Consider the following 205,521-nt stretch of genomic DNA (forward strand, 5'->3'; position numbering starts at 1 on the left):
CTTCAGCTGGCCCTCTAATGAAATCGGATCTGTAAAATAGAAGCCAATTGGGTCAATCTTATAGACATGGTCATTTTTAACGGCGCTTAGGTTCTTCCAGATGGAGCTGTCAAAAACGCCGCCATCATCACCGCCTGATTGCCATGGTCCTGCGAAAATATAATCTCCGGCGAAGTCAGGGAGCTTCTCTAATGAAATACTTGTATATCCAGGACCCTGGTCAATGGCTTTTTCTTTTGTCAGCTTTGTAGCCTGCAGGCCGAGATCTTTGTAAATGATGCTTCCGCCTCTTCCGAAATCTTTACCGAATACGTAAATGTCTTTTCCGTTCGTTTGCATAATGGAAATGGTTTTGTCACCGACGGCTTTTTTGATTTTTGTTTTAGCTGCCGCAACTTTTTTATCCCACTTAGCCAGCCATTTTTCCGCTTTATCTTCAGTTCCCGTCATTTTTGCGAATTCTTTCAGCTGTTCGATATTGTCGAGCTTATCGTATTTTACCGCGACAGTCGGCGCGATTTTCTCAAGCTTTTTAATATCAGAGCCTTGCGTTGTCCAGACAATAATCAGGTCAGGATTCAAATCAATGACTTTTTCAACGGACGTGCCGTCTCCGATGTTTGTGACACCGTCGGTTTTTCCTTTGTAGTAAGGGTTTTTAAATACATTCTCAGGCGCACCGACGACGTTGATGCCCAGTGTTTTGAAGTAGCCGTAGTAGCCGTCAGCCATGACAACCACCCGTTTAGGATGTTTAGGAATTTTCACATTTCCGTTTTCAGCCTTGTATGTAATGGTTTCTTCGTCTTTTGAATCAGAGGAAGAGCCTTTGCTTTCTGAGTTATTTCCACAGGCTGCCAGCGCTGCAATCAATAGCAGGGCAAAAAATACAGCTCCGAGTTTCTTATATATATGGGTCATATCTCATACCTTCTTTCTGGAAAATGGGTGATAAAGAGAATCATTATCGATGTGATTATACCATCGCAAGAGCCAGTTGACACGATATTTTTGCAATTATATTCTCATTATTGTTTAAAACGCTCTATTAAATCAGCGGAAAAAAGTGATATACTGGAACAGCAATTGATAATCATTATCAGTATCGGAAAGGAAGTACGGCTGTTGAGTCAAAAGAAAAATAGACAGACCACATCAGAAGAAATCCAATGGACGTCAAGGTCATATAGCGCGATCATTGTCCTTATTGCAGGGATAAGCTTACTATGCCTTGGCGCGCTTTTATCCATATCCCTCGGTGCAGCGGATATTCATTTGCGCACTGTGTGGGACGCCATCTTTCATTTTCAGCCGACAGAGACGTCCCACCAAATTATACACGATCTTCGGCTGCCAAGAACGGCTGCTGCCGCACTTGTCGGCGCATTGCTAGCAGTGTCGGGAGCGATCATGCAGGGGATGACGAGAAACCCTTTGGCAGAGCCTTCGATTATGGGTGTTACATCGGGCTCCGCGTTTGCCGTTTCGCTTGCATTTGCCTTTTTTCCCGGACTTTCTGCTATGGGGCTTGTGCTATGGTCCTTTGCAGGAGCGGGGCTGGGGGCATCGACGGTAATGGGTATCGGCATGTTTTCAAGAGGCGGACTTACGCCTGTAAAACTTGCTCTCGCAGGGACGGCTGTTACTTATTTCTTTACGGGCATTTCAACCGCCATTGCAATCCGCTTTGATGTCGCTCAGGATATCAGTTTTTGGTACGCAGGCGGAGTAGCGGGCGTGAAATGGTCAGGTGTCCAGCTTTTGCTTCTCGCAGGGGCTGTCGGTTTAACGCTGGCGTTTATCATCGCCCGTTCTGTGACAGTGTTAAGTCTCGGTGATGAGCTGGCGAAAGGGCTTGGACAATATACATCAGCGGTAAAACTGGTTGGCATGCTTGTCGTTGTGATTTTGACGGGAGCTGCGGTTTCCATTGCCGGCACCATCGCATTTATCGGGCTGATCATTCCGCATATTACCCGGTTTTTGGTCGGTGTGGATTATCGGTGGATTATTCCTTGTTCGGCCGTGCTCGGAGCTGTTTTGCTTGTGTTTGCTGACATTGCGGCAAGACTCGTAAATGCGCCCTTTGAAACGCCTGTCGGCGCGCTGACTTCTCTTATCGGCGTTCCCTTTTTCTTTTATTTGGCACGCCGTGAAAGGAGAGGGCTGTAATGAAAACAAAAATGAAAAAACCGCTCTTTGTGATGGCTGTGACCTTTCTGCTCATCGTACTGGTCTTTTTTATCAGTCTAAATTTGGGCGTCATCAAAATTGCACCGCTTAAAACGCTTCAAGTCTTTTTCGGCCAAGGAACGGCGCGTGACGAGCTTGTCTTATTTGAGTTCAGGCTCCCCCGGATCATCCTTTCCTTGCTCGTTGGGGCAGGAATCGCTGTTGCTGGAGCCATTTTGCAAAGCGTATCTCAAAATGATCTGGCTGAGCCTGGTATTCTCGGAATTAACGCCGGCGGCTCTCTTGCTGTTGTGCTTTTTATTTACTTTTTTCAAGGATCAGCTTCAGACCTCAGCTTTTTCGGTACATTTATGCTGCCGTTCAGTGCTTTGGCGGGTGCAATCCTAGCCGCGTTTCTCATTTATCTTCTGGCTTGGAAAAAAGGCGTGACCCCGATTCGGCTGATTTTAGTCGGCATTGGCGTGAATGCCGGATTTAACGCCCTGTTGTTGATTTTTCAGCTCAAGATGGACCCTCATGATTTTATGCAAGCCGCGGTTTGGATATCCGGCTCGATATGGGGGGCGAACTGGAATATGATTTGGGCGATTCTTCCTTGGATTGTGATCTTGCTTCCGTTTACTTTATATAAGGCACGCTATTTGAACATTTTGCAGCTTGGAGACCAATTAGCGACCGGGCTGGGCACTGCTGTTGAAAGGGAAAGACGGATTCTTCTTCTGGCAGCGGTCATACTTGCCGCTTCATGCGTAGCAGCTGCAGGGGGCATCGCGTTTCTCGGATTGATCGCGCCTCACGTGGCAAGAAGGCTTACCGGTCCCCGACACCAGACGCTGATACCGGTCTCCGCCTTCATTGGCGCATTTCTGTTTTTGCTCGCAGATACGCTGGCGAGAAATGTATTGGCACCGTCAGAAATTCCGGTTGGACTTGTCATTTCCGTGTTAGGTGCGCCTTACTTTATTTATTTATTGATGAAAGCGAATTAGAGGAGGGGGCCGAATATGAATTCATTATCAACAGATCAGCTTGGAATCGGTTATGGCGACAGGGTGATTGTAGAAGATTTAAATATATCGATTCCTAAAGGGAAAATTACCACCTTAATTGGCCCGAACGGCTGCGGGAAATCAACGATATTAAAAACAATGTCCAGAATTATGCGTTCACATGCAGGTACCGTCTATTTAAACGGTAAAGCGATTCATAAAATGTCTACAAAGGACATTGCGAAAGATATGGCGATTCTGCCGCAGACACCTGAAGCGCCGAGCGGTTTAACGGTGTATGAATTGGTATCGTACGGCAGGTTTCCGCATCAATCAGGATTTGGCAGATTAAATGATGAAGACCGCCGGATTATCAAATGGGCGCTTGAAGAAACAGGCATGGCTGAATTCGCTGAACGGCCGATTGAGGCACTGTCGGGCGGACAGCGTCAGCGCGTGTGGATTGCCATGGCGCTTGCACAAGGGACGGAACTGCTGCTGCTGGATGAACCTACAACGTATCTTGATCTCGCACACCAGCTTGAAATTCTTCAGCTGCTTGACAGACTCAACAAAGAGCAGGGGCGGACGATTTTAATGGTCATTCATGATCTTAACCACGCAGCCCGTTTTTCTCATTATATGATCGCGCTCAAAAAAGGCACGGTCATCAAGGAAGGCACCGCACTGGAGGTCATGACACCGGACATTTTGAAGCAGGTATTTCAGATTGATGCCGAAATCGTGACTGACCCCCGTACAAATAAACCTGTATGCTTGACCTATGACCTGATTAAAAATGAAAAAGCGCTCGTTTCTGTGTAAGAAAAATCCCGGTTCAGAGCCGGGATTTTTTATTTTCGGCCGTGAAAATATAATTTTTCTATTTGATTCCTTTATTTCAATAAAAAGATTGCAAGTCTTTTTGAATTAATAGATAATATTGGTTAGAATGTTTCGAAAATATTACATAGTTTACAGAAAGAGGAGATCGTTGTGTCCAAGAAGAAAAAATGGCTTATTGGCGGCGCGATATGTGCCGGTGTGCTTGTATTGGCTGGGATCGGTGCCGGGGGTTTTTACTTTTTTACCCACATGAACCAACTTGCCGTATCATCTGAGCCCTATGCTGAATCGGTAGCTGTATACATGGGAGGAGAATCAGAATCAGGCCAAACGTTTTCTGGAAAGGTTGAACCTGAGAAACAGCAGAAAGTATACATAGATTCAGAAAAAGGAAGCATTAAAAAAACATACGTCAAAGAAGGCGATCAGGTCAAAAAGGGCGATAAGCTTTTTGAGTATGAGGGCGAGGATCATTCTGACGAAGTTGAGCAAGCCAATTTGCAAATTGAAATGACCAACCTGCAAATCAGCCGTTTGCAAAAATCAATAACGGAAACGGAAAAGCAGCTGAAATCGGCAGGAAAAGAAGAGAAATCCCAGCTTCAAGATGAGGTTGATCAGGCCAATTTCGATTTAAAAACAAGCCAGCTTGAGCTGAAGCAGCATCAAAAAGAGCTGGCTGCCCTGACGAAAAACAAAGGTTCCAATGTCATTACAAGCAAGCATGACGGGATCGTTCAAAGCGTCAATCAGGATATCGCTGACGGAGCAACAGGTGACCAGGCAACAGGTCCGTATATCCAGATTGTTTCGACGGGCAAATATCTAGTCAAAAGCCAAATCAATGAGCTGTTAATGGACACAATCAAAAAAGGCAGTAAAGTCAGAGTCACGCTGAAAACAGGCGGTGAAGGCGAGTGGAAGGGAAAGGTCACCTCGATCGGCAAGCTTCCAGCAGGGGCAGGCGAGGGTGAGGAATCAGAAAGTTTTGCTGAAGAAGAAATGAATCCTCAATCCTCTAACTATCCTTTCACAATTTTATTAGATAGCCATAAAGGTCTCGAGGTCGGCTATCATGTCAACATCGAAGTGATGAGTGATGAGGCTGATGCGGACAAGATCAAGCTGCCGTCTGACATGGTCATTCAGGATGACGGCGAACCGTACGTGTGGAAAGCGGATGAGAAGCAGAAAGCGGTCAAGCAGCCTGTTGAAATCGGAGACACTGATGAAAGTGATATGGTGGAAATCAAGAGCGGCTTGACGCCGGAAGATTATGTAATCTATCCTGACCCAGCGGTCAAGGAAGGAAAGCAGGTTACAGTCAATGCTGACACTGAATAATATTTCGAAATCGTACAAGCTGGGAAAAGAAGAAGTTCCAATCTTGAAACATATCAATCTGACTGTCCAGGCTGGTGAGTTTCTGGCGATTATGGGGCCTTCAGGTTCTGGAAAGTCGACGTTAATGAATATCATAGGCTGTTTGGACAGGCCATCCTCCGGAACCTATACGCTTGACCAGATAGATATATTGAAAGGGAAAGACGGTGCCTTAGCTGAAATCCGCAACGAATCAATCGGTTTTGTGTTTCAAACCTTTCATTTGCTGCCGCGCCTTACCGCGCTGCAAAATGTCGAGCTGCCGATGATCTATAATAAAGTGAAGAAAAAAGAAAGAAGGCAAAGAGCCTATGAAGCGCTGGAAAAGGTCGGTTTAAAAGACAGAGTCTCCTACAAGCCTCCGAAGCTGTCCGGCGGGCAAAAGCAGCGGGTGGCGATAGCGAGGGCACTTGTTAATCAGCCGAGGTTTATTTTAGCTGATGAACCGACCGGGGCGCTTGATACCAAATCAAGCGAACAAATTTTGTCATTGTTTTCTGAACTGCATCGGGAAGGCAAGACAATTATTATGATTACCCATGACCCGGACGTCGCCAAAAAAGCTGACAGAACGGTTTTTATTAGGGATGGAGAATTGGTATTAGATGAGAGAGGGGATATCAGCCATGCTTGAACATATTCGAATCTCCTTTCAATCTATTTTCTCTCATAAATTAAGATCCATACTGACAATGCTCGGAGTCATTATCGGCATAGCGGCAATCATCGCGATTGTTTCGATGCTAAAAGGCCAAAGCGAACAATTAAAGCAGAGCATGATCGGCATGGGAAATAACGCGATCAATGTTGTCTATCAGCCGTCGGGCGGAGAAGAGGAGGGCGGCGGCTACCAGGTTTCCTATACGTCCGCGCCGCCTGTAGCCGAGGAAACAGTAAAGGCGATCAAATCTGATCCTACCGTCAAAGGATTATCCTTATATTACTTGTCTGAAGGCGCGAGCGTTTTTCATTTAACAAACGTCTCGTACCCCCAAGTGTACGGGGTCGACGGTGATTACTTTGATATGTTCCCAATCCGTATTACCGAAGGGAGAAAGCTGGCGGAAAACGAACTAAACAGCACACACCAAGTGGTAATGATCAATGAAGCTGCCAGAGATGAACTGTTTCCAGACGGAGACGCTCTGCATAAAAACATTGAGATGAATGGTGTGCCGTTTAAGGTTGCCGGTGTTTTTAAAGAAAAAGATCAGCAGGAAAGCATGTTTGAAGGCGACTACGCGAACCCGGTTTTGTACGTGCCGAAAAAAGTGTGGCCGCTCATTGAAGGCTTTGACGCGCCAACGCAGATTGCCGTGCAGGCTGATTCTTCTGAGCATATCCAAGAAGCCGGCGTAATGGCTGCGGATCTTTTAAATCAGGGGCTGTCAGAAGCTGAGTTGGAAAAAGCAGAGTACAGTGTGATGGATCTTCAGGAGATCGCGCAGGAAGTGGAGTCCTTTAATCAATCATTTGCATTGCTGCTTGGCGGGATCGCCAGTATTTCACTTTTGGTAGGCGGTATTGGCGTCATGAACATTATGCTCGTTTCCGTCACGGAGCGCACGAGGGAAATCGGGATTAAGAAAGCGCTCGGTGCTAAGCGGCGTGTGATTTTATTTCAATTTCTAACCGAGGCTGTCGTGCTGACAAGCATTGGCGGAATACTCGGTGTGCTGGCGGGCTTTGGCATCGCTAAGCTGCTGACGGTCGTTTTTCCGATGCCTTTTATCGTCTCCGTTCCGGCTGTTGTCGGAGCACTCATCTTTTCAATGGCAGTCGGCATTATTTTCGGCTTGCTTCCGTCCATCAAGGCATCTAAGCTTCAGCCTGTAGACGCGCTCCGCTATGAATAAAAAGAACGCATCCATTTGGAATGCGTTCTTTTTTTAGCTGGGAAGGGCCGAATTGCATTTGTCTAAAATAAGAAAAACGGCTGCGATGATCATTTCTTCTGTGGTGGACAGCCAGATGTCGCTGATCATTTCGTCTGTTGTATGAGCAGTCATCCACAAAAACAGCAGCTGTACGATGCCAGCAAGGAGAATGAATAAGGGTTTGTCTGTCTTGAAAAAAGTAAAACTATGTATCATTAGGCGTTCAAATGGTTCTAAGAATAACCCAAGGACAAGAAATAACACAGCAAAAAGCAGGACATGAGCTACTGAACGGTAGCTTGTTCCTGCTAAAGAAAACAATATAAACATGACGGCAAAATAGGTCAACACCACTGCTGTCGCGGCCAGCGAGTACTTTATAAAGAGCCGCAATAAGCGTTTTGAAGAAATTTGATGTTTCACTGGTACATCTCCTTATAAAGGCTTGCAGAGAACGATTGCTCTCTGCAAGCTGGTCGTTTTTTATTTACTGCATTTCTTTTTTACAACCGGATGCTTTTCTTTCGAAAGAATATCAGTAAAGTCTTTTCCTAAATCAAGATGCTGTTGAACTAATGTTTCAGGAAGCATTGCAAGCCATTGGTTTAAAGATACATCGGCATAATGATCGTCTTTAAAGATTTCTAAAAAGACAAGCGGTTCGTCCCCGATGTTTTCAACGTAATGACCCATTGCAAATGGAACATATCCGACATCACCGGCTTGGTAGTTAAATGTTCTGGCATGGCCGTCAGAAGCAAAAACGGTCATTCTTGCTTTGCCGGAGATGTAGTATTGCCATTCGTGAGTATTCGGATGCCAATGCAGCTCTCTCATGGCGCCGGGTTCCACTGTTACGAGCGCAGATGCAATCGTTTTAGACACTTTGAAGTTTGTAGAATCTGCAATGTATACTTTTCCTCCCTCTGATTCAATTGGCTTCTGTTCAAGAAGGCGGTAAGTAAACGGATAAGGCGCTTCGCCGTTCGGCCCTTCTACAATGTCATCTTTCAAACATCCTGGGACTGGTTCTTCAAAAATATATTTCTCTTCCCCTGGCAAATTAGCAATATCTTCTTGTGTCACGCCAAAGTTCGCAGCAATGACTTCCTTAGGCGTGTGAGCAAGCCAATCTGTCAGCTGGAAGGTGCTGTTTTCAGAGAATGAGCCATCGTCAAACACGAGCAGGAACTCGGCTCCCTCATCCAGCGCTTGAATGGAGTGCGGCAGGCCTGACGGGAAGTACCAAAGATCTCCTTCGCCTACATCATCAATAAAGCTGCGCCCTTGTTCATCCACAATAGTAACTCTAGCACTTCCGTAAATCATATAAGCCCACTCTGCTTCTTTATGCCAATGCAGCTCGCGAATGGCACCCGGCTTCAGCCGCATATTTACGGATGCAAGGTTTTCTGAAATCGGCAGCTCCCGTACTGTCACTTCACGGGCATATCCGCCTTTTTCTAAGCGGTTATGAGTATCAGAGAACGAAAACTTCATATTGCTTACGGTACCATTATCAGTTTCCGGCGGAACAAGCATGTCCGGATTTTGGCGGTCTCTTTCAATATTGCGCGGGATTTTTACTGTTGCTCCTTCGTCTCCTCTAATTGGCTGTGGAATGTCATTTTGTTTTTTCATGAAATGTTTCCTCCTTAAATTTAAATGTGTTAGCAGAAAGAGAGGGTGAAAGGCCTTTCGTTTTCCCTTCTGCCTTGTTAAGTGAAAAAAAACAGTAAAAAGTCAACTTCGATTGAAAATTAATTTTTTGCTTTCTGATCTTTCAGCTCTGTCATCAGTTCGATAAGCTGATCAAACTTTTTTTCAAATCGGGTCAGCAGGTACATTGCAATTAACGCGGGAAACCCCAGATTGCCGATCTGTTTCACGACTTCCTCTATAAAAACCTGATCCATAGGAAAATACCTCCCTTCTTTTTTTGCAGTCATGTATGTAAGTGAAGGAAATCTAAGAAAACGTAAACTGCGGCTGGAGTATTTAAGACAAGCGCTAGTCTGAAAGTAGTAGTTTACTTTTTTTTGCTTTCCTTCATTTAATTTAGTAGGGAGGCGGTTTGATGGACTATCAAGGTCTTTTACGGTCAAAATGTAAGGAGATAATGAAGCATCCCATCGTGAAGCATTTTTTGAGCAATCCTCAGCATTACCGTTTGTTCAAAAACGTAATGGAAAGCCCGAACGAAAAAGATGCAAAATCATTGGACGAGCAATTTAAGCAATTTTATAAGGAAATCCGCATCGTCAAGTATATGAATTCAATGATTCGGATCTTTTCTATTGATTTTGATAAGCGGGTTCGCAAAAACCAAAAACGGTATCCGCTGACGGTCGATCATCCGGAAGCAGGAGAACGACTTCCTTCCGAAACTGGAAGCGATGCGTTTGAAGCATTTTTAGATATGCAGGATGATTTGAGCCAGCATGTGCAGGATTATCAGCTCTACCAAGCGATTCAGAAGCTGACTGACAAACAAAAAAGCGTGCTGACGAAAGTCTATCTTCATGGTGCCACGATGCAAGAGATTGCCGATTCACTAGGAGAGTCCCGGCAAAACATCTCCAACATTCATAAAAAAGGGCTTGAGAATATCAGAAAACAGCTAGCGGCGCAAAAAAAGGGGGAAAGTAAGCTGTGAACGGCCAGTTTGAACAAAAGAACCAAAAAGACGATAAATTTGACATTGAACATCTGATTGAATGCTTTTCACCGATGATCAGAAAAAAACTCTGCAATACGTCCTATCAAGAAAGAGAAGATTTAGAGCAAGAGCTGAAGATCAAAATGTTTGAAAAGGCTGATATGCTTTTGTGCCAGGACGTTCCAGGGTTTTGGGAGTTTATTTTGTATATGGTAGACGAGAACTCATAACCATTTATCATCTGAAAATACGAAAAACGGGAACTGCCACGTTCCCGTTTTCTATTTGTTCTGCCCGGCAAGACTCTTCCCATCCAAAAATGTACCAAAAATAAACGATATAATGATAAGATGAAAAAAACAGTGACAGAAAGGAACATAAAAGTGGAAAATGCGTCAATTTTAATCGTAGACGATGAGAAAGCGATTGTGGACATGATCAAACGCGTTCTCGAAAAAGAAGGTTATCGAAATTTACTGGATGCGGCAAGCGCAGAAGAAGCGATTCCGGTTGTGAAGGCCAATAAGGTTGATTTGATCGTGCTAGATGTCATGATGGGCGGAATGTCCGGTTTTGAAGCCTGCACGCTGATCAGAGAGTATTCAGACGCTCCGATTTTTTTCCTGACGGCAAGATCATCCGACGCGGATAAATTGTCCGGATTTGCGGTTGGGGCTGATGACTATATCACAAAACCATTTAATCCATTGGAATTAGCGGCGCGGATCAGGGCGCACCTCAAGCGGACATATCAATCGAAAGAAACGAATTCAAATCAAACCTATACATATGATTATTTTACATTTTCTCCGCAAAATGCCGAGCTGATTGTAGGCGGGGAAGCCGTTGCTTGTTCAGCTCAGCTTTTGCAGCTTTTGCAGTATTTTTGTGAACACCCCAATGTGGTGCTTTCCAAAGATCAAATTTATGAAAAAGTTTGGGGCTATCCTTCTTACGGCGACAACAACACCGTCATGGTTCATATCCGCAAGCTCAGGGAAAAAATTGAGCGTGATCCAAGCAATCCGGAGTATATTGTAACCGTTCGCGGTCTCGGCTACCGTTTTATCCCGAATCCTGAAGGCAAGCGGTCATGAGATTAAGATGGAAGTTTTTGTTTCACTTTTTTGGGCAGATGCTGATTGTGATCCTGCTACTTACGGTTATGCTTGTCGCTTCATTTTTCTATTTAGACGCTCGATTTAGCGATGCGGAATCGAATTCTGGGCTGACAAAGGCAACCACCGACACACTTGAGGCATATCTCGATATAAATGAAGACGGGACATGGGAAGTCGATAATTTTCTGAAGAAATCTGTCGATAAACAGCACGGCTGGATGCAAATTATTGATTCCAATGGGAAAACCGATTATTCCTACAGCGTGCCGAAAGACGTGCCGGGCACCTATACCAAGAAAGAGCTCTTGTCTATTTATAAAACCAAAAAGCTTAATAACTATAAGCTGAATTATTGGGCCATCAATATTGAAGATAAGTCGTATCTTCTATTGTCCGGCTGGAAATCAAAGAGCGAACAGCTGCTGACTTCCGTTGAAAAGCGCGAACAAAAGATAGATTCTCTAGCACATTATAAGTCCAGTACCATCGACTATATTAAGCGGGAAAAAGGCGCCATTTACCTATTAGACAGCAATGGAAACATTCTCGACAGCATTAACAGCACAAAAAGTGAAAGAAAAACGATGAACCAGCTGGAGCTGCTTAAATACAGCTCTAAACCTTGGAACTATAAACGGGAAATTTCCGTTAAGATCCTCAATAAAGACAGATGGATGGTCGCTACGGTGCCGAACCCTGTCTATGTAACCGATCAGGAGTTTAACAAATCGTTTCTGAAGGTTGTGCTAAAGGCAATGTTCCTGATTATGGGTGTTCTGTTCCTGTATATCATTTGGATGACCATTTGGTATATGTTCCGATTCGGGCTGCCGATTTTTCACACGATTAAATGGCTGGTCAATCTATCAAAAGGGAAGCTTGAGGAACCGAAAAACCGGAAAGGCCTTCCTGTCAGCAAAAACAAAAAGGGGAAAATCAAACAACCGTACCGCTTCTTCGGAGAAATATTTGAATCAATGGATCAGCTGACTGAAACGCTGAGACGAGATAAAAGAAACAGAGAAAAAATCCAGGCGACAAGAGAAGAATGGATTGCCGGTTTGTCGCATGATTTAAAAACACCGCTCAGCAGCATTTACGGCTACAGCATGATGCTTGAGTCGAAGCAGTATGACTGGTCGCCGGAAGAAGTGAAAGAAATGGGACAGGTTGTCAGAGAAAAATCCGAATACATGTCCAAGCTGATTGAAGACTTAAATTTAACGTATCGGCTGAAAAATGATGCTCTTCCAATTGAGAGAAAGCTCACAAACCTGATCCCGTTTTTTAAAAATGTCATTGAGGATTTCAAGAAAAATCCGTTTTCTGAAGGGTATGATATCTCCTTTGTATCCATAGAAGAGCATATTGAATTTGCGCTTGATGAAGCATGGTTCAGGCGAATATTAGAAAATCTGCTTGGGAATGCCGTAAAGCATAACGACAAAGGAACGGAAATTCAGGTCATTCTAGAACAAACAAAAAATCATATTTCGTTGAAGGTTAAGGACAATGGGAAAGGAATGGATGAAGAAACGATTACCCATTTATTTAACCGTTACTACAGAGGGACGAACACAAAAGATCCATCTGCCGGAACGGGCCTCGGGCTCGCCATTGCCAAGGAGCTTGTCCATCTGCATAACGGGACGATTCATGTAAACAGCAGAATGAACATTGGAACGGTCATTACCATCCTTTTCAAAAAACTATAAACATGTGGTTTGGACACCTTTTTGCCGGGAATAACAATATATAGACTGAAGCTAAAGAGGTGTAACACATGGACGCAGTATTGGAAGCAGACACTCGGGCAGTGATTGGAGAAGGCCCGTTATGGGATGAAGAAAATGGCCGCTTATATTGGGTGGATATCTTAGGGAGCGAGCTCCACATCTTCGACCCTGAAGAAAAAATCAACCGGTCTGTCAAATTCAAGACCTTTGTGACCGCGCTTGCGAAATATTCAAAGGATGAGCTGATTATGACGATGAAGGAAGGGTTTTACCTGTATCATCTTCAGGATGACAGCTTGGAAAAGATCAAACAGCCGAAGGATATGGATGAGAGCCTGCGTTTTAATGACGCGAAATGTGACCCGTACGGAAGGCTTTGGGCGGGGACGACGAGCATGGAAGGCGAACAAAAACAGGCTTCGCTATACCGTTTGGATCCAGACGGCAGACTTATCAAAATGAAAGATCAAGTCTCCACCTCGAACGGTTTGGATTGGGATCGCGAGCGGAATCTGATGTATTACATCGACACGCCGACACAGGAAATTGTGCGCTACAGGTATGATCCTGAAAGCGGAGATGTCTCAAATCCAGAACCCGTCTATCGTTTTGATCAATCAGAAGGATTGCCGGACGGCATGACAATCGACCAAAATGGCATGCTGTGGGTGGCGCTGTTTGGCGGCAGCCGCGTGGTTCACATTGACCCGTTTCAGAAAAAAGAAATCGATTCAATCAGCGTGCCGGCTAAATATGTCACGTGCTGCGCGTTCGGCGGCAGAGACTTAAAAACCCTTTACATCACGACGGCAACGGAACAAATGACAGAAACAGAAAGATACGAGCAGCCTCACGCGGGAGGATTGTTTTCAGCAAAATTGGAAACAGGCGGCTATCAGCCGGTTCCATTCGCTGGAGATGTATAAAAAAACGCATCCGAAACACGGATGCGTTTTTTGCATATTACAGAGAACGGATAATGCCGCCTTCCACGCGCTGTGCCGTGCCGTTGATGGCGGATGCGGCGTCAGATGCGAGGAATACGATCGTGTTTGCCACTTCTTCTGCTGTCGCGTATCGCTGAATAAGAGAAGTCGGCTCATTAACTTTAAAATAGTCTTTGATGAATGTATCTGTATCCTGACCGGCTGCTTTTGCGGCACCTTCCATATAGGATGCCACGCCCTCTGTCCAAGTAGGTCCCGGAAGCACTGAGTTGACTGTCACATTCGTGCCTTTCGTCATTTCAGCCATCCCTCTTGAAAGGCTGATCAGTGCCGTTTTTGTCATGGAGTAAGGAATCATTGTTGGAAGCGGTTTGATGCCTGCTTCACTTGCGATATTTAAAATGCGGCCGCTGTTTTTGGCAAGCATTTTTGGAAGGAAGTGACGGCTTGTCCGAACCGCGCTCATCACGTTTACTTCAAAATATTGATTCCACTCTTCATCTGTCACATCGGCAAAGTCTTTTACCTCAAAGAAACCAAGGTTGTTGACAAGAATATCGATATCACCGATTTCATTTACTTTTTCAATAAAAGCCGCTGCTTCATCTGTTTTTGACAAATCGGCAGCCGCACCGTGCACCGTTCCGTATCCAGAGAGCTCTTCAATCGTGCGATCAACAGTCTCCTGTTTGCGTCCGTTGACAATCACTGCCGCTCCCTCTTGCAGAAAGCTTTTTGCTGCGGCTTTCCCGATGCCGGAAGTCGAGCCGGTGATTAAGACGAGTTTGTCTTTTAGCTTTAAATCCATAAGAATCATTCCTTTTTATACATGATGGTATTAAGTATACAAGAACAAAATTAGTGTTTACGAGGATTTTGCTTCCATACATATACCGGGGGAAAAGTCATTCAGGATGCATATACAAGCCTGTCAGTCATATAGTATAATTACTCCGAAAAAAGGATACGAATGTCAAATAGGTGCCGGTCCGTGAACAACAGCCGGCTTAATAGGGAAACCGGTAAAAGCCGGTGCGGTCCCGCCACTGTAATTGGCCATAGCGCCAAGAGCCAGGATACCTGCCTATTTGATCAGCACGAAGTCTGCGAGGACAGATGATGTGTAAACAATAGGCTTTTTTGTGTTGTTTACAGCATCTTTACCATCGTAGAGATGCTTTTTTTAGTTCACTTAGGAGGAAAGGTTATGAAAAAACTAGCCGGAATATGGACTGCGCTTCTGCTGGCTGCCGTTATGATGGCAGGCTGCGGCAATACTGCGGATCAGAAGGATTCCAAGGCAAAACAAAAGACAGAAGCGTCTGAATCGTTCCCTGTCACTATTGATGATGCGTCAAATCAAGATGTGACTATCAAAAAGGAGCCAAAAAAGATTGTGTCATTAATGCCGAGTAACACTGAAATTACATACGCTCTCGGTCTCGGTGACAAAGTGGTCGGTGTCACCACAAACGATACATATCCAAAGGAAGTCAAAAAGGTTGAGAAGGTCGGAGATATGAATGTAAACGTTGAGAAAGTCATTTCTCTAAAGCCGGATCTCGTTCTTGCTCATGAGTCTTCCATGTCAGCGTCAGCGGATGCCATCAAACAGCTGAGAGACGCGGGCATTACCGTGCTGACTGTCAACGATGCACAATCATTTTCCGAGGTGTACAAATCAATTGAAATGATCGGAGAAGCTGCCGGGGCAGAGAAAAAAGCCGATCAGCTCGTAAAAAGCATGAAATCAGATTTGCAGGATATGAAAGAAAAAGCAAAAACCATTTCAAAAGAAGAGGAGAAAAGCGTATTTATCGAGGTTTCTCCTGATCCTGACATTTACACAACCGGAAAAGACACGTTTATGAATGAAATGCTGAATGTCATCCATGCTAAAAACGCAGCAGCGGACCAAACAGGCTGGGTGCAAATGACAGACGAGGCGATCGTAAAACTCAATCCTGATGCTATCGTGACAACAGACGGGGTGAAAGCGGAAGCAGTGGAAAAACGTGATGGCTGGAACGAAATCAATGCTGTGAAACATCATCGAGTGTACGATGTTGATCCAGATCTCGTGACACGTTCCGGTCCCCGTCTGATCGAAGGGGTCGAAGAACTTGCGGAAAGCATTTACCCGGATACGTTTAAGGAATAATCGTTATGCCGCATATATCATCGGTTTCTCATTTTTAGCCGCGAGCATCATCTTAGGAATTTCTTACGGCAGCCTGCAAATTCCTATCCCCGCTATCTTTCGTATCTTTTGGCATGAAGGCTTCGGTGGCTCTATCGGCTCAGATGACCCGATGTACACAACTATTATGATGAATATCAGACTCCCGAGAGTTGTGCTGGCCGCCCTTGTGGGGGCGGCTCTTTCTATCGCAGGGGCCGCTTTTCAAGGACTGTTGAAAAATCCGCTTGCTGATCCCTACACGCTCGGCGTTTCATCCGGTGCTTCAGTCGGAGCGGTGGTGACCTTGTTCTTTGGCTTGCAGCTTCCTGTCATCGGAGGGTTTACACTCCCGGTTGTGAGTGTAGCCGCGGCACTTGTCACGATGGCGGCGGTCCTTTCCTTCAGCCGCCTCGTTCATGCTTCAATGTCTGTTTCCACCCTCATTTTGACCGGTGTCATCATCAACTCATTTTTAGGCGCATTTATTTCTCTCATCATTGCCCTGACAGGCGACAACCTGTTGCCGATTGTGCACTGGCTGCTTGGCAGCGTCTCAATGAGGGGCTGGAGCTATGTTATTCTGTTTCTGCCGTTTTTTCTTTTGGGAACGATTTTACTGATCATAAACGGAAGAGAGCTGAACGTGATGACTTATGGAGAAGACAAAGCAAAGCTTCTCGGAGTCAGTGTCCAGCAGAGAAAAATGCTGATTTTGATCGCCGGCTCTCTTTTGACGGGAAGCGCTGTGGCTGTATCCGGCACGATCGGCTTTGTCGGCCTTGTGATTCCGCATATCACAAGGCTTTTGTGGGGAACTGACCATCGGCATTTACTGCCGCTGTCCGCCTTGCTTGGAGCAGGTTTTCTCGTTTTAGCCGATCTGCTTTCCAGAACGATCATTGAGCCGATTGAACTGCCGATTGGGATCATTACGTCATTGGCGGGGGCACCTGTTTTCGCCCTTATTTTAATTCGGCAGCAACGCGGGGGGAGAAGCTTATGATGAAGGCAGAAGGGCTGTCGGGCGGGTACGGAGACAGCAGGCTGATCAACAATGTCAGCTTAACAGTGGAGAAGGGTGAATTTCTTGGTATTCTCGGCCCTAATGGGAGCGGAAAAACCACGCTTTTGCGCTTGCTGACAGGTACGCTGCCGGCCAAGGAAGGCAGCGTTTATCTGGCTGGCAAACCGCTGGCGGACTATAAACCGAAGGAACTGGCGCGAATTATGGCCGTCCTGCCGCAAAAAACGGATCAAGCCTTTACCTTTACCGTCAAAGAAACGGTAGCCTTCGGCAGATATCCATTCCAAACAGGGCTATTCAGACAGCAGACTGAAAAGGATGAAGCCATTGTACAGGAAGCAATGGAGCAAACTGGAGTGTCCGCTTTTGCGGAAAAATCGATCCGTGATCTAAGCGGAGGTGAACAGCAGCGGGTATATTTGGCTCAAGCTTTGGCCCAGCAGCCGCGTATTTTATTTCTGGACGAGCCGACCAATTTTCTCGATCTGGCTTATCAAAAAGAACTGCTTGATCTCATCAAACGCCTGACAAGAGAAAATGGATTGGCAGCAGTCAGCGTTTTTCATGATTTGAACACCGCGAGCCTGTACTGTGATGAGCTCTTGTTTATGAAAAACGGTACAGCCGGGCCTAAGCAAAAACCGGAATATGCTGTCTCAGAACATCACATAAAGGCGGTGTACGATACAGATATCACCGCTTTGGTTCATCACAGCTCACCTAAACCAATGATTGTGATTCAGCCTGAAAAAGACAGCGTAAAGCAGCGGCCTATCCCATTTGAAACATTGCTCCAGGCGGGGAGCGATGACATTCTACTGCAAACGGAAATCCCGCTGCGTACATTGTCCTCAGCGCCTATCGGTGCAGGATTCTCGTGGAGCAGGACGCTGATCCTGAAACGGCTGCCGGTTCAGGAAGATCCTGTACAAGGGCTTACTGCCAGCCTATTAGAAAACGGTTTTCATCTGACTGAAACTTGTGCGATGGCTTCTCCGGGAAGGCTTGACCGTTTTGTGTATCGAACGTATAAAGATGGAGAGTTATCCGTTTTCATATGCGTCATGACCGGCTTTTCGATCTGGATTTTGATCAACGGCTATGCGGCAGATCAATTCTTCGTCAAAGCCCTAATGACCGCCGAAGCCGAACGGGTGAAAGTGCTCGGGGACGGACGACTGACAGAGGGTGATATTCTCATCGCCGCGACACAAACTCAGCAATCTCAAAACACAGAACAGCAGCTGAATCAATTGATACAGAAAGGGACAGCTGAATGTGTAAAAGAGGCGGCAGAGCTGTTTGAATAAGTCTGTAAAGGAGACTCATGTATGAAACTATATACAAAAACAGGCGATAAGGGACAAACGGGCTTAGTCGGAGGCAGAACGGACAAGGACAGCCTCCGTGTCGAAAGCTACGGCACGATTGACGAGCTGAATAGCTTTGTCGGGCTAGCTTTGGCAGAGCTTTCCGGGCAGCCCGGCTTTGAAGATTTGACAGCCGAGCTGCTGATCATCCAGCATGAGCTGTTTGACTGCGGAGGCGATCTGGCAATCGTCACAGAAAGAAAAGACTATAAACTAACGGAAGAATCCGTTTCCTTTTTAGAAACGCGCATTGATGCCTATACATCAGAAGCACCGGAACTGAAGAAATTTATTCTTCCAGGCGGCTCGAAGGGTGCTTCGCTTCTCCATGCGGCGCGCACCATAACAAGGCGGGCGGAACGCCGAGTGGTGACGCTGATGAAATCGGAGGAGATCCATGAAACAGTGCTGCGTTATCTCAATCGTCTTTCCGATTATTTCTTTGCCGCCGCACGGGTTGTGAATGTGAGAAGCGGCATTGACGATGTGGAATATGAAAGAAGTGCTATTGTGTTTCGGGACCAAAACAGCAGCAAATCATAAAAAAAGAAAACGAAAGCCGGCGTGTTCAAATTCATGCTGGCTTTTTTGTTTTTCATTCTGTCAATCTCCCATTTTACGACAAAAAATGAACCTTATGAATTATTGACTGAAAAATGGAAAAATGAGATATTGTAACAAATAGATGTAAAAAATAGGCAGTGGGGGGCTCTGATGGATGGTGAATTTAATTGAAAGTGATAGCATCTGGAAGAGAAATTTCAATTATCTTTTTTTCTCAAGAATAGTTAAGATATCCGGCGATATGTTCGCATTTAATTCGATATTATGGTTTTTAATTTATGACGGCAAAGGTGCGATCGGCACTGCTTTATTGATTGCTGTTACTTTTTTGCCGGAAGCTGTACTGGCGCCTGTGACCGGTCCTTTCATGAAACAAAATACGCTGAAATTTTGGATGTACTTTTCAGATCTGACAAGGGCTGCGATAGTCTTGATTATTCCTCTTTGTCATTTTGCGGGCTTCTCTCCGCTGTGGTTTGTCATGACACTTATGATTGTGCATTCTGCTACAGGGGCTGCCTACAATCCCGCCTCCATAGCTTTAATTCCCCAAATCGTAAATGAACAGGGCATTCAAAAAGCAAACGCTGTGCTGCAATCCTCCGCTCAAATTGTCCGGCTCGGAGCTGTCACGTTATGCGGTGCTTTTCTTACATTTATCAGCCCTTCTTATACAATGCTTATCGCACTTGTTCTCTATTTGGTTTCTGGTTTTCTCGTCCTTTTTATTAAGTACACTGCGGTTGAATCTCAATCAGAATCTGCTGCCGTTAAGCAGAGAGGCACATATATCGGCAGACTAAAACGCGGCTTTACGCTCGTGAGAAGACATCAGATTTTATATCCGCTCGCCATTTATTGTATCTTTATGAATTTCGCGGCTGCCCCTTGGGAAGCGCTCTCAGCCGTTTACGTTGCGGAAGATTTAAACGGCCAGCCGATCGTTTACTCGCTTTTAAAGGCCACCACCGCCGCAGGCGCGTTTTTATTGGGGTTTGTGCTGGCGAAAGTCAAAGTAAACAGATATGGCCTGTTATTCGTAACTGCTGGCATAATTGAAGGATTCGCTTTCTTTATTACCGGTATGAATACTTTTTTGCCGCTCGTTTTTCTCGCTGCGTTTACCTTTGGCGCCGCAGTCAGTGCTGTTAATGTTCCTGAGTACACGATTATCCAGACCTCTGTGGACAGTGAGGATCAGCCGCAGGTCTACGCTGTTATACATATGATCTCTAATATTTCCATACCTGCCGGAGCTGTCATTTGCGGATATGCTGCAAACGCTTTTGGTTCAGGAACTGTGATCGCTGTCGGAGGGGTTGTCGAAATTATTGCGGGTATTGGCATTTTACTGTTCACAAAGCTGGCTAAAGCAGAACGGTCCGACCTGATCAAAGAAAGGGAAGCAAGTGTTCATCTGTAAAGGGTTTTGAAACGCCATGCCTCGTGCATGGCGTTTTTTTGTGTCCATAGGTCCAGCACGAGATACGACTCCGGTCTTATATAAAAATCAATCTCTGATTCGTTTTGCGCAAATGCCAATTTGTTTAAGATGAAGACAAGGAAAACGAAAGGAGGATCTGCATGAAGATAAACAAGAAAACAATAGGCGGATTCTTATTAATTGTATTTGGGATCTCCGTCTTTTTTGGAGGAGGAAGCTTCGGCTTTATCATCCCGCTCGCCATAGGGAGCTTGATGACATACGCAGGAATGAAAAGATTTGCCGCAGGAAAAACGATTACAGGAATCATCTTGGGCGGTATCGGAGCGATCATGCTCATCTGTTCACTTCCGTTTGTCGTCGGAATTGCGCTGGCTGCCGCTATGGTGTATTACGGCTGGAAGCTCATGAAAAACGGATCAGCTGATAACGGTGTGTCATCTTTTGATCCTGAACCGGCTTCGGCTGCCTACCAATCTCACTTTGATGACGAATGGGAAGAATTTTTGAAGAAAAAATAATATCAGCATATTAGGAGGAATCAGGTATGGTATTAAAAAGAATGAGAGACATGTTTGTTGCGTCAGTTCATGAAGGTCTTGATAAAATGGAGAACCCAAAGGTGATGCTGAATCAATATGTCCGTGATATGGAAAGTGACATTGCCATAGCAAAACAAACAATTGTGAAACAGCACACGATTGCCTATCAATTTAAGAAAAAATTTGAAGAAGCAGCTGAAGTGGCTGGAAAACGCCAAAATCAGGCACAGCTTGCATTTGACGCAGGTGAAGAAGAGCTGGCGAAAAAGGCGCTGACTGAAATGAAGTATTTAGAAGGGAAGGCGGCTGAACATAAAGCGTCCTATGAACAAGCGAACAGTCAGCTGGCTGATCTGAAACAACAGCTGGCTGCACTTGAAACAAAGCTACAGGACGTAAAGGATAAAAAGCAGGCGCTGATTGCCCGGGCAAATGCCGCGAAAGCAAAAGAGCATATGAATACGACATTTGACAAAATTGACAGCGAAAGCGCGTATCGTGAATTTTTGCGTATTGAAAACCGTATTGAAGAAATGGAAATCCGCGCGAATTATTCAAAGTCAGCGGAAGCCGGCACAGAACTCACGCGGAAAGAATTCGCAGACGATGTGGAAGCGGAGATTGAAAAAATGCGGGCGCTCTCACTGCAAAAATCAGATCAGACATCACAAGCAGCAAATGAATAAGCGGAACGGGGAAGGACTTGCGGTCAAGTCCTTCCCTTCCGCACGTATCAATTCACAGGCTTTTCCTTTATAATAGAATGAATGAGAAGGATGAAATCGAATGAAAAAAATGCTGGGCAAACTGTTGATCACTGCCGGTATTCTTGTATTTTTTGCCGTCGTCGTAAAAGACGTGTTTGCTGCAGGCTTGGGTTTCGTAAACGGCACAGAAGCCGATTCAGCCAGCGCAGCGCCGCGAGACATCGACAGCGTAGTCATTGAGTCAGATAACAAGGATGTCCAGATCATAGCAGAAGAACGAAATGACATATCGGCAGGCATTTCAGGAGACTCAGGAAAGTTATTTGTTACTGAAAACAGAAGAAAACTGGAGCTGACCACAAAGGAAAAAGAATTTCAATTTTTGAATGGGTTTAATCGCTCTTCCCTTATTGTCCGGATTCCATATGAGTATAAAGGGGATCTGACGGTGCGAACCTCAAGTGGTGACGTGTCAGTGGACGGGAATCATCATCTTGCGCTTTCCGGACTGAACGCAGTATCCGCGAGCGGAAATATGAGAGTGACGGACGTCCGCCTTAAAGATCTGAAAGTAAAGGGGGCATCCGGAGATGTTACCCTTTCAAATACCATCTCCAAAACAGCCGGCATTGACTTAGCTTCAGGAGACGCAAATCTGGCTGATGTAACAGGCTCTTTTGATGTGAAAATGACTTCAGGAGATCTTGATGCTTCACTGAAAAAGGTAACGGGTCCTGTATCTGTCACACTGACAAGCGGTGATGTGGATTTGAGCCTTCCCCAAAACGGCAGTTTTACAGTCCATGCAAAATCAGCAAGCGGGGGCGTCAGTTCGCCGTATTCATTTGCAAATACAGCACATAAAGAACATCATCAAATCACAGGCTCGCAAGGAAGCGGCCGGCATCAAATCGATATCAAAACGGACAGCGGGGATGTAACGATAAGGTAGCACCAGGCAGAAGAAAGGAGGCGGACACCAGGAATGACAAAAAAACAGCTTTTCGGATTTATTATTGCTTTATTCGGCATCAGCATGTTTTTGCAAATTATCGGAATAGGCGATCTGCTGTTTTGGCCGCTCTTTTTTCTGATTGCCGGCTATTTCTTGAAAAGATATTCCCGTGATTGGCTCGGTTCCGTCATGTACATCTTTGCCGCATTTCTATTTTTGAAAAACCTCTTCAGCATCACCTTTAATTTATTCGGCTATGCGTTTGCCGCATTTTTGATTTACGCCGGCTACAGGCTTGTCAAAGGAAAGCCAATATTTGAACCGAATGAAAAACGGATCGATCTCACTAAAAAAGAACGGCATGAGCCGTCAAAAGATGAGAAACATCCTGACATGCGCAGCTTTTTTATCGGAGAGCTGCAAATGATGAAGCAGCCGTTTGACCTGAATGATTTAAATGTCTCTGGTTTTATCGGCGATATCAAAATCGACTTGTCTAAAGCGATGATTCCTGAGGGAGAAAGTACGATCGTCATAAGCGGAGTCATTGGAAACGTTGATATTTACGTGCCATCAGACCTTGAAGTGGCTGTCAGCTCGGCTGTTTTTATCGGAGATATCAATCTGATTGGCTCGAAGAAAAGCGGATTAAGCACGAAGGTATATGCCGCGTCATCTGATTTCAGCGAGTCAAAGCGCCGTGTCAAAGTGTCCGTTTCCTTATTTATCGGTGATGTGGATGTGAAGTACGTATGAGAAAAAAACTGCTTGCCAGCCTTCAGTGGCGCGCCATCCGCATGACAACGGGAATCAGCCTGCTTCTTTTTGCTTGTTTGATTTCCTTTATGATGTTTTATTATCGGCTCGATCCGCTTGTTTTGCTGTCATCAAGCTGGTTCGGAATTCCGTTTATCCTGATATTGCTGCTGATCAGTGTGACGGTCGGTTTTGCCTCAGGGTATATGTACGGCAACCGGCTGAAGACAAGGGTTGATACATTAGTCGAATCGATTTTAACCTTTGAAAACGGTAATTTCGCTTATCGAATTCCACCGCTTGGAGATGATGAAATCGGCCTGGCCGCCGATCAGCTGAATGAAATGGCGAAGCGCGTGGAGCTTCAAGTCGCTTCCTTGCAGAAACTTTCAAATGAACGTGCAGAATGGCAGGTACAAATGAAGAAGTCAGTCATCTCAGAAGAACGCCAGCGATTGGCAAGAGATCTTCATGATGCAGTCAGCCAGCAGCTCTTTGCCATATCGATGATGACATCAGCTGTGTTGGAACAAGTCAAGGGGGCTGATGATAAAACGGTCAAGCGGATCCAGCTGGTCGAGCATATGGCAGGTGAAGCCCAAAATGAAATGAGGGCGCTGCTGCTCCATTTAAGGCCTGTTACCCTTGAAGGAAAAGGACTGAAAGAGGGGCTTACGGAGCTTTTGGACGAGTTCCGGAAGAAACAGCCGCTTGATATTGAGTGGGATATTCAGGACACGCCGATATCTAAGGGTATGGAAGATCATTTGTTCAGAATCGTTCAGGAGGCCCTTTCAAACGTATTCAGACATTCAAAAGCCTCAAAAGTATCCGTGATTCTGGGCGTAAAGAACAATCAGCTCCGGCTGAAGGTGATTGATAATGGAAAAGGCTTTAAAATGGATCAGGTGAAAGCATCCTCATACGGCTTGAACTCTATGAAAGAACGTGCAAGTGAAATCGGCGGGGTCGCCGAAGTGATTTCAGTAGAAGGAAAAGGCACACAAATCGAAGTAAAGGTTCCGATTTTCCCGGAAGAAAAAGGAGAGAACGAACGTGATTCGAGTATTATTGATTGATGATCATGAAATGGTCAGAATGGGGCTCGCGGCTTTTTTGGAAGCACAGCCTGATATTGAAGTCATCGGCGAAGCATCTGACGGCGGCGAAGGCGTGCGGCTTGCTGCGGAACTGTCGCCTGATGTTATTTTAATGGATCTTGTCATGGAGGGCATGGATGGCATTGAAGCCACAAAGCAAATTTGCCGAGAGCTTCCAGATCCGAAAATTATTGTGCTCACAAGCTTCATTGATGATGACAAAGTGTATCCGGTCATTGAAGCGGGCGCGCTCAGCTATTTATTGAAAACCTCAAAAGCTGCGGAAATCGCCGATGCCATCCGCGCCGCAAGCAAGGGAGAACCTAAGCTGGAATCAAAAGTGGCGGGAAAAGTATTATCCCGGCTGCGCCACTCAGGTGAACACGCGCTCCCGCATGAATCACTTACGAAACGGGAGCTCGAAATTCTCTGCCTGATCGCAGAAGGAAAAACAAACAAAGAAATAGGCGAGGAACTGTTTATCACCATTAAAACAGTCAAAACCCATATTACCAATATTTTATCAAAACTGGATGTCAGTGACCGGACACAGGCGGCGGTGTACGCACACCGAAATCACCTCGTAAAATAGGCGTCTGCTATTTGTTTGCGCCTTTCGTCCCGAAGTCTCTGACAACCACATTGACCCGGTAGTCTATTTCCGCATTGCTGAAATAATCATCATCCCATTTTCTTGCAATCTTTTTCCACTTTTGAGGATAATGAATTCTGACCTCGTTTCCCAGCCCGGTGACATCTGCTTTGATATCTTTCTGCAGTTTGTCTGTAATAAATGCTGTTACTGTTTTGTGTAATCGTTTTTCGACTGTCTTTTCAATATCTTTGATATATGAATCTTTAAATGAATCTTCATTCGGATTCCAGTCCTCTGATAAACGACCTTCAATATTGCGTGTGACGGTGAATTTGAACTTTCCATCCTTGTAGTCTGTCTTGATCTTGCGATTGCTGGAGTACACTTCATAAGAAAAAAGATTGCCATTATGCCTCATATCAATGACGCCTCCTTCGACAGTGCCTGTAAATAAGTTGATATTTTGAACTTCAACCGGTGTTAAATTCCGGTTCCATAATTTATTTTTGATGATAGCAGCACCGTTTATCGCGAGTTTGCCGTTTTCCTTACCGACATGAGGGATGAGGAACGAATCGTCAGAGGTTAAGTGTTCTGAGATCTCCCCCAATGTAACAGGCTCCATCATTCTGATCGTCACCGCATTATTCTCTGTCAGATCGTAAATCACATTGGATGCGGGTTCACCTTGATCATTCATTTTAAATATATCCTTAGTTCTGCCATCGGTGACAAAGACGTACGAACTCCTCCTTGTTCCGTTGTCTCTGACAAACTGGTTAATGATCGCGTCCATTCCAATATGATCCGCAATCACGCTCTTGGAAAGCAGAATGAGACGCAAATGCTGTGAAAACGTAGGGTTATGCTTTAATGCAGATGTTCTCATCATTTGATGGACAGTTTCCCCCTTTGTGATAGCAAGCTGTGTCGGGTCAGATGAAGAGCCTTCCTTGGAGCTGATTTTTTTCGGGACGAGAATCTGCTGTGTCAGTTCTAAATTTTTATCATCAGGCTTGTCTAGACCTACTCCGATCACCAAGCTTAATTCCTCAATATTCCGGCTGTCCCAGCATCCGGCCAGTAATAGGGTGCATATGAACATACATAAAATCCGGATTTTCATTTTGCTGTAATCCTCCTTTTGAGAGCTACAATGAAAAACAGAATGAAGGGAAGCAGAAACAGGCAGACGAAAATGTATCCGAGATAATCGCTGTACATCATGACCTGATTAGAGTCATCCGGCCATAAAGAAAAATAATAGACAGCCGCACCGATGATCACCATGCTTTTTTTAGTCGATAATCCAAACGTCTTCTTCAGCCCGTTAGCGGCAAAATACCCGTAAATGACAAACGTTGTAAAAAATTGAATGATCCAGACGACCAGTAAAAACGATTCAAACCTTTCAATGAATAGTCCTTTGAGCTCAAAGGACTGAAAGAGAGATATAGTCGGCCATATCAGCGTTTTCACCTCGGGAGCGGTCAAAGCCCCAACAACGATGACATATGTCAGGATATATAAAATAATCGGAATCAGAAAGCCGACAGCCGCATATCTGAATGTGTATTTCTTTTTCTTCATATGTTCAGGAAGAAACAGCATCACTTCCATTCCTAAAAAAGAGATGGAAACGACAGTAAGAGAGTTAGCAATGGGTCCAAGACCTTCACCTAAAACAGGGCGCAAATTATTGATGTCAAAAATTTTAAAACTGATCCCAAACACAATCAGTAAAATAATAATCGTTATCGTTAAATAAAAGGGAAACAGCCGCGACACATCACTTAACCCTCCAACAATTAAATAGATGCCACAGCATATAAACGTTAAAGTAATGACCTGAATAGGCGTTTTCTCCAGCAGGAAAAACTTCACCATTTCAGCCATCGCTCGGGTTTCGAAGCTGGCCACTCCGATAAAATAGCAGCTGATCAAAAGGCCGATGATGCTGCCGATCCATTTTCCGAGCCCTTCCTGCAAATACTCAAACAGAGAGGGGTATTGATGTTTTTTCTGAATGAGCGTGTTTAAATAAATAAAAAAGATAAAAGTGACACCTTCTAATATCAGCACGATCCAGCCGTCAGGAGTATTAGCCTTACTGGTCAGCGCTCGCGGCAATGTTAAAAGACCGGCCCCAAGCATCGTATTTGCAACAATAGATATACCTTGAAAGGTATTAAGTTTCAGTGGAGTCTGTTTTTGGCTCATTTGGATTATTCGCCTCTTTTAGTTTGTTTTTAATTGGGAGACGGATAATGGAATCCGCCGTATTTTTCAGGCTGAAGAATCCGTTTGGCGAAAAATACGGAGATCCAAAGCTCGTTTGTCTCGTTAGGTGCGTATAAATAACAAGCATAAATAAAATAATTCCGTACAGCCCGAGAATAGCGGCGGAAAACATCGAAATAAAACGCAGGACCCGAAAAGACAGACCCATTCCATATTGTGGAACGGTAAAGGATGCAAGGGCAATGACGCTGACAACGATGACCATAATCGAACTGACGAGATTCGCCTCTACAGCCGCCTGTCCGATGACAACGCCACCAACGAGCCCGATTGTCTGGCCGAGCGGGTTTGGAAGACGCAGTCCGGCTTCTCTGAGCAGCTCGATCGTCACTTCCATCAGCAGGGCTTCAAATATCGGCGGAAACGGCACGTTTTCCCTGTTTGCCGAAATCGTGACGGCGAGCGCGGTCGGCAGCAGCCCTTGATGGAAGGAAACGAGTGCGATATAAATCGATGATAAAAACAAGGTGATGAAGATAGAAGCAAAACGCAGTGACCGGATAAGAGATGCTGAAATCCAGCGTTCGTAGTAGTCATCCGGGGACTGCATCAGGACACCGAGAGAAACAGGGACCAACAGTACAAATGGTGAACTGTCGACCAAAATGGCCACACGGCCGTTATACAGGGCCGACGATACCTTATCGGGTCTTTCCGTATTTTGAATCTGCGGAAACGGCGAATATTTATTATCTTCAATGAGCTCCTCAAGCGTTCCGCTGTCCTGAATATCCTCCAGTTGAACATTTTTAAGCCGCGCTTTTACTTCTTTTATGACGGACTTTTTTGCTTTGCCCTCAATGTACATAATGGCCGCCGACTTCAGCTTGTTTTTGCCGATCATGATTTTTTTTGTAATGAGTTTTGGATGGGGGGTCCGTTGTCTAATCAGAGCCATATTTGTATCGATATCCTCTACAAACGCAACTTTTGGTCCGCGAACCACTTTTTCTGTTGTCGGCTCTTGCAGGCTTCTTGTTTTTTTCTTTTCTGTGGACAGGATGTAGGCTTTGTCCAAACCGTTGACAAATACAGCACAATTTCCGCTGAGAATCTCCTCGACCGTTTTTTCTGCTGTTTCAACGGGTCTTGCGTCAAGCTGGTCAAGGCGTTTTTTGACTTGGTCAAGCGTGAGGGTCTCTTCATCTTTGATTAAGGTTTTAATCGATTCTGCAACCTTCTTCTGATCATTCAGTTCACTAAAATAGAGATAGTAAAAAACAAGACCGTTGGAGAGCATTTTTTTATTTTTCACCAGATCATCGTTTTCTTTTAATTTTGGAAGCACCAATGCTAAGTTATCGTGTATATATTCCTTGAATTCTGTTTGTTCCAACGAGGTCACCTCTTATCCAAAACCTTAGTAGAGGTTATCTTTTCCTGTTAAAAAAATGATATACTGTGTTAGAGTATTTCATGGTGTAAGTTTTTTATGAAAGCGGAGGATACGAAGTGGCACAGGTAAGGCTTGCTGGAAAACAAGAAGAAATTGAACAGCTCATCAGATCATTTGAAAAGCATTATGATGTCTCTTATACATCAAAGGAGTACGGCAGGACGAATCCGAAGTACAAATATTCAAAGGATTCCCGCGTATATCTTGAATTAAAATTAAAATCTGCCAAGATCGAAAAATAAAAAGGATTTTTTGTACCACTGGCGAATTATGATCTATTGAAGCAACCGTTATGGAGGGATACATAAATGGAATACAGAATTGAACGAGACACCATGGGAGAAGTAAAAGTTCCTGCTGATAAATTTTGGGGCGCCCAAACACAGCGAAGCAAGGAGAACTTTAAGATCGGTTCTGAAAAAATGCCGATGCGTGTTGTGAAGGCGTTTGCAATATTAAAACGAAGCACAGCTCTCGCTAATAAACGCCTTGGCAATCTGGACGCGGAAAAAGCGGAAGCGATTGCAGCGGTTTGTGATGATGTGCTCAAAGGCAAATATGATGACAATTTCCCGCTTGTCGTATGGCAGACCGGAAGCGGCACACAAAGCAATATGAACATGAACGAAGTGGTAGCCAACCGTGCGACTGCTTTATTAAAAGAAAAGAACTCTGATCAAACGATTCATCCAAATGATGACGTGAACCGCAGCCAAAGCTCAAACGACACATTCCCGACAGCGATGCATGTTGCCGCTGTATTGGCTGTTTACGAGCAGCTTGTGCCTGCGCTTGACCAGCTTCGCAATACATTGGATGAAAAAGCGAAAGCATACAACGATATTGTCAAAATCGGACGCACGCACCTTCAGGATGCTACGCCTCTGACACTTGGACAGGAAATCAGCGGATGGGTTTACATGCTGGACCGTTCGAAGGAAATGATTTTGGAAGCGACAGATAAAATGCGTGCGCTTGCAATTGGTGGAACGGCTGTCGGAACGGGAATCAACGCTCATCCAGAGTTTGGAGAGCTTGTTTCAGAAGAGATCACAAAACTGACTGGCCAAACGTTCAGCAGCTCGCCGAACAAATTCCACGCGCTGACAAGCCATGATGAAATCACTTATGCGCATGGCGCTTTAAAAGCGCTTGCGGCTGACTTAATGAAAATCGCAAACGATGTCAGATGGCTTGCAAGCGGACCTCGCTGCGGCATCGGGGAGATCGCCATTCCTGAAAATGAGCCGGGCAGCTCCATTATGCCTGGTAAAGTCAACCCGACACAAAGTGAAGCATTGACAATGATCGCTGCGCAAATCATGGGGAACGATGCGACAATCGGCTTTGCGGCGAGTCAAGGGAACTTTGAACTGAACGTGTTTAAGCCTGTTATCATTTACAACTTCCTGCAATCTGTACAGCTGCTGAGTGACGGCATGAATTCATTCCATGATAAATGTGCTGTCGGTATTGAGCCTGACAAAGAAACCATTCAGGAAAACCTGTCAAATTCATTAATGCTTGTTACGGCGCTAAACCCGCATATTGGATATGAAAACGCGGCGAAAATCGCCAAGCTCGCCCATAAAGAGGGATTGACGCTGAAAGAAGCGGCTTTGAAGCTTGAATTGCTGACAGAGGAGCAATTTAACGAAATGGTTAAGCCGGAAGATATGGTAAAACCAAAGGCGTAAGAGAAAGAAAAAACGGCTGCTTTTTAAGCAGCCGTTCTTCTAAATATGTTGTTGTTTTAATAGATATTTAAGCTGCTCCGCATCTTTGGCGAGAGCTTCAGACTCCGTCAGGTTATGGATCATTCCTTTTATGATCGCCAGCTTCGGTGTTTTTTTCTTCATTTCTGCTTCAAGTATGTCCAAGCTCTCCGATAATTCAAGAGAGGAGTTTGTGTTTAAGCTGTTAATTTTGTCACGAAGGCTTTTCACAATCGATTCAGTCAGCGGATCAGGCCGTCCGTGCGTAAGAGGCCCAAATAAAGAGCTTGCCTCTTCCAATGTGATGAAAGGCTTATCGTTACGTTCAGACATGCCTTTTACCATATCATCAATTCTATTAATAATGATATCGGCTAATTGATCCGGCTTCACATTATAGCCGAACAAAATCATGCATTCCAGGTAAATCTGGCTGATGCCCTCTATTAAAAAACAAAGCTCTGCAGTATACGGTTCCGCTTTTTTTCCATAAATGTTCAGCAGGCTGTCGATATGAAATTGAAGTGAGGACTGGCGGATTTTTTTTGCGCATTGCTCTACTTCCTCCGTGTAAGGCAGAGAACTTTCCTTCATCTGCATGCCGATAAAATCCTTGTGTTCAAGGATGTTTTCATAGAGCACGGTCAGCTGTTTACGGTAAGCCGTTCTGGGGCTGTCGCCCTTCGTTTTAATATTTAAAATTCGGGTAAACGTTTTATCATAATAGTAGTTCAGCATAGACAGAAGAAGCGCTTCTTTCGAAGGAAAATAAATATAAAAAGCGCCTTTAGATATTTTGCATTCTTTTGCGATTTCCTGAACTGATGTTGAGTTGTATCCTTTTTGGGCAAATAGTTTTAAGGCTGTTTCAATAATCAGCTTTTCTTTTTCCTTCAATGGTTCCACCCTTTCGGAGCCCGGAGGCCTGCGCAGGATATGACCATATAGTCACACCTTCTGTTATAAAATTAACCTTATTGTAACTTGTTTTTTTATCATGTATTATTTATATTATAAATTGAGATGACCGAATGGTCAAAGCTCAAGCGAAAGGGTGAATCTAGAATGAGAGAATTGGACGAAATGATCAGCCGCTTGCGAAACAGAGGAATCAAAGTGGAGAAAGTCAAATATCCGAAGCAGACTTTGTCAGAGAAAAAATGGGTTCATCAATGCAAACAGCCGCTCAAAACAAATTACAGAGATTTTAACGGCTATTCTTTCACATAAAAAAATAGACTGCAAAAACATCTACAGTCTATTTTGGCACTGCTATGCGGTATGTTACACCCGTTTTGTCATTTTCAATTGAGATAGACGCCTTATGAAGAGTTAAAATTCGTTTTACAATGCTTAGACCAATGCCGAATTCGCCTTTCTTCCCTTTATTAAAAGGCTCATAGAGGCTGGAGAGCATCTCATCTTCAATATGCGGTCCGTCATTTTTAATGGTGATCACGATATTCCGATCATCTTGTTTCATGCTGATTTCTATCTTTGTCTCAGCATAGCGGATTTGATTTTCTAGAATATTTTCAAGGAGTTTGTTCCATTGCTCCGGATCGCCCGGCATCAGAATGTCTTCTTCTACATCAATTTCCCACAATAATTCTTTCCGCGCCCACTTCAGTCTTTCGATGACTTCTTCTGTCACTTCCACGATGCTGAACATGTCGTGCTGCACTTTTTGCTTCGCTAAATAATCCAGCTTCGTTAAATATAATAAATCCTTTATTTTTTTCTCCAGCTTAAGGGCTTCGCCTTCAATGACATCTACTGTATTTTCAAGATCTCCTTTAGGGAAAATTCCGTCTTTAATCGATTGCGTATAGCCTCTGATGACCATAACCGGCGTTTTTAGATCGTGAGAGATATTTTGCAATAGGGTTCTTTCTGTTTCGTCCTTTTGCACAAGCTTTTGGCGCATCTCTTCGATGGTATGGCCCAATTTGCCGATCTCATCTTTCCGATCCACTATCACTGGGTCATCCCAATCCTGTTCGGAAATCCGTTTGACGTGCTTTTCAAATGACACGAGAGGCCTTGATAAATACTTCGCAAGCCAAATGGCCGGAATCCAGCTTAATAAAATGACAACGGCTATAATAAACAGAAGCTGTTTGAACAGGGTATAGGCCAGATCGTCCCGATAAGAATCAAGCGCGTAAGAGAGCATCATAGCTGATTGTCCATTGACGGAAAGTCCCTTTTTAATGACAAAAAATACTTTCTCTCCATTGACGTCGGCGCTGTACCGTTTCTTTTTGTCCTCCTGTTTATCGGCCAGCTTGTACACTTTATGGATAAACGAAGACGAGAGAATGCTTAAATCCCTGTCTGAAGAAGCATCTTCATTTTCAGGCAGAAGCACGTGCTGTACGGAGCGAACGGTTGTCGGTGCCGTAGCTTCCTCGCTGTAATAGCGCCGTTCAATTGAACCCGGCAGGCGGTATTCCGTCAGAACATGCTGCTCATTTTCAATCGTCGTATACGTTTCATTGGTAAAGAAATCGCGCAGCGTGTTTGAAAATAACACAAGCAGTAAAAGGGATATCCCTAACAGGATGCCGGATATGACAACCCATATTTGAAACGAGAGAGGCTTGTTTTTCATGATGTCATCATCCTGTAGCCGAACCCGTAAATCGTCTCCACCTTCAATTCAGGCATCTTTTTGCGCAGTCTCCGGACGAGGTCATCAACGACCCGGTCTGTTCCGAAGTAGTCATGACCCCATACTTTTACGAGAATATCCTCACGTGAGTATGGATGTCCTTTATGATGGATAAATAATAGCAGCAGATCAAATTCCTTAGACGTCAAATTGATGATATTTCCGTTTTCATCATAGACCTCGCGGGCGTCTTCAGCGACCCGATACGAGGAGACGGCGATTTCGTTTTTTTGTACAGGCGGAGCTTCCTTATAAACGAGCTGCAGCAGCTTTTGTACACGTATAATCAGCTCCCGCGGCAGAAACGGCTTTGAAATGTAGTCATTGCTGCCAAGCTCTAAGCCAAGCACTCTGTCAATATCTGCATCTCGGGCGGAAATAAAAATGACCGGCACGTCAGGATCTTTCGCTTTAATTTCTTTTATTAATGTATAGCCGTCGGTATCCGGCAGCATGATATCGAGAATCCACAGGTGGGGAGACGGCGTCATTTTCTTTCTGGCGTCTTCGCCTTTCGTAAAAGATGTAATGTTCCAGCCCTCATTCTCTAAATACTTCGTCAGCAGTTCATTCAGGTTATCCTCATCTTCAACTAGATAAATGGTGTATGACAAGGCTCTTCACATCCTTTCAACGTCATTATAAACTAGTTTTAACATACGGCAGACAATTTTCATAATTTCACATATTCTTTTCATTTTTATCCCACAATGTTTGTTTATGATATGTATAAGGGAAGAAAGGAAGAGAAAAAGAGCGAGGAAGATGTAGAATGATCAAACATATTCTATTTTGGTGCTTTGCTTTTCTCCTCATCATTGGCACAATTGAACTTGTACATGTGATGAATATGTAACGATAAATGAAAAACCGTTAAAGGAGTGTAAGAACATGGATTATCGACGTGATGACCAAAACGATCAACATCAAACAGAATCTTCACATACAGAACATCAGAATACAAATAACCGGCAGCCGATTGAACATACTGAACAGAAATTGCTTGACGCGCCTGTTTCGTATGAAGCGGGAAAACATGAAACGGCTTCTGCTTTAGAAATGGAAAAGACAGAAACGGCTGTGAAAAAAGAAAAGAAACGGAGAGCCGCATGGCTGAGCCCGATTTTAGGCGGGATTATCGGCGGGGGTCTGATGCTCGGCATCGCGCCTTATCTGCCATCAGACCAAAATCAGGCGACCGAGGCCGTTTCTGCAAATAAACAGGTGCAGTCAGATAATTTTAAAACGACACCGATCACTAACGCTTCAAACGTCGCTGATATGGTGGAGGATTTAGAGCCGACGATTGTCGGAATCTCAAATATCCAAACCTCGCAAAATAACACATTCGGCACAGGAGGCGGCTCGAGCTCAGAAAGTGAAAGTGGAACGGGGTCAGGCGTCATTTTCAAAAAAGACAGCAATAAAGCGTATATCATTACAAACAACCATGTCGTTGAAGGCGCAAATAAATTGACTGTCACGCTTTACAACGGAGAAACGGAGACTGCCAAGCTGGTCGGCAGTGATACTATAACTGATTTGGCTGTTCTGGAAATCAGCAGCAAGAACGTCAAAAAAGTGGCGAGCTTCGGTGACTCTTCACAGCTGCGCACGGGCGAAAAGGTCATCGCCATCGGAAACCCGCTCGGACAGCAGTTTTCCGGTACGGTGACACAAGGCATTATCAGCGGATTGAATCGGACGATTGATGTGGATACAACACAAGGTACGGTGGAAATGAACGTGCTGCAAACTGACGCAGCGATCAACCCGGGAAACAGCGGAGGCCCGTTAATCAATGCAAGCGGCCAGGTCATCGGCATCAACAGTTTGAAGGTGAGCGAAAGCGGCGTGGAGTCACTTGGATTTGCGATCCCGAGCAATGATGTCGAACCGATTGTTGACCAGCTGCTGGAAAACGGGAAGGTAGATCGTCCGTTTTTAGGCGTGCAAATGATTGATATGTCTCAAGTTCCTGAAACGTACCAGGAAAATACACTCGGCCTGTTTGGAGATCAATTAGGAAAAGGTGTTTATGTAAAAGGAGTTCAAGGAAATTCACCTGCGGCAAAAGCCGGCATCAAATCTGAGGATGTCATTGTCAAACTAAACGGGAAAGACGTGGAAAGCAGTGCGGATATTCGTCAGATCCTATACAAAGACTTGAAGGTCGGAGATAAAACGACAATTCAAGTGCTGCGGAACGGAAAAACGAAAACGTTAAACGTGACACTGACCAAGCAGACAGAAAGCAGCTCAAGCTAAGCGGTAATTAAAAAGCTGAACCCGAAAAGGGTTCAGCTTTTTTATCCTAAGTAAGCGGAAAGCATCCACACTTGTTTTTCAACTTCATCAATTAATCCGACAAACAAGTCCGCTGTCGCATTATCTTGATTTTCTTCTGCCAGGCCGATCACGAATTTAGATTCGCTGCTGATTTGTTTGTAGTCGTTTACCAATGCTTGTACCATTTCTGACGCTGATGTTTCATTTCCGCCGTCTGTGATAGACGCATGCTCAGTGTATTCTTTCAATGTGGCAACAGGCTGTCCGCCGATCGCCAGCAGGCGTTCAGCAATGGTATCGACTGTTTCAGCCGCATGGTCATACAGTTCTTCAAATTTCTCATGCAGTGTAAAGAAATGCGGCCCTTTTACATACCAATGGAAACGGTGGAGCTTAGAGTATAAAAGGAACCAGTTTGATAATTGTGTGTTCATTGAATTCTCAACTAATGTTTGATTTGTTTTTGCATTTTCAGTTTTCATAAGTTACGTCCTCCTTGTGATCTGTTAATTTAATTATACCACGTATTAATTAAAAATCAATACTAAATTATAATAATTATAATTTAGATGAACTGAATAGTTTTTTCTTCAGGATAGATTCCCACGCAGACCAAGGAAAAAGCGATCGGAATAACAAGGTAAGCTTGATGCCTTTTCCGATCGGGTATCGCAATTTCTTTACGTGCTGTTTTGTTGCCAATTGATAAATGAGGTCGGCAACCTCTTGAGGATCTCCACTTTCATCTGCGTTTTTTTCAACGTAGGAAAGGATCTTTTTATAGTATTGATGATAGGCTGAATCGTCAGCAGGCACCGACATATAATTTGATAATGATGTGGACCAGATCGATGTCCTGTATGAGCCTGGCTCGATCAAAGCGGTTTGGATACCGAACGGAAGCAGCTCCACACGCAGGCTCTCAGAAAAACCCTCCAATGCATGCTTGGAAGATGCATAAGGCGACAACGCAGGGAATCCGGTCAGACCGCTGATGCTGCTCACGTTTATAATCTTTGCTCCACTATGCTTTCTTATGTAAGGCAGAACGGTTTTTGTCACATGAATCACTCCGAAGACATTCGTTTCAAATTGTTGTCTGAAATGTTCCATTGGCACATCCTCGACAAATCCTCCGTAAGCCGTTCCGGCGTTGTTGACGAGAAGATCAATAGGAGCGTAAGCACTAATGGCTTTTCCGAATGAGGCTATGGACTGCTCATCTGTGACGTCGAGAGCGGTAATGTGAATAGAATCAGCCACATTGTGTGCTGCGGCCAATTCCCGAAGCTGTTCAGCTTTCTCAGGCTGTCTTGTTGTGGCAATCACGAAAAATGACTTGGCGAGCTTTACGGCTGCCAGCTGACCAAAGCCTCTTGACGCTCCTGTTACGATCGCGATTTTTTTATTCATGATATACCTCCTATTTAACTACTACAGCTATTGTACAATCATGAACGGAAAATGACGCCTATAAAAGAAATTTTTATACAATAATTCAGAATTGTTCTATAATAAAACGAAAGAAGGAAAGGGGTTTTGTATGATGGCGCTGCAAGGGGTAGACCAAAGATGGGATCTTGATTCATTTTTTAAGGGAGGGAGCCAATCAGAAGAATTCAAAGGATATATCGAGAAGCTGTCACAAAGTCTGAGTGCATTTCAAGACATGACTGATGCGTTTCAGGTGCCTCAATCGCCTGAAGATGCTGAAGGACTGATTGCTTTGCTTGATTTATTCGAGCGGACATCTGTCAAGCTTCAGCAAGCCGGTGCTTTTGTTGCATGCCTTCAGGCCCAGAATATCAGTGATCAAAAGGCTACTGAGCATCAGTCACTCATGAATCGGATTTCCGCAGATTTTCAATCATCCCTCGTCACATTAGATCATAAACTGGTGGCCATTGAACAAAACGTGTGGAATGAATTGTTAACAAAGCCGGGATTACGCGATGTATCGTACATATTAAATGAAAGAAGGCAGAGGGTTGCCGAAAAGCTTAGCCCGGGTAAAGAAAAACTGATTGGAAACCTTGCGGTGGACGGATATCATGCTTGGAGTGACTTATACAATATGGTTGTCGGAAAAATGACGATACCGTATGAGGAAAACGGTGTGAACAAGCAATTGTCTGTCGGTCAGGCTGAAAATGTGATGGGCCATCAAGACCGCGCTGTCAGAAAAACAATATATGAACGTTTGCATCAAGCTTGGGAAAGCAAGCAGGATATTTTCAGCAACACGCTCAATCATTTAGCAGGGTTCCGGCTTGAAACCTATAAAGCGCGCGGCTGGGAGAATGTCCTGAAGGAGCCTTTGCAGATCAACAGGATGAAAAAAGAAACACTGGATACGATGTGGCAGGTCATCACTGAAAACAAGCAGCCGTTCGTTCAGTTTTTGAACCGGAAAGCATCCATGCTCGGCCTTGAAAAGCTTAGCTGGTACGATGTTGAGGCCCCAATTGGTTCTGATGGAAAGGTCTATTCATATGATGAAGCCGCAAATGTCATTGTCAGCCAGTTTTCAACGTTTGGCAAGAAGCTGTCCTCTTTCACAGAAAAAGCGTTTCGGGACCGCTGGATTGAAGCGGAAGACAGGAGCGGAAAAAGAGTCGGCGGTTTTTGCACGAGCTTTCCGGACAGCGGAGAATCGCGGATTTTCATGACGTTTTCGGGAAGTGCCTCAAATGTCTCAACGCTTGCACATGAGCTCGGACACGCGTTCCATCAGGAAGCGATGCTCAACGTCAGGCCGTTAAACCGGTCCTACGCCATGAACGTTGCGGAAACGGCCTCAACGTTTGCTGAGATGATTGTGGCGGACGCGACTGTCCAGCAGGCGGAGACGAAGGAAGAAAAGCTTGTCCTTCTCGAGGATAAAGTGCAAAGAAGCGTAGCATTTTTCATGAATATCCACGCCAGGTTCCTATTCGAAACGAGATTTTACGAAGAACGAAAGCGGGGAGTCGTCCCGGCCGGCCGTTTGAATGAGCTGATGGAAGAGGCACAAAGAGAGGCATACTGCAATTCGTTAGGGGAGTACCATCCGCTCTTTTGGGCATCAAAGCTGCACTTCCATATCACGAGAGTGCCGTTTTACAATTTCCCTTATACGTTCGGCTATCTGTTTTCTCTCGGCATTTACGCACTGGCGCTTGAAGAAAAAAACGCGTTCGAAGAGAAGTATATTGCGCTATTGCGCGATACGGCTTCTATGACCGTGGAAGATTTGGCGATGAAGCATTTGGGTGCCGACATCACGAAGCGCGATTTCTGGGAAAATGCCATCAAGCTTGCCGTGCGTGACGCGGAAGCCTTTTTGCAACTGACTGAATCTTTTGAGCGTGAATGAAAACCCTTGAAGTTTAGGAAGGGCGAGCATTTGTCGACACGCTGAAGCCGTGGCGTTATACGCCCCGGCTTTTTCAATTCTCCTCTGAATGAGGATTTCGTTCTCTGGATATACCTAAAATAAATGGAATCCTACAGGGGGGAAACATATGCGTTTGATCAGAGCAGCCGGGGCTGTTTGTCTCGCAGTGGTTCTGATTGCGGGCTGCCGTCTCAATGAAGATCAGCAGCAGGCAGAAGGAGAAAATACAGCCGTCACCCAGCAGAAGTCCGTTCCTTACAGCAATTTCTCGCTTCGCGTGAGCTACGGAGATGGTGAGCATAATCGTTATGAAAGCATATATACAAAAAACGGAACTCAGGAAACTGCGGAAATACAGGATAAGCTCTCCGGCGTCAAACAGGAGGGAGAAGAAGCATTAGATGAGATGAAAATGATCTTGAGCGAGCTTTCCGTGACAGACCAAATGGCAGAAACAGAAGTGATCCAGAGTGTGCTGGCAGCATTTAATCTGGACTCCCATTATGATCATATCAACTTAAAGCTGAAGCTGAAGAACGGATCAGTCAGAGAAATTAAGAAATAACCTTGTAATAAATAACCCATAAACGCCAATTATGTCCAAAAAGCTAATTGAAAATGATTTTCAAAGTCATTGTTTTCTGCTACAATGAGAGATATATGACCATATCAAATGGCTGAATATCAAATCACTTGCATTGATGACAATTGACTTAAATCGCATGTATATAGAAAACGTGCAATACATAGTGCTGCTAAAAAGCCAGCAAAAAGGAGCGGTTATGGGTATGAGTGCAATTTCTACAGAAACGCTGAGCTTAGGATACGGGGATGCCGTTATTATTGAAGAGTTGAATTTAACAATTCCCAAAGGTGAAATTACCGTATTTATTGGCAGCAACGGCTGCGGAAAATCGACACTTTTACGTTCATTAGCGCGTTTGATGAAGCCGAGAGGCGGTTCAGTGCTGCTGGAAGGAAGAGCGATTGCCAAGCTTCCAACGAAGGAAGTCGCAAAAGAGCTCGCAATCCTGCCGCAGGGTCCTTCGGCTCCAGAGGGGCTGACTGTACATCAGCTGGTGAAGCAAGGAAGATATCCTTATCAAAACTGGCTGAAACAATGGTCAAAAGAGGATGAGGAAGCAGTTGAGCGAGCGCTTAAAGCAACAAAGCTTGAGGACATGGCTGACCGCGCCGTCGATTCTTTGTCAGGCGGACAGCGCCAGCGGGCTTGGATCGCGATGACGCTTGCGCAGGAGACCGATATCATCCTTCTAGACGAGCCGACGACGTATTTAGACATGACGCACCAAATTGAAATTCTTGATTTGTTGTTTGAGTTAAATGAAAAGGAAGAGCGGACGATTGTCATGGTTCTCCATGACTTAAACTTAGCATGCCGATATGCGCATCATCTTGTGGCCATAAAAGATAAACGTATTTATGCTGAAGGCCGTCCGGAAGAAGTCATCACTTGTGATCTTGTGCAAAATGTGTTTTCTATGAACTGTCAGGTCACACAGGACCCGCTGTTCGGAACGCCTCTTTGCATTCCTCATGGCAGGGGCAGATGCATTGTCCAGGAAGCGGCTTTCACATCACATGGATAAATAACGTCAGCGAAAGGAGCTTTCACATGAGAAAGCTCCTTGCTGTTTTTTCGAAAGGAAGATGGAAAATGGAACAAAAACTTCAGGAGCAGCTGGATGGATTGCTGGAGAAGTATACTGAGCTTCTGCTTGGTGACACAAACAATGAGCTAAAAGAAGAAGTGAAGCAATGGATTTTGTACACGCATATAGCCAAAAGCATGCCGCCGCTCGCTAAGCATTGGAATGCGACATATCCTGATGCGAAGCAGGGCATTAAAGATATCATTCAGCATATTAAGGAATTAAATGAAGCGCATCGAAACAAACAATAGCTAAAAAAGCAGTCTGCCAATTATCGCAGACTGCTTTTTTGTGATTCTGCCGTTTTATCTGGCGCAAAGGAATCCATAAAGGTCCGCAGCGCGCTGCTGATAAACGAATCTTTACGGACAATAAATTCTGTTTTCATCTGCCTGAGAGTTTCAGGCAGCGGGTACAGCCGAATCGATCCTTCAGCCTCGTGTTTCTGTACAACCGTTCTCGGCAGCAACGAGATGCCAAGACCTGCTGTAACCCCGCCGATAATCGCTTCAAGCGTACCAAATTCCATAATGACCGGCTGTGTGACTCCGGCAGAGCGCAGCCATTTTTCAAGTGTCTCTCGATACGAACAGCCTGTGCTGTAAACGAGAATCGGCTTTGTAATGGCTTCCTCTGTATCTAATATGGAAGCAGCCGAAACAACCACTGGTTCTTCCTCAAATGCAGGATAGGATTCGAGTTCAGGGTGATTACATTCGCATCCGATAAACGCGCCATCCAATTCATACCGGAGAACTTTATCAAGAAGGAATTGTGTATGTCCTGTTGTTAAAGACAGCTGGACGTTAGGATGTTCTTCATAATAAGAAGCCAGAAGCTTCGGAAGCCTTACCGCGGCGGTTGTCTGAGTGGAACCGATCATAAGCGGCCCGCTTGGCTCTACGGTAGATGAGAGCGCTTTAGACGCTTCATCCAGCAGGCCAATAATTTTATTTGCGTAGTCGAGCAGCAGTTTTCCGCTTGCAGAAAGTGTCATGCCCCGATTATGGCGCAAAAACAGAATGGTGCCCAGCTCTGCTTCCAATTGCTGAATTCTGGCCGTGACATTCGATTGCACATAGCCAAGCTGCACGGCTGCTTTCGTAATGGAGCCTTCACGGGCTACCATTTGAAACACACGTAAATCTCCGCTTTCCATTTTGAACGCCTCCGTTCGGGTTTGCAATCAATCTGAGTGATAGCAAGTATCTTTAACAATCATTATACGTAACATCCAACCTGGATTACAATGGAATCAGCAAGAGATGTTAATCAACAGCAAGGAGTGGCGGCAATGAATGTAATGAACAAAATAGCTCTCGTAACGGGGGGCGGCACAGGAATCGGACGAGCAGCCAGTATGGAATTGGCAAAACGCGGAGCAATTGTTGCGGTGAATTATTCACGTTCGCAATCCGAAGCGGAGGAAACAGTAGAAATGATTCAAAGAGATGGAGGGCGAGCCTTCGCCATCCAAGCGGATGTATCAAAAAACAGCGAAGTGCAGGATATGGTTCGATTGATCGTGAAAATATACGGCCCGATTGATGTTTTAATCAACAATGCCAGCATTACACGGCACATTCCAATGGATGACCTTGAAGCTGCGACAGAAGACATCTGGGATGAGTTATACGCTGTCAATGTGAAAGGGATGTTTTTCTGCGCGAGGGCAGTGGCTCCGTTCATGAAGAAAAGCAAGGCTGGAGCGATCGTAAACGTCGGCAGCATCGCAGGGTTAACCGGGGCGGGTTCATCTATGCCTTATGCAGTGTCAAAATCGGCGGTGCACGGTTTAACGAAATCATTGGCCCACGCCTTAGCGCCCGAAATCAGAGTGAGCGGTGTAGCACCGGGAGCTGTCGCAACGAGATGGTGGGCTGGCCGGGAAGAAAAAATGAAAAGCATGATCGGCACTTTGCTGTTACAACGTATCGCTGAACCAGAAGATGTTGCCAAATTGATCTGTTCGCTTGTTGAACATGAATCACTCACAGGCCAAATCATCACAATTGACAGCGGCCAGACGTTGTAAAGAGAGGAGATGCGGATGATGCCATTTGTACAGATTCATTTACGGGCAGGAAGAAGTGAAGCGTGGCTTCAAAAACTAAGCAGAGCCATTCACCAATCGATGATCGAAGAAATTAATGTGCCGGAAGATGACTACTTTCAAGTCATCAGGCAATATGAAAATAATGAATTTTTTTACGATCCGTCTTATCTGCAGGTCGAGCGCACCGATGAACTGATATACATTCATTTTACGTTGAAACAGTCAAGAACAACTGAACAGAAAAGAGCACTTTACCGCTCAATCGCAAGCCGGATTCATTCCGAGCTTGGCGTAAGAAAAGAAGATGTGTTTATCATGCTGGCCGGAAATCAGGATGAGGATTGGTCTTTCGGAAATGGAAGGGCCCAGATGATTGAATAATAAAACCCCGCGGATTGATACCCGCGGGGTGGTCTATTAATGGGAAGGTGATTCAACGGCTTGTGCCGCTTTCTCTTTTACTTGTTCTCCCGTTTTCTTGTTTGATAGTTTGATAGGTTTTAAGAACAAAGTAAATACGGCTCCGACCGCGATAAAGATCAGGCCTGTATAAAACACGCTGTGGAGCGAATCCATCAACGATGTTTTTAATATCGGCATAATATGGGATGAGAAAGCCGCAGGGATTTGTTTGATTGCGTCCGGGCTGAACAGTGATTGCAGTAGCCCTTGCGGATTTGTATCAATCATACCCTTTAGCTGGGCGGCAAATGAGCTTGCCTGTGCCGGAAGTGAGTCTAAGTACGGCACCAGTTTATCTGTTAATAAACTTCCAGATCTCGCATTCATTACGGCTCCCAGCATGGTAATGCCGAATGTTCCTCCGATAGAACGGAAGAATTGGCTGGAAGAGGTGACAACCCCAAGCTCCTCCTTCGAAAAGCTTTCCTGTAAAGCGAGCGTCAGAATCGGCATAACCAGACCCATTCCCAGACCAATAATCGCCATATACGATGTAGCGATAAGTTTGCTCGTATCAAGATCCAAAGTCGTTAACAGCAGGAATCCTCCGGCCATAACCAGCATGCCTGTAATGATTTGCGGTTTAATGCCGACTTTGTAAACTAGCTGGCCGCCGATAATACTTGTAATAATCATAGAGATCATCATCGGTGTCATAATCGTGCCTGATTCAGACGCGCTTACACCGACAATTCCCTGCATAAAGAAAGGAACAAACGTAATTGCACCAAACATTCCGATACTCATAAAGAAGCCGATCAGGTTTAAAAATGTAAACGTTCTGTTTTTAAATAGATACATTGGCAGGATAGGCTCTTTTGCTTTTGATTCTACGATAATAAAGCTGACAATGCCGATCAGCGCGAGTGCGAACAAGCCAAGAATCTGCCATGAACCCCACGCATAATCTTTTCCGCCAAAGCTTAGGGCGAGAAGGAGGCTGACAACCCCGACAATCATCGTGAAAATACCAGCGATATCGAAGTTGATCGGACCAGTCTGCTGGCGGCCCTGTAATCCTCTGGCAATAAAAATAACCGCAATAATTCCGACTGGAAGGTTAATATAGAAAACCCATTTCCAGTTTAGCGAGTCTACAATCCAGCCGCCGATTTGCGGCCCAATCACTGAAGCTAGCCCGTAAATCGCGCCAAAGACCCCTTGGAATTTAGCACGCTGTTTTCCTGTGAACAAGTCACCGATGACAATCATCGCCATCGGCATCATAATGCCTCCACCGATTCCCTGCAGTCCTCGGAAGATAATCAATTCTGTCATATTGTTGGCCATCCCGCACAAAGCAGAAGCTGCCATAAAAATAATCAAACCTGATACATAGACAATGCGGCGTCCCAATAAATCGGCCAGTTTACCGGCAATTGGAACAATGGTTGTTGATGTTAACAAATATGCAGTTGTCAGCCAGGTCATCATGCTCAAACCGCCCAGATCACCGACAATTTTCGGCATGGCCGTTCCGACAATGGTACCGTCAAGAGCTGAAAAAAACATGGCAATAATTAAGCCTGTTATTAATAACGTTCGTTTTGATTGTTTGCCCTCATTACTCATTTCATCCGTTTCCTTCTTTCATGTTTTGCTTTTCATCAGTTTCCGCTACAGCCTTTGCGAGCTTTTCTGTAATATGCGCCGCCTGAAGCATTTCCTCCTCCGTCAAGAAGGAAAGGTATCGCGCCATAATGGCTTTTCTGCCCGCCAAAACCTCCTCGAACTTTCTGTCTCCTTCATCAGTAAGACTGAGATCAATCACTCGCCTGTCTTTTGTGTTGTGTGTTCTGGCGATGAGATTTTTTTGTTCAAGGCGATCTGCCATTAGCGTCACCGCGCTTGGCTTAACCTCCATACGTTCGGCAATTTCAGAAATTTTGAGGCTGCCGTGTTTTTTTAAGCTGGCCAGCACAAACAGCTGTGCTGGAGTGACATCTTGTTTTTCCATGCTTTCTAGCATTTCAGGCTGTATCTTTTGAAAGAGCGCCTGAAGCGATAATTGAATATCGGACATTAACCGATCCGCACTCTTCATATTCATTTCCCCTCTGTTACATACACTGTATTTATATTTTGATTACAAAATAGTTAATGCTAATTAAATATAAATAAGTATTAATGAAAAGTCAACTGATTTTACACAAAAAAAGGATAGATGCCCGGAAGAACATCGTATCCTTTTTGCTGATGTTGTTACTGCTGATAAGGAGACTGCTGCTGAATGGTCTGCTGGAATTTTTGATAGGATTGCTGCAGCTTTTGGGCATCCTCCGCTTCAACAGAATACCATCCATATTGGAACATGAGGTCATACAGTTTTCTTTGCGCTTTTTGTGACTCATCAAAAATGGATTGAATATCCTGATAAAGAGACTCGTGGCTGAATTCGTGCAAGGCTGTGCAATAAGCTGTTGTCATGTATTTTTCTGTTGTCAGCAATTCATTGACGAAATCTCTGTCATTCATCTCCGAAGTTGTCGGTACAGGTGTCTGCGGGTTGCTGATTTTCTGATTTTGCTGATTCATTCTGGCGCCTCCTTATTGGATGTAGCCGGACTGCTGCTGGCCTGGCTGCAGATGCTTTAATATTCTTTGATAGTGATCATGATGCATGTGTCCGACGCGGTCGAGTTCTTGTTTTAACGATTGATCCTGGCACTGCTGCGCCATGAAATGCGCTTTTTTCATCGCGAGCAAATTCCAGTTCAGCATGTCATTCAGATACAAATGATCCTTTGTCGAAATAACGGAAGGCGGCATTTGAGATTGCTGCTGATTGTCCATTGTGATCCTCCTTTGATTTCTGTTCATTTTATAGTTTCCTTCAGGCTGGGAGTTATATACAGGTGTTTTGAAGATGAAGGCAGGAGGGAGTCGGATGTTAAGACATGTGTTTTTATTCTTATCTCAAAATAAAACACTTACCAAGTTCGCCAAAGCATACGGAACGCGGCTTGGAGCACGAAGGTTTGTCGCAGGAGATACAATTGAGTCGGCGGTTAAGACCGTCAAAAGGCTAAACAGATCCGGTTTGTGCGCAACAATTGATTATTTAGGCGAGTATGCCGCTTCAGAAAAAAAAGCAAATCAAGTCGCAGAGGAATGCAAGAAAGCCATTCAAGCCATTGCAGAACATCAATTGGACTCAGAGCTTTCATTAAAGCTGACCTCGATCGGGCTCGATCTTTCAGAAGAACTTGCCCTATCTCATTTGCGTGCTATTCTATCCGTTGCGAAGCAACATGGTGTTGCTGTGACCATTGATATGGAAGACTATTCTCATTATGAACAGACACTCGCTATCTACAGGCAATGCAAACAGGAATTTGAGATGCTAGGTACGGTGATTCAGGCATATCTGTACCGGGCGGCAGAAGATATCAGAAATATGCGCGACTTAAAGCCGAATCTCAGACTTGTGAAAGGCGCTTATAAAGAATCGGCGGCTGTGGCGTTTCCAGACAAAAAAGGAACAGACCTTCATTTTCAGAGCCTAATAAAGCTGCAGCTGTTAAGCGGGAACTACACGGCTGTCGCCACACATGACGATGACATCATTGCGTTTACGAAACAGCTCATTGCTGAACATTATATCCCAGCGTCACAATTTGAGTTTCAAATGCTTTACGGCATCAGGCCGGAGCGGCAGAAGGAACTTGCCAAGGAAGGGTACAGAATGCGTGTGTATGTCCCATATGGAACGGACTGGTTCAGCTACTTTATGAGAAGAATTGCCGAACGGCCCGCCAATGCAGCGTTTGTGTTAAAAGGGATTTTGAAAAAGTGAAAGCAGCCGCGGGAAGCAGCTGCATTATGATTGTTCCATGTTATGTTTTTTATACTGCTGATTTTGACTTGTCCGTTTTCCGCCGCCGTAATGCTGAGTCGGACCGGCATCTCCCTTTACGCTCGCCGCGCTGACTTGCGCTGAAGACGGATTTTTTTTCTCTCGCACCATTCCCTTCACCTCCGGGCTTAAGTTGCCCGTCTTTTATAAGCTTCATACAAAAAAATAACAAATTAGCTATTGAAGTCGGACCGGAAATCTTTTAAGATGAAAGAAGAAACGAGTTTCATTTTTTTTGGTCAAAAAATGAATGACTATTCATTCAATGTTCAAGGGGGATATCTCATGCACAAACACATTCGGAAGGCAGCCGTTTTAGGATCGGGGGTAATGGGTTCCGGGATTGCGGCGCATTTGGCTAACATCGGAATTCCTGTCCTGCTGCTTGATATTGTGCCGAACGATTTGACAAAGGAAGAGGAAAATAGGGGGCTGACGAAGGACAGTCCGGAGGTGCGCAGCAGGCTGAGCCGGCAGGCGGTGAAAAAACTGCTGAAACAAAAGCCCGCTCCCCTCACATCAGCAAAAAATACCTCCTATATCACATCAGGCAACCTGGAGGATGATGCAGCAAAGCTCAAAGAAGCAGATTGGATTATTGAAGTCGTTGTCGAAAACCTTGAAGTTAAAAAGCAAATTTTCTCACTTGTGGATGAACACCGGAAGCCTGGAAGCATTGTCTCAAGCAACACCTCCGGCATATCAGTGCAGGAAATGGCTGAAGGCCGGTCGGATGATTTTAAAGCTCATTTTCTTGGAACGCACTTTTTTAATCCCGCCCGCTATTTAAAGCTGCTGGAGATCATTCCGATTAAGGAAACGGACCCTGATATATTAAAGTTTATGACAGCTTTCGGTGAAAATGTCCTCGGAAAAGGCGTTGTTACAGCAAAGGACACACCGAACTTTATCGCAAACCGCATTGGAACATACGGGCTTCTCGTCACAGTCCAAGAAATGCTGAAAGGCGGCTATCAGGTCGGGGAAGTCGATTCAATCACGGGCCCGCTGATCGGCAGACCGAAAAGCGCGACCTTCAGAACGCTTGATGTTGTCGGACTCGATACATTTGCCCACGTCGCCCGAAATGTGTATGACAAAGCGGATGGAGACGAGAAAGAAGTGTTCCGCCTGCCAGTTTTCATGAACGATATGCTGGAAAAAGGATGGATTGGAAGCAAGGCAGGCCAAGGCTTTTATAAAAAAGAAGGAAAAACGATTTATGAGCTTGACCCAGTGACGCTTACTTACGGCGAGCGGACAAAAATGAAATCACCGGCACTTGAAGCGGCAAAACAGGCAAAAGGGACAAAAGCGAAAATGAAAGCGCTTATTTATTCGGAGGACAGAGCCGGCAGATTGCTGTGGAATATCACATCACAAACCCTGCTTTACTCAGCCGAACTGCTTGGTGAGATTGCCGATGATATTCATGCAATTGACCAAGCCATGAAGTGGGGATTCGGGTGGGAGCTGGGCCCGTTTGAAATGTGGGATGCGATCGGCCTCAGGCAGTCGGCAGAAAAGTTTAAGCAGCTTGGAGCAGATATTCCTGGCTGGATCAAAGACATGCTGGACAAAGGAAATGAAACCTTTTACATCCAAGAGAACGGAACGGTATTTTATTATGACTGCGGCGAATACAGAGCCGTGAAAGAAAACAAAAAACGGATTCATTTACAAGCGATCAAGGAAACAAACGGTGTGATTGCGAAAAATAGCGGAGCTAGCTTGATTGACATTGGAGATGATGTGGCCCTTCTCGAATTCCATTCGAAAAGCAATGCGATTGGCCTTGATATCATTCAAATGATCAACAAAGCGTTAGAGGAAACAGAGCGGAACTACAAAGGCCTTGTCATCGGCAACCAAGGAAAAAATTTCTGCGTCGGCGCGAATCTTGGCATGATCTTAATGGAAGTCCAGGATGACAACTTTTTGGAAGTTGATTTCGTAATACGTCGTTTCCAGGAGACGATGATGAAGATCAAATACAGTGCGAAACCGGTTGTCGCCGCGCCATTTGGCATGACGCTCGGCGGCGGAACGGAAGTGTGTCTGCCGGCGGCGCGTATTCAAGCAGCAAGCGAAGCCTATATGGGGCTTGTGGAATCCGGCGTCGGCCTCATTCCTGGCGGAGGAGGAAACAAAGAGCTGTACATCAACCATCTTCGCCGCGGTCTTGATCCAATGAATGCCGCAATGAAAACATTTGAAACGATTGCGATGGCGAAAGTATCCGCTTCCGCCCAAGAGGCTCGTGAGATGAGCATCTTAAAAGAAACGGATCACATTAGCATGAATCAGGACCACCTGCTTTACGATGCAAAGCAGCTGGCTGCATCTTTATACGATACTGGCTGGCGGCCGCCTGTAAGAGAAAAGGTTAAGGTGGCGGGAGAAACCGGTTATGCGGCACTCTTGCTTGGCGCTGAGCAAATGAAGCTGTCCGGCTATATATCAGAGCATGATTTCAAGATCGCGAAAAAACTCGCTTATGTTATTGCCGGCGGAAAAGTGCCGTTCGGTACAGAGGTTGATGAAGAGTATTTATTGGAGATCGAGAGAGAAGCGTTTTTGAGTTTGGCAGGAGAGGCGAAATCTCAAGCGAGAATGCAGCATATGCTTGTGAAAGGTAAACCTTTACGGAATTAGGAGGGAGCTTATGAAAGAGGCAGTCATAGTGTCAGGTGCAAGAACACCGGTTGGGAAAGCAAAAAAAGGATCGTTGGCCACCGTTCGTCCGGATGATTTGGGAGCGATTTGTGTAAAAGAAACACTGAAACGGGCAGGTGGCTACGAAGGCAATATTGACGATTTGATTATCGGCTGTGCAACACCTGAAGCGGAACAGGGACTAAATATGGCGAGAAATATTGGCGCGCTTGCGGGACTGCCGTATACGGTCCCGGCAATTACAGTCAATCGCTACTGCTCTTCAGGTCTTCAGTCCATCGCATATGCGGCAGAAAAAATTATGCTCGGCGCCTACGATACAGCGATCGCCGGCGGAGCAGAATCCATGTCGCAGGTTCCGATGATGGGGCATGTGACCCGTCCGAACCTCGCATTGGCAGAAAAGGCGCCGGAATATTACATGAGCATGGGCCACACGGCCGAGCAGGTCGCGAAAAAATACGGCGTCTCCCGCGAGGATCAGGATGCGTTTGCCGTTCGCAGCCACCAGAACGCGGCCAAAGCCCTTGCAGAGGGGAAATTTAAAGATGAGATTGTTTCCGTCGAAGTGACGGTGACAGAAATCGGAGAAAACCATAAGCCTCAGGAAACACAGTTTGTGTTTTCTCAGGATGAAGGCGTTCGCCCGCAAACGACGACAGACATCTTAGCGACATTGCGTCCGGCTTTTTCCGTTGACGGAACGGTTACTGCGGGCAATTCCTCGCAGACGAGTGACGGAGCGGCGGCAGTTATGCTGATGGACCGGGAAAAAGCTGAAGCACTGGGCTTGGCGCCGCTTGTGAAATTCCGCTCCTTTGCAGTAGGCGGTGTGCCGCCGGAAGTGATGGGCATCGGACCGGTGGAAGCCATTCCGCGTGCCTTGAAGCTTGCCGGGCTTCAACTGCAGGACATCGGCTTGTTTGAACTGAACGAAGCTTTTGCATCACAGGCCATTCAAGTGATAAGGGAACTGGGAATTGATGAAGAAAAAGTGAATGTCAACGGGGGCGCAATCGCACTTGGACATCCGCTTGGTTGTACGGGTACAAAGCTTACACTCTCACTGATTCATGAAATGAAACGGAGAAACGAGCAATTTGGAGTCGTCACAATGTGTATCGGCGGCGGGATGGGAGCGGCCGGTGTATTTGAATTATGCTAAAGGGGGAAAAACAAATGGCAAAAAAAGCGGCTGAAGTACAAAAGGGCGGCGGTTTCTTAATCGAGGATGTCACATACGATCAAATGTATACACCGGAGGATTTCACTGACGAGCATAAAATGATTGCGAAAACAACAGAGGACTACATTGAGCAGGATGTTCTCCCTCATATAGATGACATCGAAAACCATCAATTCGAGCATTCCGTCAGGCTGTTGAAGAAAGCAGGCGAACTTGGGCTGCTTGGCGCTGATGTGCCTGAGGAATACGGAGGGCTCGGCCTTGATAAAATCAGCTCGGCACTCATCACTGAAAAATTTTCGCGTGCGGGAAGCTTTTCGCTTTCTTATGGCGCGCATGTCGGCATCGGCTCCTTACCGATCGTCTTTTTCGGATCAGAAGAACAAAAGAAAACATATTTGCCTGGACTCGCTTCAGGCGAAAAGATCGCTGCTTATGCACTGACTGAGCCTGGCTCTGGGTCTGATGCGCTTGGAGCAAAAACAACAGCCGTGCTGAATGAAGCAGGAACGCATTACATGTTAACCGGGGAAAAACAGTGGATTACCAACTCTGCCTTTGCTGATGTATTTGTCGTTTACGCTAAAGTGGATGGCGAAAAGTTCTCGGCCTTTATTGTAGAAAAAGATTTCCCGGGTGTATCCACGGGTCCGGAAGAAAAGAAAATGGGAATCAAAGGATCATCGACAAGAACGCTCATTTTAGACCAGGCTGAAGTGCCGAAAGAAAACCTGCTTGGAGAAATCGGCAAAGGGCATCTTATCGCCTTTAATATTTTAAACATCGGCCGCTACAAGCTGGCGGTTGGCACAATCGGTGCATCTAAGCGGGTAATCGAGCTGTCTGCGGCATACGCAAATCAGCGGCGCCAATTTAAAACGCCGATTGCTAGCTTTTCGCTGACCCAGGAAAAAATTGCGACAATGGCATCAAGGCTGTACGCGATGGAAAGCTCTGTGTACAGAACTGTTGGGCTGTTTGAAGACAATATGAGCCAGTTTACAGCCGAAGATCTCAAGGACGGCCGGCAAATTGCCAAGTCAATTGCCGAATACGCCATCGAATGCTCTCTGAATAAGGTATTTGGCTCTGAAACGCTTGATTATATCGTAGATGAAGGCGTGCAGATTCATGGAGGCTACGGTTTTATGCAGGAGTACGAAGTAGAAAGAGCCTACAGGGATTCAAGGATCAATCGGATTTTTGAAGGCACAAACGAAATCAACCGGTTAATCGTGCCAAGCACCTTCCTGAAAAAAGCGCTCAAAGGCGAACTGCCTCTATTTGAAAAAGCACAGTCGCTGCAGGAAGAACTCATGATGCTTATGCCTGAAGAGCCTGGCAGCCGCGTGTTGGAGCAGGAGAAATATATTGTCAAGCAAGCCAAAAAAATCGCGCTGTTCGCTGCCGGTCTCGCTGCGCAAAAATACGGAAAAGCCATCGATCGCGAACAAGAAATTCTCGTCAACGTCGCGGATATCGTCAGCAATGTGTATGCAATGGAATCAGCCGTGCTCAGAACGGAAAAGGCCATTGCCGCACAAGGCGAAGAAAAAGCGGCGCAAAAGGTGCTGTATACAGAAATTTTCGTTCAAGAAGCCTTTAACGAAATTGAAGCGCACGCGAAGGAATCCCTCATCGCAATGGAAGAAGGAGATTCACTCCGCATGATGCTTTCCGCTCTGCGCAAGCTCACGCGCGTAACACCTAAAAACGTCATTCAGAAAAAACGCGAAGCGGCAGCGGGCGTTTTTGAGGCTGAAAAATATATTGTCTGATTGGCCAAGAGCTCCGCATGCGCGGAGCTTTTTTAAGAAGCACTGTTTTAGGTTTTTAAAACAAACTGTGTTAAAATAACCTCGATTATTTTATTGAGGGGGAAGAAGATGTCGTTAACTTTTTACTGGTACCCTAAATGCGGAACGTGCCGCAAAGCAAAGAAATGGCTTGAAGAGCATGGGAAAGAAATAAACGAAATACATATTGCAGAGCAGCCTCCGAGCAAAGAAGAACTAAAAGCGCTTTATGAAAAAAGCGGGCTGGATCTCAAGAAATTTTTCAACACGAGCGGCATGAAATACCGCGAGCTGAATCTCAAGGAAAAGCTGTATCACATGTCGGAGGACGAGCAGCTTGAACTGCTGGCTTCAGACGGAATGCTGATCAAACGCCCACTTACAACAGACGGCGAAAAAGTGACAGTCGGATTTAAAGAAGACCAATTTGAAGAAAACTGGGCTTAATGTAAATTTTTTTTGAAAAGTATGTTATCTTCTTATTGTAGTGCTGTAAAAAATGGAGGGATTCAATTGAGCATACCTAAAGATTTGCGTTACTCAGGAGAACACGAGTGGGTAAAAGTTGAAGGAGAAAAAGCCAGAATCGGAATTACGCATTTTGCCCAGTCTGAGCTAGGCGACATCGTGTTTGTCGAACTTCCTGAAGTCGGCGCTGAAATCAAAGCGGACGAGCCATTCGGCAGCGTTGAATCCGTTAAAACGGTATCCGAGCTTTATGCGCCGATTAACGGAACTGTTGTGGAAGTAAACGAAGATCTTGATGACAGTCCGGAATTCGTCAACGAATCTCCGTACGAAAAAGCATGGATGATCGTCGTTGAGCCGTCTGACGCTTCTGAAATTGAAAAACTGATGACAGCAGAGCAGTACGAAGAGATGACACAAGAAGACTAAAACAGGATAGCTGCAAAGGCAATTGGACACGCTAACGTTATGGGAGGTGTCCAATATGGCTTTCAGCAAACAAAAGCTCGATGTCACCAATGATGTGACAGGCCGCTTTCAAAATGGCCGGCTCTCGTTATATCATGAAAATGAGATGATCGGCCAAATGACAAGCATGAATGAATATGAGCTTAAGTCCGGTTATTCCTTTGAAAATGAGAAATTTTATAAGACAGCTGATGTGGTCTCAGGAAACGACGAAAAATACGTGGATTGTGACTACGAAAACGGCTGGTGTTAATGTTGGCGGTGAATTTCACTGCCTTCTTTTACAATCTGAACGTTTCAAATATGACGCGGCAGGTGAAGAAGATGAAGATGGATGAGCTGGAAAAGGTTATGATTGTCGAAGGGAAAACAGATAAAGAGAAAATCGAAAGCGTCCTGAATGAACCAGTGCGCATTATCTGCACAAACGGAACAATCAGCCAGCTGAAGCTTGAGGAATTGGCTGACGAGCTTTACGATAAAGACGTCTATATATTAGTTGATGCTGATGAATCAGGCGAGAAATTAAGAAAACAGCTGAAAAGAGAATTTAACGAAGCCTGCCATCTATATATCGACAGAGCCTATAAGGAAGTAGCGGCTGCACCCAGGCAACATATTGCCTCTGTATTGCTGCGCGCGAATTTGAATGTCCATACTATTTTTCTTGAAAGAAAATCCCGAGGTGTATAGCATGAAAGAACTCCAAGAACATGAGCTTGAGCACATTGCAGATGATGTGTATCTCCTTTATTTATATACTCCGTTTTGCGGCACCTGCCAGCTTGCAAGCAAAATGCTGACAGTAGTGAAAGAAATGCTGCCTGATGTCGCCTTCTATAAAAACAATGTCAATTACTCTCCGACATTCGCAAAAGCGTATCAAATTGAAAGCGTTCCTTGTTTTCTGCTGTTTAAAGGCGGAAAAGTGGTCGAAAGAGGATATGCGTTTCATTCTGTTTCTTATTTATATGAGCTGATCAAACAAAAATCATCTTCCGCATCCCATTTATGACATATTTCTCTGTACAATCCAATGAAATTGTCGTTCGTTTTATAAAGGGGTTCTTGCGCCAGAAAGAGAAATGTGTATGTATGACCAACAAATAGGAGGTTGTACATATGGAGAAAGCGGAAGTTTTAGAAGATGAGTATCAGCATCTGTTTTTAAAACCCCTTTTGAACGCTTCAACATTGCTCATTACCTTCCAAGGAGAAACAGAAGCCTTAACCGTCTCAATAAACGAACAGGGAGAAATGAAAAAAATTTCTTCGCCCCAAACGTCCAACCTGACCTTTTACGGAAACCAAGCAGAAATCATTCATTTATTGCACGGAGACATTTCCCTTCAGCACCTGATTCAGAGCGGAAGCCTGAAAGTGAAGGGGTCATTCAGAGCCCTGTTAAAACTAGAAGCCATTCTCTGGCTGACGAACGGATTTTTTCAGAGGATTTTAAAGAATTAAAAAATAGGAAATTATTATAATAGTAAAAGTTGACATCATTTATTTTATTGACATTTAATCATTCGCCATGCTATTCTACATTAAGAATTTCCGGACGAAAAAGACTATATATTTCTCTTATCAAGAGAGGTGGAGGGAAGTGCCCTATGAAGCCCGGCAACCATCAACGCTGTTGAAATGGTGCCAATTCACACGAAGCGTTCAGCTTTGAAAGATGAGAGAAAGGCATTTTATATAAGCCTTTCTGCTCAAGTGTGCAGAAAGGCTTTTCTTTTGCAGAAAAACCCGGAAGATTTCTTAGAATAGTGTTAAGGCAGGTGATTGCTTTGATCAATCTTCAAGATGTTTCAAAAGTTTATAAGTCGAAACACGGAGATGTCAATGCTGTCCAAAATGTCTCGCTTTCCATTAAAAAAGGTGAGATTTTTGGAATTATAGGATATAGCGGAGCTGGTAAAAGTTCCTTAATCCGTCTGCTGAACGGCCTTGAGAAACCAACCTCAGGAACCGTTGAAGTGGCGGGAACCAAGATTAATGAAGTAAACGGACGCGATTTAAGAAATGCACGCCATGAAATCAGCATGATTTTCCAGCATTTCAATTTGCTTTGGTCGCGGACCGTTAGAGACAATATCATGTTTCCTTTAGAAATTGCCGGGGTGAAAAAGAGCGAACGGATCAAGCGCGCCGATGAACTGATTAAACTGGTAGGTTTAGAAGGAAAAGAAAAATCTTATCCGTCTCAGCTGAGCGGCGGGCAAAAGCAGCGTGTCGGAATTGCCAGAGCGCTTGCAAACAATCCGAAGGTTCTCCTTTGTGATGAAGCGACATCAGCATTAGATCCGCAAACGACAGATTCAATTTTGGATCTATTGTCCGATATTAATGAAAGACTCGGTTTGACAATTGTGCTCATCACACACGAAATGCATGTCATTCGCAAAATCTGCAACAGAGTCGCTGTCATGGAAAACGGAAAGGTTGTGGAAGAAGGCGAAGTTCTCGATGTCTTCAAAAATCCGAAGGAAGACATGACAAAACGATTTGTTCAGCAGGTGACAGAGCCGGAAGAAACGAAAGAAACGCTTCAGCACCTTCTTGATGAAACAGCATCAGGAAAAATGGTTCAGCTCACGTTTGTCGGTGATTCGGCTGAACAGCCTCTGATTACAGAAATGATCAGAAACTTTAATGTCAGCGTCAATATTCTGCAAGGGAAAATCTCGCAGACGAAGGATGGAGCTTACGGTTCACTGTTCATCCATATTGATGGAGACGAGGAAGAAGTGCAAAACGTGATCCGGTTCATTAATGACAAACAGGTGAAAGCAGAGGTGATCACGAATGTTTGAAAAATACTTCCCGAACGTTGATTTAACTGAGTTGTGGAACGCGACATATGAAACTCTTTATATGACGCTGATCTCTTTACTGTTTGCTTTTGTCATCGGGGTGATCCTCGGCTTGCTGCTCTTCCTGACAAGCAAAGGGAGCCTTTGGCAAAATAAAGCAGTCAACTCTGTGATTGCGGCCGTTGTCAACATATTCAGATCGATTCCATTCCTTATTTTAATTATTTTACTGTTAGGATTTACGAAGTTCTTAGTCGGCACGATCTTAGGGCCAAACGCCGCATTGCCGGCGCTGGTGATCGGCTCGGCACCGTTTTACGCGCGTCTTGCTGAAATCGCATTGCGCGAGGTGGATAAAGGTGTGATTGAAGCTGCTAAATCAATGGGCGCTAAAACGTCTACGATTATTTTTAAAGTGCTGCTTCCGGAGTCTATGCCGGCTCTTATTTCTGGCATCACGGTTACGGCCATCGCTTTGATTGGCTCAACGGCAATTGCCGGAGCCATCGGTTCAGGCGGCCTTGGAAACCTTGCGTACGTAGAAGGATATCAGTCTAATAATGCTGATGTTACCTTCGTTGCTACTGTGTTTATTTTAATCATCGTCTTTATTATACAAATCATCGGTGATGTCATAACAAATATTATAGACAAACGATAAGGGAGGATTTACATTGAAAAAGCTATTTTTGGGTGCATTACTGCTTGTATTTGCAGGGGTTATGGCTGCCTGCGGTTCAAATAACGGCGCTGAATCCGGCAAGAAAGAAATTGTGGTTGCAGCGACAAAAACACCGCATGCGGAAATTTTAAAAGAAGCTGAACCATTGTTGAAAGAAAAAGGCTACACGCTGAAAGTGAAAGTGCTTAGTGATTACAAAATGTACAACAAAGCTTTAGCTGATAAAGAAGTGGATGCGAACTACTTCCAGCACATTCCTTACCTTGAGCAAGAAATGAAAGAAAACACAGATTACAAACTTGTGAATGCCGGAGCTGTTCACTTAGAGCCATTCGGTATTTACTCTAAAAAATACAAATCACTGAAAGACCTTCCAAACGGTGCGACAATTATCCTGACAAACAACGTCGCTGAACAAGGCCGTATGCTTGCAATGCTTGAAAACGCAGGATTAATCACACTTGATTCAAAAGTGGAAACAGTTGACGCAACATTGAAAGACATTAAGAAAAACCCGAAAAACCTTGAATTCAAAAAAGTAGCGCCTGAATTAACGGCAAAAGCATATGATAACAAAGAAGGAGACGCGGTCTTCATCAATGTAAACTATGCGATCCAAAATAAATTAAATCCTAAAAAAGATGCGATTGAAGTAGAATCAACGAAAAACAACCCATACGCTAACATCATTGCGGCAAGAAAAGGCGAAGAAGATTCTGCAAAAATCAAAGCGCTGATGGAAGTTCTTCATTCTAAAGAGATCAAAGACTTCATCGAGAAAAAATACGACGGAGCTGTGCTTCCTGTATCTGAATAAGACTGAAACCCCGGATGAGAAATCCGGGGTTTTTTTTCGGGTATTTTCCTAAAAGCTGTTCATAATAAAAAGGAATGTTAAACAGATGGAGGGATTTTCTTTGAATCAAGACAGAGGAAGCATGCAGGACGCGCTAAAGCAGTATAAATTAGGTTTAGGCACATTTGAACAAAAAATGCCGCTGATGGGAAGAAAGTTTAACGAGTTTACTGAACAATGCTTTGCCGGCAATTCTCTGACTGAAAGAGAAAAACAGCTGATCGCCCTCGGAATCGCCATCAATGCCCAGGATGAATATTGCATGATCTATCACACAAAAGGCTGTCTTGATGAGGGAGCGACAGAAGAAAACATTCTCGAAGCCGTCAGTGTGGCAGCGGCATTTGGAGGCGGCGCGGCTCTTAGCCAAGGCGTGACAGTTGTCCAGCAGTGCATAGAGGAATTCGGAAACACCACGCATTAAGAGAAGGAATATTCCGAAAAACCATTCTCATTTGATCTGAAAGGATACTTTCGTCTCATCTGCCGTTATTTCAAGCCATATCCTTTTTGCGGCAGCCATTGCAGCGTTGATACAATAGAAGCAAATATATGAAGGGATTGATTCATTATTTGCAGCAGCCAGGATAGACTGGACCTCGATTATACGTCAGAAATGGAAAAAGCGATGCACCTATCTCACGGAATTGGATACGAGGAATACGGACGCCGGCTGGAAACAAGAATGAAAGTAGAGCGGCAGAGAGAGCTTGATTATGAAAAGAGCAAGCGGATTTCTGCGGGAGCTTATTGAGAAAATCAATCTTTTAAAAAAGGGTGGGAATCCACTCTTTTTCTTTTTCAATCGCTTTAATAAAGTGCTGATCTTTGTTAAACTTGAGGAATGTGCAAGGCACGATAAAAAGTTGTATTTACTTTTCATTTGTTATAAAATTAGAATGAGAATAAAATGAGAATAATGATTATATATTTTGGAGGTATAGATATGGCTGCTTCAACATTAACGATCAAAGATCTTCACGTTGAAATCGAAGGGAAAGAGATCTTAAAGGGTGTAAACCTTGAAATAAAAGGCGGAGAGTTCCACGCTGTAATGGGACCGAACGGAACTGGTAAATCCACTTTATCAGCTGCTATTATGGGGCATCCTAAATATGAAGTAACAAAAGGCAGCATCACGCTTGACGGCAAAGATGTACTGGAGATGGAAGTGGACGAGCGTGCGCAGGCGGGTTTATTCCTTGCGATGCAGTACCCAAGTGAAATCAGCGGTGTGACAAATGCCGACTTCCTTCGCTCAGCAATCAACGCGCGCAGAGAAGAAGGTGATGAAATTTCTCTTATGAAATTCATCCGCAAAATGGACGAAAACATGGAGTTCCTTGAAATGGACCCTGAAATGGCTCAGCGCTACCTTAACGAAGGTTTCTCAGGCGGGGAGAAAAAACGCAACGAAATCCTTCAATTAATGATGATTGAACCGAAAATCGCCATCCTTGATGAAATCGACTCAGGTCTTGATATTGATGCACTGAAAGTTGTATCTAAAGGAATCAACAAAATGCGCAGCGAAAACTTCGGCTGCCTGATGATCACTCACTATCAGCGCCTGTTAAACTACATCACTCCAGATGTTGTTCACGTTATGATGCAAGGCCGCGTTGTAAAATCCGGCGGTGCAGAGCTTGCACAGCGTCTTGAAGCAGAAGGTTATGACTGGATCAAACAAGAACTTGGCATTGAAGACGAAACTGTAGACCAAGAAGCGTAAGCGTTAGGGGGATTAACATGACACTAGGTACAAAACTATCCGTAGATCAGGAGTATCTCAAAAGCTTTTCCGAAAAGCATCAAGAACCTGCCTGGCTGAAAGACCTGCGCTTACAGGCTCTTGAACAAGCTGAGGATCTGCCGATGCCGAAGCCTGATAAAACAAAAATCACAAACTGGAACTTCACGAATTTCGCGAAGCATACAGTTGATAACGAACCGCTTTCTTCATTGGAAGATTTGACTGATGAAGTAAAAGCGCTGATCGATCTTGAAAACGAAGATAAAACATTATACGTACAGCGAGACCAGACGCCGGCATACCTTTCTCTTTCTCAAGAATTGAAAGACAAAGGCGTCATCTTCACTGATATTCTGACTGCCGCACGCGAGCACAGCGACTTGGTGGAGAAATACTTTATGAAGGACGGCGTGAAGGTTGACGAGCACAAATTAACTGCACTTCACGCGGCTCTTGTTAACGGAGGAGCATTCCTTTATGTTCCGAAAAATGTTCAGGTGGAGACGCCGGTTCAGGCTGTTTATGTCCACGAAAGCAATGATACGGCTCTCTTCAACCACGTACTGATTGTGGCCGAAGACCACAGTTCTGTAACATATGTAGAAAACTACATCAGTACTGTAAACCCGAAAGACGCCGTCTTCAATATTATCAGTGAGGTCATCACAGGTGATAATGCCAGCGTGACATACGGTGCGGTGGATAATCTGTCTAGCGGTGTGACAACATATGTTAACCGCCGCGGTGCTGCTCGCGGACGCGACAGCAAAATCGAGTGGGCTCTCGGCCTGATGAACGATGGCGACACGATTTCCGAAAACACAACAAACCTTTACGGTGACGGCACATACGGCGATACGAAAACGGTTGTTGTCGGAAGAGGAGAGCAAACAGAGAACTTTACAACACAAATCATCCATTTCGGTAAAGCTTCAGAAGGATATATCTTGAAGCACGGTGTGATGAAGGATTCCGCTTCTTCTATCTTTAACGGAATCGGCAAAATCGAACATGGTGCTTCTAAAGCGAATGCGGAACAAGAATCACGTGTGCTGATGCTTAGTGAAAAAGCACGTGGAGACGCAAACCCTATTCTTTTAATTGACGAAGACGATGTAACTGCAGGACATGCGGCATCTGTCGGCCGTGTGGATCCTATTCAGCTTTACTACCTGATGAGCCGCGGAATTGCGAAAGAAGAAGCAGAACGCTTAGTCATCTACGGATTCCTTGCGCCGGTAGTAAACGAACTTCCGATTGAAGGCGTTAAGAAACAATTAGTTTCTGTTATCGAAAGGAAAGTGAAGTAATGAATATCACAGATATTCGTGAACAGTTCCCGATCCTTCATCAGCAAGTGAACGGACATGATCTCGTTTATCTCGACAGCGCGGCGACTTCTCAGAAGCCGCGTGCTGTCATTGAAACACTGGATAAGTATTATAACCAATACAATTCCAATGTTCACCGGGGCGTCCATACACTTGGAACCAGAGCGACAGACGGTTATGAAGGAGCGCGTGAAAAAGTCCGCAAGTTTATTAACGCGAAGTCAATGGCTGAGATTATTTTCACAAAAGGTACGACCACATCGCTGAATATGGTGGCGTTAAGCTATGCGCGCGCCAACCTGAAACCGGGTGATGAAGTGGTTATCACCTACATGGAGCATCATGCGAATATCATTCCGTGGCAGCAGGCTGTCAAAGCGACTGGCGCCACATTAAAATATATTCCGCTGCAGGAAGACGGAACGATTTCTTTAGAAGACGTCAGAAAAACGGTCACAAGCAACACAAAAATTGTTGCAGTGTCTCATGTATCTAATGTCCTTGGCACGATCAACCCGATTAAAGACATGGCGAAAATCGCTCATGACAACGGGGCTGTTATTGTGGTGGACGGTGCGCAAAGCACGCCTCACATGAAAATTGACGTGCAGGATCTCGATTGCGACTTCTTTGCGCTTTCTTCCCATAAAATGTGCGGCCCTACCGGTATTGGTGTGCTGTACGGAAAGAAAGCCCTGCTGGAAAACATGGAGCCTGCCGAATTCGGCGGTGAAATGATCGACTTTGTCGGGCTTTATGAATCAACTTGGAAAGAGCTTCCATGGAAATTCGAAGCGGGTACGCCGATTATTGCAGGAGCAATCGGTCTCGGTGCCGCAATTGATTTTCTCGAAGAAATTGGTCTTGATGAAATCTCCCGCCACGAGCACAAGCTTGCAGCTTATGCACTTGAACGCTTCAGCCAGCTTGACGGCGTAACAGTTTATGGACCGGAAGAGCGTGCCGGACTTGTCACATTTAATCTTGATGATGTTCACCCTCACGATGTGGCAACCGTGCTTGATGCGGAAGGGATCGCTGTCAGAGCCGGCCATCATTGCGCGCAGCCGCTGATGAAATGGCTGGATGTAACTGCTACTGCAAGAGCAAGCTTTTATCTGTATAATACAGAGGAAGAGATTGATAAGCTTGTGGAAGCTCTTCAAAAGACAAAGGAGTATTTTACAAATGTCTTTTAATGCAAACTTAGATACACTATACAGACAGGTGATTATGGATCATTACAAAAACCCGCGCAACAAAGGGGTTTTGAATGACAGCATCGTCGTGGATATGAACAATCCGACATGCGGCGACCGAATCAGACTGACAATGAAGCTTGACGGAGACATCGTGGAAGATGCGAAATTTGAAGGGGAAGGCTGTTCCATTTCAATGGCATCCGCTTCGATGATGACTCAGGCGATTAAAGGGAAAGATATTGAAACAGCCCTTTCCATGTCTAAGATTTTCTCGGATATGATGCAAGGGAAAGAATATGATGATTCTATAGATCTCGGGGACATTGAAGCCCTTCAAGGCGTTTCAAAATTCCCGGCTCGTATCAAATGTGCAACCCTGTCATGGAAAGCACTTGAAAAAGGAGTCGCAAAAGAAGAAGGCGGCAATTAAAAGGATTGGAGTGAAAATGGATGGCTAAAAAAATGCCTGATATTGGTGAATACAAGTATGGTTTTCACGACAAAGACGTTTCCATTTTCCGTTCAGAGCGCGGATTGACAAAAGAAATCGTAGAAGAAATTTCTCGCATGAAAGAAGAGCCTCAATGGATGCTTGATTTCCGCTTGAAATCACTTGAGCATTTCTACAACATGCCGATGCCTCAATGGGGCGGAGATTTAAACTCACTGAACTTTGACGAAATTACGTACTACGTAAAACCGTCTGAGCGTTCAGAGCGTTCTTGGGATGAAGTTCCTGACGAAATTAAGCAAACATTCGACAAGCTCGGTATTCCTGAAGCTGAACAAAAATACCTTGCGGGTGTTTCTGCTCAGTACGAATCTGAGGTTGTATACCACAACATGAAAGAAGATCTTGAAGCGCAAGGCATCGTCTTTAAAGACACTGACAGCGCGCTGAAAGAGAATGAAGATATTTTCCGTGAGCACTGGGCAAAAGTGATCCCGCCGACTGATAACAAGTTTGCGGCGCTTAACTCAGCTGTTTGGTCCGGCGGATCTTTCATCTACGTCCCTAAAGGCGTGAAGGTTGAAACACCGCTTCAAGCTTACTTCCGTATCAACTCTGAAAACATGGGTCAGTTCGAACGTACACTGATCATCGTTGACGAAGAAGCAAGCGTTCATTATGTTGAAGGCTGTACTGCGCCTGTTTACACAACAAACTCACTTCACAGTGCGGTTGTTGAGATCATCGTGAAAAAAGGCGGCTACTGCCGTTATACAACGATCCAAAACTGGGCGAACAACGTTTACAACCTAGTAACGAAGCGTACAGTCTGTGAAGAAAACGCAACAATGGAATGGATCGATGGCAACATCGGTTCTAAACTGACAATGAAATATCCGGCTTGTATCCTAAAAGGCGAAGGCGCGCGCGGTATGACGCTTTCTATCGCTCTTGCGGGTAAAGGCCAGCATCAGGATGCGGGTGCGAAAATGATTCACCTTGCACCAAACACATCATCCACAATCGTGTCAAAATCGATTTCAAAACAAGGCGGAAAAGTAACGTACCGTGGAATCGTCCACTTCGGACGCAAAGCGGAAGGCGCCCGTTCTAACATCGAGTGCGATACGCTCATTATGGATAACAAATCAACTTCAGACACAATTCCTTACAATGAAATCTTAAATGATAACATTTCATTGGAGCACGAAGCGAAAGTGTCTAAAGTATCTGAAGAGCAGCTCTTCTACTTGATGAGCCGCGGTATTTCCGAAGAAGAAGCGACTGAAATGATCGTAATGGGCTTCATCGAGCCATTCACAAAAGAGCTTCCAATGGAATACGCAGTTGAAATGAACCGTTTGATTAAGTTCGAGATGGAAGGTTCAATCGGTTAATGTTGAGAACCTTTGTTTATCAATGGTTTAAAGGAATATTATAAATTGTATAATTGTCGGCGTGCCGATATGTCGTATGTAGGAGACGAACTTTTGAAGTTCGTCTCCTTTTATTTTTTCAGTGATATTAAGATAAGTATTCGCTATTCTTTTGAAGGTTAAACTAATCGAAAATGCGTATGTCAGACTTGCGATTCTTTTGCCAAAAGCCTATCTTGAAAAATATTAGAATCTAATAAAAAATACTGGATAAATTTGTTCTTGTTGTGATAATGGCCACATGATGTCTAATAATCAATAGGGGCAATATATCCTGCTTGCACAAGTAACTTTTCTATAGGGTTCAAACTACTTATGTGACTTTAACTGCTGCATCATTCGATTCTTTTATCAAGCAACCATACAGTTGCTTATGCTTGATATATGATTTGGGGCAAAGACGCTATATTCAAAGCACTCGGCGATTCGACTCGCCGGCTTATACTAGACGAACTATCTGAACGCAACGAGCTGACGTTGTATGAACTTACGATACGTCTTATTACAAAGCACAACCTCTCCATAACGCGACAGGCGATAGCTAAATATCTTTTTGTACTGGAAGATGCAGGGCTCGTAAAATCAAAACGAAAGGGAAAATACCGAGTACTTATATTCAACAACGAACCGCTTAAAAATTTGCTGAAAGGATGGATAGAGTAATTTTATAAAATTACAACTGAGTTTCTGATAAATGTTGGGTTGTGTACTTACAGCCAGATTGTTCGCACAGTACCATGTATCATAAATATCAAAGGAGGCAACAACAATATGAAAATCATTGTTACCAGTATATTTGTACAAGATCAAGACAAGGCATTGGAGTTTTATACAGAAAAACTGGGGTTTGTAAAAAAGGAAGACGTTCCTATGGGGAAATTCAGGTGGATAACGCTTGTTTCTCAAGATGATCAAGACGGAACCGAGCTTTTACTCGAACCGAATGAACATCCTGCCGCCAAGGAGTATCAAAAGAAGATATTCTCAGAAGGCTTCCCAGCAACAATGTTTGGCGTTGCAGATATTCAAAAAGAGTACAAACGATTAATGGAACAAGGCGTTAACTTTACGATGGAACCGACAAAAATGGGTCAGGTTACAATTGCTGTATTCGACGATACATGCGGTAACCTTATTCAAATTGTACAAAAGTAGCCGATGCGGGTTTTACGAGCGGTGAAGTGGTTTTATAACTGTTCTATTCACAATTAATTAAGTGAATTTTTCATAAAACAGGACGTGACTGGTGTTTAGCTGCGTCCTTTTTGTATGCAGAAGAAAAACCGCTGGCCGAGGGGCCGCGGTTTCTTACTCTTCGATCTCCTGATTGATGATTTGTTTTACAGATGTATTGCTGTTATGTTCCCTGTTCATCTCTTGTAAACGAGTATAAGCCGTGTCAAATTCCTCTTTTGACATCTGTTTTGCGGCTAATGCAGAGCATAAAATGGCAAAGGCGATCGGCATTGTATCAATGTGAATATCGATATGGACCTCTGAGTTGCCGCTGTTTTCGATCATAGATCCATTGTTAGGCATCTCTTGAGTATGTCTGTTGATAGGAATGATATTCTCGTTCATTACTCTTCTCCGTCTTGAGACTGTGCCTGTGCCTGATCCTGATCTGTATTCACGTTGACTACGACTTTTGCATTACCGCTGTTTTCAACTTTAGCAACTGATACATTGCGCTTTTGGTTTTCTTCATTTTCATGACGATTGTCGCTCATGGTATCACCCTTTCTCTATTGATAGTGACAGGTTATTCGATAGGAGAGTGAAGAGATTGGACGAACTTCGCGGTTTTTCCACATTAGGGCTAAAGGTCGAAGGAAAGCACTCTATTTGGTAAAATGAATAGACATTATAAAAGAAAAGGTGTTTGCATATGAAATCGTACATCATCGTCGGTGCAGGGATTCTCGGTGCGTCGACGGCTTACCATCTCGCAAAATCAGGCGCTCGAGTTACTGTCATTGATCGAAAAGAGCCGGGACAAGCGACTGATGCGGCGGCAGGGATCGTTTGTCCTTGGCTTTCGCAGCGCCGCAATCAGGATTGGTATCAGCTTGCTAAGGGAGGAGCACGGTACTATACGGATTTAATCCATCAATTGGAAGAAGACGGGGAAACGGATACAGGGTATAAGCGTGTCGGTGCCATCAGCATTCATACTGATGCGTCAAAGCTTGATAAGATGGAGGAGCGGGCGTATAAGAGACGGGAGGATGCGCCGGAGATCGGCGACATTACCCGCTTGTCCGCAAGTGAAACGAAAAAGCTGTTTCCGGTTTTAGCTGATGGCTATGAATCAGTTCATATCAGCGGTGCCGCTCGTGTAAACGGAAGAGCGCTGTGCCGGTCGCTTTTAAGCGCTGCAGAGAAACGCGGCGCAAAGATCATCAAAGGAAATGCGTCCCTGCTTTTTGAAAATGAAACGGTCACCGGCGTCCAAACAGACACTCAGCAGTTTACGGCTGACGCGGTAATTGTGACAGCGGGGGCATGGGCCAATGAGGTCATGAAGCCTCTTGGCATTCATTTTCAAGTGTCCTTTCAGAAAGCGCAGATTATGCATTTTGAAATGACGGAAACGGATACAGGATCGTGGCCGGTTGTGATGCCGCCGAACGATCAGTACATTCTTTCGTTTGATAACGGCAGAATTGTAGCTGGCGCCACACACGAAAACGATGCCGATCTTGATGATCTGCGTGTGACAGCCGGAGGACAGCACGAAGTATTGAGTAAAGCGCTAGCGTCAGCACCGGGTCTTGCTGATGCTGCTGCCATTGAAACAAGAGTGGGCTTCAGGCCGTTTACACCGGGGTTTCTGCCGGTTGTTGGCGCTGTACCGGATGTTAAAGGCCTTTTTGCCGCTAACGGTTTAGGCGCTTCGGGATTAACGATGGGGCCGTTCTTGGGATCAGAGCTCGCAAAGTTAGTTCTCGGAAAGCAGACAGAAATCGACCTTAGCCCTTATGATATAGCCGGAGCGTTGCATAATAAGTAAAAGCATAACAAACAAATATAATAAAGCTGTTCTAGCTTTTCTTTTCTGTCTGTGTTAGCATTTATCTTTAATGAAAAAGAGGACGTGAACTGATTTTGATAAAAATTGATATACCCGCACCGAATGTCACTATCACCGAACGACAGCAGTCAGCTAATGATAACGAGCCGAAAATAAAGGCGATTTACGGATTCATCGACTTTCACCAGATACCAAGGGATAAAGGCGGCATCTTCATGTTTTATAACATTCATGACGAGCTGCTGTTTGTCGGTAAAGCTAGAAAGTTAAGACAAAGAATTAAGAAGCATTTTGAAGACACTGTCTCACCGATCAAACACCACAGAGACGAAGTATATAAAATTGAAGTATGTGTAGTCGAAGATCCAATGGAAAGAGAAATTTACGAAACATATATCATCAATACACAGCACTCGAAGTACAATGTAGACAAGGTATTTTTTAAATAAGAAGTCAGTCTGCGGATTGAACAGCGAGGCCAGAGCTTATATTAAGTTCTGGCTTTTGATTTGGGCATTTTTCCGCAGATAGATCTTTGTCTATCATCCGAGTGAATTAATGAGAAATTTCAGAAAATAATATTGACAATCCTACCTCTGGACTTTAATATAACAATATATAATGTTATATAACGTTATATAATAAAAATAAGGAGTGAAGGATTTGAGTCAAGCCACAGCAAAAGTAAATCGTGAGGTTCAAGCTTTCTTGCAGGATTTGAAAGGGAAAACCATTGACCATGTATTCTTTGTCGCATGCGGAGGGTCTTCGGCCATTATGTATCCGAGTAAATATGTGTTTGACAGGGAGTCAAAATCAATCAACTCCGACCTTTACAGCTCCAACGAATTTATTCAGCGCAACCCTGTTCAGCTTGGTGAAAAGTCTCTTGTTATTTTGTGCTCGCATTCGGGAAATACCCCGGAAACAGTCAAAGCTGCTGCGTTTGCAAGGGGCAAAGGCGCACTTACGATTGCGATGACGTATAAACCAGAGTCTCCTTTAGCGCAGGAAGCACAATATGTTGCCCAGTACGATTGGGGTGACGAGGCGCTTGCGATCAATACGAACTATGGCGTTCTGTATCAAATCGTTTTCGGCACCCTGCAAGTATTAGAAAACAATACGACATTTGAACAAGCAATTGAAGGTTTAGATCAATTGCAGGCTGTGTATGAAGAAGCCCTTAAGCAGGAAGCTGACAACGCACAGCAATTCGCAAAAGCTCATGAAAAAGAAAGCATTATTTATACAATGGCAAGCGGTGCAAACTACGGTGTCGCTTACTCCTACAGCATCTGCATTCTCATGGAAATGCAATGGATTCATTCCCACGCCATTCATGCCGGAGAATATTTTCACGGACCGTTTGAAATTATTGATGAATCCGTGCCGTTTATCATCCTGCTCGGTTTAGATGAAACAAGACCTCTTGAAGAGCGGGCGCTTACCTTCTCGAAAAAGTATGGCAAAAAGCTCACAGTGCTTGATGCCGCATCTTACGACTTCACTGCAATTGACGATTCAGTTAAAGGCTACCTTGCTCCGCTCGTTCTCAACCGTGTGCTGAGAAGCTATGCGGACGCGCTGGCAGAGGCGAGAAATCATCCTTTATCTCATAGAAGATACATGTGGAAAGTTGAGTATTGATCTGAAACTGAGGAACCATTATGCATTAGACTATAATGTTATATAACATTATAGTCTAATGTCCAGAGGAGGCCAACCCTTTGAAGAAAATGTTGATGTTTTTGATCATTGCAGCTGTCAGTATGCTCACCATTGCGGGCTGTTCGAGCCAGAGCAGTTCAGCGGACGGAAAGGTCACATTGAAATTTTTCCACAGATGGCCGAAGGAGCCGGAAAAAAGTTATTTTGAAGAGGTTGTCAAAGAATTTGAAAAAGAACATCCGGATATCGACATTCAAATTGAAGCCGTTTTGAATGACTCCTATAAAGATAAAATTAAGGTCATGCTGGGAACCACCAGCCCTCCTGACATTTACTTCTCTTGGAGTGACGAATTTGCTTTTAAATTCATCAGAGGCAATAAGGCACTTGATCTTTCGTCCTACTACAAAAACGATACAGATTGGTCATCACAGCTCGTTCAATCGCAAGTTACACCATTTACTTATGAAAACAAGCAATATGGCGTGCCATGGCAAATGGACGCTAAATCATTCTTCTATAATAAAGACATTTTTAAAAATCTGAACCTGAATCCTCCGAAGACATGGGATGAATTAATCGATGTGTCTAAGAAGCTGAAAGAAAATGGCTACACACCAATCAGCTTCGGCACAAAGGCGACTTGGACAATCTCGCACTATATCGGCACGCTCAATCAGCGGATGGTCGATGAAAAAACACGGGATAAGGACTATAACGCCAGAACGGGAGAATTTACTGATGAAGGCTATGTAAAAGCCCTTGAAAAGCTTCATGAGCTGATGCCTTACTTCAATAAACATGTAAACTCCGTCGACCACGAATATGTAAGACAGCAATTTAAGAGCGGAAAGTCGGCGATGATATATGCAGAGACAGCAGAAATCAAGCTTGTTGAACCGGTGAATCTGGGGATGTTCCCATTTCCTGAAATCAGCGGGCAAAAAGGATCATCAGAAGCTATAACGGGAGCGCCGGAAGGGTTCATGATTGCCTCAAAAACAAAACATCCGAAGGAAGCGGTGGAATTTTTGCAGTTTCTGACGTCGAAAAAAATGGGTGAAAAGCTCGTCAAAGATGTCGGGAAATACAGTGCGGTGCAAGGAACGGCTACCAAAGAAAATTCTACAGCTATTCAGCGTGAAGCGGTTCAGCAAATTGTTGATGCCAAATCAATGGTGCCGTGGTTTGATATGGATGTCGATGTTGAAATCGCAGACGCGTACTTAACGAGCGTCCAGCAAATGCTTGGCGGCGACATGACACCGGAGCAGGTGATGAAAGCCGTTCAAAAAGCAGCGAAGCAAGTGAGGGCGTCAGCTGAATAAATCAAAGAAAAGGTGAAGCTTCGCACCTTTTCTTTTTATAAAGGAGATGAGATATCCTTGGTCAATCAGAATAAAATAATCCCCTATTTGTTTTTGGTGCCCGCTCTCGTTTTTTTACTTTTCGTTTATATCCCGATTTTTGAGAATGTCTTCCTCAGCCTGTTTCAATGGAGCTCTTTTTCTCCGGAAAAAACGTTTATCGGATTGAAAAACTATGTTGAATTATTTCATGATCCTGTCTTTTACCAGGCACTTACCAATAATGTGCTTTACGCAGTGATCTCAATTGTATGCCAGGTATTTGGCGGTTTGATTTTGGCGGCGGTGCTTGAGGATAAGCTGGTCAGAAAATGGTCGCCGTTTTTTCGTACCGTTTTCTTTTTGCCGGTTGTCATCTCAATGACGGTGATCGCGCTTTTGTTTGATTTTATTTACAACCCTGAGACGGGGCTTTTGAATCAGCTGCTTCAGGCGGTCGGTCTTGATCAGCTGACGAGAGCCTGGCTCGGGGAGGACAGCACGGCTATGCTTTCTGTTATTTTTGTGTCTCAATGGCAGTCTGTCGGTTATATTGCGATGCTGTACATTGTGTCGATTCAAAAAATACCGGATGAACTGTATGAAGCGGCCCGGCTTGACGGCGCGGGGAAAATTCAGCAGTTTTTTCATATTACCGTTCCCCAGACGAAAGAGATGTCTTTTGTTGCGGTGGTCATGACGCTGACCGGCGCCTTTACGGTATTTAATGAACCGTACATATTGACAGGCGGCGGGCCGGGAAACGCTTCAGAAGTTTTAAGCACGTTTTTATATAAAAGCGCCTTTACAAAGGATATGATGGGCTATGCCTCAGCGATTGCCACCGTTGTGTTAATCATTACGCTTGCATTGTCGCTCATGCAAATGAAGTTCTTTAAGACCGGAAAGGAGGAGTAACAGATGCTGCCTCAGAAGAAGACAGATTCGTTCAGATTGGAGCCTGTGCCTGACCGGCACATTGAGATGAAAAGAAAGCCGAGACGAAAATGGTACATCGGAGAAACGTCTGTGTGGGTTTTTCTGTTTCTTTATCTTATTGCGATCGCCTATCCGCTTATATGGATGGTGATGAGCGCCTTTAAAAACTCGGACGATATTTTTGAACATAGCTGGTCGCTGCCGTCTTCGTGGCATCCGGAAAATTTTGTGTCCGCTTGGAATCAGGGAATTTCTTCTTATTTTATGAACAGTGTCATTGTCACGGCGCTGACGTGTGTGATCACTGTCTTTATCAGTGCGTGGGCGGCGTACGGCCTTTCCCGGTTTGAGTTTAAAGGAAAAGGATTCTTTTTGGTGCTTTGTCTTGGCGGTTTGATGCTGACGCCGCAGGTCAGTCTTGTGCCGCTATATTCTATTATTCAGTCGCTGGGCCTTTACAATACGTATTGGGCGTTAATCCTGCCGTATGCGGCTTACCGGATCCCGTTCACCATCATTTTGATCCGCTCTTATTTTCTCTCTATTTCCAAAGAATTGGAGGAGGCGGCTTATTTAGATGGGTGTACGAGTTTCGGGGTATTTTTCAGAATTTTCTTACCAATGAGCGTGCCGATTTTGGTGACTTCCTGCATTTTGACGGCTTACCATACGTGGAATGAGTTTATGTTTGCGATTATTTTCATAGATGATGAGAATTTGCGGACCATTCCAGCCGGGCTGATGCAGTTCAGAGACGCACTGCAGACAGACTGGGGCGTCCTGCTGGCGGGATTAACGATTTCAGCTGCGCCGATTATTATTCTATTTTTATTTATGCAGAAATATTTTGTCCGCGGGATTGCAAGCGGAAGTGTAAAAGGATAAAGGAGGAAGCACAATGAAATTGATTGCTGTAGGAGATAACGTTGTAGATTACTATCAGGACCAAGAAACGTTCTACCCGGGAGGAAATGCCTTAAATGTTGCAGTGCTTGCCAAACGGCTCGGGCACGAGGCTTCCTATATCGGAATCGTCGGCAATGACGAAGCCGCGGCTCATCTTTTGAACGTTCTGAGATTGGAGAAGGTCAATGCGGATTATATCCGCCAGGCGCACGGAGAAAACGGAATGGCGATTGTCACCCTTGATGAACAGGGGGACCGTATTTTTGTCAGATCAAATAAAGGCGGTATTCAGTCCCGGCTCCGTCTGGTGTTTCAGGAGAAAGATATATCCTTTATCAGCGGGCATGATCTGCTGCATACCAGTGTGTACAGCAGGCTTGAGAACGATTTGCCGCAGCTGTGCGGGCTCATCCCGGTCTCCTTTGATTTTTCAACCAATCGGGAGGATAATTATTTGAGGAAGGTCTGTCCTTATGTGACGTATGCGTTTTTTTCAGGAAGCGATTTGAGTGAGTCAGAGTGCGGCGAGCTTGCTGAAAAAGCTCATACGTATGGAGCGAAAATCGTATGTATGACCCGCGGGGGCCAGGGAGCGATCTTGTCTGCGGGTGACCGAATCTATCATCAGCCGATTGTGGAAGCTAATATAATAGATACACTTGGAGCGGGAGATTCATTTATAGCAGGTTTCTTGACAGCTTTTTGCGAGAAGCAGGACATAATGCATGCTTTGCGCAAAGCGGCGGAAACGGCTGCGAAAACATGCGGCGTGTATGGGGCTTTTGGCTATGGCCATCCTTTTCGCTTGGAGGATGGGGGAAGCAGTGAAAAAACGAGAATACTATAAGCAGTGTCTCGTTTTTTATGCCTGTTATGTGTAGGGGCTGTTGATGGTAAAAGTAACACGGTTTGTGTGCATCAAAAACAATGAGCAGTAGATTGGCTGGTCGTTTGATGTAAAAGCCGTTTTATCGATTTCAAACAGCGCATCCCCTATATCGCAATCCAGGTATTTGCTTTCCTCCTGCTGGGCATATACAACATTTAATAGTTTCGTATTGTGGGTGGGAACAACTTGGTATTGCTGTCGCAAAATATCATGCATGGATACGCCATCGGCAATATAGGTATCAATGCCGGGAAACAAATCCAGCGGATAATGTGTCACTTCAAAGGTGAGCGGCTGATCATCGTTATATAAAATCCGTTTTAATTCAACGACAGGGCTTTCGGGATTGATTTGCAGCTTTTCGGCAATGGGTTTTGCCGCCGGAATGATCTTATGGGACAGCACCTGATGCTTCGGTTTTTTGCCGGTCGATTCCATAAATTCTGAGTAGCCATTTACTGCAATCAGTTCACGTTTTAATTTAGGGCTTTTAACGAACGTTCCCTTTCCCTGCTGCCGGATCAGATAGCCTTCTTCAACTAAATCGAGAATGGCTTTCCTGACGGTAATGCGGCTGACATTATACTTGCTGCAAAGCTCGTTTTCAGTAGGCAGCTTGGCGGTTGGGGAATACACGCCCTTTTTGATGTCATCAGTGATGATTTGTTTTAGCTGAATGTATAAAGGTGTAGAACTTCCGTTGTTTAACAAAGGGTAGCCTCCTTTTAACCTATTATTCATATTATAATGTATTATGACGTTATAATACAAATTTACAATTTTTATTTTAGAAATATAGAAAAAATAGGTATCGATTACTCTAAAAATAACAGAAAGACCAAGTTGTTTCCAGTGACGAAATAACAGATCAAAAGATAGGGGGAATTTCTGTTGGCTGCATTAACATTTGAGCATGTCAAAAAATCATATCACTCACAATTAACGGTGAAGGACTTTGATTTAGACGTAAAGGATAAGGAGCTTTTGGTGCTGGTGGGGCCGTCAGGATGCGGAAAATCGACAACGCTGCGGATGGTGGCGGGGCTGGAAAGCATCTCTGAAGGAAACCTCCTCATCGATGGGGAACGGGTCAATGATCTCCCGCCAAAAGAACGTGATATTGCGATGGTATTCCAAAACTATGCGCTTTATCCGCATATGACGGTATTTGATAATATGGCGTTCGGATTAAAACTTAGAAAGATGGCGAAACAGGAAATTGCTGAGCGGGTTCATGCGGCAGCTAGAATTTTAGAGATTGAACATTTGCTGAAGAGAAAACCGAAGGCGCTCTCTGGCGGACAGCGGCAAAGGGTGGCGCTTGGCAGATCGATTGTAAGGGAGCCGAAGGTCTTTTTAATGGACGAGCCGCTTTCCAATCTGGATGCAAAACTGAGAGTGACAATGCGGACAGAAATCAGCAAGCTGCACCAGCGTTTAGAGGCAACCATCATTTATGTCACGCATGACCAGACCGAAGCGATGACAATGGGTGATCGGATTGTCGTGATGAATGAAGGGGAAATCCAGCAAGTGGCGAAACCTCATGACATTTACCATTACCCGGAAAATCTGTTTGTCGCAGGCTTTATCGGCTCCCCCGGAATGAATTTTCTGAAAGGCGCCATTGAAGAGCAGCATGGCGAGCTGTTTTTCACAAACCCTTCGACCCGGCTTCATATTCCTGAAGAAAAAGCCAAGCGACTTAAAGAAAAGGGATATGCCGGCGAGCAGATGATTGCCGGCGTCCGGCCGGAGCATATTACACAAATGACGGGAAATGATCAGCTGTTTGATTCAGTGTTTAAAGCGAAGGTGGAAGTGAATGAAAATCTGGGATCAGAGCAAATTATACATGTCATGGCCGGGGGCGAGCGGCTCACGGTCCGTCTGGACGGAAACACGCGAATTGCCGCAGGTGATTCGATCCAGCTGACAGTGAAAATGGATCACGTCGTCTTTTTCGATGCGGAGACAGAAGAGGCTGTGTATTAGGAAAGGTGCTCCTAAAAAGGAGCACCTTTTTCTTATGGCCAGATTTCGTCCGCCCATTCAGGGTGGTCGATAAAAGGATTGCGGTTGTGCTGATATTTCTCATAAATGATTTCATTTCTTTTTCGCTCGCGGTCGTCAACCGGGTCCTGCCTATTCCATTCGAGGAGGACAGATTGTTTTCCGTGGTAAGGGGCAGAGCCGTTGCCCGTTTTATCATTCAGTTCAAGATCAGGGTACCCGTCATCACCTTCGTAACGGACAGCCATGTAAAACAGCATGCGGGCGACATCGCCTTTCACATCATCGCGGGGCTCCCATGAATCTCCGTCATAATAATTTCCGGGCGCTTTCGCATGTTCTGTGCCGCCGTTGTCAAAATCCATATTTCCTCTGGCGCTGTTGACTTGGACGTCAGCCGGGCGTAAATGATGAATGTCGGTGCCAGGCCCCTTACTTGTACCAAAATTACCATGGGACTTCGCCCAAACGTGCTCGCGGTTCCAATCGCCGACATTGCCGCCGTTCAGGTTTTTCGACCGCGATTCATTCGTATAGAGCAGGATGACGTTATTTGGGTTTCTCGGGTCTTCATCGGTTTCTTTCAGCGCGTTCCATACTTCGCTGTAGGACAACATCGTGTGTCCGCTGATGATATCGTGCAGGGCGCTTTTTAGCGATTCTCCTGTTTTTCCTTCAGCCCCTTCATAATAGGTATCTGTTTCAGTGTAGGGTGCAGCGGGAGCGGCTAATGAGAGAAGGCCCACGGTTCCTGAAGGGGAAGACGCTAATCGGTCATTCAGGCTCAATGCGGTTTGCGGGCTTGCTGATGCGGCGGGTGCAAACCATCCGGAAATCAGTAATACACAGACGAGCGGCAGAAACCTTGTTATTTTTGTCATCACTTGCCCTCCTTTTATCAGATCATGTCTATTATCTAAAAATGAAATCAAGGATAGAAGTGTCATTTTGTATATTTTTCATTAAAATTGTAAATTAGTCCCTTTGGAGGAGGCGGATATCCACTGTTCCAATATCTTTAGGCCCCGTTTTTGCTTCAGCTGAGAATTGGCAAGGTCTGTTCCTTCTTCAATTGATGTGGTATGTCCGAATAAATAGTAACGCAGTCCCGCATTCATGATGACTTGCTTTCTTTCATAGTCTACTCCGGCTTCCTCGCTGCCGCTGAGAATCGCCTTGATTTTTTCTGCTTGTCCGGCCGGGCTCATTGTTTGATCCACTGCTGCTTCGTCCGCTTTTAATCCATAGTCCTCCGGTTTTAAGATGAAGGATTCCATTTGGTTCTCATTGACCGTAAACACAAAGCTGTTGCGGTGAACAGGGACATCCTCAGAGCCTTCCGCTCCTTGAACGATAAACGCCTGCTGATATCCCAGCTTTTGAAACACAGGAAAGATATGCTGAATGGCTGTCAATTGAAACGCGCCCATCATGATATGGGAGGCTCCGGCATAATTCAGCAGTTTCTCTGCGGTGTTCAAAACGGTGCGCACGCCAATTTCCTCACGAATGGTTTTCAGCCGCTGAAACGGGCGGCAACATCACTCGGCTGATGCAAATCCAATCATTAATTTGGAGAGGGTTTTTTCAATGTGTTCCGGTGTGCCTTCCGTCTCAACGCCAAGCTCCCGCAAAACGGCTTTTATGCTGGTTGCGTATTTCGGCGGAAGCGCGTCGCTGCTGTGAAGAAATGCCGGTATGCCGCTTTCCGCGAGTAAAAGAGACACAGGAATGGTGGCGAGAAAAGAGCGCCTTCCTGTATACGGCACGGCAAAATCGACGGCATGGCTGCTGATGTGCGGCGGCAATTGAAGCGCCGAGGAATGCGCCCGCATAGCTTCGGTGATACCCAGCAATTCGTCCGGCGTTTCTGTTTTGATCCTTTCTGCGATCAGAAATGCTGCGATTTGCACATCGCTTGCTTTGCCGGAAAACATCGCTTCTCCCGCAAGCTTGGCTTGTTCATATGAAAGGTGTTTTGATCCCCTTTTTCCTCTTGCTGTTTCTTTAATCCATTGTTGCATTTTGGCTCCCTCCCTTACTGTGTTTTCTTTTGACTTTACATGAAAATGGCACTAAAGAGCTAGGGGGGGTCTGGTCACTATAGCGCTGGATAGATACTGTGACTAAAAAATAAACGTTTTTTTGGTTATTCTGTCAATGAACTATCGAGTTCCTCCTTCTATAATGAAGTCACCATAACGGCCAGAGGGGGGAGTACATGGAAAAGCAGAAGCTTTCAGTCAAAAACAGCATCACAGATTATATTGAATGGCTCGCCCAATACGGCGCATCTGCGGACGGCGGCGTAACGAGGCTTTTGTACACAAAAGAGTGGATGGACGCGCAGCTCGCAGTCAAAACGGAAATGTCTTCATTTGGGCTTGAAACAAGATTCGACGATGTCGGCAATGTTTTTGGAAGGCTTTCGGGCACCCAGTCTCCGGATGAAGTGATTTTAACCGGTTCACATATCGATACTGTCATCAATGGGGGAAAGTATGACGGCGCCTATGGCGTTCTAGCGGCAATGCTCGCGATAAAGCAGCTCAAAGAAACGTACGGAGCGCCGAAAAAAACACTCGAAGCGGTCTCCTTATGTGAGGAGGAGGGGAGCCGCTTCCCAATGACCTATTGGGGATCGGGGAATATGACGGGCGTTTTTTCAGTACAGGATGCAGGAGAACCGAGAGACGAATCAGGAGTCTCCCTGCAAACTGCGATGTATGAGAACGGTTTTGGCAAAGGCGTGTTTCAGTCAGCGTATAGGACAGATATCAGCACTTTTGTTGAGCTTCATATTGAACAGGGGCAGACATTGGAAATGTCAGGCCGGGATCTCGGCATTGTCACAAGTATTGCGGGGCAGAGGCGATATCTCGTCACGCTGGAGGGGGAATGCAATCACGCGGGAACCACCTCCATGAAATGGCGCAAGGACCCGCTTGCAGCCAGCAGCCGCATCATTCATGAACTGCTGCTGCGGTCGGAAGAGCAGCCGGATGAGCTCCGTCTGACATGCGGAAAAATAACGGCAGAGCCCAATGTAGCCAATGTTATACCGGGCCGCGTGCAGTTTTCAATCGATATTCGTCATCAGCATCAGCACGTGCTGGAGCAATTTCATGAAGACATGGCTGCTTTGATCAACGGCATTTGCCTTCAAAAAGGAATTCGCGCCATGATTGATGAATATATGCGGATAGAGCCTGTGCCGATGGACGAAAGGCTGAAGGCTGCGGCTTTTGAAACAGCGGCAGAAAACGGGATCGGCTGTGAAGAAATGGTAAGCGGAGCAGGGCATGATGCACAAATGATCGGAAGGCGCCATCCAGCTTGTATGCTGTTTGTGCCAAGCCGCGGCGGCATCAGCCACTCTCCGAAGGAATATACCTCAGCCAGACAGCTTGAGATCGGCGTCCGCGCATTGACTGATTTATTATACAAATTAGCTTACTGATAAAGGAGGAATGGCTGTGTCAGGCAGAAAAGAATTATGTACCCCGTTAAGAACGATTATGACGCCGGGTCCTGTTGAGGTTGATCCGCGTGTATTAAGAGTGATGAGTACCCCGATTGTCGGTCAATTTGATCCAGCGTTTACCGGTATCATGAATGAAACGATGGAGATGCTTCGGGAGCTGTTCCAAACGAAAAACCGCTGGGCATATCCGATTGACGGTACTTCACGGGCGGGAATCGAAGCGATGCTGGCGAGTGTGATTGAGCCGGAAGATGATGTGCTCATACCCATTTATGGGCGCTTCGGTTATTTGCTGACTGAAATTGCCGAGCGGTATGGGGCGAATGTTCATACGCTTGAGTGTGAATGGGGAATGGTTTTTGACCCGGATGACATCATACGGGAAATGAAAAAAGTGAAGCCGAAAATTGTGGCAATGGTACATGGGGAAACATCGACAGGGCGGATTCACCCGCTGAAAGCAATCGGCGAAGCCTGCCGAGCCGAGGATGTATTGTTTATTGTCGATGCCGTTGCAACGATTGGCGGCTGCGAGGTTAAAGTCGATGATTGGAAGATTGATGCGGCTATCGGCGGCACACAAAAGTGCTTGTCTGTTCCGTCGGGAATGGCGCCGATTACATATAATGAGCGGGTGGCGGATGTGATTGCGGCGCGTAAAAAGGTGGAACGTGGGATTGCGACACAAGCTGACAGGGCAACGCCTTCAGGAAACCGGCCGATCACAAGCAATTATTTTGATTTGAGCCAGCTTGAGGATTATTGGAGCGAAAGACGGCTCAATCATCATACAGAAGCGACGACGATGCTGTACGCCTTGCGTGAGGGTGTAAGGCTGGTGCTAGAAGAAGGTCTTGAAGCCCGTTTTGAGCGGCATCATCTCCATGAGACCGCATTAGCAGCTGGGATTAGGGCAATGGGGCTGAAGCTGTTTGGAGATGACAGCTGCAAAATGCCTGTTGTCACTTGTGTAGAAATCCCCGGCGGCATTGATGGCGAGTCTGTCCGCCACATGCTGTTGGAGCAATTCGGCATCGAAATAGCCAGCTCATTCGGCCCGCTGGCGGGAAAGATCTGGAGAATTGGCACGATGGGCTACAGCTGCAGAAAAGAAAACGTGCTGTTCGTGCTTGCCGGGTTAGAGGCTGTGCTGCTGAGACATGGCGCAGGGATCAAAGCAGGAAAAGCCCTCCAAGCAGCGCTTGATGTGTATGAAAACGCTGGCCGCCAGGCAGCGGTATAAAGAAAAGCTTGCGGCATGCCGCAAGCTTTTTTAGTGATGCGATTTCGCCTTTTCTCCAATCTGATTCTCTTCGTTTGACTTTTTTTACAAATCCTCTTTCTCTGTGTTGCATTTTCTGACGAAGCATGAGTCATTTTTTCTTCCATCATCTATGCTTTATACAAGTTACCTATAAAACCATGCTGAACTTGTTGTTTCTTACAGCGATTTTTGAGAGGAGGATGCAGCATTGGGAAATTTTCACATGGTGTTAGATGCGCTCCTGGAAGATCAGGATGAGGCTGTGCTGGCGACAATTGTTCAAGTTGAAGGCTCCGCGTATCGAAAAGCAGGCGCTTCTATGCTCTATAAGAAAAATGGCGAACGGGTCGGATTGCTGAGCGGCGGGTGTGTGGAAGAAGATTTGCTCCACAGAATTAGTGAACTGGGCGAACAGCTGACGTCAGCGCTGATTCCATATGACATGCGGGCGGAGGACGATCTTTCCTGGGGCATGGGAGCCGGATGCAACGGCATTATTCATATTCATGCGGAGCGAATCACTCAGGAAAAAAGACGGCACTATGAAAGAGTGAGGGACTGCCTTCATTCAGGCAAAGCTGTCACAGCTGTTACGCAGCTTGACTCCTCCCGTTATATATTTCTGTCGGAGAACGAGCAATTTGGGAACTGGCCGGACGCGCCTCTGCAAGACATTCAACGTACCGCTTCAACGCTTCATTTACCGCATTTTGATCCATCAACCAACATGTTTATTCAGCGAATTGAACCGAAGCCGCGTCTCATTCTGTTTGGAGCGGGGCCGGATGTTGTGCCGCTTGCCAATTTGGCGGCTGATACAGGGTTTTCTGTTATCGTGTCAGATTGGCGTCCTGCATATTGCACACCCTCTCTATTCCCAAAAGCGGATCGGCTGATCACCGCTTTTCCGGAACAAATGCTCAGTGAATTTCAGTTTTACCCGCATGATGCAGCTGTTGTGGCAACCCACCATTTTCAGCACGATCAAGCGATCATCGACTTCTTATTTTCTCAAAATCTTCATTATATCGGACTGTTGGGTTCGACAAACCGTACGAAGCGGCTGCTGAACGGAAAACAGCCGCCGGCTCACTTTTACAGTCCGGTCGGGCTGAAAATCGGTGCGGAAGGCCCTGAGGAAATTGCCGTCAGCGTTGTCGCGGAAGTCATTCAAACAAGAAAACGGCTGGCGGTTGTATGAGAAGCCCCTATATTATCGGAGTGTTTCTCGCTGCCGGCAAAAGCAAAAGGATGGGCCAAAACAAGCTGGCATTGCCGTTAAAGGGAGAAACCATCGGATCGCTTTCTTTGAAAAACGCTCTTTTGTCCCGCCTTGATCACGTGCTGATCATCGAGAGAACTGAAAGTGCTTCCCTTGAGTGGATGGGAGCGCTATATCACACGCCGCCTTTTCGAGAACGCTGGAGCCTGCACGTTTGTCAAGAAGCTGAAAAAGGGCAAGGGCATTCAGTCAGCAGCGGGGTGAGAAAAGCAGAAAGCATGGGAGCGGACGGCGTTGTCATTTTATTAGCCGACCAGCCGCAGCTTTCCGTCAATCATCTCAATGCCCTTGTTGCAATGGCTTCTGAGTCATTTGCCGTGTCTTCGTCTTTAGGCGCGTTCGCCCCGCCAATCTATTTCTCATCGGCTTGTTTTCCTTATGTAAAGGAGTTAAAGGGAGATGAGGGGGCTCGCAGGCTCCTGAAAAGCGGACAGCTTGGAACAGGAGCCGTTTTGGAGGCAAAGACAAGCTCGGAGTTGAAAGACATTGATACACCGGAGGAATATGACATGGTGAGGAGGTTGATGGTTTGAACGTCCAAGTGACAAAAGCAAGGATGAATATTCAATTATGGAGGCCGGCAGCGCTCGATGAAGCCTATTCACTTTTGGAGCAGCTTGCCCCGGATGTGTGTGCCGCATCGGGCAGCACGCTGCTTCAGCTTCAGTGGGACAAAGGGATTCTTCCGAAACAGCATCTCGTCAGTCTTGAAGGAATCAACGAGATGAGAGGAATCAGCGCCAGTGATACCCACTTGTCGATCGGTGCGCTTACAACACTGAGTGAATGCAGAATGAACTCCCTAATTAAGAGTGCGCTTGGTTGTTTCAGTGACGCTGCTTCCGCTGTCGCTTCACCCGGAATCCGCAGCCGGGCCACGATTGGCGGCAACATCGCGAGTAAAATCGGCGATTTGATTCCACTCCTGCTTGTGCTTGATGCGGAGCTTATCGTGTACCAAAAGGAACTGATCAGGCTGCCGCTTGGTGAGTGGCTCATAGATGAGGACTTTGAAACTGCTATCGTCACGCGTGTCATCATCCCGCGTACGGAGGGAGAGCGTGTGTTTTACCGCAAGCTTGGGAGGCGCCAGGCTTTTACAGGAGCGGTTGCTGTTGCAGCTGGACGTTTTTTGAAAGACGGCGCCATTCGTCTCGCCGCTGGCCATGCCGATATCACACCTAAGAGATTATTGGACAGCGAAGCGAAATGGATGACACCAGGGTGGGACCCACATGAGCTGTACAAAACGCTTATCCACGAGCTGCCGTTTTCCGAAGATGCTTTTATGTCAGCGGCATACAGAAAAAAAGCCGCTGCCAACATCATCATGGCAGAGCTGATGGCTGAGGGAGGGGAATAAATGATGATCAACAAACCGTCAAGAATCAGGCCGGATGGAAGAGGAAAGGTCACAGGGGAACTGAAATATATGACCGATCTCAGCTTTCCAGGAATGCTGTATGGCAAAGTACTGAGAAGCGCTTCTCCTCATGCGGAGATCGTGTCGATTTGCACCATGAAAGTTGAAGAAATGGTAGGTGTACGGGCAGTTGTTACTCATAAAGATGTTCCCGGTGTAAACCGATTTGGCATTGTGATCCCTGATCAGCCGGTTTTATGCGAGGACAGGGTGCGGTATGTCGGGGATGCGATCGCCGCAGTTGCTGCGGAAACGGAGGAAATCGCGGAAGCGGCGCTGGAGCTGATTCGCGTTGAATATAAAGAGCTGGAGGTTATGGATTCACCAGAAAAAGCGCTTCGGCCGGACGCGCAAAAACTGCACGAGGACGGAAATATCCTGCACCGCGCATTTTTTTCACACGGCGATGTTGAAGAAGGATTTCAAGCATCTGACACGGTCCTTGAAGAAACCTACGAGCTGCCGCGGCAGATGCATACGTATATGGAAACGGAAGGAGGCGTAGCCGTTCCTGAAGTCAATGGGGGCTTTACGATGTATGCAGGAACGCAGCATGGCTATAAAGACCGTTTCCAGCTTGCCCGTATTTTTGACATTCCTGAAGAGAAGATCAGGGTTGTCTCGAGTCCGATGGGCGGCTCTTTCGGCGGGAAGGATGAACTGAATATCCAGCCGTATGCCGCGCTTTTGGCCTTGAAAAGCGGACTTCCTGTCAAAATTCATCAGACCAGAAAGGAATCTGTACGTTCTGGCATTAAACGCCATCCGATGAAGATTACGATAAAAACGGGTGCGGATCATGCGGGAAAGCTTTTGGCCAATGATGTGAAAATTGTGGCGGACACAGGCGCTTATGCCACCCTCGGACCGGCCGTTCTTGACTTTTCTGTAGAGCACGCCGCGGGTCCGTACCGCATTCCAAATATTCGGACGGAAGGAATATCTGTGTTTACGAACAACGGGGTGGCGGGAGAATTCAGGGGTTTTGGCGGCAATCAAATCACATTTGCCCTCGAAACGCATCTCGATCGCCTCAGTGATATGCTCGGCATCGACCCGCTGGAGCTGAGAAGAAAAAATATCAGAAAACCGCATGACTTAGGGCCGCTTGAGCATCGGATTGCGCCGACTGACGGAGCGGCGCAGGTGTTGAATACTATTTCAGAGTCTCCCATTTTCACAAGAAAACGCCAGAACTCCGGGTATAGACGGAGAGGCAGGGGAGCGGCAATTACGATGCACGGCGGCGGGCTGGGGTATGGCCGAATGGATTCAGCAGGTGGCCGTTTGTCCCTTTCAAGTAACGGCAAAATCACAGCTTCGTTCGGATTTGAAGAATGCGGACAGGGGATTCTAGCCGCAATTGAACATATTGTCTCCGAGGAGCTGGGCTGTGCTGCAGAGGATATTTCCATTGTCATTGGGGATACCGCAAAAGTGCCGAAGTCAGGCTCATCCACAGCATCCCGCGGCACAAGCATGGTGTGGCACGCGATCCAGCGTTTGAAGAAGCCGTTTCTTTGTCAGTTGAAAAAACGGGCGGCAGAATGGAGCGGCTGTGTGGCGGAAAACCTTATTCTCGGTGCCGGGGGCTTGCGTATGTTTGACACAAATGAGCTTGTGGTGACGTTTAAGGCGCTGGCTGAAAAAGGCCCTTTGGCAGAGGAAACCGCATTCGATTTTCCGGCAACGCCTGATCCTGTGGTGGGCGGCCATTTTCTCTACTCATTTGGCGCGGCGGCTGTTGAGGTGGAGGTAGATCTATTAACAGGCGATGTCAAAGTGATAGATTGTGAGCACGCCATTGCGGCAGGTCCGGTTGTCAGTTCGCAGGGCTATCGGGGGCAAATCGAAGGCGGCGCTGCCATGGCGCTCGGCTATACGCTGATGGAGGACGCCAAAATGACGGACGGCCGTTATGCCGCGGAAAATCTCGACCAGTATATCATTCCCGGTGTGAAGGATGTACCCGATATGAAGCTGACCGCGATTGAAGAGCTAATGGAAGGTGATTTCTACGGCCCGCGCGGTGTTGGCGAAATCGGAACGATCGCCATCACTCCGGCGATTGTAAAGGCTGTACATGATGCGGTCGGCTGCTGGATAAACAAGCTGCCAATTTCAAGAGAAGAACTTCTTAACGCGATAGACAGAAAGGGGATGAAGGAATGGACGTAAAAGAAGCCGGGCCGTTTCCTGTAAAACAGGAACAGTTGCGGATGACCGTGAATGGGCAGGAGTATGAGGTTGCCGCTGTTCCTACGACACGTCTGAGTGACCTGCTTAGAAAGGAATTTCAGCTGACCGGGACAAAGGTGTCCTGCGAAATCGGCCGCTGCGGAGCCTGCTCTATTCTAATCGACGGAAAGCTGGCCAATGCGTGTATGACCATGGCTTATCAAGTGGACGGCCATTCCATTACAACAATCGAGGGAATTCAAAAAGAAGAACTGGATATCTGCCAAACCGCTTTTCTAGAAGAAGGCGGCTTCCAATGCGGCTACTGCACCCCGGGCATGACGATTACCCTCAAAGCATTGTTTGAGGAAAACCCGTATCCCACAGATGAAGACATAGAAGAAGGGCTGGCGGGGAATTTGTGCCGTTGTACCGGATATGGCGGGATTATGCGGTCTGCTTGCAGGATTAGAAAAGAGTTGAGCTGCGGGAAAAGGGAGTCCGGTTATAAAAGCCAGGCTTATTAGTCTAATCAATTTATTTTCGAATTGTCATATATGTAAAGGGCAGCCGAAGGATCAATTGCCGGTCCTCTGGCTGGAGCATTGTGGTCTCACCCAGTAGGGCAAAGGTTTTCAAAGCGGACATATTAGGGTGAACACTGTGAATTGTAGATTTGTAGCGAATATTTATATTAGATTAGGTAATCACATAGCAAAAACGCCATAAAAATTCTTTATGGCGTCTATCGAACAGGGAGGTGCTCATAAACGGAGAAGCTAGGCAAAGTTAAACTTAAAAACCACCAAAGAAAGAAGTACCAACAATGATTAACAAAATGAATAGCACCACAATCAAAGCGAAGGAGCTACCATAACCATTTGAGTAACCCATATTGCCACCTCCTTTAGTGAGGATAGTATAAGATATGCCAAACGATCATTTTCGACATAGATTTAAGTTTAAATAAGAAAAAATGAATATTTTGTCTAAAGGCATAATAGAGAATACATAATTAAAAACAAAGTAAACTTAAATATGAGATCTGGAGAGGGTGAAAGTAATGTCAAGACCGAAGAGATACACGCAGAGACGAAGCTTTTTGTGGGAAGAGAGCTTAAAAGACATTGCCGTGGAATTGGCGTAACCAGCCAAAACTGGGAGGGGTTAATAAAGGGTTGTGTTGGATATAACATTGCAAAAACTGGTTGATCATACTCGTTAGAAAATACTGTAAAAGAATGAATAAAAGGGAGCATAGCTCCCTTTTATTCTAAGAATCCAAACTTATTGAGATTTTGGAGATAAAACACGAAGTCATCATCTAATTCTTCCTCAATATCAGAAGATCCATTTGAAATTTGTGCTCCCACAACAAGTGCATTTATATACTTGTTTAAGTACTCACATTCCGCTCTTACCTGAAACTCCGTAAAAAATGTGCCATCGCTTTCAAGTATAATATCTACTCTGCGGCCTTCCTGCTCATCAAGCAGAATGTGGTTGTACACTTGTTCGTTATTCTTTTTAATCCTTTTAAAATTCAATGGATTTTCTCTATTATCTATGATGTCTTCCCTGTGATTTCTTCGCTCAATATCATTAAATAAATTAGCCAGTACTTTTTCATCAGTAATAGAAAGTGCAATAAAAATATTCTCATACTTAAAATGATCATCATTAGGAAGATCTAATAAAATCTTATAGTCAAATTCTTCAGCTTTAAATTTACTCTTTAATATATTGACTACTCTATCCCGGGTAAATATTAGATGATCTCTTTTGTGAGAATACTTCTTCTTTAAGGATTCTAAGTTTATCAAAATAAATCTCCTTTACTTATACAGGACTTCAATAATTTATATTGAACAACATTTTTGGTAGAATCGAAAGATTTTTCGTAAATAAAGTACTAGGTTTGGTTTTTTTATTAAGTGACATAATGACTAGCTTAGATTCTTTCCTTTAATTCTTTTCAATATAGATAAGGGTTTTTATTTATGCAAGATTACCACCACCTAAACATATTAAAGCCCGCTTCACCGGCGGGCTTCCTTCTCCTTAACTCCCTCTATACACCTGATATCCAAACGGCGACAGCAAAAGCGGGATGTGATAATCAGCTTCCGGATCTGCAAGATGAAAACGAACGGTGACTATGGTTAAAAACGGCTGGTCGGCCGTGTTCACATTTTTACTCGCGAAATAGTCTCCTGCATGAAATTCCATCACATACTCTCCGGACACCAGCTCTTCACCAGCCAGCAGAGGAACATCGACTCTCCCATCATTGTTCGTATATGCTTCTTTCATAATGCTTTCGTCCAGCTTCTTCAATTCAACTTTTACGTTCGCCGCGGGTTTGCCGCAGGTTAAATCCAAGATATGCGTTGTCAGCTTCCCCATCAGGCTTTCAGGCTCCCTAATTTTTCGACGGCTTTCTGTTTTTCTTTCTCGGCGTCTTCTCTTGTCACGGTAAAGCGCTGGAAACCGAATGGCGGGCGCGGTTCGGTGTAGACTTTTCCTTTGGACCCTGGGATCTCTTCAACGACTGTATCCCATGTGTGGTTTTGAGATTGGAAGCTGACATCAGTGAGCTGCGGGAATCTCGTTAATATTCTGCAGCCGATATGATAGATTAAATTTTGAATTGAAGGGGTTTTGAGCTCGTGAAAAACGGTGCTCGCCAAGTCGCGGACTTGTTCAGCCGCGACGTAGCGGGCTGGATCAGAAGCGCGTGCGTCATCTGTGTTTTCATACTGCCAGCAGATGTTTAAATAGACAAACAGAGGGCGGTTGCCATCCTCCGGGAGAGTCGTATATTCGTCCCGGATAAAGCCGACGAAGGAGTTGCCGCTCACCTTGACGAGCTGAAGATCCATGATTTCGCTGTACTGCTCTGTGATCGTTATTGTATCCCCGGTTCGTTCCGCTTTCAGCACAGACCGAGCGCGTTCATTGCGTGATCTTCTAAAGACGAGGTGGCTTGTGCCGAGTTCTTGCCCCTCGTATGCAGGCATCGCCTCAAACGGAATGTCTTCGCCTGTCAGAGTGATAGTGTCCATATGAGAATAGGTATCTAAAAATCGGTGTGCCACATAGTGTAAGAATCCCTCGGTTGTCGTCCCTTCATAGGAAGCGAGATGGCTCTGAATAAAGTTTTTCATTGAGTCTGTAGCCACGACGAGTGTATTATCTCCGTCTATAAATGATGTCAGAAAGGCATCTCCGCCAATTTCGCACGTCACATCAATGCCGACAACAGTATTGTCTCTCCCTGTAAAAGAAGACTCAGGGATTTGCCGTACCCCTGTGAGCGGCTTTAAAAACGTTCGGTATGCAAATACATTTCCTTTGCCATAAGACATAGTTCTTTTCATTTGCGTCTCTCCTTTTTCAGTTATGATGTCCGCCAGCCGAAAGCGGGCGATGCGGTAAATTTCTTTAAGAGCCTGATGGAACTCCGTTTCTCGTTCGTTCTCAAGCCTTTCCAGCAGAGCTTGGTAAATGTCCTGTTTCGTCTTTCCCTTTACCGCTAAAATAAAAGGAAAGCCGAAGCGTTCATAATAGCGTTCATTCAGCTTCAGAAATTCTTCGTATTCCTCTTGTTCAAGTTTACTGAGTCCCGCGTTTTGCTGCTCTCTTACCGAGGTGACGCTCATTGTATTCTTTGTTCCGAGTGGGGGGTGCTTGTTGATTAAATCAAGCTGTGTCTGGCGGTCCGCGGCTTTTACAATGCTGGCCATTTTGTGGTGAAGATCAGATAGGGAAGAAAACGGCCGCAATGCCGCGGCTTTCTCCGCAATCCATGAAGAGTGTTCAAAAATAGATTCAAGCGTGTCTGTCAGTGTTTGAATGTCCATTTGGTTCATGTCATCCATTGTGAACATTGGCATCTTCCTTTACGTTTTTATTTCGGCGCCATTCGGCTGTTTGGTTTGAAAAAAAGCGTGCAGTGCAATTGCCGTCAAACTGCCGATCACAATTCCGCTTCCAGCCAAGACTGAGGCCGCGCCCGGAAGAGATGAAAACAATGCGGGAACGGTTGTGGCGCCGAGCCCTAAGCTGACGGAAGAGGCGATGACCAGAAGGTTGCCTTGCGAATCGAAATCGACACTGGAAAGCATTTTGATCCCGTAAGAAATGACCATGCCGAACATGACAATCATCGCACCGCCGAGAACTGGGGTTGGAATCACTGTTGTCAATGCTGCGGCTTTTGGAACCAGTCCGATCCCCATCAGCATGATTCCTGTGATGGCGATGACGTTGACACTTTTCATCTTTGAAAGCTGAACAATACCGACGTTTTGCGAGAAGGCTGTATAGGGAAACGCGTTAAATAAGCCGCCAAGCACAATCGCAAGCCCTTCCGCCCGGTAGCCTTTTTCCAGATCCTTCTCCGACAGCCTGCGGTTTGTGATATCGGCCAGAGCAAAGTAAACGCCTGTCGATTCAACCAGGCTGACAATGGCAACGAGAAGCATCGTGACAACAGCCGGCAACTCAAAGGTTGGCGGACCGAAATAAAACAGAGACGGAACATGAAGCCAGGATGCCTCCACGACGTCAGAAAAATCGACTTTTTCCATAAAGAATGCAGCGGCTGTTCCTGCGATAAGGCCGAGCAAAATCGCTATGGAGCGGATAAAGCCTTTAAAGAAATAAAACAGCAATAAGATAAAAGCTGTGACGCCAAACCCGAGGAGCACGTTGTCCAGTGAGCCGAAGTCTTTGCTTCCTTCACCGCCGGCCAGGTTATTCATTGCCGTCGGAATCAGGCTGATGCCGATGATCATGACGACTGAACCGGTCACGACAGGCGGAAAAAAACGGACAAGCTTTCCGAAGAAGCCCGCGGCTAAGACGACAATCAGCCCTGCGGCGATAATGGCGCCATATATCGCTGAGACACCGTATGTGCTGCCGATGGAAATCATCGGGCCGACCGCGGTAAACGTACATCCGAGCACAACGGGGAGGCCGATGCCGAAATACCGGTTTCTCCAGAGCTGTAAAAGAGTCGCCGCCCCGCACATGAACAAATCGATCGCAATTACATACGTCAGCTGCCCCGCGTTCAGCCCGATCGCCGCTCCGACGATTAGCGGAACGAGAATCGCTCCCGCATACATGGCAAGCATATGCTGAAGTCCTAGCATCATCAGCTGAAAGGCATTGTGCTGTTTCTTCATCTTTTTTACACCTCTTTTTCTAATGCGAGTGTATGGTCTAAAACCGGAAGTTCAGTTTTCTGCGCTGTTTTTTCTTTTTTGCCGCGCAAGCTGAAAAATAGATTCAAAAAGATGGCGGTCAGGCTTCCGGTGATGGTTCCGTCACTAACCAGAATCCGGATCGGAGCGGGAAATTCAGCGAAAGTCCCGGGCGCCGTGCTGGCGCCGATGCCGAGTGCGATTGAGCATGCGATGGTCAGCAGGTGATATTGATTTGTGAGATCCGCTGTGCTGAGCATTTTGACGCCTGACGCAATCACCATGCCGAACATGACGACGGTCGCGCCGCCAAGCACAGCCGCAGGAACGGCAGAAGCAAGGGCGGCAATCTTCGGAAGCAATCCGAGACAGACAAGGATACAGCCTGCGGTCACAACGATGTTTCTTGTTTTCACTTTCGTCAGCTGTAGTAAGCCGGCGTTTTGCGCAAAGGTGTTATAGGGGAAGGCGTTAAACAGTCCGCCGATAAGAATGGCAATTCCTTCCGCTCGGTAGCCTTTGACAAGGTCTTTTTCGGTTAACGGTCTGCCGCATATCTTTCCGATTGCGTAGAAGACGCCGGTTGATTCGACAATAATGACGATTCCGACGATCAGCATCGTTAAGATTGGGCCGATTTCAAATGAAGGGGCTCCGAAGTAAAACGGCTTCGGGATTTGAAAGAGCGGGGCTTCAGCGACAGCAGAAAAGCTGACCTTGCCCATGATGGCTGCTGCCGCTGTTCCGGCAGCGATTCCAATCAGAACAGACAGCGTTCGGGCGAATCCTTTGAGAAAGCGGTTGAGGATTAAAATCAGGACAAGGACGCCGACAGAGAGAAGAAGGTTTTCGAGCGAACCGTATTCGGGGTTGGCGCTGCCGTTTATTTTTTCGCCGCCAGCCATATTTTTCACACCTGTCGGAACAAGTGAAAGGCCGATTAAGGTTACAACGGTACCTGTTACGACAGGAGGGAATAACACGGTCAGCTTGCCGAAAAAACGCGCAAACAGAAAGATAAATAACCCTGTCGCGATAATTGAACCGTAAATGGCGTGAACACCGTATTTTGCGCCGATTGCGATCATCGGGGTGACGGCTACGAATGAACTGCCGAGCATGACGGGTAACCCGATGCCGATGTATGCTCCGCGCAAGGTTTGCAAAAGCGTCGCGACGCCGCATGTTAACAGGTCAATCGCCAACAGGTAAGACAGCTGTTCAGATGTTACATTCAGCGCCCTGCCGACAAGCAGGGGCACCAAAATCGCACCTGCATACATGGCCAGCACATGCTGAAGGCCAAGGGTAAACACTGCGAACGATTTTTGTTTCACCATAGTCCCTCCTTTTATATGTGAACTTTAGTAACATGATAGCGTCCCGATTGCCTGGTGTCATTAGATACTGTAGCCGAAAAAGACAGGCGTTATTGCTGAAAGTGACGAAAAACAATTCAGTTTGTAAGATAATGTGACAAACTTTAGCTGATCAGCCGCTGCATCCGTAAGGCAAGCCGCAAACGCATCGTCGTCTCAGGATCTTTTAAGCTTTTGCCCAGCAGTTCTTCACATTTTTCAAGGCGGTAAATGACTGTATTGCGATGAACGTATAGACGCTTTGCCGTCTCGGAAATTTGGCAGTGTGTCTCTAAATAGACGGACAGCGTATGAAGCAGACTTTGATCCTCCTGCTGTTTTTCAGCGAGGCTTTGAAGCGTGGAGTTGTAAAATTTCTTCAAATCCTCAACCGGGAGAAGGCGGAGAAGCTCAGGCACATCTTTTGCGTGATACACCTGAATAAACTCCGTGCTTCTTGACAAATGCCCTGATTGCAGAGCGTCTGAAGCTTCGGTGAACGCGTCTGGAACGTCAATGAGCTTTTGGCATATATTGCTGATGCCAAAAGACACAGTCCGTTTAAACTGAGCTATGACCTGTGTTTGAAACTGCTCTAAAAAGCTGATCACCGAGGCGTGCATTTCACTCCAGCTGTCTGTCGCCTCGATCAGAATAATGCCGACATTTCCTTTAATAAAGAGGTGAGGCGGAAACGGGAAGGCCGATAATTCGCCTTCGAGAAATTCGAATACACCGTCAGAGGCGAGCTGATTTTCTGTAAAGCTGATCGATTCGTCATTCCGATCGAGTTTTCCCGCAATGCACATGTATTTTTGATCCCAGCGCAGCTTAAATTCCTTTGCCCGGTTTTTGATTTCGTCGTCTGAAGTAAATGAGCGCTCAATAAAATTACTGAAAAACTCATTGCGCGCCCGCCGGCTGAATTGCTTCAGCGCATTTTCCTTCAGCAGTTCAAAGGAAATCACATTGGCCGCTTGTTCAATGGTCAGAATCAATCCTTTATCGCCAGCCTGCACCATGTCCGGTATCAGCAGGTAGCCGCAGTTTTTTTCGTGATTATAAATAGGAAGAACAGAATACGTTTTTCGATCCGAGAACGTAGAGAAACAAGTGAAAAACGGTCCGGATACGGTATTCAGGGTGCCTTTCAGTTTTTCGGTCTCAAATGAAATCTGATGGGAAGCGGACAGCATGTTGGCATGCTGGTCAAGCAGCAGTACGGGAAGCTGAAGGAGGTCTGACACCTTTTTAAGGAGAGATTGCAGCCCCTTGCCGCTCATAATGTGGTTTGTGAATTTTTTGTGCGCGTAAATGGCTTGCTGCAGCTCATTAGAACGCATATCGAGAATGTGGCTGAGTGTTGCATTCACAATATCGCCGAGGCGGATGTGTTCTGGAAGCTCAATGATCGGAAACGCGTATGAATCAGCCAGCTCGATGATTTCTTTCGGGATATCCTCCAGGTAGCGCTTTGTTTTAATGCCGAGGCCCGCGCAGCCGCGTTTTGCCATTTGCCGAATCAGCTCAGATAACTGCTGCGGGCGATCCTTCAGGTGATACGCGGTGGTGACGAGCAATTCATTCTTATGCAGAAAGTCTGCGATATCAGGAGCGTCCATCATATTGACATGCTGAACCTCTCTTTCTCCTCCTGCTTTTCCTGCGATTAATTTGGCGTTTTCATAAGCCGGTATTTTCATCACATCAAAAATATTCATAAAGCATTCTCCTTTTCTATAAAAACATTGGTTAAGATGAATAATTTTCAATAGGAATTCTAGCGGTTTTGCTGATGTAATACGATCATAGTAGCAGTAAACTGTTGAAAAAAGAACTGATTGTGTTACATAAACTGACATGAAAAATCGTCAACCTTACATGGGAGGATCAATATGGCTTACGATATGGTGATAAAAGGTGCGAAGGCAGTTACGCCAGATGGCGTTAAAGAAGCTGATATTGCAGTTCAAAACGGTGTTATTACCGAGATTGGTTCTGACGTTGAAGCGAGCGGGGCAGCAATAATCCAGGCAGACGGCCAATATGTGTTTCCAGGTGTGATAGACTGCCATGCTCATTTCAATGAACCGGGCAGAGAGGACTGGGAGGGGTTTGAAACAGGTTCGCAAATGATGGCAGCAGGCGGCTGCACCACCTATTTTGATATGCCGCTCAATTGCATTCCATCAACCGTGACGGCAGAACATCTTCTCGCAAAAGCCGAACTCGGCAGGCAAAAATCAGCCGTGGATTTTGCATTATGGGGCGGCCTTGTGCCCGGCCATATCGATGACATCCGCCCAATGGCTGAAGCGGGCGCGATCGGGTTTAAAGCATTTTTATCAAAATCAGGCACAGACGAGTTCCGCTCCGTTGATGAACGAACCTTGCTCAAAGGTATGACAGAAATCGCGGCTGCAGGAAAAATCCTCGCTCTTCACGCGGAGAGCGACGCGATCACAAGCTATTTGCAGATGGTGTTGGCCAATAAAGGAAAAGTTGATGCGGATGCGTACGCTGCCTCCCGCCCGGAGGAAGCCGAAGCTGAAGCGGTGTATCGCACGATTCAGTATGCGAAGGTGACAGGCTGTCCGGTTCATTTTGTCCATATCAGCACGGCGAAAGCTGTCCGGCTGATCAGAGAGGCGAAACGGGAAGGGCTTGATGTTTCGGTCGAAACATGTCCGCATTATGTCTTGTTCAGCCATGACGATTTACGGGAAAAGGGCTCTGTCGCAAAATGTGCGCCTCCGCTCAGATCACAGTCCTCAAAAGAGGCTTTAATTGACACGCTGATCGCGGGGAATATAGACATGGTGTCCTCGGACCACTCCCCCTGCCGTCCTTCTCTGAAGCGGGAGGATAATATGTTTTTGTCGTGGGGCGGAATCAGCGGCGGGCAGTTTACTTTATTGGCCATGTTTCAACTGGCATTTGAGAGGCACATTCCATTTGAAACCATTGCTGAATGGACTGCGGGGGCACCCGCGAAGCGATTCGGTATTCAGCAAAAAGGACGGCTTGAAGAGGGACAGGACGCGGATTTTGTTCTTGTCAGCATGGAGCCGTACACAGTCACAAGAGAAACGATGTTTGCAAAGCATAAACAGAGCATTTATGAAGGACACACTTTTCCCTGCCGCATCTCGGCCACCTACAGCAGAGGACGGTGCGTGTACAGTGATAGGGAGAAAGCAGACAGCGGAATTGACGGAGCGCTGGTCGTTCCTTCGTAAGCCCGGCAGATTGAATTCTGCCGGGTTTTTTCATGTCAGTGATTTGGTTTTTAAAAATCTATCATCGTGGTATCTTTTTAAAAGGGGGCTAAGGTGATGGAACATGTCAAACACATATTAAACCAATCATGGTCGCTGCAAACGAGTTCCAAATGGACGAAAGAATGCCCGGCATGCGGCCAATGCGGTGTGACGGCATTGGTGATTCAGGACCATTTCGGCGGCACCATTTTCAAAACAAAAATCGGTGAGAGCTGGCATTTTTATAATAACATCAATGGCGTAATATACGATTTTACGAGTGAACAGTTTCAGGCGCCGATTGAATATCAGCATATTCCTTCCTCAAGGGAAGAAGCGTTTTTAGATACGAATGAGGAACAATACCAGCATCTTCGTTCAGCGTTTTCCCGCCATATGAACAGCATTTCCGAGGAAACCTGAAAACACGTGTGATAAACTGGGAGAGAGGTGAATGATTGTGATTTATATCGGACTGACGGGATGGGGGGATCATGACAGCATCTATCCGCCGAAAACGGCCGGCCAGAAAAAATTGCAGGCCTATTCCTCCCATTTTCCGATCGTTGAATTAGACGCGAGCTTTTACGCCATTCAGCCGGCGCGAAATAATGAAAAGTGGGTGAAGGAAACGCCGGAAACCTTTCAATTTATCGTGAAAGCGTATCAGGGCATGACAGGGCATCAGCGCGGAGAAATTCCCTTTGACTCAAAAGAGGAGATGTTTGACGCGTTTAAGATGTCTTTAACGCCATATTTACATAGCAATAAGCTTGCCATGGTGCTGTTTCAATTTCCGCCGTGGTTTGACTGCAAGAAGGAGAATGTCGCTTATTTGAGATGGTGCAAGCACCAAATGGGAGATATTCCATGTGCGCTCGAATTCAGAAACCGATCCTGGTTCTCGCCGCCATTTTATGAGCAGACGCTTTCATTTATGAAAGCGGAAGGCTGGATTCACAGTGTCTGTGATGAACCGCAAATCGGAGAAGGCAGCGTCCCGACTGTGTTGCGCGCGACCGATGAAAACAAAACGCTCGTCAGGTTTCACGGACGCAACAAGCAGGGCTGGATGAAGCCTGACGGCGGGAAAAACTGGCGGGAGGTCAGGTACTTATACCGCTACAATCAACAGGAGCTGGCGGATTGGAAAAAGCACCTGAATGAATTACAGCAGCAATGTAAGGATGTTTTTGTCCTGTTCAACAACAATTCCGGCGGAGACGCCGCGGATAATGGCAAGCAGATGCTTGAACTGCTTGATATCGAGTACAGCGGACTTGCGCCGAGACAGCTCGATTTATTTTAGAAAAGAGGTTTTGATTGATGTCGTTTGTGATTTTGGTCGTACTGGGATTAATCGCAGGTACGGTTGGAAGTCTGATTGGGCTTGGCGGCGGAATTGTTATCGTGCCGTCTCTGATGTTTCTAAGCACAGTGACGCCGCTGTTTCAGGATGTAACGCCGCAGGTCGCAATTGGAACTTCGCTTTTGGTCATTATTTTTACGGGTCTTTCATCAACTTTGGCTTATATTAAATATAAAACTGTTGATTATAAGAGCGGGCTCATTTTCTTTATCGGTTCAGGTCCCGGCAGTATTATCGGGGCTTACGTCTCAAAATTGTTCAATTCAAACTCGTTTTCCATATGGTTTGGCATTTTTATGATTCTTATTTCATTATCCTTAATGCTGAAAGCGAAAGCCCGGCCGGTCAACAAAGCTCATAAAGGGATTATTCGGACATTTCAGGATGATGCCGGCGAGCCTTATACATACTCATATCAGGCTCCTATTGGCATTGCGATTGCCTTTGTTGTCGGCTTTTTAGGGGGGCTTTTCGGAATAGGCGGCGGATCGCTCATGGTTCCGGCGATGATGCTGTTATTCCTGTTCCCGCCGAAGGTTGCGGTGGCAACGTCCATGTTTATTATTTTCCTGTCCTCTATGACAGGGTCTGTTTCACATGTTATTTCCGGGCACGTCAATTGGCTGTATGCACTCGCGCTTGTGCCCGGCGCTTGGTTCGGCGGAAAGCTTGGCGCCGCCATCAACAGAAAAATGCAAACGAAAACGATCGTAATGATCATGCGGATCGTATTGATTTTGATCGGTTGCCAGCTCATTTATGAAGGCATATTCAGCTGAACGATTAGGGAGAGATAATATGAAGGAGAAGCTCCGCTTATATCATACAAATGATTTGCACAGCCATTTTGAAAACTGGCCGAAAATTGTAGATTATATCGAGCAGAAAAGAAAAGAGCATCAATCAGACAGCGAAGAGACGCTCGTTTTTGATATTGGCGATCATCTTGATCGTTTTCAATTCGTGACAGAGGCGACTTTTGGAAAAGCGAATGTCGATCTCTTAAACCGTCTTCACATTGATGGAGCGGTGATCGGCAATAACGAAGGGATTACGCTTCCGCATGAAGAGCTCGCCGCCTTATATGATCATGCTGAATTTCCCGTTATCATCTCAAATTTGTTTGACAAAAACGGAAGCCGTCCGTCCTGGGCGGTTCCTTACCATATCAAAACATTGAAAAACGGTATGTCCATTGCTTTCTTAGGCGTAACTGTGCCGTATTACCCCGTTTATGACAAGCTGGGATGGACAGTAACCGATGCTTTTGAAAGCGTAAAAGAAACCATTCAGGAAGTAAAAGGGCAGGCTGATATCATCGTTCTGCTGTCTCATTTAGGCATTCTAGATGATCAGGCAATGGCTGAAGCGGTACCTGAGATTGATGTGATCCTAGAATCACACACACATCATTTACTTGAAGATGGACAAGTGGTAAACGGCGTATTGCTTGCCAGCGCCGAGAAATACGGGCATTATGTCGGCTGTGTAGAAATCACGGTGGACAGCGTACAGCGAAGCATTATCAGCAAAACAGCATCTGTGCAGAACATGGCGGAATGGACAGGAGAATCAGCGGAAATAAAAGCGTTTCTCAATGAAAAAGAACATGAAGCCGAGGAGAAGCTATCCGATGCTGTTGCGGAGCTTGCGCAAGATGCCGAGGTGAAGTGGTTTGAAGAATCAGAGCTGCCTTTGCTTTTGGCGTACGCGTTAAAGGAATGGTGCGGGACGGACATCAGTATGGTGAATTCCGGTGTCATTCTCGGTCCGCTGAAAGCAGGTCCTGTGACGAAGCTGGATCTGCACCGCATCTGCCCTCATCCGATCAACCCGGTGGCTGTCCGCCTGACGGGAGAAGAACTGAAAGAGACCATTGTCCATGCCGCTTCAGAACAAATGGAGCAGCTCCGGATCAAAGGGCTCGGCTTCCGTGGAGAAGTAATGGGAAAAATGGTGTACGCGGGTGTTGCTGTAGAAACGAAACGGCTGGATGACGGAATCACGCATGTCACACGGATCACGCTGAACGGGGAAGAGATTGAAAAACATAAGCAGTACTCTGTTGCGGTGCTTGACATGTTTACCCTCGGCAGACTGTTTCCGATCATCCGTGACGCCGCAGAAAAAGAATATTTTATGCCGGAGTTTTTGCGGGATCTGCTCGCTTGGAAGCTCGCGCAATAACGGAGGTCAGCCCACAACAAGCTGTGCCCTTCATCATAAAGTGATGAATGAAGGGAGTGGTTGACGTGGTAAATCTGACACCAATCATGATAGAAGGACAGCCTTTTACAGCTGTGACAGTGAAGCTTCCAAAAACGAATTTTATGGCTGTCGCAAATGAGCACGGATACATTATGTGCGGCGCGCTTGATGTGGCGCTGCTGAATGAAAAATTAAAGGAGCGGGGCATTGTGGCGGGGCGCGCAGTTGGTGTACGCACCATTGACCAGCTGTTAGACGCACCTTTAGAATCTGTGACGTACGCCGCGGAAGATCTCGGCATCCATGCCGGCATGAGCGGCAGAGCAGCGCTTTTAAAAATGGTGAAATAAAATAATTTGGCCCGGCTATTACTATGTCCCCTCTTACAAGCATACATTGTGATATGTAAGGGGGGATTTTCTTGCCAAGATACCGCGGCCCTTTTCGCAAGAGAGGACCTTTGCCTTTCCGGTACGTGATGCTTCTGTCAGTTGTCTTTTTTATCCTGTCAACAACAGTCAGCCTTTGGATGATCAATGGCTCGATCAAACCTGTTTTAATGGACATCGGCGAGATGGAAACGAAGCGTATAGCGACAGAGGTGATCCAGGACTCGATTGAGGATTATATGTCCGACAGTGAAAATATGAAAGATATGTTTCAAATGAATTCTGATGAAAACGGAAACTTAACGACTATCGATTTTAATACACAGATTGTAAATAGTGTAAAAACAAAGGTGACAAAGCAGCTTCAGGCTCATCTAAAAGAGATGGAAACCCACTCCGGACACAGCGGCGCCAGTGAAAATATTATGATCAACATTCCGCTGGGACAGGTAACCGGCAACAGCCTCCTCGGAAACCTCGGGCCAAAAATCCCAGTCCGGTTCAATTTAATCGGTGACGCTTTTACAGATGTCAAAACCAAAATCAAGCCGTATGGCATAAATAATGCACTTATTGATATCAGCATCTTTGTCGAAATTAAAGTGAAGGTCATCATTCCGTTTGCAAGCAAAACCGCTGTCGTCACAAATAATGTTCCTGTATCGATTAAAGCAGTGCAGGGCGAAGTGCCGCAGTTTTATAACGGAAACGGCGGATCAGGTGTCACGCCTTCTGTCCAGCTTCCAAGCAGCAAAGAAGAGGATAGTGCCGAATCGAAAAAAGAAAAAAGCAGCAAATAAGCCGCCTGTCGAAGAGGCGGCTTTTCGTTATTTCTTTTTTTTGTATTCATACCGCTCCCACGCTCGCAAATGCGGGTACGGATCAAACGACCATTCGGTTTTTCCGTTATCTTTGTACATGCCGTAGTGAAGATGCGGCGGAAACTTCCCAGCTGTTCCCGGTGGGCCGTATCCTGAGCTGCCGACTGATCCGATCACTTGGCCGGGCTCAACGATTTGTCCTGTTTTAATCCCTTTGGCAAACCCATTGAGATGGGCAAAATAATGATACGTATTGTTAATGTCTCTGATGCCGATTCTCCATCCTCCGAAGCGGTTCCAGCCCTTCATTTCAACTACGCCGTAACAGGTGGATTTGACAGGAAGGCCATAATGGGCAAAGATATCCGTGCCTTCATGAATCCGTCTCCCTCCGAAGCCGCGGGCATCTCCCCACGTGCTGCGATAGCTGTAATCGGTTCTGATCGGAAGCGGAAACGCATGCTCGCCCAGATCAATATGGCCGTAAGCTTTAAACAGCTTCATGAATTCAGATATGATCCCGACTGTCTGATCACGTCGGTAATAATTCCAAAGCCCGATACGGATGTTGTCCTCATCTGTGCCATACGACAGCAAGTATTGGCTGAATGTATACAAAATATCTTCATCATTGCTGACCTCGGCTTTTCCGTCTCCGTCACCATCCATCCCGATACCGTCAAACACTTTAATGCTTAACGGCGCATCGTCTTTCGGGTTCGGGTTTTCAGGCCCGCTCCAGACTTCATCCGGTATATAGATGCTGATGATTCCCGCTTTGTCAGGCAGATCTTTTCGGTTGCTCCGCACATTTTCTTCGTACTGGTCGACTGCGGCGAGCGCATACCAAGGAATCTGCGTCACAGCCTCGACTTTATGATATAATTCCATCCGTTTCGACAGCATTGGATCTGAAAGCTTTTTTCCATACGCAGAAGGCTCAAACGCAAACAAAAGGAGAAGAAGAGCGGATAACAAAACTTTCACAAAATAATCTCCTTTCATATTGAATACACATAGTTTGCGGAAAGCCGGCTTAAAAATGTCAGTAATCATCTTCCCTTGTCGAGAAATTTTTCCTATGTTAAAGTGTCTAAAGAAAAGACTTTCTTTAGTTAGAAAAACATTATTTTTGTTGCAGAAATAAAACCTGCACCTTTCTCGTTTTCAGAATGTTTCGTGTCAGAAATTGAGTATATTGGATATTGGAGATGATGGGAATTGGCAAAGAAAGACGAACACCTCAGAAAGCCCGAATGGCTCAAAATCAAATTAAATACTAATGAAAACTATACAGGGCTCAAAAAGCTTATGCGTGAAAACAACCTGCATACCGTATGCGAAGAAGCAAAATGTCCGAATATTCATGAATGCTGGGCGGTCAGACGTACAGCGACATTTATGATTTTAGGTTCTGTTTGTACAAGAGCATGCCGTTTCTGTGCTGTCAAAACGGGCCTTCCGACTGAGCTTGATCTGCAAGAGCCGGAACGCGTAGCGGATTCTGTCGCGCTTATGAATCTGAAACACGCGGTCATTACGGCTGTTGCGCGTGACGACCAGAAAGACGGCGGGGCAGGCATTTTCGCGGAAACTGTCCGTGCGATCCGCAGAAAAAGCCCGTTCACAACAATTGAGGTGCTGCCGTCTGATATGGGCGGAAATTACGATAACCTGAAAACCTTGATGGATACACGCCCAGACATCCTGAATCACAATATCGAAACGGTTCGCCGCCTGACGCCAAGAGTCCGCGCGCGTGCGACGTACGACCGTTCGTTGGAATTTCTGCGCCGTGCGAAGGAAATGCAGCCTGACATTCCGACAAAATCAAGCATCATGATCGGCCTTGGCGAAACGAAGGAAGAAATTATTGAAGTCATGGACGACCTCTTGGCAAACAACGTGGATATTATGGCAATCGGCCAATATCTGCAGCCGACGAAGAAACACTTGAAAGTCCAAAAATACTATCACCCTGATGAATTTGCAGAATTAAAGGAAATCGCGATGCAAAAAGGCTTCAGCCACTGCGAAGCCGGTCCGCTTGTCCGTTCTTCTTACCATGCGGATGAACAAGTGAACGAAGCATCTAAAAAGCGCCAAGCACAAGCATAATGCCAAAACGCCAGATCATCTGGCGTTTTTGTCATTCCTATCGGTTTTCATGTCCTGACGGGTTTCTCCGTTGGCATTTTCATTCTCTGAGACGGGGCTTCCTTGCGGGGAGGTTTTCATTTCTTGAATCGTCCCCGACATGATCTCTCTGATATCTCTTGAACCGGAGCCGAGATTGCTGTAATTTTCGATCGACTGCACATGGTTTGGATTATCGGAAATATACACATGATAGTATCGCGGTATTACAGAAGCCGCCGTTTTTTTCACCTGATCGGCGGTCAGCTCGCGGTTTTTGGAATCGGTTTTGTATACGACAAGCGCTTCTTGATCGGTCACCAATGTTGCAGCATCTTGAATATGGGGGAGCTGAACCGTTAAACTTGATATGATGTGAGCGGTTTCTTCCCGGTTCATTACCGGCGTTTTTTGCTGTTCACCGTCTAGTTGTTCTTTTTGATAGCGGACATAGCCAAATTGTTCGTTCTCGTCATGCCGGTTAAAAGCCTCGTTGCGGTCAGACACATGAATGGGTCTGGTTTGATTTTGCGCCTGATTTCGGACATTCTGCCCGGCATTGTCCAATCCTGCGCCTCCGCACCCGGATAAAAGCCCGGTCAACAGGCAGAGGCTGACAGCAGTTCGTTTCATTTGTAAATCCCTCCTTATGTGTAGGGTAGCCAAATTGCATGATTTATTCTTTAGCAATTGATGGGGACGGGGCAATGAATTATGATAGGAATGAGTGAAAAAGAGGTGAGATTATGATTCTTATTCAAAATGCCGAATTTGAATTGATGCACAATTTCAAAGACGGCTTCAATGAAGAGGCTTTTAAAGCCCGCTATTCCGATATTTTAAATAAATACGATTATATTGTGGGAGACTGGGGATACGGTCAGCTCAGGCTCAAGGGCTTCTTTGACGACCAGAATCAAAAGGCAACCTTCGAAACGAAAATCAGTACATTAGATGAATACATTTACGAATACTGCAATTTCGGCTGTGCGTATTTTGTCTTGAAACGGATCAGAAAATAAACATACACAAAGGGGATGCTGTCATGTATTTTGTTGACAGAAACAAGATCGAGCAAACACTCAGGTTCTATGAGCACCAGCTGGCGTTTTTTAACTCACAAACAGACTGGCAGTCTGAAATCGGGGGACTGGCGCTTCAGCGTATAGGCCATCTGTTAATCGAATGCATTCTGGATACAGGCAATGACATGATTGACGGTTTTATTATGCGGGACCCGGGCAGCTATGATGACATTATGGACATACTTGTTGATGAAAAAGTTGTCACGGAACAAGAGGGAACTGAGCTCAAGAAATTGATCGCCTACCGCAAAACATTGGTTCAGCAGTACCTGCTCGCTGACAGCGCCGAGCTTTACAGGCTGATCACGGCACATCAGACAGCTCTGCAAGACTTCCCGCAACGGATCAGAAGCTACTTGGAAACAGAGCTTGGCCCTGTTTCTGCGTTTAAATAACAACTGGAAAGCCACAGGAGTGTTGGAAATGAAAACATATAAAGGGTATTTAATTGATTTAGACGGAACGATGTACAATGGCACGGAAAAAGTCGAGGAAGCGTGTGAATTTGTCAGAACACTGAAAGATCGCGGGGTTCCTTATCTTTTCGTGACAAACAACTCTTCACGCACACCGAAGCAGGTGGCGGACAAGCTCGTGTCTTTTGATATTCCTGCAACAGAAGAGCAGGTCTTCACGACCAGCATGGCGACTGCCCAGCATATCGCTCAGCAGAAAAAAGACGCGTCTGTGTATGTGATCGGAGAAGAAGGGATCCGCCAGGCAATTGAAGAAAACGGCCTGACGTTTGGCGGGGAAAATGCAGATTTTGTCGTTGTCGGTATTGACCGTTCCATTACATACGAAAAATTTGCTGTCGGCTGCCTGGCAATCAGAAATGGTGCCCGCTTTATTTCCACTAACGGAGATATTGCGATCCCGACTGAAAGAGGCCTTCTGCCTGGAAACGGTTCACTGACATCTGTATTAACTGTATCCACAGGCGTACAGCCGGTATTTATCGGCAAGCCGGAATCAATCATTATGGAGCAGGCGATGCGCGTTCTTGGCACGAATGTATCCGAAACACTCATGGTCGGCGACAACTACGCGACGGACATTATGGCCGGCATTAACGCCGGTATGGATACGCTGCTCGTTCACACAGGCGTAACGAAAAGAGAGCATATGAAAGATGATATGGAAAAACCGACTCATGCCATTGACTCTCTGACCGAATGGATTCCATACATTTAAAAAAGGGCGCCCGAAAAGGGTGCCCTTATTCTGTATGCCGCGCGCGGTGTGCGAGCCTGCTTGAGGCCGCGGCGGAAATCGCACCGACGATGTCATCTAAAAAGGTATGGCATTCGCCGGTTGATTTATCATTTAAATGTTTAAGGATGCCGGGTTTTTCTTTGTCGATGTAACCGTAATTCGTAAACCCGATCGATCCGTAAATGTTCACGATGGAAAATGCCAGAACTTCATCTACCCCATATAGACTTTCATCTGTTTCCAGCATCGTTTGCAGCGGTTCAGACAGTTTTTTCTGCTCAGCAAGAACATCCAATTCAATGCCCGTTAAAATCGCATTTTGCACCTCGCGTTTTGCGAGAACGCGATTGACGTTCAACGTGCATTCATCAATGGATAAATCCGGATGATATTTTTTCTGCAGAAAAAAGACAAGCTCGGCAATGTCTGCTACCTCAACGCCGCGCTCCTTCATTCGTGCTCTTGCTTTTGCTTCCATCTGACTGATTTGTTCGTTTTCTGACATCAGCTTCACCCAATCTTTTTTACTAGTTTATACAAAATGTTTGAGATGTTTACGACTTTTTCTTGCGCCTTCGTCGGATTAAAATATGTATTCATAATTCCGGACGTGTATGACTACGATGTGATGAGCCCTAATTCAACAGGCAGGTGATCATTGTGAAAGGCACAATAAAAGAAAAATACGGTATTCACGTCAGGCAGCTTTCCATGTACCAGCACACATATCAATGCTTTCAGACGCCGAATTCATTCTTCCTGATTGTCCCCGTTTCCCAATTCTCAGATACAGAGCTGGCGGAGCTTTATTACATGAGTCAGTATTTACAAGAACAAAGTGACCCATACGTTTCGGTTTTTATCTTTACAAAAGAAGGTGAGCTGACGTTTGAACAGGAGGGGAAAACGTACGCTTTGCTGAAGGCGGCACCCCCTTTTTCAAATCGGGCGTTCTCCATTGGACAGGAGCTGGCGGAATTTCACCGAAAAGGCAGAGGGTACCCGTATGAAGTGAAGGCAGCCGGAAGAATCGGCCAGTGGAAGGATCTGTGGGGTAAACGCATTGATCAGCTGGAGGTGTTTTGGCAGCGAAAGGTTCATACCCCGCCTCACGAGCCATTCGATAAAAAAATGATCGAATCATTTCCATATTATTTGGGACTGTCAGAAAACGCGATACAATATTTAGTGGACACTGAGCTGGATGACAAGCCCCAAGCCGCTGATTCAGGAACGATATGCCATCAGCGGATGGAAAGACATACATGGTCACCCGATTCCCTGATCAGGATTCCGGCGGATTGGGTATTTGACCATGCCTCACGTGATTTGGCTGAATATATGAGGCATACGTTTTTACATCACAGACAAGATTTTCATCAGCAGGGCTTTCACTTTCTGCAGGAATACGAGCAAGTGACGCCGCTGTCTTCGTTTTCAAAACGTCTTTTATACAGCCGCCTGCTCTTTCCGCTTCATTATTTTGAAATCGTGGAGAGCTACTATATGTCATCAGAATCAGAAAAGCATTATTATGAAGAGCAGCTTGACTTCATTCTTAGTGACTGCGAACGCTATGAGCAATTTCTCAATACAGCGCAGGAATTCATGAACATGCGGGCGCAGAAACCGTTTGTTCCCCGCGTGAACTGGCTCGGTAAAGGCGGAAAAATAATTAGAAAATAAAGAATCTTGTCATATCAATGGGTTAAGCGTTTACATTCATAAAATTCAGCCGATTACTGTCTTGTCAAAACAGGAGTGGACTTATATAATGTTTGTAACTTATATGTCTGTGTTGGGTTAACAATTGTCTTTTTCAAGAGGACAATCAAAAGAAAGGTGGAGTTTTTTTGAAAGCAATTCGTGTAGGGCTTTTAGGTTTAGGTACCGTCGGAAGCGGTGTCGTTAAAATTATTCAAGACCATCAGGATAAGCTGATGCATCAGGTCGGCTGTCCGATTACGATAAAAAAAGTGCTTGTAAAAGATCTAGAGAAAAAGAGAGAAGTAGATTTGCCTAAGGAAGTGCTCACGACAGAAGTGTATGATGTCATCGATGATCCAGATGTTGATGTCGTCATCGAGGTGATCGGCGGAGTTGAACAGACAAAACAATATTTGGTCGACGCGCTGAGATCGAAAAAGCATGTTGTCACAGCAAACAAGGATTTAATGGCTGTGTACGGCTCCGAGCTGCTTGCTGAAGCGAAGGAAAATGGCTGCGACATCTACTTTGAAGCCAGTGTTGCCGGCGGGATTCCGATTCTGCGCACGTTAGAGGAAGGCCTCTCATCAGACCGGATTACAAAAATGATGGGGATCGTGAACGGAACAACGAACTTTATCTTAACAAAAATGATCAAAGAAAAAAGCCCTTACGAGGAAGTGCTCAAGGAAGCGCAGGATCTCGGCTTTGCCGAAGCTGATCCGACTTCAGACGTGGAAGGGCTTGATGCCGCAAGGAAAATGGCGATATTGGCGCGCCTCGGTTTCTCGATGAATGTCGATCTGGAAGACGTCAAAGTAAAGGGAATCTCCCAAATTACAGACGAGGACATCAGCTTCAGCAAACGTCTAGGCTACACGATGAAGCTGATCGGGATTGCTCAGCGTGACGGCAGCAAAATTGAAGTCAGCGTACAGCCGACACTGCTTCCTGACCATCATCCGCTTTCTGCTGTACATAATGAGTATAACGCCGTTTATGTATACGGAGAGGCTGTTGGTGAGACGATGTTCTACGGGCCTGGAGCCGGGAGCATGCCTACTGCGACATCCGTTGTTTCTGACCTTGTCGCGGTCATGAAAAACATGCGCCTCGGCGTAAACGGCAACAGCTTTGTTGCGCCGCAATACGAGAAAAACATGAAGTCGCCGTCTGACATTTACGCACAGCAATTTTTAAGAATTCACGTAAAAGATCAGGTCGGTTCATTCTCGAAAATTACGTCTGTGTTCTCAGAGCGGGGCGTGAGCTTCGAAAAGATCCTTCAGCTGCCGATTAAAGGCCATGATGAGTTAGCAGAAATCGTAATTGTCACACACCATACATCAGAAGCTGATTTCAGTGATATCCTGCAAAACCTAAATGATTTGGAAGTCGTTCAAGAAGTCAAAAGCACATATCGTGTAGAAGGGAACGGTTGGAGCTAATGTGGAAAGGACTTATCCATCAATATAAAGAATTTTTGCCTGTAACAGATCAAACACCGGCGCTTACTTTACATGAAGGAAATACACCTCTTATCCATCTGCCGAAGCTGTCTGAGCAGCTCGGAATTGAGCTTCATGTCAAAACAGAAGGTGTCAATCCTACGGGATCATTTAAAGACCGCGGAATGGTCATGGCTGTGGCGAAAGCAAAAGAAGAAGGCAACGATACGATTATGTGCGCTTCAACAGGAAACACTTCCGCTGCTGCGGCAGCATATGCAGCCCGCGCCAACATGAAATGCATCGTCATCATCCCGAACGGAAAAATCGCCTTCGGAAAACTTGCTCAGGCTGTCATGTACGGAGCCGAGATTATTGCAATTGATGGAAACTTTGACGATGCGCTTAAAATTGTCCGTTCCATCTGTGAGAAATCACCGATTGCTCTTGTCAACTCAGTCAACCCATACCGCCTTGAAGGTCAAAAAACAGCTGCCTTTGAAGTGTGCGAGCAGCTGGGCGAAGCACCGGATGTATTAGCGATCCCAGTCGGAAACGCAGGCAATATCTCAGCGTATTGGAAGGGCTTCAAGGAATATCATGAGAAAAACGGCACAAGCCTCCCGAAAATGCGAGGATTTGAAGCGGAAGGCTCGGCGGCAATCGTTCGCAATGAAGTAATTGAAAATCCGGAAACAATAGCAACAGCCATTCGTATCGGAAACCCGGCAAGCTGGGACAAAGCTGTAAAGGCAGCTGAGGAATCCAACGGGAAAATTGACGAAGTCACTGATGATGAAATCCTTCACGCGTATCAGCTGATCGCCCGTGAAGAAGGCGTGTTTGCAGAACCGGGATCCTGTGCTTCCATTGCTGGCGTTCTGAAACAGGTGAAATCCGGAGAAATTCCGAAAGGCAGCAAGGTCGTTGCTGTGTTAACAGGAAACGGGCTGAAAGATCCGAATACAGCGGTCGACATTTCAGAAATCAAGCCGGTCACATTGCCGACGAATGAAGACAGCATCCTTGAATATGTAAAAGGAGCGGCCCGTGTATGAACGAAGCCGACATGCTGTTCACTGTCACTGTTCCCGGAAGCACGGCTAACCTAGGCCCCGGCTTCGATTCAGTTGGAATGGCGCTCAGCAGATATTTGAAGCTGACCGTCTTTGAAAGCGACAAGTGGTCTTTTGAAGCTGAAACAGAAACAGTCGCCGGAATTCCGGCGGGTACAGATAATCTGATCTATCAAGTGGCAAAACGGACAGCAGATTTATACGGTAAAGAAATGCCGCCTGTCCATGTGAAAGTGTGGAGCGACATTCCGCTCGCACGCGGCCTTGGCAGCAGCGCCGCGGCGATTGTAGCGGCCGTTGAACTGGCTGATGAATTATGCGGCTTAAAGCTCTCTGAAGCGGACAAGCTGCATGTAGCCAGCCTTGAAGAAGGACACCCGGATAATGCGGGCGCTTCTCTCGTTGGCGGACTTGTCATTGGCTTGCATGAAGATGACGAGACACAAATGATCCGCGTCCCGGATGCTGACATTGATGTTGTCGTTGTCATTCCTTTTTACGAAGTGCTGACAAGAGACGCAAGAGACGTTCTTCCGAAAGAGTTTCCGTATGCGGACGCTGTAAAAGCAAGTGCAGTCAGCAATATACTCATTGCTGCCATCATGTCCAAGGATTGGCCGCTCGTCGGAAAAATCATGAAGAAGGATATGTTCCATCAGCCGTACCGGGCAATGCTTGTCCCTGAGCTGTCAAAAGTAGAACACGTCGCCGAGATGAAGGGCGCGTACGGAACGGCTCTCAGCGGGGCAGGCCCGACGATTCTCGTGATGACTGAAAAAGGAAAGGGAGAAGAGCTCAAAGAACAGCTCGCGCTTCATTTCCCTCATTGTGAAGTCGACGCTTTGACCGTTCCGAAAGTGGGAAGTATAGTAGAGCGAAATCCTTTATACCAAGTAAAAAGTGTATAGATCACGCCAAGCGTCCCTCAGCATCAGCGAAGGGCGCTTTTTTTCTGCTGAAGATAAAGGAGTTTTTATTTAGAAAAACGAAATAGTTGTAAAAAGGAGGAGATGAACATGAAAAAGCTGATAACCGCAGAAGACATCACAGCGATTGTCTCTGTAACCGATCCTCAATACGCCCCAGATGGCAGCCGTGCCGCATATGTCCAGTCACAAGTGAATCAAGAGAAAGATTCGTATACATCAAATATATGGGTCTATGAAACGAAAAGTGGCGGGTCTGTTCCTTGGACACATGGAGAAAAGCGGTGCACGGACCCAAGATGGTCTCCGGACGGGCGCACGCTTGCCTTTATTTCTGATCGTGATGGTGATGCAGCACAGCTGTATATCATGAGTGCTGAAGGCGGGGAAGCGAGAAAACTGACTGATATCCCGTATGGCGTGTCAAAGCCAATATGGTCCCCGGATGGCGAATCGGTGCTTGTCATTGTCAGTTTGGGAGAGGGAGAAAGTATTAATGATCGAGAGAAAACGGAGCCGGACAGCTTTGAACCTGTTGAAGTTCAAGGTCTAGCCTATAAACGGGACGGCAAAGGGCTGACGAGAGGTGCGTATGCCCAGCTTGTGCTTGTCAGCGTGAAGTCTGGCGAAGTAAAGCAGCTGACAAATCACAAAGCCGATCATGGTGATCCTGCTTTTTCTCCTGATGGCAAATGGCTTGTTTTCTCAGCTAATTTGACTGAAACGAACGATGCCAGCAAGCCGTACGATGTCTGTATGATGTCGCTGGAGTCTGGAGATCTCAAGCAGATTACGTCTCATCGCGGCTCATTCGGACCAAGCTCATTTTCAACGGATGGAAGGTATCTTGCTTTGCTTGGACATGAAAAGGAATATAAGAATGCAACGTTCGAAAAGGCGTGGCTCTATGATATCGAACAAGACTACCTTACATGTCTGACTGAAATGCTTGACGTTCATTTAGCGGATGCGCTCATTGGAGATTCACTGATCGGAGGTGCCGAGCAGCGCCCGGTTTGGACGAAAGACAGCCAAGGGTTTTATGTCATCGGCACAGATCAAGGCAGTACGGGTATCTATTATATTTCGATTGAAGGCCTTGTGTATCCGATTCGTCTCGAAAAAGAGTACATCAATAGTTTTTCCATTTCACCTGACGAACAACACTTTATTGCCAGTGTGACAAAGCCGGACAGACCGAGCGAGCTTTACAGCCTCCCGCTTGGGCAGGAAGAGAAACGGCTGACTGGCGCGAATGACAAGTTTGTCAGCGAGCATACGATTTCAATACCTGAAGATATTCAATATGTCACAGAAGACGGTGTGACGGTGAACGGCTGGCTGATGAAGCCTGCACAGGCGGAAGGTAAAACATCATATCCACTTATTCTCAGCATACACGGCGGTCCGCACATGATGTACGGGCATACATATTTTCATGAATTTCAAGTGCTGGCGGCGAAAGGGTATGCAGTGGTTTATGTCAATCCGAGAGGAAGCTACGGTTACGGGCAGGAATTTGTGAATGCCGTCAGAGGAGATTATGGAGGAAAGGATTATGAGGATGTGATGCAGGCTGTGGATGAGGCTATCAAACGAGATCCGCAGATCGATCCTGAACGGCTCGGTGTCACGGGAGGGAGCTACGGAGGCTTTATGACCAACTGGATTGTTGGACAGACGAACCGCTTTAAAGCCGCGGTCACCCAGCGCTCGATTTCAAACTGGATCAGCTTTCATGGCGTCAGTGATATCGGCTATTTCTTCACAGACTGGCAGCTTGAGCATGACATGTTTGCAGACACAGAAAAGCTCTGGGACCGTTCCCCTTTAAAATACGCAGCAAACGTGGAGACACCGCTTTTGATTCTGCATGGCGAGCGAGATGACCGGTGCCCGATCGAGCAGGCGGAGCAGCTATTTATTGCTTTGAAAAAAATAGGCAAGGAAACCATGCTCGTCCGTTTTCCGAAAGCGTCGCACAATTTGTCACGCAGCGGACACCCGGGACAGCGGATCAAGCGCCTGAATTATATAAGTTCATGGTTTGATCAATATCTTTAATAAAAAAGCCAGGCTGATTAACGATCAGCCTGGCTGCTTTATTAAAAGACTTGTTCTACTTCAACGACACCCGGCACTTCTTCAAGAAGAGCGCGTTCAATTCCGGCTTTCAGCGTAATTGTTGAACTTGGGCAGCTGCCGCATGCGCCTAGAAGACGAAGCTTAACGATACCTTCATCTACGTCTACAAGCTCACAGTCACCGCCGTCACGAAGTAAAAACGGACGAAGTTTGTCCAGTACTTCCTGCACCTGTTCTTTCATTTCAACTTCAGTCATGACATTCGCTCCTTTCGTCATCATAAAACCATTATATTCAGTGTAACAATAAAAATCTATTGTTTGGTTTGCAAAGTTGCTTTCCCTATTATAGCACATTAAGACTTGAACACAAAAACGGTTTTTTTCTATAAAAACGTCTTTTGGCTCTGTATACTGAAAGAAAGGACATACATGGGAGAAGGAGGCGTTTACAGTGACAAAACCTGTCATGCTCAGCGTGTACGGGGCAGAAACCGTTTGTGCAAGCTGTGTCAATATGCCGACGGCCAAGGATACATACGAGTGGCTTGAGGCTGCGCTGAAAAGAAAATATCCAGATCAGCCTTTTGCGATGCAATACATCGATATTTATGAGCCGCCTGACAATGAACATGCGAAAGAGCTTGCGGAAAAAATCAGAAATGACGAGTATTTTTATCCGCTTGTGCTCGTAGAAGACAAAATTGTCGGTGAAGGCAATCCGAAATTAAAAGATGTTTATGAGGAAATGGAGAAGTATGGGTATACAGAGAACCGCTGACAAGATCAGCGGTTCCAGCGTGTGGACAAACCCTCGCATTCGTTGTCAAGCCTGTGCGTTGGTGCTCACGAATTAAAACATTCGCTCCGCTCCAATGCTCGCCTTTCCTAGACTTCAAGGTTTTTTTAAACACGCTGAAAAGATGAAACCGGCTAAAACTAAAACCGTTTTAGCCGTCTGTAATCATTAACCGTTATGGTGTTTGTACATCCACAGCAAGCCGGATTTCAACATGCGCGGAACACGGCCGATCAGCGGGCGGTCAGCAACAAGGCCAAAGCCGGCTTTTTTTCCGAGTGAACCGAGGACGCCTTTCAGCTTAAACTGCGGCATTGATTCTGGAAGAGCTTCTCCATTCCAGCGTTTTTGCAAGATTTGGACAATCTGCTCTGCTTGAGCCTCTGCCAGCTGGGCACTCGGTGCATGAGGGAGGCTGGCGCAATCACCAACAACATACAGGTGTTCATCACCTGGAAGATTGTGATGAGGTGTTAATACGATACGCCCTTGTGCGTCCTTTTCCACATCTAAGTCTCTGACGACTTTGTTCGGCTGTATACCGGCTGTCCACACGATGGCGTCTGCAGAAATCGGTTCATCGTGGTTGTATACAATGTTTTCTTCAACTTTTGTGATATTTGCCCTGTTAATAATGCGGACACCGTGCTCTTCGAACCAATTTTGCACATATTTGCTCAAACGCTCGGGAAAGCTTGATAAAATGAGATTACCGCGGTCGAACAGAATGATGTTCAGGTCATCACGGCTTTCTCTCAGTTCACTCGCAAGCTCAACGCCGCTTAAGCCCGCTCCGACAATGGCGACAGTGGCATTAGCGCTCAGGTTATTCAGCTTTTGATAGGTTTCGCGGGACTGATCGATGGTTTGAATGCTGTAGGTGAATTCAGGCGCTCCCGGCACGTTGTGATATTTATCCTCACAGCCGAGCCCGATCACAGCGTCATCGTAAGAAATCGGTTCACGATCTTGGAACAGCACTTGTTTTTGTGCAATATCAATTGATGAGATATCACCATATTGGACATCCAGGCGAGGGTGCTCTGGGAATGACACTCTGATATGATGGTCAGAAATTGTGCCTGCGGCAAGGGCATAATATTCTGTTTTCAAGCAGTGATAAGGATTTCTGTCAATTAACGTGATTGAAACATCATCAGGCAGCTGGTTTGGCAATAAGCGATGAAGAACACGCATGTTCCCGTAACCTCCGCCGATCAAGACCAATTTTTTCATTTGAATTCCCCTTTAATCCGAAGAGTATGATAGACACATTGAAGAAAATACGAACTATGTAAAATAACATCTAGAATTATATCGAATTTGATCTAAAATCACAATAATAGTTTGAAAATAACCTACAAATTAGCCTGAAAGTACAAATTAGTAAAACGTTATTTGTGAAATGATATGTTACGATAATAAATTTTGAACAATCCGTTGTCTTTGACGAATGATTAAAAATTCGCGATAATGGACATATGTGAGGTGAAATCGCATGAATCCAATGATTGAATTTTGTGTCAGCAATCTGGCTCACGGCTCTCAGGAAGCCCGGGCGATTTTGGAGAAGGATCCAAATCTGGATGTCCTTGAATACGGCTGCTTAAGCTACTGCGGGACATGCATGGAGTCGCTTTTCGCTCTTGTAAACGGAGAAGTCGTCATGGGTGAAACGCCTGCTGAGCTTGTTGAGAATATATATACCTTTATTGAAGAAAATCCAATGTTTTAACAGAAAAGGGCCTGGGACAGGCCCTTTTTTATTTTGTCGTCCAAAAGAACTAAAAAATGTGTAGACATCAAAAAATATTATTGTTATCGTATAAAAGATATTTTTTTAAATAAAATTTTAAGAGGTGTAGGTGTATTCATGAGTGTTCTGTGGGGACTGCTCGGCGCAGTTGCGATCATTGCTATCGCGTTTTTATTTTCAGAAAAGAAAAGCAATATTAAGATAAGAACCGTCATCGTTGGTTTATGCACACAGGTGGCGTTTGGATACATCGTGTTGAAATGGGAAGCGGGACGCGCTGTTTTTTTATGGTTTTCAAGCCGTGTACAGCTTCTGATTGATTATGCGAATGAAGGCATCAGCTTTATTTTTGGACCGCTTCTGAAAGTAGGCGACAGTCCGGCATTTGCATTAAGTGTACTGCCCGTTATCATTTTCTTCTCAGCACTGATTGCAGTTTTATATCATTTGAAAATTATGCAGCTCATTTTCCGTGTCATTGGCGGCGGATTGTCAAAGCTCCTTGGGACAAGCCAAACGGAATCTCTTGCGGCTGCTGCTAATATTTTTGTAGGACAATCAGAATCTCCGTTAGTGATCAAACCCCTGATAGCCGGGCTGACGCGCTCTGAATTATTCACGATTATGACGAGCGGTCTATCGGCTGTTGCGGGTTCAACCTTGTTTGGGTACGCGCTTCTCGGCATTCCGATTGAATATCTGCTTGCGGCCAGCTTTATGGCTGCTCCGGCGGGTCTTGTCTTTGGTAAATTGATTATTCCCGAAACGGAAAAGCCGCAAACCGTAAAAAACGATTTTAAAATGGATGAAGGCGAAGGCGCAGCCAATGTCATTGACGCAGCTGCAAAGGGAGCGTCAACAGGTCTGCAAATTGCCTTAAACGTTGGAGCGATGCTGCTTGCGTTCGTTGCATTAATCGCCGTAGTAAACGGTATTCTCGGCGGAGCTTTCGGCTTGTTCGGTTTAAAAGGCGTCACATTAGAATCCATTCTCGGCTATGTGTTTTCTCCAATCGCCTTTTTGATTGGCGTGCCATGGCATGAAGCATTGCAGGCGGGAAGCTATATCGGCCAGAAATTGGTGCTGAATGAGTTTGTTGCTTATTCTAACTTCGGTCCGCACATCGGCGAATTTTCTAAGAAAACCGCTACCATTATCAGTTTCGCGTTATGTGGATTCGCCAATTTTTCATCAATTGCAATTATGCTCGGTACGCTTGGCGGTTTAGCACCTAGCCGCCGTTCGGATATCGCACGCCTCGGCTTGAAGGCTGTTCTTGCAGGAACATTAGCCAATCTGCTCAGCGCAGCCATTGCCGGCATGTTTATATAAACAATAAAAGCTCCTTGCGAAAGTGCAAGGAGCTTTTATGTATGAAAAACGGGGGATAATTGTATTGTGTCCGTTTATAATAGCTTTTATACTAAGAAAAAGAAAAAAAGTTGGAGGCACCTATGAACTCATTTCGATTTACCAAAATGCACGGCTTGGGAAACAGCTATATCTATGTGAATCAATTTGAAGAACAGCTTCCGGAAGAAAAACTGTCTGAGATTGCGGTTCAGGTTTCTTCTGTTTATACAGGGATCGGTTCCGACGGAATGATCCTGATATGCCCTTCAGATCAAGCGCCTGTCAAAATGCGGATTTTTAATAATGACGGGTCTGAAGGGAAAAACTGCGGCAACGGCCTGCGCTGCGTCGCAAAATACGCGTATGAGCATAAGCTGGTTGAGGAAACATCTTTTCTGATTGAAACCCTCTCCGGGCTAGTGAAAGCGGAGGTTCAAGTTGAAAACGGAAAGGTGAATGTGGTCGCTGTCGATATGGGTGAACCGCGCCTGACAAAAGCCGAGCTTCCGATGCTTGGCGGCGGAGAAGAGTACACGATCAGTGAAACCATGACATTTGGTGAAGCTGAACTAACAGGCACTGCCGTTTCAATGGGAAATCCCCATATCGTTTTTCCGATCGCTGACATTGAACAGGCACCCTTGACGACACTGGGGCCGGTAATTGAGAAAGATCCGAGATTTCCGGAAGGCGTCAATGTGGAATTCGTCGAAACCGTGAATGAGCATGAATTGCATTTCCGCGTCTGGGAACGGGGATCAGGCATTACTCAGGCATGCGGGACAGGAGCTTGTGCAGCAGCCGTCGCATCTGTGTTAAACGGCGTATCAGAACGAAATCAGGACATCACGGTGCATTTAGCAGGCGGAGATTTGGTGATTAACTGGAAAGGTAACGGCCATGTGATGATGACAGGGCCGGCTGAGATCGTTTGTGAGGGTGTCTATTTCTTGTAAAACACCTTGTTTGAGAATTGGACCAATCATGTTTATAATAAAAGACAACATCCGGTTTTTAAAAGGAGGTTCACAAAGATGAGCAACCCGGTAACAATTACAGAAGCAGCAGCTTTGCATATAAAAGATATGATGAAAGAGCATGAAGAAGAAAACGCGTTTCTGCGTGTCGGCGTCAAAGGCGGCGGCTGTAGCGGCCTTTCTTATGGCATGGGCTTTGAGCATGAAAAGGGCGAATCAGACAGCATGTTTGATCAGCACGGCATCACTGTTCTTGTTGATAAAGAAAGCCTTGACATCATGAACGGCACCGTGATTGATTATAAGCAATCCATGCTTGGCGGCGGCTTCACCATCGACAATCCAAACGCCATCGCTTCATGCGGCTGCGGTTCTTCTTTTAGAACAGCGACGAATACAGGTACGCCTGAAGAGTGCTAAGCGGTAAAACCAGATATTCGAGAATGAATCGATCATCTCAACGGTTTTGGAAGGTTCCGCGATTAACCGTAAGATTATTCATGACGCTTTTCTTAGCGATAGACCATCGTTAAGGGAGGCGTTTTTATTATGGCTTAAATAAAGAAACGGCGGAAAATTTAGATTGCTTCAAAAGACAAAATTCACTTTACGCGACCTCCTTCATCTTCATTTATATTGTAAATGCAATAAAGTTGGGTTATATTTAACGTACGGTATTTTTATTGCATTTGCAATAAAAAATACATTTGAGGAGTTGATGATGAGGAAGATTCTTCATGAAATTGGAGTAGCAGCAAGGGCAATATTCGTACCTTGTCCGAATGCGTACAAACCCAGGAATCTTCAAGAAAAGTTAGCCGATATGATAAAAGTAGATCGAACTAAATATTTTTTCCAACAGAGAAAGGAAAAACGTATTTCCATTTATAAATAGAAAGAAGTATAGATAAGGACTGGAAATTTAGAAAACACGAAAAATTATTGATGATATAAAGGAGCGACATTTTTAAATGACGATAAATATACAAAAGTGCAGCAGTGAAGATTTAAAAATACTCCAAGAACTTAGTATTGAAACATTCAACGATACATTTAAAGATCAGAATTCACCTGAAAATATGAAAGCCTATCTGGAAAGTGCATTTAACGCTAAACAGTTGGAAAAGGAATTATCCAATACGTCTTCACAGTTCTTTTTTGTTTATTTTCATCATGAAGTCGCTGGATATTTAAAGGTCAACACCGATGATGCTCAGTCTGAAGAAATGGGTAAAGAATCACTTGAAATTGAGAGGATTTATATAAAGAACAAATTTCAAAAACATGGGCTTGGCAAACATCTATTAAACAAAGCTATGGAAATTGCCTTGGAACGTAATAAAAAGAAAGTCTGGCTGGGCGTATGGGAAAAAAATGAAAATGCCATTGCTTTTTATAAGAAAATGGGGTTTGTTCAAATTGGAGCCCACTCTTTTTATATGGGTGATGAAGAACAAACGGATTTAATCATGGCTAAAACACTCATCTAACTTTTTCAGGGGTGGACGATGTTGTATTATTCCAAAATATTATAAGGTCAAAACTGCTAATGAAATTTGTATTTTTGTACAAGAAATTACTTTCCAACATGTGCGTATCCTGATAATTCCACGCGGAACATTTCGAGGGAATACCAAGAAGAACTCCGAAACATCACAAGCACATCTTCACAGGTTTCAAATGTTCTCCATTTTTAGAGAAGGATGAATTTAAAAGAATTAACAATAATGGTGGAAAAATACAAAAAACATCGTGAAAATCCTGTTTTATGGGATAAACTTTCTCCGCATATCTTAGAAAGTGAACTGAAAGGTATAGTTGGTTTTAATATTAAGGTGGAAAAAATTTAGGCAGCCATATAAATTAGGCCAAAAACGAAATGAAATGGATTATTTGAACATTAATGATCTATTACAAAATAAAGTAAAATACAAATTCAAAACAAATAGAAGAATTGATGGAAAAGAGATTTAAAAAGTAAATATATGCCCACTCTCATTAAATCCTCAGAAGAAAGAATTAAATAACAGAAAAGGAGCTGTCATATTGGCAGCTTTTCTTCAGATTTTGAAAGATTGTACTTAAAGTAAACGGAGGCGTTAAACAGTATGGGGATAACAACGCTTATCATTCAGGTAAAGTTTATGTATTATCTCGTTGGTAGGGGTACTCGACATTGACAATTTAAAAGAATAAATCGTGAAAATTATATAAACATTGATATAGCGTGTTTTCATCAACCGTAAACTGATCGTCTGCGGCTCTTCTTCTACTGCCAAAACGACGGTACGCCGAAGAGTGCTAGACTATTTTAAGATAGCTTTTATTATTTTCGCAAAAAGTAAGGGGATACATATGCCGAGAGGAAACATCATTAAAATCAAGTGACTTAGAATGAGTGATGCTGAACAGGACTTTGTTCAGATGAACGAAAGCCGCACATTTTTTAAACAGTTTGCAATGTCGAGAAAAGAGCATTTTTAAGCCGAGAAAGCGGGCTTAAATAAAGAAGATATAGCGAAAAAAATGTAAAGTTAAATGGAAAAACAGGAGAACTATCGGGAGCCGACTATATTTCATCCGGAGGATATATAAACTATATCCTTTTTTTATTTTGTCACTACTGTGCTTCTCACCCCTTCAATTCATTCTTCTTTTCTTTAATACACTCAAACTAATCTTTTGTTAATAAAAGACTGTTTAATGATATCGTTCGCATTTTTTATGTTTGTCCAAGTAATCCTATTTGTAAATATAAATAAAAAGAAAAGGCCTTTAGAACTGAGGTTTCGAAAGGATATTCTATTTGGTAATAGTTTTAAAGTCACTTTTTGTATAAAAAAGTGTTGATTTTTTCTTAGAAATATACTAAATTGTAAAAGTATAGAATAGATAATTTATTTTGTAAGAAAAGGATGATATTATGATAGGTCAATTGAGTAATAAAAAAATAATTTTAAGTTCTTTTTTCATAATTTTGATCTGTTCATTACTCTTCCAATTTAGTATTTCAGATAAGGTTTTACACATATATTACTCTTCTGTCGGAGAAAATGCCTACGATATCGGGGAGAAAAGTGTGCGTACAATTGTCATGTTTCTCCAAGGCTTTATGATCTTTACAACTTTCATAGAGATTCTAATTGGCGGATTTATATTATTTATTGTTGCTTTTATTCTTGGTTCAAAGAAACCAAAAAAAACGTATTTGCTTCTATATACATTAACTTCTTTAATTTCGGCATTTAAAATGTTAATTCTTTCAGTTGTTAACTATTTGACTGCCGATTCCTCACTTATATATTCTGCCAGCGGTACTGAATTAAGTTTACAGCTGCTGGACCCATTTTTGCTTATATCAATTGCAGCTCTATATGTTGCTGCAGGGAAACTTACTGAACTCGACAAAAGCAAAAGAATAATTTTGACGGGTTGTTTTGTTTTAATAAAGCTCTTTAATATTTTCTTTAATTACTTTATGGTGGATAAAATTTAGCTCGGGAGAGAGTAATTTAGCTAAATTTTATTATATATGAAAAAGAAGAATAGGAGATGTTATGATGAACTTAGTAAAATCTAATAAAAAATCTTTCGTTTTATTTGGCGCTGCTCTTGCTGCAGCAACATTGGTTTATGCACTTTTATTAACTGGTACAGAATTAAATGTGGCGGCGGCTCATGCATTCTCAGCTAACGCTGAATTAGCATCGACTCTTGGAATCTCTACAGCAGCGGCTAAAAAAGCAATTGATATCATTGATGCAGCATCAACAGTTGCGTCTATCATTTCTCTAATTGGTATTGTTACAGGTGCAGGTGCTATTTCTTATGCAATTGTTGCAACAGCAAAATCAATGATTAAGAAATACGGCAAAAAATATGCAGCCGCTTGGTAAAATCAATCAATAAATAATTGCTCTTTTTGTACAAGCTGCAAAAAGAGCCTCTCTCCCAAATACATATGTAAGGATTGAAAGTATGATAGGAAAACAAATTGCAGCTCTTATCAAGTATAATACTCTGTCATCGTTTCGGAAAAGAAAGGAAGATTGGGGAATTCCCCAACTAAGCAATAAGCTACTGTCTACTATTATTATTTCTTTATTATGTTTTTATTTCATTTTAATAGGATGCGGTGTTGTATTCGGAACGAAACTGATTAATCTGCCTGTCAGCGCCTGGGGTCAATTTGTTTTAATAGCAGTTTCACTGGAGCAATTATTTTGGGCATCCGGTTTCTTTAAAGAAAATCATCATGCATTTCTTCTGGATACACGTAAAGTCATTCATCAATTAAAAAAGGTTCGTTTTTTACAACTGTTTTCTGTTTTTGTCAGTCAGGCACTCAAAAAAACCATTATCATATGGTATCTTTTTGTTTTTCCTGTTTTTTTATTTTTAAGCACTGTTGGGTTGTCTAAATCTAAAACAGCTATCGTATTTCTCTTAGGCCTAGTTTATTTTTTCTTTAGTTTATTTTTATCAATGCTGTTTTCGTATATTGGTTATGTTCTTACAAATATTTGGAGTAAGTTGTTTTACTTGAAGATCATGAAGGGGATTTTATTTAGCCTCAGTTTGTTGGTTCCACTTGCAGTTGGATATGCTGTTTATCTTTTCGTATTTGGGGACTATACAATAAAGGATATTTCAGGGTTTATGGAATCACCTGCTTTTAGAAACATATTAATGAACACGCCGTATGTATTTTTAGCAATGCGTTCCCACTCTGTTTTGGTCTTCGCTGGGGTGTTTGCTGGTGCAGTCCTTTTGGCGGTGGGGCTGTTTAAGTTGTGGGCCGCTACCCTGAAGAAAATGGATCTTATACCTTATATGCATTTAACAAAAGCTGATTATGCACCAAAGCTGAAATTGCATAGTGAAAATAAAATATTTCATGCTGTTTTCCAAAAGGATCTATTATTCCTATCGAGAATTGACGGGTTTTTTATTAGAAACTTTGGTAGCATGCTTTATCTGTTCATGTTATTTCTCGGTTTTTGTATTCCGCTCCTCTCTCATCATTTTACTGGCTATTCGACAGCGGCAATTGTAACAGCTTCGGTCATTATTGCTAACTTTTCTTATCAGCTTGTTGGAGATGCACTAAAAACTGTATTGTCAATTGATGGAGAAATAAAAAATCAGCACTTGTTTCATTGGAATATCAAAAATGCTTGGCAATTGGTACTTCCGAAAGTATGTATTTATAATCTTGCAGCTTTTATATATTCATTTATAATTTCCATTTTGATAACAGTGTTTTTTCCGTCTTCTGCTGCGCTTGCGATATACTTGTTTATTGTATTTTTATGTTCAGGTTTTTTATACAGCCTTGTCCAAATTTCAAGCACTGCCCTGTATCCCAAGAAAAACTGGGAACATTTATACGAAATTGGAGAAGCGGGGAAGGCAAAGACCTATAACAACTTATACAGTGCTTTGATTTTCATTGTGTCACTTCAAATCGCAGCAATCACGTCGTATTTTATTTATAAAAAACCAGAACTTGAAACACTAATCATTCATTCTTCTTCAAGTATTTTTATCCTGTTTACTCTATTAAACTATGGAGTCATGTTTCTTTTTCTTCGAAGAATCAATATGGCGGAAAGGTTTGCGAACAATGATTAGATTAGAAAATATACAAAAAAACTATAGTGAAAAACCGGTGTTAAGAGATATTTCTTTTGAAGTAAAAAAAGGGTCAATCTATGCTTTGCTGGGGACAAATGGGGTCGGGAAAACAACGACTTTAAAAATTATTTCTGGCTTACTTAATCCGACTTCAGGGTGCGTCATGATTGATGGTAAGGAATTGGATTCAGAGCAGGGAGGACAACTGTCAGCTGATATTGGTTTTGTACCTGATCATGCCTTTTTATATGATTATTTAACGGGAGTCGAATACTTGCGTTTTACTGCCGAAATGTTTCAAGTTCCGTCTCAGCAGGCAAATGATTACATTGACAAAATGTTAGAGAAGCTGAAGCTTGCTCAAGATGGAAATCAGCTTATTAAAACATATTCACATGGAATGAAACAAAAATTATCAATAGCAGCCGCACTCATTCATCAGCCTAAAATCTTAATTCTTGACGAACCCCTGACAGGCATTGATTTAATCAGCGGCAAGACGATACGCATGTTGTTAAGGGAGTACGTCAAAAAAGGAAATACGGTTTTGTTATCGACTCACTTGCTGGAACTGGCCCATTCTTTGTGTGATACGATTGGTATTATTCATGAAGGGACTTTTGCGGCTGAGTATCAATCATCAAAATATTCATTAGAAGAAATTGAAGAACTGGCTGAGAGTATTTATACATGATGAATCGAATCTCATCGTCAATCAAGATGTCGTTCATTCCGTTAACCGCATCATTGCTGTTTTTTTTAGGCGGTGTTATCGTTGCAATATTTTCTGATCAGTTTTTTTCAACAGCCCCCTATAATGGTTCGTCAGGCGCAGTTGAATTGTTAAAGAATAATGCAATGGCTTGTCTGTTTTTAGCGGCAGGTTTTTTTACTTTTGGCTTAACCTCGATCTTTTATTTATTCACCAATGGATTTATTTTAAGCGGCTCAATTATAGAAAATCTGCATAATGGGGTCCCTTTATATCAGATTATTTTACTGCTAATTCCTCATGGTATATTTGAAGTTCCTGCGTTATTATTAAGTGGCGCCATTGGTTTTAAGGGGATTGAATTGGTCATTAGGCTATGCTTTTCTAAGGAAAAAAAGGTAATGACCTCTACCTTTACGCATATCGGAATTTTGATACTGGTTATTATGTGTTTACTAATCGCCGCTGCAATTGTAGAAGCTTATATCACACCAATATTTAAGTAAAAGGGGCAGAAATCATATGAGAAGCAAGTTATCATTGATCGGTGTGCCGATTGTTATGATTATCGGTTATATCATTTCTTTATCCTTTGAGTGGTTATTTCCTGTTCTTACATTTGGAGTAGCTGGATTATATCTATTTATATTTGCTCCAATACATAATAAACTCATTCGTTACTTTTTTTTATTTGTTTTTCTGATTAATCTTTTATCGAGTGTTGCTCTCTATTTGAAAGTTTAGCAAAAAAATGACATTCAGTTTATGAATGTCATTTTTTTATCTTTTTTTGAGAAGTCCACTTTGGTTTTTTTGTTTAAAACTTGTCACCATTAAAAATAGAGTTTTTCACGATAACGTAATCGACATTTCGAATAGCTTCGAGTTTGTTCCCGCCTGCATAAGAAATAGCAGACTGTAGATCCTGCTCCATTTCAATCAGCGTATCCTTGATTGAGCCTTTATGCGCCACGTGCATTTTTTTGCCTTCTACATTTTTCTTTTCGCCTTTTTGGAATTCAGAGGCTGAGCCGAAGTACTCTTTGTAGAGCTTTCCATCTTTTTCGATCGTTTGGCCTGGTGATTCTTCGTGCCCGGCGAATAGTGAACCGATCATGACCATCGTTGCGCCGAATCTGATTGATTTTGCGATGTCGCCATGTGTGCGGATTCCGCCATCCGCGATAATCGGTTTGCTGGCTGCTTTGGCACACCAGCGTAGCGCCGCTAATTGCCAGCCCCCTGTGCCGAAGCCGGTTTTGATTTTCGTAATACATACTTTTCCCGGTCCGATGCCGACCTTAGTGGCATCCGCTCCCGCATTTTCTAGTTCTCTGACTGCTTCCGGCGTTCCGACATTGCCGGCAATGACAAAGCTGTCCGGCAAATGTTTTTTGAGGTGCTGGATCATTTCAATGACGGCATTAGAGTGCCCGTGAGCAATGTCAATTGTCACATATTCAGGAGTCAGATTTTCTTCTGCCAGCTGGCGGACAAATTCGTACTCCTCATCTTTGACGCCCACGCTGATAGAAGAGAATAATCCGCGTGCGTTCATATCTTTAATAAAATCAATTCGTGTTTCAGGTTCAAATCGGTGCATCACATAAAAGTAGCCATTTTCGGCTAATTGAATGGCTAGCTTTTCATCTATAATCGTCTGCATATTGGCAGGAACGACGGGCAATTTAAATGTACGTTCGCCTAAACGTACGGATGTATCACATTCTGAACGGCTGTTTACAATGCATTTTGCAGGAATTAGCTGAATATCTTCGTAATCAAATACGTTTTCCATGGTTTTCACTCCTAAAAACGAATGTTTTAAACGATAATATATAAAATGTTCGTCTTCTATAATGTACTCTGTTTTATTTAGGATGTCAAACGTTTTTATTTGCTGGCATGTATGTTCAAGTGTCGAAGCTTGTCATGCTCCGTGAGTTTGGGTATCATAGTCTTAACGAAAAGTCTTAGAGAGCGGATTAAAACGCGAATGATATACGTTCAGCAAAGCTTGGTCGTTCAGCACCAGGCTTTCTTTATGAGATGGACATATGAAAGGAGCGAATCAAATGACTCAAAACGAAGGAAAAACACCGAAGTCCCAAAAGATCCAAGACCGCATTATCATGACAATGATCTGGATCGTCGCAGCCCTTGTGATTGCGCTAGTTATTGGAACTGCGATGAACTATATAAATATCTTCAAATAAAAAAAGGAGCTGTGTCGCTGACACAAACTCCTTTTTTTATTACTTATTTTCAAAAAGACTTGTTGAGTGAAGAGGCTGTACGCGGGCTTTCGGATCCATGTAAGCCTTGGCGTTGTTCACTGCTGTCGGAGCTTCCCCGAAGCCGCTTGCGATCAGGTTGACTTTTCCTTCGTATGTGCAAATGTCACCTGCAGCAAAGAAGCCTTCGATATTTGTTTCCATTGTTGATTTGACGACAATAGAATTTTTCTCGATGTCCAGACCCCAGTTTTTAATCGGGCCAAGAGATGAAACGAAACCGTAGTTGACGATTAAGTCATCGATTTCTAAAATCTCTTTGCGATCGCCTTTTACTTCTTCAAGCACAAGCTGTTCAATTTTATCTTCCCCGATCAGCTCCGCAGGGACGAATGGTGTTAGGACATTAACCTTCGATGCATGAAGGTTTTCCACACTGTGCTCGTGCGCGCGGAACTTATCGCGGCGGTGAATGATGGATACTTCTTTTGCGATCGGTTCAAGCATTAGCGCCCAGTCAACCGCTGAATCTCCTCCGCCAAGGATCGCAACGCGTCTGCCGGCGAATTTTTGCAAATCGTCAACGAAGTAGTGAAGGTTTTTGCCTTCATACTGTTCGGCATTTTCAAGTTCCAGCTTTCTCGGTTTGAATGCGCCGTTTCCTGCAGTGATGATGACTGTTTTAGAATAGTGAGTTTCTTCATTTGTCACAAGCTTAAACACGCCGTCTGCTTGTTTTTCAACAGATTCAACCGCTTGCTCCAGACAAATGGTTTGGTCGAATTTCGCCATTTGCTCTTTTAGGTTATTGATTAGCTCTTGTGCGCGGATTTTCGGGAAGCCCGCTACATCGTATATATATTTCTCAGGGTATAGGGCGCTAAGTTGTCCGCCGAGCTGAGGCAGGCTTTCGATAATTTTGACGCTTGCCTGTCTCATGCCTCCGTAAAAAGCGGTGAATAAGCCGACCGGTCCCCCGCCTATAATTGTAATATCATAAACCTTTGTATCCTCTCGCATACGAAAATTGCCTCCTAAATGAAAATTGTTATTAATTATACCATATTGCCGTTTAAATTGACGAGTCAGCAGAAAAAATCGTAAGTGTATCGCGTGCGCATCCATTCTTGAAAATATTTCCTCAGGCCGATACGATGATAACCAAATGATTTGATCTTTTTCTGAATGTTTCCTAGGCCAGCCGGATAAATATGATAGTAGTGCTATGCGTGAGGACTTCATAAAAAACTTTTCAATATATTTCATAAAATCCCGCCAATAAGCTGAAGCTAACACAAATGATGATTTTATTATGCGTCTAACAAAAGCAAAAAAAGAGAAGGTGGATGTGATGGCATTGAATAAGCCCAAGATCGTGATTTTAGGTGCTGGATATGGCGGATTGATGACGGTAACTAGGCTGACAAAGTTTGTCGGACCGAATGATGCTGATATTACGCTTGTGAATAAACACAATTATCATTATGAAACGACATGGATGCATGAAGCGAGCGCGGGTACGCTCCATCATGACCGCTGCCGTTATCAGATAAAAGATGTAATCAACCAGTCGCGGGTCAATTTTGTACAGGATACCGTAAAGGCAATCAAAATTGATGAGAAAAAAGTTGTGCTTGCGAATGGAGAGCTGCAGTACGATTATTTAGTCATCGGACTCGGCGCGGTGCCCGAAACGTTCGGTATTAAAGGTTTGAAAGAATATGCGTTTCCGATCGCCAACATCAACACGTCGCGTCTGCTGCGGGAACATATTGAGCTACAGTTTGCGACTTATCATACGGAAGCGGAAAAACGGCCGGACAGGTTAACGATCGTTGTAGGCGGAGCCGGGTTTACGGGAATTGAATTTCTTGGCGAGCTGGCAGCCCGCGTGCCTGAGCTCTGCAAGGAGTATGACGTTGATAGGAGTCTCGTCCGCATAATTTGTGTAGAAGCAGCGCCGACCGTTTTGCCTGGCTTTGATCCTGAGCTTGTTGATTACGCCGTACATTATCTTGAGGAAAATGGAGTTGAGTTCAAGATCGGCACGGCTGTACAAGAATGTACACCGGAAGGAGTCAGAGTCGGGAAAAAAGATGAAGAACCTGAGCAAATCAAATCGCAAACCGTTGTATGGGCGGCAGGTGTCCGAGGCCATCCGATTGTGGAGGAAGCCGGTTTTGAAAATATGCGCGGCCGGGTCAAAGTCAATCCTGACCTTCGCGCACCCGGACATGACAATGTCTTCATTCTCGGCGACAGCTCGCTATTTATGAATGAAGATACGGAGCGCCCGTATCCGCCGACTGCGCAAATTGCGATGCAGCAGGGAATAACGGTTGCTAAGAACCTTGGCAGGCTCATTAAAGGAGGAGAGCTTGAGCAATTCAAGCCGGACATTAAAGGAACAGTGGCTTCTCTTGGCGAGCATAACGCGGTAGGGGTCGTTTATGGCAGAAAGCTGAAAGGCACACCGGCTTCGTTTATGAAAAAAGTCATCGATAACCGCTCGCTGTTTTTGATCGGCGGACTCGGACTGACGCTGAAAAAAGGTAAGTTCAAGTTTTTCTAAAAACCCGCGAAAGCGGGTTTTCTTTATTAAAAAACGCTAAAATAAAAAGATAACGCGAGGAAAACGAGTATGTTTCCGCTTACATCAAAAGATTTGTCACATGATCTGACTTTATTGTTGACAGCTTGATATGATATATTATCAGAAAATTAAGAAAAAGGGTGATGATCTGATGAAAACTGCAACGACAACCGCTTCACATGCATGCCCATTTTGCTCAGGGAAAGGGTATTTTCAATTGATCCTCGGTGGTTCAGAAACTTGTCCGTCTTGCCAGGGGACAGGAAAAGACAATCATTCTTTTTCCAGCCGTTGACTTTATTTCAGCCCCCGCGTTACACTAAAAACATCGCAGGGGGTGGGATAGGTTGATTAGTCTGCCAGTCGTAATCATCTCAATTGTTTTGTTTTTTGTCTTGTTTTTTGGAATCGGTTTCTTATTAAACATGCTGCTGAGAATGTCTTGGATTATGGCTGTGATTTATCCGATTGTATGCCTTTTCATTATTAGCAAAGAAAAGCTGATCAGCTATATTCAGGCGCCGGGAGAATCCTTTGCCGGCCTGTTTCATCGTGTCGTATCATTAGCGGCTGCCGATGTGCTGATTTTAGCCAGCGGTTTGGCTGGCGCCATCGTGTCCGGTATAGCGATCAACATGCTCAGAAAAAGAGGATATCAAATGTTTTAAATGCCGCTTTCTTCTAAAGAAAGCTTTTTTTGTGCTCTCTGTTCATTCGCCATTTTGAATATTGCTCTCTCCAATTGGGAACAATGATTCGGAGGAGAGGTGAATGATGTTGAATATGATCAGACGTTTGCTAATGACCTGTTTATTTCTGCTTGCATTTGGCACGACATTTTTATCAGTGTCAGGAATCGAAGCGAAGGACTTGTCAAGATGGGTGCAGGAGCATCAAGAAAAGCACTTGAAGCATGCAGGACTGACATTAAAAGCAATGCAGCAGAAAAAAACACAAACCATGTCAGCGGACAAGGATAAAACAAAACCATTAGAAGAAGCATTTGACTGGGATGAGTATCCGGTCCAAAGAGTAACAGCAACAGGCTACACAGCAGGAGCTGAGTCGACGGGCAAAAATCCCGGTGATCCATTATACGGGCTTACATATTCAGGTGTGAAAGTGAAACGGGATTTATACTCCACGGTTGCCGCTGATCCGTCCGTTTTTCCGATCGGCACGATTTTATTCATTCCGAACTACGGTCTCGGAGTTGTGGCCGATACAGGATCAGCTATTAAGGGAAACCGCCTTGATCTGTACTTTGAAACCGTCAAAGATGTGTACAATGAATGGGGCAAAAAAACCCTTGATGTATATGTGATTAAAAAGGGAACGGGAAAGGTCACCGAGGATGAACTTGAGAAGCTCAATGAAACAAAATCTTTGCAGGTGTTCAGAAATCAATATAAAACTGTGAAAGAATAAAACGCTCCAGCCACTGCTGGAGCGTTTTTTACATGAAAAAGTAAGCGAGTATCAATGTCAGTAAAACACCTGTTAAGCCTCCGAAAAAAACCTCGATTGGCTGATGTCCGAGAAGCTCTTTCAGCTTTTTTTGCTTTTCTTTATCTTCGGCTTTTGGGAAGTCCTTTGCTTCATTTACGAGGCGGTTAAAATCAATGACAAGCTTATTGAGGACTGTTGCCTGCTCACCTGCGTGACGTCTGACACCAGTAGCGTCAAACATGGTAATGACGGCGAAAATGGCGGAAACCGCAAAGAGAGAGGAGCCTAATCCATGATCCAAAGCTACGCCTGTAGAAAGTGCGGTGACCGCCGCGGAGTGAGAGCTCGGCATGCCGCCTGTGCTTGTGACCAGCGACCAGTCCAGTTTTCTGGACACGATAAACTGTATGGGCACTTTGATGACCTGAGCAAAAATAATCGCGGCCAGGCTTGATAATAAAGGAAAATTCGTTAAAAGTTCCATCGGCGACATCCTTTCTATTTAAAAAATCCTTCGTGTTTCAAAAGAAAAAAGCAAGTCTTAGACTGTTGTTTGATAAAATAAGTGTAATGGAAAGAATGTTTTTCCTATTATACCATTGTTCATTACAAATACCCATTACGTTAGGAGTGTAAGCCTCATGTTTTATGCGGTTCAGCAATTAGAGCATACAGAAACCCTTATAGTCGGGCTTTTTCAAAAAAGCCAGTTGACAGGCAAAGCATTGGAAATTGATGAAATGCTGGAAGGCCACCTGACACAGCTTTTAAAAGATGGTGATGTCTCTTCGAAACCGAATCAAGTATCAAAAGTATTCCCTCCATCTTCTGCGGGTATGAAACGGATTTATTTCGTTGGTCTGGGGAGAGAAGCGAATTATTCATTTGAACAGGCGAAGGAACGTTTTGCCCATGTTTTTCAAGCCATTCACAAAGACCGAAAACAAGAAGCGGCAGTCCTGCTTGACACGTTTATTTCGGAAGACGTACCTCCAGCCGATGCCGCTCAAGCTTTAGCTGAGAGCTGCCTGCTTGCGTCCTATGAGGTGCAGGATTATAAGCACAAATCAAATGAGCCTGACAAACAAATTGAAGCTGTGTATGCCGTCACAGAGGAAGATACACAAGAAGTGCAGGCGGGACTTCGTGTCGGCCAGGCCTACGGGCAAGGGGCAAATTCGGCTAGAACGCTTGTAAATATGCCGGGAAACATGCTGACAGCGACTGACCTCGCTTCTTATGCAGAAGAGCTTGCGGCGAAATATGATTTTGAGTGTGAGATATTGGAGAAATCAGAGATGGAAGAGCTCGGTATGGGCGGAATACTTGCGGTAAACCAAGGCTCGATCGAACCCCCAAAAATGATTGTTTTGAAGTACCAGGGCAAAAATGATTGGGAAGATGTCGTAGGACTTGTCGGAAAAGGGATTACCTTTGACACAGGCGGCTATTCCATTAAAACGAAATCTGGAATTGTCGGCATGAAATCTGATATGGGAGGAGCTGCTGCGGTTCTCGGTGCTATGGAAACCATCGGAGAGCTTCGTCCCGAGCAAAACGTGCTGGCTGTTATTCCGTCAACCGATAATATGATCTCCGGCGGGGCGATGAAGCCTGATGATGTCATCGTATCATTAAGCGGAAAAACAATTGAAATCCTCAATACGGATGCTGAAGGAAGGCTTGTGCTAGCAGATGGCATTACATACGCGAAACAGCATGGCGCGTCAGTTCTTGTTGATGTGGCTACGCTTACCGGCGGCGTCGTTGTGGCATTAGGAACAGAAACGACTGGCGCTATGACAAATGATCAAAGCTTTTATCAGCAGGTAGCTGATGCTGCACAAGAGTGCGGCGAGGCGATCTGGCAGTTGCCGATAACAGAGAAGGATAAAAAGCGCGTGAAAAGCAGCCAAATGGCGGATCTTAGCAATTCGCCGGGACGTGAAGGACATGCGATTATGGCAGGAACGTTTCTTGGTGAATTTGCTGAAACAACGCCTTGGGTTCATCTTGATATTGCGGGTACAGCTACTTCCAATAAAGCAACCTGCTTCGGGCCGTCCGGGGCTACCGGCGTAATGGCCAGAACACTTGCTACACTTGCGGAACGATTTACATGGGAAGAAGATAAAAGCGAATAATGTTAAATCCCTGCTGCGGAATGCAGCGGGGATTTTTTCTTCTGAAATCTTTAGTTGACTAAAGTACATCGATTATGATACGATACGTTCGTACTTTATTTATCTACTACATTAGCAAACTAAAGGATTTTTTGGAGGGTTATCATGAATGCAGTCGTCATCGCAGTGCTGCTTATGCTTGTTTTAAGCCTGCTGCGTGTCAATATCGTTATCGCATTAATCATAGGGGCGCTGGCTGGCGGGTTAACAGGCGGGCTCGGGCTTGGAGAAACGGTTAAAGCTTTTACGGACGGGCTCGGCGGAAATGCCACCGTTGCAGTCAGCTACGCCATGCTCGGCGCGTTTGCTGCGGCTTTAACGAAAACGGGTCTTCCGGACGCAATGGTGGAAGCCTCCGTTAAATTAATCGGAAATAAAGAGGACACCCGCAAAAAAGCACTGTCCAAAGTGCTGATCGTGCTTATTATTTTAATCATATCTTGTTTTTCGCAAAACGTGGTTCCGGTTCACATCGCATTTATCCCAGTGCTGATTCCGCCGCTTTTGAAAATCTTTAATGAACTTGAAATGGACCGCCGTCTGATCGCGTGTGTGATTACATTCGGTTTAACGGCACCTTATATTTTAGTGCCGGTTGGTTTCGGCCAAATCTTCCAGGGGATGCTGAAGGATAATATGGCGGACGCCGGATTAAACGTATCTCTCGGTGATATTCCTTATGCCTTAATGATCCCGGTTGCGGGTATGGTTGTAGGTCTGATTTTATCAACCATCGTATTTCGTAAACCGAAAACATACGAAACAAAAGACATATCTGGTGCGAACGCTTCTCCATATACGAAAAAAAGCCTGGCTATCGCGGTGCTTGCCATCGCAGTATCACTCGGCGTCCAGCTCTACTTATCTCAGACTTTGGGAGTAGAAGGGATGATTATGGGGGCGCTGGCAGGTCTGGTTATCCTGTTTGTCAGCGGTGTGATGAAGCGTGAGGAAGCGGACTCACTGATTACTGACGGAATGGTTTTAATGGCCTTTATCGGTTTTGTCATGCTCGTTGCAGCCGGATTTTCAAATGTGTTGACGAAAACCGGAGATGTCGAGTCACTGGTTAAAACAGCAGCTGGCATTATGGGGCACAGTCAGTTAGTGGGCGCATTGCTGATGCTGATTGTCGGTTTGTTCATTACAATGGGAATCGGATCTTCTTTTGCGACGATTCCAGTTATCACAACGATCTTTGTGCCTCTTTGCATGCAGCTCGGATTCAGCCCTATGGCAACGGTTGCGATTATCGGAGCGGCTGCTGCGCTTGGCGATGCCGGTTCACCTGCCAGCGACAGCACACTTGGACCGACTTCAGGTTTAAGTGCGGACGGCCAGCATCACCACATTTGGGATACTTGTGTGCCGACATTTTTATTTTATAATATCCCGCTTATCATCTTTGGCTGGATTGCGGCGCTTGTTTTATAGGAAAAAGGCTCCCCTTACTGGGGAGCCTTTTCTCGCTATGATAAAAAAACGTCCAATAGAACGGTTTTTACGTGGACGATATGTGATTTCTGTTAAAGCCGGTTGCTTTATGAATAGAACGGTAGATCGCAGGTGCGATAAACGCCAGTATCACAGCCATCGCTGTGTCTTTTACCATAAACCAAGTCATAAAGCCCCAAGCCGTGCCGTAGCTCACAGGCGTATGAATCCACAGCTTCAGTGCAAGATACATATAGGTAGTCCCGATGATATACATGATGGCTGTTCCAATAAGAGAAGCAATCAAAAATCGGATTTTACTCGGCTGAATTTTGCGTTCTAAGAACCATCCAGCTGCAAATGCTGCAGGGATGTATGAGATAATAAACCCGCCGCTTTTTCCCGCAAACGGTGCGAAGCCCGCTGAAAATTGGGCAAACACAGGTGCACCGGCCAATCCGACAAGTGCATATACAATCATGGCAATACCTGCTCTTTTGCTGCCGAGAAGCATGGCTGCCAAGAGACAGAAAAACGGCTGCATCGACAGCGGAATGCCGGCTACTTGTAAAAAGGGTGCCACTGATGTAATGTTGGCGCCGACAGCCATAAGTGCGGCGAACATGCCGATCAACGCCATATCTCCCGCACGAAGTTTATGTTGTTTCATTGTTGTTCCCCCTTAGGTTTACATACACAATCATAGAGTAATAAAGAACGGATATATTGTCAACGAAAATTAAAATGAGGTTAACAAAAAGGAGGGTTCTGTATGTATTTCGGAAAAACAAAACAATCCGATCAATCTGGGAGAGTCCCGCCAAACCAAAACGTCACAACCTCATTTCCTGTGCTTCATACGGGAAATGTACCGTATTATGAGGATATGGCCAAATGGAATCTTCAAGTATACGGATTGGTTGACCATCCGATGCTGCTAAGCTTTGAAGATGTCAAAGCTTTTCCTCAGTACGAATCGAAAAATGACATCCATTGCGTCACTGGCTGGTCAAGGCTTGATAATGTATGGCAAGGCGTGCGGGCTCGTGATATAGCGGAAAAAGCAGGTGTAAAAGAAGAAGCGGGCTACGTCATTTTACATGCGGAAGAGGGCTGGACGACCAATCTGCCGCTTGATGATTTTTTGGCTGAAACTTCACTTTTGGCTTATGCGCATAATGGCGCCCCTTTAACGCCTGAACACGGCTTCCCGCTGCGGGGCGTGTTTCCGCATCTATATTTTTGGAAAAGCGCCAAGTGGCTGCGCGGCATCCAATTTACGAAAGAGAATCACCCGGGTTTTTGGGAGCAGAACGGCTATCACATGAGAGGCGATCCTTGGCAAAATCAAAGGTTTACATGGGATTAAGGTTCTATTTCAAGCAGGACAATCTGCATCTTTATCAGGTTTTTACTTCCATATTGATAGTCTTCAGGTACCTTATTTGATGAAGGTGCCTTTTTTATTTAGGAAAAAGTTGACTTTCTCTGGAAGAAAACCTATTATTTGAGGTGTCTAGTTGATAGTGAAAATCATTATCATACATTGTGACTTAGTTTAAGGAGAGGAATGTCGTACTGCATGAATGAGAAAACAGACCGGGCGAAAGGCGGGACACAAAACGCATTTACCATTCCTGGTACGGAAGTGCGTATGATGTCTTCACGCAATGAAAACCGTGCCTATCAAATTTTTATCTCGAAACCGAGTACGCCGCCGCCGCCCGCTGGTTATCCGGTTATTTATCTGCTGGATGCCAATTCTGTCTTCGGAACGATGGCGGAGGCCGTTCGAATACAGGGGCGCCGTCCTGAAAAAACCGGAGTGGTCCCTGCTGTGATCGTCGGCATTGGCTATGAGACAGCAGAACCGTTCTCCTCAGCGCGTCACCGGGATTTTACAATGCCGACAGCTCAATCGAAGCTGCCGAAAAGGCCAGACGGAAAAGATTGGCCGGAGCATGGCGGAGCAGAGAGCTTTTTCAGGTTTATTGAGGAGGATCTAAAACCGCAGATAGAACGAGATTACCAGATTGACAGAAACAGACAAACGATCTTTGGACACTCACTTGGCGGGCTGTTCGTGCTGCAGGTGCTGTTAACAAAGCCGGATGCGTTTCAAACCTATATCGCGGGAAGTCCGTCCATTCATTGGAATAAACCGTTTATTCTCGAGAAAGCGGACCATTTCGCCTCCCGCTTCAAGAAAAACAATCAGCCTATCAATCTCCTGATTGCGGCAGGAGAATTGGAGCAGCACCATAAAAGCCGGATGAACGAGAATGCGAGGGAGCTTCACGAGCGGCTGGCCGTTTTATCTGAACAAGGCATACGGGCAGAATTTTGTGAGTTTTCAGGAGAAGGACATATTTCGGTTCTTCCTGTTTTGGTCAGCCGGGCGCTGCGTTTTGCACTTCACCCTGACGGACCGCATATGTCAAAGGGCTGAGACATTCTCAGCCTTGCTTCTAAAAATAAAATATTCGTCACTGAAATTATATTTGACTGTCACATGACATTTGGATATGATTATTTTTATAATTGATAATGATAATCATTATCAACGAATTGCGTTTTTCTTTTCAAGGCGCAACAGTCTTTTTCGCTGGATGTCAGTACGGCATCTGAAGCGAAGAAAGGAATTGATGACATGAATGCAATGGGTATAAAGGGCAAAATTGCTTTTATAACAGGGGCTGCCCAAGGGATAGGCGAAGCTGTTGCGCGGAAGCTTGCCGATCAAGGCGCGCATATAGCGGCAGTTGATTATAATCCTGAAAAGCTTGAAAAGGTTGTGAGCAGCCTCAAAGCGGAAGGCTGCCATGCGGAAGCTTTTCCGGCAGATGTGAGAGACAGCGCGGCGATTGACGAGATCACGGCGCGCATCGAACGTGAAATGGGGCCGATCGAAATTTTGGTGAATGTAGCGGGTGTTCTTCGCCCGGGACTGATCCATTCACTCAGCGATGAGGAATGGGAGGCCACGTTCTCAGTGAATTCAACTGGTGTATTTAACGCTTCGCGTTCAGTCAGCAAATATATGATGGACAGGAGATCGGGTTCGATTGTAACGGTCGGATCGAATGCTGCCGGTGTGCCAAGGACATCTATGGCGGCATATGCCTCTTCAAAGGCTGCGGCAGTGATGTTTACGAAATGCCTTGGCCTTGAGCTTGCAGAATATAATATTCGCTGCAATATTGTGTCTCCCGGATCAACGGAAACAGACATGCAGTGGTCATTATGGGCCGATGAAAACGGAGCGGAGCAAGTCATAAAAGGATCACTTGAGACATTTAAAACAGGTATCCCGCTCAAAAAACTGGCTCAGCCTTCGGATATTGCGAATGCCGTGCTCTTTTTGGTTTCAGGCCAGGCAGGGCATATTACGATGCATAATTTATGCGTAGATGGCGGCGCGACCTTAGGCGTGTAACTCATTTTAAAGGAGGTTCATGAGAATGTTGGAACAAAACGTTATATCACAAACAAAAGCAGAGCATTTGCTTCATGAGTATCAGCCGGGGGCTTTTTTCTTAGCTTCTCCTCATCGCGTACTGTTAGCGAAAGGCATATGTGAAATCGTACCGGAAGCAAACGGACAAAACCAAATAGAAACCCTTTCTGGCCGTATCGCAGAGACGCTGAATCAAGCAAAGCAATCAGGGCAAAGCCGTCCGCTTGTTGTCGGAGCCGTTCCTTTTGATCATGTAAAAGCAGCTCGGCTCGTTGTTCCTGAAGAAGTGCGCTGGTCAGGACCGCTTCAATTTGATCATGCGGAGAAGGAACAGCAGCCTGAGCATACATACCACATAGAACCTGTTCCTGCACCAGAGGGGTATAAAAATGGTGTCGAACAAGGACTGGCACGCATTGCCGATGGGACTCTCAGCAAGATCGTCCTGTCCAGATCGCTGCATTTGACTTCCTCTGAACCGATTCAAACGGATGAACTGCTTCGCCATCTGGCGCAGCATAACACACATGGCTACACGTTTGCCGCGGACGTGTCGTCTAGCGAAGCGGAAACGACTTCCCGCCGAACATTGCTCGGTGCAAGTCCGGAGCTTCTCGTTTCAAGAATGGGAACTCAGGTCGTTTCCAATCCATTAGCCGGCTCAAGGCCCCGCAGTGACGATCCTGCTGAAGACCAGCGCCGGGCTGATGAATTGCTTTCTTCCGCAAAGGATCTCCACGAACACGCGGTTGTAGCTGACGCGGTTGCGGCAGCGCTGCGGCCTTTCTGCCGGACGCTGGATGTACCGGAAAAGCCTTCACTAATTAAAACGGAGACGATGTGGCATCTGTCCAGCGTGATTAAGGGAGAGCTTTCCGATCCGTCTGTGACCGCACTGGAATTGGCAGCGGCGCTCCATCCGACGCCGGCCGTCTGCGGAACACCGACTGACCTTGCAAGAGAAGCGATTCTCAGCATTGAACCGTTTGACCGAGATTTCTTTACCGGCATGGTCGGCTGGTGTGACGACGCTGGTGACGGAGAATGGATCGTGACGATCCGTTGTGCAGAGGCGGAAGAACGCTCACTTCGCCTGTATGCAGGAGCTGGTGTTGTTGCCGGATCAAAACCCGAGGACGAGCTCCAAGAGACATCCGCGAAGTTTCGGACAATGCTGCGGGCAATGGGCGTGAATCACATATGATCATAATGAATTGCTGGAGGGATACAAGATGCTGAATGGATTTACTCCTTGGCCTGAAGAGTTAGCTGAGACATATCGGAAGAACGGCTGCTGGGCCGGCGAGACGTTTGGAGATTTGTTAAGGGACCGGGCTGCTAAACATGGCGATCGCATTGCCATTACCTGCGGAAACACCCATTGGAGCTATCAAGAGCTTGATACGAGGGCTGATCGTCTGGCTGCTGGATTTCAGAAGCTCGGCATTAAACAGATGGATCGTGTCGTGGTGCAGCTGCCGAATATCGCAGAGTTTTTTGAAGTCATTTTCGCGCTCTTCCGTCTGGGGGCGCTCCCGGTCTTTGCACTGCCTTCTCATCGAAGCAGTGAAATTACATATTTTTGCGAGTTTGCTGAAGCGGCTGCTTATATTATTCCCGACTCTTATTCCGGTTTTGACTACCGTTCACTTGCCAGACAGGTTCAAAGCAAACTGCCGACTTTGAAACACGTCATTGTCTCAGGGAAGGCAGAAGAATTTTTGCCGCTGGAGGATTTGCATACAGAACCTGTAAAACTGCCTGAAGTCAAATCTTCTGATGTGGCGTTCCTTCAGCTTTCTGGAGGAAGCACCGGCTTATCAAAACTGATCCCGCGGACACACGATGACTACATATACAGTCTGCGGCGGAGTGCAGAAGTTTGCTGGCTCGACCACAGCACGGTGTACTTGGCAGCATTGCCGATGGCGCACAATTACCCGCTGAGCTCACCTGGGGTTCTCGGCGTGTTATACGCCGGAGGAAGAGTGGTATTATCTCCTTCACCAAGTCCTGATGACGCATTTCCTTTGATTGAACGGGAGCAAGTCACGATTACCGCTCTTGTTCCGCCCCTTGCAATGGTATGGATGGATGCGGCATCCTCACGCGATGACGATCTATCCAGCCTTCAAGTGCTGCAGGTCGGCGGCGCCAAGTTCAGTGCTGAAGCTGCGAGCAAGGTTAAAGCTGTTTTCGGCTGCACGCTGCAGCAGGTGTTCGGAATGGCAGAGGGTCTCGTCAATTATACAAGACTGGATGACCCTGAGGAGGTCATTATCAACACCCAAGGAAAACCGATGTCCCCATATGATGAAGTACGTGTTTGGGATGACCAGGATCGTGACGTAAAACCTGGTGAAACAGGGCATCTGCTGACACGGGGGCCGTACACGATTCGGGGTTACTATAAAGCAGAAGAGCATAATGCTGCTTCTTTTACTGAGGACGGTTTTTACCGCACGGGTGATATCGTCAGGCTGACATCAGACGGCTATATTGTCGTTGAAGGCAGGGCGAAGGATCAAATTAATCGCGGGGGAGAAAAAGTGGCGGCTGAAGAGGTAGAAAATCATCTTCTGGCTCATCCGGCTGTCCATGATGCCGCAATGGTCTCAATGCCTGACCAATTTCTTGGCGAAAGATCTTGTGTGTTCATTATTCCCCGGATTGAAGCCCCGAAAGCCGCAGAGCTCAAAGCTTTTTTGAGAGGGCGCGGACTGGCGGCATACAAAATCCCCGATCGCATTGAATTTGTCGAATCCTTTCCGCAGACAGGGGTAGGGAAAGTCAGCAAAAAAGCGCTTCGTGAAGCCATTACCGAGAAGCTTCTTGCAGGATCAAAAAAATAAAACAAACAACAATTTGAGAGGGAGTGTTCTAAATGGCTATACCTGCCATTCAGCCGTATCAAATGCCGACAGCATCTTATATGCCACAAAACAAAGTTACATGGGTGCCTGATCCAAATCGGGCAGTTCTGTTAATACACGATATGCAAAACTATTTTGTCGATGCTTTCACAGCGGGAGCCTCTCCGGTAACAGAGCTTTCAGCAAATATACGGAAGCTGAAGGATCAATGTGCCCAGCTTGGGATTCCTGTTGTCTATACTGCGCAGCCAGGAAGCCAAAATCCGGCTGATCGTGCGCTGCTGACAGACTTTTGGGGTCCGGGATTAAGCAGCGGCCCTTATGAGGAGAAAATTATAACCGAACTGGCACCGGAAGAAGCTGATCTTGTCCTGACAAAATGGAGATACAGCGCGTTTAAGAGAACGAATCTGCTTGAGATTATGCGCAAAAAGGGACGCGATCAGCTGATCATTTCCGGGATTTATGCCCATATTGGCTGCCTCGTTACAGCATGTGAAGCATTTATGGAGGATATCGAAGCCTTTTTTGTGGGAGATGCAGTTGCTGATTTTTCATTAGAAAAACATCAAATGGCACTGGACTATGCGGCTGGACGCTGTGCGTTTACCGTGATGACTGACAGTCTTCTCGATCAGCTGAAGAATGCGCCGGCAGACGCTCAAAAAACGTCAATAAACACTGGCAAAGAAGTGTTTACATGTGAGAAGATCCGTAAACAAATTGCTGAGCTTCTTCAAGAAACACCTGAAGATATTACGGATCAAGAGGATTTGCTCGACCGTGGGCTAGATTCGGTAAGGATTATGACATTGGTAGAACAATGGCGGCGTGAAGGAGCAGAGGTGACATTCGTGGAACTGGCTGAACGCCCGACGATCGAAGAATGGCAGAAACTGCTCACAACCCGCAGCCAGCAAGTGTTGCCAAACGCGGATTATTTATAAAAGGAGGGTAAACAAACGGATGCCTGATACAAAAGACCTTCAATATTCTTTGACCGGCGCGCAAACCGGCATATGGTTTGCTCAGCAGCTAGATCCGGACAATCCAATCTACAATACAGCGGAATATATAGAAATCAATGGACCAATCAATATTGCTCTTTTTGAAGAAGCTTTGCGGCACGTGATAAAGGAAGCGGAATCGCTGCATGTCCGCTTCGGTGAAAATATGGACGGGCCTTGGCAGATGATAAACCCGTCTCCGGATGTACAGCTGCACGTCATTGACGTCAGCTCTGAACCTGATCCGGAAAAAACAGCATTAAACTGGATGAAAGCAGATTTGGCAAAGCCGGTCGATTTAGGATATGATCCTTTGTTCAATGAAGCTCTGTTTATAGCCGAGCCTGATCGTTTCTTTTGGTATCAGCGCATTCACCATATTGCGATTGACGGCTTCGGCTTTTCCCTGATTGCCCAGCGTGTGGCAAGTACGTATACCGCGCTTATGAAAGGACAATCAGTTACAGATCGTTCCTTTGGGTCGCTTCAGGCCATTTTGGAGGAGGATACAGATTATCGCGCATCAGAGCAGTATGAGAAGGATCGCCAATTCTGGCTGGATCGTTTTGCTGATGGACCAGAAGTTGTGAGTTTAGCTGACCGGGCGCCAAGAACATCTAACAGTTTTCTTCGCCAAACGGCGTATTTGCCTCTATCTGATGTGAACGCATTGAAAGAATCGGCGCGCTATTTCTCAGGAAGCTGGCATGAAGTTGTGATTGCGGTGTCAGCTGTTTATGTGCACCGGATGACCGGCTCTGGGGATGTTGTGCTCGGTCTGCCCATGATGGGACGGATAGGGTCCGCATCACTGAATGTGCCGGCTATGGTGATGAACCTTCTCCCGCTCCGGCTGTCTGTAAGCTCTTCAATGAGCTTTTCTGAACTTATTCAGCAAATTTCCCGGGAAATCCGCAGTATTCGGAGACATCATAAGTATCGCCATGAAGAGCTTCGGCGTGATCTGAAATTGATAGGAGAAAACCATAGATTATTTGGCCCGCAAATCAACCTCATGCCGTTTGATTACGGTCTTGACTTTGCCGGGGCCCAAGGAACAACGCATAACCTTTCAGCTGGTCCTGTCGATGATCTATCAATCAATGTATATGACAGAACGGACGGCAGCGGTCTGCGGATTGATGTAGATGCGAATCCTGAGGTATACAGCGAGTCTGATATTAAACTTCATCAGCAGCGGATCTTACAGCTGCTGCAAACGGCTTCTGCCGGGGAGGACATGCTGATTGGGCAAATGGAGCTTCTATTGCCAGAGGAGAAAAAACAAGTCATTAGTGAATGGAATAAGACGGCAAAATCTGAGAAGCTGCTCAGCCTTCAGGATATGTTTGAGAAGCAGGCAATCCTTACGCCTGAACGTATCGCTCTCATATGTGATGACGTTCAAGTAAACTATCAAGAGCTAAATGAAAAGGCAAACCGCCTCGCGCATCTGTTGATCGAAAAAGGGCTTGGTCCGGAGCAATTTGTCGCTTTGGCGCTGCCGCGTTCCCCAGAGATGGTAGCTTCGATGCTTGCTGTACTAAAGACTGGTGCGGCGTATCTTCCGCTTGATCCGGAGTTTCCGGCCGACCGAATTTCTTACATGCTCGAGGACGCGAAACCTTCATGCATCATAACGACTGAGGAAATAGCAGCCCGTTTGCCTGATGGCCTGTCTGTTCCGCAGCTTGTGCTTGATCAGACTGTGACGCAGGAGATTGTAAAACGTTATTCGCCTGACAATCCTAATGTATCGGTTTCTCTTGCCCATCCTGCGTATATCATCTATACCTCAGGATCAACAGGAAGGCCGAAGGGTGTCGTTGTTACGCTGAAAAGCTTGAGTAATTTTCTGCTGTCCATGCAGGAGGCATTTTCTCTAGGAGAAGAAGACAGGCTGTTGGCTGTGACGACTGTCGCTTTTGATATTTCGGCATTGGAGTTATATCTCCCGCTTATCAGTGGGGCGCAAATCGTGATCGCAAAGAAAGAAACGATTCGTGAGCCGCAGGCATTAGCCAAAATGATTGAATATTTCGATATCGACATTATGCAGGCGACACCGACACTATGGCATGCTCTGGTGACGAATGAACCTGAGACACTTCGGGGGCTCAGAGTGCTTGTTGGAGGCGAGGCGCTGCCGAGTGGCCTTTTGCAGGCGCTTCAAAAGCTTCATTGTTCAGTCACGAATTTATATGGGCCTACTGAAACAACGATTTGGTCTGCAACAGCTTTTCTGGAAGAAGGGCTGAAGGGCGTTCCGCCAATTGGCAAACCGATTTGGAATACGCAGGTATATGTGCTTGATAACGGTTTGCAGCCGGTGCCGCCGGGAGTTGTCGGAGAGCTTTATATTGCAGGAACCGGCTTGGCTAGAGGTTATTTCCGCCGCCCTGATTTAACGGCTGAGCGTTTTGTTGCAGATCCATACGGACCACCGGGGGCTCGGATGTATCGGACCGGAGATCAGGCTCGCTGGCGCGCTGATGGGTCTTTGGATTATATCGGACGGGCGGATCATCAAATTAAAATTCGCGGCTTCCGAATTGAACTTGGAGAAATTGATGCCGTGCTTGCCAAGCATCCGGACATCGAACAGGCCGCGGTTGTCGTTCGGGAAGATCAGCCGGGAGACAAACGATTGGTGGCATATGTAGTCGCTGCTTCAGCTATTGATACTGCCGACCTTCGCCGTTATGTGGGTGCCAGTCTGCCTGATTATATGGTGCCGGCAGCATTTATGGAGATGGACGAACTGCCATTAACACCTAATGGCAAGCTCGATCGGAAAGCACTGCCGGCGCCTGATTTTAGCACATCTGTCAGCGATCGGGGGCCGAGGACTCCGCAGGAAGAGATATTGTGTGACTTGTTTGCCGAGGTTCTCGGTTTGGCACGCGTCGGCATCGATGACAGTTTCTTCGAGCTGGGCGGTCACTCGCTTCTTGCAGCACGTCTGATGAGCCGCATTCGCGAGGTAATGGGAGCCGAACTCGGTATTGCCAAGCTCTTTGACGAACCGACAGTAGCCGGACTCGCTGCCCATCTTGATCAGGCGCAGAGTGCACGTCCCGCATTGCAGAGAGCTGAGCGGCCTGAAAGAATTCCGCTTTCTTTTGCCCAGCGCCGGCTATGGTTCCTCCATTGTCTTGAAGGTCCTAGTCCTACTTATAATATTCCGGTTGCTGTCCGTCTGTCGGGTGAGCTGGACCAAGGAGTGCTGCAAGCGGCACTTTATGATCTCGTCTGCCGCCATGAAAGTCTTCGGACGATTTTCCCTGAATCACAGGGGACATCTTATCAGCATATTTTAGACGCTGATCAAGCAAGGCCTGTTTTACATGTTACAGAAATTGATGAGAAGGAGCTTTCTGGGCGGTTTGCTGAAGCTGTGCGCTACAGTTTTGATCTTGCAGCTGAACCTGCTTTTCGTGCTGAGCTTTTTGTCATCGGTCCTGACGAGTACGTGCTGCTTCTCCTCGTGCATCATATTGTTGGGGACGGCTGGTCCTTAACACCGCTGACCCGCGATCTTGGGGCGGCTTATGCGGCTCGCTGTTACGGAAAAGCTCCTGAATGGGCGCCCCTTACTGTGCAATATGCAGACTATGCGCTTTGGCAGCAAGAACTGCTTGGAAGCGGGGATGATCCAAATAGTTTGATTGCCGGACAGCTTGCTTTCTGGAAAGAAACCTTGAAGAATCTGCCTGATCAGCTTGAACTGCCAACCGATTATTCACGTCCGGCTGAACCGAGTCATGATGGGGATACGATTCATTTCCGCATTGAGCCTGAGCTGCACAAGCGATTGCAGGATCTGGCTCGCGCAAATAGAGTGAGCCTGTTTATGGTGCTTCAATCTGGTCTCGCAGCTTTATTGACAAGACTCGGGGCGGGGACTGACATTCCGATCGGCAGCCCGATCGCGGGGCGGAATGATGATGCGCTAGGCGATCTTGTGGGACTGTTTATCAATACACTGGTGCTCAGAACCGATACGTCCGGTGACCCAAGCTTCCGTGAGCTTCTTGACAGAGTGCGGGAAGTGAATCTGGCAGCCTATGAAAATCAGGATCTGCCGTTTGAGAGACTCGTAGAGGTGCTCAATCCGGCTCGTTCGCGTGGGACGCATCCTTTATTCCAAATCATGTTTGCGTTCCAAAACACACCGGACGCTGAACTGAATCTTCCTGACATGGAAAGCAGCCTGCGGATCCACAGTGTCGGTTCTGCCAAGTTTGATTTGACGCTGGAAATCAGTGAAAATCGTCTTGCTGACGGGACTCCAAACGGATTGGAAGGACTGCTCGAGTACAGCACTGATCTTTTCAAGCAGGCAACTGCTCAGGCTCTTGCTGACCGTCTGATGCGCCTGCTGGAGGCTGCCGAATCTGATCCTGACCAGCAAATTGGAAATCTGGACATCCTTGCACCGGAGGAGCGCAGCAGCATGGTGACAGATTGGCAAAGTGTTTCTGAAAAGATTCCGCATGCATGTTTGCCGGAGCAGTTTGAGAAGCAGGCTGTTTTAAGTCCTGAGGCCATTGCCGTTGTTTGTGAAGATCAGTCACTGAGCTATGCAGAGCTGAATGAAAGAGCAAATCGGCTTGCCCGAATGCTGATCAGCGAAGGCGTCGGACCGGAGCAATTTGTGGCTTTGGCACTTCCTCGGTCATTGGAAATGGCTGTCGGGCTATTAGCGGTGCTGAAAGCCGGCGCGGCTTATCTGCCTCTCGATCCTGACTATCCGGCTGACCGAATCGCTTTTATGCTGGAAGATGCGCAGCCGGCGTTTATCATGACGAACACAAAAGCTGCAGAGTACATTCCGCCAGCGGAAAACGTGCCGAGAATCGTGTTGGATGATCCCGAACTGGCAGAGAAACTAAACACATACCCAGCTGAGAATCCGAGCAATACGGATAGAATTCAGCCGCTTTCTCCTTTGAATACGGCGTATGTCATTTATACATCAGGCTCAACGGGTGTTCCTAAAGGTGTGATGATTCCTCACCAAAACGTAACGCGTTTATTTGCAGCGACTGATCACTGGTTCCATTTCAGCTCAGACGATATCTGGACCATGTTCCATTCCTATGCGTTTGATTTTTCGGTGTGGGAGATTTGGGGTCCTCTGCTGCATGGCGGACGTCTTGTGATCGTGCCACATCACGTCAGCAGATCGCCAGAAGCGTTTCTGCGCCTGCTGGTAAAAGAGGGTGTGACCGTTCTGAATCAGACACCATCTGCTTTCTATCAGTTAATGCAGGCGGAACGGGAGCAATCGGATCTCGGTCAGGCGCTCAGTCTGCGCTATATCATTTTTGGCGGAGAAGCGCTAGAACTCAGCCGTTTAGAGGATTGGTATTACCGCCACCCTGAAAATAGACCGCAGCTTATCAATATGTATGGTATTACAGAAACGACTGTGCATGTGAGCTATATCGAATTAGACCGAAGCATGGCAGCTTTACGGGCAAACAGCTTGATCGGCTGCGGCATTCCCGATCTTGGTGTTTATGTGCTGGATGAGCGCTTGCAGCCGGTCCCGCCGGGTGTTGCTGGAGAGCTGTATGTATCAGGAGCGGGGTTGGCACGAGGCTATTTAGGCCGGGCTGGATTAACAGCGGACCGCTTCATAGCTGATCCGTTCGGTCCTCCGGGTACCCGAATGTACCGCACTGGGGATGTGGCCCGTCTCCGCGCTGACGGCTCTCTTGACTATGTCGGCCGTGCCGATCACCAAGTGAAAATTCGGGGCTTCCGAATTGAACTGGGAGAAATTGAAGCGGCGCTAGTTCAGCATTCGCGACTTGAAGATGCGGCAGTAATCGTGCGTGAGGATCAGCCGGGAGATAAACGTTTGGCAGCTTATGTCATACCTTCTTTAGAAGACACAATTGATACGGCGGAACTGCGCAAATATGCTGCTGAGAGACTGCCAGATTACATGGTGCCTTCTGCCTTTGTAACGATGAAAGAATTGCCGTTGACACCGAATGGAAAGCTTGACCGTAAAGCGCTGCCCGCTCCGGATTTCGCAGCGGCAGTGACAGGACGCGGACCGAGAACGCCGCAGGAAGAAATCCTCTGTGACCTGTTTATGGAGGTGCTTCACTTGCCGCGTGTCGGCATTGATGACCGTTTCTTTGATTTAGGCGGACATTCCTTGCTTGCTGTACAGCTGATGAGCCGCATTCGCGAAGCACTAGGCGTAGAACTCAGCATCGGAAACCTATTCGAAGCGCCGACTGTAGCCGGGCTTGCAGAAAGACTTGAGATGGGCTCAAGCCAAAGCGCACTCGACGTTCTGCTGCCGCTCCGAACAAGCGGAGACAAGCTTCCTTTATTCTGTGTGCATCCGGCAGGCGGACTCAGCTGGTGCTATGCCGGTTTGATGACAAACATAGGAACAGATTATCCGATCTACGGCTTGCAGGCACGGGGAATCGGACAGCGGGAAGAGCTTCCGAAAACACTTGATGACATGGCTGCCGATTACATTGAACAAATCAGAACGGTCCAGCCGAAAGGCCCGTACCATCTGCTAGGCTGGTCTCTGGGCGGGAATGTCGTTCAAGCGATGGCAACCCAGCTGCAAAATCATGGGGAAGAAGTATCCCTATTGGTGATGCTGGACGCCTATCCGAACCATTTCCTTCCTATAAAAAAGGCGCCAGATGATGAGGAAGCGCTAATTGCCCTTCTGGCGTTAGGCGGGTACGACCCAGATAGCCTAGGGGACAAACCGCTTGATTTTGAAACGGCAATTGAGATTCTTCGCCGTGACGGCAGCGCGCTTGCAAGCCTGGATGAATCAGTCATTTTAAATCTAAAGAATACGTATGTCAATTCTGTCGGCATTTTAGGCTCATATAAGCCGAAAACCTTCCGTGGAAATGTCTTGTTTTTCAGATCAACAATCATACCTGAATGGTTTGATCCGATTGAACCGGATTCGTGGAAGCCTTATATTAACGGACAAATTGAACAAATCGACATTGACTGCCGCCATAAAGATCTTTGTCAGCCGGAACCGCTCGCTCAAATCGGCAAGGTTCTCGCTGTCAAACTGGAAGAGATGAATAAATAAGGGGGAAGAAAGAGATGGCAAATCCTTTTGAAAATGCGGATGGCACATATTTGGTGCTGATTAATGAAGAGGGCCAATATTCCCTATGGCCCGGTTTTATAGATGTGCCGAGCGGCTGGACAGTCGTTCATGAGCAAAAAGGGCGTGAAGCTTGTCTGGTCTATATCCAATCGCATTGGAGCGATATGAGGCCCAACAGCCTAAAGCCTGTTGAAAATGTGTAATAGCATGAAAAAGAGACTGCTTGCCGCAGCCTCTTTTTCTATTTACGCAGACGTTTGGGTATGATCACAATCTCTGACCGGGTTTCCGTTTTCATCCGTACACCAAGATTGAGATAAAAATGCTAAAAACACAGCGGCCCACTGATCGGCGAATTGAATCAGAATGCCTCCGTCATGCCAAGAGCCGTTGTCTTTTTTCCAGCGGCTATCCATTGCATTCCCTTGATTCATATGGATATTGTGCATGCCGTTGGTCGGGGTAAAACCGAATATTTTATCTGCAGCCTGTTCCGGCCCGAATTTTGAACCGAATATATAAACTGGTGCTTTCTCTTCTTGCGCTTTCTTCATATACGTTTCAATAAAATCATTTAAATCATTATCAGGTCCCGTGATTTCATGCGGCAAAGGCTTCATTTCCCGCGGATCAAACAAATTGCCCCGCACATAATCGAGCGCCACTTCACGGTTTCCCTCATTGATCTTTGTATATCCATACGGCATGTTCGGAAGGATCGTAATGGAGCTTGAATCAAACTGATCGTCAGCCAAATACAATACCTCAGATTCCTCAGAACTGGACATCACATTGATGGCGCACCTGTAATACGTATTCTCTTCACCGAGCACTTTGACTTGGAAATGAGGACTGTCATCATCAGTTTCCCGTTTCATATCTAAGACAATGCCTTTTAACACGCCATATTGCTGAACAGCCATATGAAGCCTCCTTTATGATCAAGTTTCATTGTTTTAGTTCGTGAAATGGTCTCTTTTTTCCTTTTAAAAAGAAAAAAAAGCCTGCAGAAATCTTTCTGCAAGCTCAATGTCATTAAGCACCCGCAACAGATGACTCATCCTCTAAAGCTTTCTTGGCAGGAACATACTCATATCCTAAATCCTTTGCCACAGCTTCATAGGTCACATGTCCGTTTGCTGTGTTTAAACCAGCTCTCAGTGCCGCATTGTCTGCGAGCGCTTTTGCTGCCCCTTTGTTAGCGATTTGCAGCGCGTATGGAACAGTAACGTTAGTCAGGGCGATTGTTGATGTACGAGGGACAGCGCCCGGCATGTTCGCCACAGCGTAGTGGACAACGCCGTGTTTTTCATATGTCGGCTGATCATGTGTAGTAATATGGTCGACAGTTTCGACGATGCCGCCTTGGTCGATCGCAACATCAACAATCACTGAACCCGGTTTCATTTGTTTGACCATTTCCTCAGTGACAAGAGTCGGAGCTTTAGCTCCCGGAATTAAGACCGCGCAAATGAGAAGATCCGCTTCTGCCACAGCATCTGCAATATTGACCGGATTAGAAATTAACGTTTTAATCTGATGGCCGAAGATGTCATCAAGCTGGCGCAGGCGGTCTGCGTTTAAGTCGATGATGGTCACGTCTGCCCCGAGGCCGACAGCCATTTTCGCCGCGTTTGTGCCGACTACGCCTCCTCCGATAATCGTTACTTTTCCGCGGGAAACGCCTGGCACTCCGGCAAGCAGAATGCCTTTACCGCCTTTAGGTTTCTCTAAAAATTGCGCTCCGATTTGCGCTGCCATTCTGCCTGCAACCTCTGACATCGGCGTCAGAAGCGGCAATGTCCGGCCGTCACTAACCGTTTCATATGCGATCGCCGTAACCCCTTTATCTTTCAAGGCCTGTGTCAGCTTAGGCTCAGCTGCTAAATGAAGGTACGTAAACAGCACAAGCCCTTCGCGGAAGTAGACATATTCTTCCGGCAGCGGTTCTTTGACCTTCATGACCATTTCGGCGTCCCATACCTGTTTCGGGTCAGCCATAATCTCCGCTCCTGCTGACTCATAGGCTTCATTTTCAAATCCGCTTCCAAGGCCCGCGCCTGTTTCAACCAGCACCCGATGGCCGTTTGAAATGAGCTGAGAAACGCCTCCAGGTGTTAATGCAACGCGGTTTTCATTGTTTTTTATCTCTTTAGGAACCCCTATGATCATATCTGTCTCCTCCTGTATCTGTGATGTTTTTAGTGTAGCTTGATTCTTAAGAAAATTCTTTGTTTGAAAAAGAAAATAAAAAAACATGGATTTGTGAAATTTCACAAATCCATGTGCCGAAGCTTGATATCTAAATAGATGGTGAATTTTTGATTCACATTTTTTAAATCGATTTCAGCGATCTGGCTGATACGCTTGAGACGGTAATTCAACGTATTAACGTGTATATTTAACACCTTGGAGGCTGTATTCACGTTGCTGTCTGCTTCAATAAAACGCTCTAGTGTTTCTACCATATTTGACTGGTGATCTCGATCATATTGTTCCAGTTTGGAAAGCGAATAGTTAAAATATCCAGTCTGTTTCCGTTTTTCATCTAAGATATCCAAGTATTGATAAATGCCTAACTCAGAAAAACTGAAAAGATGTTTTGTCTCTTCTGCGAACCGTTCCTTTGCTTTTAAGACCGACAATGCCTCCTGATAGGAGCGGGAGACAAAAGAAATAGAATGGTATATTCCGCCAAAAGCGATAGAAACGTCTTCTATTTTATAACGTTCTTTCAGCTGTTTTTGCGTACTTAAAGCAAACTGCTTTAAATCTTGAAAAGGGTGATCTGTTTTAGGGGCGGTTAAAATAATGAGTTCATTGGAATCTACGGTTGTCAGCAGCACGTGAACCTGCTGGGTCGTTTCCTGCAAATATTGCAGCTGCTGTTCGATTTTTTCAGTCAGCTCGCCGTTTATCCGGATGATCATAACGGAAAACTCAGAAGGGGCAGCCATTCCAAGCTTGTGGAAGCCATCCGCCATGTCATGCTCCTGATGAATGTGTCCGGTCAGCATTTTCCAGAAAAACTCTTGGCTGCGTTCTTCATTTTTCGTTTTTCTGATTTGGAGTTTGAGAAGCTTGTTTTTCACTGCTTTTGCCGCCATTTGCAATGTCTTCAGATCATCGTCAGACAATGTTTTTTGGATCTCAAGCGCCCATATGAAGCCAAGCACTTGGTTGTTTTTCCAAATGGAAATGGCAACGCGACTGCTTAGTCCAACTTCATCTATTTGCTTTACTCTGATCGGCTGGTCCGTTTTTAAAAGAGCTGGAATCGTCCCGTCTTTCCACAACTTGTTAATGACCTTCTCGGGCACTCTTCTGCCAATGATTGTAGACGTTCGGGCAGGATCTGTGCAGTCGCTGTGTGTGCTGTAGGCAAGCAGCTTGTGGTTAACATCCTCTATGGTGATCGGGCACCGCAGAACGTCGCTGATATGATCAGCTACATCTTCAAGTCTGTCAAAACTGTATTTAAACGGATCATTCGGCATGGTCATAAATCTCCCTACTTTTCATGCTTGATTTTTCTTTGACATTACATCCCCTTCCTTTTATTATGATTGTTGTTGTTTGGGAAAATCAACAACAAAGAGAGGAAGCCAAAAAACAAGTACATGGCATATTGAGAGAAACGTCTTAATATATGATTGGCGGTGCATTCGCCTTTTTACACTACAGTTGTATGCCTTAAATGATACGAAACTTATCCTATTACCCTTCTAAGAAAGTCATCGGGGGCAAGACTGATTAAGGAAAGAAAAAACTGAACCTTTCAGAAATGGTGCTGTAGCATCAAATTTTCTGAAAGGTTTTTTTTGGGAGTTGGTGAATCATTTGGGTCTTTTGGATTATTCGGAGAATGAAGAGGAGATTAAGAAAATAAACCTACTTGTTTAACAATATATGTCATTTTTAAGTGAGTTGGGATAAACCATTGGACTCATTTTGTAAAATTAAAACATATTTGTTTGACTGTGCCGGAAAACTGTTTTTATAATAATGACGTTCTAAAAATAAGTGAATTAGCCCATATTTAGGCTGATGGCACAGGAGGTAATGAGGAATATGGCAGGATTAATTCGTGTCACACCCGAAGAGCTAAGAGCGATGGCGAAGCAATACGGCGTTGAAAGCCAAGAAGTATTAAATCAGGTTGATCGTTTAAATCGCATGATCTCTGATTTGAAAAGCATGTGGGAAGGTGCTTCAAGCGAAGCGTTCGCAGATCAATACGAGCAGCTCAAACCTTCATTTATCAAAATGTCAGATTTGCTTCAAGATGTGAACCAACAGCTTGATCAAACAGCAAATACACTTGAGTCTACTGACCAAGACATCGCAAATCAAATCCGCGGATAACAGTATGAAAGGGAAGGAGCGCCTGATTCACGAGAAGACGGCGCTCTTTCTATGTAAGGGTGATCCTAAAATGTATATTGATATTACAATAGATTTGAAACATTATAACGGCAGTGTCTTTGATCTCAGGCTGTCAGATTACCACCCGGTGAAAAAAGTAATTGATATTGCTTGGCAGGCTCAAAGCGTAGCTATACCTCCGCGCGAAGGGCACTGGATCAGAGTGGTTAATAAGGATGCGGTGTTTTCCGGAGAATGCAAGCTGTCTGATTGCGGCATTACAAACGGAGACCGGCTTGAAATATTATGAAAGGATCTGGTTGAATGTCAGGTAAACAAAAATCATATTTAGAAAACCAATTAGAAGCCGTTACCGAGAAAACAGATGGCGGCTATACATTTACCTTTCAGCGGGAAAAAATAAAGCTTCTGGACGGTCTCGAAGCCAACGTGATCAAAGATGTAAATCCATTTTTTCATAAAGAGATCGATGTGACGGATGATGAAGTGATCATCACAATCCAACCTCCTCCCTCCTATAAAGCATTCCGCGTAATAAAGGCAAAAGATAAAAAAAGCAAATGGCAGTTTGCCTATCAGCTTGTTCAAGCTGTACAGCAGCACAATCTGACGAGGCTGAATTTGATTGTCGCTCCTGAAAACATTGTATTCGATAAAGGCCTAACGCCTTATTTTCTCCATTATGGAGTAAAAGAAAGCATTCCTCCTTACGAGCATGATGAGGAAAGAGTGTGGAGGGAGCTGAAAGCGGCAGCAGCTTTGGCAGTTGACGGCGCTTTTGATTTTGAAGACTACCTGAAATTTAATGAAACGCTGACGTTCTCCGCAGAGGCTAAGGCGATTTTGGATACGGCGTCCTATGATGACCTGCTCGAGCTGATTCAAACCCATATCGATGAGCTCGAAGCTAAAGCGAAAACCTACATACATATCCCGAGAAAGAAATGGAACATCCAGCGATATATCGGCCTGGGGCTCATTGTTTTGCTTGTACCCGCCCTTATTTATTCGATGTACTCATTATTTTTCGCACAGCCAAAGCACCAGGCGATAGTGGACAGCAACCGAGCTTTCCTAAATAAGCAGTACAGTGAAGTTATCAGCACACTGTCTAAGTACGATGCAGAAAGCCTGCCTGAATCGGTGCAGTATCAGCTTGCTTATTCCTATGTAGAAGTTGAAAAACAGCTTTTAGATTATCAACGGGATAATATTGAGAAGCTAGTGACATTGCAATCTGAACCGCAGCATTTCCTTTATTGGATTGATATTGGTAGAGGGGATTATAAAGAAGCGATCAGTATTGGACATAAGCTCGAGTATAACCCATACATTTGGCTTGGCCTTTATAAATATAAACAGCAGCTCTTAGCTGAGGATAGTAATGATGAAGCAACTCAAAAAGAACTTGATTCTGTAGACAGCGAACTTGATAAAGTGAATAAAGCTAACGCTGAACAGAAAAAAGAATCGAATACTGAGTCTTCACCAACTGATACAACCGAAGAAAAACAACAAGCTGAAGAGAAAGCGGCAGAAGAAAAAGCCGCAGCCGAGGAAAAAGCGAAAAAAGAAGAACAAGCGAAGAAAGAAAAAGAAACAGAAAAGAAAGATGAGAAAAAAGATGACAAATAACGTGAGACATGAAGCGCAGGTCATCGCATGCTGCCAGTCGGCCGTTAGGGGGTTCGCCATTTGAGTCTATTATGGGTTTTTTACCAAAATAACGTTCAAAAACTGAAACTGTCTGACCTCCCGTCGTCCCATCCGGTGACTATAGGGCCTGATGTGAAGGATTCCGTTACGATCGGCACCATTCCGTTTGAAAGCGGAGTGATTTCTCTTCAAAGAAAGGAATCCGGCGGCCAATACGAAGTTTTCCAGGGAAATGATTGTCTTGGCACAATTGAGCCGGATATATCATTTATTCTCCAATCGGATCAGCAGAGTATTCGCTTGATCTTGATGGGCAGTGAGCCTGAGAAATCCGTTTATTTTACGGGGAACCGGGATGAAATCATATGCTCTTCAGAAAAAACAAATGCAGATATTTATTTGAATCCGCAAAATTTTGCTTTTGCAGAACAAAGCACGTTTTCTTTGCTTCGTGTCGGCAGAAGCTGGTCGGTTCATCCTGAAAGCGGGACGATCTTCTTGAACGGAGAGAAGATCATCGCCAATACACCGCTCCAACCGGGGGATGAGATTTTCTGGAATTTTACGCAAATGAGAGTGACGGAACAAGACCTTTTAGAAGTTGTTCATTTTGCACCGTTTGAAACAGCATTAACAGAAACGGTCAAACCGAGCACAGAGATGCAGAAAAAATATCCGCAGTACAGAAGAACGCCGCGGATGGTGTACGATTTGCCGGATGACCGCGTTTCTTTCAGTTTTCCCTCTCAGGAGAGCGATCAAACCAACAGAGGGCTGTGGCTCGTCATTCTGCCGCCGCTTGTCATGCTGATCGTGATGGGCGTTGTCGCCATCATCCAGCCGCGCGGCATATTCATACTCGTTTCTCTGGCGATGTTTATGATGACCCTCATTACCTCGACGGTGCAATATTTCCGGGATAAAAACCAGCGGAAAAAACGCGAGGAAAAACGGGAGCGCGTATATAAGCTTTACCTAGACAATAAGCGGAAAGAGCTTCAGGCGCTAGCTGAAAAGCAAAAGCAGGTACTTGAATTTCACTTCCCTTCGTTCGAACAAATGAAATACCTAACAAGTGAAATCAGTGACCGGATCTGGGAAAAATCGCTTGAAAGCAAGGATTATCTCCAGCTGCGGCTGGGGACGGGAACAGTCCCTTCAAGCTACGAAATCAATATGAGCGGCGGAGACTTGGCCAATCGTGATATTGATGACCTCATGGAAAAATCGCAGCACATGCAGCGTGTTTATAAGGACATCCGCAATGCGCCGGTTACGGTGGATTTGGCGGAAGGTCCGATGGGGCTTGTCGGTAAATCGCAAATTGTGAAAAATGAGATTCACCAGCTGATCGGACAGCTGGCGTTCTTCAATAGCTATCACGATCTGCGTTTCGTTTTTATTTTTCATGAAGAAGAGTATAAAGACTGGGAGTGGATGAAGTGGCTTCCGCAATTTCAAATGCCCCATATTTATGCGAAAGGGTTTATATATAATGAGCAAACCCGAGATCAGCTCCTGTCTTCACTTTACGAATTAATCAGAGAGCGCGATCTCGAAGATGACAAAGAAAAATTGCAGTTCAAACCGCATTTTGTATTTATCATCACGAATCAGCAGCTGATCTCAGAGCACGTCATTCTCGAATATTTAGAAGGGCAGCATGAGCATCTGGGCATCTCTACAATTGTGGCCGCAGAAACAAAGGAAAGCTTGTCGGAAAACATTACGACTCTTGTCCGCTACATCAATGAGCATGAAGGCGACATTTTAATACAGAAGAAAAAAGCGGTAAGAATTCCGTTCCGCCTTGATCATCATCAACGCGGGGACAATGAACGGTTCTCACGCACACTGCGGACGTTGAATCACCAGGTCGGCATTACGAATTCCATTCCGGAAACGGTATCGTTCCTGGAGCTTTTCCATGCGAAGGAAGTAAAAGAAATCGGCATTCAGCAAAGATGGCTGACGAGTGAATCGTCGAAGTCGCTGTCAGTGCCGATCGGCTATAAGGGAAAAGATGACATTGTGTATCTGAACCTTCACGAAAAAGCTCACGGTCCGCACGGGTTGCTTGCGGGTACAACGGGGTCAGGGAAAAGTGAATTTCTCCAGACTTACATCCTGTCACTTGCGGTGCATTTTCACCCGCATGAAGCGGCTTTCTTATTAATTGACTATAAGGGCGGAGGGATGGCGCAGCCGTTTCGCAACATTCCTCATCTGCTCGGCACAATCACGAATATTGAAGGCAGCAAAAACTTCAGTATGCGTGCGCTAGCTTCCATTAAAAGTGAGCTAAAAAAAAGGCAGCGCCTATTTGATCAGTATCAAGTCAATCACATCAATGACTATACAAAGCTGTACAAGCAGGGGAAAGCAGAAGTGGCGATGCCTCACTTGTTCTTAATTTCTGATGAGTTCGCCGAGCTCAAAAGCGAGGAGCCTGATTTTATCAGGGAGCTTGTCAGTGCCGCGCGTATTGGGCGAAGCCTCGGCGTTCATTTGATTTTGGCGACACAGAAGCCGGGCGGCATCATAGACGACCAGATCTGGAGTAACTCGCGCTTTAAAGTAGCGCTGAAGGTTCAGGATGCCACCGACAGTAAAGAAATTTTGAAAAACAGCGATGCCGCAAACATTACCGTGACAGGACGCGGTTATTTGCAGGTCGGAAACAATGAAGTGTATGAGCTGTTCCAATCCGCCTGGAGCGGGGCGCCTTACTTAGAGGAAGTCTACGGAACAGAGGATGAGATTGCGATCGTCACGGATACGGGTCTGATCCCGCTTTCTGAAGTGGATACCGAAGATATCGCGAAAAAAGATGTTCAAACAGAAATCGAAGCTGTAGTTGACGAAATTGAACGCATCCAAGATGAAATGGGAATCGAGAAGCTGTCAAGCCCTTGGCTGCCGCCGCTCGCGGAACGTATCCCGCGCACTCTTTTCCCTTCAGAGGAAAAAGACCATTTCCACTTCGCGTATGTCGATGAACCTGATCTGCAAAGACAGGCGCCGATTGCTTATAAGATGATGGAAGACGGAAATATCGGCATATTCGGCTCTTCCGGCTATGGAAAATCGATTACAGCCGCAACGTTCCTGATGAGCTTTGCGGATGTATACACACCTGAAGAGCTTCATGTCTATATCTTTGATTTCGGAAACGGAACGCTTCTGCCATTAGCGAAGCTCCCGCATACCGCGGATTACTTCCTGATGGACCAATCAAGAAAAATTGAAAAGTTCATGATTCGAATCAAAGAAGAAATTGACCGCCGTAAACGTCTGTTCAGGGAAAAAGAAATCAGCCACATCAAAATGTACAATGCGCTGAGCGAAGAAGAGCTTCCGTTCATATTCATCACCATTGACAATTTTGACATCGTCAAGGATGAGATGCATGAGCTTGAATCGGAATTTGTCCAGCTTTCCAGAGACGGACAGAGCTTGGGCATCTACTTCATGCTGACAGCAACGCGTGTGAATGCGGTCCGCCAGTCATTATTAAATAACTTGAAAACAAAGGTTGTCCATTATCTCATGGATCAATCTGAGGGATATTCCATTTACGGACGGCCGAAGTTCAATCTTGAACCGATTCCGGGGCGCGTCATCATTCAAAAGGAAGAGCTTTACTTCGCGCAAATGTTCCTGCCTGTTGACGCGGACGATGATATCAGCATGTTCAACGGGCTGAAATTAGACGTTCAGCATCTTCAGGAGCGCTTTGCTTCAATGGAGCAGCCGGCACCGATTCCAATGCTGCCTGAGAGTCTGTCGACGAGAGAATTTTCTCTCCGCTTCAAGCTGGAACGCAAGCCTTTATCAGTACCGATCGGGCTTCATGAAGAAACAGTCAGCCCAGTCTATTTTGATTTGGGCAAGCACAAGCACTGCCTGATTTTAGGCCAGACCCAGCGCGGGAAAACAAACGTCTTAAAAGTAATGCTTGAACATCTGATAGATGATGAAACCGAAATGATCGGCCTGTTTGACTCAATTGACCGCGGCTTGTCCCAATATGCGAAGGAATCAGATGTCTCATATTTGGAAACGAAAGAAGATATTGAGCAGTGGATCGAAACAGCAGAAGATATTTTCAAAACAAGAGAAGCCATGTATGTAGAAGCCGTCCGCCAGGGAGATGCGCAAAATCTGCGATTCTCACAAGTGGTGCTGATGATTGACGGGATTACGAGATTCCAGCAGACGATTGATACGAGAATACAAGACCGTCTGGCAAATTTCATGAAATCATATGCGCATCTTGGGTTCAGCTTTATCCCGGGCGGAAATCACAGCGAATTCTCAAAAGGCTATGACTCCTTGACGACAGAGATGAAGCAAATTCGCCATGCGATTCTGCTGATGAAAAAATCTGAGCAAAATGTCATTCCTCTCCCGTACCAAAGACAGGAGCCTGAGATTCAGCCGGGCTTCGGATATGTTGTGGAAAACGGGAAGGAGCAAAAAGTTCAAATTCCTTTATGTTCTGCTGAAAGGGAGAGTGCTAGATGACAGAACAACGAAAAAGCTTGATCAAGTTAATATCCGCCGTCATCATCATTTTGCTGCTGCCGGTTTTGTTTTTCCGCTTTATCGGAGACGATCCGACGAAGAAAGCAGTCAATTCCACACGGCAAATCGCGGTGGTGAATGAAGACACAGGCGTATTGAGTGATGAGGTAAAATCTGATGAAGAGGACAAATCCGCCCAGTTCGGCAAGGAAGTAGCGACCGTTCTGGGTGAACGTCCCAATTATTCATGGACAGTCGTAAACCGAAGCGCGGCCGAGACTGGTCTCGCATCAAAGAAATACGATGCGATCGTCTACATTCCCTCAGATTTCTCAAAAAATATTTTGAGCTATGACAAAGATCATCCCCAAAAAGCAACGCTCGAATTCAGCATTCAAGATAACCTGAATGCGGTCAACAAAGAAAAAGTTCAGCGTGAGCTTGAGGATGCGCAAAAGACAATGAACAAAAAAATGTCGGCCTTATACTGGAACTTTGTTTCACAAAAAGTGGACAACATCAGAGGAGAATTTGACAAAATCGTCAATAAAGAATCTGAATTCCAGAATGTCATGTACAACTTTTACAAACCAAGCTCTAATGATTTAGCAGGCGAAATCAAACAGCAAAAAGACTTAATCGATGAGCTGAAGAAATCAATGAACGAAGCGCAGGGCACGACAAAAGAAAAAGCTTCAACAGCGGAGGAAGCCAAAAACACGCTGAAAGATTTCATTGATACCGTTGAAAGATACAAAGAATATCAAGAAAATCAGAAAAAACTGCTTTTGGCAGCCCAGGATTCAACTCAGCAGCAAATCCAGACAGGTCTGGATGCAATCACAGCACAGCAAAAGGCGAATCAGTTCAGCGAACGCATGAGCGGACTGGCAACTGGGATCAGCCAAGCGAAAACACAGCTTGCACAAACAAGTACAGTGTTGGCAAATGCCCAGCAACTTAGGGAGGGTCAAGTGCCTCAGCAGGAACTTGGTATGGCGAAGATACAAAGCGATTTAATTAATCAATACCAGGTCGCATCAAGACAGGCTGCACTAAACCAGGTGTACGAACGGCTAGTTGAAGCGCGTGAGGCGCTCACTGTTGTGAAAGTGGACCCGCGGCCTGGTGGAGATAATGGTACAAATGACGAAGTTAAAGACCCGAAAGAAGAAGATCCTGAAGAACTGAAAATTGATCTTGAAAAACAGCGTGAAGAACTGAAAACCATCGCGGCGGATATTCAGGATATCTCAGACAATCTGAAGGAGCCTGAAAAAGAGGAGCCAATGCCAGAGGACCCGGGAACTGAAAAGCCGGGAACTGACGAGCCGTCCACTGACAACCCTGACAAACCTGATGACGGAAACAACACAAATCCCGATGATACACAGGGAGACACCGGAAACAATGATAACAATAATGATACCGGGAATGACGGAAAAACGGACGGCAATACTCAGGATCAAGACCAGCAGCAGGGAACAGACGGTCAGGAGCAGAACGGTGATGCCTCTAATGGGAAGTCAGACAGCGGACAAACCGAAACGGGCACATCTGCCGAACAGACTGCTTCATCTGATTCAGCCCTTCAATTTATTCAGCTGGCAAATGAAGACGGAACCGGAGATTCAGGAGGCGACGGTGGCACGACTCAGCCTGAGGACGAAGGTCAAACCGGAAACGACGAAATTTCTGATATCGCAAAAGCAAAAGAACAGCTCAGCAAAGCATCAGAACGAATTAAGCAAATCGAAGAAGAGCTGAAGGAAAAAGAAAATACACATAATGAAGCGCTGAAGAAGAAGCTCGAGGAATTGAAGGAGCAAATGGACGGTCTTAATGATGAAATAGATGATCTCAAAGACCAAGTGAAAACGCTCGATGATAAACTCAAAAGACTCGAAGCGAAACGGCAGCGGGAGTTCGAAGGGATTTACAGCGCGATTCGCGAGCTGGAAAATAAAGATCAGCTTCAATTCTCCGGAGAAATCAATACAGAAAGCATCTCCGCTTTAATGAGATACTATAAATATTTGTCTGTTTATGACTCTGTATTATCCGGTACGATAGACAGCACTGCAAAAGCCGGCGCTATTAACGGCCAGCAGGACAAAGTCAAATCAGTCCTGGCTCTCACACCTGCAGAATCAGCCAGCTGGGAAGATCTAAAAAACAACACGATGCAAACCGATGAAGATATTAACAGCTTCATCGACGGCATGACCAAATTTACGGAGGACTACAGCGGCTTCATCCGTGACACTCAAGCGGGTGTTCTCGACGAACTGACGAAAATCTCTGAAAGTGCCGCAAAAGCGACAGAACAGCTCGTAACGGGCACAACGCAAGAAGCTGCGACGTTCAGTAACGACGGGCTGTCTGGCACAATGGCACTGAGTGTCCAAGATACAGTCGGCCAGGAAGTGCTGCAAATGTCAGACATGATGGGGTCATTGTCTGATCGCCAGTCAGGCATTATTGATTACACGACGAATATGCAGCAAAGCGTCAATGATGTTCAGGCGAAAGCTGACACCTTAAACAACAACTGGGGGAAAAATGTCGCTTCTACGAAACTCGTGCGCAATGACGTATACGGTATACTCGGAAATACATTAGTAGACGGGCAAAACAACGGCTATGTATATGACTACTTGGCGAATCCGCTTAAAATCAGCGGAGAGGTTCCGGAAGAAAAAATTCAAACGGTACCGCCGGTTGTCATCCTTGTCATTGTGTTGATCAGCAGTCTGTTAATCGGCTATTTCAGCTCGTATTACCAAAACGCGCCGCTTCTCGTCAAAGGAGCGCTATTCGGAATTCTGAATATCCTTGTCGGACTCATGATCAGTTTGTTCGGTTTGAATATTTATTCACTGCCGGACGATCAGACGATTAAGTGGTCGGTGTTTACGATTCTATTGCTGGTCGCAAGCTCTGCCTTCATTAGGACAGCATTCAGATTCGGTTCGATCCCTGGATGGGTCGCTTCAGCGGCAATGATTCTATTCTATGTCGCACCGCTTATTGATTTGATCATGCCGAACTTTACATTTGAAGATCCGGTTTCGAAAGTATATATCGACATCCAGTACGGTACAGGACACTTGTTTACAATGGGAATAACGGTTCTGCTGATCATTACGGTGATTGCCGCAGCTTTGCCGTTGATCATCCGGATGATGGCCGAACACACAGCAGAAAGCGATGAAACGTATGAAGCGTAATCGCAGCATGGAAAAGGGGATCATGATTTGTATGCTCTCCTTTTCCCTTTTCATACCCTCTGCCGCCGCTGCCGAAACCGGGGAAAATACAGATGTCGCGCCAAACCAATATGAAAAAAAAGACATTGAAATCGATACGAATTATTTGCATGAAGATACCTACTATGAAGAGAAAACAGAACTGCCTGAGGAACAGAAGGATATCACTTTTGATAAGCCCGAGGACAAGGACGCCGAGCTAATAAAAGATTTGTTTACATCAACAAATCCCGAAGAATCCAACACGATTGCAGCTCAGTCGAAACAGCTCGGGATTACGTTTGCTGAAAAACCAATGACAAAGACGTCATCCACGGAAACAGAAGAAGGACAAGAAACATCTTCATTGCTGCTTCCGATTATCTATATTGTGCTGATCCTGCTCGGAATTGCAAGCATTGTATTCCTCATCCCAAAAGTCATAGCGCAGGAGAACAAAAAGGCATAGGCCCTGTGCTTGTGTTGTGCAAAAGCGGTACCGTACAATAGGAATGGAAGGAGGAGGTTGTTTCTAATGGAACTATATATCATCACCGGAGCGTCAAAAGGACTGGGTGAAGCCATTGCATTACAGGCTTTAGAGAAGGGTCATGAAGTTCATGCCTTATCTAGAACGAAAGCGGATGTCTCTCACGAAAAACTGACGCAGCATCAATTAGACCTCATCAATCTCGCAGAAGCTGAACAGCAATTTGAAACATTGCTTTCATCCATTAATCCAGATCGTTATTCAGGTATTACCCTGATCAATAACGCCGGAATGGTAACGCCGATCAAACGCGCCGGCGAAGCGTCTCTTGACGAGCTTCAGCGCCATTATCAACTGAACCTGACTGCGCCCGTCCTTTTGAGTCAGCTGTTTACAAAACGGTTTGCTTTATACAGCGGCAAAAAGACGGTTGTCAACATTACGTCAGGCGCCGCCAAAAATCCATATAAGGGATGGAGCGCGTATTGCAGCTCAAAAGCCGGTCTCGACATGTTTACGAGGACATTCGGATTTGAACAAGAGGATGAAGAGCTGCCAGTGAACATGATTTCTTTCTCACCAGGTGTGATGGACACTGAGATGCAAGCTGTCATCCGTTCTTCATCGAAAAAGGATTTCCACGACATTGAACGTTTCCGGAAGTTAAATGAAACAGGAAGCCTTCGCAGTCCGTCCTTTATTGCCGGCACACTGCTTTCTTTATTAGAAACAGGGACAGAAAACGGACGCATTTACGATATTAAAGAGTTTTTGTAGAGCAGACATTTTCTGCTCTTTTTTTTATAAAAAAGTCAATCGCCCTCGCATTCAGTTGAGCAGCCGCATATACTGACTGAAACTCTGCTTTTAGGGTATAACAATGATGATTAGAAGACAAAATGATGTGACATAAGAATTGAGTTTCTCCGCAAATTATGTTAGGATTCTAAAAATATCTAAAGGAGGGGTTTCCATGAGAAAGGTTACATTAATGGATGTTTTCACCCATCCAATTGCACAAAAATATCTACAGCGTTCTGGCGTAGCACATGCGATTGCCTGCGCTTACCATGCGTACAGGCTGTCTATAAAGAATGACATCAACCCTGATTTAGCTGCAAAAGCGGCGCTGCTGCATGATATCGGCCATTATGAATGGTATACAGACGGAAAGTGGGATTATGAGAAATACAAAAGAAATGACATTCATGCCATTAAAGGGGCGGAACGGGCTCATAAGCTTCTGATTAGGCTTGGCGAGGAACCGAAAGCGGCAAAAGAGATTGCCCTTGCCATTTTGCTTCATACCGATTCTTATTTACCTGAAGGCGAATTAGATAAAAACACGCTGCAGCAGATTGTCAAAAAAGCGGACGAACTTGATGAAGAGCCGGGAGGCCACCATCATTACCGCCAAATCGATCCTTCAACTGCACGTAAAAAAATAGAAAAGCTGGACCAATTAATCGACCAAGCCCAAGCATCCATGACAAAGCCTGTATAAGTCCCGCTTTTTTCACGGAACAGCGCCAGCTTTCTTCGCTGTCTCCGCTTCATCACCATTTCCTTTACCCGCTTCCAAACATATTCTCCTAAAATCCCCGCGTTCCTGGTTTTATCAGGTAAGCCTGTGTCATTATCCATAATTGCGGCATAAACTGAGATAAAACATCAAAAGGGGATTGAAGTATGGTCAACCAAGGTAGTCCGCAACTGGTCTCTTTAGTCGATCCTTATGTCTATCAGACCATTAAAAAGCTCATCGGCTCAAGGTTCGTGATACAGACAGTACGAGATACGGTCAGAGGCAGACTGATCGATGTAAAACCTGACCATATCACCATTGAAGGAGCCCGAAATTCTGTTTGTTTGATCAGAATCCAGCACATGATTTCCGTCACGCCAGATTACAGTGAGCGGGTTTAACAGTGCTTGCGCATGAAAAATAGGCGTACACCGGGACGTCCTATTTTTCAGTTAAGCGCTGTAAAAAAGCACTATGATACATTGTACCGTCAAGGTCAAAACCGGCAAATTCTTGATAGTCACCATCTGAAAAACAAAAAGTGACGCCGTACACTGTATAGCTGGAATGGACTGAAGCATGTTGGCGAACACGAAAATGATAACCATCTGAATCTTTTACATATAGCCGGGATTTCCCGGCAAATGGGGCACAGAGCAGTGCTGCCTCACCAAAACATTCGAATCCGGCGATCTTGCCGTCTTGGCTGATATCAAGCAGGATACAATCATTGACTCTAAGCTCCTCAGACCGTACATTCCTGCTCTTATTTGGAGGAAGGACATAGATATAAGCCAGTTCTGAATCTTTATCGTATGTCACTGCTTTCATCATCAACACTCCTTTCATTATATTAAGAGTTCTGATATGAGTTCATTTTTGTTACAATGATGGGGTATAAGTCCTTTTATCTGACAGACAAAGAAAAACTAGGAGGAACAAAGCTTGTTGAAATCAAAAGTCCATTTTTGGACATTGCAGATTTTATTTGTTTTGCTGATTATTTACGTAGCAACAAAGGTTTCATTTGTATTTCAGCCGTTTATTGTTTTTATCTCAACATTGTTTTTCCCGATGCTGATTGCGGGAATTTTGTATTTCATTTTTAATCCGGTCGTCCGCCTGCTTGAGAAAAAAATTCCGCGGACATTATCCATTCTATTGATCTATTTACTATTTATCGGTTTGCTGGCCTTCGTTTCAGCGTCAGTCGGGCCTGTCATAACATCGCAAGTGACCGGGCTGTTTAACAATCTTCCTGATTATATAAAACAGATTCAGTCGCTGACAAAAGATTTGTCCCATTCCCAATGGTTTACCTGGATGATGAATCAGGATTATGTATCGATATCAAAAATTGAACAGTCGTTGACAAGCTTTCTCCAAAACCTGCCGCAAAATATCACGTCCAGTTTATCTGCGGTGTTTGGTGTCGTGACAAACATCACACTTGTTATTATCACTGTTCCATTTATCCTTTTTTATATGCTGAAAGACGGACATCGCTTTCCGCATCTGGCGGTAAAAATTCTTCCGGCTTCTTATCGGACAGAAGGCTTAAAGATTTTTAAAGATTTATCCGATACGCTTGCGGCTTATTTTCAGGGACAGCTGTTGATCTGTCTTTTTGTCGGAACAGCGTGTTTTATCGGCTACTTAATTGCCGGGCTGCCGTATGCCTTGATTCTTGGGATTGTCATGGCGATTACCAATATCATTCCTTATGTCGGGCCTTTCCTCGGAGCTGCGCCGGCTGTCATTGTTGGTTTTATGGACTCTCCGGCCAAAGCGCTGTTTGCGATTATTGTGGTTGTCATCGTTCAGCAGCTCGATGGGAACCTGCTGTCTCCTCTTGTGATCGGAAAGCGGCTGAATACGCATCCGCTTACGATTATTTTGCTGTTGATCGGAGCGGGAAGCTTCGGCGGCATTCTCGGCATGATTTTAGCAGTGCCGGTCTACGCGGTAGTGAAGGCATTCTTCCTGAATATTGTCCGCTTGTTCAAGCTGCGCCAGCGGTCACGCCTTGAAGAAAACGCCAAGTCCGCTGAATAGGCGGGCACCATTTGCGCCTCTTTGCATATGATGCTGTAAGTCAATGCGGAGGTGGGGAAATGCCTGCGATTGTAGGTCCGATTTATATTATGTCAATATCAGGTGATGCAGCGGCCAGCTTTGGGGATGTGTTTGCGATTTCGCCAAAGAGCGTTGATCACTCAGGCGCAGGATCGGGTGCGTTTCAATTAGGTGATTATATGAAGGTCAATAATGAATACAGTAAAACGATTTTCAATGATGCCGATATCATTGATGAAACAGTTTCGTTTAATGGGTAACAGCCTTTTCAGGAGAGGCTGTTGCTTTTTTATTGTATAATATGGGTAGTCTTTGAATAGAGAGGTCATGTTATGAAAATCAGAAAAGCGAATATCAATACGCAAACCGATATGATCACGGACGTGTATCTGCATGAAAACAGAAAAGAACTGCACACGCTAGTTGCGGTTCCGCAGCTGGAGTGGAGTACGATCATTTCTTATGAAGAAGATAAAGCATCTCTGCCTGATCGGCTGGAAGCTTCTTTGCGCCGGCATACAGAGGAAGAACCGGCTGGTGAGCTGGCCAAAAAAATCATTCATTGGGTAACAGAAATGTAAACCGCCCTTGAAAGTTTAGCTCCTGCCTGATCAGGTGATAATGAAGACAAACAAGACGGGAGGACAAGCTTTTGAGTGATGAAAAAATAGATCTCTATTTGCAGCAAGGAATGTACGGACCCTTGGAGACAAAGCCTGACGAGCGCCATTTGTTTTTAGGCTCATTAAGGGAAAGAGTGCTTTTGGCATTGACGAAAGGGCAGGTGCTCAGAAGCAAACCCTATAAAGAAGCGGAGCAGGCGCTGAAAAACAGCAAAAACATCACCCTTTTGATTAATGGAGAGCTTCAGTATCAATCGTACTCTCCCTATATCCAAATGGCGAACCGGAACGGAGTGCACTTCAAGATCGTATCTGATCTTCAGTTTCATACGCCTTTAGGCCTTGTCATTGGGGCTGACATCGCTGTGAATCGTGAATTGATATATATTCAGGACGACATTTTTAACCGGTCAGTGCTGAAACCTTAAGAGACAAACGGACCGTTTGTCTTTTTATTCATGGCAATTCACTTACAACTGGAGATAAGATATAATGTTCTCATACTGATGGCGGGGAGGCCGGCTATGAAAAAAGCACTTATTTGTATTGATTATACGAATGATTTTGTGGCGAGTGACGGAAAATTGACCTGCGGGGAGCCCGGCAGAATGATTGAAGAGGCGATCGTCAATTTGACTGAAGAATTCATCACAAATGGTGATTACGTCGTATTAGCAGTAGATTCTCATGATGAAGGGGATCAATATCACCCTGAAACCCGTCTTTTTCCTCCGCATAATATCAAAGGCACGGATGGAAAAGATCTGTACGGAAAGCTTTTGCCTCTATATCAGAAACATGAACATGAACCAAATGTTTACTACATGGAAAAAACGAGATATTCTGCTTTTGCGGGAACTGATTTAGAGCTCAAACTCAGAGAGCGGCAGATTGACGAATTGCATCTTGCCGGTGTCTGCACAGATATTTGTGTGTTGCATACAGCGGTTGACGCTTACAACAAAGGTTTTCGGATTGTTGTGCACAAACAGGCTGTTGCCAGCTTTAATCAGGAGGGGCACACGTGGGCTCTTTCCCATTTTGCAAACAGCATCGGAGCGCAAGTGGCAGAGTAAGGAAGGGGAAAAATAGTGTTAGAGTATGGATTTAAAGATGACAGCCTGTCATTACATACAGACCTTTATCAAATCAATATGGCAGAAACTTACTGGAGAGACGGCATTCATGAAAAGAAAGCCATTTTTGAGCTTTTTTTCAGAAGGCTTCCGTTTGAAAATGGTTATGCGGTATTTGCAGGCTTGGAAAAAGCCATCGAATACCTGGAAAATTTTAAGTTTACGGATAGTGACCTGAATTATTTACAGGAAGAACTCGGGTATCATGAAGATTTTATTGAATATTTGCGCGGTTTAACTTTTACAGGTTCACTTTACTCCATGAAAGAAGGAGAGCTCGTATTTAACAATGAGCCGATTATGAGGGTGGAAGCCCCCCTTGTAGAAGCGCAGCTGATTGAAACGGCTTTGCTCAACATTGTGAACTACCAAACATTAATCGCAACAAAGGCTGCCCGGATTAAAGGCGTCATCGGCGATGAAGTCGCGCTTGAATTCGGAACAAGACGGGCGCATGAAATGGATGCAGCCATGTGGGGAGCGAGAGCAGCCTTAATCGGCGGATTCAGCGCGACTAGCAATGTAAGAGCTGGAAAGCGCTTTAATATCCCGGTATCCGGCACGCATGCGCATGCGCTTGTGCAGGCTTACCGCGATGAATATACAGCTTTCAAAAAATACGCGGAAACGCATAAGGATTGCGTCTTCTTAGTCGACACGTATGACACGCTTCGCTCAGGCATGCCGAATGCGATTAAAGTGGCCAAGGAATTCGGAGACCGCATCAACTTCATCGGCATTCGCCTGGACAGCGGCGATTTGGCATACTTGTCAAAAAAAGCCCGGAAAATGCTCGATGAAGCAGGATTTACAGATGCGAAAGTCATTGCTTCAAGCGATTTGGATGAGCATACCATTATGAATTTAAAGGCTCAGGGGGCGCGCATTGATGTTTGGGGTGTCGGCACGAAGCTGATCACTGCTTATGACCAGCCGGCTCTCGGCGCGGTTTACAAACTCGTTGCCATTGAAGAAGACGGGAAAATGGTCGATACGATTAAAATTTCCTCCAATCCTGAAAAAGTGACAACACCGGGCAGAAAGAAAGTGTACCGCATTATCAATCAGTCCAATCATCATTCTGAAGGCGACTATATTGCGCTTTATGATGAGCAGGTAAATGATCAGAAACGGCTCAGAATGTTCCACCCGGTTCATACATTTATCAGCAAATTTGTCACAAATTTTTATGCGAAGGATCTTCATGAGCTGATTTTTGAAAAGGGCATTCTTTGCTACCAAAACCCTGAGATCTCAGACATACAGCAGTATGTGCAGGATAACCTCAGCCTGCTGTGGGAGGAATATAAGAGAATCAGCAAGCCGGAAGAATATCCGGTTGATTTAAGCGAGGACTGCTGGAGCAATAAAATGCAGCGGATTCATGAAGTAAAAAGCAGACTTGATGAAGAGCTTGAGGAAGAATAAAGAAACTGGCCTTTCGTTCGCGAAGGGCCAGTTTTCTTTTTGAATATATTATTTTTCATGATTAGACAATTATCGTCAAATTATTTGATATACTTAAGGATGAAAGCTGCGCGTATTGTAAGGGGGATAAATCAATGAGGGTGTTTGTTGCAAGACAGCCTATTTTTAATAGAAAAGAACAGGTTGTTGCTTATGAGCTGCTGTATAGGGAAAGCGAAGAAAATATATATAGCGCGAAAGACGGCGATCAGGCAACAACAGATTTAGTAATCAACAGCTTTTTAAACATCGGAATTGAGAAGCTGACGGAAGGGAAACGCTGTTTTGTTAATTTTACGGAAAGCCTGATGTTTTCGAACCTTCCCACCTCCTTCAATCCGAAACAGCTTGTCATTGAAATCCTTGAAGATATACCGATCACGCCGGCCCTCGTCTCCAGATGCAAAGAGCTGAAAAAAATGGGGTATATGCTGGCACTTGATGATTTTTATGCGATAAACCCGCAAAATGAAGGCTTATTGGAAAAGCTCATGAGCTATATTGATATATTAAAAATTGATTTTCTCAAAACAACACGAATGGAACGCAGAAAAATTTTGCAAACCTACGCCTGCAGAGGCTTGATTTTTTTAGCGGAAAAAGTAGAGACCCGAAAAGAATATAAACAAGCGGCACAAGACGGCTTTCAATTATTCCAGGGCTACTTTTTCAGCGAACCGCGCATCATTAGCGGGCATGATCTGTCGACTCATTTCTATTCTTACTATGAACTGCTTAACGAATTGAGCAAAGAACAGCCTAACATAAAGCGTGTGACCGAATACATAGAGCGGGATTTATCACTATCCTATCAAATCTTAAAATTTTTAAACTCATCCCACAGCCGTTTGAGCCAGAAAATTGAAAGCATTCAACAGGCCATTATGCTGCTTGGGTTTAATGAAATCAAACGGTGGATATACATTCTTTCCTTTAAGGATTTAAGCAGAAAAGGGCATTCCAGCAAGCACGAAATCATTAAGATTTCTTTGATGAGAGCAAAGCTTTGTGAGCTGCTGGCGAGAAAAACAGCCCGGCCGCAGCCTGCTTCTTATATGCTGATTGGAATGTTTTCTCTCATAGACACCCTGCTGCACCGAGAAATAGAGGATATTATTCAAGAATTGCCTTTAAAAGATGAAGTCGGGCAAGCGTTATTAGGCCATCAAAACGACTACTACCAAATGCTTGAGCTTGTGAAATGTATTGAAAGCAACAACTGGGACACTTGCACAGAATTAGGAAAAGAACTGGACAAAGAAGAAGCGTATGAATGTTATCTTGAAGCTCTAGAGTGGTGTCATAATCTGATGGACGCAAAATGATTGCGGTCCTCTGACCACCGCAAAGCAAGAATCATTCGGCATTGCGTCCCGATGAGGCTGATGTAGATGCCATCGGGATTAAAGACCGTATCCACTTCATGCCGTACGCCCATTTGTTTGATCAGGCGCTTTACAGATTGTTTGTCTGACTGTTCGGCTGCGGTCAGAATGCGGTGCGAGAGCTCCCGCGAGCCGACAATGCGGCTGAGAACAAGCTGGGCATCGGCGAACAGCCCTGACGCCTCCCTCGCTGAACGGATAAAGATATCTGTATTGGCAGGAGAAGCTGGAGGGCGGCGAATCTCATACGGATAGGCGTAAAACCAAGGATAACAATAACTCATGGGAGCACCTCACACATAAGGGATGTTTCTATATGTATAGATCCCTAATTGCCGAATATGACAAAGCGAAAAGGCCACAACTTTAGCGTTGCGGTCTTTTTCGGTGTTTGTCGGTCAGGATACGCCAAGAATCACATATTCATTTTTGAAAATACAGTACCAAGGACTATAGTCTTGCTTGGTAAAAATGCGAAACCCGTTAAAATCAAGGAGATTAAGAATCTTTCTCAATTTTCAGCACACATAAATGCTCTTTCGCATAGAAAAATAGTCCCGTTCTTGTTGTGATTCCTTTGAGCATAAGGACCTATTGATATTTGCGGTGTCACGCAGGACTTTTTTGTATACTTTTCGGTGAAAAATAAGCCGAAAGCAGATACACTATTAGTAACAGATCAAATACCTAGGACTCGTTCACCATACACAATTCATTGATCTTTCAAAAAAAGGAGTGTGGAAACGATGGAAAAGAAACTTGAAGAAGTAAAACAATTGTTATTCCGACTCGAACTTGATATTAAAGAAACGACAGATTCATTACGAAACATTAACAAAAGCATTGATCAGCTCGATAAATACAATTATGCAATGAAAATTTCGTGAAAAAGACTTGGAAACAAGTCTTTTTTTTCGTTCTACTGATACAATAAATGGATAAAGTATTATATGATTGTTAAAAAACGAAAAACCTGCTGTCCTTTAAATGTCCCATTTAGTAAAATGGAATGAGAGGGGGGGAAGTCGTTATTGAGCAGATATGTTTAGATACTTTCCGGATCAAGGAGAAAATGAAGGAGATTGTAAGCCAAAAAATAAAGAATCAGGACTTGGAACGATATCTTCAGAATTTTATTGAGTCTAAGGATACTTTTGAGTTTGCCGAATTGGCTCTTCATCATTATTTAGCTTTTAATGGTCAGGACCAAAAAGCAATCGAATGGCTAGCTGCCGGAATTGAATTGCTTATACTCTCATTCGATATTTATGATGACTTAGAGGATAAGGACAATGGAAATGCTGTATGGATGAAGATTGACTCGTCAATCGCTTTAAATGCAGTTACAGCTCTTTACACCCTAAGTATACAAGTGATGTGTCAAGCTAGTCATGAACCAAAATTTTCACAAGAGATATTGAATTTTGCGTTACAATCAATTCAAGGCCAGCATGATGATATTGTGAATGCGCCGCAAACTGAAGAAGCCTGTCTTGAAATGATCAAAAATAAATCAGGAGCGCTAACGGCATTGCCCTGTGTAATGGGAGTAATGTTAGCAACAGGCAAATACCATCCCATCGTGGCTTCATATTCTTATGAACTTGGCATTATTGCACAAATTGAGAATGATTATCAAGGTCTATTTTATTTAAATAACGATTTTGTTCAGAAGAAAAACACGTTAGCATACTTATACCTAAATAAACGTTTTAACGAAGCTTCTGAAGAAATTTTACATTGGTATAAGAATATTAATCTGTTCTTATCGTTAAACCCCAAATTTATTAAGCAAAAGCTGACAGAGGCAGGCGTTATGCAATATTTACTAGTTATGAAACACTTATCGTTACAAAAATTTAAAAAACAAATTATTCAACTGGAATTAGATGAATCTAAAAAACAAAAATTGATATCAGTGCTTATTAAGTAAAGGAGGATTTTTATGCAGGAGATTGTTGGATACCTAGTGAAATACCCAGAGGTATTAGAGGAAGTAATGGAAGGCAGAGCTTCAATATTGAATGTAAATCAAGAACAATTAAAAAGTATAATAGATGCCTTTAAGGGGTTACAAGTAGCTTCTACTGTTCATTGGATTCCTTCTTGAGGTTTTTATGAAATCTTGGCACAATAAAATTTCAATTTTCTTGATCATAATTAGTTTAGTCTATGTAGCTTATTTGACGTATATTAGCTCTAACAAACTTCTAGTTGGAGCTACTCTTGAAAAAAATAAGGCTAACGAAGTCGTAATCACAAATATTGAAGAATTTTCTGTTGCTTATGATTCTGGCATAGAAAAAGGCGATATCGTAAAAAGCATAGATAATCATGAAGTAAACAGTTCATTCAATGTTAAAAAGAAGATCAATCATGCCAGTTCAATAGTTGTTGAGCGAGATGGAAAAGATTTAGAAGTTAAGTTTGATGTAATGAATGATAGCAATTTTTCAACTTTTCTCATACCGTTAATTTTTTATATAGTGTGTCTATTTTGCTGTTTTTTCATACTAAAGATAAATGAGTCAAAAAAATTGCTATCTGCTTTAATATTAGTCATTTTTCTTTTATCTGCATCTTTAGCATACTTAAGTGCAGGAGGATCTGCTAAGGGTGATTTGTTAAGCAGATGTATTATGGTTTTTACTTTAACAACTGTGCTGCTTAACTACCTTCTTTTTTTACATCAATATTTTAAAGAACTAGGCACTATATTATTCAGTAAGAAAGTTTTTGTTTTATATTTTATTTCTATATTTAATGTAGCTTTCGAATTATTGCGTGAAAATCTGTTTTTTAAAGACTATGTACCGAAATTAAACCTACTTACCTTTTTGCTTATATTTATAATAGTAGTAGTATACTTTGGCGTTATTTTATACAAAAATAAAGATACTGAACAAGCGCATGTGTTAAAAGCACTTACCATCATTAATATTATCTCTTTTTTGCCATTTTTGTGTTTATATTTGATTCCGTATGTGTTCTTAAACATACAGTATGTTTCTTCTTTTTTAACTGCTTCCTTTATGTTGCTTATACCTTTTTCTTTGGTTTATCAATTTATGACAAATAAAATTTATAATGTTGATTTTATTTTAAGTAGATTAAAGTATTATGGTTTTTTAGCATTGACACCAACAATTATTTTAATTGTTACATTTGAGTTATTGAGAAGGCCAGAGGGAGATTTTTATTATATTAGGCTTGCGGTTCTGATATATATTATTATGGTGGCTGTTTTTTATTATAAAGAAGTACTTGATTTCAAATTTAGATTAAAAAGGGTCTCGGAAAAATTTAATTATCAAGACAGTATATATAAATTTACGCAGCTGATTAGAGACTCAACTTCCCTGTCTCAAGTATTTGAAGAACTGAAAAATACTATACTTGAGGTCTCTCTTGTTAGCCGAGCATATGTATATGAAGTGTCAGCTGACGGAAGTATTAAACTATATGATAATGAGGCCGTAAATTCATTTGAAAAAGTCTATCAAAAAGAATTTAGAAAAGTCACATCCGAAATAGGGAAAATCGTTGAATTTAATAAAGGCTTTGTCATGAAGATAGGTGAACGCGGTGGTAAATCATTTGTGATCCTTTGTTTATCTAAAATGAATACGCCCCGTCTCACACTCGAAGAACTTTCTTGGCTGAAAACTTTGGCTTTTTATACAAATGTATCGATCGAAAATGTCATGAAAATCGAAGAACTGATGAGTCATTTAGAAGAAATAAAACAACAAGAATCCAACCCAGTATGGCTCAAAAAACTCATGTACACGATCGAAGAAAAACAACGTTCCGATCTCGCCCGCGATCTCCACGATTCCGTTCTCGCCCGCGATCTCCACGATTCCGTTCTTCAGGATTTAATTTCATTAAAACGACAGTGTGAGCTGTTTTTGGCTGATTTTAAGAAGGATGATAATCCGTGCCAGGAAGAGGTACAGGACAAGCTTGTACAGATGAATGAGCAGATGTCTGATGTGATTTCGATGACGAGGGAGACGTGTCATGAATTGCGGCCGCAGCTTCTGTATGATCTTGGGCTGGTGAAGGCGCTGTCTAAGCTGGTGGCGCAGCAGCAGGAGCGGGTTCCGTTTCACATCCGTTTAAATACCGGCAGATTTACGGCTTCGCTTGATCTGGATTCGCAGTTGAATTTGTACCGAATCATTCAAGAGTTTCTGTCTAATGCGGTCAAGCACTCTCAGGCATCGGATGTGCTGATTATGCTCATCAGTATTCAAAATAAAATCGTTCTTCATTATGAGGACGATGGCGTAGGGTTTGATCAAGAAAAAAATAATGAACATTCCATGAGTATGGGGCTTTCTGGCATTAAGGAGAGAGTCAGGGCTTTAGATGGGCGCCTTCGGATTGAAACAAGTGAAGGAAAGGGCTTTAAGGCTGATATTGAAATCGAATTGTAATGGTTTTATAACGGAAACGACTTGGCACAAGCCAAGTCTTTTTTATAAAATGGAAATGAGTGAGTAAAAGGGAGGAAAACATGAAAAAGATACTAGTGATTGATGACCATCCGGCTGTCATGGAAGGCACCAAGACAATTTTGGAAACGGATTCGAACCTGTCTGTTGATTGTCTCAGTCCTGAACCGAGCGAACAGTTTATCAAGCAGCATGATTTCTCGTCATATGATCTCATTTTAATGGATCTGAATTTAGGCGGCGAGGTCAATGGGATGGAGCTTTCTAAACAGATATTACAAGAGAATCCTCATTGTAAAATTATCGTGTATACCGGTTATGAGGTTGAGGATTATTTTGAGGAAGCGATTCGTGCGGGACTGCACGGTGCCATCAGCAAAACGGAATCTAAAGAAAAGATCACCCAATACATATACCACGTACTCAACGGAGAAATTTTAGTCGATTTTGCTTACTTTAAACAGCTGATGACTCAGCAAAAAACAAAGCCGGCTCCTTCCTCTCAAAAAGAACAAGACGTGCTCACACCTAGAGAATGCCTGATTCTTCAAGAAGTTGAAAAGGGTTTTACAAACCAAGAAATCGCAGATGCACTTCATTTAAGCAAGCGGTCCATTGAATACAGCCTGACATCAATTTTCAATAAGCTGAATGTCGGTTCCCGGACGGAAGCGGTTTTGATTGCGAAATCAGATGGTGTACTGTAAGTAAGGGGGGATATGATGGATACGAAACACACATTGCTTGAAGCGCTTGGAATTGAGATTGTTGAAAACACAGCGGAACGATGTGTTGCGGTCATGCCGGTGGATCATCGGACAGTGCAGCCGTTCGGATATTTGCATGGAGGCGCTTCAGTGGCTCTGGCAGAAACCGCGGCGAGCGCAGGGGCGCAGAACCTGATTGATCACACGACACAAGCTTGTGTCGGTTTGGAGATTAACGCCAACCATTTAAAATCCGTAAAGGAAGGAACGGTAAAGGCAGTAGCCGAACCCGTTCATATAGGCAGAACGACTATTGTCTATCAAATTCATATTTATGACGAGCAAGAGAGGCTGATCTGTATCTCCAGATGCACGCTGGCTGTCATCAAGAAATAAAAAAACAGCCGGAACTCTGCCTGTCCGGCTGCTTATTTTTATAAGTAAGAATCCTCTTTTCGTTTAATCACAAAGTTTCTGATCCCGTTATAGTCATCCTGTACACTTCTCTTATCAAGCTTGACGCCGGAGTTATACGCAGCACGGCAGATCAAGTGTCCCCCGACAGGCGACGTAATAAAGATAAAGAGAATCCCGAGCAGAATTTTAGCGGAAATGTTCCCCGTTACAAACCACAAATAGAAGAAAACACCAAGCAGAATCATATTGACGCCCAACGTTGAGCCTTTAGATGCAGCATGAGAACGTGTAAACATATCAGGAAGGCGAATTACTCCTAATGAAGCAACGAGGCACACAAGTGCGCCAAGCAAAATGAATACAGCCACAACGACCTTAGCGATTTCGATCATTTTCGATAATCTCTCCTTTCTCCAGGAACTTGGAAAATGCGATCGTTCCGATAAATGATAAAATCCCCAGCAGCAAAATAATATCCAGAAACGCACTTGTTTTCAGCAAAATGGAGACAAGCGCCGTGATCGCGATCAAGTTGATGCCGATTGCATCCAGAGCTATGACTCGGTCAGGCACAGTCGGCCCTTTAATAACACGAATGACATACAAAAAGGTAGACACTGCCATAATGCCGAGCGCGAGTTGCAGAATCAGCGTAAACATCAGCGGCTCACCTCCTGTATGGCTTTTTCAAATGACTCCCGAATATCAAAAATGGCTTTTTCCGCATCCTCAATATCCATCGCGTGAATATAAAGAATCGTCCTGTCATCTGAAATATCCATCACCAAGGTTCCCGGCGTTAACGTAATGAGCAGTGACAGCAGGGTGATTTCCCAATCCGTCGTAAGCTCAGTTTTAAAAGCGAAAATGCCCGGTCTGATATTCAGTTTCGGCGATAGGACTGATTTAAGCACACTGACATTGGCAAGGTACAGTTCCCTTAAAAAAATCAAAAAGAGTTTGATGATAGAAAACATTTTCCATAGATAAAACCGGCGAGTAAAAAAGCGCCGGAAGAAAAAGAGAGAGAGCATTCCCAGAATATATCCTGTGAAGAATCCTGCGGCGCTTGGACTATTGCTCAAGAACATCCAGCAAAAAGCGAGAAACACATTTAATAAAATTTGAAATGCCATGCGATCTACTCCTTCAAAACAGCTTCAATATATTTTTCCGGATTCAGCAACGTCTCGGCCGCTTGATCAACGTAAGGCGACACCCATTCTGTACCCAATCCGAAGAGAAGCGACAGTAAGAGAAAAATTGCTGCCGGATAAAGAAGTCCTTTAGCGGTTCTATGATTTGGTTTTGGTGTTTCTTTTTCTTCGCCCCAAAACGCCTGTATAAAGATCCTCAGCACAGAGTAAAGTACGAGCAGACTCGAAAGCAGAATCAGCATGGAAATCGTAAATTCACCTTCTGCGAAGCCGCCCTCCGCAATTTTCAATTTGCCGACAAATCCGCTGAGAGGCGGGATGCCTGCAAGAGAAACAGCTGAAATGAAAAACATCCATCCCAGAACAGGGTAGCGTTTGATCAGCCCGCCCATTTTTTGCAGGCTCGCTGTTCCTGTCAATGCGATCAGCGTCCCTGCCAGCATAAATAAAGCACCTTTAATCAGCATATCGTGAATCAGATAATAAATCGCGCCTTGGATTGATGCGGGGGTATGAACTGCCACACCGAACAAAATCACGCCGACAGCAGTAATAATGTTGTAGATCACAATTTTCATGACATTCGAATAAGCGAGTGAACCGATAACACCGAAAATCACAGTCAGAGCCGCAAGCCAAATCATCAGCTGATGGGTAAAGGCTGTATCGTGAATAAAAATCAATGTGAAGACCCTAGTGATCGCGTATAAACCGACTTTTGTGAGCAATGCGCCGAACAACGCGGAGATTGCCGCCGGAGGCGCGTAATAAGAGCCTGGAAGCCAAAAGTAGAGGGGGAAGATTCCGCCCTTCATGCCAAATACCAAAAGCAGCAGGACACCAATCACAGTGATCAGCCCGGTTTGTCCTGATTCGCTGATTTTCACACTAAGATCGGCCATGTTTAATGTACCGGTTACAGCGTATAAAAAGCCGACGCCAATGACAAACAAGGCAGACGATACGATATTAAACACAATATATTTAAGGGACTCCCGCAGCTGAATTTTTGTGCCGCCTAATACAATCAGCATATAGGAAGCAATGAGCAGGAGCTCAAAGAATACGTACATATTAAATAAATCGCCTGTTAAAAACGCTCCGCTGACACCGGCAAGCAAAAACTGAACGCCAGAGTAATAAAAGGAACGCTCCCGTTTTTCACCGACGGAACGGAAGGAATATAGCACAACCAATAAACCAATTATCGATGTTGTGAGAACGAGCAGGCTGGCGAATTGGTCTGCGACCAGCACAATGCCGTACGGCGCTTTCCAGCCGCCCAAACTCAGTGTCTGGATACCATTTGTAAAGACAGTCTGTACGAGTATGCCACTGATCACAATCCCGATTGCCGATGCCGCAGTGCTGAAGATCCGCATGAGCATAAGATTCTTCGTCATGAAAATCAGCAGAATGGCCGACAGAAGCGGGATCAGGATTGGCAAAATAACAAAATTATTCATGTTGATCATTTCCCCTCATTTGATCCATATCGTCCGATTTCAATTCCTGATAAGCGCGAAAGGCCATGACGAGGATGAATGATGTAACGCCAAATGAAATGACAATTGCGGTCAAAATCAGGGCTTGCGGAAGCGGATCGACAAATGATTTGGCATGCTCGCTCAAAATCGGAGCGGCACCTTTCTTTAATCCTCCCATAGTCAAAAGCATTAAATGAACGCCATGGCTTAACAGTGCTGTTCCGATAATGACGCGAAGCAGGCTTTTAGACAGCAGCAAATACGTAGCAGCCATAAAAATAATACCGGCTAAAACAGCCATTAAGATTTCCATTATTCTTCCTCTCCAATCGTCTGAATAATGGTCATCGTAACGCCTACGACAACAAGATAAACGCCTAAATCAAATATCGTCGCCGTGGCGAGCTCCGTTTTCCCAAGGATCGGCAGCTGAAAGTATCCGAATGTGTGGGTTAAAAAAGGAGCCCCGAAGACAAAGGAGCCAACCCCGGTTAATACAGCGAGCAGAAGGCCGGCTCCCGCGATATAAATGAAATTAACCGGCAAAATGGAACGCACGGTTTTTAAATCATATGCCAAGAGCAATAGAACGATGGAAGAGGACGTGATCAGTCCGCCGACAAATCCTCCTCCAGGGGCGTTATGCCCCGATAAAAATAAATAGAAAGAGAAAAGCAAAATGATAAAGGATACAAGCTTTGTCACGGTTTGAAGAATCAAGTCATTTGTTTTTTGTTCATTCACCGCTTTTCCCCTCCTCTTTTACTTTTGTTTTAATCATGCTGTAAATGCCGAGAGCGGCAATCGTTAATACCGTAATTTCAAACATTGTATCAAAGCCCCTGAAGTCAACGAGGATGACATTGACGACATTATCCCCTCCGCCAAGATCGTGGCTGTGTTTTAAGAAAAAGGATGAAATGCTGTCTTTTGTCCGCTGGCTTGATGATGCGATACCAAGCAGGGTGACGATAATGCCGACGCCTAAAGCAATGATAAAGTTTGTCATTCGAAACGTTCTCGTTTTCTTTTTCAGCCGCAGTTTCGGCAAATGATAGAAGCAAAGCAGAAACAGGGCGACGGAAATCGTCTCAATGACCAGCTGAGTCAAAGCTAAATCGGGCGCTCTGAAAATCACAAAAAACAATGCGAGCGCATAACCGACGACACCGAGTGAGATAATCGCCGTCAGTCTTGATCCGGCAAAAACAGTTGCCGCTGTGGCGCTGATCATGACAAGCGTTAAAATGATTTCGTATACGCCGATTTTAGCCATGCCTTCCGTTGTAAAGGAAAATCCGCCTTTGATAACAAAAGCTCCGCCCATCAGAATAATGAAACCAGCGAAGATATACAGCAAATAATCCCTTAAAAACCCTGTCATATATTGTTTTGTAATTCGGTAAGACCCTTTCTCCATCAGCGTCACAAGCTTGTCGTATAACCGATTGAGTGTGAGCTTCGAAGGAAACAGCTTATAGATTCCCTTCCACTTATTCAGCGACAAATATCCGATGGTGCCGATAACAATAATGCCTGCAGTCATCAGCACTTCTGTATTCAACCCGTGCCACTGTGAAATGTGAACATGGAATTTCTCATGGCTGTCCAGCAGTGTCGGATAGATCGAGTTCATCGCAGGCTCGATCAAGCTGTACGACAATATATTCGGGAAAAAGAAGAGACTGACAGCCAAAGCGACAAGAATGACAGGTGATACGAGCATGCCAACCGGCGCTTCGTGAGCCTGTTTTTTAAGCTGTTCAGGCTGGTAACTTCCTCTGAATGTTTTAAACAGCAATTTCATGCTGTAGATAAACGTAAATACGCTTCCGATCCAGGCGAGAACAGGGAATAGAATGCCCCATGTCTGTACGTTGAACAGATCGAAATGTGTCACGCGAAGCATGCTTGTGAAAAACATTTCTTTACTCAAAAACCCGTTAAACGGCGGAAGGCCGGCCATTGAAAATGTTCCGATTAAGGAAATCGTAAATGTAATCGGCATAATCGCCATCAGGCCGCCGAGCTTCCGGACATCCCGTGTGCCTGTTTCGTGATCGATAATCCCGACTGCCATAAACAAGCTTCCTTTAAAGGTAGCGTGATTGATTAAATGGAAAATGGCAGCCATGGCGGCAACTGTATAATATTCTGTATGGCCGTAATGAAGGGCCGCAGCACTGACTCCGAGCATGGAGATGATCATTCCGAGCTGGCTGACGGTTGAAAATGCCAAAATCGATTTTAAATCAGTTTGTTTCACGGCATGGAATGAACCCCAAACCATCGTAAAGAGCCCGACGAGGGAAACGATCCAAAACCACTGAGCTGAAAAGGCGAAAATAGGACTGAATCTCGCAATCACATAAATACCGGCTTTGACCATAGTAGCTGAATGGAGATAAGCGCTGACTGGTGTCGGAGCTTCCATCGCATCAGGCAGCCAGATATAAAAAGGGAATTGCGCGGATTTCGTAAATGCCCCTAATAAAATGAGAATCATAGCCGGGATAAACAAATCGTGGCCGGCAATTAATTGAACCTGAAGAATCATCTCTCTAATACTGAAGGAATCCGTTATCAGATAAAGGAGAATAAATCCGCCGAGCATGCACAGCCCGCCACTGACCGTAATCAATAGTGATTTGGCGGCGCCGTAGCGCGACTTTTCACGCTTATACCAATAGCCGATCAGCAAAAAGGACGAAAGGCTGGTAAGCTCCCAAAACATGTAGAGAACCATGACATTGTCTACAAGAACGACACCGAGCATGGCGCCCATGAACATCAATAAGTAGACATAAAAGGGCCCAAGCTGTTCTTTTTCTTTCGATAAATAAAAAATGCTGTAAAGAGTGACCAAAGAGCCGATGCCTGTGATCAGTAAGGCGAATAATAATCCCAGACCGTCTATATAAACGGTAAAGTTAATGCCAAGTGAAGGAATCCACTCAAATACCGACCTCAGTGTTTCTCCAGATTGTGTCATCCTGATCATTGGGAGAAAGTATATAAACAGCAAGACGGGCAGGATCAACACAAACCAGCCCGTATGCACTCTTTTTGCGTATTTTGCCAAAATGGGAATGATAAAAGCAAATAAGAAAGGCGATAAAATAGCAAAATGTAAGAGCTGCAAAGTTAGACCTCCTTTTTCTCTTTTTCAATTGAAAAATGCGCTATGTACCAAATATACGGTCAAACGACCTAGTCCAAATTATATCGCACTTTTCTGCAAGCTGCCATGCTTCGAACTGCGCAATGAGCTTTTATGAGTTCTTGTGACCTTAAAATAAGTCTAACAAAAATAATGTCATTTGTATATTTAAAATCATTCCTGATCAAGCTGAATGTAAGGAGCTGGTCATGTGAAAAGAAAGGTATTGATGTGCTCAGGTTTATTCTGCTCTGTATTTGCTGTGGCATTCATTTTAAATCAATATGACGGGCGCAGCGGTGCGGAGGCTTATGAGGAGTGGGAGCTGTATTTATTGGAGCACCACCTGTCAGCCAGAATGAGTGAAATGGAATCAAGGGATCTGCCGTTTGGCCCCCGAGAGTATATCCGGATTGTGAACAGATAAAAAAGAGTTCCGCATATAACGGAACTCTTTTTCTGATTATGAAGTGAAAAAGCGAAGCAGAACTGTCGCGCAAATAACTGTACCTGCACCGCCGAGGCGGGTGGAAATTTGGGCGAACGGCATAAGGCCCATTCTTCCTGACGCTGATAAAATCGCAACATCACCAGTTCCGCCGAGACCGCTGTGGCAGCAGGTAACGATTGCAGATTCAACCGGGTACATGTTCATCAGCTTGCCCACAAAATATCCAGAAGCAATCATGGCGATAACGACCGAAATACAAATGATGACAAACGGAATAGAAATCACAGATGCCACGTCATCCAACGGAATAAAGAGGATGCCGAGACCAACCATCAGCGGCCATGTAAAGCTTGAAGAAATAAACTTATAAAGCTGGTAAGCGCCATCCTCCATTTTTTTCGGAAGAATATTCGCATATTTGACAGCCGCCGCTGAAATAATCATTAAGATTGCGCCCGGGATGAAGATGAATTTCTCCAATAACCCGCCGAAAATAAAGAATGTACACGCGAGCAGAACGCCGGCTCCCATCAGTTTAAAATCAATTTTTGCTTCGGCTTCTTTTTGATTGAAAATCTCATTTGCTTTTTTAGATTTGACGAGGCGGCCATTTCCATTTAGATCTGGACGCTTATCGCCAAGCTTTTTCATTAAGGCAGCACAGATGATAGCAAAAACGTTTCCGATAATAGCGGCTGGGACCAGCTGAGACACATATACATCAGCGGATGAACCGAGTATTTGTGAATAGGCAATTGAGAGCGGCAAAATTCCCTCGCCTATTCCCCCGGCAATAATCGGTACAACGACAAAGAAAAAGGAATCGTAGGCACTGTAGCCAAAAATAAATCCGACGAGTATGCCGGCCGCAACTGCCGCGATCGTTCCGGCAACCAGTGGAACAAACATTCTGATAAACCCTTGTATTAAAACAGTTCTGTTCATTCCAAGAATACTTCCTACAACAAGACAAGCGATATAGAAATAAAGGAAGTTAGACGTTTTCATCAAGTTGGTTACAGCGTCTAAAGATGTTGAATTCAGCACATTGTAAAAGACTAAAAATGAAGGAACAAACAAAGATAAAATAGCAGGACCGCCAATATCCTTCAATATCGGAATGCGCTGGCCGATGTCTCCAAGAAACACACCTAGAATCATGATGATGGCGAACCCGCCAAGCATATTTGCGGGCAGCTCATTGTAATAGGCTGCAAGAATAATAATAACAGCTAACACTGTGTATAATGGCAGAGGAATCACACCGATTTCCCAGGTCCAGATTTTTTGAAACAGGTTTTTCTCCTGTGGGTCTTTTTGCTCAGGTGATATTGTCCCCGTTTTTGGAATTGCTCCCATGTCATACACCCCCATGTATTGTTTGTTACAGTCTACAAGAAAGCGTTAACACTTCATATTTTTTTAAGTTAAAAAACTGATAAACAATTAAATTAAGGGGGACGTTTGGATTAGAAAAAAATCCCTGAGAAGCGTCTTCCCAGGGAGAATGTTTTATCTTTTTCCTTTAATATATAAGGCACGCCATTGGCTTTTGGCACATCTGCACGCCCGATAAAAAGAGAATCGTTAATAAAGCGCCATCAGCATATACACATTTGGTATGTATTTCTTTAAAAAGAGGGAGCGGTGAGCCGAGGGACTGACCCCCGTTAAAGAAAAACACTTCCAAGTCTTATTTCGGATCACAACTATCCGTTTTCAAACTTGAAGGTGTTTTTTGTTTGTCCCATCTTATGGGGGCAGTCCCGCAGTGAACAGTGCGTTTTTTTATAGATATTGCTTAATACCGTTCAGGTTTCCTGTGTTGACGTTGTACTGAAACACAGGTCTTCCGATTGTACCGTACGCCATTTCTACATTCAGAACCTGTATATCTTCAAGAAACTTTAGGTATTTTCGTATGGATACTTGAGAGATTTCTGTGTGCTTTGCCAAGTCTTCTGTCGTAAAAGATTCATTTTCAAATGACTGGATACTGGACCAAATCAGCTTCAGCGTGCTTTTTGTCAGACCTTTAGGAAGCTGTACTTTTTCTGTTGCTTCTTTCTTTTGAAAAAGCTCGGCGTCCAGTTCTTTCTGGCTCATGTTGCGATGGGTTGAATATACCTTTTGTTTTCGTCTGTAATCAGACAGGGCAGTTTGGAAACGTTCAAATTCAAACGGTTTGATTAAATAATCGACAGCACCGTAACGAAGTGTTTTCTTGATAACGTCAAGCTCGCTGGCCGCCGAGATGACAATCACGTCAACCGCTTCATTTTGGGCTCTCAGTTCGGTTAGCAGTTCCAGCCCGTTTTTACCCGGCATATAAATATCGAGCAAAATAAGGTCGATGTGATGCTCTCCTAAAATATGCAGAGCGCTTTGAAAGGAAGAGGCGATGCCTTTCAGCTGAAAGCCTTCTATTTGGCTTAAGTATCGTTTATTTAATTCACCGACCATGGGGTCGTCTTCAACTATTAGTACATTAATCATGATTTTCCTCCTTCGGTTCGTACGGGACGCGAAGACTGAATGTCGTTCCTTCATTCTCTTCGCTTGTGAGGATCATTTGGCCCTTTAAATTTTCGATGCTTTGCTGTGTAAAATAAAGGCCGAATCCCCGGTTCTTGCCCTTTGTTGAATAGCCTTGTTCAAATACTTTGGCTTGATCTTCTTCAGACATGCCTGCTCCTGTATCGGTAATTTCAATGTCCAGTATGCTGTTATGAAAACGCATGGACATGGTAATTTGTTTTTTCGGCATATTGGCAACGGCGTCCAATGCATTGTTGATGAGATTTCCAATGATTGTAATGAGTTCATGGATGACTGAAGGGTCTGCCGCGTTCGGGATGACACCTTTGCATTCTATATCAAGATTTGCGCCCTGCTCCCGTATGAAGCTCTGTTTTCCGAGCAGAAAACCGGCCAGTACGGAGCTTTTGACATCATTTATAATTTCGCTTGTTTCTGACTTTTGCTGAATGGCAATATCTTTAATATAATCTCCAAGATCGTCATACTCTTTCAGCTGGACGAGGCCTAATATCACATGCAGTTTGTTCATAAATTCATGAGACTGCGCTCTCAATGCGTTTGCATACATTTTAACACCGGAAAGCTGTTCAGCTAAATGTTTTACCTCGGTTTTGTCCCGGAATGTCGCAATCGCTCCGACGGTTTGTCCTTTCAGCTGGATGGGAACTTCATTAAACACAAGCTCTAACCCGTTAATGCGGACGTCTCTGTCTTGAAGCGGTTTTTTTGTCTCAATGACCTTTTTCAGGCGGCTTTTCGGCAAGATGTCATTTACATCCTGATCAACGGGATTTGTGTTGATGCCCATTTTCACGAATAGACGCTTTGCTTCCGCGTTGGCAAGTTTGATTTTGCCGTGTTCATCGACAGCAAGTATTCCTTCCTTCGTCGATTCCAGCATCGCGCTCCGTTCTTCAAGAAGAGTCGCAATTTCATAAGGTTCAAGTCCGTACATGATATTCTTCACCGTACGGGCGACGATAACAGCCCCGATGACACCGACGAAAATGCTGACGCAGATAATAAAGTAGAGCGGCCGTAAGCTGTGGCTGATCACTTCATCAATTTCATTTACGGTGATGCCCACCGCAACTGCACCAACCTGTTTTCCATTCTCTGCGTAGACAGGGACGAATGCTCTTTGCGATTTTCCGAGCGTGCCAGAGGCAGTGCTGATGTGGACATGACCCTTTAATACTTCCGATTCATCACCGCCCCTGAATTTTTTTCCAATTTTGTTCGGGTCGGGATGGGTTTTGCGAATGCCGTCCATATCCATCACGACAACAAATTCCGTGCCGGTGATTTTCTGAACCCGCTTTGTGTAGCTTAACAGCTCTTTCTGGTTTTTTCCGCTTTCTAAAGCAGAAGCTGTGATTGGCGCCTCGGCTACCATTTCAGCAGTTTGCAGCGCAGTGGCTTTTTCCTGATCTCTAATCCGTGTGGTGGTTTGGGCACCTACTGTAAAAAATGTAATGAGCAGTGCGATTAACACAACGATACAAACAAATATGGTGAGTCTGGTTTGCAGTTTCAATGTTTTTTTCATTTAAAACTTCCTTACGTTTTATGATTCCTGCGTACTACTTTACTCTCAAAATGTTGCTTTGTGAAGATTTGGGATCGTAATTCGTAAAAAGGAGAAAAAATGGAATAATTTATCTTGTCAATGTGTTTTAAGTCCTCCATAATAAATGAGGTAGATTATAGAAAGGGACTTTTTTATATGAAAAATACTTATTTGACAGGATACTTTCCGCTGATTGCGATCCTGCTTTTTAGTTCGTCGTTATCCATTTCAACTTCACTTTATGCGTTGAAGATGCTGTCCTCATTTGGAATGTATGATGGAATGCTCGATTATTTTTCAGAGAAAGGGATCAGGCTTGCGTTATTTGCTGCCTTTGCACTTTTATATTTTATGGTTCTGTCCGCTCTGAAATTAATTGCGAATACCGTGACTGAGCTATCATTGCTGTTTTTTGCTAATGATCCGGAAGGGAACAATCTGAAAAAAATCAGAATGGGTTCCATGATTTATTTAGGCGGCGGGATTTTATCCTTTGTGCTCTTGCAAAATGTCATCTGGATTGTAATCTGGTTTGCGGTCGTTACGCTCGCTTACTTTGTGTTTATTGTATACCGGATTTATTCGACGCTTTCCCTCATGTCATTAGTCGGATTCATTCTATTGGAACTGCTGTTTTGGTTTACCTTTGTTATCGGTATTCTGTTCATATTTATCAAGCTTTATAATAGCATAATGGCTAGCTTACCTGTGTAAGCTAGCCATTTTTTCGTTTACGGTAAAAATCTTTTTTTGATAGAAGGGGAGGGGAGCATACATTCATTTTTTTTGCCAAACCACTTATAACGGTTCCTTGCAATGAAAGAATAGACCATATCTCTGAAAGGCTTCGGCACTGCGAAAAACAGGACGAAGAGGCGCCATAGGCCCCGCAGATGCCTGAAAACCTTAATGGCTGCAGTTGACTTTGTGTACACTTGGCCGTCTTCAATAAAGACAAAGCTGTCAAACTGATCAGTCGGGAGCCCGCTTTTTTTCAGCAGGCTCTGTCCTGTTTCCGACTGCAGCGATGTAAAAGAAATCAGTCCGTCTGGATCACGTTTAATGATAAACTGCACGGCGCCATTGCATAAATTGCACACGCCGTCAAACAGCAAAACGCGATTTGGAATTTGTTCTGATGCCACGCCAGATCCCCTCCGATCCTTTAATAAGCCGCTTGCAGCGTTCCTTTAAAGATGGAAAGCTGAGGGCTGATGCTGTGAAGATATTCAACGCTGCTCGGTGTATCTTTTCCGACCCAGACACCCATTGTGTACGTATCTGTCAGGCCGACAAACCACATATCGTGATAATCATTTGATGTTCCTGTTTTACCGCCGATGTAAGGCGCTTTAAAATATCCTTTTTTCCCTGTCCCGCTTTTCATAACGGATGACATTAGTTTTTTCAGCTGCATGTTTGTGCGGACACTGAATATTTGAGTCGATTTATCATTCCATTTATAAAGCGTTTTTCCTTTAAGGTCTGTCACCTTTGTAATCGCATGGCTCGGCGTATAGCTTCCGCTGTTGCCGAATGTCGTATACGCCTTTGTCATCTCAAGAGGCGTCATGCCGTTTGTAAATCCGCCAAGCGCGGCCGGGAGAAGATAGTCGCTGTCGACAAGTTTGGCAAAATGATACGGCTCAATATAACTGAATGCTTTTTGGATGCCCACACGGTCCAGCATTCTGATGGCTGGTGTATTATATGAATTTTTAAATGCCGTGTCGAGCGACACTGTCCCGTACGTACGGTTATTGTAGTTTTGCGGACAGTAATCTCTGCTGCAAAACTTGCTGGCATCAATGGTGCTGCTTGCTGTCGCGCCGGTCTGTTCAATATAAGGACCGTAATCAAGAAGCGGCTTAATGGATGAACCCGGCTGTCTGTATGCCTGGTAGGCGCGGTTAAAGTCATATTTTTGATAGTTTTTCCCGCCGGATAGAGCGATGATTTGATGCGTCTGGTGATTAATCACAGCCGCTCCGCCCTGTACGTCCGCATACGGGAGCTTGGCATTCATTTGTGCCACAACCTGATTTTGCATGTACGGATTAAGTGCAGTATAAATTTTCACGCCGTCTTTCATCAGAGTGCTGACTCTTGCGGACAGCTCGTTTTCGATTTTTTCTTTTTGTTTCCCTGACGCTTTTTGAAGACGTTTATCATAGCCTTCTGATTCAGACACCAGTTGAGTGAATTCATCATTGACATAGGAAACGTAGTCCGGATATTTGTCTTCTCTCTTTTCAACATCCAGCTTGATTTTTTGTTTGACGGCTTTTTTCAGCTCTTTATCTGTAATGACCCCGGCATCTTTTAACCCTTTAAGCAAACGTTCTTGACGGTTTTTCGTGTAGTCAAAATGCTTGAGAGGATCATATAATGTAGGGTTATTAGGTATAGCACAGATAAAAGCCATTTCTCCCACTGTGAGAGATTTCAGCGGTTTGCTGAAATAGAATTCAGCCGCTGAACCGACGCCGTAAACGCCATTGTTAAAGTAAATGGTATTTAAGTAAGCTTCAAGAATTTCATCTTTCGTATACTTTTTCTCTAGCTGATAAGAATACGCGAGCTCAGTCAGCTTACGGCTGAAGGAGCGTTCATGGCTTAAATACAAGTTTCTTGAAAGCTGCTGTGTGATGGTGCTTGCGCCCTGATCAATTTTCTTGTCTTTTACGTTAGAAGCGGTTGCCCGCACCATTCCCATAAAGTCAAAGCCTTTATGTTCGTAAAAATGCCGGTCTTCAGACGTTAAGAAAATCTGTTTGACTTCCTCGGGAATCTTGTCAAATGGAACGAGTACGCGGTTTTCATGATCGCTGACAATTTCCGAGACCAAGGAGCCGTCCCTGTCATACATGTAGCTGTTCTGAACCAGGCTGATATCTTTCAGATTAATATTTTTATCAAGCACCTGATCCAGGGACTTCATTTGTTTGACTTCTTTTCCGGAAGCGATAACTGTAAATGCAAACAATGGGATTATGCAAAGGAGCAAAATCCATCCGATTATTTTTCGTAACATGGTCACTCTCTTTTCTCCTAAATTCTAGCCATATCGTACCATTCTTTTGAGTTTACGAGAAGGTTAAATTTAGAAGATTCCTTAGTTTTTTCTGATAATCAGCTTGCTTTGGCATAAGAATCTTTCCGGAATTTCTGCATGACCCAAAGCATGCAGGCGCCGGCGAAAAAGAGAAACGCTGTGACATAAAAGGCGGCTGAAATTGTAAAATGGCTCGATATGATTCCGCCCAGAAGAGGCCCGAGCACGTTTCCTAAAAAGCGAAAGCTGACATTGTAGCCGAGAACTTCTCCTTGAATGCTGACGGGAGCCTGAACGCGGATCGCTGCCGTGATGCATGGCAGCAAACCGCCCATCGCCATTCCAAATAAAAATCTGAAAACAAGGAGCACGTTGAGTGAGGACGCGAGCGCCTGCGGAATAAAAAAGAAAGAGGCGGCAAGTAAAAGACCGATTAAAATGCGTCGGTGGCCATAGCGGTCGCCCAGATCACCCCATTTTCTAGCCAGCAGCAAACTTCCGAGTCCCGTTGCTGAAAATGCCATGCCGGAGAAAAAGGCCAGATTGACAGGTCCGTGCAGCTCATTTACATATAAAGCGAGCAGCGGCTGGATACTGAAATTGCCTGTTTGAATCAGCATGGTTAACAGCATCATGACCCAAAGCGCCGGCTGGTGAAAAATATAGGAGAGCACTTCTTTTCTCGTGTAAGACGTACGTTTGGCTGTCTTCTCTGCAAGAGGCTTTTCTTTGACACCGAATAATACGAGAAGAACAGATAAGAAAATCACAAAGGATGTGATAAAAAAGGTATACGTAAAGCCGAAACGATCAGCAAGCAAGCCTCCCAAAAGCGGGCCGAACAAGCTTCCGGACACTTGCCCCATTTGCAGCGTACCGAGTGTTTTACCGGCTGAGCTCTTCGGAGTCTGTGCCGAAATCATCGCAAGAGATGTCGGGATGAATCCGGTTACAAGCCCCATTGCCATACGCAGAAAAAACAATTGGTACACCGATGTAACAAAGCCCATTAATAAAATGCTGAGGGCAATGCCCGTTCCGGTTGCCATAAGAATTTTCTTGTATCCGCGTTTGTCTCCGAACCGCCCCCAAAACGGGGATACCAAAAACGCCATGAGAAATGTAATGCCGAACACATAGCCGCTCCACCTTTGCACAAAGCCGTTTGAAAAAGTGCTGAGCGTCTCAATGTATAAGGAGAGAAAAGGAACGATCATCGTTGTGCTGGCAGAGACAAAAAAGTTGGCCAGCCACACAATGACAAAGTTTTTCTTGCGGATAGAAATAACATCACCTTCTTATTATTTCGGGTTCCTTACTAATTATAAAGAAACGGTTCACAATTTAAAAGAAACAAAGCGGCTGGGAAAATTCATTATTTTTAGAAAATGAAGAAAGGTCGAGAAGGGAAATAGATATACTATAAAGATAGCATTTTCTGATCGGAGGAAAGGCAGGTGTAAAAAAGTGACGACAAACAGCTTACTCATTATTGATTTCGAATTTACGATGCCTGAGGGAAAGTACAGCCCGCAAAACTTTTTCCCGGAAATCATTGAAGCCGGAATTGTAAAGTCGGTTGATGATGAAGTAGTTGAGACGTTTTCTAGCTATGTTAGACCGAAAAAATTCCCGAAGCTGACGAAACGCTGCAAATCATTTTTAAAAATAACGCAAAAGCAGGTAGACGAGGGGATGAGGTTCGAAGATTTTATCCGTAAACTAAATGAGCTTGATCCTGAGAAAAACAGCACGATTATTACGTGGGGAAACATGGACATGAAAGTCCTGAAGCAAAACTGTATGTTTAACCATATTCCTTTCCCATTTAAAGGAGAAATGAGAGATTTATCGCTTGAATACAAAAACTTTTTTGGAGACCGGACACTCACCGGTTTATGGAAAGCTGCCGAAGAGTATGGAGATACCGGAACCGGCACCCATCATAAAGCGCTTGATGACGCCCTCACTGCTTATAAGCTTTTTAAGCTTGTTGAGCAGGATAAGCAGTATCTCGAAAAGCCAAAACCTCCGACAATCGGCGAAAGAATCGATTTATCCGAACTGTTCAAGCGCGCAACATAAAAAACCCAATCTTTTGTCAGACTGGGCTATGGCCGGTTAAAATATTCTTTTTCTAAAACGTCAAGATTATTCAGGGAGCGCTTTGCCCACTCCGAACCATCCTCATTCAATTTGGATCTCAGCTGTGCTGCCGCCTCCCGCAGAGACTCGGAATAATCCGGTACTTCATCATCATAAGGCTTCACCATATGGTGGGGGATATTGGTCTGTTCGCCGTATGCGAGCGCTTTTCTCTCATGAAAAAAGGGCACGTCCGCCTGTTTTGGATGATGGAGGTCTCCTTGAGTGGGATGGGTGAGAACCGCTTTGATTTTCACTAAATAATGCTGTGGCCTGCAAGCAGTAATTTCTCCTATGTATACACCTGTTTTGTAAAATCCTTTAACGATAGAGCCAGTCTCAAACGTGCTCATCTTTCATCACCTCGCATTTATTCTATAAAAGTTCCAATCGATTTGCTAGTGAGGAAGATCAGCGGGAAGCTTAATTGTCACCGTGGTGCCTCTTTGGAAGCTGCTGTTAAAAGAAATGGTTCCGTGATGATGTTCAATAATTGAAAAGGTCACGGTAAGCCCGAGTCCTGTTCCGTTCGTTTTTAATGAGTAATAAGGTTCGCCGAGTTTTTGCATTTGATTGTCTGTCATGCCGACTCCATTATCTGAGATGTTAATCACAATCGTTTGGCCGTTTCTTTTGGCTGATATGTGGATCAACCCATTCCCATGGGGGACGGCTTCAATGCTGTTTTTCATGAGGTTGATGACAGCCTGCTTCAGCTTTGTTGCATCTCCGTATATAAAAAGGCCCGGCTCTGCTTCAGCCTCGACAGTTACAGACTTGAAATTGGCATACGACACCATAAGGGAGCTTGTCTCTTTGATAAGAGCTGATAAATCAAAAACCTCTTTTTCGTACAATTGCTGTTTGGCCATATCGAGATAGTTTGTAATAATATCTTGCGCCCGATCAAGCTCTGACAGTACAAGCTTTTTGTAATCCGCACTCGACTTATTTTGAAGAGTTTCGTCATTAAAAAGCAGCTGGACAAACCCGCGGACAACTGTCAGCGGATTCCTGACTTCATGAGCGACGCTCGCTGCCAGTTCACTCACAATCGTCATTTTTTCTGAATGGATAAGCTGTGAACGCAGGGCGATATTTTCGGCGATGCTTTCTATAATATAGATGCTTAAAAGAAGAACGATGGAGCGGAACAGCCCTGAGACAGCTGCCTCATAAAGTAAAATTCCTGATTTTTGAAAATTTAAAATATTCAAGGCGGAAAAAGTCCAGCTGGAGGCAAAAAATAAGAAGATCTCCAAGCAGCCGATCAATAAAGACAGCAGCAATTTTTTCGCTTTGGACATGAATGGCCATTTTTTCTGAAATAAGATTGGGATGATAATAAGAAAAGGCAGCAAAGTAAAAACAAACATTGCGGAAGGTTCGTAAAACAGCAGTTCAAAACATAAGACAGATGCGGCGACTGTAAGCCCGGAAGCGGTGCTAATGTAAAATAAACAAATGATAACGGGAATCATCTGAAGGCCGTATTGTATGTAGTCCATTTCATGAATAGGGAATATAATGCATAAAACGGAGGCGCCGCAAGCGAATAACGTGACCAACCCGCTGTTTATTTTGGGCACAAGGATCGCCGGCTTTCCAAGCCAAAACACTTGGTAGAGAAGAATAGGAAACAAAATAAAGCAGATATGCAGGAGATAGTCTTTTAGAATTTCCATTCGTGTGAAATCCTTTCGTATAAAATATGAATCTATTATAACACTAAATATTAGAAGTAAAATATAAAATTCCTTTATAAAGAACGCCTTTACGAATGACGTAAAGGCGTTTAACAGGCGATATTTTACGCTAAGGCTGCTTTAATGCGGCGCAGGCCGTCCTGCAAGGTTGCGAGAGAGCATCCCGCGTTCAGGCGCATAAATCCTTCTCCGCCAGGCCCGTATTTCGTCCCGGGCTCTAAAATAACTTTTCCTTTTTTTAGCATCCTTTGCTGAAGCTCCGCGTCGGACAAGCCGTAAGCGCTGAAGTCGAGCCAGATCAGGTAAGAGGCGTCCGGCTTTATCATTTTGACTTTCGGCAGCTCGGTACTCAAAAAGGCTTCAACTTCGTTCATGTTTTTCTCAAGATAAGAGATCAACTCATCGAGCCAAGGCCCGCCTTTGGAGTAAGCGGCTTCGATCGCAGTGACGGCAAACGCGTTCAGTCCGCCTAAACCGTTGCGCTGAAGGCTGGCGGAAAACTTGGCGCGCTTTAAACGATCCGGAATAATGATTGCTGACGCCTGCAATCCGGCGATATTGAATGTTTTGCTTGGTGCAGCGCATGTCACAGATATCTCAGCGAAATCGTCAGAGAGAGAAGCGAACGGTGTGTGTTTGTTTCCGTACAGCATGAAGTCGGAATGGATTTCATCCGATACAACTGTAACCCCATGCTCAAGACACAATTCGCCGATCTTCAGTAAATCCTCCCGTCCCCATGAACGGCCTGAAGGGTTATGAGGATTGCATAAAATAAACAATTTGACGCTTGGATCACTAAGCTTCGTCTCCAAATCTTCAAAATCCATTGCATACGTGCCGTCTTTTTTTTGTAGCGGATTATGTAATATGCGCCGGCCGTTTTTCTCAATCATATGGTAAAAAGGCGTATAAACAGGAGGCTGGACAACCACTTGGTCTTCAGGCTCTGTGAAAGCTTGTACCGCCATGCCCAAAGCTGTGACAACGCCCGGGCTGAATGTGATGCTTTCTGGGTTCACCTTCCAGCCGTGCCTGTTTTGCATCCATCCGCACACCGCATCCTTCGTTTTTTGATCTGGAGCCGTATAACCGAAAATCCCGTGGTCGAGGCGCTCTTTTAATGCTTCAGTTATCGCTTCCGGCGCGCGAAAATCCATATCCGCCACCCACATCGGGAGTGCATCTGTCACGCCGAATAATTCTCCTGTTTTGTCCCATTTGACTGATTGGGTGCCAAGGCGTTCTTCTCGTTTATCAAAGTTCATTCTGTTACCCCCTCATGTATGTTTATTCTTCTTAACGTAACTATGATAAAATTGAACTGCAAATTTTATTATAAGCGGTGATGAATATGGAAGAAAGTCAAGCGGTCAGGGAAATGATCAAGATCATTGCCAAATGGGACCCGTTTAAATATGGAGAAGAGTTTTACGAAACGGAGGCTGTTGATGTCGTGCAGGCCGTCTATGATGAAGACGATCCCGACGTGCTGGCAAAAAGCATTCAGCATATATTTGAAGCTTCTTTTGAGCAAATGCTGCCGATTGACAGCTGCCGGGAAGTGGCTGGCCAGCTTTTATTCATTAAAGACAGCAGCTCCTGTACGCCTTAAAAAACCGGCTCGGCACCGGTTTTTTGTTATTTGATAAACTCTGCAATGTGTTCGGAAACGAATTCAGGCCGTTCCTCAGGCACCAGATGTCCAGTCTGACCGAGTGAGTACAGCACGGAATCGGGCAAATCTCCGTGCAGCCGTTTACCAATCTCCATAGGGACGATTCGGTCCTCCTCGCCCCAAATCAATAAAGCAGGCTTGTTCATTTTCTTTAATTGCTCGGGTTCTAAATCTCCTTCTCTATGGCGGATAAACCTTGTCATGGCTTTGAAAATCTGCTTGTCTTGAAACGGCCTGCCATAGCCGTCAATCATTTCTTCATCGATCAGTGATTTGTCATGCACAACATTTAGCAAATTTTTCATTACGCCTTCTTTCGAGAGCCAGCGCTTAATATAAAGATGAAAATACGGGAGGTGGGTCCCGAAAATGATCGATGGGTGCGAACGTTTTAAATACCCTGAACTGCAAAGCAGCACAACCTTTGAAAAAAGCTCCGGCTTTTGGAGAGCAGCAGCCAGCGAAATCTGTCCGCCCATAGAATGGCCGACAAGCGCAGCCTGCTTGACTTGCAAGTGTTCCAAAATCCCAATGACCAGATTAGCGAGGTTTTGATAGGTATAGATAAAAGTTCTTGATTTTTCAGATTGGCCGAAAGGAGGCAAATCAAGCGCGATGATGTCGTACCTGTCCCGAAGGAGAGGGATGACTTTTCTGAAGCTGAAAGCAGACGATAAAAAACCGTGTATGCAAACCAGCGTTTGCCTGCCCGGGTTTTGATAATGTTCGTAATATACATTTACGCCATCGACTGTAAGCCGCCTTGTTGATGAAACCGCCCCCATTCTATGTCACTCCCTTTCATGTGATGTCTGTATTGTGCCCTGAAATTGTCAATTCTAGCGGAAGTTTCTCCTCGTTTTTTTCTTAGCATTCGTCAAAAAACGTGATATAATGTCATGAGATTTCTTGACATTGCAAAGGTGTGAATCGAATGAAATTGACAGAAAAAGAAACAGAAATATTAGAAATTTTAGACGAAAACAGCCGCGCCGATTTAGAAACAATCGCAAAGATGGCGGGTATCCCTGTAAATGAAGTACAAACAATTATTGACAAGCTGGAAAAAGAAAAGGTTATCATCGATTATTCCGCTATGATTGACTGGCGAAAAGTCGACGGACATGAAGGCGTCACAGCCATGATTGACGTCAAAGTAACGCCGAAGCGGGGAGTCGGTTTTGATGAAGTGGCGGAACGGATTTACCGGTTCCAAGAGGTTGAATCAGTTTACCTGATGTCAGGTGTGTACGATTTGTCTGTCGTGATTCGCGGCAATTCGATGTCTGACGTAGCGCGGTTTGTTTCAGATAAACTATCCACGCTTGATTCAGTTGTATCTACGACAACCCATTTTATCCTGAAAAAATACAAGCATGACGGCAAAGTGTTTGAAACAGGAGACGACGACAAAAGAATCGTGGTGTCACCGTAAATGACTTCGTATTTATCTGACTATGTACAACAAATAAAGCCATCCGGCATCCGCAAATTCTTTGATTTGGCGGCAACGATGGAAGGCGTCATTTCTTTAGGCGTCGGCGAACCTGATTTTGTTACCGCATGGAATGTCCGCGAAGCCAGCATTCTTTCCCTTGAACAAGGATATACGTCATACACTGCAAATGCCGGCTTATACTCATTGCGAGAAGAAATCAGCCGTTATTTGAGCAGCCGGTTTGACCTTAGCTACTCGCCAGACAATGAGCTGATTGTGACAGTAGGGGCAAGTCAGGCTTTGGATATTGCGATCCGCGCCATTGTGAATCCAGGTGAGGAAGTCATCATTCCTGAGCCGTGTTTTGTGGCGTACGATGCGCTTGTTTCTTTGGCAGGCGGCATACCGGTTCATGTCCATACAACGGCAGACAAAGGATTTAAAGCAACGGCTGCGGATTTTGAAGCGGCAGTCACTGAAAAAACAAAAGCCATTCTCATCTGCTCGCCTTCGAATCCGACAGGTTCGGTTTATTCGAGGGAAGAGCTGAGTGAGATTGCTGAGTTTGCCAAAAAACATGATGTCATCGTCTTAGCCGACGAGATCTACGCAGAGCTGACATATGATGAGGAATTTACAAGCATAGCGGCATTACCGGGAATGAAGGAACGGACGGTTGTCATCTCAGGCTTTTCAAAAGCGTTTGCGATGACGGGCTGGAGGCTCGGTTTCGCCGCAGCACCACCTGTGCTTCGGGATGCAATGCTTAAAATTCACCAGTATGCGATGATGTGCGCGCCGGCAATGGCGCAGTTTGCCGCCCTTGAAGGCTTGAAGAACGGCATGGAAGACGTAGAAAAAATGAAAAAAAGCTACCGAAGAAGACGGAATTTATTTGTGGAAACGCTAAATGAAATCGGCCTCAGCTGTCATCATCCGGGCGGCGCTTTCTATGCTTTTCCGTCCATTAAAAGCACGGGAATGAGCTCGGAGCAGTTTGCCGAAGAGCTTCTGACGCAGGAAAAAGTGGCTGTTGTTCCGGGAAGTGTGTTTGGTCCGAGCGGTGAAGGGTATATCCGCTGTTCATACGCAACCTCGATCGAGCAGCTTCAAGAAGCGTTAGTCAGAATGAAACGCTTCCTGCATAAAACAACATAAAAAAAGATACGAACCTTTTGTTCGCATCCAATAAAAGGGGGGAATACTAGAAAGCCTTTGGTATTTTCAGTTTACCCCCTTTTTGCTGTGTATAAACCTGATTTTTTAATAAAAAGTTTTCTTTGCGGAAATAAGACATGTGTGATATAATTTTAAATTGCGTATAAACAGATATTTAATTTAACTTAGGAGTTGTTATGAATGACAGCAAAATTTGAAGTGGGCAGTGTTTACACTGGTAAAGTTACAGGATTACAAGCGTATGGTGCGTTTGTTGCATTAGATGAAGAAACTCAAGGTTTAGTACACATTTCTGAAGTGACTCACGGTTTCGTAAAAGATATCAACGAGCACCTTTCAGTTGGCGACGAAGTACAAGTAAAAGTACTTGCTGTTGATGAAGAAAAAGGAAAAATCAGCCTTTCAATTCGTGCGACACAAGCTGCGCCTGAGAAAAAAGAAAGCAAACCAAGAAAACCTAAAGCTGCGCAAGTAAGCGAAGAAGCTTCTACACCACAAGGTTTCAACACATTAAAAGATAAGCTTGAAGAGTGGATTGAAATGTCCAACCGCAAAGACCTTATCAAAAAATAAGCATGAAAAAAGCACCGGACAGGAATGTTCGGTGCTTTTTTATCCTATCGCATTTCAGGATTTGCTGCCTCTTCACGTGATCTTTCCTCGTTTGGTTTAAACAGCAGACCGAGGTTGATTAATCCGGCGATTCCGACAAGTCCGTAAATGATGCGGGAAAGGGCTGACCCTTGGCCGCCGAAGATGGCCGCTACTAAGTCAAATTGGAAAAATCCGATCAGTCCCCAGTTAATAGCGCCAATGATCGTTAAAACAAGACAAATTCTTTGAATGGTACTCATGTTTTGCAACCTCCTCCATGAATTATTAAAACAGTTATAGATTGTGACATATTGGAGAATCTATACATGCATTCTCCATATTGAGGGAAACCGGTCTGCCCTCACCTATATCAGTTTCTTTCCCAGCATCTTTCCATATAAAACCGAGCGATATGTTGGCCGGTGAGAGCTGATTGCTTTACATGTAGTGAGGACATTCTGCATAATAAAAAATCTAAGGAGGAGATGTCATGCATAACTTTACATACTGGAATCCGACCAAATTAATTTTCGGGCGCGGAGAAGTGGAAAGACTGCCGGAGGAACTCAAATCTTACGGGAAAAACGTATTGCTTGTCTACGGAGGCGGAAGCATTAAACGCAGCGGCCTGTATGATCAAGTGATTGAACAGCTAAATAAAGCCGGAGTGACCGTGCATGAATTAGCAGGTGTAGAACCGAATCCGCGTGTGTCGACTGTTAATAAAGGTGTTGCCCTTTGCAAAGAACATCACATTGATTTCTTGCTGGCTGTCGGAGGCGGAAGTGTCATCGACTGTACAAAAGCGATTGCCGCAGGAGCGAAGTATGATGGTGATGCGTGGGATATCGTCACGAAAAAACATCAGCCGAAGGATGCTTTGCCATTCGGAACTGTATTGACTCTCGCTGCAACTGGTTCTGAAATGAACTCAGGCTCGGTTATTACAAATTGGGAAACAAAAGAAAAATACGGCTGGGGCAGCCCGCTCGTATTCCCTAAATTCTCGATTCTTGATCCGGTGAATACGTTCACCGTTCCTAAAAATCACACGATTTACGGTATGGTTGATATGATGAGCCACGTATTCGAACAATACTTCCATCATGTATCAAACACGCCGTATCAGGACCGTATGTGTGAATCACTTCTGCGCACAGTCATTGAAACAGCGCCTAAGCTGATCAATGATCTCGAAAATTACGAATTGCGTGAGACGATCCTATACACAGGAACAATAGCATTAAACGGCATGCTTTCTATGGGTGCAAGAGGGGATTGGGCCACTCATAATATTGAACATGCTGTATCAGCCGTTTATGATATTCCTCATGCCGGCGGACTGGCGATTCTGTTCCCGAACTGGATGAGACACACATTGTCTGAAAACCCTGCCCGCATGAAACAGCTTGCTGTTCGCGTGTTTGGAGTAGAAGAAGCTGGTAAAACAGATAAAGAAGTTGCACTTGAAGGTATCGATAAGCTGTCTGCGTTCTGGACAAGCCTTGGCGCTCCGAACCGTCTTGCTGATTATGATATTAATGATGAGCAGCTTGACACAATTGCTGACAAGGCTATGGCTAACGGTACATTCGGCCAATTTAAATCACTCAATAAAGAAGATGTACTTGCCATTTTGAAAGCATCTTTATAAAAAAAGGGGAAACAGCCGTTTGGCTGCTTCCCTTTTTCTTTTTGTCTGCTTATGTTACAATTGAAAATCTGTTTTTTTACAGCATCATTTGGAGGTTTTACCATGGAAAATTTCACTTATTATAACCCGACGAAGCTGATCTTCGGAAAAGGTCAGATTGAACATTTAAGAAAAGAATTAAAACAATACGGCAATAAGGTGCTGCTTGTCTACGGCGGCGGCAGCATTAAACGCAACGGTCTCTATGATCAAGTTACAGGCATTTTAAAAGAAGAAGGCGCTGTTGTTCATGAGCTGTCAGGTGTAGAGCCGAACCCGCGTCTTGCAACAGTGGAAAAAGGCATAGCCCTATGCAGAGAACATGACATTGATTTTCTGCTTGCTGTCGGCGGCGGAAGTGTCATTGACTGCACAAAAGCAATTGCTGCCGGCGTTAAATACGACGGCGACGCTTGGGATATTTTCAGCAAAAAAGTAACAGCAGAAGATGCGCTGCCGTTTGGCACTGTTTTAACTCTTGCTGCGACAGGCTCTGAAATGAACCCTGATTCCGTGATTACAAACTGGGAAACAAACGAGAAATATGTATGGGGCAGCAATGTGACTCATCCGCGTTTCTCGATTTTAGATCCTGAAAACACGTTCACTGTCCCAGAAAATCAAACAGTTTACGGCATGGTTGACATGATGAGCCACGTATTTGAACAGTACTTTCATAATGTTGAAAATACGCCGCTTCAGGACAGAATGTGCTTTGCGGTTCTGCAGACGGTCATCGAAACAGCTCCTAAGCTTCTTGAAGACCTGGAAAACTACGAACATCGTGAAACGATTTTGTATGCAGGTACAATCGCTTTAAACGGCACGCTCCAAATGGGCTACTTCGGCGACTGGGCTTCTCATACAATGGAACACGCTGTTTCAGCTGTGTATGATATTCCGCATGCGGGCGGACTTGCGATTCTGTTCCCGAACTGGATGAGATACACGCTTGATACAAATGTCGGCCGCTTTAAAAACCTCATGCTCAACATGTTTGACATTGATACTGAAGGCAAAACAGATAAAGAAATTGCGCTTGAAGGCATCGACAAGCTGTCTGCTTTCTGGACAAGCCTCGGTGCGCCTTCCCGACTTGCCGATTACAATATCGGAGAAGAAAAGCTTGAGCTGATTGCTGATATCGCAGCCAAAGAAATGGAACACGGCGGCTTCGGCAACTTCCAAAAACTGAACAAAGATGACGTGCTTGCCATCCTTCGCGCGTCTCTATAAACCCAGAGGGCGGAATCCAGTCATTCCGCCCTTTCTTCTTGACTTGATTTCACAGATGAGTTCATATAAAGTGAAAGATGAAAACATTATACCGTTATGGAGGGACAAGCAATGACGCATGTACGCTTTGACTACTCAAAAGCGTTGACTTTCTTCAACGAACATGAACTTACATACCTGCGGGACTTTGTAAAAACAGCACACCATAATATTCATGAAAAAACAGGCGCTGGCAGCGATTTTCTAGGCTGGGTGGACCTCCCTGAACATTATGATAAAGAAGAATTCGCGCGCATTAAAAAAAGCGCGGAAAAAATCAAATCTGATTCTGATGTATTGCTTGTTGTCGGCATCGGCGGTTCTTACCTTGGGGCGCGGGCTGCGATTGAAGCGCTTAATCACGCGTTTTATAATACTTTGCCAAAAGCAAAACGCGGCAATCCGCAAGTTATTTTCATCGGAAATAACATCAGTTCATCTTATATGAGAGATGTCATGGATCTTCTTGAAGATGTTGACTTCTCTATTAATGTGATTTCTAAATCAGGTACGACAACTGAACCTGCAATCGCTTTCCGTATTTTCCGCAAGCTTCTTGAAGAGAAATATGGCAAAGAAGAAGCGAAAGCGCGGATTTACGCAACAACTGATAAAGAACGCGGCGCATTAAAAACGCTATCTAACGAAGAAGGCTTCGAATCATTTGTCATCCCTGATGACGTCGGCGGCCGTTATTCTGTATTAACAGCTGTAGGCCTCTTGCCGATCGCTGTCAGCGGCGTCAACATTGACGACATGATGAAAGGCGCACTGGATGCGAGCAAAGATTTTGCCACATCTGAATTAGAAGAAAACCCTGCATACCAATATGCGGTCGTTCGCAATGTGCTTTATAATAAGGGCAAAACAATTGAAATGCTCATCAACTACGAGCCGGCGCTTCAATACTTTGCAGAATGGTGGAAGCAGCTGTTCGGAGAAAGTGAAGGGAAAGATGAGAAGGGCATTTATCCTTCTTCAGCTAACTATTCAACAGACCTTCATTCATTAGGCCAGTATGTACAAGAAGGCCGCAGAGATTTATTCGAAACGGTGCTGAATGTAGAGAAACCTAAACATGAACTGACAATCGAAGAAGCGGATAACGATCTTGACGGCTTAAACTATTTAGCCGGAAAAACGGTAGATTTCGTTAACAAGAAAGCTTTCCAGGGCACGATGCTTGCTCATACAGACGGAAATGTTCCGAACTTAATCGTCAACATTCCTGAGCTGAATGCATATACTTTTGGATACCTTGTATACTTCTTCGAAAAAGCCTGCGCGATGAGCGGTTATCTTCTGGGCGTCAATCCGTTTGACCAGCCTGGAGTAGAGGCATATAAAGTCAATATGTTTGCATTGCTTGGCAAACCTGGCTTTGAAGAGAAGAAAGCAGAGCTTGAAAAACGTCTGGAAGATTAATGTGAGAAAGCTGACTGGCATTTGCCGGTCGGCTTTTTATAAAATCAGAAAGGTGCTGATGTTCATGAAACAAATGTTTAAACATCTCATCATTGCCGGTTTTTCTGCGGCTGTTCTAAGTATCCTCATCTCCTTTGATGCCGTGTATACAGAGTTTTCTTCAAGCTTTGGCAGCACGTTATCACACTTTTTCATCCACGCCTTTCTTCTAATTGCTTTGCCGCTTGCGCTTTTTACCGATGCGGTACACCGGATGATGCAGTTAAAACGTTCTCATACTCTTTTCACTAAATTAGGACTCTATGCCGCAGTTGTTTATGTTTCATGGGAATCTGCTGCAGGGCTTGCAGCGGCAATGGCTGTTTACTTTTTATTTGAATGCGCTTTCTTTTCTGTTAGCCGTATGAAAGAAACAACGATTTCCATGTAGTGCGCCTCTGAATGAAGTCTTGTTCGGCAGGACAGGATAAGTGAAAAAGGGGCATTTTAGATGATTACAATACCTTCCGCGATAGATGGGCAGTCTTTTCTGCTTCAAGAATTGGAACAAGTAATGAAGCCGCTCGGTTATGTGATAAACGGCGGCTGGGAATACGATCACGGCTACTTTGATTATAAAATTGATGATACAAATGGCTATTTGTTTTTAAGGATTCCAGTCAATGCGGTACAGGGCAGTCTCGATGAACGCGGGGCGGCCGTTCGGATCGGAACGCCGTTTATGCTGAGGCAGGTGTTCCAGGCGGATCTTGATGATTATGCCGAGGGAGGTCCTTTCCAATCACTCTTTAATCAATTTTCCGAGCCGGAAAGGCGCGACGCGGAAATTGATCCGGCGTATTTGGATATCGGCGCCTCCCTTGTGAAAGAATTGGAGGATGTTCTGCTGCATTAGATCGCAAGGAATTGGTCTGTTTCAAGCACCTTGTATGTAAGAGGAGGGGAAATTATCGGCCCTTCCTCTTTTTGTACGCCGATAATTGTCGTGTTGTGATCAAGGAAATAGAGGACACACGTTTTGTAAGCGGCTCCCCTTAGATCGTTAGGAACAGGAAGAAGCTTCACATGCTGATCAAGTGTCAGGTTGATTCCGTTCTGATGTTTAGACGGACGTAATTTGATTTGGTAATGCTGCAGCATCGCCCGGCTGATAAATTCCGAAGTTCCGATGATTTGGTTGGCGCCTGCCCGCTCTGCATTGGTGACAAACCGGTCAGTCAAAATCTCAACGATGCAGTAAGCAAGGGGGTTAAGCCCTTTAACTGATAAAAGAATCAGCACTGACAGCATATCTGCTTCAGCTTCACTTTTATACTGATCGGCTGTAATCATCACTGATTCCGCTTCAGTAATATTGGCCCGTTTCAGTGTTTCATCATCGGCTGCGTGCCCGCGTATGAAATGGACGTTTTCGATAAGAGGGCCTTCTTTTAAAGATTCATCGATCAGTACAACCGTTTTAGAAGGGGCCATAAGCTGCAGGTCCTTCAGCAGCCGGTTTGTTTTTTCATTCCACCCGATCAGAATGATGTGGCCGCGCCCTTTGTAAGCGACTTTTCCTTCGATATAGCGATGCTGTCTGCTGAATGCGGCCGCTGATAATGTGGCGAAATATGCAGTGACAAAGCTTGCCCCGCTCAAAATCAGCAGTATTCCGGCCGCCTGTCCCAGCGGCGTGTGCGGCACATAATCTCCATAGCCGACTGTCGAAACGGTAACGACAGCCCACCAAATGCCCTCAAAAACCGAAGTGAACTGCTTCGGCTCAAGAATATAAATGATTTGGCCAAACAAAAGAATCAGAAATAAAATAATAACCCCGATTCGGATAAATAACGGCCACTTGAGCCATGAAATAAATATCCGATTTGATTTCATTCTTTTTCTCCTTCTTCAGATAATGAGATGGATAAAATTTGTTTAATAATCGTATTTAATTTCTCATTTAGCTTTTCCTGGCCGTACATATCTCGGGCCTGCTTCATTAAATCGGCGGTATCATCATCAAGCTGAATAAGAGGCTCATCGATTTCCGACTCATTATAAAGCTGAATAAATGCGTCCAGACCTTCATTCATTCGGTCGATTGCTGTGCTCAGCTGTTCCTTTTCCTCACTCGTCACTTTCATGGCTTCCATCACACCCGTGCTTTTTTTAAACAGTATGTCCCACTTCCGGTGATGTTTTTCAAAAAATGAACAAAACATATAAAACGGATTTCTCCATAAACTAAAACAAAAAGGATGAAAAATAGATGACGATCATTCAAAGAACGATCGTGGTTTTGATCGGTACGCAGCTGGCGGCATCCGCGGTGATTTTGTTTATTTTCGATTTGAATTCATATAATCACTTTTCCGGCAGCTTCTCCTGGCTTCGTTTTCTGAAAGAGCTTGTCGGCAGCTTTTCCTTTTATTTGTTTTCAGCAGGACTCTTCTTTCTGCTGATTGGAATGTGTACACCGAGCCGGAAAAAAAAGCGCTTTTCTGTACACGAGAAAGAAAACTCATTAAAATAATTGTAATAAAGAAAGATTTGATCATGGAAAAAGGATGATGAAAAATGCTGTTTATATTTTTAACAATAGCCGCATTGGGATTGTCGTTTTGGGCACAATTTAAAGTAAAGAGCAACTTTGAAAAATATTCAAAAGTGGAAGCCTCAAGCGGACGTACAGGGGCAGAAACGGCAAGACGGATTTTAGATATAAACGGTCTTTACGACGTGCCGGTCGAACCGGTAAGAGGCACTTTAACAGACCATTACGACCCGACAAGACGGGTGGTGCGTTTATCTGAGCCGGTCTATTATGGCCGCTCAATTTCCGCCATCTCCGTAGCTTCCCATGAAGTCGGACATGCCTTGCAGCATCAGGAGTCATACGGTGCGCTTGTGCTGAGACATAAAATCTTCCCAGTCGTGAATTTTGCATCCGGTGTAGCTCCTATGCTTTTCTTAGGGGGCATGCTTCTTGGCAGCCTGAATTTGATCGGGCTTGGCATCATTCTATTTTCAGCTGCTGTCTTTTTCCAGCTGATTACACTGCCTGTCGAATTCAATGCAAGTTCACGCGCGAAGCAAATTATTGTGTCAGAAGGATTCATCCGGAACAATGAAGAGAATGGGGTAAATAAAGTGCTGAGCGCCGCCGCCTTAACGTATGTGGCCGCCGCCCTGGTTTCCCTGTTTGAACTTCTTCGCTTTGTGATGATCTTCTTAAACGGTCGTAATGAGAATTAACGTTAAGGAGGTGGCCCCTTACCATTTATGGTAAGGGTTTTTTTTGCTTATATTACAATTGATCGCCATTTTTGTTTTGATTGGCATTACGGCTGTTTTCGTTGCAGCGGAATTTGCAATCGTCAAAATCAGAGGTTCAAAAATCAATCAGCTCATCGAAAGCGGAGACAGCCGGGCGCTTGCCGCACATAAAATCATCTCCAATCTTGACGAGTATTTATCAGCCTGCCAACTCGGGATTACAATTACAGCCCTCGGTCTTGGATGGCTTGGTGAACCGACATTTGAACGCATTCTTCATCCTTTATTTACAGCGGCAGGCATACCTGAACCGTTTAACCACATTGTCACATTTGTAATTGCATTTATCGTCGTCACTTTTTTGCATGTGGTAATGGGTGAGCTTGCTCCGAAAACGGTTTCCATTCAAAAGGCTGAAGCTGTCAGTTTATGGATTGCAAAGCCGCTGATCTGGTTTTATAAAATCACATATCCGTTTATTAAAGCATTAAACGGCTCTGCAAGTTTTCTTGTGAAATTGTTTGGCTTTCATTCAGTGAAGGAGCATGAGGTTGTCATAAGCGAGGAGGAACTGAGGCTGATCCTTTCAGAAAGCTATGAAAAGGGAGAAATCAATCAGTCTGAATTCCGCTATGTGAATAAGATTTTTGAATTCGACAACCGTGTAGCAAGAGAGATTATGATTCCGCGGACAGAAATTGCGGTCATCTCTCTGGAGCAGTCGCTTGAAGAAGCGATTCATCACATCATTAATGAACGGTATACACGTTACCCTGTCATTAAAGAAGACAAGGATCATATTTTAGGGATCATCAACAGCAAAGATATGTTTAAAGCTTATTTTCTCGGACAGCCGATTAAGCTGAAGCAGATTATGAGGCCCGTCATCAGAGTCATTGAAAGCATCCCTGTTCAGCAGCTTTTGATTCGCATGCAGAAAGAGCGGATTCACATGGCCATTCTCGTAGATGAATACGGGGGAACGGCAGGGCTTGTCACTGTCGAGGATATTATCGAGGAAATCGTCGGGGAAATCCGCGATGAATATGATCAGGATGAAACGCCGCATATTTTGAAAAAAGGCGAGCATCATTATGTGATGGATGGAAAAGCGTTAATAGACGAAGTAAACGATCTGTTCGACATTGCGATTGAAAACGAAGAAATTGATACGATTGCAGGATGGCTTCTGACGCGAAAAATGGAGCTGAAAGCAGGAGATGTGATACACGCGGAGGGGTGTGAATTTAAAATCCTAGACGCCGAAGATCATCACATCCGTTTTGTAGAAATTAAAAAAACCGACTTTTTATAAAAAGCAGCCGAAGATGGGACTGACCCCCGTTTTTGAGACAGGGATCAAAACACCTTTTAAACAGCCAA

General features: G+C 44.8%; 217 protein-coding genes, 3 pseudogenes and 2 riboswitches (1 of these 222 cut by a window edge). Of the genes and pseudogenes, 151 read left to right on the top strand and 69 right to left on the bottom strand.

Annotation, left to right across the window (positions count from 1 at the left end; all coding sequences use genetic code 11):
- A protein-coding gene (locus Q5C82_RS11290) for an iron-hydroxamate ABC transporter substrate-binding protein (RefSeq protein ID WP_003221619.1) crosses the window boundary here: on the bottom strand, window positions 1–921 show its 5' portion. It extends 27 nt beyond the left edge of the window; the window shows 921 of its 948 coding nt (coding positions 1–921); its start codon is at window positions 919–921; the stop codon falls past the left edge of the window.
- Window positions 922–1,125: 204 nt separating this feature from the next.
- Here Q5C82_RS11290 and Q5C82_RS11295 point away from each other — a divergent pair, with 204 nt between their 5' ends.
- The 6 genes from Q5C82_RS11295 to Q5C82_RS11320 all read left to right on the top strand — a co-directional run bounded on the left by Q5C82_RS11295 (window position 1,126) and on the right by Q5C82_RS11320 (window position 7,267).
- Window positions 1,126–2,172 (top strand): iron ABC transporter permease, encoded by a 1,047-nt coding sequence (locus Q5C82_RS11295; protein WP_032727388.1) that lies wholly within the window; start codon window positions 1,126–1,128, stop codon window positions 2,170–2,172.
- Window positions 2,172–3,182: an iron ABC transporter permease gene (locus tag Q5C82_RS11300; protein ID WP_003221622.1), complete on the top strand. Its 1,011-nt coding sequence runs from the start codon at window positions 2,172–2,174 to the stop codon at window positions 3,180–3,182. Before Q5C82_RS11295 ends, Q5C82_RS11300 begins: the two co-directional genes overlap by 1 nt.
- Window positions 3,183–3,197: 15 nt before the next feature.
- Window positions 3,198–4,007, top strand: a complete 810-nt coding sequence (locus Q5C82_RS11305) for an ABC transporter ATP-binding protein (RefSeq protein WP_003221623.1) — start codon at window positions 3,198–3,200, stop codon at window positions 4,005–4,007.
- Between the two features lie 171 nt (window positions 4,008–4,178).
- Window positions 4,179–5,372, top strand: a complete 1,194-nt coding sequence (locus Q5C82_RS11310; RefSeq protein ID WP_003221625.1) for an efflux RND transporter periplasmic adaptor subunit — start codon at window positions 4,179–4,181, stop codon at window positions 5,370–5,372.
- Entirely contained in the window at window positions 5,356–6,045 is a 690-nt protein-coding gene (locus tag Q5C82_RS11315) for an ABC transporter ATP-binding protein (RefSeq protein ID WP_003221627.1), read from the top strand. The genes Q5C82_RS11310 and Q5C82_RS11315 overlap by 17 nt, the downstream gene beginning before the upstream one ends.
- On the top strand, window positions 6,038–7,267 hold the full coding sequence (locus tag Q5C82_RS11320) for an ABC transporter permease (protein ID WP_003221628.1): 1,230 nt from the start codon (window positions 6,038–6,040) through the stop codon (window positions 7,265–7,267). The genes Q5C82_RS11315 and Q5C82_RS11320 overlap by 8 nt, the downstream gene beginning before the upstream one ends.
- A 33-nt stretch (window positions 7,268–7,300) precedes the next feature.
- On the opposite strand, the gene Q5C82_RS11325 is transcribed toward Q5C82_RS11320, so the two are convergent.
- The 3 genes from Q5C82_RS11325 to Q5C82_RS11335 form a co-directional block, all read right to left on the bottom strand.
- On the bottom strand, window positions 7,301–7,711 hold the full coding sequence (locus tag Q5C82_RS11325; protein WP_003221629.1) for a regulatory YrvL family protein: 411 nt from the start codon (window positions 7,709–7,711) through the stop codon (window positions 7,301–7,303).
- 60 nt (window positions 7,712–7,771) lie between these two features.
- Window positions 7,772–8,929: an oxalate decarboxylase gene (gene oxdC / locus Q5C82_RS11330; RefSeq protein ID WP_003221631.1), complete on the bottom strand. Its 1,158-nt coding sequence runs from the start codon at window positions 8,927–8,929 to the stop codon at window positions 7,772–7,774.
- Between the two features lie 119 nt (window positions 8,930–9,048).
- A complete protein-coding gene (locus tag Q5C82_RS11335) occupies window positions 9,049–9,204 on the bottom strand; it encodes a YvrJ family protein (protein ID WP_003221632.1) in 156 nt (51 codons plus the stop codon).
- A gap of 203 nt (window positions 9,205–9,407) precedes the next feature.
- Between Q5C82_RS11335 and sigO the strand changes: the two genes are divergently transcribed.
- The 5 genes from sigO to Q5C82_RS11360 all read left to right on the top strand — a co-directional run bounded on the left by sigO (window position 9,408) and on the right by Q5C82_RS11360 (window position 13,730).
- Window positions 9,408–9,944: an RNA polymerase sigma factor SigO gene (gene sigO, locus Q5C82_RS11340; RefSeq protein ID WP_072566779.1), complete on the top strand. Its 537-nt coding sequence runs from the start codon at window positions 9,408–9,410 to the stop codon at window positions 9,942–9,944.
- Window positions 9,941–10,177 carry a sigma-O factor regulator RsoA gene (rsoA, locus tag Q5C82_RS11345; protein WP_003221636.1) on the top strand — a complete coding sequence of 79 codons (237 nt, stop codon included), beginning with the start codon at window positions 9,941–9,943 and terminating at the stop codon, window positions 10,175–10,177. The genes sigO and rsoA overlap by 4 nt, the downstream gene beginning before the upstream one ends.
- A gap of 153 nt (window positions 10,178–10,330) precedes the next feature.
- Window positions 10,331–11,044, top strand: a complete 714-nt coding sequence (yvrH, locus tag Q5C82_RS11350; protein WP_041521068.1) for a two-component system response regulator YvrH — start codon at window positions 10,331–10,333, stop codon at window positions 11,042–11,044.
- A complete protein-coding gene (yvrG, locus tag Q5C82_RS11355) occupies window positions 11,041–12,783 on the top strand; it encodes a two-component system sensor histidine kinase YvrG (protein ID WP_003221640.1) in 1,743 nt (580 codons plus the stop codon). Before yvrH ends, yvrG begins: the two co-directional genes overlap by 4 nt.
- Before the next feature lie 68 nt (window positions 12,784–12,851).
- On the top strand, window positions 12,852–13,730 hold the full coding sequence (locus Q5C82_RS11360) for an SMP-30/gluconolactonase/LRE family protein (protein ID WP_003221642.1): 879 nt from the start codon (window positions 12,852–12,854) through the stop codon (window positions 13,728–13,730).
- Between the two features lie 37 nt (window positions 13,731–13,767).
- Here the strand turns inward: Q5C82_RS11360 and Q5C82_RS11365 are convergent, their stop codons facing one another.
- On the bottom strand, window positions 13,768–14,559 hold the full coding sequence (locus Q5C82_RS11365) for an SDR family NAD(P)-dependent oxidoreductase (RefSeq protein ID WP_003221644.1): 792 nt from the start codon (window positions 14,557–14,559) through the stop codon (window positions 13,768–13,770).
- 154 nt (window positions 14,560–14,713) lie between these two features.
- Window positions 14,714–14,854: riboswitch (cobalamin riboswitch) on the top strand.
- 104 nt (window positions 14,855–14,958) lie between these two features.
- Here Q5C82_RS11365 and Q5C82_RS11370 point away from each other — a divergent pair.
- The 11 genes from Q5C82_RS11370 (at window position 14,959) to liaR (ending at window position 24,987) form a co-directional block, all read left to right on the top strand.
- Window positions 14,959–15,912 (top strand): ABC transporter substrate-binding protein, encoded by a 954-nt coding sequence (locus Q5C82_RS11370; RefSeq protein WP_003221647.1) that lies wholly within the window; start codon window positions 14,959–14,961, stop codon window positions 15,910–15,912.
- Window positions 15,875–16,936: an iron ABC transporter permease gene (locus Q5C82_RS11375; protein WP_003221650.1), complete on the top strand. Its 1,062-nt coding sequence runs from the start codon at window positions 15,875–15,877 to the stop codon at window positions 16,934–16,936. Before Q5C82_RS11370 ends, Q5C82_RS11375 begins: the two co-directional genes overlap by 38 nt.
- Window positions 16,936–18,267, top strand: a complete 1,332-nt coding sequence (locus Q5C82_RS11380; protein ID WP_079996642.1) for an ATP-binding cassette domain-containing protein — start codon at window positions 16,936–16,938, stop codon at window positions 18,265–18,267. The genes Q5C82_RS11375 and Q5C82_RS11380 overlap by 1 nt, the downstream gene beginning before the upstream one ends.
- A gap of 21 nt (window positions 18,268–18,288) precedes the next feature.
- Window positions 18,289–18,870: a cob(I)yrinic acid a,c-diamide adenosyltransferase gene (locus tag Q5C82_RS11385; RefSeq protein WP_003221654.1), complete on the top strand. Its 582-nt coding sequence runs from the start codon at window positions 18,289–18,291 to the stop codon at window positions 18,868–18,870.
- A gap of 175 nt (window positions 18,871–19,045) precedes the next feature.
- Window positions 19,046–20,314: an MFS transporter gene (locus Q5C82_RS11390; protein WP_003221656.1), complete on the top strand. Its 1,269-nt coding sequence runs from the start codon at window positions 19,046–19,048 to the stop codon at window positions 20,312–20,314.
- 161 nt (window positions 20,315–20,475) lie between these two features.
- The gene (gene liaI / locus Q5C82_RS11395; protein ID WP_003221659.1) at window positions 20,476–20,856 is read left to right on the top strand and encodes a cell envelope stress-induced membrane anchor protein LiaI; all 381 of its coding nucleotides are present in this window, start codon (window positions 20,476–20,478) and stop codon (window positions 20,854–20,856) included.
- A 26-nt stretch (window positions 20,857–20,882) separates the two neighbouring features.
- Window positions 20,883–21,563: a stress responsive protein LiaH gene (gene liaH, locus Q5C82_RS11400; protein WP_003221661.1), complete on the top strand. Its 681-nt coding sequence runs from the start codon at window positions 20,883–20,885 to the stop codon at window positions 21,561–21,563.
- A gap of 100 nt (window positions 21,564–21,663) precedes the next feature.
- Window positions 21,664–22,536, top strand: a complete 873-nt coding sequence (locus Q5C82_RS11405) for a DUF4097 domain-containing protein (protein WP_003221662.1) — start codon at window positions 21,664–21,666, stop codon at window positions 22,534–22,536.
- 33 nt (window positions 22,537–22,569) lie between these two features.
- Entirely contained in the window at window positions 22,570–23,295 is a 726-nt protein-coding gene (liaF, locus tag Q5C82_RS11410; RefSeq protein WP_003221664.1) for a LiaRS two-component regulatory system accessory protein LiaF, read from the top strand.
- A complete protein-coding gene (liaS, locus tag Q5C82_RS11415; protein WP_003221666.1) occupies window positions 23,292–24,374 on the top strand; it encodes a two-component system sensor histidine kinase LiaS in 1,083 nt (360 codons plus the stop codon). The genes liaF and liaS overlap by 4 nt, the downstream gene beginning before the upstream one ends.
- On the top strand, window positions 24,352–24,987 hold the full coding sequence (gene liaR / locus Q5C82_RS11420) for a two-component system response regulator LiaR (RefSeq protein WP_003221667.1): 636 nt from the start codon (window positions 24,352–24,354) through the stop codon (window positions 24,985–24,987). Before liaS ends, liaR begins: the two co-directional genes overlap by 23 nt.
- A 7-nt stretch (window positions 24,988–24,994) precedes the next feature.
- Here liaR and Q5C82_RS11425 read toward each other — a convergent pair whose 3' ends face one another.
- The 3 genes from Q5C82_RS11425 to gerAA are packed head-to-tail and all read right to left on the bottom strand — an operon-like array spanning window position 24,995 to window position 28,627.
- Window positions 24,995–26,116, bottom strand: a complete 1,122-nt coding sequence (locus tag Q5C82_RS11425; protein ID WP_003221669.1) for a Ger(x)C family spore germination protein — start codon at window positions 26,114–26,116, stop codon at window positions 24,995–24,997.
- Window positions 26,113–27,210, bottom strand: a complete 1,098-nt coding sequence (locus Q5C82_RS11430) for a spore germination protein (RefSeq protein ID WP_003221671.1) — start codon at window positions 27,208–27,210, stop codon at window positions 26,113–26,115. The genes Q5C82_RS11425 and Q5C82_RS11430 overlap by 4 nt, the downstream gene beginning before the upstream one ends.
- The gene (gerAA, locus tag Q5C82_RS11435) at window positions 27,179–28,627 is read right to left on the bottom strand and encodes a spore germination receptor protein GerAA (protein WP_003221674.1); all 1,449 of its coding nucleotides are present in this window, start codon (window positions 28,625–28,627) and stop codon (window positions 27,179–27,181) included. Before gerAA ends, Q5C82_RS11430 begins: the two co-directional genes overlap by 32 nt.
- Window positions 28,628–28,743: 116 nt before the next feature.
- Between gerAA and Q5C82_RS11440 the strand changes: the two genes are divergently transcribed.
- Together Q5C82_RS11440 and fumC are read left to right on the top strand one after the other, a co-directional pair.
- On the top strand, window positions 28,744–28,929 hold the full coding sequence (locus Q5C82_RS11440; RefSeq protein ID WP_003221676.1) for a YvzF family protein: 186 nt from the start codon (window positions 28,744–28,746) through the stop codon (window positions 28,927–28,929).
- Window positions 28,930–28,995: 66 nt separating this feature from the next.
- The gene (gene fumC, locus Q5C82_RS11445) at window positions 28,996–30,384 is read left to right on the top strand and encodes a class II fumarate hydratase (RefSeq protein ID WP_003221678.1); all 1,389 of its coding nucleotides are present in this window, start codon (window positions 28,996–28,998) and stop codon (window positions 30,382–30,384) included.
- Between the two features lie 39 nt (window positions 30,385–30,423).
- Here fumC and Q5C82_RS11450 read toward each other — a convergent pair whose 3' ends face one another.
- Complete coding sequence (locus tag Q5C82_RS11450; protein ID WP_003221679.1) at window positions 30,424–31,299, bottom strand: TetR/AcrR family transcriptional regulator; 876 nt, start codon at window positions 31,297–31,299, stop codon at window positions 30,424–30,426.
- A gap of 168 nt (window positions 31,300–31,467) precedes the next feature.
- Here Q5C82_RS11450 and spxO point away from each other — a divergent pair, with 168 nt between their 5' ends.
- Window positions 31,468–31,632, top strand: a complete 165-nt coding sequence (gene spxO, locus Q5C82_RS11455) for an anti-adapter protein SpxO (RefSeq protein WP_003221681.1) — start codon at window positions 31,468–31,470, stop codon at window positions 31,630–31,632.
- A gap of 28 nt (window positions 31,633–31,660) precedes the next feature.
- Here the strand turns inward: spxO and cssS are convergent, their stop codons facing one another.
- Window positions 31,661–33,016 (bottom strand): secretion stress-responsive two-component system sensor histidine kinase CssS, encoded by a 1,356-nt coding sequence (cssS, locus tag Q5C82_RS11460; protein WP_003221683.1) that lies wholly within the window; start codon window positions 33,014–33,016, stop codon window positions 31,661–31,663.
- Window positions 33,013–33,690: a secretion stress-responsive two-component system response regulator CssR gene (cssR, locus tag Q5C82_RS11465; RefSeq protein ID WP_003221685.1), complete on the bottom strand. Its 678-nt coding sequence runs from the start codon at window positions 33,688–33,690 to the stop codon at window positions 33,013–33,015. The genes cssS and cssR overlap by 4 nt, the downstream gene beginning before the upstream one ends.
- A 277-nt stretch (window positions 33,691–33,967) precedes the next feature.
- Here cssR and htrB point away from each other — a divergent pair, with 277 nt between their 5' ends.
- Window positions 33,968–35,344 carry a serine protease Do-like protein HtrB gene (gene htrB / locus Q5C82_RS11470; RefSeq protein WP_003221687.1) on the top strand — a complete coding sequence of 459 codons (1,377 nt, stop codon included), beginning with the start codon at window positions 33,968–33,970 and terminating at the stop codon, window positions 35,342–35,344.
- Window positions 35,345–35,385: 41 nt separating this feature from the next.
- On the opposite strand, the gene mrgA is transcribed toward htrB, so the two are convergent.
- Window positions 35,386–35,847, bottom strand: coding sequence for a metalloregulation DNA-binding stress protein MgrA (gene mrgA / locus Q5C82_RS11475; protein WP_003221689.1), 462 nt, complete (start codon window positions 35,845–35,847; stop codon window positions 35,386–35,388).
- 76 nt (window positions 35,848–35,923) lie between these two features.
- Window positions 35,924–36,778 (bottom strand): oxidoreductase, encoded by an 855-nt coding sequence (locus Q5C82_RS11480; protein WP_003221691.1) that lies wholly within the window; start codon window positions 36,776–36,778, stop codon window positions 35,924–35,926.
- Between the two features lie 133 nt (window positions 36,779–36,911).
- Between Q5C82_RS11480 and Q5C82_RS11485 the strand changes: the two genes are divergently transcribed.
- The 4 genes from Q5C82_RS11485 to Q5C82_RS11500 all read left to right on the top strand — a co-directional run bounded on the left by Q5C82_RS11485 (window position 36,912) and on the right by Q5C82_RS11500 (window position 40,665).
- Entirely contained in the window at window positions 36,912–38,720 is a 1,809-nt protein-coding gene (locus Q5C82_RS11485) for a M3 family oligoendopeptidase (RefSeq protein ID WP_003221694.1), read from the top strand.
- A 148-nt stretch (window positions 38,721–38,868) separates the two neighbouring features.
- Complete coding sequence (locus Q5C82_RS11490) at window positions 38,869–39,306, top strand: YusW family protein (RefSeq protein WP_003221696.1); 438 nt, start codon at window positions 38,869–38,871, stop codon at window positions 39,304–39,306.
- A 217-nt stretch (window positions 39,307–39,523) separates the two neighbouring features.
- Window positions 39,524–40,351 carry an ABC transporter ATP-binding protein gene (locus Q5C82_RS11495; protein ID WP_079996453.1) on the top strand — a complete coding sequence of 276 codons (828 nt, stop codon included), beginning with the start codon at window positions 39,524–39,526 and terminating at the stop codon, window positions 40,349–40,351.
- Window positions 40,352–40,377: 26 nt separating this feature from the next.
- Complete coding sequence (locus Q5C82_RS11500) at window positions 40,378–40,665, top strand: YusU family protein (RefSeq protein ID WP_014115097.1); 288 nt, start codon at window positions 40,378–40,380, stop codon at window positions 40,663–40,665.
- A gap of 20 nt (window positions 40,666–40,685) precedes the next feature.
- On the opposite strand, the gene Q5C82_RS11505 is transcribed toward Q5C82_RS11500, so the two are convergent.
- On the bottom strand, window positions 40,686–41,573 hold the full coding sequence (locus Q5C82_RS11505; protein ID WP_003222755.1) for a LysR family transcriptional regulator: 888 nt from the start codon (window positions 41,571–41,573) through the stop codon (window positions 40,686–40,688).
- 135 nt (window positions 41,574–41,708) lie between these two features.
- Between Q5C82_RS11505 and Q5C82_RS11510 the strand changes: the two genes are divergently transcribed.
- Together Q5C82_RS11510 and Q5C82_RS11515 are read left to right on the top strand one after the other, a co-directional pair.
- On the top strand, window positions 41,709–42,449 hold the full coding sequence (locus Q5C82_RS11510; RefSeq protein WP_003222758.1) for an SDR family NAD(P)-dependent oxidoreductase: 741 nt from the start codon (window positions 41,709–41,711) through the stop codon (window positions 42,447–42,449).
- An 18-nt stretch (window positions 42,450–42,467) separates the two neighbouring features.
- Complete coding sequence (locus Q5C82_RS11515) at window positions 42,468–42,851, top strand: tautomerase family protein (protein ID WP_003222760.1); 384 nt, start codon at window positions 42,468–42,470, stop codon at window positions 42,849–42,851.
- A gap of 36 nt (window positions 42,852–42,887) precedes the next feature.
- Here Q5C82_RS11515 and mdtP read toward each other — a convergent pair whose 3' ends face one another.
- The 4 genes from mdtP to Q5C82_RS11535 all read right to left on the bottom strand — a co-directional run bounded on the left by mdtP (window position 42,888) and on the right by Q5C82_RS11535 (window position 45,725).
- A complete protein-coding gene (gene mdtP / locus Q5C82_RS11520) occupies window positions 42,888–44,504 on the bottom strand; it encodes a multidrug efflux MFS transporter MdtP (RefSeq protein ID WP_003222761.1) in 1,617 nt (538 codons plus the stop codon).
- A gap of 1 nt (window position 44,505) precedes the next feature.
- The gene (gene mdtR / locus Q5C82_RS11525; RefSeq protein ID WP_003222763.1) at window positions 44,506–44,976 is read right to left on the bottom strand and encodes a MarR family transcriptional regulator MdtR; all 471 of its coding nucleotides are present in this window, start codon (window positions 44,974–44,976) and stop codon (window positions 44,506–44,508) included.
- Between the two features lie 158 nt (window positions 44,977–45,134).
- Window positions 45,135–45,467 (bottom strand): spore coat protein, encoded by a 333-nt coding sequence (locus Q5C82_RS11530; RefSeq protein WP_003222766.1) that lies wholly within the window; start codon window positions 45,465–45,467, stop codon window positions 45,135–45,137.
- Window positions 45,468–45,479: 12 nt separating this feature from the next.
- Window positions 45,480–45,725, bottom strand: a complete 246-nt coding sequence (locus Q5C82_RS11535; RefSeq protein WP_003222768.1) for a hypothetical protein — start codon at window positions 45,723–45,725, stop codon at window positions 45,480–45,482.
- 94 nt (window positions 45,726–45,819) lie between these two features.
- Here Q5C82_RS11535 and Q5C82_RS11540 point away from each other — a divergent pair, with 94 nt between their 5' ends.
- Complete coding sequence (locus tag Q5C82_RS11540; protein WP_003222771.1) at window positions 45,820–46,728, top strand: proline dehydrogenase family protein; 909 nt, start codon at window positions 45,820–45,822, stop codon at window positions 46,726–46,728.
- A gap of 24 nt (window positions 46,729–46,752) precedes the next feature.
- Here Q5C82_RS11540 and Q5C82_RS11545 read toward each other — a convergent pair whose 3' ends face one another.
- Window positions 46,753–46,899, bottom strand: a complete 147-nt coding sequence (locus tag Q5C82_RS11545) for a YuzL family protein (RefSeq protein ID WP_003222772.1) — start codon at window positions 46,897–46,899, stop codon at window positions 46,753–46,755.
- 174 nt (window positions 46,900–47,073) lie between these two features.
- On the opposite strand from Q5C82_RS11545, the gene Q5C82_RS11550 reads away from it, so the two are divergent.
- The 21 genes from Q5C82_RS11550 (at window position 47,074) to Q5C82_RS11650 (ending at window position 65,067) form a co-directional block, all read left to right on the top strand.
- Window positions 47,074–49,443, top strand: a complete 2,370-nt coding sequence (locus Q5C82_RS11550) for a 3-hydroxyacyl-CoA dehydrogenase/enoyl-CoA hydratase family protein (protein ID WP_003222774.1) — start codon at window positions 47,074–47,076, stop codon at window positions 49,441–49,443.
- 10 nt (window positions 49,444–49,453) lie between these two features.
- Complete coding sequence (locus Q5C82_RS11555) at window positions 49,454–50,629, top strand: acetyl-CoA C-acetyltransferase (protein ID WP_003222776.1); 1,176 nt, start codon at window positions 49,454–49,456, stop codon at window positions 50,627–50,629.
- Between the two features lie 14 nt (window positions 50,630–50,643).
- Window positions 50,644–52,428 (top strand): acyl-CoA dehydrogenase FadE, encoded by a 1,785-nt coding sequence (gene fadE, locus Q5C82_RS11560; protein WP_003222778.1) that lies wholly within the window; start codon window positions 50,644–50,646, stop codon window positions 52,426–52,428.
- Between the two features lie 108 nt (window positions 52,429–52,536).
- On the top strand, window positions 52,537–52,893 hold the full coding sequence (locus Q5C82_RS11565; RefSeq protein WP_003222779.1) for an arsenate reductase family protein: 357 nt from the start codon (window positions 52,537–52,539) through the stop codon (window positions 52,891–52,893).
- A 66-nt stretch (window positions 52,894–52,959) separates the two neighbouring features.
- Window positions 52,960–53,343, top strand: a complete 384-nt coding sequence (gene gcvH, locus Q5C82_RS11570; protein ID WP_003222781.1) for a glycine cleavage system protein GcvH — start codon at window positions 52,960–52,962, stop codon at window positions 53,341–53,343.
- 55 nt (window positions 53,344–53,398) lie between these two features.
- Window positions 53,399–53,635: a YusG family protein gene (locus Q5C82_RS11575; protein ID WP_003222783.1), complete on the top strand. Its 237-nt coding sequence runs from the start codon at window positions 53,399–53,401 to the stop codon at window positions 53,633–53,635.
- Window positions 53,636–53,712: 77 nt separating this feature from the next.
- A complete protein-coding gene (locus tag Q5C82_RS11580) occupies window positions 53,713–54,075 on the top strand; it encodes a toprim domain-containing protein (RefSeq protein WP_032727389.1) in 363 nt (120 codons plus the stop codon).
- 1 nt (window position 54,076) lies between these two features.
- Window positions 54,077–54,397 (top strand): thioredoxin family protein, encoded by a 321-nt coding sequence (locus tag Q5C82_RS11585; RefSeq protein ID WP_003222787.1) that lies wholly within the window; start codon window positions 54,077–54,079, stop codon window positions 54,395–54,397.
- 107 nt (window positions 54,398–54,504) lie between these two features.
- A complete protein-coding gene (locus Q5C82_RS11590) occupies window positions 54,505–54,849 on the top strand; it encodes an SCP2 sterol-binding domain-containing protein (protein ID WP_003222789.1) in 345 nt (114 codons plus the stop codon).
- Between the two features lie 114 nt (window positions 54,850–54,963).
- A riboswitch (SAM riboswitch) is annotated at window positions 54,964–55,070 on the top strand.
- Between the two features lie 105 nt (window positions 55,071–55,175).
- Window positions 55,176–56,201 (top strand): methionine ABC transporter ATP-binding protein MetN, encoded by a 1,026-nt coding sequence (metN, locus tag Q5C82_RS11595; RefSeq protein ID WP_003222791.1) that lies wholly within the window; start codon window positions 55,176–55,178, stop codon window positions 56,199–56,201.
- Window positions 56,194–56,862: a methionine ABC transporter permease MetP gene (gene metP, locus Q5C82_RS11600; RefSeq protein ID WP_003222793.1), complete on the top strand. Its 669-nt coding sequence runs from the start codon at window positions 56,194–56,196 to the stop codon at window positions 56,860–56,862. Before metN ends, metP begins: the two co-directional genes overlap by 8 nt.
- 13 nt (window positions 56,863–56,875) lie before the next feature.
- Complete coding sequence (metQ, locus tag Q5C82_RS11605; protein WP_003222794.1) at window positions 56,876–57,700, top strand: methionine ABC transporter substrate-binding lipoprotein MetQ; 825 nt, start codon at window positions 56,876–56,878, stop codon at window positions 57,698–57,700.
- A gap of 85 nt (window positions 57,701–57,785) precedes the next feature.
- Window positions 57,786–58,163, top strand: a complete 378-nt coding sequence (locus Q5C82_RS11610) for a carboxymuconolactone decarboxylase family protein (RefSeq protein WP_003222796.1) — start codon at window positions 57,786–57,788, stop codon at window positions 58,161–58,163.
- Between the two features lie 192 nt (window positions 58,164–58,355).
- The gene (locus tag Q5C82_RS11615) at window positions 58,356–58,493 is read left to right on the top strand and encodes a hypothetical protein (protein WP_003222797.1); all 138 of its coding nucleotides are present in this window, start codon (window positions 58,356–58,358) and stop codon (window positions 58,491–58,493) included.
- Window positions 58,494–58,685: 192 nt separating this feature from the next.
- Window positions 58,686–59,471: a Fe-S cluster assembly ATPase SufC gene (gene sufC, locus Q5C82_RS11620; RefSeq protein ID WP_003222801.1), complete on the top strand. Its 786-nt coding sequence runs from the start codon at window positions 58,686–58,688 to the stop codon at window positions 59,469–59,471.
- 17 nt (window positions 59,472–59,488) lie between these two features.
- Window positions 59,489–60,802 carry a Fe-S cluster assembly protein SufD gene (gene sufD, locus Q5C82_RS11625; RefSeq protein WP_003222803.1) on the top strand — a complete coding sequence of 438 codons (1,314 nt, stop codon included), beginning with the start codon at window positions 59,489–59,491 and terminating at the stop codon, window positions 60,800–60,802.
- Window positions 60,802–62,022 carry a cysteine desulfurase SufS gene (gene sufS, locus Q5C82_RS11630; protein ID WP_003222805.1) on the top strand — a complete coding sequence of 407 codons (1,221 nt, stop codon included), beginning with the start codon at window positions 60,802–60,804 and terminating at the stop codon, window positions 62,020–62,022. Before sufD ends, sufS begins: the two co-directional genes overlap by 1 nt.
- The gene (gene sufU, locus Q5C82_RS11635; protein WP_003222809.1) at window positions 62,012–62,455 is read left to right on the top strand and encodes a Fe-S cluster assembly sulfur transfer protein SufU; all 444 of its coding nucleotides are present in this window, start codon (window positions 62,012–62,014) and stop codon (window positions 62,453–62,455) included. Before sufS ends, sufU begins: the two co-directional genes overlap by 11 nt.
- A gap of 20 nt (window positions 62,456–62,475) precedes the next feature.
- Window positions 62,476–63,873, top strand: a complete 1,398-nt coding sequence (gene sufB, locus Q5C82_RS11640) for a Fe-S cluster assembly protein SufB (RefSeq protein ID WP_003222811.1) — start codon at window positions 62,476–62,478, stop codon at window positions 63,871–63,873.
- Window positions 63,874–64,296: 423 nt separating this feature from the next.
- Entirely contained in the window at window positions 64,297–64,575 is a 279-nt protein-coding gene (locus Q5C82_RS11645; protein ID WP_003222813.1) for a helix-turn-helix transcriptional regulator, read from the top strand.
- A gap of 108 nt (window positions 64,576–64,683) precedes the next feature.
- Window positions 64,684–65,067 carry a VOC family protein gene (locus Q5C82_RS11650; RefSeq protein WP_003222815.1) on the top strand — a complete coding sequence of 128 codons (384 nt, stop codon included), beginning with the start codon at window positions 64,684–64,686 and terminating at the stop codon, window positions 65,065–65,067.
- Window positions 65,068–65,220: 153 nt separating this feature from the next.
- Here Q5C82_RS11650 and Q5C82_RS11655 read toward each other — a convergent pair whose 3' ends face one another.
- Window positions 65,221–65,493 (bottom strand): hypothetical protein, encoded by a 273-nt coding sequence (locus Q5C82_RS11655; protein ID WP_003222817.1) that lies wholly within the window; start codon window positions 65,491–65,493, stop codon window positions 65,221–65,223.
- Complete coding sequence (locus Q5C82_RS11660) at window positions 65,493–65,642, bottom strand: hypothetical protein (RefSeq protein ID WP_003222818.1); 150 nt, start codon at window positions 65,640–65,642, stop codon at window positions 65,493–65,495. Before Q5C82_RS11660 ends, Q5C82_RS11655 begins: the two co-directional genes overlap by 1 nt.
- A 158-nt stretch (window positions 65,643–65,800) precedes the next feature.
- On the opposite strand from Q5C82_RS11660, the gene Q5C82_RS11665 reads away from it, so the two are divergent.
- From Q5C82_RS11665 to Q5C82_RS11695, 7 genes are all read left to right on the top strand, one after another.
- A complete protein-coding gene (locus Q5C82_RS11665) occupies window positions 65,801–66,925 on the top strand; it encodes an FAD-binding oxidoreductase (protein WP_003222821.1) in 1,125 nt (374 codons plus the stop codon).
- 95 nt (window positions 66,926–67,020) lie between these two features.
- Entirely contained in the window at window positions 67,021–67,395 is a 375-nt protein-coding gene (locus tag Q5C82_RS11670) for a nucleotide excision repair endonuclease (protein ID WP_003222823.1), read from the top strand.
- Window positions 67,396–67,609: 214 nt separating this feature from the next.
- On the top strand, window positions 67,610–68,596 hold the full coding sequence (gene frlB, locus Q5C82_RS11675; protein ID WP_003222825.1) for a fructosamine deglycase FrlB: 987 nt from the start codon (window positions 67,610–67,612) through the stop codon (window positions 68,594–68,596).
- An 80-nt stretch (window positions 68,597–68,676) separates the two neighbouring features.
- Window positions 68,677–69,945 (top strand): ABC transporter substrate-binding protein, encoded by a 1,269-nt coding sequence (locus Q5C82_RS11680; protein WP_003222827.1) that lies wholly within the window; start codon window positions 68,677–68,679, stop codon window positions 69,943–69,945.
- A gap of 57 nt (window positions 69,946–70,002) precedes the next feature.
- A complete protein-coding gene (locus Q5C82_RS11685; RefSeq protein WP_003222831.1) occupies window positions 70,003–70,881 on the top strand; it encodes a carbohydrate ABC transporter permease in 879 nt (292 codons plus the stop codon).
- 3 nt (window positions 70,882–70,884) lie between these two features.
- Entirely contained in the window at window positions 70,885–71,787 is a 903-nt protein-coding gene (locus tag Q5C82_RS11690; RefSeq protein WP_003222834.1) for a carbohydrate ABC transporter permease, read from the top strand.
- Between the two features lie 13 nt (window positions 71,788–71,800).
- On the top strand, window positions 71,801–72,655 hold the full coding sequence (locus Q5C82_RS11695; RefSeq protein WP_003222836.1) for a fructoselysine 6-kinase: 855 nt from the start codon (window positions 71,801–71,803) through the stop codon (window positions 72,653–72,655).
- Between the two features lie 24 nt (window positions 72,656–72,679).
- Here Q5C82_RS11695 and frlR read toward each other — a convergent pair whose 3' ends face one another.
- Window positions 72,680–73,408 carry a transcriptional regulator FrlR gene (gene frlR / locus Q5C82_RS11700; protein WP_003222838.1) on the bottom strand — a complete coding sequence of 243 codons (729 nt, stop codon included), beginning with the start codon at window positions 73,406–73,408 and terminating at the stop codon, window positions 72,680–72,682.
- Between the two features lie 180 nt (window positions 73,409–73,588).
- Here frlR and Q5C82_RS11705 point away from each other — a divergent pair, with 180 nt between their 5' ends.
- On the top strand, window positions 73,589–74,692 hold the full coding sequence (locus Q5C82_RS11705) for an ABC transporter ATP-binding protein (RefSeq protein ID WP_003222840.1): 1,104 nt from the start codon (window positions 73,589–73,591) through the stop codon (window positions 74,690–74,692).
- A gap of 32 nt (window positions 74,693–74,724) precedes the next feature.
- Here the strand turns inward: Q5C82_RS11705 and Q5C82_RS11710 are convergent, their stop codons facing one another.
- From Q5C82_RS11710 to Q5C82_RS11720, 3 genes are all read right to left on the bottom strand, one after another.
- Window positions 74,725–75,591 (bottom strand): endonuclease I family protein, encoded by an 867-nt coding sequence (locus tag Q5C82_RS11710; protein WP_003222841.1) that lies wholly within the window; start codon window positions 75,589–75,591, stop codon window positions 74,725–74,727.
- An 81-nt stretch (window positions 75,592–75,672) separates the two neighbouring features.
- Window positions 75,673–76,203, bottom strand: a complete 531-nt coding sequence (locus Q5C82_RS11715; RefSeq protein WP_230939500.1) for a hypothetical protein — start codon at window positions 76,201–76,203, stop codon at window positions 75,673–75,675.
- A 48-nt stretch (window positions 76,204–76,251) separates the two neighbouring features.
- Window positions 76,252–76,734 (bottom strand): hypothetical protein, encoded by a 483-nt coding sequence (locus Q5C82_RS11720; protein WP_230939501.1) that lies wholly within the window; start codon window positions 76,732–76,734, stop codon window positions 76,252–76,254.
- A 197-nt stretch (window positions 76,735–76,931) separates the two neighbouring features.
- Between Q5C82_RS11720 and allC the strand changes: the two genes are divergently transcribed.
- The 7 genes from allC (at window position 76,932) to pucE (ending at window position 84,868) form a co-directional block, all read left to right on the top strand.
- Window positions 76,932–78,170, top strand: a complete 1,239-nt coding sequence (gene allC, locus Q5C82_RS11725; RefSeq protein WP_003222844.1) for an allantoate deiminase — start codon at window positions 76,932–76,934, stop codon at window positions 78,168–78,170.
- Between the two features lie 16 nt (window positions 78,171–78,186).
- Window positions 78,187–79,437: a (S)-ureidoglycine--glyoxylate transaminase gene (pucG, locus tag Q5C82_RS11730; RefSeq protein ID WP_079996449.1), complete on the top strand. Its 1,251-nt coding sequence runs from the start codon at window positions 78,187–78,189 to the stop codon at window positions 79,435–79,437.
- Between the two features lie 229 nt (window positions 79,438–79,666).
- Window positions 79,667–80,659 (top strand): XdhC family protein, encoded by a 993-nt coding sequence (locus tag Q5C82_RS11735; RefSeq protein ID WP_003222847.1) that lies wholly within the window; start codon window positions 79,667–79,669, stop codon window positions 80,657–80,659.
- Complete coding sequence (gene pucB / locus Q5C82_RS11740; protein ID WP_003222849.1) at window positions 80,656–81,273, top strand: xanthine dehydrogenase accessory protein PucB; 618 nt, start codon at window positions 80,656–80,658, stop codon at window positions 81,271–81,273. The genes Q5C82_RS11735 and pucB overlap by 4 nt, the downstream gene beginning before the upstream one ends.
- The gene (gene pucC, locus Q5C82_RS11745) at window positions 81,270–82,103 is read left to right on the top strand and encodes a xanthine dehydrogenase subunit C (RefSeq protein ID WP_003222851.1); all 834 of its coding nucleotides are present in this window, start codon (window positions 81,270–81,272) and stop codon (window positions 82,101–82,103) included. Before pucB ends, pucC begins: the two co-directional genes overlap by 4 nt.
- Window positions 82,104–84,341, top strand: a complete 2,238-nt coding sequence (gene pucD, locus Q5C82_RS11750; RefSeq protein WP_003222853.1) for a xanthine dehydrogenase subunit D — start codon at window positions 82,104–82,106, stop codon at window positions 84,339–84,341.
- Window positions 84,332–84,868, top strand: coding sequence for a xanthine dehydrogenase subunit E (gene pucE, locus Q5C82_RS11755; RefSeq protein WP_003222855.1), 537 nt, complete (start codon window positions 84,332–84,334; stop codon window positions 84,866–84,868). Before pucD ends, pucE begins: the two co-directional genes overlap by 10 nt.
- A gap of 268 nt (window positions 84,869–85,136) precedes the next feature.
- Here pucE and Q5C82_RS11760 read toward each other — a convergent pair whose 3' ends face one another.
- The 7 genes from Q5C82_RS11760 to pucR form a co-directional block, all read right to left on the bottom strand.
- On the bottom strand, window positions 85,137–85,235 hold the full coding sequence (locus tag Q5C82_RS11760; RefSeq protein ID WP_003222857.1) for a YjcZ family sporulation protein: 99 nt from the start codon (window positions 85,233–85,235) through the stop codon (window positions 85,137–85,139).
- Between the two features lie 374 nt (window positions 85,236–85,609).
- Complete coding sequence (locus tag Q5C82_RS11765) at window positions 85,610–86,164, bottom strand: hypothetical protein (RefSeq protein WP_003222859.1); 555 nt, start codon at window positions 86,162–86,164, stop codon at window positions 85,610–85,612.
- A gap of 238 nt (window positions 86,165–86,402) precedes the next feature.
- Complete coding sequence (uraH, locus tag Q5C82_RS11770; RefSeq protein ID WP_003222860.1) at window positions 86,403–86,747, bottom strand: hydroxyisourate hydrolase; 345 nt, start codon at window positions 86,745–86,747, stop codon at window positions 86,403–86,405.
- Window positions 86,747–88,231 (bottom strand): factor-independent urate hydroxylase, encoded by a 1,485-nt coding sequence (gene pucL / locus Q5C82_RS11775; protein WP_003222862.1) that lies wholly within the window; start codon window positions 88,229–88,231, stop codon window positions 86,747–86,749. Before pucL ends, uraH begins: the two co-directional genes overlap by 1 nt.
- Window positions 88,232–88,243: 12 nt before the next feature.
- Window positions 88,244–89,536 carry a uric acid permease PucK gene (gene pucK / locus Q5C82_RS11780; RefSeq protein ID WP_003222864.1) on the bottom strand — a complete coding sequence of 431 codons (1,293 nt, stop codon included), beginning with the start codon at window positions 89,534–89,536 and terminating at the stop codon, window positions 88,244–88,246.
- A gap of 5 nt (window positions 89,537–89,541) precedes the next feature.
- Window positions 89,542–90,891 carry a uric acid permease PucJ gene (gene pucJ, locus Q5C82_RS11785; RefSeq protein ID WP_032727392.1) on the bottom strand — a complete coding sequence of 450 codons (1,350 nt, stop codon included), beginning with the start codon at window positions 90,889–90,891 and terminating at the stop codon, window positions 89,542–89,544.
- Window positions 90,892–91,037: 146 nt separating this feature from the next.
- A complete protein-coding gene (pucR, locus tag Q5C82_RS11790; protein ID WP_003222868.1) occupies window positions 91,038–92,633 on the bottom strand; it encodes a purine catabolism transcriptional regulator PucR in 1,596 nt (531 codons plus the stop codon).
- 174 nt (window positions 92,634–92,807) lie between these two features.
- Between pucR and Q5C82_RS11795 the strand changes: the two genes are divergently transcribed.
- From Q5C82_RS11795 to yunB, 7 genes are all read left to right on the top strand, one after another.
- A complete protein-coding gene (locus tag Q5C82_RS11795) occupies window positions 92,808–94,151 on the top strand; it encodes an allantoinase (RefSeq protein ID WP_003222870.1) in 1,344 nt (447 codons plus the stop codon).
- A gap of 96 nt (window positions 94,152–94,247) precedes the next feature.
- Window positions 94,248–94,595 (top strand): hypothetical protein, encoded by a 348-nt coding sequence (locus tag Q5C82_RS11800; RefSeq protein ID WP_003222872.1) that lies wholly within the window; start codon window positions 94,248–94,250, stop codon window positions 94,593–94,595.
- A gap of 37 nt (window positions 94,596–94,632) precedes the next feature.
- The gene (locus Q5C82_RS11805; protein WP_003222874.1) at window positions 94,633–95,481 is read left to right on the top strand and encodes a DUF72 domain-containing protein; all 849 of its coding nucleotides are present in this window, start codon (window positions 94,633–94,635) and stop codon (window positions 95,479–95,481) included.
- Window positions 95,482–95,498: 17 nt separating this feature from the next.
- Complete coding sequence (locus tag Q5C82_RS11810) at window positions 95,499–96,320, top strand: sulfite exporter TauE/SafE family protein (protein WP_003222876.1); 822 nt, start codon at window positions 95,499–95,501, stop codon at window positions 96,318–96,320.
- Window positions 96,321–96,339: 19 nt separating this feature from the next.
- The gene (locus Q5C82_RS11815) at window positions 96,340–97,728 is read left to right on the top strand and encodes a bifunctional UDP-sugar hydrolase/5'-nucleotidase (RefSeq protein WP_003222879.1); all 1,389 of its coding nucleotides are present in this window, start codon (window positions 96,340–96,342) and stop codon (window positions 97,726–97,728) included.
- A 65-nt stretch (window positions 97,729–97,793) separates the two neighbouring features.
- Complete coding sequence (locus Q5C82_RS11820) at window positions 97,794–98,099, top strand: YunC family protein (protein ID WP_003222881.1); 306 nt, start codon at window positions 97,794–97,796, stop codon at window positions 98,097–98,099.
- 71 nt (window positions 98,100–98,170) lie between these two features.
- Window positions 98,171–98,938 carry a sporulation protein YunB gene (gene yunB / locus Q5C82_RS11825; protein ID WP_003222883.1) on the top strand — a complete coding sequence of 256 codons (768 nt, stop codon included), beginning with the start codon at window positions 98,171–98,173 and terminating at the stop codon, window positions 98,936–98,938.
- A 27-nt stretch (window positions 98,939–98,965) separates the two neighbouring features.
- Here yunB and lytH read toward each other — a convergent pair whose 3' ends face one another.
- Window positions 98,966–99,946 carry an L-Ala--D-Glu endopeptidase gene (lytH, locus tag Q5C82_RS11830; RefSeq protein WP_032727393.1) on the bottom strand — a complete coding sequence of 327 codons (981 nt, stop codon included), beginning with the start codon at window positions 99,944–99,946 and terminating at the stop codon, window positions 98,966–98,968.
- Between the two features lie 234 nt (window positions 99,947–100,180).
- Here lytH and lipA point away from each other — a divergent pair, with 234 nt between their 5' ends.
- Window positions 100,181–101,077, top strand: a complete 897-nt coding sequence (gene lipA / locus Q5C82_RS11835) for a lipoyl synthase (RefSeq protein WP_003222888.1) — start codon at window positions 100,181–100,183, stop codon at window positions 101,075–101,077.
- A 15-nt stretch (window positions 101,078–101,092) separates the two neighbouring features.
- Here the strand turns inward: lipA and Q5C82_RS11840 are convergent, their stop codons facing one another.
- Entirely contained in the window at window positions 101,093–101,728 is a 636-nt protein-coding gene (locus Q5C82_RS11840; protein WP_003222889.1) for a YhcN/YlaJ family sporulation lipoprotein, read from the bottom strand.
- 113 nt (window positions 101,729–101,841) lie between these two features.
- On the opposite strand from Q5C82_RS11840, the gene Q5C82_RS11845 reads away from it, so the two are divergent.
- The 3 genes from Q5C82_RS11845 to nucF are packed head-to-tail and all read left to right on the top strand — an operon-like array spanning window position 101,842 to window position 103,374.
- A complete protein-coding gene (locus tag Q5C82_RS11845; protein ID WP_003222892.1) occupies window positions 101,842–102,117 on the top strand; it encodes a YutD family protein in 276 nt (91 codons plus the stop codon).
- A 23-nt stretch (window positions 102,118–102,140) separates the two neighbouring features.
- The gene (locus Q5C82_RS11850; protein WP_003222894.1) at window positions 102,141–102,575 is read left to right on the top strand and encodes a DUF86 domain-containing protein; all 435 of its coding nucleotides are present in this window, start codon (window positions 102,141–102,143) and stop codon (window positions 102,573–102,575) included.
- Between the two features lie 28 nt (window positions 102,576–102,603).
- Window positions 102,604–103,374, top strand: coding sequence for a 5' nucleotidase NucF (gene nucF, locus Q5C82_RS11855; RefSeq protein ID WP_003222896.1), 771 nt, complete (start codon window positions 102,604–102,606; stop codon window positions 103,372–103,374).
- Between the two features lie 25 nt (window positions 103,375–103,399).
- Here nucF and Q5C82_RS11860 read toward each other — a convergent pair whose 3' ends face one another.
- A complete protein-coding gene (locus Q5C82_RS11860; protein WP_003222898.1) occupies window positions 103,400–103,900 on the bottom strand; it encodes a phosphatidylglycerophosphatase A in 501 nt (166 codons plus the stop codon).
- Window positions 103,901–104,052: 152 nt separating this feature from the next.
- Between Q5C82_RS11860 and cotNH the strand changes: the two genes are divergently transcribed.
- From cotNH to Q5C82_RS11885, 5 genes are all read left to right on the top strand, one after another.
- Window positions 104,053–105,081, top strand: coding sequence for a spore coat-associated protein CotNH (gene cotNH, locus Q5C82_RS11865; protein WP_032727394.1), 1,029 nt, complete (start codon window positions 104,053–104,055; stop codon window positions 105,079–105,081).
- 167 nt (window positions 105,082–105,248) lie between these two features.
- On the top strand, window positions 105,249–106,550 hold the full coding sequence (locus tag Q5C82_RS11870) for a homoserine dehydrogenase (protein ID WP_003222901.1): 1,302 nt from the start codon (window positions 105,249–105,251) through the stop codon (window positions 106,548–106,550).
- Window positions 106,550–107,608 (top strand): threonine synthase, encoded by a 1,059-nt coding sequence (thrC, locus tag Q5C82_RS11875; RefSeq protein WP_003222903.1) that lies wholly within the window; start codon window positions 106,550–106,552, stop codon window positions 107,606–107,608. Before Q5C82_RS11870 ends, thrC begins: the two co-directional genes overlap by 1 nt.
- Complete coding sequence (gene thrB, locus Q5C82_RS11880) at window positions 107,605–108,534, top strand: homoserine kinase (RefSeq protein ID WP_003222905.1); 930 nt, start codon at window positions 107,605–107,607, stop codon at window positions 108,532–108,534. Before thrC ends, thrB begins: the two co-directional genes overlap by 4 nt.
- 108 nt (window positions 108,535–108,642) lie before the next feature.
- Window positions 108,643–110,616 carry a S9 family peptidase gene (locus Q5C82_RS11885; protein ID WP_003222907.1) on the top strand — a complete coding sequence of 658 codons (1,974 nt, stop codon included), beginning with the start codon at window positions 108,643–108,645 and terminating at the stop codon, window positions 110,614–110,616.
- Between the two features lie 41 nt (window positions 110,617–110,657).
- Here Q5C82_RS11885 and Q5C82_RS11890 read toward each other — a convergent pair whose 3' ends face one another.
- Complete coding sequence (locus tag Q5C82_RS11890) at window positions 110,658–110,993, bottom strand: NifU family protein (RefSeq protein WP_171017000.1); 336 nt, start codon at window positions 110,991–110,993, stop codon at window positions 110,658–110,660.
- 97 nt (window positions 110,994–111,090) lie between these two features.
- On the opposite strand from Q5C82_RS11890, the gene Q5C82_RS11895 reads away from it, so the two are divergent.
- Entirely contained in the window at window positions 111,091–111,417 is a 327-nt protein-coding gene (locus tag Q5C82_RS11895) for a YuzD family protein (protein ID WP_003222909.1), read from the top strand.
- Window positions 111,418–111,603: 186 nt separating this feature from the next.
- Here the strand turns inward: Q5C82_RS11895 and Q5C82_RS11900 are convergent, their stop codons facing one another.
- Window positions 111,604–112,671, bottom strand: coding sequence for an NAD(P)/FAD-dependent oxidoreductase (locus Q5C82_RS11900; protein ID WP_003222911.1), 1,068 nt, complete (start codon window positions 112,669–112,671; stop codon window positions 111,604–111,606).
- A gap of 262 nt (window positions 112,672–112,933) precedes the next feature.
- Between Q5C82_RS11900 and Q5C82_RS11905 the strand changes: the two genes are divergently transcribed.
- The 5 genes from Q5C82_RS11905 to Q5C82_RS11925 all read left to right on the top strand — a co-directional run bounded on the left by Q5C82_RS11905 (window position 112,934) and on the right by Q5C82_RS11925 (window position 117,011).
- Window positions 112,934–113,170, top strand: a complete 237-nt coding sequence (locus tag Q5C82_RS11905; RefSeq protein WP_003222913.1) for a YuzB family protein — start codon at window positions 112,934–112,936, stop codon at window positions 113,168–113,170.
- 138 nt (window positions 113,171–113,308) lie between these two features.
- Window positions 113,309–114,523 (top strand): NupC/NupG family nucleoside CNT transporter, encoded by a 1,215-nt coding sequence (locus Q5C82_RS11910; protein ID WP_003222915.1) that lies wholly within the window; start codon window positions 113,309–113,311, stop codon window positions 114,521–114,523.
- Window positions 114,524–114,645: 122 nt separating this feature from the next.
- Entirely contained in the window at window positions 114,646–115,500 is an 855-nt protein-coding gene (gene dapF, locus Q5C82_RS11915) for a diaminopimelate epimerase (protein WP_003222916.1), read from the top strand.
- A 78-nt stretch (window positions 115,501–115,578) separates the two neighbouring features.
- Window positions 115,579–115,941 carry an iron-sulfur cluster assembly accessory protein gene (locus tag Q5C82_RS11920; protein ID WP_003222918.1) on the top strand — a complete coding sequence of 121 codons (363 nt, stop codon included), beginning with the start codon at window positions 115,579–115,581 and terminating at the stop codon, window positions 115,939–115,941.
- A 551-nt stretch (window positions 115,942–116,492) separates the two neighbouring features.
- Complete coding sequence (locus Q5C82_RS11925) at window positions 116,493–117,011, top strand: GNAT family N-acetyltransferase (protein WP_003222921.1); 519 nt, start codon at window positions 116,493–116,495, stop codon at window positions 117,009–117,011.
- A gap of 97 nt (window positions 117,012–117,108) precedes the next feature.
- On the opposite strand, the pseudogene Q5C82_RS11930 reads toward Q5C82_RS11925, so the two are convergent.
- Window positions 117,109–117,214 (bottom strand): annotated as a pseudogene (locus Q5C82_RS11930) (FMN-binding negative transcriptional regulator); the annotation flags it as partial.
- Window positions 117,215–117,233: 19 nt separating this feature from the next.
- Between Q5C82_RS11930 and Q5C82_RS11935 the strand changes: the two are divergent.
- From Q5C82_RS11935 to Q5C82_RS11965, 7 genes and pseudogenes are all read left to right on the top strand, one after another.
- Window positions 117,234–117,502 (top strand): annotated as a pseudogene (locus Q5C82_RS11935) (FMN-binding negative transcriptional regulator); the annotation flags it as partial.
- Between the two features lie 942 nt (window positions 117,503–118,444).
- Window positions 118,445–119,017 (top strand): hypothetical protein, encoded by a 573-nt coding sequence (locus Q5C82_RS11940; protein ID WP_003222925.1) that lies wholly within the window; start codon window positions 118,445–118,447, stop codon window positions 119,015–119,017.
- Window positions 119,018–119,081: 64 nt separating this feature from the next.
- Window positions 119,082–119,417: an uberolysin/carnocyclin family circular bacteriocin gene (locus Q5C82_RS11945; protein ID WP_003222927.1), complete on the top strand. Its 336-nt coding sequence runs from the start codon at window positions 119,082–119,084 to the stop codon at window positions 119,415–119,417.
- Window positions 119,418–119,499: 82 nt separating this feature from the next.
- Entirely contained in the window at window positions 119,500–121,155 is a 1,656-nt protein-coding gene (locus Q5C82_RS11950; RefSeq protein WP_003222930.1) for a hypothetical protein, read from the top strand.
- Window positions 121,148–121,852 (top strand): ABC transporter ATP-binding protein, encoded by a 705-nt coding sequence (locus tag Q5C82_RS11955; protein WP_003222932.1) that lies wholly within the window; start codon window positions 121,148–121,150, stop codon window positions 121,850–121,852. Before Q5C82_RS11950 ends, Q5C82_RS11955 begins: the two co-directional genes overlap by 8 nt.
- Window positions 121,849–122,376, top strand: coding sequence for a stage II sporulation protein M (locus tag Q5C82_RS11960; protein ID WP_003222935.1), 528 nt, complete (start codon window positions 121,849–121,851; stop codon window positions 122,374–122,376). Before Q5C82_RS11955 ends, Q5C82_RS11960 begins: the two co-directional genes overlap by 4 nt.
- A gap of 16 nt (window positions 122,377–122,392) precedes the next feature.
- A complete protein-coding gene (locus Q5C82_RS11965; protein ID WP_003222937.1) occupies window positions 122,393–122,614 on the top strand; it encodes a DUF5970 family protein in 222 nt (73 codons plus the stop codon).
- A gap of 73 nt (window positions 122,615–122,687) precedes the next feature.
- Here the strand turns inward: Q5C82_RS11965 and guaC are convergent, their stop codons facing one another.
- Entirely contained in the window at window positions 122,688–123,668 is a 981-nt protein-coding gene (gene guaC / locus Q5C82_RS11970; RefSeq protein ID WP_013308043.1) for a GMP reductase, read from the bottom strand.
- A 277-nt stretch (window positions 123,669–123,945) separates the two neighbouring features.
- Between guaC and Q5C82_RS11975 the strand changes: the two genes are divergently transcribed.
- On the top strand, window positions 123,946–124,086 hold the full coding sequence (locus Q5C82_RS11975; RefSeq protein ID WP_003220614.1) for a hypothetical protein: 141 nt from the start codon (window positions 123,946–123,948) through the stop codon (window positions 124,084–124,086).
- A gap of 39 nt (window positions 124,087–124,125) precedes the next feature.
- Here Q5C82_RS11975 and yumC read toward each other — a convergent pair whose 3' ends face one another.
- Complete coding sequence (yumC, locus tag Q5C82_RS11980) at window positions 124,126–125,124, bottom strand: ferredoxin--NADP reductase 2 (protein ID WP_003220618.1); 999 nt, start codon at window positions 125,122–125,124, stop codon at window positions 124,126–124,128.
- Window positions 125,125–125,455: 331 nt separating this feature from the next.
- On the opposite strand from yumC, the gene Q5C82_RS11985 reads away from it, so the two are divergent.
- The 4 genes from Q5C82_RS11985 to spsC all read left to right on the top strand — a co-directional run bounded on the left by Q5C82_RS11985 (window position 125,456) and on the right by spsC (window position 128,125).
- Window positions 125,456–126,676: an NAD(P)/FAD-dependent oxidoreductase gene (locus Q5C82_RS11985; RefSeq protein WP_032727395.1), complete on the top strand. Its 1,221-nt coding sequence runs from the start codon at window positions 125,456–125,458 to the stop codon at window positions 126,674–126,676.
- A 172-nt stretch (window positions 126,677–126,848) separates the two neighbouring features.
- The gene (locus Q5C82_RS11990) at window positions 126,849–126,992 is read left to right on the top strand and encodes a YuiA family protein (RefSeq protein ID WP_003220621.1); all 144 of its coding nucleotides are present in this window, start codon (window positions 126,849–126,851) and stop codon (window positions 126,990–126,992) included.
- A 52-nt stretch (window positions 126,993–127,044) separates the two neighbouring features.
- Window positions 127,045–127,365, top strand: coding sequence for a YuiB family protein (locus Q5C82_RS11995; protein WP_003220624.1), 321 nt, complete (start codon window positions 127,045–127,047; stop codon window positions 127,363–127,365).
- 103 nt (window positions 127,366–127,468) lie between these two features.
- Entirely contained in the window at window positions 127,469–128,125 is a 657-nt protein-coding gene (gene spsC, locus Q5C82_RS12000) for a stationary phase survival protein SpsC (protein WP_079996447.1), read from the top strand.
- Between the two features lie 28 nt (window positions 128,126–128,153).
- On the opposite strand, the gene Q5C82_RS12005 is transcribed toward spsC, so the two are convergent.
- Window positions 128,154–128,630, bottom strand: coding sequence for a divergent PAP2 family protein (locus Q5C82_RS12005; protein ID WP_003220628.1), 477 nt, complete (start codon window positions 128,628–128,630; stop codon window positions 128,154–128,156).
- Between the two features lie 157 nt (window positions 128,631–128,787).
- Here Q5C82_RS12005 and Q5C82_RS12010 point away from each other — a divergent pair, with 157 nt between their 5' ends.
- Entirely contained in the window at window positions 128,788–130,290 is a 1,503-nt protein-coding gene (locus tag Q5C82_RS12010) for a leucyl aminopeptidase (protein WP_003220629.1), read from the top strand.
- 144 nt (window positions 130,291–130,434) lie between these two features.
- Window positions 130,435–131,763, top strand: a complete 1,329-nt coding sequence (locus Q5C82_RS12015; protein WP_003220631.1) for a Na+/H+ antiporter family protein — start codon at window positions 130,435–130,437, stop codon at window positions 131,761–131,763.
- Window positions 131,764–131,830: 67 nt separating this feature from the next.
- Here Q5C82_RS12015 and Q5C82_RS12020 read toward each other — a convergent pair whose 3' ends face one another.
- On the bottom strand, window positions 131,831–132,433 hold the full coding sequence (locus Q5C82_RS12020) for a biotin transporter BioY (RefSeq protein ID WP_003220634.1): 603 nt from the start codon (window positions 132,431–132,433) through the stop codon (window positions 131,831–131,833).
- A gap of 102 nt (window positions 132,434–132,535) precedes the next feature.
- Here Q5C82_RS12020 and Q5C82_RS12025 point away from each other — a divergent pair, with 102 nt between their 5' ends.
- From Q5C82_RS12025 to Q5C82_RS12060, 8 genes are all read left to right on the top strand, one after another.
- Complete coding sequence (locus tag Q5C82_RS12025) at window positions 132,536–133,132, top strand: sulfite oxidase-like oxidoreductase (RefSeq protein WP_003220636.1); 597 nt, start codon at window positions 132,536–132,538, stop codon at window positions 133,130–133,132.
- 213 nt (window positions 133,133–133,345) lie between these two features.
- On the top strand, window positions 133,346–134,212 hold the full coding sequence (besA, locus tag Q5C82_RS12030; RefSeq protein WP_003220638.1) for a ferri-bacillibactin esterase BesA: 867 nt from the start codon (window positions 133,346–133,348) through the stop codon (window positions 134,210–134,212).
- 201 nt (window positions 134,213–134,413) lie between these two features.
- Complete coding sequence (locus Q5C82_RS12035; RefSeq protein ID WP_003220640.1) at window positions 134,414–135,199, top strand: 2,3-dihydro-2,3-dihydroxybenzoate dehydrogenase; 786 nt, start codon at window positions 134,414–134,416, stop codon at window positions 135,197–135,199.
- Between the two features lie 25 nt (window positions 135,200–135,224).
- Window positions 135,225–136,424, top strand: a complete 1,200-nt coding sequence (dhbC, locus tag Q5C82_RS12040) for an isochorismate synthase DhbC (RefSeq protein WP_003220642.1) — start codon at window positions 135,225–135,227, stop codon at window positions 136,422–136,424.
- Window positions 136,425–136,452: 28 nt separating this feature from the next.
- Window positions 136,453–138,072 (top strand): (2,3-dihydroxybenzoyl)adenylate synthase, encoded by a 1,620-nt coding sequence (locus Q5C82_RS12045; RefSeq protein WP_003220643.1) that lies wholly within the window; start codon window positions 136,453–136,455, stop codon window positions 138,070–138,072.
- A gap of 32 nt (window positions 138,073–138,104) precedes the next feature.
- The gene (locus Q5C82_RS12050; protein WP_003220646.1) at window positions 138,105–139,040 is read left to right on the top strand and encodes an isochorismatase; all 936 of its coding nucleotides are present in this window, start codon (window positions 138,105–138,107) and stop codon (window positions 139,038–139,040) included.
- Window positions 139,041–139,059: 19 nt separating this feature from the next.
- A complete protein-coding gene (dhbF, locus tag Q5C82_RS12055; RefSeq protein WP_003220649.1) occupies window positions 139,060–146,199 on the top strand; it encodes a non-ribosomal peptide synthetase DhbF in 7,140 nt (2,379 codons plus the stop codon).
- 14 nt (window positions 146,200–146,213) lie between these two features.
- The gene (locus Q5C82_RS12060) at window positions 146,214–146,423 is read left to right on the top strand and encodes an MbtH family protein (RefSeq protein ID WP_003220651.1); all 210 of its coding nucleotides are present in this window, start codon (window positions 146,214–146,216) and stop codon (window positions 146,421–146,423) included.
- 42 nt (window positions 146,424–146,465) lie between these two features.
- Here the strand turns inward: Q5C82_RS12060 and Q5C82_RS12065 are convergent, their stop codons facing one another.
- The 3 genes from Q5C82_RS12065 to adeR all read right to left on the bottom strand — a co-directional run bounded on the left by Q5C82_RS12065 (window position 146,466) and on the right by adeR (window position 149,723).
- On the bottom strand, window positions 146,466–147,143 hold the full coding sequence (locus tag Q5C82_RS12065) for a YukJ family protein (RefSeq protein ID WP_003220653.1): 678 nt from the start codon (window positions 147,141–147,143) through the stop codon (window positions 146,466–146,468).
- 112 nt (window positions 147,144–147,255) lie between these two features.
- Complete coding sequence (gene ald, locus Q5C82_RS12070; protein ID WP_003220655.1) at window positions 147,256–148,392, bottom strand: alanine dehydrogenase; 1,137 nt, start codon at window positions 148,390–148,392, stop codon at window positions 147,256–147,258.
- Between the two features lie 101 nt (window positions 148,393–148,493).
- Window positions 148,494–149,723 carry a sporulation transcriptional activator AdeR gene (gene adeR / locus Q5C82_RS12075; protein WP_032727288.1) on the bottom strand — a complete coding sequence of 410 codons (1,230 nt, stop codon included), beginning with the start codon at window positions 149,721–149,723 and terminating at the stop codon, window positions 148,494–148,496.
- A gap of 568 nt (window positions 149,724–150,291) precedes the next feature.
- Here adeR and Q5C82_RS12080 point away from each other — a divergent pair.
- From Q5C82_RS12080 to Q5C82_RS12120, 9 genes are all read left to right on the top strand, one after another.
- A complete protein-coding gene (locus Q5C82_RS12080; RefSeq protein WP_003220661.1) occupies window positions 150,292–150,585 on the top strand; it encodes a WXG100 family type VII secretion target in 294 nt (97 codons plus the stop codon).
- Window positions 150,586–150,655: 70 nt separating this feature from the next.
- Entirely contained in the window at window positions 150,656–150,895 is a 240-nt protein-coding gene (gene yukD / locus Q5C82_RS12085; RefSeq protein WP_003220663.1) for an ESX secretion system protein YukD, read from the top strand.
- A 14-nt stretch (window positions 150,896–150,909) separates the two neighbouring features.
- On the top strand, window positions 150,910–152,241 hold the full coding sequence (gene essB, locus Q5C82_RS12090) for a type VII secretion protein EssB (protein WP_003220665.1): 1,332 nt from the start codon (window positions 150,910–150,912) through the stop codon (window positions 152,239–152,241).
- A gap of 60 nt (window positions 152,242–152,301) precedes the next feature.
- Window positions 152,302–156,789 (top strand): type VII secretion protein EssC, encoded by a 4,488-nt coding sequence (gene essC, locus Q5C82_RS12095; RefSeq protein WP_003220667.1) that lies wholly within the window; start codon window positions 152,302–152,304, stop codon window positions 156,787–156,789.
- Entirely contained in the window at window positions 156,786–160,019 is a 3,234-nt protein-coding gene (gene esaA, locus Q5C82_RS12100; protein WP_003220669.1) for a type VII secretion protein EsaA, read from the top strand. The genes essC and esaA overlap by 4 nt, the downstream gene beginning before the upstream one ends.
- Before the next feature lie 31 nt (window positions 160,020–160,050).
- The gene (gene essA / locus Q5C82_RS12105) at window positions 160,051–160,506 is read left to right on the top strand and encodes a type VII secretion protein EssA (protein ID WP_079996641.1); all 456 of its coding nucleotides are present in this window, start codon (window positions 160,051–160,053) and stop codon (window positions 160,504–160,506) included.
- Window positions 160,507–160,572: 66 nt separating this feature from the next.
- Entirely contained in the window at window positions 160,573–161,304 is a 732-nt protein-coding gene (locus tag Q5C82_RS12110; RefSeq protein WP_003220673.1) for a (S)-benzoin forming benzil reductase, read from the top strand.
- Between the two features lie 196 nt (window positions 161,305–161,500).
- Entirely contained in the window at window positions 161,501–162,031 is a 531-nt protein-coding gene (locus Q5C82_RS12115) for an HD domain-containing protein (protein ID WP_003220674.1), read from the top strand.
- Between the two features lie 185 nt (window positions 162,032–162,216).
- Entirely contained in the window at window positions 162,217–162,453 is a 237-nt protein-coding gene (locus Q5C82_RS12120; RefSeq protein ID WP_003220677.1) for a YuzF family protein, read from the top strand.
- A 40-nt stretch (window positions 162,454–162,493) separates the two neighbouring features.
- On the opposite strand, the gene Q5C82_RS12125 is transcribed toward Q5C82_RS12120, so the two are convergent.
- Window positions 162,494–162,883: a DUF2283 domain-containing protein gene (locus Q5C82_RS12125; RefSeq protein WP_003220679.1), complete on the bottom strand. Its 390-nt coding sequence runs from the start codon at window positions 162,881–162,883 to the stop codon at window positions 162,494–162,496.
- Window positions 162,884–162,997: 114 nt separating this feature from the next.
- Between Q5C82_RS12125 and Q5C82_RS12130 the strand changes: the two genes are divergently transcribed.
- From Q5C82_RS12130 to pdeH, 7 genes are all read left to right on the top strand, one after another.
- The gene (locus tag Q5C82_RS12130; protein WP_003220681.1) at window positions 162,998–164,107 is read left to right on the top strand and encodes an AI-2E family transporter; all 1,110 of its coding nucleotides are present in this window, start codon (window positions 162,998–163,000) and stop codon (window positions 164,105–164,107) included.
- Window positions 164,108–164,166: 59 nt separating this feature from the next.
- Entirely contained in the window at window positions 164,167–164,388 is a 222-nt protein-coding gene (locus Q5C82_RS12135; protein WP_003220683.1) for a spore germination protein, read from the top strand.
- Between the two features lie 72 nt (window positions 164,389–164,460).
- Complete coding sequence (locus Q5C82_RS12140; RefSeq protein WP_003220685.1) at window positions 164,461–164,709, top strand: YueH family protein; 249 nt, start codon at window positions 164,461–164,463, stop codon at window positions 164,707–164,709.
- A 71-nt stretch (window positions 164,710–164,780) separates the two neighbouring features.
- Window positions 164,781–165,179: a YueI family protein gene (locus tag Q5C82_RS12145; RefSeq protein ID WP_003220689.1), complete on the top strand. Its 399-nt coding sequence runs from the start codon at window positions 164,781–164,783 to the stop codon at window positions 165,177–165,179.
- 96 nt (window positions 165,180–165,275) lie between these two features.
- Window positions 165,276–165,827: a cysteine hydrolase family protein gene (locus Q5C82_RS12150; protein WP_003220692.1), complete on the top strand. Its 552-nt coding sequence runs from the start codon at window positions 165,276–165,278 to the stop codon at window positions 165,825–165,827.
- A gap of 15 nt (window positions 165,828–165,842) precedes the next feature.
- Complete coding sequence (locus Q5C82_RS12155; RefSeq protein WP_003220693.1) at window positions 165,843–167,315, top strand: nicotinate phosphoribosyltransferase; 1,473 nt, start codon at window positions 165,843–165,845, stop codon at window positions 167,313–167,315.
- Between the two features lie 134 nt (window positions 167,316–167,449).
- A complete protein-coding gene (gene pdeH, locus Q5C82_RS12160) occupies window positions 167,450–168,679 on the top strand; it encodes a cyclic di-GMP phosphodiesterase (protein WP_003220696.1) in 1,230 nt (409 codons plus the stop codon).
- Here the strand turns inward: pdeH and Q5C82_RS12165 are convergent.
- Together Q5C82_RS12165 and Q5C82_RS12170 are read right to left on the bottom strand one after the other, a co-directional pair.
- Window positions 168,655–169,023 carry a hypothetical protein gene (locus tag Q5C82_RS12165; RefSeq protein ID WP_003220698.1) on the bottom strand — a complete coding sequence of 123 codons (369 nt, stop codon included), beginning with the start codon at window positions 169,021–169,023 and terminating at the stop codon, window positions 168,655–168,657. The genes pdeH and Q5C82_RS12165 overlap by 25 nt on opposite strands.
- A gap of 114 nt (window positions 169,024–169,137) precedes the next feature.
- A complete protein-coding gene (locus tag Q5C82_RS12170) occupies window positions 169,138–169,254 on the bottom strand; it encodes a hypothetical protein (protein ID WP_136975871.1) in 117 nt (38 codons plus the stop codon).
- A 231-nt stretch (window positions 169,255–169,485) separates the two neighbouring features.
- Between Q5C82_RS12170 and degQ the strand changes: the two genes are divergently transcribed.
- From degQ to Q5C82_RS12200, 6 genes are all read left to right on the top strand, one after another.
- Window positions 169,486–169,626 (top strand): degradation enzyme regulation protein DegQ, encoded by a 141-nt coding sequence (degQ, locus tag Q5C82_RS12175; RefSeq protein WP_003220708.1) that lies wholly within the window; start codon window positions 169,486–169,488, stop codon window positions 169,624–169,626.
- A gap of 185 nt (window positions 169,627–169,811) precedes the next feature.
- Entirely contained in the window at window positions 169,812–170,672 is an 861-nt protein-coding gene (locus tag Q5C82_RS12180) for a polyprenyl synthetase family protein (RefSeq protein WP_003220710.1), read from the top strand.
- 12 nt (window positions 170,673–170,684) lie between these two features.
- On the top strand, window positions 170,685–170,849 hold the full coding sequence (gene comX, locus Q5C82_RS12185) for a competence pheromone ComX (RefSeq protein WP_003220712.1): 165 nt from the start codon (window positions 170,685–170,687) through the stop codon (window positions 170,847–170,849).
- Between the two features lie 7 nt (window positions 170,850–170,856).
- Window positions 170,857–173,181, top strand: coding sequence for a histidine kinase (locus Q5C82_RS12190; protein WP_003220714.1), 2,325 nt, complete (start codon window positions 170,857–170,859; stop codon window positions 173,179–173,181).
- 80 nt (window positions 173,182–173,261) lie between these two features.
- Window positions 173,262–173,906 (top strand): two-component system response regulator ComA, encoded by a 645-nt coding sequence (comA, locus tag Q5C82_RS12195; protein ID WP_003220716.1) that lies wholly within the window; start codon window positions 173,262–173,264, stop codon window positions 173,904–173,906.
- Between the two features lie 15 nt (window positions 173,907–173,921).
- Complete coding sequence (locus Q5C82_RS12200; protein ID WP_003220719.1) at window positions 173,922–174,302, top strand: hotdog fold thioesterase; 381 nt, start codon at window positions 173,922–173,924, stop codon at window positions 174,300–174,302.
- 38 nt (window positions 174,303–174,340) lie between these two features.
- On the opposite strand, the gene mnhG is transcribed toward Q5C82_RS12200, so the two are convergent.
- The 7 genes from mnhG to Q5C82_RS12235 are packed head-to-tail and all read right to left on the bottom strand — an operon-like array spanning window position 174,341 to window position 180,109.
- Entirely contained in the window at window positions 174,341–174,715 is a 375-nt protein-coding gene (gene mnhG, locus Q5C82_RS12205) for a monovalent cation/H(+) antiporter subunit G (RefSeq protein ID WP_003220721.1), read from the bottom strand.
- A complete protein-coding gene (locus Q5C82_RS12210) occupies window positions 174,699–174,983 on the bottom strand; it encodes a Na(+)/H(+) antiporter subunit F1 (protein WP_003220724.1) in 285 nt (94 codons plus the stop codon). Before Q5C82_RS12210 ends, mnhG begins: the two co-directional genes overlap by 17 nt.
- On the bottom strand, window positions 174,983–175,459 hold the full coding sequence (locus Q5C82_RS12215) for a Na+/H+ antiporter subunit E (protein ID WP_003220727.1): 477 nt from the start codon (window positions 175,457–175,459) through the stop codon (window positions 174,983–174,985). The genes Q5C82_RS12210 and Q5C82_RS12215 overlap by 1 nt, the downstream gene beginning before the upstream one ends.
- Before the next feature lie 5 nt (window positions 175,460–175,464).
- Window positions 175,465–176,946, bottom strand: a complete 1,482-nt coding sequence (locus Q5C82_RS12220; protein WP_003220728.1) for a Na+/H+ antiporter subunit D — start codon at window positions 176,944–176,946, stop codon at window positions 175,465–175,467.
- Window positions 176,939–177,280, bottom strand: coding sequence for a Na(+)/H(+) antiporter subunit C (locus Q5C82_RS12225; RefSeq protein WP_003220730.1), 342 nt, complete (start codon window positions 177,278–177,280; stop codon window positions 176,939–176,941). The genes Q5C82_RS12220 and Q5C82_RS12225 overlap by 8 nt, the downstream gene beginning before the upstream one ends.
- Complete coding sequence (locus Q5C82_RS12230; protein WP_003220732.1) at window positions 177,280–177,711, bottom strand: Na(+)/H(+) antiporter subunit B; 432 nt, start codon at window positions 177,709–177,711, stop codon at window positions 177,280–177,282. The genes Q5C82_RS12225 and Q5C82_RS12230 overlap by 1 nt, the downstream gene beginning before the upstream one ends.
- The gene (locus tag Q5C82_RS12235) at window positions 177,704–180,109 is read right to left on the bottom strand and encodes a Na+/H+ antiporter subunit A (RefSeq protein WP_003220734.1); all 2,406 of its coding nucleotides are present in this window, start codon (window positions 180,107–180,109) and stop codon (window positions 177,704–177,706) included. The genes Q5C82_RS12230 and Q5C82_RS12235 overlap by 8 nt, the downstream gene beginning before the upstream one ends.
- 229 nt (window positions 180,110–180,338) lie before the next feature.
- Between Q5C82_RS12235 and Q5C82_RS12240 the strand changes: the two genes are divergently transcribed.
- A complete protein-coding gene (locus Q5C82_RS12240) occupies window positions 180,339–180,554 on the top strand; it encodes a hypothetical protein (protein WP_003220736.1) in 216 nt (71 codons plus the stop codon).
- 36 nt (window positions 180,555–180,590) lie between these two features.
- Here the strand turns inward: Q5C82_RS12240 and maeN are convergent, their stop codons facing one another.
- The 4 genes and pseudogenes from maeN to maeL form a co-directional block, all read right to left on the bottom strand.
- Window positions 180,591–181,937, bottom strand: a complete 1,347-nt coding sequence (gene maeN, locus Q5C82_RS12245; protein WP_003220738.1) for a sodium/malate symporter MaeN — start codon at window positions 181,935–181,937, stop codon at window positions 180,591–180,593.
- A 110-nt stretch (window positions 181,938–182,047) separates the two neighbouring features.
- Window positions 182,048–182,241 (bottom strand): annotated as a pseudogene (locus tag Q5C82_RS20510) (hypothetical protein); the annotation flags it as partial.
- A 125-nt stretch (window positions 182,242–182,366) separates the two neighbouring features.
- On the bottom strand, window positions 182,367–183,074 hold the full coding sequence (gene maeM, locus Q5C82_RS12250) for a two-component system response regulator MaeM (RefSeq protein WP_003220739.1): 708 nt from the start codon (window positions 183,072–183,074) through the stop codon (window positions 182,367–182,369).
- Entirely contained in the window at window positions 183,067–184,668 is a 1,602-nt protein-coding gene (maeL, locus tag Q5C82_RS12255; protein ID WP_003220742.1) for a two-component system sensor histidine kinase MaeL, read from the bottom strand. The genes maeM and maeL overlap by 8 nt, the downstream gene beginning before the upstream one ends.
- A 177-nt stretch (window positions 184,669–184,845) precedes the next feature.
- Between maeL and Q5C82_RS12260 the strand changes: the two genes are divergently transcribed.
- Complete coding sequence (locus tag Q5C82_RS12260; RefSeq protein ID WP_003220744.1) at window positions 184,846–185,403, top strand: YufK family protein; 558 nt, start codon at window positions 184,846–184,848, stop codon at window positions 185,401–185,403.
- 17 nt (window positions 185,404–185,420) lie between these two features.
- Here the strand turns inward: Q5C82_RS12260 and Q5C82_RS12265 are convergent, their stop codons facing one another.
- The 3 genes from Q5C82_RS12265 to Q5C82_RS12275 form a co-directional block, all read right to left on the bottom strand.
- Window positions 185,421–185,834 (bottom strand): thiol-disulfide oxidoreductase DCC family protein, encoded by a 414-nt coding sequence (locus tag Q5C82_RS12265; protein ID WP_003220746.1) that lies wholly within the window; start codon window positions 185,832–185,834, stop codon window positions 185,421–185,423.
- A gap of 20 nt (window positions 185,835–185,854) precedes the next feature.
- Entirely contained in the window at window positions 185,855–187,729 is a 1,875-nt protein-coding gene (locus Q5C82_RS12270) for a transglycosylase domain-containing protein (RefSeq protein ID WP_079996445.1), read from the bottom strand.
- A 92-nt stretch (window positions 187,730–187,821) separates the two neighbouring features.
- Complete coding sequence (locus Q5C82_RS12275; RefSeq protein WP_079996443.1) at window positions 187,822–189,000, bottom strand: multidrug efflux MFS transporter; 1,179 nt, start codon at window positions 188,998–189,000, stop codon at window positions 187,822–187,824.
- Between Q5C82_RS12275 and Q5C82_RS12280 the strand changes: the two genes are divergently transcribed.
- Both Q5C82_RS12280 and kapD read left to right on the top strand, forming a co-directional pair.
- Entirely contained in the window at window positions 188,933–189,136 is a 204-nt protein-coding gene (locus Q5C82_RS12280; protein WP_003220752.1) for a hypothetical protein, read from the top strand. The two genes, Q5C82_RS12275 and Q5C82_RS12280, sit on opposite strands and share 68 nt — an antisense overlap.
- 75 nt (window positions 189,137–189,211) lie before the next feature.
- Window positions 189,212–189,829 (top strand): 3'-5' exonuclease KapD, encoded by a 618-nt coding sequence (gene kapD, locus Q5C82_RS12285; protein ID WP_003220754.1) that lies wholly within the window; start codon window positions 189,212–189,214, stop codon window positions 189,827–189,829.
- Window positions 189,830–189,855: 26 nt separating this feature from the next.
- Here the strand turns inward: kapD and Q5C82_RS12290 are convergent, their stop codons facing one another.
- The 3 genes from Q5C82_RS12290 to patB form a co-directional block, all read right to left on the bottom strand.
- Entirely contained in the window at window positions 189,856–190,242 is a 387-nt protein-coding gene (locus tag Q5C82_RS12290; protein ID WP_003220756.1) for a kinase-associated lipoprotein B, read from the bottom strand.
- A gap of 45 nt (window positions 190,243–190,287) precedes the next feature.
- Window positions 190,288–191,574, bottom strand: coding sequence for a sporulation sensor histidine kinase KinB (kinB, locus tag Q5C82_RS12295; RefSeq protein WP_003220758.1), 1,287 nt, complete (start codon window positions 191,572–191,574; stop codon window positions 190,288–190,290).
- A gap of 125 nt (window positions 191,575–191,699) precedes the next feature.
- Window positions 191,700–192,863 (bottom strand): cystathionine beta-lyase PatB, encoded by a 1,164-nt coding sequence (gene patB / locus Q5C82_RS12300; RefSeq protein WP_003220760.1) that lies wholly within the window; start codon window positions 192,861–192,863, stop codon window positions 191,700–191,702.
- A gap of 86 nt (window positions 192,864–192,949) precedes the next feature.
- Between patB and Q5C82_RS12305 the strand changes: the two genes are divergently transcribed.
- Window positions 192,950–193,210 (top strand): YugE family protein, encoded by a 261-nt coding sequence (locus tag Q5C82_RS12305; protein WP_003220762.1) that lies wholly within the window; start codon window positions 192,950–192,952, stop codon window positions 193,208–193,210.
- Window positions 193,211–193,236: 26 nt separating this feature from the next.
- Here Q5C82_RS12305 and Q5C82_RS12310 read toward each other — a convergent pair whose 3' ends face one another.
- Window positions 193,237–194,058, bottom strand: a complete 822-nt coding sequence (locus Q5C82_RS12310) for an alpha/beta fold hydrolase (RefSeq protein WP_003220763.1) — start codon at window positions 194,056–194,058, stop codon at window positions 193,237–193,239.
- Between the two features lie 149 nt (window positions 194,059–194,207).
- Between Q5C82_RS12310 and Q5C82_RS12315 the strand changes: the two genes are divergently transcribed.
- From Q5C82_RS12315 to yugI, 3 genes are all read left to right on the top strand, one after another.
- The gene (locus Q5C82_RS12315; protein WP_003220765.1) at window positions 194,208–194,708 is read left to right on the top strand and encodes an Lrp/AsnC family transcriptional regulator; all 501 of its coding nucleotides are present in this window, start codon (window positions 194,208–194,210) and stop codon (window positions 194,706–194,708) included.
- Entirely contained in the window at window positions 194,709–195,869 is a 1,161-nt protein-coding gene (locus Q5C82_RS12320) for an aminotransferase (protein WP_003220767.1), read from the top strand.
- A 201-nt stretch (window positions 195,870–196,070) separates the two neighbouring features.
- Window positions 196,071–196,463 (top strand): S1 domain-containing post-transcriptional regulator GSP13, encoded by a 393-nt coding sequence (yugI, locus tag Q5C82_RS12325; protein ID WP_003220769.1) that lies wholly within the window; start codon window positions 196,071–196,073, stop codon window positions 196,461–196,463.
- A 44-nt stretch (window positions 196,464–196,507) separates the two neighbouring features.
- On the opposite strand, the gene Q5C82_RS12330 is transcribed toward yugI, so the two are convergent.
- Complete coding sequence (locus Q5C82_RS12330; RefSeq protein ID WP_003220771.1) at window positions 196,508–196,744, bottom strand: DUF378 domain-containing protein; 237 nt, start codon at window positions 196,742–196,744, stop codon at window positions 196,508–196,510.
- Between the two features lie 230 nt (window positions 196,745–196,974).
- Here Q5C82_RS12330 and Q5C82_RS12335 point away from each other — a divergent pair, with 230 nt between their 5' ends.
- From Q5C82_RS12335 to Q5C82_RS12355, 5 genes are all read left to right on the top strand, one after another.
- Window positions 196,975–198,138 (top strand): iron-containing alcohol dehydrogenase, encoded by a 1,164-nt coding sequence (locus Q5C82_RS12335; RefSeq protein WP_003220773.1) that lies wholly within the window; start codon window positions 196,975–196,977, stop codon window positions 198,136–198,138.
- Between the two features lie 102 nt (window positions 198,139–198,240).
- Complete coding sequence (locus Q5C82_RS12340; RefSeq protein WP_003220775.1) at window positions 198,241–199,413, top strand: iron-containing alcohol dehydrogenase; 1,173 nt, start codon at window positions 198,241–198,243, stop codon at window positions 199,411–199,413.
- 111 nt (window positions 199,414–199,524) lie between these two features.
- The gene (locus Q5C82_RS12345) at window positions 199,525–200,877 is read left to right on the top strand and encodes a glucose-6-phosphate isomerase (RefSeq protein ID WP_003220778.1); all 1,353 of its coding nucleotides are present in this window, start codon (window positions 199,525–199,527) and stop codon (window positions 200,875–200,877) included.
- A 58-nt stretch (window positions 200,878–200,935) separates the two neighbouring features.
- Window positions 200,936–201,307, top strand: a complete 372-nt coding sequence (locus Q5C82_RS12350) for a hypothetical protein (protein ID WP_079996639.1) — start codon at window positions 200,936–200,938, stop codon at window positions 201,305–201,307.
- Between the two features lie 60 nt (window positions 201,308–201,367).
- A complete protein-coding gene (locus Q5C82_RS12355; RefSeq protein ID WP_003220782.1) occupies window positions 201,368–201,772 on the top strand; it encodes a YugN-like family protein in 405 nt (134 codons plus the stop codon).
- Here Q5C82_RS12355 and Q5C82_RS12360 read toward each other — a convergent pair.
- Together Q5C82_RS12360 and mstX are read right to left on the bottom strand one after the other, a co-directional pair.
- On the bottom strand, window positions 201,769–202,755 hold the full coding sequence (locus Q5C82_RS12360) for a TrkA family potassium uptake protein (protein WP_003220785.1): 987 nt from the start codon (window positions 202,753–202,755) through the stop codon (window positions 201,769–201,771). The genes Q5C82_RS12355 and Q5C82_RS12360 overlap by 4 nt on opposite strands.
- Complete coding sequence (gene mstX / locus Q5C82_RS12365) at window positions 202,752–203,084, bottom strand: biofilm formation protein MstX (RefSeq protein WP_003220787.1); 333 nt, start codon at window positions 203,082–203,084, stop codon at window positions 202,752–202,754. Before mstX ends, Q5C82_RS12360 begins: the two co-directional genes overlap by 4 nt.
- A gap of 47 nt (window positions 203,085–203,131) precedes the next feature.
- Here mstX and Q5C82_RS12370 point away from each other — a divergent pair, with 47 nt between their 5' ends.
- Genes Q5C82_RS12370 through Q5C82_RS12380 form a run of 3 tightly spaced genes read left to right on the top strand, consistent with a single transcriptional unit; the run spans window position 203,132 to window position 205,453 of the window.
- On the top strand, window positions 203,132–203,395 hold the full coding sequence (locus tag Q5C82_RS12370; RefSeq protein WP_003220789.1) for a hypothetical protein: 264 nt from the start codon (window positions 203,132–203,134) through the stop codon (window positions 203,393–203,395).
- Between the two features lie 44 nt (window positions 203,396–203,439).
- Complete coding sequence (locus Q5C82_RS12375; protein WP_003220791.1) at window positions 203,440–204,117, top strand: zinc metallopeptidase; 678 nt, start codon at window positions 203,440–203,442, stop codon at window positions 204,115–204,117.
- 43 nt (window positions 204,118–204,160) lie between these two features.
- Complete coding sequence (locus Q5C82_RS12380; RefSeq protein WP_013308040.1) at window positions 204,161–205,453, top strand: hemolysin family protein; 1,293 nt, start codon at window positions 204,161–204,163, stop codon at window positions 205,451–205,453.
- The last annotated feature ends 68 nt before the right edge of the window (window positions 205,454–205,521 follow it).

Source organism: uncultured Bacillus sp. (genome assembly GCF_958411575.1).
Classification (GTDB): Bacteria; Bacillota; Bacilli; order Bacillales; family Bacillaceae; genus Bacillus; species Bacillus spizizenii.

Coding starts and splice junctions, on each gene's coding strand:
- Q5C82_RS11300 (WP_003221622.1), top strand. CDS start 2,172: ATGAAAACAAAAATGAAAAAACCGCTCTTTGTGATGGCTGTGACCTTT.
- Q5C82_RS11305 (WP_003221623.1), top strand. CDS start 3,198: ATGAATTCATTATCAACAGATCAGCTTGGAATCGGTTATGGCGACAGG.
- Q5C82_RS11315 (WP_003221627.1), top strand. CDS start 5,356: ATGCTGACACTGAATAATATTTCGAAATCGTACAAGCTGGGAAAAGAA.
- Q5C82_RS11320 (WP_003221628.1), top strand. CDS start 6,038: ATGCTTGAACATATTCGAATCTCCTTTCAATCTATTTTCTCTCATAAA.
- oxdC (WP_003221631.1), bottom strand. CDS start 8,929: ATGAAAAAACAAAATGACATTCCACAGCCAATTAGAGGAGACGAAGGA.
- Q5C82_RS11335 (WP_003221632.1), bottom strand. CDS start 9,204: ATGGATCAGGTTTTTATAGAGGAAGTCGTGAAACAGATCGGCAATCTG.
- sigO (WP_072566779.1), top strand. CDS start 9,408: ATGAAGCATCCCATCGTGAAGCATTTTTTGAGCAATCCTCAGCATTAC.
- yvrG (WP_003221640.1), top strand. CDS start 11,041: ATGAGATTAAGATGGAAGTTTTTGTTTCACTTTTTTGGGCAGATGCTG.
- Q5C82_RS11360 (WP_003221642.1), top strand. CDS start 12,852: ATGGACGCAGTATTGGAAGCAGACACTCGGGCAGTGATTGGAGAAGGC.
- Q5C82_RS11365 (WP_003221644.1), bottom strand. CDS start 14,559: ATGGATTTAAAGCTAAAAGACAAACTCGTCTTAATCACCGGCTCGACT.
- Q5C82_RS11370 (WP_003221647.1), top strand. CDS start 14,959: ATGAAAAAACTAGCCGGAATATGGACTGCGCTTCTGCTGGCTGCCGTT.
- Q5C82_RS11380 (WP_079996642.1), top strand. CDS start 16,936: ATGAAGGCAGAAGGGCTGTCGGGCGGGTACGGAGACAGCAGGCTGATC.
- Q5C82_RS11385 (WP_003221654.1), top strand. CDS start 18,289: ATGAAACTATATACAAAAACAGGCGATAAGGGACAAACGGGCTTAGTC.
- Q5C82_RS11390 (WP_003221656.1), top strand. CDS start 19,046: ATGGTGAATTTAATTGAAAGTGATAGCATCTGGAAGAGAAATTTCAAT.
- liaI (WP_003221659.1), top strand. CDS start 20,476: ATGAAGATAAACAAGAAAACAATAGGCGGATTCTTATTAATTGTATTT.
- liaH (WP_003221661.1), top strand. CDS start 20,883: ATGGTATTAAAAAGAATGAGAGACATGTTTGTTGCGTCAGTTCATGAA.
- Q5C82_RS11405 (WP_003221662.1), top strand. CDS start 21,664: ATGAAAAAAATGCTGGGCAAACTGTTGATCACTGCCGGTATTCTTGTA.
- liaF (WP_003221664.1), top strand. CDS start 22,570: ATGACAAAAAAACAGCTTTTCGGATTTATTATTGCTTTATTCGGCATC.
- liaS (WP_003221666.1), top strand. CDS start 23,292: ATGAGAAAAAAACTGCTTGCCAGCCTTCAGTGGCGCGCCATCCGCATG.
- Q5C82_RS11425 (WP_003221669.1), bottom strand. CDS start 26,116: ATGAAAATCCGGATTTTATGTATGTTCATATGCACCCTATTACTGGCC.
- Q5C82_RS11430 (WP_003221671.1), bottom strand. CDS start 27,210: ATGAGCCAAAAACAGACTCCACTGAAACTTAATACCTTTCAAGGTATA.
- fumC (WP_003221678.1), top strand. CDS start 28,996: ATGGAATACAGAATTGAACGAGACACCATGGGAGAAGTAAAAGTTCCT.
- spxO (WP_003221681.1), top strand. CDS start 31,468: ATGAGAGAATTGGACGAAATGATCAGCCGCTTGCGAAACAGAGGAATC.
- cssS (WP_003221683.1), bottom strand. CDS start 33,016: ATGAAAAACAAGCCTCTCTCGTTTCAAATATGGGTTGTCATATCCGGC.
- htrB (WP_003221687.1), top strand. CDS start 33,968: ATGGATTATCGACGTGATGACCAAAACGATCAACATCAAACAGAATCT.
- mrgA (WP_003221689.1), bottom strand. CDS start 35,847: ATGAAAACTGAAAATGCAAAAACAAATCAAACATTAGTTGAGAATTCA.
- Q5C82_RS11480 (WP_003221691.1), bottom strand. CDS start 36,778: ATGAATAAAAAAATCGCGATCGTAACAGGAGCGTCAAGAGGCTTTGGT.
- Q5C82_RS11485 (WP_003221694.1), top strand. CDS start 36,912: ATGGCGCTGCAAGGGGTAGACCAAAGATGGGATCTTGATTCATTTTTT.
- Q5C82_RS11490 (WP_003221696.1), top strand. CDS start 38,869: ATGCGTTTGATCAGAGCAGCCGGGGCTGTTTGTCTCGCAGTGGTTCTG.
- Q5C82_RS11495 (WP_079996453.1), top strand. CDS start 39,524: ATGGGTATGAGTGCAATTTCTACAGAAACGCTGAGCTTAGGATACGGG.
- Q5C82_RS11500 (WP_014115097.1), top strand. CDS start 40,378: ATGAGAAAGCTCCTTGCTGTTTTTTCGAAAGGAAGATGGAAAATGGAA.
- Q5C82_RS11505 (WP_003222755.1), bottom strand. CDS start 41,573: ATGGAAAGCGGAGATTTACGTGTGTTTCAAATGGTAGCCCGTGAAGGC.
- Q5C82_RS11510 (WP_003222758.1), top strand. CDS start 41,709: ATGAATGTAATGAACAAAATAGCTCTCGTAACGGGGGGCGGCACAGGA.
- Q5C82_RS11515 (WP_003222760.1), top strand. CDS start 42,468: ATGCCATTTGTACAGATTCATTTACGGGCAGGAAGAAGTGAAGCGTGG.
- mdtP (WP_003222761.1), bottom strand. CDS start 44,504: ATGAGTAATGAGGGCAAACAATCAAAACGAACGTTATTAATAACAGGC.
- mdtR (WP_003222763.1), bottom strand. CDS start 44,976: ATGAAGAGTGCGGATCGGTTAATGTCCGATATTCAATTATCGCTTCAG.
- Q5C82_RS11530 (WP_003222766.1), bottom strand. CDS start 45,467: ATGAATCAGCAAAATCAGAAAATCAGCAACCCGCAGACACCTGTACCG.
- Q5C82_RS11535 (WP_003222768.1), bottom strand. CDS start 45,725: ATGGACAATCAGCAGCAATCTCAAATGCCGCCTTCCGTTATTTCGACA.
- Q5C82_RS11540 (WP_003222771.1), top strand. CDS start 45,820: ATGTTAAGACATGTGTTTTTATTCTTATCTCAAAATAAAACACTTACC.
- Q5C82_RS11545 (WP_003222772.1), bottom strand. CDS start 46,899: ATGGTGCGAGAGAAAAAAAATCCGTCTTCAGCGCAAGTCAGCGCGGCG.
- Q5C82_RS11550 (WP_003222774.1), top strand. CDS start 47,074: ATGCACAAACACATTCGGAAGGCAGCCGTTTTAGGATCGGGGGTAATG.
- Q5C82_RS11555 (WP_003222776.1), top strand. CDS start 49,454: ATGAAAGAGGCAGTCATAGTGTCAGGTGCAAGAACACCGGTTGGGAAA.
- fadE (WP_003222778.1), top strand. CDS start 50,644: ATGGCAAAAAAAGCGGCTGAAGTACAAAAGGGCGGCGGTTTCTTAATC.
- Q5C82_RS11565 (WP_003222779.1), top strand. CDS start 52,537: ATGTCGTTAACTTTTTACTGGTACCCTAAATGCGGAACGTGCCGCAAA.
- Q5C82_RS11575 (WP_003222783.1), top strand. CDS start 53,399: ATGGCTTTCAGCAAACAAAAGCTCGATGTCACCAATGATGTGACAGGC.
- Q5C82_RS11580 (WP_032727389.1), top strand. CDS start 53,713: ATGGATGAGCTGGAAAAGGTTATGATTGTCGAAGGGAAAACAGATAAA.
- Q5C82_RS11585 (WP_003222787.1), top strand. CDS start 54,077: ATGAAAGAACTCCAAGAACATGAGCTTGAGCACATTGCAGATGATGTG.
- Q5C82_RS11590 (WP_003222789.1), top strand. CDS start 54,505: ATGGAGAAAGCGGAAGTTTTAGAAGATGAGTATCAGCATCTGTTTTTA.
- metP (WP_003222793.1), top strand. CDS start 56,194: ATGTTTGAAAAATACTTCCCGAACGTTGATTTAACTGAGTTGTGGAAC.
- Q5C82_RS11610 (WP_003222796.1), top strand. CDS start 57,786: ATGGAGGGATTTTCTTTGAATCAAGACAGAGGAAGCATGCAGGACGCG.
- Q5C82_RS11615 (WP_003222797.1), top strand. CDS start 58,356: ATGGAAAAAGCGATGCACCTATCTCACGGAATTGGATACGAGGAATAC.
- sufC (WP_003222801.1), top strand. CDS start 58,686: ATGGCTGCTTCAACATTAACGATCAAAGATCTTCACGTTGAAATCGAA.
- sufD (WP_003222803.1), top strand. CDS start 59,489: ATGACACTAGGTACAAAACTATCCGTAGATCAGGAGTATCTCAAAAGC.
- sufS (WP_003222805.1), top strand. CDS start 60,802: ATGAATATCACAGATATTCGTGAACAGTTCCCGATCCTTCATCAGCAA.
- sufU (WP_003222809.1), top strand. CDS start 62,012: ATGTCTTTTAATGCAAACTTAGATACACTATACAGACAGGTGATTATG.
- sufB (WP_003222811.1), top strand. CDS start 62,476: ATGGCTAAAAAAATGCCTGATATTGGTGAATACAAGTATGGTTTTCAC.
- Q5C82_RS11645 (WP_003222813.1), top strand. CDS start 64,297: ATGATTTGGGGCAAAGACGCTATATTCAAAGCACTCGGCGATTCGACT.
- Q5C82_RS11650 (WP_003222815.1), top strand. CDS start 64,684: ATGAAAATCATTGTTACCAGTATATTTGTACAAGATCAAGACAAGGCA.
- Q5C82_RS11655 (WP_003222817.1), bottom strand. CDS start 65,493: ATGAACGAGAATATCATTCCTATCAACAGACATACTCAAGAGATGCCT.
- Q5C82_RS11660 (WP_003222818.1), bottom strand. CDS start 65,642: ATGAGCGACAATCGTCATGAAAATGAAGAAAACCAAAAGCGCAATGTA.
- Q5C82_RS11665 (WP_003222821.1), top strand. CDS start 65,801: ATGAAATCGTACATCATCGTCGGTGCAGGGATTCTCGGTGCGTCGACG.
- Q5C82_RS11690 (WP_003222834.1), top strand. CDS start 70,885: ATGCTGCCTCAGAAGAAGACAGATTCGTTCAGATTGGAGCCTGTGCCT.
- Q5C82_RS11695 (WP_003222836.1), top strand. CDS start 71,801: ATGAAATTGATTGCTGTAGGAGATAACGTTGTAGATTACTATCAGGAC.
- Q5C82_RS11710 (WP_003222841.1), bottom strand. CDS start 75,591: ATGACAAAAATAACAAGGTTTCTGCCGCTCGTCTGTGTATTACTGATT.
- Q5C82_RS11720 (WP_230939501.1), bottom strand. CDS start 76,734: ATGCAACAATGGATTAAAGAAACAGCAAGAGGAAAAAGGGGATCAAAA.
- allC (WP_003222844.1), top strand. CDS start 76,932: ATGGAAAAGCAGAAGCTTTCAGTCAAAAACAGCATCACAGATTATATT.
- pucB (WP_003222849.1), top strand. CDS start 80,656: ATGAGAAGCCCCTATATTATCGGAGTGTTTCTCGCTGCCGGCAAAAGC.
- pucD (WP_003222853.1), top strand. CDS start 82,104: ATGATGATCAACAAACCGTCAAGAATCAGGCCGGATGGAAGAGGAAAG.
- pucE (WP_003222855.1), top strand. CDS start 84,332: ATGGACGTAAAAGAAGCCGGGCCGTTTCCTGTAAAACAGGAACAGTTG.
- Q5C82_RS11760 (WP_003222857.1), bottom strand. CDS start 85,235: ATGGGTTACTCAAATGGTTATGGTAGCTCCTTCGCTTTGATTGTGGTG.
- uraH (WP_003222860.1), bottom strand. CDS start 86,747: ATGGGGAAGCTGACAACGCATATCTTGGATTTAACCTGCGGCAAACCC.
- pucL (WP_003222862.1), bottom strand. CDS start 88,231: ATGTTCACAATGGATGACATGAACCAAATGGACATTCAAACACTGACA.
- pucK (WP_003222864.1), bottom strand. CDS start 89,536: ATGAAGAAACAGCACAATGCCTTTCAGCTGATGATGCTAGGACTTCAG.
- pucR (WP_003222868.1), bottom strand. CDS start 92,633: ATGAATATTTTTGATGTGATGAAAATACCGGCTTATGAAAACGCCAAA.
- Q5C82_RS11795 (WP_003222870.1), top strand. CDS start 92,808: ATGGCTTACGATATGGTGATAAAAGGTGCGAAGGCAGTTACGCCAGAT.
- Q5C82_RS11800 (WP_003222872.1), top strand. CDS start 94,248: ATGGAACATGTCAAACACATATTAAACCAATCATGGTCGCTGCAAACG.
- Q5C82_RS11810 (WP_003222876.1), top strand. CDS start 95,499: ATGTCGTTTGTGATTTTGGTCGTACTGGGATTAATCGCAGGTACGGTT.
- Q5C82_RS11815 (WP_003222879.1), top strand. CDS start 96,340: ATGAAGGAGAAGCTCCGCTTATATCATACAAATGATTTGCACAGCCAT.
- Q5C82_RS11840 (WP_003222889.1), bottom strand. CDS start 101,728: ATGAAACGAACTGCTGTCAGCCTCTGCCTGTTGACCGGGCTTTTATCC.
- Q5C82_RS11845 (WP_003222892.1), top strand. CDS start 101,842: ATGATTCTTATTCAAAATGCCGAATTTGAATTGATGCACAATTTCAAA.
- Q5C82_RS11850 (WP_003222894.1), top strand. CDS start 102,141: ATGTATTTTGTTGACAGAAACAAGATCGAGCAAACACTCAGGTTCTAT.
- nucF (WP_003222896.1), top strand. CDS start 102,604: ATGAAAACATATAAAGGGTATTTAATTGATTTAGACGGAACGATGTAC.
- Q5C82_RS11860 (WP_003222898.1), bottom strand. CDS start 103,900: ATGTCAGAAAACGAACAAATCAGTCAGATGGAAGCAAAAGCAAGAGCA.
- thrC (WP_003222903.1), top strand. CDS start 106,550: ATGTGGAAAGGACTTATCCATCAATATAAAGAATTTTTGCCTGTAACA.
- thrB (WP_003222905.1), top strand. CDS start 107,605: ATGAACGAAGCCGACATGCTGTTCACTGTCACTGTTCCCGGAAGCACG.
- Q5C82_RS11885 (WP_003222907.1), top strand. CDS start 108,643: ATGAAAAAGCTGATAACCGCAGAAGACATCACAGCGATTGTCTCTGTA.
- Q5C82_RS11890 (WP_171017000.1), bottom strand. CDS start 110,993: ATGTGCTATAATAGGGAAAGCAACTTTGCAAACCAAACAATAGATTTT.
- Q5C82_RS11900 (WP_003222911.1), bottom strand. CDS start 112,671: ATGAAAAAATTGGTCTTGATCGGCGGAGGTTACGGGAACATGCGTGTT.
- Q5C82_RS11905 (WP_003222913.1), top strand. CDS start 112,934: ATGAATCCAATGATTGAATTTTGTGTCAGCAATCTGGCTCACGGCTCT.
- Q5C82_RS11910 (WP_003222915.1), top strand. CDS start 113,309: ATGAGTGTTCTGTGGGGACTGCTCGGCGCAGTTGCGATCATTGCTATC.
- dapF (WP_003222916.1), top strand. CDS start 114,646: ATGAACTCATTTCGATTTACCAAAATGCACGGCTTGGGAAACAGCTAT.
- Q5C82_RS11920 (WP_003222918.1), top strand. CDS start 115,579: ATGAGCAACCCGGTAACAATTACAGAAGCAGCAGCTTTGCATATAAAA.
- Q5C82_RS11925 (WP_003222921.1), top strand. CDS start 116,493: ATGACGATAAATATACAAAAGTGCAGCAGTGAAGATTTAAAAATACTC.
- Q5C82_RS11940 (WP_003222925.1), top strand. CDS start 118,445: ATGATAGGTCAATTGAGTAATAAAAAAATAATTTTAAGTTCTTTTTTC.
- Q5C82_RS11945 (WP_003222927.1), top strand. CDS start 119,082: ATGAACTTAGTAAAATCTAATAAAAAATCTTTCGTTTTATTTGGCGCT.
- Q5C82_RS11950 (WP_003222930.1), top strand. CDS start 119,500: ATGATAGGAAAACAAATTGCAGCTCTTATCAAGTATAATACTCTGTCA.
- Q5C82_RS11955 (WP_003222932.1), top strand. CDS start 121,148: ATGATTAGATTAGAAAATATACAAAAAAACTATAGTGAAAAACCGGTG.
- Q5C82_RS11960 (WP_003222935.1), top strand. CDS start 121,849: ATGATGAATCGAATCTCATCGTCAATCAAGATGTCGTTCATTCCGTTA.
- Q5C82_RS11965 (WP_003222937.1), top strand. CDS start 122,393: ATGAGAAGCAAGTTATCATTGATCGGTGTGCCGATTGTTATGATTATC.
- guaC (WP_013308043.1), bottom strand. CDS start 123,668: ATGGAAAACGTATTTGATTACGAAGATATTCAGCTAATTCCTGCAAAA.
- Q5C82_RS11975 (WP_003220614.1), top strand. CDS start 123,946: ATGACTCAAAACGAAGGAAAAACACCGAAGTCCCAAAAGATCCAAGAC.
- yumC (WP_003220618.1), bottom strand. CDS start 125,124: ATGCGAGAGGATACAAAGGTTTATGATATTACAATTATAGGCGGGGGA.
- Q5C82_RS11985 (WP_032727395.1), top strand. CDS start 125,456: ATGGCATTGAATAAGCCCAAGATCGTGATTTTAGGTGCTGGATATGGC.
- Q5C82_RS11990 (WP_003220621.1), top strand. CDS start 126,849: ATGAAAACTGCAACGACAACCGCTTCACATGCATGCCCATTTTGCTCA.
- spsC (WP_079996447.1), top strand. CDS start 127,469: ATGATGTTGAATATGATCAGACGTTTGCTAATGACCTGTTTATTTCTG.
- Q5C82_RS12005 (WP_003220628.1), bottom strand. CDS start 128,630: ATGGAACTTTTAACGAATTTTCCTTTATTATCAAGCCTGGCCGCGATT.
- Q5C82_RS12010 (WP_003220629.1), top strand. CDS start 128,788: ATGTTTTATGCGGTTCAGCAATTAGAGCATACAGAAACCCTTATAGTC.
- Q5C82_RS12015 (WP_003220631.1), top strand. CDS start 130,435: ATGAATGCAGTCGTCATCGCAGTGCTGCTTATGCTTGTTTTAAGCCTG.
- Q5C82_RS12020 (WP_003220634.1), bottom strand. CDS start 132,433: ATGAAACAACATAAACTTCGTGCGGGAGATATGGCGTTGATCGGCATG.
- Q5C82_RS12025 (WP_003220636.1), top strand. CDS start 132,536: ATGTATTTCGGAAAAACAAAACAATCCGATCAATCTGGGAGAGTCCCG.
- besA (WP_003220638.1), top strand. CDS start 133,346: ATGAATGAGAAAACAGACCGGGCGAAAGGCGGGACACAAAACGCATTT.
- Q5C82_RS12035 (WP_003220640.1), top strand. CDS start 134,414: ATGAATGCAATGGGTATAAAGGGCAAAATTGCTTTTATAACAGGGGCT.
- dhbC (WP_003220642.1), top strand. CDS start 135,225: ATGTTGGAACAAAACGTTATATCACAAACAAAAGCAGAGCATTTGCTT.
- Q5C82_RS12045 (WP_003220643.1), top strand. CDS start 136,453: ATGCTGAATGGATTTACTCCTTGGCCTGAAGAGTTAGCTGAGACATAT.
- Q5C82_RS12050 (WP_003220646.1), top strand. CDS start 138,105: ATGGCTATACCTGCCATTCAGCCGTATCAAATGCCGACAGCATCTTAT.
- dhbF (WP_003220649.1), top strand. CDS start 139,060: ATGCCTGATACAAAAGACCTTCAATATTCTTTGACCGGCGCGCAAACC.
- Q5C82_RS12060 (WP_003220651.1), top strand. CDS start 146,214: ATGGCAAATCCTTTTGAAAATGCGGATGGCACATATTTGGTGCTGATT.
- Q5C82_RS12065 (WP_003220653.1), bottom strand. CDS start 147,143: ATGGCTGTTCAGCAATATGGCGTGTTAAAAGGCATTGTCTTAGATATG.
- ald (WP_003220655.1), bottom strand. CDS start 148,392: ATGATCATAGGGGTTCCTAAAGAGATAAAAAACAATGAAAACCGCGTT.
- adeR (WP_032727288.1), bottom strand. CDS start 149,723: ATGACCATGCCGAATGATCCGTTTAAATACAGTTTTGACAGACTTGAA.
- Q5C82_RS12080 (WP_003220661.1), top strand. CDS start 150,292: ATGGCAGGATTAATTCGTGTCACACCCGAAGAGCTAAGAGCGATGGCG.
- yukD (WP_003220663.1), top strand. CDS start 150,656: ATGTATATTGATATTACAATAGATTTGAAACATTATAACGGCAGTGTC.
- essB (WP_003220665.1), top strand. CDS start 150,910: ATGTCAGGTAAACAAAAATCATATTTAGAAAACCAATTAGAAGCCGTT.
- esaA (WP_003220669.1), top strand. CDS start 156,786: ATGACAGAACAACGAAAAAGCTTGATCAAGTTAATATCCGCCGTCATC.
- essA (WP_079996641.1), top strand. CDS start 160,051: ATGCTCTCCTTTTCCCTTTTCATACCCTCTGCCGCCGCTGCCGAAACC.
- Q5C82_RS12110 (WP_003220673.1), top strand. CDS start 160,573: ATGGAACTATATATCATCACCGGAGCGTCAAAAGGACTGGGTGAAGCC.
- Q5C82_RS12115 (WP_003220674.1), top strand. CDS start 161,501: ATGAGAAAGGTTACATTAATGGATGTTTTCACCCATCCAATTGCACAA.
- Q5C82_RS12120 (WP_003220677.1), top strand. CDS start 162,217: ATGGTCAACCAAGGTAGTCCGCAACTGGTCTCTTTAGTCGATCCTTAT.
- Q5C82_RS12125 (WP_003220679.1), bottom strand. CDS start 162,883: ATGAAAGCAGTGACATACGATAAAGATTCAGAACTGGCTTATATCTAT.
- Q5C82_RS12135 (WP_003220683.1), top strand. CDS start 164,167: ATGCCTGCGATTGTAGGTCCGATTTATATTATGTCAATATCAGGTGAT.
- Q5C82_RS12140 (WP_003220685.1), top strand. CDS start 164,461: ATGAAAATCAGAAAAGCGAATATCAATACGCAAACCGATATGATCACG.
- Q5C82_RS12150 (WP_003220692.1), top strand. CDS start 165,276: ATGAAAAAAGCACTTATTTGTATTGATTATACGAATGATTTTGTGGCG.
- pdeH (WP_003220696.1), top strand. CDS start 167,450: ATGAGGGTGTTTGTTGCAAGACAGCCTATTTTTAATAGAAAAGAACAG.
- Q5C82_RS12165 (WP_003220698.1), bottom strand. CDS start 169,023: ATGAGTTATTGTTATCCTTGGTTTTACGCCTATCCGTATGAGATTCGC.
- degQ (WP_003220708.1), top strand. CDS start 169,486: ATGGAAAAGAAACTTGAAGAAGTAAAACAATTGTTATTCCGACTCGAA.
- Q5C82_RS12180 (WP_003220710.1), top strand. CDS start 169,812: ATGAAGGAGATTGTAAGCCAAAAAATAAAGAATCAGGACTTGGAACGA.
- comX (WP_003220712.1), top strand. CDS start 170,685: ATGCAGGAGATTGTTGGATACCTAGTGAAATACCCAGAGGTATTAGAG.
- Q5C82_RS12190 (WP_003220714.1), top strand. CDS start 170,857: ATGAAATCTTGGCACAATAAAATTTCAATTTTCTTGATCATAATTAGT.
- comA (WP_003220716.1), top strand. CDS start 173,262: ATGAAAAAGATACTAGTGATTGATGACCATCCGGCTGTCATGGAAGGC.
- Q5C82_RS12200 (WP_003220719.1), top strand. CDS start 173,922: ATGGATACGAAACACACATTGCTTGAAGCGCTTGGAATTGAGATTGTT.
- mnhG (WP_003220721.1), bottom strand. CDS start 174,715: ATGATCGAAATCGCTAAGGTCGTTGTGGCTGTATTCATTTTGCTTGGC.
- Q5C82_RS12210 (WP_003220724.1), bottom strand. CDS start 174,983: ATGTTTACGCTGATTCTGCAACTCGCGCTCGGCATTATGGCAGTGTCT.
- Q5C82_RS12215 (WP_003220727.1), bottom strand. CDS start 175,459: ATGGCATTTCAAATTTTATTAAATGTGTTTCTCGCTTTTTGCTGGATG.
- Q5C82_RS12220 (WP_003220728.1), bottom strand. CDS start 176,946: ATGAATAATTTTGTTATTTTGCCAATCCTGATCCCGCTTCTGTCGGCC.
- Q5C82_RS12225 (WP_003220730.1), bottom strand. CDS start 177,280: ATGGAAATCTTAATGGCTGTTTTAGCCGGTATTATTTTTATGGCTGCT.
- maeN (WP_003220738.1), bottom strand. CDS start 181,937: ATGGGAGCAATTCCAAAAACGGGGACAATATCACCTGAGCAAAAAGAC.
- maeM (WP_003220739.1), bottom strand. CDS start 183,074: ATGATTAATGTACTAATAGTTGAAGACGACCCCATGGTCGGTGAATTA.
- maeL (WP_003220742.1), bottom strand. CDS start 184,668: ATGAAAAAAACATTGAAACTGCAAACCAGACTCACCATATTTGTTTGT.
- Q5C82_RS12260 (WP_003220744.1), top strand. CDS start 184,846: ATGAAAAATACTTATTTGACAGGATACTTTCCGCTGATTGCGATCCTG.
- Q5C82_RS12280 (WP_003220752.1), top strand. CDS start 188,933: ATGTATAAGGAGAGAAAAGGAACGATCATCGTTGTGCTGGCAGAGACA.
- Q5C82_RS12290 (WP_003220756.1), bottom strand. CDS start 190,242: ATGAGCACGTTTGAGACTGGCTCTATCGTTAAAGGATTTTACAAAACA.
- kinB (WP_003220758.1), bottom strand. CDS start 191,574: ATGGAAATTCTAAAAGACTATCTCCTGCATATCTGCTTTATTTTGTTT.
- patB (WP_003220760.1), bottom strand. CDS start 192,863: ATGAACTTTGATAAACGAGAAGAACGCCTTGGCACCCAATCAGTCAAA.
- Q5C82_RS12305 (WP_003220762.1), top strand. CDS start 192,950: ATGGAAGAAAGTCAAGCGGTCAGGGAAATGATCAAGATCATTGCCAAA.
- Q5C82_RS12310 (WP_003220763.1), bottom strand. CDS start 194,058: ATGGGGGCGGTTTCATCAACAAGGCGGCTTACAGTCGATGGCGTAAAT.
- Q5C82_RS12315 (WP_003220765.1), top strand. CDS start 194,208: ATGAAATTGACAGAAAAAGAAACAGAAATATTAGAAATTTTAGACGAA.
- Q5C82_RS12320 (WP_003220767.1), top strand. CDS start 194,709: ATGACTTCGTATTTATCTGACTATGTACAACAAATAAAGCCATCCGGC.
- yugI (WP_003220769.1), top strand. CDS start 196,071: ATGACAGCAAAATTTGAAGTGGGCAGTGTTTACACTGGTAAAGTTACA.
- Q5C82_RS12330 (WP_003220771.1), bottom strand. CDS start 196,744: ATGAGTACCATTCAAAGAATTTGTCTTGTTTTAACGATCATTGGCGCT.
- Q5C82_RS12335 (WP_003220773.1), top strand. CDS start 196,975: ATGCATAACTTTACATACTGGAATCCGACCAAATTAATTTTCGGGCGC.
- Q5C82_RS12340 (WP_003220775.1), top strand. CDS start 198,241: ATGGAAAATTTCACTTATTATAACCCGACGAAGCTGATCTTCGGAAAA.
- Q5C82_RS12345 (WP_003220778.1), top strand. CDS start 199,525: ATGACGCATGTACGCTTTGACTACTCAAAAGCGTTGACTTTCTTCAAC.
- Q5C82_RS12350 (WP_079996639.1), top strand. CDS start 200,936: ATGTTCATGAAACAAATGTTTAAACATCTCATCATTGCCGGTTTTTCT.
- Q5C82_RS12355 (WP_003220782.1), top strand. CDS start 201,368: ATGATTACAATACCTTCCGCGATAGATGGGCAGTCTTTTCTGCTTCAA.
- Q5C82_RS12360 (WP_003220785.1), bottom strand. CDS start 202,755: ATGAAATCAAATCGGATATTTATTTCATGGCTCAAGTGGCCGTTATTT.
- mstX (WP_003220787.1), bottom strand. CDS start 203,084: ATGTTTTGTTCATTTTTTGAAAAACATCACCGGAAGTGGGACATACTG.
- Q5C82_RS12370 (WP_003220789.1), top strand. CDS start 203,132: ATGACGATCATTCAAAGAACGATCGTGGTTTTGATCGGTACGCAGCTG.
- Q5C82_RS12375 (WP_003220791.1), top strand. CDS start 203,440: ATGCTGTTTATATTTTTAACAATAGCCGCATTGGGATTGTCGTTTTGG.